Below are 229908 nucleotides of genomic sequence, written 5' to 3'. Positions count from 1 at the left end.
GAGCGGCTTGCCTGTGTCGACCTCGATGTCTCCCACCTTGATGCGACCACTGGTGGGTTCTTCGAGGAAATTCAGGCAGCGCAACAAGGTGGTCTTGCCGGAACCGCTGGGGCCGATGATGGCGACGACTTCGCCTTCCTTGACCTCGAGGTCGATGCCGTTGAGCACCACCTGGCCCTTGAATTGTTTGGTCAGTTTTTCAACCACGATCATGCTTCAAGACTCCAGGTCATGCCGGTTGACCCGGTCTTCCAGGCGGTTTTGGAAGTGCGCCAGGATGCTCGCCAGAATCCAGTAGATCAGGGCGGCGGACAGGTACATGGTGAAGATTTCGAAGGTTCGCGCAGACACCAATTGGGCCTGGCGGAACAGCTCGGGCACCTGGATGGTAGCGGCCAGCGCCGTGTCCTTGACCAGCGAAATAAAGCTGTTGCCCAGCGGCGGCAATGCCGTGCGCATGGCTTGCGGCAGAATGGCACGGCGCAGGGTCTGCGCGCGGGTCATGCCGATACTGGCCGCAGCTTCCCACTGGCCACGCTCGATGGAAGCAATGGCGGCCCGCAGGATTTCACAGGCATAGGCGGCCATGTTCAGCGAGAAGCCGATCAGGGCCGCCGGGATCGGATCCAGCTCGATGCCCACTTGCGGTAAGCCGTAGTAGATCAGGAACAGCTGCACCAGCAAGGGCGTGCCGCGAAAGAACGACACATAGACCCGGGCGATCCAGCTTGCCAGCTTGAAGCGCGACAGGCGCATCAAGGCCAGGCCGAAGCCCAGCAGCAAGCCGAAAAACATTCCGCCGAGGCTAAGAATCACCGTGTAGTACGCGCCCTTGAGCAGAAAGGGCGCGGAGTCCAGCGCGAGTTGGAAACCTGCTTCCATTATTCAGTGACGTCAGCGTTGAAGTATTTCTCGGACAGCTTCTTCAAGGTGCCGTCGGCGCGCAGTTTGTCGAGGGCCTTGTTCACCGCGTCGAGCAGTTCAGGCTCGCCTTTGCGCAGGGCAATACCGGCTTCCTGGCGGGAGAAGGCGTCGCCGGCAGTGGCGGTGTCCGGGGCTTTCTTGGCGTATTCCAGGGCGGCCAGACGGTCGATCAGGATGGCGTCGATACGGCCGATACGCAGGTCCTGGAACTTGGTCGGGTCATCGTTATAGGTCTTGATGATGGCTTTAGGCTGGTTGTCCTTGAGCCATTGTTCGTAGTTGGTGCCCAGGCCTACACCGACTTTCTTGCCGGCCAGGTCGTCGGCGGTCTTGATGCTGTCGACGTTCTTTTTCAGGACCAGTGCCTGGATACCGGACACGGTGTAAGGCTTGGAGAAGTCGTATTTCTTCTTGCGCTCTTCAGAAATGGTGACCTGGTTGACCACGGCGTCCAGGCGCTTGGATTCCAGCGCGGCGAGGATGCCATCCCAAGGGGTGGCCTGCAGCTTGACCTTCACACCCAGCTCTTTGGCCAGCGCTTCAGACAGTTCCACTTCAAAGCCGCTGAGCTTGCCGCTTTCGTCGACAAAGCTGAACGGTGGGTAGGTGCCTTCCAGGCCGATCTTGATCTCGCCTGCTTTCTTGATGGTGTTCAACTGCTCGCCAGCAACCGCCTGGCCCATCCACCCAGCCCCGAGGGCCAGGCCCAAAGTGCCAACCAGCAACGTACGACGCAATGCAGAAATAGTCATGAAGAGCCCCTGTGTTTTTTTATGTTGAGCGAAGCAGGTGACGCAGTAGTCGTATCCTGCCTTAAAGCGCGGTGCGCGTCTTCGCCTACGGCGTGATGATAAAGCCGCTTCTTAAGACTTGAAAATAATATAAATTCAATCTGTTATTCTATTTTAGAATATAACGCCTGTCTAAATGTGGGAGCTGGCTTGCCTGCGATGGCGGAGTATCAGCCGACGGGTGTTTTGCTGACCTACCGCCATCGCAGGCAAGCCAGCTCCCACATTTGCAACCCGCGTTTATTCAGTTGAACGCCGAGTCGTAAGCAAACAGCGCTGGCGCCCCGCCGGTGTGCAGGAAAATAATCGGCCCGTCCTCGAACCGCTGACGTCCGATGCCGTCCAGCAAACCGGCCATGGCCTTGCCAGTGTAGACCGGGTCCAGCAGCAGCCCTTCCTGGCTTGCCAACAACTTGACCGCCGCCAGGGTGCCGGCGTTCGGCTCGCCGTAGCGCGGGCCGAAATATTCGTCCCACAGGATCACTTTGAACGCCTCGGGAATCGCCACGCCCAACAATTCGGCGGTGCGCTCGGCCAGGCCCTGCACCTTCGGGCGCTGGGCTTCGTCGGTACGTGACACGGTCACACCAATGACCGGCAGGTCCGGCAGCACTTCACTCAAGGCCAGCGCCAACCCGCTGTGGGTGCCCGCGCTGCCCGATGCCAGCACCACGGCGGCAAACTCGATGCCGCTGTCTTCGATCTGTGCGGCCAGTTCCAGCCCGGCGCGCACGTAGCCCAGCGCGCCCAGGGCGTTGGAGCCACCGATGGGCACCAGGTATGGTTTCTTGCCGTTGCTGCGCAAGCGGTCGGCCAGGGCGTTGAGTTGTTCGTCGGCGTTATCGAGGTTCTCGACCAGCTCGACTTTGGCGTCGAACAGGTCCAGCAGCAGGCGGTTGCCGTTGCCCAGGTAGTTGGGGTCTTCGGTGCCGGTGGGGTTCTCCAGCAGCGCCACGCAGCCCAGGCCCAATTTGGCGGCGAGTGCGGCGGTCTGGCGCACGTGGTTGGATTGCAGGGCCCCGGCGGTCACCAGCGTGTCAGCGCCCTGGGCGAGGGCATCGGCGGCCAGGTATTCGAGTTTGCGCAGCTTGTTTCCGCCCATGGCCAGGGGCGTGGTGTCATCGCGTTTGACGTAGATGTCCCTGCCCAGCCAGGCCGACAGCCGCTCGAGTTTTTCCAGGGCAGTGGCGCCGCCCAGCAGTTCCAGGCGGTTAAAACGGTCGAGCTGTTGTTTGATCATGGCTACGCACGGTGGCTAAGAGATGAGGCGACTATAGGCAGGCACTTTTCATCGGGCAACCGCCAATCGCTTATGCCGTATGGTTCTTAGTATCACACCATTGGTTCTTAAGGGCCGCCCGGGTGCATACCGTAAAGTGAGGGCCATTTCGTCAGGAGTGAATACCGTGAGTGAGCGTTCCAGTCATTGGCAATTGCAGACCATCGTTAGCCAACTGCGCGGCGCCCGGGACCAGTGGCGAACGCGCAATGGCCGCCTGAGCGGCGAACACGGTGGACGTGAGCTGCCGTCACGCGAGGCGGTGGCGCAGATTCTCGAATCGCTGTGCGGTGCGCTGTTCCCGATGCGCCTGGGGCCGGTGGACTTGCGTGAAGAGAGCGAAGATTTCTACGTTGGCCACACCCTCGATGTCGCGCTGAACGCGCTGCTCGCCCAGGCCCGCCTGGAATTGCGCTATGCCGCCCGCCAAGGCGGCAAGGACGACCGGGAGGTCGATGCCCACGCCATTCGCCTGATCCAGGATTTCGCCCTGGCCTTGCCGTCCTTGCGCAGCCTGCTGGACACCGACGTGCTGGCCGCCTACCACGGCGACCCGGCCGCGCGCAGCGTGGATGAAGTGCTGCTGTGCTACCCGGGGATCCTGGCGGTGATCCATCATCGGTTGGCCCACCATTTGTACCGCGCCGGCCTGCCGCTGCTGGCGCGGATCAGCGCGGAGATTGCCCACTCGGCCACCGGCATCGATATCCACCCCGGCGCGCAGATCGGCCCCAGTTTCTTCATCGACCACGGGACCGGCGTGGTGATTGGCGAGACGGCGATCATTGGTGAGCGCGTGCGCATCTACCAGGCCGTGACATTGGGCGCCAAGCGCTTCCCCGCCGATGAGGATGGGCAGCTGCAGAAGGGCCACCCACGCCACCCGATTGTCGAGGACGACGTGGTGATCTACGCCGGCGCGACGATCCTGGGGCGCATCACCATCGGCAAGGGCTCGACCATCGGCGGCAACGTGTGGCTCACCCGCAGCGTGCCGGCCGGGGCGAATATCACCCAGGCCAACCTGCAACACGATGACGGCACGCAAAAATAGGAAGCTTACGCAAACCTCTGTAGGAGCCGGCTTGCCGGTGATGAGGCCATTAGCCTTGCGCTGATTTTGAGGCCGTCATCGCAGGCAAGCCAGCTCCCACAGGGTTAACCGCATTCCAGATTTCCCGCGTAATCGCTGAACGATTTGTCGTCCTTCGCTCAGGCCAACCTGGCACACGAACCCCCTGTAGGAGCCGGCTTGCCGGCGATGGCGGTGTGCCAGCCGCGAATGGACAGCTGACCCACCGCCATCGCAGGCAAGCCAGCTCTCACAGGGTTACCCGTATTCCAGATTTCCCGCGTAATCGCTGAACGATTTGTCATTCCCGCCCGTCATACCTGTCCTTGAGCTAGTGTAGGAATTGTCTACCGCTCAGCCCTGCGATTAGTCCCGGACCGCCTATTCATGTTTAACTTGAATGCTCGTTCAAGTTAAACCCGGTGGTTCGCTGCCCGCTCACAACAGGAGGCTTACCTTTGCTGAGTCCGTTATTTACAGCCACATTCCACTCCCTCGGGGTGCATCGTTCATGAGTGCATCGTCCACCCCATCCAGCGGCCTGGTGCGCATGAACGCGCCAGTTTTCTACTTTGCCGCTACGTTCATCCTGCTCTTCGGCGTCACGGTCATCGCGATCCCGCAACAGGCCGGTGCCTGGCTGCTGGCCGCGCAAAACTGGGCGGCCAATACGGTCGGCTGGTACTACATGCTGGCGATGACCCTGTATCTGGTCTTCGTGGTGGTCACCGCGTTATCGGGCTACGGCAAGATAAAACTCGGTGCCGACCACGACGAGCCCGAATTCAGTTATCTGTCCTGGGCTGGCATGCTGTTCGCCGCCGGGATCAGCATCACGCTGTTCTTCTTCTGCGTCTCTGAGCCGCTGACGCACCTGGTGCAACCGCCCCAGGGCGAAGCGATGAACGCCGACGCGGCGCGCCAGGCCATGCAGATCCTGTTTCTGCACTGGGGCCTGCATGGCTGGGGTGTGTTCGCCTTTGTCGGCATGGCCCTGGCGTACTTCGCCTACCGGCATAACCTGCCGCTGGCGCTGCGTTCGGCGCTTTACCCGCTGATCGGCAAGCGCATCAATGGCCCCATCGGCTATGCCGTGGATGGTTTCGGTATCATCGCCACGGTGTTCGGCCTGGGTGCCGACATGGGCTTTGGGGTGTTGCACCTCAATTCCGGTCTCGATTACCTGTTCGGCGTGGCTCACACCCAGTGGGTCCAGGTTGGCCTGATCACCCTGATGATGGGCGCCGCGATCCTGGTGGCTGTCTCCGGCGTCGACAAGGGCGTGCGGGTGATGTCCGACATCAACATGCTGCTGGCCTGCGCGCTGCTGCTGTTTGTGTTGTTCGCCGGCCCCACCCAGCACCTGCTCAACACCCTGATCCAGAACCTGGGCGACTACTTGGGCGCCTTGCCGACCAAGAGCTTCGACGTATACGCCTACGACAAACCCAGCGACTGGCTGGGCGGTTGGACGGTGTTCTACTGGGCCTGGTGGATCGCATGGTCGCCGTTCGTAGGCCTGTTCATCGCACGGATTTCCCGTGGCCGTACCATCCGCGAGTTCGTGTTCGGCGTGCTGCTGATCCCGCTGGGTTTCACCCTGGCGTGGATGTCGATCTTCGGCAACAGCGCCATCGACCAAGTGCTCAATCACGGGCTGACCGCACTCGGTCAGTCGGCCATCGACAACCCGTCGATGAGCCTCTACCTGTTGCTGGAAACCTATCCGTGGAGCAAAACCGTCATCGCGGTCACGGTGTTCATCAGCTTCGTGTTCTTTGTCACCTCGGCCGACTCGGGCACCGTGGTGCTGTCCACCCTGTCGTCCAAGGGCGGCAACGCGGATGAAGACGGGCCGAAATGGCTGCGGGTGTTCTGGGGCGCCATGACCGCGCTGGTCACCAGTGCGTTGCTGTTTGCCGGCAGTATCGATTCGCTCAAATCGGCGGTGGTGCTGACCTCACTGCCGTTCTCGATGATCCTGCTGCTGATGATGTGGGGGCTGCACAAGGCCTTCTACCTCGAGTCGCAGAAGCAGATTGCCCAGTTGCATTCGCTGGCCCCCATCTCGGCCGCACGCAAGGGCAGGGGCGGCTGGCGCCAGCGTCTGAGCCAAGCCGTGCACTTCCCTTCGCGGGATGAGGTGTACCGCTTCCTCGACACCACCGTGCGCCCGGCGATCGAAGAAGTGACGGCGGTGTTTGTCGAGAAGGGCCTGAACGTGGTCACCCAACCGGACCCGGCCAACGACAGCGTCAGTCTGGAAATCGGTCACGGCGAGGAGCGCCCATTCGTGTATCAGGTGCAGATGCGCGGCTACTTCACGCCGTCGTTTGCCCGGGGTGGCATGGGCAAGAAAGAGATCAACAACCGCCGCTACTACCGGGCGGAAGTGCACCTGGCCGAAGGCAGCCAGGACTACGACTTGGTGGGCTACACCAAGGAGCAGATCATCAACGACATCCTCGACCAGTACGAGCGTCACCTGCAGTTCCTGCACCTGGTGCGTTGAACCTCAGGCCCTGAGGTACAGGGCCAGGGCCACCAACGGCGCGCCGAATACGCCACTGCCGATCACCAGCTCCGATACCAGGGGCTGGCCGGCAGTGAGCACGCCGACGGCGCCGTTGGCCACTGCGGCGATCAACCAGATGGCGACAAAACTGTAGGCCAGCACCGTGCGGCTGATGCCGAGTTTTTGACCGATGAACAGCGTCAGTGCTAGCAGAATCAAGCCGCAACTGATGACGATGAGGGTGTGCATGACGGTGATCTCCTGTGGGAGCGGGCTTGCTCGCGAAAGCGGAGTGTCAGCCACTGAATATGTTTCTGATGAACCGCTTTCGCGAGCAAGCCCGCTCCCACATGAGGCACTGCATTCCTACTGAAGAGGTGTAGTGGGTTTAAGCAAGTCTTGCAAACCCACCTTCCAGAACAGTTCTGCCCGCACCCGATCCGCCACGCCATTGACGACCTCGCAGCCATCCTCGGAGGGGTCGATATGCCGGCGGAACGGGCGTGTGCCTAACGGCAAGCCGACGATCTCGACAATGGCCTTGGCCACCTCGCCCACATCCGCATCCGCAGGTTCCAGCGCCGCTAAACCTTGCAGTGCAGCGTCCGCAACACCCGCATACGGGCCGTCGTTGTACAGATCGACACGCGCCTGATCGCTGGGCTTGCCGGAGTGGGCAAAGTGGTTGGTGCCCTTGGTAAACGCGCCAGGCACGATGATCGACGTCTCGATGCCCCAACGACTCAGCTCGCTGGCGTAGGACACCGCCAGGGAGTCCATCGCCGCCTTCGCCGCAAAGTACGGCGCCAGAAACGGCGGCGTACCCCCGCGAGCGCTGCTGGACGACACCCACACCACCAACCCTTTGCCCTGCTTGCGCAGGTACGGCAGCGCCGCACGGTTGACGCGCTGGGTGCTCAGCACGTTGATGTCGTACAGCTGGGCGAACTGCTCCGGCGTGAAGGCTTCGGCCGGGCCGAACGACATGTGCCCGGCGTTGTGGATGATCACATCCAGGCGCCCGCAGTCGGCGACGATCCTGGCGACGCCAGCGTCTACCGATTCGCTCGAAGCCACGTCCAGCTCCACGCTGCGCAGGTCCACCTGGTGTTCGTCGGCATAGCGCTGCACCTCGGCCACCTGCGGCGCATTGCGCCCCAGGGTTTCGCGCATGCTGGCGTAGACCGTGTGGCCGGCATCGGCCAGGGCGCGGGCGGTGAGGGCGCCAAACCCACTGGAGGCGCCGGTAATCAGGATGATCGATTTCATGTGATTGCCCTCGATTGCGTTCAGACCAGCCCGCCGTTGGTGCGCAGGGTTTGCCCATTGATCCAGCCAGCGGCCGGGCTGACCAGGAACGACACCACGCGGGCAACATCTTCCGGTTGGCCCAGGCGTTCCAGGGGCGCCATCTTGGCCATGCCCTGGATCTGCTCTTCGCTCTTGCCGTGCAGGAACAGGTCGGTGGCGACCGGGCCTGGCGCGACCGCGTTGACGGTGATGCCACGCCCGCGCATTTCCTTGGCGAACACGTGGGTCAGGGACTCCACCGCCGCCTTGCTGGCGATGTACACCGCGTAGCCGGGGAAGTTGAGGCCGACGGTGCTGCTGGAGAAGTTGACGATGCGCCCGCCGTCGTTCAGGCGCGTGGCCGCTTCGCGCAAGGCATTGAAGGTGCCACGGGTGTGGATGTCGAAGTTCTGGTTGTAGAGTTCGTCGCTGTGCTGGGCCAGGGGCAACGCCTTGAGGATACCGGCGTTGTTGACCAGCACGTCGACCTTGCCCAGCTGGGTTTCGGTTTCATCGAACAGGCGCTTGATATCGGCAGGCTTGCTGACATCGCCCTGGATCGCTATGGCTTGGTGGCCGGCTTGACGCAGTTCCACCACCAGCTTCGACGCTTCGGTGGCGCTGCTGGCGTAGTTGATCGCCACGGCGTAACCGTCGGCGGCGAGTTGTCGGGCCACCACGGCGCCAATGCCACGGGAAGCGCCGGTGATGATTGCGACTTGAGTTGTCATGGTGCGAAGTCCTCTGGAGTGGGTGTGGACGCAGATTCACATGTTTACCAGGGCCGATAAATGCGCCAGAGTTGCCTTGACTGTTCAATAATCGCCAACAATAAGTCCGGGGAAGGCCACATGGATCAAGTCAAAGCGATGAAGGTGTTTGTGCGCATTTACGAGCGTTCAAGCTTCACACTGGCCGCCGATGACCTGAACCTGCCGCGCGCCACGCTGACCCACACCCTCAATCAATTCGAGGCCTGGCTGGGCACTCGCCTGCTCGAACGCAGCACCCGTCGCGTGCGTCCCACCCTCGATGGCGAGGCCTACTACCAACGTTGCGTGCTACTGCTGGCGGAGCTGGAAGAGGCTGAACTGGCGTTTCGCGGCGTGGCGCCCAAGGGCCGTTTGCGCGTGGATTTGCACGGCACCCTGGCCAAGTATTTTGTGATCCCGGCACTGCCGCAGTTCATGGCGCGCTACCCGGAAATCGAGCTGTCGATCAGTGAGGCGGATCGCTTCGTCGACCTCATCGCCGAGGGCGTGGATTGCGTATTGCGCGCGGGCACCCTGGGGGACTCTGCGTTGATCGGCCGGCGCGTGGCGACCCTGCGCCAGGTGACCTGCGCCAGCCCCACGTACTTGCGAAAATATGGCGAACCAAAGTGCCTGGCGGACCTCGCGACACACCGTGCGGTGAACTACGTTTCGCGCACCACGGCCAAGCTTTTTCCGTTCGAATTCATGGTCGATGGCGAGCTTGAAGAGGTGAGTATCGAGGGCGCGCTTTCGGTCTTCGGCGCCGAGATTTACTCCGCCAGCGCGGTGGCCGGATTGGGCATTATCCAGTGCCCGCATTACCGCATGGCTGAGCTGATCGAGCAGGGTGTGATGCGTGAAATTCTCGCCGATACGCCCCCGCCGCCCATGCCGGTATCGGTGCTGTATCCGCATAACCGACACCTGTCGCCGAGGGTGCGCGTGTTCGTGGATTGGCTGTCAGAAATCTTCGAAAATGCCCGCTAACCCGCGTAGTTAAAGGGTTGCTTAAATTTAATTTCATTCGTGAACTATCGGTTTTGACTCCGAACTGTCATCTGGCCACTGCGTAATTGTGTGAAGCGTTTGACGCTTTCATTTCAGAACAGTGACGGAGACCGGTAACAATGAAGACGTTATTAAGCCCCATGGTGGGTGCCGCCATGGCGAGCTTTATGCTGTCCGCCCATGCCGATTTTATCGATGACAGCCACGCCGATGTGACCCTGCTCAATCGCTATCTCAACCAGCAGGGGCGTGATGTGGTGAACAGCACGGCCAAGGCGCACAGCGTGCGTGATTGGGGCCAGGGTTTCGAGTTCAACTTCAAGTCGGGCTACACCGAAGGCCCGGTCGGTTTTGGCCTGGACCTGCAAGCCTTCTACGGCTTGAAATTGGATTCCGGTGGCGACCTCAACGACAAGGATCACCAGGGCCGCTACCCCGGCAGCATGTTTCCGCTGGACAACGGCAAGTCCGCCGACCAGTTCGGTGTGTTGAGCCCTACGTTCAAGATGCGTTTTGCCCAGGATGAGTTGCGCCTCGGCACGCTCTACGGCAACAACCCGGTGCTGGCCAACACTGACGGCCGCCTGTACCAGCAGACCAACACCGGTGTGCAACTGGTGTCCAAGGACCTCACGGACTTTACGTTCACCGGCGGCGATATCTTCAAGACCAAGATCCGCAACGAAACCGGCGACCAGGGCATGATCACCGCCGGGGGCACCAAAGAGAGCGATCGCTTCCTGTTTGGCGGTGCGGACTACACCGGTATCCAGAACACCACTGTCAGCCTCTGGTACTCCAACCTTGAAGACTACTACCAGCAGTTCTTCCTGGGCGCCAAGCGTCATGACGCGTTGTCGGTCGGTGCAATCGACACCGATATCCGCGTATTCCGCAGCCTGGGTGTGGGCGAAAACGCCGACGGTGACAAGGACTTTGCCGGGGCTGGTCTCTACGGCGACGGCAGCTCCAAAGGCCGCATCAACCAGACCACAGCGAGCTTGCTTGAAAGCTACAGCCTGGACGGCCACACCGTCGGCCTGGGCATCCAGAAAAACAGCGGCGACAGCGACTTCCCGTACCTCGATTCTGGCCTGAACAGCGGCGATAACCGCCAGGGCCCGGGCTCTGGCGCCGACACCCCGGCGCTGACCAACATGCAGTTGAATAAATTTCAACACGCCGGTGAGCGCACGTGGCTTGCGCAGTACAAGTATGACTTCGGTAAGCTGGGCCTCACGGGCCTGTCGTTCTCGGCGGCCTACGCCCACGGTGATGACATCCGCACCGTGCAAGGCACCACCAGCGAGTGGGAACGCAACATTGCCGTGGCTTACCAAGTACCGACCGGCACCCTCAAAGGCCTGGGCGTGACCTGGAAAAACGCGCATGCCAGCCCGGATATCACCGGCGCCACCGTGCAGGATGAAAACCGCTTCTATGTCAGCTATGTCGTTCCCCTCTGGTAGGAAATTGCTGTAGAACGGAACGGCAGACTTAAGCGATTCAGCTGCTTAAAAGGCCTGGGAATAGCGTTATTCCCGGGCCTTATTAGTCCCAAGTTCAAGAGAGGATTCGATGACTTACATTGCTGCCGAAAACCGCTATGAATCTATTCCGTATCGCCGCGTAGGCCGCAGTGGGTTGGTGCTGCCGGCACTGTCCCTGGGCCTGTGGCACAACTTTGGCGACAGTACCCCGATCGACACCCAGCGCGCCCTGCTGCGTACGGCGTTCGACCTGGGGATCAACCATTTCGACCTGGCCAACAACTATGGCCCACCGTACGGCAGCGCCGAGATCAACTTCGGCCGTTTGCTGCGCGAAGATTTCAAGCATTACCGCGATGAACTGATCATCTCCAGCAAGGCCGGTTGGGACATGTGGCCCGGCCCTTACGGCCAGGGCGGCGGTTCGCGCAAATACGTACTGGCGAGCCTGGACCAGAGCCTGCAACGCCTGGGCGTCGACTATGTGGACATCTTCTACTCCCACCGCTTTGACGCCGATACCCCGCTGGAAGAAACCGCCAGCGCCCTCGCCACTGCCGTGCAACAAGGCAAGGCGCTGTACATCGGCATCTCTTCCTATTCGGGCGTGAAAACCCGCGAAATCGCCGCCCTGCTCAAAGAGTGGAAAGTGCCGCTGTTGATCCACCAGCCGGCCTACAACCTGCTCAACCGCTGGGTAGAAAAAGACCTGCTGGACACCACCGAAGAACTCGGCGCCGGGGTGATTGCGTTTACGCCGCTGGCCCAGGGTTTGCTGACTGACAAGTACCTCAATGGCGTGCCGGCCGATGCACGGGTCAACCGCCCGGGCGGTGGTTCATTGCAGGCCAAGCATTTGTCGGATGCCAACATTGCCCACGTGCGTGCGCTGAACGAAATTGCCAAGCGCCGTGGTCAGAGCCTGGCACAACTGGCGTTGGCCTGGACGTTGCGAGATCCACGGGTGACCAGCGCGCTGATCGGTGCGAGCCGGCCGGAGCAGATTGTCGAGAACGTCGGTGCGTTGAAGAACCTGAGCTTCAGTGCGGAAGAACTGGCGGAGATCGATCGGTTTGCCCAGGAAGGCGGGATCAACTTGTGGGAAAAGCCATCTTCCGCTGAATAACCTGACATCACTCGGTCAAAAATGTGGGAGCGGGCTTGCTCGCGAAGGCGGTGTATCAGTCAAACATGTATCGACTGACACTCCGCCTTCGCGAGCAAGCCCGCTCCCACATTTGATCTTCGCCGGGGGTTAGAAAGGTACGTCGCCCAAGATGGTCGCCCGATGCATCACCCGCCGCTGCGGCCGGTAATCATCCACCGCGTAGTGCTGGGTCACGCGGTTGTCCCAGAACGCCACGTCATTTTCCTGCCAGCGCCAACGAATGGTGAATTCCGGACGGGTCGCGTGGGCGAACAACAGTTTCAGGATCGCCTCGCTTTCGGCCGGTTCCAGTTCGTTGATCTTGGTGGTGAACCCATCACTGACAAACAGTGACTTACGCCCACTCACCGGGTGCGTGCGCACCACCGGATGGGACAGCGGTGGGTTTTTCTTACGGGTTTCTTCCCAGCGCGCCAGGTCTTCGGCGGTGTTGCCAAAGCGCTCCAGCGGGAAGGACTTGGTGAAGTCGTGGGTAGCCGTCAGCCCGTCGAGCAAACGCTTCAACGGCTCGGACAACGCCTCATACGCCGCAATGCCACTGGCCCACAATGTGTCGCCACCAAACGCGGGTAGCAGTTTGGCGCTCAGCACTGCACCGAGTGCGGGTGTCGGCAGGAAGGTCACGTCGGTGTGCCACACGGCGTTGTCGCGCACGTCGGTGACGGCGGTGTCGAGGATCAGCACTTCAGGCTGTTCCGGCACGTTGGGGTAGATCGGATGGATATGCAGGTCACCAAAATTCGCCGCGAACCGCGCTTGCTGTTGCGGGTTGATCGGCTGATCACGGAAGAACAGCACCGAGTGCTTGAGCAACGCCTGTTCGATGGCATCGCGCTCTTCAATGTTCAACGGCTGGGTGATGTCGACGCCACTGATCAGGGCACCCAATGCGGTGCTGATGGGGGTAACGGTCAGGCTGCTCATGCTGTTCTCACTCAATGTGCCTGGCCATGCCACGGCACTAATTTACGCTGCAGGGCGCGCAGGCCCATTTCCATGGCGAAGGCGATCAGGGCGATGACGAGGATGCCCAGCACCACCACGTCGGTGACCAGGAACTGCGCCGCCGACTGCACCATGAAACCCAGGCCGCTGGTGGCGGCGATCAATTCGGCGGCGACCAGTGTCGACCAGCCCACGCCCAGGCCGATGCGCACGCCAGTCAGGATGTCGGGCAGAGCGCTCGGCAAGATCACGTGGCGGATCAACTGGGCGCGTGTGGCGCCTAACGACTGAGCCGCGCGCAGCTTGGCCGGGTCGACGGTGCGCACGCCGGTCGCGGTGGCGATGGCGATGGGCGCAAAGATTGCCAGGTAAATCAGCAGCACCTTGGACAGCTCGCCAATGCCGCACCAGATCACGATCAGCGGCAGATAGGCCAAGGGCGGAATCGGACGGTAAAACTCGATCAGCGGGTCGAGAATGCCCCGGGCAATAAGGTTGGAACCGATGGCAATCCCCACCGGTACGGCGGTCAGTACGGCAAAGCCCAGGCCCAGGCCGATACGGCTGAGGCTGGCGCCCAGGTGCTGCCACAAGGTGGAATCCATGTAGCCGGTGGTCGCCAGCAGCCAGCCTTTTTGCAGCACGGCCGACGGCGGTGGCAGGAACAACGGTTCAATCAAGCCGGTGGCGGTCACGGCCCACCAGAGGGCCAGCAGCGCGACCAGGGTCAGTACGCTGATCCAGCGGGTGCTCAGGCTGCGGCGCACTGGGATCACCGCGTGTGTCACCGGCTTGGCGACGGTGGCGGGGAGTTCATAGCTGCTCATGCGGACACCTGCCGTTGAGAGAACACTTTGCCCAGCACGTGTTCGCGGGTTTCGATAAAACGCGGGTCGGATTTGATCGCCCGTGCTGATTCGCCCGCCGCGTAGCGCTGGCCGAAGTCCAGGCTCAGGCGTTCGACGATCTGGCCCGGGTTGGGCGCCAGCAAGATCAAGTCAGTGGCGAGGAACACCGCTTCTTCGATGTCGTGGGTAATCAGGAACACCGGCTTGGCCGTGCGTCGCCATACCTGCAGCAGCAACTCTTGCATCTGCTCGCGGGTGAAGGCGTCGAGGGCGCCAAAGGGTTCGTCCATCAACAAGACGCGCGGGTCAGCGGCCAACGCGCGGGCCAGGCCGACGCGTTGCTTCTGCCCGCCCGAGAGTTGCCAGATGCGGCGGCTGTCGAAACCGGCCAGGTCCACCAGCGCCAGCATTTCCCGGGCGCGCACTTCGCGTTGCGCCTTGGGCACGCCGGCCAGCTCCAGGCCGAAGGCGACGTTGGCCAGCACGTCCTGCCAGGGCAGCAGGGCGTCGTCCTGGAACACCACGCCACGTTCGGCGCTGGGGCCCTTGACCGGCACGCCGTCGAGGGTAATGCGCCCGGCGGACGGTTCGACAAAGCCGGCAATCAGGTTCAACAGCGAGGTCTTGCCACTGCCGGACGGGCCGAGGGCCACCAGCAATTGCTGGGGCCCCAGGTCGATTGAGATGTCAGACAGTACCGGTTCTGTGGCGCCTGGGTACTGTGCGCTGATGCGCTCCAGTTGTAGCAAGGCCATCGCGATGAACTCCTGATCAGTTGGTAATGAACTTGGCGCTGACGTAAGGGGCGTAGTCCGGCAGTACCGCGTCGACCTTGCCTTGTTCCTTGAGGAACGCGGCGGTGTCGGTCACGGCCTTGGTGGTCGGCGCGCCCAGCAGGGTCACCTGGTCAGCGGCCAGCGGGTAGACGTTGCCTTGCAGCAGCAACGGGATGTCGCTGGCCTTGGCGCCGGAGAGCTTCACCAGCTTGTCGACGTTGCCTTTGTCAGCGAGCCAGGCTTGTGGGTCTTTGCGGTAGGCGGCGTAGGCGTCCAGGGTGACTTTGGCGAAGGCTGTGACGATTTCCGGGTGCTTCTCGGCAAAGTCCTTACGCACGATCCATGCATCGAAGGTCGGCGCACCGAGCTTGGCCAGCTCGCCGGAGGTGATCAGCACTTTGCCGTTCTCCTTGGCCACGCCCAGGGCGGGGTCCCACACGTAGGTCGCGTCGATGTCGCCGCGCTTCCAGGCGGCGATGATGGCCGGTGGCGCGAGGTTGAGGATGGTGACTTTCGACGGGTCGATGTTCCAGTGCTTCAGCGCGGCCAGCAGGCTGTAGTGGCCGGTGGACACGAACGGCACGGCGACTTTCTTGCCAACCAGGTCCTGTGGGCTGTTGATCCCCGATCCGTTGCGCGCCACCAAGGCTTCGGCACCGCCGATCTGAGTGGCGACGAGGAAGGTTTCCACCGGCACTTTGCGGGTGACGGCGGCGGTCAGCGGGCTGGAACCGAGGTAGCCGATCTGCACGTCACCGGAAGCAATGGCGGCGATGATGTCGGCGCCATTGTCGAATTTGCGCCAGTTGATCTTGGCGTTGGTGGCTTTTTCATACGCGCCGTCGGCCTGGGCGACTTTGGCCGGGTCCACGGTGGTCTGGTAAGCGATGGTCACATCCGCCGCCTGGGCAAACAGGCTGGCACCGGCCAGGGACAATGCGGCCAGGAGACGCAGAGGGGTTAACAGTTTCAAGGGAAGCTCCTCAATCAGGCGGCCGAGGGTCGGCGTGTGAGGAGACTAAATGATCTAAGAATTCGAAAATAAATAACATTTTCGAATTAGCTTATTAGAAGAACAATGCTGCCCTGTAGTGAGCGGGCTTGCCCCGCGCTGGGTGGCGACGCCGCCCTAAAACCTGGCGCCGCGTGTTAACTGAAGCAATGCGGTTGCCTTGTTGGGGCGGCTTCGCCACCCAGCGCGGGGCAAGCCCGCTCACTACAGAGTCTGCATTCGGCGAGTAAGGCTTTAGTTGCTGATGGCCAGGATGCTCGCCTGGTATGACCCGACAAACACATCGAAATCGCCCACTTCGTTCTGCTCCAGCTCCGCTTGTTGCGCCAGCGACGTGCGTGCCAGCTCTTCGAAGCGTGCCTGCTCTTCGGCCGGCAGCGGTTCCTTGCGGAAATGCTCGGCGTGCAGCTGGCTCTGGTGCAGGGAGAACTGCGCAAAACTCTCCTTGCGCTCGGCCATCGCCGCCAACACCTGGGCCGATGGGGTCAGGGACGGGTCCTTGACCTTCGCCAGCTGGGCGTCCAGCGCTTGGCTGTGCTCGGTGATACCGTGGCTTTCATCGAGCAGGGCAGCCAGCGGCGCGATTTTCTCCAACAGCTCGGCGGCCCATTCCTTCATGTCCACTGGCTGGCCATCGCGCTGCAATTGCAGGCCTGGGCGGCGACCTTCCTTGACCACGCTGAGGAAGTTGGACGTGGCATTGCCGCACTCGTTGTTGGCGAACAGCGGGCTGTCGTTCAACGCGCAATACAGCAGGAAGGCGTCGAGGAAACGCGACTCCGGCAGGTCGATGCCCATCGGCAGGAACGGGTTGATATCCAGGCAACGCACTTCGATGTACTGGATGCCACGGGCCATCAGCGCCTGGATCGGGCGCTCGCCGGTGTAGGTCACTCGCTTGGGGCGAATGTTGGAGTAGTACTCGTTTTCGATCTGCAGGATGTTGGTGTTGAGCTGTACCCACTCACCGTCCTTGTGGGTGCCGACTTCGACGTACGGCGCGTAGGGCGTTGCCACCGCTTCACGCAGGCTGTCGGTGTAGCTGTTCAAATCGTTGTAGCACGGCGTGAGGCCGGCCTGGGCGTTGCTCTGGTAACCCAGGTCGCTCATGCGCAGGCTGGTGGCGTACGGCAGGTACAGGGTATCGGCGTCCAGCACTTCGAGCTGGTGCGAGCGACCACGCAGGAAGCCGGCGTCCAGGGCCGGCGAGGCACCGAACAGGTACATCAGCAGCCAGCTGTAGCGGCGGAAGTTGCGGATCAGCGCGATGTAGGCGGTGGACTGGTAGTCGCGATCGGTGCCGACAAACCCTTCGGTTTCCTTGAGCAACGGCCACAGCGCCTCGGGCAACGAGAAGTTGTAGTGGATCCCGGCGATGCACTGCATGGTCTTGCCGTAACGCAAAGCCAGGCCTTTGCGATACACGTACTTGAGCTGTCCGATATTGGACGTGCCGTAGTAGGCAATCGGAATGTCTTCCTCGGCCGGCAACGGGCACGGCATCGAGGGGCTCCACAGGTATTCGCTGCCCAGCTTGGTGTAGGCAAAGCGATGGATCTTGTCCAGGCTGCTCAGGGTATCGGCCGGATTCGGCAGGGCTGGGGTGATGAACTCCAGCAGCGATTCCGAGTAGTCCGTGGTGATCTGTTCGTGGGTCAACGCGGCGCCCAGGGCTTCAGGGTGCGGCGTTTGCGCCAGGCGGCCTTCACCGGTGACGCGTAGGCATTCGCGCTCGATGCCGTGCAAGCACTGCTCTAGCAGGGAGAGGTGTTCGCGCTTGCCGAGCAGAGCCAGGCGGCGGTTGAGAAGTTCGCTCAAGTTGGATTCCTTCACGCGTCAGTCGCCCCAATATGGGGGTGGGCAGGACGGTCTACAAGGGTGAAGTTGAAACTGGCGTTATCGCCTGGTTTTCGAGCCGATTTAACTGGCCCTGAAAGTGCCGACTTCAGTCCCTGAATCTGGCTATCGCGCAGGAAGAAACTTCCGACGCCGCTTTCGCAGCGCCGAAATTAACTCAAATCGAGGGCGGGGAGCTATAGGACAGCGAAGGTGCCTTGTGCTTTTGCGACCAGTTTTTCGTCCTGGTACACATCCGCTTCCACCACCAACGTGCGGCGGCCGGCATGAATCACCCGGCTGGTGCACAGCACGTCGCCCTCTTCGACGGCGCGGATGTAGTTGATTTTGCATTCGATTGTCGCACTCTGCTGGTCAAAACCATGGGAGCTGGAACACGCCAGCCCCATCGTGATGTCCACCAGGCTGAAAATCGCCCCGCCGTGGAGCTTGCCCGCGCGGTTGCGCAGGTGCGGCTCCAGGGTCAGGGCCACCTCTGCAACGCCTTGTTCGAGGCGTTGAAGGCGGCAGCCGATCAGTTCGCTGAACGCGCTCTGGGTCAAACCGGCCGGAATTTCCATCAGCGCTTCTTCAACTGTTTGGCGTTGGCGAACAGCGAGGCCATGGCGTTGTTGCTGGGCGCTGCGGCGGTGGTTTCCTTACGCGGCGCAGTGTTCTGCGACTGACGCGGCGTGGAACCGGGGCGTGCGCCACGGGCACCGTCGATTTTCTCTCCCGGGGTGTCGCTCATGCGCATCGACAGGCCGACGCGTTTACGCGGAATGTCGACTTCCATGACCTTGACCTTGACCACGTCACCGGCCTTCACCGCTTCGCGCGGGTCTTTGATGAATTTCTCCGAAAGCGCGGAGATATGCACCAAACCGTCCTGATGCACGCCGATGTCCACAAAGGCACCGAAGTTGGTCACGTTGGTCACCACGCCTTCGAGGATCATGCCCAGTTGCAGGTCCTTGAGGTCTTCGACGCCATCCTGGAACTCGGCAGTCTTGAACTCGGGGCGCGGGTCGCGGCCAGGCTTCTCCAACTCTTGCAGGATGTCGGTGATGGTCGGCACGCCGAAGGTTTCGTCGGTGTACTTTTTCGGGTCCAGGCGCTTGAGGAACGCGGCGTCGCCGATCAGCGAACGGATGTCGCGGTCGGTCTCGGCAGCGATGCGTTGCACCAGCGGGTAGGCTTCCGGGTGGACCGCCGAGGCGTCCAGCGGGTTGTCGCCGTTCATCACACGCAGGAAGCCGGCAGCTTGTTCGAAGGTTTTTTCGCCCAGGCGTGCAACCTTTTTCAGCGCGGCGCGGGTTTTGAACGCACCGTTTTCATCGCGGTGGGTGACGATGTTCTGCGCCAGGGTGGCATTGAGGCCGGAGATACGGGCCAGCAGCGCCACGGAGGCGGTATTCACGTCCACGCCGACGGCGTTCACGCAGTCTTCCACCACGGCGTCCAGACCGCGCGCCAGTTTCAGCTGCGACACGTCATGCTGGTACTGGCCGACACCGATGGATTTCGGGTCGATTTTCACCAGCTCGGCCAGCGGGTCCTGCAGGCGGCGGGCGATGGACACCGCGCCACGGATCGATACGTCCAGGTCCGGGAACTCCTTGGACGCCAGCTCCGACGCCGAGTACACCGAAGCACCGGCCTCGGAGACCATGACCTTGGTCATCTTCATGGCGGGGTATTTTTTGATCAGCTCGGCGGCCAGCTTGTCGGTCTCGCGGCTGGCGGTGCCGTTGCCGATGGCGATCAGGTCCACGGCGTGCTTGGCGCAGAGGGCGGCCAGGATGGCGAGGGTCTGGTCCCATTTGTTGTGCGGCACGTGCGGGTAGACGGTGGCGTGGTCCAGCAGCTTGCCGGTGGAGTCGACTACCGCCACCTTGCAGCCGGTACGCAGGCCCGGGTCGAGGCCCAGGGTAGCGCGCGGGCCAGCCGGAGCGGCCAGCAGCAGGTCGTGCAGGTTGTGGGCGAACACATTGATCGCCTCGGTTTCGGCGCCGTCGCGCAGCTCGCCCAACAGGTCGGTTTCCAGGTGGGTGTAGAGCTTGACCTTCCAGGTCCAGCGCACAACTTCACCGAGCCACTTGTCCGCAGGACGATTCTGATTCTGGATGCCGAATTGTTGACCGATCATGCCTTCGCACGGGTGCATGGTGCCCGGCAGCTCGTCGCCGACTTTGAGTGCGGAGCTGAGAATGCCTTCGTTGCGGCCACGGAAAATGGCGAGTGCGCGGTGGGACGGCATGCTTTTCAGCGGTTCGTCGTGTTCGAAATAGTCGCGGAACTTGGCGCCCTCTTCCTCTTTGCCGGCGATGACGCGGGCGCTGAGAGTGGCTTCCTGCTTGAGGTAAGTGCGCAGTTTTTCCAGCAGGCTGGCGTCTTCGGCGAAGCGCTCCATGAGGATGTACTTGGCGCCTTCGAGGGCGGCCTTGGTGTCGGCGACGCCTTTTTCGGCATCGATGAAGCGTGCGGCTTCGGTTTCCGGGGTCAGCGACGGGTCGTTGAACAGGCCGTCGGCCAGCTCGCCCAGGCCGGCTTCCAGGGCGATCTGGCCCTTGGTGCGGCGCTTTTGTTTGTAGGGCAGGTAAAGGTCTTCGAGGCGGGTCTTGGTGTCGGCGAGCTTGATGTCGCGCTCAAGTTGTGGGGTCAACTTGCCTTGCTCCTCGATGCTGGCGAGGATGCTGATGCGCCGTTCGTCGAGTTCTCGCAGGTAGCGCAGGCGCTCTTCCAGGTGACGCAGTTGGGTGTCGTCGAGGCTGCCAGTCACTTCTTTACGGTAACGGGCGATGAAAGGCACCGTGGAGCCTTCATCCAGTAGAGCGACGGCCGCTTCGACCTGTTGTGGGCGTACACCGAGTTCCTCGGCGATGCGGCTGTTGATGCTGTCCATAAAACCACCTGAAATTCTGAAAATCAGCTCGCAGGCCCGGAAAACAAGGCCCTGGGAGGCTGGTTGAGCGGCCCGACTGGCGCCGCTGCCTGGGTCAAGAGGCAGCCTATTGACCCTCGAAATCGAAAAAATCACGACAAGCGGGTGAAAAAAAGCCCGGCAGTAAACGGTAACGATCTGACGTTGCCCTGCACGAAGGCGCCGCATTATAACCAGCGTTCTGCACTTGGGGGGTACTGCGCCGGTGGTTGTAGGGCGCGGGTTCGCTGGCGGTGGAGGAAAAATCTGCTAACAATGCACACGGTGCGTATAACGGCAGCTACGCCATAATGCGCGCCGAGATAAGAGGAGCATCTAATGAGCAGCACTGCACAAACTGCTGAAGGCGAAAAAATTCTCATCGTTGATGACGATCCGGGGCTGAGCAGCCTGCTGGAGCGTTTCTTCAACTCCAAGGGTTACCGTGCCCGCGCGGTGCCGAACACCGAACAGATGGACCGCCTGTTGGGGCGTGAGGTGTTCAACCTGGTCGTGCTCGACCTGATGCTGCCCGGCGAAGATGGCCTCACCGCCTGCAAACGCTTGCGTGGCGCGAACAATCAGATTCCCATCATCATGCTCACCGCCAAGGGCGATGAGCTGAGCCGCATCAAGGGCCTCGAGCTGGGCGCCGATGACTACCTGGCCAAGCCGTTCAACCCTGACGAGCTGATGGCACGGGTCAAGGCCGTATTGCGCCGCCAGGCTCCTCCTGTACCAGGCGCACCGGGCAGCGAAGACGAAAGCGTCACCTTTGGCGACTACGAGCTGTCGCTGGCCACCCGTGAACTCAAGCGTGGCGATGAAGTGCACATGTTGACCACCGGCGAATTCGCGGTGCTCAAGGCCCTGGTGATGAACGCTCGCCAACCGCTGACCCGTGACAAGCTGATGAACCTGGCCCGCGGCCGTGAGTGGGACGCGCTGGAACGCTCCATCGACGTGCAGATCTCCCGTCTGCGCCGGATGATCGAGCCGGACCCGTCCAAGCCTCGGTATATCCAGACGGTGTGGGGTGTGGGTTACGTGTTTGTGCCGGATGGCACTGCGACCAAGTGACCCATGATTTGCGGCGGCAGGCATCCCGGTGTTCAGTTTCATGAACATCGACAGGGGGCCGGGCCTCCGCAATTCTGCGAGCGTCGCTCGTTTCTGCAAGGTGCCTAGCTGTCTCCTATGAAAACCCCGTTGTGGTTCCCACAAAGTTTTTTCTCGCGCACCCTTTGGCTGGTGCTGATCGTCGTTCTGTTTTCCAAGGCACTGACACTGGTTTATCTGTTGATGAACGAAGACGTGCTGGTGGATCGACAATACAGCCACGGTGTGGCCCTGACCCTGCGCGCCTATTGGGCCGCCGACCCCGAGAATCGCGAAAAGATCGCCAAGGCCGCCACACTCGTGCGCGTGGCGGGCGCCGGTGTACCCGAGGGCGAGCAGCACTGGCCCTACAGTGAAATCTACCAACGCCAGATGCAGGCCGAACTGGGTGAAGACACCGAGGTTCGGCTGCGCATGCACGTGTCCCCGGCCCTTTGGGTGCGGGCCCCGAGCCTGGGCCAGGACTGGTTGAAAGTACCGTTGTACCCGCATCCGCTGCGTGGGCAGAAGATTTGGAACGTGCTGGGCTGGTTCCTGGCGATCGGGTTGCTTTCAACTGCATCCGCGTGGATTTTCGTGCGTCAACTCAACCAGCCGCTCAAGCGCCTGGTGTTTGCCGCTCGCCAATTGGGGCAGGGACGAAGCGTGCGCTTGCCGGTCAGCGACACGCCCAGCGAGATGACCGAGGTGTACAGCGCGTTCAACCAGATGGCGGAGGACGTCGAACAGGCCGGGCGTGAGCGCGAGTTGATGCTCGCGGGGGTGTCCCATGACCTGCGCACGCCCCTGACGCGTCTGCGGCTTTCACTTGAGCTGATGGGCAACCATAACGACCTGACGGACGACATGGTGCGCGATATCGAGGACATGGACGCGATTCTCGACCAGTTCCTGGCGTTTATCCGTGATGGTCGTGACGAGGTGGTCGAAGAAGTCGACCTGACGGACCTGGTGCGCGAAGTGGTCGCGCCTTACAACCAGAATGGCGAGCAGGTGCGCATGCGCCTGGAGCCTATCCAGCCGTTTGCCTTGCGCCGTGTATCGATGAAGCGTCTGTTGAACAACCTGATCGGCAATGCCTTGCACCATGCCGGCTCGGATGTGGAGGTGGCTGCGTATGTGTCCGGCGACAGCACGGCACCTTACGTGGTGCTCAGCGTGATGGACCGTGGCGCCGGTATCGATCCGGCTGAGCTGGAGGGCATTTTCAACCCGTTCACCCGTGGCGACCGTGCCCGGGGTGGCAAGGGCACCGGACTGGGGTTGGCGATCGTGCGGCGAATTGCTTCGATGCATGGTGGCAACGTTGAGCTGCGCAACCGTGAAGAAGGTGGCCTGGAGGCACGGGTGCGCTTACCGCTGGGGCTGATGTTGCCAAGAGACGCGGTATAAGCAACAACTCAGATCAAATGTGGGAGCGGGCTTGCTCGCGAATGCGGTGTATCAGTTATGTATGTATTGACTGACACCCTGCATTCGCGAGCAAGCCCGCTCCCACATTAATTTGTGGTGTTTCAAAAGCTGTGTTTTATCAGCCCTTGCCCTTGGTCCGAGTCATATTCGGGCCGCCATTCTTCTCAAGATGCTGAATGATGATCCCCGCCACATCCTTGCCGGTGGTGGTCTCAATCCCTTCCAGACCCGGTGATGAGTTCACTTCCATCACCAGCGGCCCATGGTTGGAACGCAAGATATCCACACCCGCCACGCTCAACCCCATCACCTTCGCTGCACGCAATGCGGTCATGCGTTCTTCCGGGGTGATCTTGATCAGGCTGGCGCTGCCGCCACGATGCAGATTGGAGCGGAACTCACCGGGTTTGGCCTGGCGCTTCATCGCTGCAATCACCTTGTCGCCCACCACAAAGCAGCGGATGTCGGCACCACCGGCCTCCTTGATGTATTCCTGCACCATGATGTTCTGCTTGAGACCCATGAAGGCCTCGATCACCGACTCTGCAGCGGTGGCGGTTTCACAGAGCACCACGCCGATGCCCTGAGTGCCTTCCAGCACTTTGATCACCAGCGGCGCGCCGTTGACCATCTCGATCAGGTCGGGGATGTCGTCCGGGGAGTGGGCAAAGCCGGTGACGGGCAGGCCGATCCCCCGGCGTGACAACAGTTGCAGTGAACGCAGCTTGTCCCGCGAGCGCGCAATGGCTACGGACTCATTCAGGGGGAACACCCCCATCATTTCAAACTGGCGCAGCACCGCGCAGCCGTAGAACGTCACCGAGGCGCCGATACGCGGGATCACCGCATCGAAACCTTCCAGCGGCTTGCCCCGGTAGTGGATCTGCGGCTTGTGGCTGGCAATGTTCATGTAGGCACGCAACGTGTCGATCACCACCATTTCGTGGCCACGTTCGGTGCCGGCCTCAACCAGGCGGCGGGTGGAATACAGACGCGGATTTCGCGACAGCACAGCAATCTTCATGCAGCACCTGGGGCAGAAAGGGTAGAGACCGGGAACACCGGCTTGTCTTGAACGTATTTGACGCCGGGATTGACCACCAGCTGGCCGTCAATCAACGCCTTGGAACCCAGCAGCAGGCGGTAGCGCATGGCCTTGCGGCAGGCCAGGGTGAACTCCACCCGCCACACCCGGTCGCCCAGCGCCAGGGTGGTGCTGATCACATAGCGAACCTGCGCGTGGCCGTTGGAGCTCTTGATGGTTTTCATCGTCACCAGGGGCGCTTCGCAGCGGCGGTGACGCAGTTGCACCACGCTGCCCAGGTGCGCGGTAAAGCGCACCCACTTCTCACCGTCGCGCTCAAACGGCTCGATGTCGGTGGCATGTAGGCTGGAGGTGCTGGCGCCGGTGTCGATCTTCGCGCGCAGGCCCGCCACTCCCAAATCGGGGAGTGCCACCCACTCACGCAGACCCACAACGGTCAAATGGTCAAATGTCTTCAATATGGGTAACCGATCAATTCGCCCAGGCGCGAGGGGAAACCTCAACCAGGGCATTGAATGCAGGTTTGGCGAACCAATAGCCCTGCATCAGAAATATTCCGCAGTCAGACAGGAAGTCACGCTCTCCGGCACTTTCGATACCTTCGGCGATGACAGTAACGCCCAACTGCTCACAGATTGTGACAATCCCCTGAACGATGACTTGGCGGACGCGATCCTGGTCGACATCGCGGATCAGTGCCATGTCGAGTTTGATCAAGTCAGGTTGGAAATCGGCCAGCAGGTTCAGCCCCGAATAGCCCGCACCGAAGTCGTCGATGGCGGTCTTGAAGCCGAATTCGCGGTATTCACGCAGAATATTGGTCAAATGGCGATTGTTATCTACATGCTCGCTTTCGAGGGTCTCGAAAATCAGCCTGTCCAGCGGAAAATTATGCGCGCGGGCTGCTTCCAGCGTACTGCGGATGCAGAGTTCTGGCCGGTACACGGCGTTGGGCATGAAGTTGATCGAAAGGTGGGTTTGCATTCCCAATGCAGCGGCCCCGGCGATCGCCTGTGTACGGCAGCGCTGATCGAAACGGTAGCGATTGCTTTCATTCACCTTGTCCAGCACCGACAACGCGCCTTCGCCATGAGTGCCGCGCACCAATGCTTCGTGGGCAAAAATCGACTTGTCGCGCAGGTCTACGATAGGTTGATAAGCGAAGGCAAAATCGAAACCCAAGGGCTCGCTTTGCTGGCAGCCCGTGCAACGCTGGTCTGGCGAGGTGAGTGAAGTTGGAAAATCGGTCACAGCGTATCCTCGCGAAAACAGGGGGGGCTACCTGGCGTATCTTAGGTGAGCCTTGGGGTTTATGCGTCGAAGGGTTTCAACGGTACAGTTGCGACATTTTTCAGAGCGAGGAATTCAAGTGGCTCAAAAGCAGGAAGAGGAAGAAAAGGTCCGTCTGGACAAGTGGTTGTGGGCCGCGCGTTTCTATAAGACGCGTGCCCTGGCCAAGGCCGCCATCGAGAGCGGCAAGGTGCACCATCGTGGTGAGCGCTGCAAGCCGGGCAAGGAACCGCGCATCGGCGATGAATTCCAGATTCGCACCGGTTTTGATGAAAAGACCATCGTGGTCCAGGCGCTTTCCATCGTGCGCCGTGGGGCGCCCGAAGCGCAGACGCTGTATGCCGAGACCGAAGCCAGCATCGCCAAGCGCGAAAATGCGGCGGCGATGCGCAAGGCCGGTGCCATGGGCTTGAGCACCGACGGCAAGCCGAGCAAGAAACAACGCCGCGACCTGTTCAAGTTTCGCGGCAGCGGCAATGATGACTGATTGTGCAAATCTCCAGTGCGAAGGAGATCAAGTGTGGGAGCCGGCTTGCCCGCTACGGTGTCAGTTCAGTCGGCATCCAGGCCTCTGACCCAACGCTATCGCAGGCACGCCAGTTCCCACATGCGCCAGCGGTGTTATGCGGTTGTGCGCAAGACGCTCAATCGTCCAAGCAGAGGTAGCCTGCCCATCAACTCAAACACCGGCGCCGTCACCCGCAGCAACCCACTCGATACCTTTGCCGCAAACGGCGTGTAGTACCCCCACCCCAGCGCCAACAACGCCAGCAGTACGCCGCCGATATAGTCGTCCTGGCCCCAATGCGCTCCCGCCACCAGCCGCGGCATCATGAACAGCAGCGCCAGGCCCCAGATCACCAGGGTCTGGCCGATGCGTTTGGCGAATACCGTCATGAACATGCCCCAGATCAGCAACACCGAGGCGTGATCACCGGGAAAACTCTGGCTCGAACGGTCCTTCAATTCCCAAGCTTTCTCCAATGCCGGGAAGTAGTCGCTCATCTGGATCGCCCCGCTGATCACCATCGACGGGCTGCTGTGTTGCCAGCCCAGCTGTGCCACGAGTTTGGAAAACAGCATGCGGATAAACAGCAATAGCAGCAGAATGCCGATAAAACCCAACAGTGCCTGACGCACCTGCACGGCCTTGAATACCCAATCGCCGCGAATCAACAGTGTCAGCAGGATGACCCCGACCACCGCATCGAACGGTCGCAAGCTGGCGACAGCCCACACATGCAGCCAGGCCGAGTTGCTCGCCAGGGGATCATTGAGCAGATGAAACAGCCATTCGTCGAAAATCACACACAGCATCTGGCCCGTGGGCCACAGCCAAAAACACAGCAGCCCGATAGCGAGTAGATTGCAAAGGGCCCATCTCCCGAGGTTCCACTTGGCTTGGAACAAACTCGGATTGTTCATAAACTGTCCTCCAACGGCTCTAGAAAACCGCACCAAAATGGTGCTAAAGCGTTTAATTCTATAAACCTCGTAATCAATTTGTCATCAATTCAGATACCCAGACCTATGACTGATCTACCGGATACCGACTTCACCCAACGCTTCATCTTCGACGAGACCGACGCCCGTGGCGAACTGGTGTCGCTGGAGCGCAGCTATGCCGAAGTCCTCGCCAAGCACCCCTATCCGGAGCCGGTCGCGCAACTGCTCGGTGAGCTGATGGCGGCGGCGGCGCTGCTGGTGGGCACGATGAAGTTCGACGGCTTGCTGATCCTGCAGGCGCGCTCCGAAGGCCCGGTGCCGATGCTGATGATTGAATGCTCCAGCGAGCGCGAAATCCGCGGCCTGGCCCGCTACGAAGCCGACCAGATCTCCCCGGACGCCACGTTGTCCGACCTGATGGCCAACGGTGTGTTGGCAATCACCGTCGACCCGACCGAGGGGCAGCGCTACCAAGGCATCGTCGACCTGGACGGTGAAACCCTGTCGGACTGCTTCACCAACTATTTCGTGATGTCCCAGCAGGTCGGCACCAAGTTCTGGCTCAACGCCGATGGCAAGCGCGCCCGTGGCCTGCTGTTGCAGCAATTGCCGGCCGACCGCATCAAGGACGAAGACGAGCGCACCGACAGCTGGCGCAAGCTGACGGCCCTGGCCGGCACCCTGACCGCTGAAGAGCTGTTGGGCCTGGACAACGAAACCATCCTGCACCGCCTGTATCACGAGGAGGCCGTGCGACTGTTTGACGCACAGAGCCTGCGCTTCCATTGCAGCTGCTCGCGCGAGCGTTCGGCCAATGCCTTGGTCAGCCTGGGCCTGGAAGATGCGCAGAATCTGGTGGTGGAGCACGGTGGCAATATCGAGATCGACTGCCAGTTCTGCAACCAGCGCTACCTGTTCGATGCGGCTGATGTAGCCCAATTGTTCGCCGGAGCAGGCATCGACACCCCTTCCGACACCCGCCACTAAAACGTTTAAGCACAGGTAAATCACCTGACAAACGCCGGATTAGCGCAGTTCTGACGGGAGGGCCCTACTCTTTTTGGGCTTTTCTGGCATAATCCGGCCCACTTTTTTCGCGGTAGTAGTGCGCAACTTTCTACTACAAAACGTTTGGAGCACTCGGCCATAGGCCGACGGGGAACCTCATGACGCAAGCCAATAACGCCGTATACACCGATCTGAGTGTTGACGATCTGGTCAAAGAAGCCCTGCAGCGCGGTGAAGGCGTGCTTGCCGATACTGGCGCGCTGGTCGTAGAAACCGGTCACCGTACCGGTCGTTCGCCAGTCGACCGTTTCATCGTTGAAGAGCCGACCACCCAGGACGCTATCGCCTGGGGCCCGATCAACCGCAAGTTCCCGGCCGACAAGTTCGATGCCCTGTGGGCTCGCGTCGAGGCCTTCAACAACGCGCAAGAGCATTTCGTTTCCCACGTTCACGTTGGTGCTGCGCACGACCACTACCTGGCCGTGAAAATGACCACCCAGACTGCCTGGCAGAACCTGTTCGGTCGTTGCTTGTTCATCAACCCGGCCCAGTACAACCCGGCCGGTCGCGAAGAGTGGCAAGTGCTCAACGTGGCCAACTTCGAGTGCGTGCCAGAGCGTGACGGCACCAACTCCGACGGTTGCGTGATCCTCAACTTCGCGCAGAAGAAAGTGCTGATCGCCGGCATGCGTTACGCCGGTGAGATGAAAAAAGCCATGTTCTCGGTGCAGAACTTCCTGCTGCCGGCTTCCGACGTGCTGCCAATGCACTGCGCCGCCAACATCGGCGAAGCAGGCGACGTGACCCTGTTCTTCGGTCTGTCGGGCACCGGTAAAACCACCCTGTCGGCCGACGAAAGCCGTTACCTGATCGGTGACGACGAACACGGCTGGGGCGAAGGCGTGGTGTTCAACATCGAAGGCGGTTGCTATGCCAAGTGCATCGACCTGTCCGAGAAGAACGAGCCGGTTATCTGGAAAGCCATCAAGCACGGCGCCGTGCTGGAAAACGTGGTGATCGACGATGCCAAGCACGCCGACTACACCAACGTCAGCCTGACCCAGAACAGCCGTGCCGCCTACCCGCTGGAGCACGTGGCCAAGCGTTCCGAGAAGAACCTGGGCGGCGAGCCGAACGCAGTGATCTTCCTGACCTGCGACCTGACTGGTGTCCTGCCACCGGTGTCCATCCTCAGCGAAGAACAAGCGGCCTACCACTTCCTGTCCGGTTACACCGCACTGGTGGGCTCGACCGAAATGGGTTCCGGCGGCGGCATCAAGTCGACCTTCTCCACCTGCTTCGGCGCCCCGTTCTTCCCGCGCCCGGCTGGCGAATACGCTGAGTTGCTGATCAAGCGCATCCGTGGCTTCGGCTCCAAGGTCTACCTGGTCAACACTGGCTGGACTGGCGGCGGCTACGGCGTCGGCAAGCGCTTCAACATCCCGACCACTCGCGGCGTCATCGCAGCGATCCAGAGCGGCGCGCTGGTGGGTGCTGAAACCGAACACCTCGACACCATCAACCTCGACGTGCCATTGGCCGTACCGGGCGTTGAGACTGGCCTGTTGAACCCACGTAACACCTGGGCTGACAAAGCGGCCTACGACGAAGCGGCGAAGGCACTGGCGGGTCTGTTCATCGAGAACTTCAAGAAGTTTGAAGTGAGCGATGCGATCAAGGCAGCCGGTCCTAAGTTGTAAGATTCGGTTGTTGTGAAAAAGCCGCCCTCAGGGGCGGCTTTTTTGTGCGCGAAAGGTCAATCGACCATGTGCACAACAACAGCACCGGCCAGCACCAGCACAACGCCCAACACCTGCACCGTCGACAACCGCTCCTTGAAAAACACATACCCCAGAATCGCCGCAATCCCGCCCGACAACGTGCTGATCACCGTCACCACCGACACCGACCCTGCCATCGCTCCCCAGGAAAACGCCGAGAAGCCGCCGAGGTTCATCACGCTCGCCCCGGTCAGCGTCGCGCAGTTCTTCAGCGGAGGGGGTTTCAAGCCGTCCTTGATCCTCATCACCATCAGCACCAATACACATAGCCCTACCAGGTAACCCAGCCACAGCATGGTGATTGGTCCCAGCGCCGGCAGTGTATAGCGGCCTTGCAGCCAGAAGCTGGTGCCATACAGCAAGGCGGCGAGCATGGCGTAGGCGATGGACAGGTGTGGATTGTTGTGGGGAACGCCGTTGTCCTTGTGGATGCTGGAGAGGACGACGCCAATCACGCACACGGCGATGCAGCCCAGTTGCATCAGGTTGATGTGCTCACCGGTGGCCCAGGACAGCAGGGTGGTCACTACGCCGTAGGACGTCACCAGTGGCGCGACGATAGCCGCTTTGCCGAGTGCAAAGGCTTTGGACAGCGCGAGGGCGCCGGAAACGGTGAGCAGCGCGGCGGCGATGCCCAGGAGCCAGATGCTCGACGGGGCGTCGAGGGATTTGAACAGGAAGCTTGGGAGAATGGCCAGCAGCAGGGTCATGATCAGGAAGCCCAGGGCTTGGCCGAAATACACCGCGCGTTTAACGCCCACGGCGCGGGCATTGAGGCCCACGAGAAAATCCGTGCCGCCCCAGAGCAGGGCGGCCAGCAGGCCCATTGTTACGTCCATGTAAGGTCCTTTTGAATGCTGTAGGAGCCCGGCTTGCCGGCGATGAGGCCCTTAGGACCGCCATCGCCGGCAAGCCGGGCTCCTACAGTCAGCTCAGGTTTTCCAGCGTCTGCGTGTCCCAGCTGTGGGTCTTGATGGCCAGGTAGAGCATGCCGATGGTCAGCGGCACTTTTTCGCCGCGACCCTTGGCACGGCGTTTGAGAAATACGTCAAACACCGGCGGGTTGAAGTAACGATAAGTGTCGAAGTCCCCCAGGTCGAGCGCAAATTCCTGCTCCAGCGCTTCCATCAATTGCTTGGCCTCACTGCCGTCGCAGCCCAAGTCGAAGTTGATCGAGGTTTGCAAGCTGATGGTCTTGTGTTTCGGCAGGCCGATTTCTTCGTGCAGCAGTTGCAGGAGTTGCTGCATGGCGGCGTCTTCGGGGAAGTTGGGGGCGAGGTTCATGGTGGGGGCACGCAGGAGTGGGTGAGGGGGAAGGGGGCGGTGGAAGCGGTATTTGTTGTGGCTGGCTAACATCGCAATACCCGTTACAAAAGCGATGATAGGCAGGCTCTCCACCTGTAATTCCTTTATCCAGGTGGGGGCGCAGAATAAGAGTGTCGGACCGGTTATCACAAGGACCAGCCCCCATCTTTTTCTGAGCCGGGGACGCTTGAATGTTTTTTCGACTAAAGCGGAAATGGTCAAGATGAGTGTCAGACCGATCCAGTACCTGTATTCGGTCATCGCATTAGCCACCCCGCTGCCAAGAGGCAAAGGCTTGCCAATGCATGTCGATTGCCAGGCAAGATGATCAAGCGCATCACTGTGAAGATGACGCCGTAATGGCCGATATATGCGCCCTTTCGATGTTCACAGATTTTTGTCGGAGTTATTGAAAGGCCGCTAGTTTCGGTTAGGCGAACGTGAATTTTGTAGAGTAGGCGCAGGGAGATTTAAGCAGTTTGGGAAACGACTGGTGCGGTACTGGATGGCTTCTTACGGAGGCTTCCGATTTTTGGTTTGATGGGGATTCTCTGGGTGAAATTGATCGTTTCTACTCAGAGCCGGAGGAGCCAGAAGTGGGTGTTGGATGCGATAAAAACTACGTCACATTTTGTACAAAAATTCCTCCATCAGCCTGAATTCAGCGTATGTTTCTCCGCAAAATCTTGCAGGACGATTCCGTCCACTACTTAAAGGGAGTTAAGCATGGGTTTGCGTCGTGTCGCGTCGGCGATGTCATTGTGTGCGGTCGCTTTTTCCATCCAGGCCGAGCAATTGCCGATTGAAGTGCTGAGTGCGGTGGTGAAAGACCAGAAAATCGCTGATGCCGAAGTGTTGCTGCAGCGCAATGGCGCACAAAACGTGGTGGGTCGCACCAACGCCCAGGGTCAGGTCACGTTGACCAGTGAAGCCGCTGATGATTCCACCAACCTGCTGATTATCAAGAAGCCCGGCTATTCCAACCTGGTGGTGAAATGCCCATGCAAGGGCATGACCTACGCCATCAGCCCGGTGATGGAAAACCTCGACGGCCTGCGCGTGGTGTTGACCTGGGGCAAGACCCCGGAAGACCTCGACTCCCACATGATCTTCCCAGGCAACAACATCTACTTCGAGAACAAGAACGGCACCGATGCCGAGCTGGATGTGGATGACACCGACAGCTATGGCCCGGAAACCATCACCCTGCAGAAAAAGCACTACGGCGAAAGCTACGTGTATGCCGTACATGACTACACCAACGGGGGTAATCCAGGCTCGCGCCAACTGTCCAACAGTGAGGCCAAGGTGTTCGTGTACATGGGCCAATCCCTGGTGCGTACTTACTACGTGCCGAAAAACCGCAGCGGCAACCTGTGGACGGTATTCCGCATGACCGGCAGCGGCGACTTCCAGGACATCAATACCTTCAGCGGCGTGACCGTGAATGCCGCGAATGTGCTGAACGAAGTCAAGCCGCTGCTGGATGACAGCGTGGCCGTTACCGCAGTTGCGGTCAGCTCTTCCGCACAGACCGATGCGAAACGTCTGAACGTCCAGGGTGAAGCGGCCTACCAGGCGGGTAACCTCGACCAGGCCATCGACCTGTTCCGTCAGGCGATCGAGTTGGACAATGGCTTCGGCAAGGCCTATGGCAACCTGGGCCTGGCGTATCAAAAAGCCGGCAACACGGCCGAATCGATCTGGGCCAACCGCAAGGCCATCGCCCTGGCAACCGGTGCAAGTGCTGCGACGGTGCGCGCTGGCGCTTATTACAACATTGCGCGGATCTATGAAGCGGCGGGGCAGTTTGCCGATGCGTTGCGTCACTACCAGTTGGCCAAGGAACAAAAGGCCAACCCGGTGTACGACACCGCGATTGAGCGGGTGCAGAACCGCTGATCAATAGCGACACACGTTACCGACAACGCGCCCCGGTGGCGCGTTGTTTGTTTGGGCAATGGCTACTGACGTGAGGCTGCATCGAGGTCCATCAACCCTCGCCCATAGGCTTCGCTGTTGGCATAGATACCCGTTCGATTCGCCGTGCTGAGCAGGCGCTCACGCACTTGTTGCGGCGTCATTTCCGGAAAGCGGCTTTGCAATGCCGCCAAGGCACCGCTGACCAACGCAGCGGCTGGCGAGGTGCCGGCGGTTGGTCCGTAGCTGCCATCCTTGTAGGTGGTCAACAACCCTGCGCCACCGTCGCCCCCAGGCACCGCGATGCACCAGCGTGCGGCGAGGCCACAATAATTGGATTTGAGATTGATGGCCGTGCCGTCGTTCTTAAGGGCCATGACGGCAATCCAGCCTTTCTCCAGTTCGGGCACCAACGCTGGAAGGCCTGGTTCGGCGAGCGGTTCACGCTTGACCTCGTTGCCCGTTGAGAAAACGAACACTGCGCCTTCGGCCACCAGCTTTCTTGCCACGCCCAATGAGTCACCCATCAGGCGCTCATAGACGGGAACCTCGTTGGTGTTGGCTTCAATGGGATTTGCCCAAGAGTTACTGAAAATGCGTGCGCCTCGGGTAGAGGCGAGCTTCCAGGCCTGGGCGATTTCATTGTCGAAGTAGAACGGCTCCCGGTCATCACCGAAACGCATGGGTATCAACTTGGCGTTGAAGGCGATGCCGTGGATGCCCTGGTCATTCTTGTTTGCGGCGAGAATACCGGCCATCTGGGTGCCGTGGCCCTTGATGTCGAGGGTGCCTGGCTGCTGTCTCACGAAGTCGTAGCCCGGGTCGACTACACGCCCGTCAAACTCGGGTAGCGCCTGGTTGAGGCCTGAGTCGATCAACGCAACGTTGATGCCCTGGCCGGTGCCGCCTCGCGCGTAGAGAGAGGAGGCTTTAACGATCACCAGGGCTTTTTGTGCGAGGTATTCGGGCGTTTCGAAACGCTGTGCGTCCTCCTCGGCAGGCGTTCGGGCGGGGGCGTTTGCACAGCCCAGCAGTAACAACGACAGCATGAACATGACGAGGTGCTGCGGTGAAAACAGTGTGCATCGAGACATTCACGACTCCATGTCGGGGGTAGGTGATCTGGCGTGCTACTGTCTTCGTTTTTGCGCGGGCTTGCAGGTTTTCTCTGTATCAGTTTGTAGCGTTTATCCATGACCTTTTTTCGATCGCTGATCTATGTTTTTGACTCCTTCAGCGGTCAACGGAGTGACAGCCTATGCACGACACCCTCCAGCAGGTCTTTGGTTATCCACAGTTTCGTTTGGGCCAGGAAGAAACCGTCAGCGCGGTACTGGCCGGCCGTTCGGCAGCTGCGATTTTCCCAACCGGGTCAGGCAAATCCTTGTGTTACCAGCTGTCGGCGGTGTTGCTGCCGCATCTGACATTGGTGGTTTCACCCCTGTTGGCGTTGATGCAGGACCAGCTCGGTTTCTTGCAGCGCCACGGCATTTCGGCGGGCAGTATCGATTCGGCCCAGAGCCGCGATGAGGCCAATGGCGTGATGGCCCGTGCGCGTTCAGGCGAGCTGAAAATCCTGATGATCTCCGTAGAACGCTTGAAGAACGAGCGCTTCCGCAACTTCCTGCAAAGCGTGCAGATCTCGTTGTTGGTGGTGGATGAGGCGCACTGTATTTCCGAGTGGGGCCACAACTTCCGGCCGGACTATTTGAAGCTGCCGGACTACCAGTGCCAGTTCAATATCCCACAAGCCCTGCTGCTGACGGCTACGGCCACGCCCAAGGTGATTGCCGACATGCAGGCCAAGTTCGCCATTGCACCGGACGATGTGGTGACCACGGGCTTCTATCGGCCCAACCTCAACCTGTTGGTGGAGCCGGTCAGCGGCGCGGATAAGCGTCGTCGGCTGGTGCAGTGGATGAGTGAACGCGCTGATCAGCCAAGCATCGTCTATGTCACCTTGCAAAAGACCGCCGAGCAGATTGCCGAGCACCTGAACCGCAACGGCATCCAGGCCGAGGCGTATCACGCCGGTTTGCCCCACGATAAACGCGAGGGTATCCAGCAGCGCTTCATGGGCGGACGTTCCAATTGCATTGTCGCTACCATTGCGTTCGGCATGGGCATCGACAAGAGCGACATCCGCAATGTGGTGCACTTCGATCTGCCCAAGTCCATCGAGAACTACAGCCAGGAAATCGGCCGGGCCGGGCGTGATGGGCAACCCTCCGACTGCCTGGTGCTGGCCAATCGTGACAGCCTCAACGTGCTGGAAAACTTCGTGTACGGCGACACGCCCGAACTGGAGGGTATTCAACGTGTACTGGAGGAGTTGCAGGCTGCGCGGGGCGATGGACAGTGGGAGTTCTTGCTGAGGTCGCTGTCGGACCACAGCAACATCCGTGAGCTCCCGTTGAAGACGCTATTGGTGCAACTGGAGCTTAAAGGCGTGATTGCGCCGCGCTATGCGTTTTATGCCGAATACCGTTTTAAGTACTTGATTGAACCTGACGCCTTGCTGGCGCGTTTTTCGGGCGAGCGGCAGCAGTTTGTCGCAGCGATTATCCAGGTGTGCAAGCGGGCGAAAACCTGGGCGACGGTGGATTTCGACGCGCTGTACCAACAGCACAATGCCGAGCGCGGCCGGGTGGTGAAGGCCTTGGATTACTTCCAGGAGCAGGGCCTGATCGAGCTGGAAAGCAAGCAGATGACCGAGGTCTACAGCTTGCTGGATACCGATTTTGATCCAGAGGTGTTGAGCGCCGAGTTATACACAGGTTTCAAGCAGCACGAGGTGGGCGAGGTAGCGCGAATTCACGCGATGCTCGATCTGTTCGCCACCGAACATTGCCTGGGGCAACGCCTGGCTCAGTATTTTGGCGATGAAAATGCGCCCCAGCGTTGTGGGCATTGCTCTGTATGCCATGGCCACGTTGCACATCTGCCGCCACCACCCGGCTTGCCGCCGCTTGTGGATAAAAACTTCCTGGGGCTGTGCGGTGATTTTATCCACAGGCATCATGAGCACACGGGGCAGTTGCCGGGCGCGGAACGGCTGACACGTTTCCTTGGCGGTATCAGCGTGCCGCTTTTCACCAAGCTGAAAGCGCGGGGCATTCCGGGTTTTGCCGCACTTGAGGACTACCCCTACGCCGAGGTGCGCGAGTGGGCCCAAGTCCATTTGAACGACCTTTGAACCCCCCCTTCACGAGATATGCCCATGCCAGACTCCGTGCCACAACGTGCCGATTACCCTCACTTCCAGCCGATCATCACGCGTTGGCACGACAACGATGTGTATGGCCATGTGAATAACGTGACCTACTACAGCTTCTTCGACACGGCGGTGAACACCTACCTGATCGAACAGGGTGGGTTGGATATTCATGACGGTGAAGTGGTGGGGTTTGTGGTGAGTTCGGCGTGCGATTACTTCGCGTCGATTGCCTTTCCCGAGCGCATCGAAATCGGCCTGCGGGTGGGCAAGCTGGGTAACAGCTCAGTGCAGTACGAATTGGCGGTGTTCAAGCAGGGCGAAGAAGAGGCCTGTGCGGCGGGGCGCTTTGTGCACGTCTTCGTGGATCGGGGGACGAACCAGCCGGTGACGATTCCGGGAATGTTGCGCGAGGCGTTGCAGCGGTTAGTGGTTCTTTGAACACAACAAATACCCTCTGTAGGAGCTGGCTTGCCAGCGATGGCGGTGGGTCAGCCAACTAAGTATCAGCTGACACTCTGCTATCGCCGGCAAGCCAGCTCCTACAAGGGATTGATCGTGTACTTTAGCTCTTACCGGTGACGGTAGTGGTGCTTGTTCTTGCGATGGCCATAGGCATGCCCGCGGCCATGGTGGTCATCACGGTCATAGCGGCGGTTATCGCGCCCACGATAGCGGCGGTCGTCGTCATCGCTCTTGTTGCCCATGTAGTTGCCCAGCGCGCCACCTGCACCGCCGCCCGCGGCTGCGCCGATCAGGCTGCCGGTACTGCCGCCCATGCTGCGGCCGACCACGTTGCCACCGGCTGCGCCCAACGCGCCACCAATGGCCGCTTCGCCACGGCTGCGCTTGTCAGCGCCGACCGCACTGCCGCCTGCGCCGCCCAAGGCTGCGCCGATGGCCGAACCGGTGTTGCCGCCGATCTGCTGGCCGACAACCGAACCCAAAACCCCGCCCAATGCGCCGCCCACACCGGCTTCGGTGGTGCCACCGGCCATGGCTGCGCCACTGACCAGGCCAAGGGACAACAAGAGAATCGAGGAGAACTTCATAGGGAGACCTCAAGAGGATGACGGCGCGATCCTGAGGTTGTATCGAGACGCTGACAATCGAAATCCGACCGGTGGCAGCAGTTGTATACAATTTACTAAGTTACTGTTTTCTATGGGGAACTTAAGTGATTTTTGCAGGTCTTTAGCTACTTCGGAACGGCCGCTTTTATGCAAAAGCGGCCTTTTTTATGCCCGGAATTTGACCCGGCATCGTTCCCGTTGCCTGCATGGGAGCACTCACTGCAGGAGCCGGCTTGCCGGCAATGGCGTCGGTGCAATCAACGCAAGGCTTAAGGGCCGCATCGCCGGCAAGCCGGCTCCTACAGTTGTAAGGGTGATCAGGCCGAGCGGGCCATAATCAAGCCGTTGTCGCTTGCTGCTTCCAGGCGAATCGCCACGAATTTCGACGTTGGCGTATGGCTGCCATCGCCGGTGCTTTCCAGGGGCACCAGTGGGTTCACTTCCGGGTAGTAAGCCGCCGCCTGCCCCGCAGGAATATCGAACGCCAGCAAGGTAAAGCCTTTCACGCGGCGCTCGCGGCCGTCTTCCCACAACGACACGATGTCGGCCTTCTGCCCTGGCTTGAAGCCCAGGCGGATGATGTCGGCTTCATTGACGAACAGCACGTCACGCTGGCCCTTCACGCCACGGTAGCGATCGTCCAGGCCATAGATGGTGGTGTTGTACTGATCGTGAGAGCGCATTGATTGCATGATCAGGTCCGGCACCTTGCCCGTCGCGTGGGTGCGCTCGTGGATCAAATCCTTGGGCAGGATGTTCGGGCGGAAGTTGGCGCGCCCCGACGGGGTGTTCCAGCGGCGGGCGCCGGCCGCGTTGCCCAGGTAGAACCCACCTGGGTTTTTGATCTTCTCGTTGAAGTCCTTGAAGCCCGGGATAGTGTCGGCAATCAGGTCGCGAATGCGCCCGTAGTCGGCCACCAGCCAATTCCAATCCACCGGTTTGCTGCCCAGGGTGGCGGCGGCGATACCGGCCAGGATGGCAGGCTCGGACTTCATGAATTTCGACAGCGGCTGCAACTGGCCGTTGGAGCCGTGAACCATGCTGAACGAGTCTTCCACCGTCACCGCTTGCGGGCCGTCGGCTTGGATGTCGATGTCAGTACGGCCCAGGCACGGCAGGATCAGCGCGTCTTTGCCGTGCATCAGGTGGCTGCGGTTGAGTTTGGTGCTGATCTGCACGGTCAGGTCGCAATTGCGCAGGGCCTGGAAGGTGCGCGGGCTGTCTGGGGTGGCTTGGGCAAAGTTGCCGCCCAGGCCGATGAACACTTTGGAACGGCCTTCGAGCATGGCGTGGATCGCTTCGACCACGTTGTGCCCGTTCTCACGCGGCACCTGGAACTGGAAGCGACGCTCCAGGGAATCGAGGAACGCCACCGGTGGGCGCTCGTTGATACCCATGGTGCGGTCACCCTGCACGTTGCTGTGGCCACGCACCGGGCACAGGCCGGCGCCAGGGCGGCCGATATTGCCGCGCAGCAGCATCAGGTTGGCGATTTCCTGGATGGTCGGCACCGAATGGCGATGCTGGGTGATGCCCATGGCCCAGCACATGATCACGTTCTTGCCTTTGGCGTACATGCGCGCCGCTTGCTCGATCTCCACCAGCGTCAGGCCGGACTGCTCGACGATTTCATCCCAGGAGGTGTCGTCGATCTTGCCCAGGTACTCCAGCACGTTGGCGGTGTGCTCGTTGAGGAAGTCGTGGTCGAACACGGCTTCCTTGCCTTCGGCCTGGGCCTGGCGTTCCCACAGCAGCAGGAACTTGGCCATGCCACGCAGGATGGCCATGTCGCCGCCGAGTGCCGGGCGGAAGTAGGCGGTGTTGGTCGGCTTGTCACCGTTGGTGAGCATTTCCAGCGGGTGCTGCGGGTGCTGGAAACGTTCCAGGCCGCGCTCTTTCAGCGGGTTGATGCACACCACCTGGGCGCCACGCTTCACCGCTTCGCGCAGCGGTTCGAGCATGCGCGGGTGGTTGGTGCCCGGGTTCTGGCCCCATACGAAGATCGCATCGGCATGTTCAAAATCATCGAAGGTCACGGTGCCTTTGCCGACGCCCACGCTTTGCGCCAGGGCTACGCCACTGGCTTCGTGGCACATGTTCGAGCAATCCGGGAAGTTGTTGGTGCCGTAGGCGCGCACGAACAGCTGGTACAAATACGCCGCTTCGTTGCTGGCGCGGCCCGAGGTGTAGAACTCGGCCATGTCCGGGATGGGCAGGGCGTTGAGGTGCTTGCCTACCAGGTCGAACGCGGCTTCCCAACTGATGGGCTGGTAGCGGTCGGTTTCGGCGTCGTAGCGCATCGGTTCGGTCAGGCGGCCTTGGTACTCCAGCCAGTAGTCGCTTTGCTCCAGCAGCGCAGTGACGCTGTGCTTGGCGAAGAACGCCGCGTCGACGCGACGCTTGGTGGCTTCCCAGTTCACGGCCTTGGCGCCGTTCTCGCAGAACTTCACCATGCCGCTTTCCGGCGAGTCGCCCCATGCGCAGCCCGGGCAGTCGAAACCGCCGTTCTGGTTGGTCTTGAGCATCATGCGCAGGTTTTTCAGCGCGTTGTCGCTGGTCAACCAGGCCTGCGCCACGCTGATCAGTGCGCCCCAGCCACCGGCCGGGCCTTTGTAGGGCTTGTAGCGCGGGGTTGGGGTTTGGTCGGCTTGATGGTGCATGCTCATGGTTGGTACTCCATCGCTGGGCTATAGACCCGCGGCGCGCTTTTCTGCGGCAGGTGGATGAGGTTGAGGTTGTGCCGGCGCGCCCATTGCAAGGCCAGGCCGGTGGGTGACGACAGGCTGACCAGGGTCTGGATGCCCGCGCGCAGGACTTTCTGGATCAATTCCAGGCTGCAACGGCTGGTGACAATTGCCAGGCCACCTTCGGTCGAAATCTTTTGGCGGATCAACGCGCCGATCAATTTGTCCAGGGCGTTATGCCGGCCGATGTCTTCACGGCCCAGCAGCAATTCGCCCTGGCCGTTCATGAACACCGCCGCATGCACGGCGCCGCTGTACTGGCCCAGGGGCTGAAAGGCGCTGATGCGCTGGCGCAGCCCATCGAGCCACGCGGCCGGTGGCAAGGGGGCACCCGGCAACACCTGGAGGTCCGGCAGGGCCTGTTCCACGGCTTCCACGCCGCACAAGCCACAGCCGCTGGTGCCTGCCAACTGTCGGCGCTGCTGCTTGAGGTTCCAGAAGGCACGGCTGGAAATCTGGACCTGGGCGTATTGGGCCGAGCCCGAACCACTGAGTTTCAGGTCATAAATGTCGCTAACGTCGGCGATAATGCCACTGCCCATGCTGAAGCCGACGATGAAGTCTTCCAGGTCCGTCGGCGTCACCAGCATCACCGCTTGGCTGATGTCGTTATAGGCAATCGCCAACGCCACTTCTTCAGCCAACGCGGTGCTGGCGACTTCAGTGTGTTCAAGATTGCAATACTGGTAGCTCTGGCTGGCGGCAGGCGCGGGCGTCTCAGAGGCAGGCGCCGCGCAGACTGGGCGCTTGGCGTTCATGGGGCAGTACCACCGACGGATTGATCAGTGTTTAGACTAGGCGCGACAAAGCGTCGCGTCTAATTGCCAGTACTGATCTACCGATAGATGACGTCGATCAAGACTCGTTTTGCGATTTCTGAAACAGCGCGAAACAGGCTTCGGCCAGCGCCGAGCGTGGGGCACTGCGACGCATGATCAGCCCCAGGCGCGCCAGGGTATGGGCGTCTTCGATCGGTTGCAGGCGCAGGTGTTCGGTGAGCGCATCGAGCCCCCCTTCCAGCGGCATCACCGCGCAGCACAGCCCGCCGTGCACAGCTTGTAACAACTGATGGACGGCGTCGGTTTGCAGCAGCGGTTGTGGGTTGAGCCCCCGGCTGTGGAAGTTGTGGTCGATGGACTGGCGAAAGTGCATGCCGCTTGTGAGCATGCCCAGCGGCAGCTCGATCAGCGCTTCCCAGCTCAACGGCGTGTCACCGAAGCTGAAAAACCGCTGGTCATACAGCAGGCCCATACGGGTTTCGCCCAAGGCCAAGGAGTCGAAGCGCTCGTTGTCCAGGCGTTCCAGGTAGGACACGCCCAGGTCCAGCCGATTGCTGGCCAGCTGCTCAAGGATCTGCTCGGAGCTCAGCGCCGACAGCTCAAAACGCAGGCTGGGGTGCTCTTTGTGCAACTGCTGCATCAGGGCCAAAGGGTCGAAGCTCGACAGCGGCACCACCCCCAACCGCAATGTGCCCACCAGGTTGCCGCGACAGGCAGCGGCTTCTGCCTGCAAGCCATCATAGGCCGCGAGCACGGTGCGGGCCCACGCCAGCACCCGTTCGCCCGGCGCGGTAAACCCTTCAAAGCGCTGTCCCCGGTTGACCAGGGGAAGGTCCAGTTCCTCTTCCAGATTGCGCAGGCGCATCGACAGGGTCGGCTGGGTGATATGGCAACGCGCTGCCGCCTGGCCGAAGTGACGGGTTTCGTCGAGGGCGATGAGGAATTTCAGCTGTTTGATGTCCATCTTCGCTCCGTGGGCTTGCTCCAATAGCGAGGGGATTCTAACGCGTGTAGGAGTCGTCTGGTCATTGGTCGGGCTGGAACCAGGTTCTGTAGGACTGGTCTAGTCTTTGGCATCTGGAACCTAAACCCCAAGGAGAGCAAACATGAGTATTTTCAGCTTTGTGAAAGAGGCCGGCGAAAAGCTGGTCAAGCTGTTGACGCCAGGCAACGCCAACGCCAGCGAAGATCTTAAAAAGCACATTGAGGACGTGGGGCTGGGCAACCCGAACGTACATGCCACCGTCGACGGTGACAAGGTGACGATCAGCGGTGAAGTGGCCAGCCAGGAAGAGAAAGAAAAAATCATCCTGGCGGCAGGCAATATTGCCGGGGTGGCCAGTGTCGAGGATCAGATTACCGTCTCCGGCCCGGCGGTTGCCGCCGCCCGTTTCGTCGTAGTGAAAAAGGGCGACACACTGAGCGCAATTTCCCTGGCGGTGTATGGCAACGCCAACCAGTACAACAAGATCTTCGAGGCTAACAAGCCGTTGCTGTCTCACCCGGACAAGATTTACCCAGGGCAGACGCTGCGTATTCCTGAGTAACACGCCTACGAAATGTGGGTGCTGGCTTATGTGGGAGCCGGGCTTGCCCGCGATAGCGGTGGATCAGGTAGAGAGGTCTTGCCTGACACTCTGCTATCGCGGGCAAGCCCGGCTCCCACATGGTTATTGGGTCACATAGGTTTAGAGTCCGGCAATGAGGTCTCGATAGTCTTCGACGGCTGCAAACTCTGCAGTGTCCTTTGGCCCTTTTTTGCTGTCCGGTTCTCTTACCGCCAGCAGATGCCCCACACCAAAGTCCCGGGCGCTGCGCAGGATCGGCAAGGTGTCATCGATAAACAGGCTGCGCGCCGGGTCGAAGCCGATGTCGGCTTGCAGAGCATCCCAGAACTGCGGGTTTTCCTTGGCGAAACCGTAATCGTGGGAGCTGATCAACCTTTCGAAATACGGCGCCAATTCGATGCGTTCCAACTTCAATGACAGCGAATCGCGATGAGCGTTGGTGATCAGGATCACCCGCTTGCCAGCCTGCTTGATCGCCGCCAGGAAGGTGTCGGCGTCTGGGCGCAGGGCGATCAGGTGGGCGGTTTCCAGCTTGAGGTCGCGTACCGGGATCTTCAGTTCGGTGGTCCAGAAATCCAGGCAATACCATTGCAACTGTCCAGCGTTATGCTCGAACAGAGGTTGCAACTCCAGCTCGGCCATGGCGCGGCTCACACCGTGCAACTCGGCGTACCGTTGTGGCAGGTGCTCCATCCAGAAGTGGTTGTCGAAATGCAGGTCGAGCAAAGTGCCGTCCATGTCCAGCAGGACGGTGTCGATGGCGTGCCAGGGCAGAGAGGGCATGGGCGGTTCTCATGTAAGTAAAGATATCCGACACAGACAATCGGAAAAGCCACGGTATAGTAACCCGATCACGCCAAGGAGCCGCTTATGCGCCAGAAACCCACCGTCCTCGCCCGCGAAATAGTCGCCAGTAGCCGTTTGTTCCGCGTGGAGGAAGTGCAATTGCGCTTTTCCAATGGCGTTGAACGAACCTACGAACGCCTGGTGGGCCGCGGTGCCGGTTATGGCGCAGTGATGATCGTGGCAATGATCGACGCCGATCACGCCTTGCTGGTGGAAGAATACTGCGGCGGCACGGATGAATATGAGTTGTCCCTGCCCAAGGGCCTGATCGAGCCCGGCGAGGATGTGCTGGCGGCGGCAAATCGTGAACTCAAGGAAGAGGCGGGCTATGGCGCGCGCCAATTGGAACACCTCACCGAGCTTTCGCTGTCGCCTGGCTACATGAGCCAGAAAATCCAGGTGGTGCTGGCCACCGACCTCTATGAAGAGCGCCTTGAGGGTGACGAGCCCGAGCCGATGCGGGTTGACCGCGTCAACCTGCGGGAGTTGTCGCAACTGGCGCAAAACGAGCAATTCAGCGAAGGCCGCGCCTTGGCCGCGCTGTACCTGGTACGAGACCTGTTGACCCAGCGTGGAGCGTTTATCGCATGAGCGAACTGTTTTTAGGCCACCCGTTTATTGCCCCCGTGATCGAGCTGGCGCGTCAGGCGGGTGAAGCGATCCTTCCTTATTGGCGGGCCGACGTGGCTGTCACGTCCAAGTCTGATGACTCGCCGGTGACGGCGGCAGACCTGGCCGCTCACCATCTGATCCTCGCCGGGCTCACCGCGCTGGACCCGAGTATTCCCGTATTGTCTGAAGAAGACGCCGATATCGACCAGAGCGTGCGCGCCGGTTGGCAGCGTTGGTGGTTGGTGGACCCGCTGGATGGCACCAAGGAATTCATTTCCGGCAGCGAAGAGTTCACCGTCAACGTCGCCCTGATCGAGCAAGGCCGCGTGGTATTTGGCGTGGTGTCGATGCCCACCAGCGGCCGTTGCTACTTTGGCGGCGCCGGTCTTGGGGCATGGCGTTCCGATGTAAATGAGGCGCCCAAGCAGATTCAGGTACGCCAGACGCCAGCCGCCGGCGAGGCCTTTACCGTGGTTGCCAGCCGTCGGCACACCAGCCCCGAGCAGGAGCGTTTGCTGGATGGTTTGAGCGAAGGCCTGGGTGAGCTCAAGCTGGCGAATATCGGCAGCTCGCTGAAATTCTGCCTGCTGGCCGAAGGCAGCGCCGATTGCTACCCACGGTTGGCGCCGACGTCGCAGTGGGACACCGCAGCAGCCCAGGGCGTGCTGGAAGGGGCGGGCGGCGAAGTGCTGGAGCTGAGTGGCGAGCCGTTCAGCTATCCGGCGCGGGCGTCGTTGTTGAACCCGTTCTTTTTGGCGTTGCCGGCCAAGGCGGCTTGGCGTGAGCGGTTGCTGACTCTGGCCCGTTCTTAAAGTCACAGCAGATCAAAAATGTGGGAGCGGGCCCGCTCCCACAGTTATTTTGTGTTGTGGCGGTTAACGGTGCAGGACGTACTGGCCAGTAAACGCTACGGCATGCTCCTCACTGCCTTCATTCACAATCCACGTCTCCAGCGTCAGCCGCGCACGACCATAGCGCTTGTAGGTCGCTACAAAGCGCTTCCACACCTTCTCCTCCGGTGCCTGGCACACCACCGTCGCGTCCCGGGTCACCGGCAGCGGGTAGCTGATCTGCCCCTCCTGAATCACGATGTGCCCGTCTTCAATCCCTTCCTCACGCAATTGCAGGTGCAACCAACCCCAGCCCGCCAGCACGGCACCGCAATAGAGGCTGCCGCCAAACATGGTGCTCTTGTGATTGATGTTGGCTTGCAAGGGCAGGTGCAGCTGCAATTGGCCGTGTTGCCAGTCGAGCACCTTGAGGCCCATTTCCCGGGTGAGGGGGATGTCGTGGTGAAGGATGGATTCCAGGTAACGGCTGTCGCGGCTCATGGGGGCCTCGTGGCGAGTGGGGTGGGTCATTCGTCGTCGGCGCCATGGTTGGCGCTGTCGGCGAAGTTCAGGCCGTGTTTGCGCAGTTTGTCGTGCAAAGTCTTGCGCGGCACGCCCAGGGCTTCGGCGAGGCTGCGCAGGGAGCTGTGGGGGCGAGTCAGTTCGGCGGCGATCAGGCTTTTTTCGAACTGCTCGACTTGCTCGCTCAGGCCACCTTTGGTGGAGGTCAACACGCCGGCAGACGGGTTGTCCGGTGTCGCGTCCAAGGCCAGCTCCAGGCCCAAGGCAAATCGTTCGGCGGCGTTTTGCAGTTCCCGCACATTGCCCGGCCAGCTGTGGCGCAGCAGCAGTGCGCGCTGGCCCGGCTGCAGCTCGTGCAGCGGCAGGCCGTGGCGGCTGCTGGCTTCGTCGGCAAAGTGCTGGAACAGCATCAACGCATCTTCGCCCCGCTCGCGCAGCGGCGGAATGCGCAGCGGCGCAACGTTGAGACGGTAATACAAGTCGGCACGAAAGCGCCCCTGATCGGCGGACTGACGCAGGTCTTCCTTGGTGGCGGCGATGATGCGGATGTCCAGCGGGATCAGCTGATTGCCGCCCAGGCGCTCCACTACGCGTTCCTGCAACAGGCGCAGCAGCTTGACCTGCACATCCAGGCTCATGCTTTCGATTTCATCCAGGAACAGCGTACCGCCGTTGGCAAACTCGAACTTGCCGATACGGCGCTTTTGCGCGCCGGTAAAGGCACCGGGCTCATGGCCGAACAGTTCGCTTTCGACCACGGACTCGGCCAGGGCGCCGGCGTTGATCGCCACAAACGGCCCGCTGCGTCGGCTCGATAGATCGTGCAGCGCACGCGCCACCACCTCTTTACCGGCACCGGTTTCGCCAAGGATCAGCACATCGGCCTTGGTCGCCGCCAGCGCGCCAATCTGCTCGCGCAAGCGCAGCATCTGCGGGGAATGCCCCACCAGGCGCGTGCTCAGTTGCTGGCGATCGCTGAGGGCCAGGCGCAGGCTGCGGTTGTCCAGCACCAGGCGGCGCAGGGCCAGGGCGCGGCGCACGCTGTCGAGCAAGGCATCGCTGGCAAACGGTTTCTCCAGGAAGTCATACGCGCCGGCGCGCATGGCCTGTACCGCCAGCGGCACATCACCGTGGCCGGTAATCAGCAGCACGGGCAGCTCCGGGTCCTGGCCGTGCAGTTCGGCCAGCAGCTCCAGGCCGTCCATGCCGGGCATGCGGATGTCGCTGACCACCACGCCCGGCCAATCGCGGGACAGGCGCGCGGTAAGGCCGCTGGCTTCGCCCAGGGTCAGGACTTTCAGCCCGGCCAGGTCCAGGGTCTGGCACAGGGCCTGACGCAGGTGTGGATCGTCGTCGATCAACACCACCTGGATCCCGTTATCGATACTCATACACTGCGGTCCTCGGACGGTTGCAGACTGACGCCCGGCGAACCGGCACGCAATTTCAAGGTTAACAGCGCGCCGCCTTCCTTGTGGTTGGCGAACAACAATTCGCCGCCGAAGGCGCGCATCAGGGTGTCGCAGATGGCCAGCCCCAAGCCCAGGCCCTGGGTGCGGGTCTTGGTGGTGTAGAACGGCTCGCTGGCACGGCCCAATGCTTCCATGCAAAAACCCGGACCGTTGTCGCGGATGTACAGGTTGACGCCCTGTTCGGTGGTTTGGGCACTCAACCAGAGTTTGCGTGGCGGGCCTTTTTCGGTGAGGGCGTCGAGGGCATTGGCCAGCAGGTTGCCCAGTACCTGGCGCAGGCGGGTTTCACCGGCTTGTACCCACAGGGTTGCCTCGGGCAGGTCGCGGATCAGCTCGACTTCCATTGACCGCCGCCGTTTGGCCAGCAGTGCCAGCGCATCGTCCAGCGCCGGTTGCAGCGCCACGCTCTCGGGCGCATGGCGGTCACGGCGGGCGAAGGCACGCAGGTGGGCGATGATCGAAGCCATGCGCCCGGTCAGCTCGCTGATCAGCTTGAGGTTGCCCCGGGCGTCGCTGGTGCGTTCGTGGTCGAGCAGGATCTCGGCGTTTTCTGCATAGCTGCGGATCGCTGCCAGGGGCTGGTTGAGCTCATGACTGATACTGGCTGACATGGTGCCCAGCGCCGACAGTTTGCCCGCCTGCACCAGGTCATCCTGAGCGCGCACCAGTTCCTGCTGCGCGTGTTCACGCTCCAGCACTTCCTGTTTGAGGCGCCGGTTGAGGCCCTCCAGGTCGCTGGTGCGCTCCACCACGCGCATTTCCAGCTCGCGACGCGCCTTGGCTTCAAAGGCGATGCGCTCCAGGTAGTGCCGGCGGCGCTGCATCATCAGGCCCAGCAGCAACATCAACACCAACAAGGTGGCGCCGCCGACGGCAACCACCGTGCGCACCGGGCGGCTGATCAGCGAACGAGGGGCGAGAATTTCGACGTTCCAGCCGGTTTCGGCGATGGCCGTGGACTGACGCAACCAGGCGGTGTTGCTCAGGGCCAGTGGTTGTGGGTCGCGGGTCGGGTAGGGCTGGATCGCGATGATGGCCTGGCGTTCTTCGGTGGTCAGCGGCCGGGTGGCGCGGAACCGCCATTGTGGGCGCGAGGTGAGGATCACCACGCCGTTGTGGTCGGTCACCAGCAATTGTTCCGGGGTGTTGCCCCACAGGCTTTCGGTGTGGTCCAGGTCGACCTTGACCACCAGCACGCCGATGATCGTGTCGCCGTCGCGTACGGCGGCGGCGAAGAAGTAACCGCGCTTGGCTGAAGTGGTGCCCAGGCCGAAGAACCGCCCCAGGCGTCCGGCCATGGCTTCGCTGAAGTAAGGCCGGAAGGAAAAATTGCGCCCGACAAAACTGTCCTGCTTGTCCCAGTTGGAGGCGGCCAGGGTCTTGCCGGTGGTGTCCATCAGGTACATCACCTCCACGCCGGCCTGGGCGGCGACGTCCTTGAGCAGGAGGTTGGCGTTGACCAGGTTGGTGCTCACCTGGGGCGCGTCCAGCGCGGTGCGCAGGGCGGGCAGGTCGCCGAGGATCTGCGGCAGCACTTCATAGCGGTGCAGGGTGCCGAGCAAGTTGGCGACGTACAGGTCGAGGGTCTGACGATTTTGCCCGGCCAGTTCGTTGCGGTAATAGCGCTCGGCCAAGTGCTCCAGCGGCCACAGCAGCGGCGCCAGGCACAGCGCCAACAGCGCGAGGCTGCGCCAACGGGGTCTTCGCGGAAGGGATGGAGTCATGAGTCGTGCGCCTGTGGGTACAGGCGCATTATGCCTAGTGCTGCTGTGCAAGACACTCGCGCAATGCGTCTTGCCATAGCGGCTGGCTGACCTGCCATTGCTGTTGTAGGCGGCTGCAATCGAGGCGTGAGTTCAGCGGACGCTTGGCCGGCGTCGGGTAGGCGCTGGAAGGGATGGCCTCCAGCTCGGCGCAGGCTTTGCCTTGGGCTTTCAGGTGCTCACCAATGGCCTGAGCAAAGCCAAACCAGGAGGTCTCACCCTGGGCCGTCAAATGGTAGATGCCCCAGTCGCCGGGTTGGCCTGCCTGCCAGCGCTCGATCAACGCGCGGGTGCTGTCGGCGATGCTCCCGGCCCAGGTCGGCGCACCGATCTGGTCGGCCACGATGCGCATCTGCGGCTTCTCTGGCAGCAGGCGTTGCATGGTCAGCAGGAAGTTCTTGCCGTGGTTGGCGTACACCCAGCTGGTGCGCAGGATCAGGTATTCGCCGCCCACCGCCGCAATCGCCTGCTCGCCCGCCAGCTTGCTCTGGCCGTAGACGCCCAGGGGGTTGGGCGTGTCGGCTTCGGTGTAGGGCGCGGGCTTGCTGCCGTCGAACACGTAGTCGGTGGAGTAGTGGATCAACGGAATGCCCAGGGCCTTGGCTTCTTCGGCCAGCACGCCGGGCGCGATGGCGTTGATGGCAAAGGCGGCGTCGGGTTCGCTCTCGGCCAGGTCCACAGCGGTGTGGGCCGCAGCGTTGATAATCAGGCCGGGGCGCTGGGCGCGTACGTGCTGGCGGATCTGCTCGGCGTCTGCCAGGTCCAGCTGGTCGCGCCCCAGCACGATGAGTTCACCGAGGCCCTGGAGCCGCTGTTGCAACTCGCGGGAGACTTGGCCGTGTTGGCCGGTAATGAGGATTTTCATGGGAACAGATCGGCTTCCATCAGGGGCTTGCCGGCCTGGTCCTTGGCCGACAACTGCGGCGTTTCGGACAGTTCCCAGTCGATGGCCAGCGTCGGGTCGTTCCAGAGAATGCTGCGCTCAGCGCTTGGCTGGTAGTAGTCGGTGGTCTTGTACAGGAACTCGGCGTGGTCGCTCAGCACCACAAACCCGTGGGCGAAGCCTTCCGGCACCCACAGCTGGCGATTGTTCTGTGCCGACAGGCGCACCCCCACCCACTGGCCGAAGTTCGGCGAGCTGCGGCGAATGTCCACGGCAACGTCGAGCACTTCACCGGCGATGACGCGCACCAGCTTGCCCTGGGTGTGTTCCAGTTGGTAATGCAGGCCTCGCAACACGCCCTTCTGCGAACGTGAATGGTTGTCCTGCACAAAGTCGCGTTTGAGCCCGGTGGCCGCTTCAAAGGCCCGGGCGTTGAAGCTTTCGTAGAAAAAACCGCGCTCGTCACCGAACACCTTGGGTTCGAGGATCAGTACGCCGGGCAAAGAGGTTTCAACAACATTCACTGGTTTTCTCCGGCCAACGAGTACAGGTATTGACCATAGCCGGTCTTGCCGAAGTACTTGGCGCGCTCCAGCAGATGGTCACGGTCGATCCAGCCGTTTTCGTAGGCGATTTCTTCGAGGCAGGCGACCTTCAGGCCTTGGCGATGCTCGATGGTCTGCACATAGGTCGACGCTTCGAGCAGGCTGTCGTGGGTGCCGGTGTCCAGCCAGGCAAAGCCGCGGCCGAAGCGTTCTACGTGCAGATCGCCACGCTTGAGGTAGGCGTTGTTGACGTCGGTGATCTCCAACTCGCCACGGGGCGAAGGCTTGACCGCCTTGGCGATCTTGATCACGTCGTTGTCGTAGAAGTACAGGCCGGTGACGGCATACGGCGACTTGGGCTTGGCCGGTTTCTCCTCGATGGACAGGGCACGGCCTTCCTTGTCGAAGTCGATCACGCCGAAGCGCTCCGGGTCCTTGACCCAGTAGCCGAACACGGTGGCGCCGGATGGGCGTTCTGCAGCAGTGCGCAACTGGTCGCCGAAGTATTGGCCATGGAAGATGTTGTCGCCGAGGATCAGGCACACTGGGTCTTCGCCGATGAATTCTTCACCGATCAGGAAGGCCTGGGCCAAGCCGTCCGGTGTCGGCTGCTCGGCATAGGTGAAGCGCACGCCGAACTGGCTGCCATCACCCAGCAGGTTACGGTACTGGGGCAAGTCCAGTGGCGTGGAAATCACCAGGATGTCCTTGATGCCAGCCAACATCAGCACCGAGATCGGGTAATAGATCATCGGTTTGTCGTACACCGGCAACAGTTGCTTGGACACGCCCAAGGTAATGGGGTGCAAACGGGTGCCGGAACCGCCGGCCAATACGATTCCCTTTATCATGCAATCAGATCCTTCAAGTCGGTGTTGCCCAAACGTTCGCCCTGATAGCTACCGTCCTGGACCCTGCGGCACCATTCCAGATTATCGAGGTACCACTGCACGGTCTTGCGCAGGCCTGTTTCGAAGGTTTCCTGCGGAACCCAGCCCAGTTCACGTTCGATTTTGCTGGCGTCGATCGCATAGCGCTGGTCGTGGCCCGGACGGTCCTTGACGAACGTGATCAGGTCGGTGAATTTTTCGACGCCGGCCGGGCGCTGGGGCGCCAGCTCTTCCAGCAAGCCGCAGATGCCGCGTACTACGTCGATGTTCTTTTGCTCGTTATGGCCGCCGATGTTGTAGGTCTCGCCCACCTCACCTTCGGTGACGACCTTGAGCAGCGCGCGCGCATGGTCCTCGACGAACAGCCAGTCACGCACTTGCAGACCGTCGCCGTAGACCGGCAACGGCTTGCCCGCGAGGGCGTTGAGGATCACCAATGGGATCAGTTTTTCGGGGAAATGGAACGGCCCGTAGTTGTTCGAGCAGTTGGTCAACAGCACCGGCAAGCCGTAGGTGCGTTGCCAGGCGCGGACCAGGTGGTCGGAGGCCGCTTTGCTGGCTGAGTAAGGCGAGCTTGGTGCGTAAGGGGTGGTTTCGGTGAACAGGTCGTCTACGCCGTGCAGGTCGCCGTACACCTCGTCGGTGGAAATATGGTGGAAGCGGAACGCACGCTTCGCCGGCTCATCGAGCTTCTGCCAATAGGCGCGGGTGGCTTCCAGCAGGCTGTAGGTGCCGACGATATTGGTCTGGATGAAGTCCGACGGACCGTCAATGGAACGGTCGACATGAGACTCGGCAGCCAGGTGCATGATCGCTTGGGGCTCGAAGCGGGCCAGTACGGCGCTGACGGTTGGCTGGTCGATGATGTCGGCCTGCACGAATTCGTAGCGGCTATTGGACGCGATGCTGGTCAGCGACTCGAGGTTGCCGGCGTAGGTGAGCTTGTCCAGGTTGAGCACTTCGTGCTCGGTGTGTTGGATCAGGTGACGGATCAGGGCGGAGCCGATGAAGCCGGCGCCGCCGGTGATAAGAATGCGCATGTCGAGGGCCTTTTCCTTAGACGGACACTTGGCGAATGAAGCATAGCTTGAGTTGTGAATCGGGCCGGTGCAAGCGCGATATACGTGAGGGGGTTGCCTAACCCCCTATAACAGTGGCGATATAGACGCCTAAAAAAACAGAGGTCGTCACAATGTTGCTTGCCACCTTGATCCATCGCGCCAGTTTGCCTTGCCCGCAAGTGAGCCCTGATCAGGCAGCCCGGCTGTTGTTGCAGCATTACGACCTCGCCGGCACGTTGCAGTCACTGGGCAGCCAGCAAGACCTCAATTACAAGGTCGACAGCGCCCGCGGCCGCTTTGTCCTGAAAATCTGCCGGGGCGACTATGCCGCCGTGGAGCTTGAGGCCCAGCACGCAGCCCTTGAATACCTGCAGGGCCAAGTGCGCGTCCCCAAGGTGATTGCGGCCCGAACAGGTGAAGCGTTGCTGACCGAGAGCGTCGACGGGCAAACCGTACGCTTGCGGTTGCTGGACTATATCGACGGCGAACCCCTGACCCACCTCCCGCACCTGGGCCGCGATGTGATCGCAGGCTTTGGCGGCCTGTGCGGGCGGATGAGCCTGGCGTTGGCCGATTTCACGCACCCCGGCCTGGAACGCACCCTGCAATGGGACCCGCGCCACGCTCAGGAACTGATCACCCACCTGCTGGCCACCCTGGAAAACCTGCCTCATCGCGCTGTGCTGGAACAGGTGGCCGAACAAGTTGACGCCGCCATCCGGCCGTTGGCGCCGCGCCTGCCCTGGCAAGCGGTTCACATGGATATCACCGACGACAATGTGGTGTGGCAACGCGACGCCCAGCGGCGTTGGCAGGTCCAGGGCGTGATTGATTTTGGCGACCTGGTGCACACCTGGCGTATTGCCGACCTGTCGGTGACCTGCGCGGCGCTGCTGCACCATGCTGAGGGCGATCCGTTTGCCATTTTGCCGGCGATCCAGGCCTGCCACGCGGTCACCCCGTTGCAGCGCGAAGAGCTGCAAGCGCTGTGGCCGTTGATCGTCGCCCGTGCGGCGGTGCTGGTGTTGAGCAGCGAGCAGCAGCAACGGCTGGACCCGGACAACACTTATCTGTTGAAAAATGCCGAGCACGAGTGGGAAATCTTTCAAGTTGCCACGTCGGTGCCGTTTGAGTTGATGGAAGCCGCGATCCTGCGCTGTGTCGGTGAGACGTTGCCACCACTGGCCAACCAGGATTTCGCGCCGTTGCTGCCTGGCCTGGTCGGGCGTGAGTTCGCGTTGATCGACCTGGGCGTGCTCAGCCCGCACTTCGAGGCCGGTAACTGGGAGCAACCGGGCATCGACCGGCATTTATTGGATGAAGCCGCGAGGGTGCACGGGCTGGCCGCCAGCCGCTACGGGCAATACCGTTTGTCGCGTACCCGCCCTGACAGCGCCGAAGAGCCGCAGACACTGGCGCTGCACGTGGAACTGCACCTGCCCCATGGCACGGTGTTGGAAGCGCCGTTTGCCGGGACCTTGCACCCGGGGGCCGACGGTTTACTGTACTTGCGCGGCGCTGAGACGAGCCTGCGCCTGTGGGGAGGAAAAACGACGCTGGCTCAGGGTTCGACGCTGGTGAAGGGGCAGGTACTGGGCGAGGTCCAGGCTCCGCTGGTCGTACAGTTGTGCCGTGGCGACCTTGAACCGCCCTTGTTCTGCACACCGTCTCGCGCCCAGGCGTGGCAGGCGATTTGCCCCTCGCCGGCCGAGCTGCTGGGGTTGGCCTGTGATGCCGAGCCCGAACTCGACCCCGAGGCCCTCTTGGCACGGCGCGACGCCAGCTTCGCCCGTTCGCAGAAACATTATTACGTCGACCCGCCGCGTATCGAGCGCGGCTGGCGCAACCACTTGATCGACATGCAGGGCCGCTCCTATCTGGACATGCTCAACAACGTGGCGGTGCTGGGGCACGGCCACCCGCGCATGGCGGCGGTGGCGGCGCGGCAATGGTCGCTGCTCAATACCAACTCGCGTTTTCACTATGCGGCGATTGCCGAGTTCTCCGAACGGTTGCTGGCGCTGGCGCCGGCTGGCATGGACCGGGTGTTCCTGGTCAACAGCGGTACCGAGGCCAACGACCTGGCGATCCGCCTGGCCTGGGCCTACAGCGGCGGTCGCGACATGCTCAGTGTGCTGGAGGCGTATCACGGGTGGTCGGTGGCGGCAGATGCGGTGTCCACCTCCATTGCCGACAACCCCCAGGCCCTGAGCAGCCGCCCGGACTGGGTGCACCCGGTGACGGCGCCGAATACCTATCGTGGTGAGTTCCGTGGGCAGGACAGCGCCCCGGATTACGTGCGAAGCGTGGAACACAACCTGGCGAAAATCGCCGCGAGCAAACGCCAACTGGCCGGTTTCATCTGCGAGCCGGTGTATGGCAATGCCGGTGGCATCTCCTTGCCTCCCGGTTACTTGCAGCAGGTATACGGGTTGGTGCGCGCTCAGGGCGGTGTGTGCATTGCCGATGAGGTGCAAGTGGGTTACGGCCGCATGGGGCACTTCTTCTGGGGCTTTGAGGAGCAGGGTGTGGTGCCCGACATCATCACCATGGCCAAAGGCATGGGCAACGGCCAGCCATTGGGCGCGGTGATCACCCGTCGTGAAATCGCCGAGGCGTTGGAGGCCGAGGGGTATTTCTTCTCGTCGTCGGGGGGCAGCCCGGTCAGTTGCCGGATCGGCATGGCGGTACTGGATGTCATGGAAGAAGAAAAGCTGTGGGAAAACGCCCAAGAGGTCGGTGGGCATTTCAAGGCGCGCTTGGAAGCACTGATCGACCGTCACCCCTTGGTGGGGGCGGTTCACGGTTCCGGCTTCTACTTGGGCCTGGAACTGGTGCGTAATCGACAAACCCTGGAACCGGCCACGGAAGAAACCGCGCTGCTGTGCGACCGCTTGCGCGAGCTGGGGGTTTTCATGCAACCGACGGGCGACTACCTGAACATCCTCAAGATCAAGCCGCCGATGGTCACGACCAAACGCAGCGTGGATTTCTTTGTCGACATGCTCTCGAAGGTGCTGGATGAACAGCTGTAGATAGTCGATTGTTATCGGCTAATGAATGTCATATTTCGTCGTTATTATGTTTTGTCGCTTCTAAAGCCGATTTATATCCGTTATAAAGTCGGCATTTACCCCCATTCGGAGTCCTGATCGCCATGACCACCCTGCACAGCACGCCCCGCGCCGATGGCTTTCATATGCCTGCCGAGTGGGCGCCACAGACCCAGACCTGGATGATCTGGCCGGAGCGCCCGGACAATTGGCGCCTGGGCGGCAAGCCGGCGCAGGCAGCTCATGTGGCGGTGGCCAAGGCCATTGCGCGTTTTGAGCCGGTGACCGTGGCGGTTTCTGCCGGTCAGTACGAAAATGCTCGCGCTCGCCTGGATGTGCCCAATATCCGCGTGGTGGAAATGTCCAACGATGACGCCTGGGTGCGCGACACCGGCCCGACGTTCGTCATCAACAACAGTGGCGAAGTGCGCGGCGTGAACTGGGATTTCAACGCCTGGGGTGGTTTTGAGGGCGGTCTGTATGCGCCGTGGAACCGCGATTCCCAGGTGGGCGGCAAGATTCTCGAGATCGAGCGCGCACCGCGTTACCGTACCGAAGGCTTCGTGCTGGAAGGTGGCTCGATTCACGTCGACGGCGAAGGCACGGTGATCACCACCGAAGAGTGCCTGTTGAACCACAACCGCAACCCGCACCTGAACCGTGGGGAAATCGAGGCGGTGCTCAGCGACAACCTGGCGGTGGATAAGGTCATCTGGTTGCCGGATGGCTTGTTCAACGACGAAACCGACGGCCATGTGGATAACTTCTGCTGCTACGTGCGCCCGGGCGAAGTGTTGCTGGCCTGGACCGATGACCCGCAAGACCCGAACTACGCCCGCTGCCACGCCGCCATGGACGTGCTGCAAAGCAGCACTGACGCCAAGGGCCGCTCGTTCACAGTGCACAAGATGCCGATTCCGGGGCCGCTGTATGCCACCGAAGAGGAATGTGCGGGCGTGGACCCGGTGGACGGCAGCCAGGAACGCAACCCGACCGTGCGTCTGGCCGGTTCCTACGTCAACTTCCTGATCGTCAACGGCGGCATCATCGCCCCGAGCTTCGACGACCCGCTGGACAGCCAAGCCAAGGAAATCCTGCAGAACCTGTTCCCCCAGCATGAGGTGGTGATGGTGCCGGGCCGTGAACTGTTACTGGGGGGCGGCAATATCCATTGCCTGACCCAACAGCAGCCAGCCCCGCACAAAAACTGAGTGCAGTTGTAACAATGTCTGGCCGACGATCGGGTGCTACTCGGTTTCAGCGCCCACAGCAAGCCCGCGGCCTAGCAAGGTCGCGGGCTTTTTTGTGTCCGGATGCCCATAAACACGGGACATTGGCATAGCTCTTGTATCGGTGTTGCGACAGTGACCCAAGGTGATGACTGCGCAGTTCTGTCACAAACCTTGAGTAAGTTAGCCGCTCACGCAGTAGGAGAGAGCGCTGAAATGAATGCCGATATCAACCTGATGTACACGCGCACCTTCCACCCTCTGCGGGTCAACGGTGACGCTATCCACGCGCTGGCGCTCTGGTTGAAGGCAAATGGTTCGCGTCAGGTCAGGCAGCAGCCCGACCTGCGCAGTGTGATGAGTGAACGTTACCCGGCGGGGTTGTTCAGCGAAGATGAAATGACGGCGCTGTGCGAATTGATGCACGACTGAAGAACACTGATATCTGAAAATGTGGGAGCGGGCTTGCTCCCACATTTCGTTTTGTTATCGGCTTAGAAGCTGTAGGTGCTTGTCACCACCAGGCTGCGCGGTTCACCCGGCTGGATCTGCGCCACGCTGGTCGCCGAGGCGTAGTAGTTTTTGTCGGCAATATTGTTGAGCGCCGCACGCACGTCCCATTCCTTCTGGCGCAAGCCGACCAACGCATCCCAACGGCCATAACCCGGCAACACCACGGTGTTGAGGTTGTCGGCATAACGGTCGCCCACCAGGGTCAGGCCGGCTTCGGCGTACCAGCCCATCTCCGGTTTCCAGGTGAGGAACAGGCTGCCATTGCGCTTGGCCACATCGCTGACGCGCTTGCCTTCAAAGCCGTTGTTGTCCTTCTCGACCTTGGCGTCCTGCAGGCCGATGCCGCCGCGCACGTACCAGTTGCCGACGATCTTTCCGGTGGCCGTCAGCTCCACGCCGCGTGAGCGCTGCAGGCCGCTGAGCAGGGTGATGGTGCGGTCCAGCGGGTCACTGGTGCGACGGTTGTAGAGTTCCAGTTCGTACACCGCCAGGGTGGTGCTTAGGCGATCGTCGAGCCAGTCGCTCTTGACCCCGATTTCCTTTTGCTTGGTCAGTTCGGGGCTCAGGTCGTTGACGCTGCCGGCGGCGTTCGGCGTGATGCCGATCAAGCCGCCGCCTGCTGGCGAGAAGGTCTTGCTCCACGAGGCATAGAACGAGTGATGCTCTACCGGCGTCCACACCACCCCGACGCGCGGGCTGGTGCTGTGGCTTTCGACAGCTTGCCGGGTGTTGAGAATCCTGTTGGTGGTGTCCACTTCGAAGTGGTCGTAACGCAGGCCACCCAGCAATTGCCATTGGTCATTGAGGCGCAGCTGGTCCTGCACATACAGCGCACGGCTTTCGACTTCGGTGTGGTTGTTGCTGGAAACACTCATGCGCCCGGTATGGCGCAGGTTGCGGTTGGGGTTGTTGAGGTCCAGGCTCGGCACGGCCTGCCGACCGGGGCCGCTGGTAGCGGCGGTATACAGTTTCGGGTCGCGGCGCTGGCTGCCTAGCTCAAGGCCGGTGAGCAGGCGATGCTCCAGGCCGTAGGTGTCGAAGCCGCCCTCCAGTTCAAGGTTGTTGAACACGTTGCGGGTGTTCAGGTCCTGCTGCCAGTGTTGGCGGGTAACCTGGTTGGTCGCGGCGGTGTAGCCGGTCTGGTAGGTGTTGTCGAAGTCGCTGTTGAGTTTGAACACGCCCAGGGTATGGCGCAGTTGCCAGTTGCTGTTCAGCTCGTAGGCGAGCTTGGAGCGCAGGGACTGGGATTTGTCGTCGATGTAGTCGTGGTTGTCGAAGTAGGTGGTGCTGCGGCTCACATCCGCCGGCCGGCCGTTGACCCCAGGAATGCCACGGTCGGGCGTACGGTTGTAGCGGCTGTATTCGTATTGCACCAGCCAGTTCAGGTCGGGCGTGAGCTGCCAACTCATGGACGGCGCGAACAACTGGCGGTTACCACTGACGGCATCGCGGAAGCTGTTGTTGTCCTGGTTGCCCATGTTCAGGCGCAGGCTGATGTTTTCGGTGGGGTCGGTGCTGAGGTCGGCGTACAGGCTGCGCAAATCATCGCTGCCGCCCTGGGCTTCGATACTTGATTTGTGCCCGGCCTGGGGCAGCTTGCTCACGCGGTTGACGATCCCTCCCTGGCCGCCTCGCCCGTAAAGCACCGCGGCAGGCCCCTTGAGCACTTCGATGCGCTCGATGTTATGCAGGTCGCGCACGTACTGGCTGTCGTCACGAATGCCGTCGAGGTAGAAGTCATTGCTGGCGTCAAAACCGCGGATGCGCAGGCTGTCGAAACGGGTGTCGGCACCGCTGCTCACGTTGGGGATGCCGCTCAACGCCTGGCCCAGGTCGTTGGTGCCGTAGGAGCGCAGGCTTTCGGTTTTCACCGAATCGATCGCCTGGGGCACATACCGTACCGAAGTGGCGGTGCGGGTAGCGGTGCTGGTTTCCCTGACGCGAGGGTCGTCTTCGTCAGCTTCTGCGCTGACTGAAGTTTCAGGCAAGACCGTGGTCGCACAGGCAAAACCGGCAGACAGCAAAACAGAAAGCCCCAGGGTGATGGGCGTCAGGCGATAGGCAGGCATGAAGGCATGTATCCAGAAAGTTTGGGAGGGAAAAATGCGCGCGAATGGTAATGCTTTGCATTTGCGCGCGTTATCCATTGCCAAACGTATCGCCTGGAAAATATGTTACTTCATGTGTTTTTTAGGGGTATTGAAGGGATTTTCAGACTTTCAGCGAAGTGCCGTAGGACGTTGCTTAGAATTATTTCGCCTAAATACAGACGATTCACGAAATTGACACATAGTTCAACGCGCGCATAGGATTGCGCCCAACGCCTGTGGCTAACCGCCATGACTCATCCAATAAAAAAAGGCCCGCGGCAGTTCAGTCGTCCGCGGGCCTTCTTTTTTCTGGAAAAAGTCGACACCAGAAAAGCAACACGGAGCCTGGTGTCACAGCGCGTACTCAACCAGTAATAAGGAATACAAGAAAATGTTGAAGCAACGGATGGGTCTGATCGCTCTGGGGATTTTGAGCGCTACTCAGGCAATGGCCAACGACCAGGAGCAATCCAAGGGTTTTGTTGAAGACAGCCACCTGAACATCGCAGCACGCAATGCCTACATCAGCCGTGACTACAAGAACGGCAAGCAAGACAAAGCCGAATGGGGCCAGGGTTTCATCGGCAAGTTCGAGTCCGGCTTCACCCAAGGCACCGTTGGTGTGGGTGTGGATGCCATCGGCCAATACGCTATCCGTCTGGACGGTGGCAAAGGTCGCAGCGGCGCGGGCGGCATCAACTTCTTCAAGCAGGGCGACAGCGGCGAAGCCGCCCGTGACCTGTCCAAAGGCGGCGCTGCCGTGAAGTTCCGCGTCTCCAACACTGTGCTCAAGTACGGTGATCAGTTCCCGGCCGTGCCGGTGCTGGAATACGACAACTCCCGCCTGCTGTCCGAAACCTACACCGGTACTTCGATCGTTTCCAAAGAGATCGCTGGCCTGCAGCTGGACGCCGGTCACTTCACCAAGGAAGCTCAGAAAGCGGCTGAAGGCACCGACAGCGGCCGCCTGAAAAGCATCGACTACATCGGTGGTAGCTACAAATTCACCGAAAGCCTGTCGGCTGCCCTGTACGCTTCCGACATGGAAGACGTACTGAAGAAGCAATACGTCAACGTCAACTACGTGCTGGCCCTGCCAGAGAAGCAGTCGTTGACCTTTGACTTCAACGGCTACAAAACCAAGCTGGACAAGAGCTTCGCCCAGCTGACCCAAGGTGACGCTGACGCCCGCGACAACAAGATCTGGAGCCTGGGCGCTACCTGGGCTGTCGGCCCGCACAGCTTCACCGTGGCCCACCAGCGCAGCACCGGTGACACCGGTTACCTGTACGGCGGCTACCGCAACAACACCAAGGACAGCGGCATCGGCGACGGTGGCAACACCATCCTGCTGGCCAACTCCTACTGGTCAGACTTCAACGGCAAGGACGAGCGCTCCTGGCAAGCGGGCTACGGCCTGGACTTCAGCGCCTTCGGCGTGCCTGGCCTGACCTACAACATCGCCTACGTGCGCGGCACCAACATTGACGACGGTTCCAACCGCGGCAGTGGCACCGAGCGTGAAATCTTCAACCAGTTCAAATACGTCGTTCAGAGCGGCCCGGCCAAAGACCTGAGCCTGCGTGCTCGTGCGTCGTGGTTGCGCGTCTCCAACAACGCCAGCAACTACAACGTAGGTGGTAACGAACTGCGTCTGTTCGCCGACTACCCGATCAACGTGTTCTGATTGATCGCGCGTTACGCCTGATTCAAGGCGATAAAAACCCCGACTGGTTCGGGGTTTTTTTATGCCTGGCGGTTTTGCACAGAAAAACAGCCAGGCGAGGGCGCAAAAAAGGCGGGAACCTGCATGCGAAGCAAGCAGCGCCCAGGCGCTGCCCGCCCGTCACATCAGTTTTGCGGACGCTGTTTGGTGGCGTCCAGCTCGGCCTTTTTGGCCGTGCTGATTTCGGTGATCTTTGCCGACTTCTCGATCGCCATGTTGAACGTGGCTTCCATCTTGGCAATCGCCGAATCGGCGTTGTTGGTGCTGCCGGTCCCGCTGGTGGCCGGTGGCTTGCTGCCGCCGCCGCAGGAAGGAGGAACGCACGACATTGGAGCTCCTTGCATCGTCAGGATGCGCGTTAAGGGTGGGAGGGGAACACCAGGCGATGCTACTTAGCCAGTATCGCGGGCGGGTGTGAAATCTTGTGGAACTGGCGTGAACACTTGTTACACCGCATCACTAATGAAGTACTCCGAGCCACCTTTATCCCTCAATGGCGCAAGCCTAAATTGGCCCCACTGCCGGCCCATCATCCCGATGCCCGGCCACTGGAGCCTCTGCCATGCCCTTTGTCAGCCTGCGCATTACCCGTGATGGCGTCACCCCGGAGCAAAAAGCCCAGGTCATCGCCGAGTTCACCGAAACCCTCGAACGCGTCCTGCACAAACGCCCGGACCTGACTCACATCGTCATCGAAGAAGTCGACACCGATAACTGGGGCTACGCCGGCATCACCACCACCGAATACCGCAAATCCCAAGCCTCTTCTGGAGAAGCATCATGAGCAAAGTCGTCATCATTACCGGCGCCTCCCAAGGCATCGGCGCCGCAGTGGTCCAGGCCTACCGCGCCCTCGATTACCGCGTGGTCGCCACCTCGCGTTCGATCCAGCCGTCCACCGACCCGAACATTCTTACCGTGGCCGGCGATATCGCTGACCCCGCCACCGCCCAGCGCGTGGTCCGCGAAGCCCTGGCCACCTTCGGGCGTATCGACAGCCTGATCAACAACGCCGGCATCTTCATCGCCAAACCGTTTACCGCCTACACCCCGGAGGACTACGCCAACGTCCTCGCGGTGAACCTCAACGGCTTCTTCTATATCACCCAGCTCGCCATCGCTGAGATGGAAAAGAACCGCACCGGCCATGTGGTCAACGTCACCACCAGCCTTGCCGACCACGCCATCGACGGCGTGCCTTCGGTACTCGCCAACCTCACCAAAGGCGGGTTGAACTCGGCAACCAAATCACTGGCGATTGAATACGCCAAGCGCGGCATCCGCGTGAATGCCGTAAGCCCGGGCATCATCAAGACGCCTATGCATGGCGAGGAAACCCACGCCGCGCTGGGGCAATTGCACCCGGTGGGGCATATGGGTGAAGTGAGTGATATCGCCCAGGCCATCCTCTACCTGGAGAACGCAGCGTTTGTTACCGGCGAGATCCTCCACGTGGACGGCGGGCAAAGCGCCGGTCACTGATCCACACGCCCGGCCTGGTTCGGCCGGGCGTTGTCCTCCCGTGGCGAGCGGCCAAAGAAGGCTTTGTAGGCCCGACTGAAAGCCGCTTCCGACTCATAGCCCACCGCGAAACCCACCTCGCCGATTCGACTGTCGTGCTGCGACAACAGGGTTTTCGCCAGGGTCAGCCGCCACTCATTCTGATAGCGCAACGGCGAACGCCCGATCAATGAACTGAAGCGCTCACAGAAATTGGAGCGCGACATGCCCGCCAGTTCAGCCAGCGCATCAATGCGCCACTGCTGCCCCGGTGTCGCATGAATGGCCCTCAGCGCCCGGGCGATACGCGCATCCGACAACCCACCCAGCCATCCCGACGCGGCGCCCTGATGCACCCAGGTGCGCAAAATGCGGATCACCACCAGATCGATCAGGCGCGAAATCATCAACGCACCGCCCGGCTGCGTGTCATGGGCTTCGAGCAACATGAAATGCAAAATTCCTTCCGACCACGGCGCGGCGTCGGCGTGACGAAGAAGGATCAGCCGGGGCAGGGCGAACAGCATCGCCTGGAAACTGCTCGCGTCGAACCAGAACCGACAGATCACCAGCGTCGCCGGCCCGTCGACCGCCGTGATCGTGATGCCCGTGGGGTCATGGGGCAGCAGAATGATATCGCCCTGCTCAAGCATCGTGGTGGGCTGACCGGCGCCCTCCAGAAGCAACCGACCTTGCTGAAGCACGCCGATGTGCGCGCTCTTCTCATCCAGTTCAAGGCATTGCGCTTCCACCAGTGCCGCGGAATACACCCGATCGCCCGTCAGACGGATCTGCGCCAGCACTTGGGACAGCAGATCCCCTTTGGCCAGCCCCTCTAACTGCATTTCCGGATGAATGATCAAGTTTTCGAGGGGATTCATCATGTTGGTTCCACCACGCCTTCACTAAGCTGAGCCCAAGATCATAGCGCGCTGGGCCAAGCAGAACGCAACCGCCAAACATCAGCCGTTTATGCCTATCGTCCAATCACACGAGAACCCACCATGTTCGGAATCTCCGCCCTCGGCTGGCTACACACCCTCGGCAGCCTGCCGGCCATTCCACTGGCCGCCTACATGTTCATCCGCCACGGCCGCATCGTCCCCCGCTCGACGCCGGGCGTGCTCTACCTGGCATCGATGCTGATTGGCGGTTTCACGGTGTTTTTGGTCGCGAAGCAACCGGTCAGCAACGCGATTGGCGTCATTACAATTGCGCTGCTGCTGGCGGGGTATGGCGTGGGATATGTCAGCTGGTTGGGTAGGGCACGGGCGTATCTGGAAACGATCTTCCTGAGCCTGACCGCGTTTTTCCTCATGGTGCCGACCGTTTCGGAGACGTTGCGCAGAGTGCCGGATGGGCATCCGTTTGTGACGGATCTGCAGTCGCCGGTGTTGATTGGGGCACAGGGTGGGATCGCGTTGGCGCTGGTGTTTGGGGTGGCTGCGCAGATAGTTTACCTGCGCAGGCGAGGTGGGCGGTTTGCCTGACACCCAAAAAAGCGCCCCAGTCTTCACAGGCTGGGGCGCTTTTTTGTGGGAGCCGGGCTTGCCCGCGATGGCGCCGGCTCAGTCACTGCATCAACAGCCTATTACAGGGCGATGTCAGGCGACTCCAATACCTTCACCACATCGTCAAGCACGGCCCTGCCAACTCCTGCCAATAATCCAAGCGTGTAGCGCCATAAAATGCGTGACCGTGAGTGGTCGTCAGTTCATTCACGTGTTCTTCGTGAGAGCGAGTGCCAATAAATAGAAAGTGGCCCGGCGCAGTGGGGCGTGAATTTATCGCGTCTTCGGCGGCTTTGAACGCCTGGATTGGGTGAGGCAACAGCGAAGGGAGAAAAGAGAGGGTGGGCTGCACGATAGGGAGAACAAGGCGTGGACGTTTTGTGGACGCTCACCCAAATCCCAGAAACAACAAAGCCCCTGCATTTCTGCAGGGGCTTCGTCTTATATGGTGCCGGCACCAGGAGTCGAACCCGGGACCTACTGATTACAAGTCAGTTGCTCTACCAACTGAGCTATACCGGCGTGTTAGGGCGACGATTATAGCGATTGGCAGGCTTCTGTAAACCCCTGAATTCTGACTATTTTTACAAAACCCACGCTTTTCTCCCTCGCGCTCCTTTTTCCTACAGGCAAGGTTAGGATGCCTACCGCGCCTCAGAGCCTTCAACGCCAGCGCGCAACCCATCCAAATCAAAAGGACGCCCCACGTGAAACGGACGCTATGCCTGTCTCTCCTCCTGCTAACCGCCGCCCTCAGCGGCTGCTCGTCTAATAAGCCTGCCAACGACCCCGCCCTGGTGGGCACGTGGAAAGGCCTTCGCACGCAGACCGACAAATGCCAGTTTCTCTCGTGGACCAACAACCTGCGTTCCGACGGGCGTTTCACCATTACTTTCTTCCGCGATGCGCAGCAGACGCAGGTGATCCAGACGGAGCAGGGCAGTTGGTCGGCGGCCAATGGCAAGAATGAGGTGCGCACCGACGGTGTGCGTACGCCGGATCTGTACACCTATAAGCTGGTGGACCCGGACACGGTGCATTACGTGAGTGTGTCGGCGAGCCCGAGTGGGGACTGCCAAGAAGACTATGCGTTTACCGAGCACCGCATTCGCGGCTGACTCACCGTCGCGCTAAAACCGGGCACCGCTGTGCCCGGTTGGCGCATGCCTCAGTTCCCGTCCCCGCAGTTATCCGTGAATTTCTTGTAGGCCAGCACCTGGGTCTGGCCTTTCGAGTCCAGGTAGGTCATCCGTGCATCCACCACGCCGCAGCCTGCGCGGGTGTCTTCGGTGGTGGACAGTACGCGCTGGATATCGGGCTTTGGCTTCATGTCGGCGTGTGCGTTTACGGCAAAAGCCAGCAGGCTGACGGCGATCAAGGTGTTCCAGTTCATGGTGGGTATCCTCCGGGTTCAATAAGGGTGTGGGCTTATTGAAAGCCGGGGAGGTATCTGGCCTGTGTCAGGCGGCGCGGGTTTTGCTTCGTTGTGTATAGGGGGTAAGCCTGCATACACAGAGATACACGGGCCGTGGCTTTGCCGAGGATTTTGGGTCGACCGCTCAGCCGGTTTTCCCTTGAATCCGGGTGAGGTTTCCGTATTCTGTTGCGCGATATAAATCGTCGGTTTAATCGCGGTTTCATGTAGGCAAATTTTCGAGACAGTGTAGGGCAACCGAATATTTGTTGATGGGTGTGTCAGTTATGCGCCGTTCTTGTCCGCCTGGGCAGCAATGTTTGCGAAAAAGTAGCGCAACTTCATGTTCTCTAAGTGAATGCATTTTTCGCCGTCAAACTGTCATAAAAATGGCGTCATGCCGTTCGTCGGATTAAATTGAACTAAAAGCATCAAAATACTGACACCATCAATGTGATATCACAGAATGCGCCCCACACCACATAACTAGAAGAATTCAAGGTCAGCACATCGCTGACCTTTTTATCGCCTTTAAAGCGCAAACCGGGTGGGGAGGGGCAGTGAGTGAGTCGGGCAGATGACATTTCAAAACTATTCAACAAGCTGGGTGCCAACCCGAATGGTTACCGCGAGATCAACGTTGTCCACGAGTACCTCGAGGACGATGTAGAGGTCCTGGAAAGCCCGGTAGTCGTTGAAACGCCCCCGGTGATAGAAGTGCCCCCGGTCATGGAGGCGCCTTCCGCTCCCTTGCTGCGTTTGCTCGAAGAACTGAACCACGGCGAAGCCGACCACCTGCACCCGCCCGAAGTGGTGGAGGGCCGGGACGGCGAGGTGTATTCGGAGCTTTCCAGCCCGACCGTCGTGGTGGTGGTCTCGATCAAAGGCGGCGTTGGTCGCAGCACGCTGGCGGCAGCGATTGCCAGCGGCTTGCAGCGCCAGGGTCGCCCGGCACTCGCCCTGGACCTGGACCCGCAAGATGCCCTGCGTCATCACTTGTGCCTGGGCCTGGACATGCCGGGCGTCGGCGCCACCAGCCTGCTCAATGAAGGTTGGGAAGCGCTGCCCGAGCGTGGTTTTGCCGGCTGCCGCCTGGTGGCATTCGGCAGCACCGACCACACCCAACAGCAGAGCCTGAACCGCTGGCTCGGCCAGGATGCCGAGTGGCTGAGCAAACGTCTGGACAGCCTCAAGCTGAACGGCCAGGACACGGTGATCATCGACGTCCCGGCCGGCAATTCGGTGTACCTCAGCCAGGCCCTGTCGGTGGCGGACCTCGTGTTGGTGGCCGTACAGCCCGACGTGGCGTCGTTCAGCACCCTGGCGCAGGTAGACAGCCTGCTCGCACCGGCCCTGGCGCGCGAAACACCGCCACAACGCTGCTACGTGATCAACCAGTTGGACGCCGCGCACCGCTTCAGCCTGGACATGGTCGAGGTGTTCAAGACGCGCCTGGGCGATGCCCTGCTGGGCACCGTGCACCGCGATCCTTCCTTCAGCGAAGCCCAGGCCTACGGGCGTGATCCCCTCGACCCTACCGTCAACAGTATCGGCTGCCAGGACGTCCACGCCCTGTGCCGCGCCTTGCTCGAACGCATCGACTCGGACCTTCCATGACCGACACTACGTCCTCCACGCCCTTCGTCGAAGGGCGCGCTGAACAGCGCCTAAATGGCGCCATTGCGCGCTTCAATCGCTGGCCGGCGGCGCTGCGTACGGTACTGGTTGTCACCAGTGGCGTGCTCGGCGCCCTGCTGTTGATGAGCATCATCGCTGCACCGCTGGACCTCTACAGCCAGTTCCTGTTTGCCGGCGTGTGCTTCCTGGCGGTGCTGGTGCTGCGCAAGATCCCGGGGCGCCTGGCGATCCTCGCGCTGGTGGTGCTGTCGCTGGTGGCGTCGCTGCGCTACATCTTCTGGCGACTCACCTCCACCCTCGGGTTTGAAACCTGGGTCGACATGTTCTTCGGCTACGGCCTGGTGGCGGCCGAGTTCTACGCCATGGTCGTGCTGATCTTCGGCTACGTGCAAACCGCCTGGCCCCTGCGCCGCCAGCCCGTGTGGCTCAAGACCGAGCCGGAAGAATGGCCGACGGTCGACGTGTTCATTCCCACCTATAACGAAGCCCTGAGCATCGTCAAACTGACCATCTTCGCCGCCCAGGCGATGGACTGGCCAAAAGACAAGCTGCGCGTCCACGTGCTGGACGACGGCCGTCGCGACGACTTCCGCGACTTCTGCCGCAAGATCGGCGTCAACTACATCCGCCGCGACAACAACTTCCACGCCAAGGCCGGTAACCTCAACGAAGCCTTGAAGGTCACCGACGGCGAATACGTCGCCCTGTTCGACGCCGACCACGTGCCGACGCGCTCCTTCCTGCAAGTCAGCCTGGGCTGGTTCCTGAAAGACCCGAAGCTGGCGATGCTGCAAACGCCGCACTTCTTCTTCTCGCCGGATCCGTTCGAGAAGAACCTCGACACCTTCCGCGCCGTACCCAACGAAGGCGAGCTGTTCTACGGCCTGGTGCAGGACGGCAACGACCTGTGGAACGCCACCTTCTTCTGCGGTTCCTGCGCGGTGATCCGTCGCAAGCCCCTGCTGGAAATCGGCGGCGTGGCCGTCGAGACCGTGACCGAAGACGCCCACACGGCGCTCAAGCTCAACCGCCTGGGCTACAACACCGCTTACCTGGCCATCCCGCAAGCTGCGGGCCTGGCGACCGAAAGCCTGTCACGGCACATCAACCAGCGGATTCGCTGGGCGCGGGGCATGGCGCAGATTTTCCGTACCGACAACCCGCTGCTGGGCAAGGGCCTGAAGTGGGGCCAGCGCATCTGCTACGCCAACGCCATGCTGCACTTCTTCTATGGGTTGCCGCGCCTGGTGTTTCTCACCGCGCCGCTGGCTTACCTGGTGTTCGGTGCCGAGATCTTCCACGCGTCGGCGCTGATGATCGTGGCCTACGTGCTGCCGCACTTGGTGCACTCCAGCCTGACCAACTCACGGATCCAGGGGCGTTTCCGTCACTCGTTCTGGAACGAGGTGTACGAGACGGTACTGGCCTGGTACATCCTGCCGCCGGTGCTGGTGGCGCTGGTCAATCCCAAGGCTGGTGGCTTCAACGTCACCGACAAGGGCGGCATCATCGACAAGCAGTTCTTCGACTGGAAACTGGCGCGCCCCTACCTGGTGTTGCTGGTGGTGAACCTGGTGGGCCTGGGCTTTGGCGTGCATCAACTGGTGTACGGCGCGGAAAACACCGCCGTCACCGTCGCCATCAACATGACCTGGACCCTCTACAACCTGATCATCACCAGCGCCGCCGTGGCCGTGGCCTCCGAGACGCGCCAGGTGCGTTCCGAGCCGCGTGTGAGTGCGAAGTTGCCGGTGAGTGTGATCTGTTCCGACGGCCGTGTGCTTCACGGGATCACCCAGGACTTCTCGCAGAACGGCTTCGGCCTGATCCTCGATGATGGACACTCCATTGTCCAAGGCGAACGGGTGCAGTTGGTGTTGACGCGCAACGGTCAGGACAACCTGTTCCAGGCGCGAGTGGCGTTCAGCAAAGGTACCCAGATTGGTGCGCAGTTCGAGTCATTGAGCCTGCGCGAGCAAAGCGAACTGGTGCGCCTGACGTTCTCACGTGCCGACACCTGGGCCGCCAGCTGGGGTGCCGGCCAACCCGATACGCCGCTGGCCGCCTTGCGCGAAGTCGGCGGTATCGGCATCGGTGGTCTGTTCACGTTGTGCCGCGCCACCCTGCATGAATTACGTATGGCCCTGCGCCGCACGCCCTCACAACCGCTTGATACGCTGATGGACAAGCCATGACCTTCACACCTCTTTTCGCGCGCGCCCCTTCGCGTGCCGCACGCGCGTTGATGATCGCTTCGCTGCTGGGCCTGAGCCCGCTGCTGCAGGCGGCCGACAAAGCAGCGATTGCCCCCGTTGCCGCGCAAGGTGCCGAGAACGGCTACAGCCTCACGCTCAAGCAATTGGGCCGTCGCGACACCATGAACCTGCAGGGTGTGGAGTCGTCCGACAGCGTCAACTTCGACATCCGCGCCGACCAGGTGGTGACAGGCGCCCAACTGTTGCTCAACTACAGCTATTCGCCGGCGTTGCTGGCGGACCTCTCGCAGATCAACGTGCTGGTCAACGACGAAGTCGCCGCCAGCCTGCCGTTGCCCAAAGAGGGTGCCGGCACGGCGCAACAGGCCGTGGTACAGATTCCGCCGCACCTGATCACCGAGTTCAACCGCCTGCGGTTGCAGTTCATCGGTCACTACAGCATGTCCTGCGAGGACCCGCTGCACAGCAGCCTGTGGGCGAAAATCAGCAACACCAGCGAACTGAAAGTGCAGGTTTCGTCGATCCAGTTGAAAGATGATCTGTCGGTGTTGCCGCTGCCGTTCTTCGACAAGCGCGATGCCCGCCAGGTCAACCTGCCGTTCGTGTTCGCCACCGCGCCGGATAACGCCACCCTGGAAGCGGCGGCCACGTTGTCTTCGTGGTTCGGCGCAATGGCCAGCTACCGTGGCGCTACGTTCCCCACGGCCTACGGCACGATCCCGGCCAAGGGCAATGCCATTGTGCTGGTGCTCAGCCCCAACGCCGTCGACGTCAATGGCGTGAAAGTGGCGCAAGCCACCGGGCCGACCCTCAACCTGATCGCCAACCCTAACGACCCTCAGGGCAAATTGCTGATCGTGTCGGGCCGCGACGGCGCCGAACTCAAGCGCGCAGCGACCGCTGTGGCGCTGGGCAGCCCGGTGCTCGCTGGCAACAGCGTGGTGATCGACAAACTCGAAAGCCTGGCACCGCGCCGTCCTTATGACGCACCGAACTGGGTGCCCAGTGATCGCCCGGTGCGCCTGGGTGAACTGGTCGAGTTGAAAAAACTCAGTGTCTCGGGCTACAACCCGGGCGCCATCAACGTGGATTTCCGCCTGCCGCCTGACCTGTTCAACTGGCGTGAAGAAGGTGTGCCGCTGCACCTCAAATACCGCTACACGCCGCAGCAGGTGTCGACCAATTCCTCGCTGCTGGTGGGCCTGGACGACCAATTCATGAAGTCCATGCCACTGCCGTCGATCACCAACCTGGCGGATGGCAAGACCCTGTTGAGCATGATGCAAAAGGACAACACGCTGCCGCGCGAAGCCACTGTGCTGCTGCCGATCAGCTCCGCGTCGCCGATGTCCAAGCTGCAACTGCGCTTTATGTACGACTACATCAAGGAAGGCGAATGCCGGGACATCATCGTCGACAACATGCGCGGCGCGATCGACCCGGATTCGAGCCTGGACATCAGCGGCTACCAGCACTTCATCGCCATGCCTAACCTGGGTGTGTTCAATGACGCAGGTTTCCCGTTCACCCGCCTGGCGGACCTGTCCGAATCGGCCGTGGTGCTGCCTGACACCTTTGGCACCGACGAGCTGAGCGCGTACCTGACCATCCTGGGCCGCTTCGGCGAGTCCACCGGTTACCCGGCGACAGCCGTCAAAGTGGTGCAAGCCAAGGACGTGCAAAGCGTTGCCGATAAAGACCTGCTGGTGATCGCCACCGGTGCCGACCAGCCGTTGTTCAAGCAGTGGCAGCAATACCTGCCGGCGACCGCCGACGGCCCGCAACAGCACTTCAAGCTGTCCGACCTGCCGCGCTACGTCAGTACCTGGATCAGCCCGGATGCCGAAGCCAACAAGCACGCGGCCAACGCGGCCATCAGCTTCAACAGCTTGAGCACCAGCACCTGGTTTGCCGGTTTCGAATCGCCGCTCAAGGCCGGGCGCAGCGTGGTGTTGATCTCCAGTACCAAGCCCGCAGGCTTGCAAGCCGCGACCGCCGTACTGATTGGCGGCGACCAATACAAAGACACCATCCAGGGCAGCCTGGCGGTGGTGCAAGGCACGCAGGTCGACTCATTGGTGGCTGACCAGCAGTACTACGTCGGCAAACTGGGCCTGTTCAAGTCGGTGCAATGGCAACTGTCGCAGAACCTGGGGTGGATGCTGTTGTTCACCTTCCTCGGCCTGGCGATTGTCTCCTGCCTGATTTACCTGTCCCTGCGTGCCCGTGCAAAACGGCGGTTGGCATGATGCGTCCAGCCGCTTGGGTTGTGGTGGGCGCCGCGATGTGTGCGGGGGCTGCCCAGGCCCAGACGTGTGACGCGCAATGGCCGCTGTGGCAGAACTACGCCACGCGCTTTGTGCAGGAAGACGGGCGGGTGCTGAACTCGTCCCTGAACCCCAGCGAGAGCAATTCCGAAGGCCAGTCCTACGCCATGTTCTTTGCCCTGGTGGGCAACGACCGGGCGCGGTTCGACAAGCTGTGGACCTGGACCAAGTCCAACATGGCCGGCAATGACATCAGCCACAACCTGTTCGCTTGGCTGTGGGGCAAGAACAAGGACGGCGAGTGGGGCGTGATCGACGCCAACTCCGCCAGCGATGCCGACCTGTGGATCGCCTATTCGCTGCTCGAAGCGGCGCGTATCTGGAACGTGCCGCAATACCGCGCCGATGCGCAGTTGGTGTTGGCCAATGTGGAAAAAACCCTGATCGTGCGTGTACCTGGCCTGGGCAAGATGCTGTTGCCGGGGCCGGTGGGCTATGCCTATCCGGGTGGTTTGTGGCGCTTCAACCCCAGCTATCAAGTGTTGGCGCAATTGCGTCGCTTCAATAAAGAGCGCCCGAACGGCGGCTGGAATGAAGTCGCCGACAGCAACGCGAAGATGCTGGCCGACCCGCACAGCAACCCCCATGGCTTTGCCGCCAACTGGGTGGGCTACCGCGCCACCAGCGCCACTGCCGGCGTGTTTGTGGTCGATCCGTACTCCGACGACTTGGGCAGCTACGACGCCATCCGCGCCTACCTGTGGGCCGGCATGACCGCCAAGGGCGATCCACTCGCCGCGCCGATGCTCAAGGCCTTGAGTGGCCTGTCGCGGGCGACGGCGGCGTCGGCCAATGGCCTGCCGCCGGAGAAGGTTCATGTGCTCACCGGTGAAGTCGAGAAGAACAATGGCTACTCGCCGCTGGGGTTCTCGGCGTCGGCCATGGTGTTCTTCCAGGCACGCGGCGAGACGGCCCTGGCGCAACTGCAAAAGCAGAAGCTCGACGACGTGCTGGGCAAGGCCATGGCACCCTCCGCACCCGATACCGCGCAGCCGCTTTATTACGACTACATGCTGAGCCTGTTCGGCAAAGGTTTTGCCGATCAAAAGTACCGTTTCGAACAAGACGGTACGGTCAAATTATTCTGGGAGGGCGCATGCGCCGCCACACGCTAGCCCTTGCGATTCTGGCCACCCTGGCGTCTAGCGCCAGCCTGGCTGCAACCAGCGACCCACAAGCCTTGCTGATCGAGCAGGGCAACTACTGGCAGTCGAAGAAGAACCCCGAGCGCGCCCTGGAAAGCTGGCAGAAACTGCTCAGCCTGAGCCCCGAGCAGCCGGACGCGCTGTACGGTATCGGCCTGATCCAAGTGCAACAGCAGCACCCGGAAGAGGCACAGAAATACCTGGCCCGCCTGCGTGCAATTTCGCCACTGCCGCGCCAAGCCTTGCAGCTTGAACAAGACATTACCGTCAACATTCCCGCCAACGCCAAGCTGCTGGAGCAGGCCCGTGAACTGGGTGAACCGGTGGAAGAGCGCGAGCAGGCGGTGGCGCTGTACCGCCAGATTTTCCAGGGGCGCCAGCCTCAGGGCTTGATCGCGCGTGAGTACTACAACGCCTTGGCGTTTACGCCCAAAGGCACGGCTGAAGGTATCGCCGGCCTGCAACGCGTCACACGTGAACGCCCGAATGACTCGATCGCCGCGTTGTTCCTGGCGCGGCACCTGGCGCGTAACCCGTCTTCGCGCGTCGAAGGTATTCGTGCGATGGAGCGCCTGTCGACCGACAACGACGTGGGCGGCGCCGCCGATGAAGGCTGGCGTTTTGCGCTGGTCTGGCTCGGCGCACCCAACCGTGATCAGGTGCCGTTGTTCCAGCAGTTCCTGGCCAAGCACCCGGACGATACTGAGATCCGTGCCCTGATGAACAAAGGCATTGCCCAAGGCAAGGGCGATGGCGGCTGGCAGCGTGATCCCAAGCTGGTCAAGGCGTTCAAGGCCCTCGACGAAGGCGACCTGAAAACCGCCGAACCGTTGCTGGCAGCGCGCCTGGCTGAAAAATCCAATGATGTCGATGCCCTCGGCGGCATGGGTGTGGTGCGCCAACAGCAGCAGCGTTTCAGCGAGGCAGAGAACTACCTCGGCCAAGCCACGCGCCTGCCCGGCGGTGCTGCCTGGCAAAAAGCCTTGAATGACGTGCGCTACTGGAGCCTGCTGAACCAGGCCCGTGACGCACAGAGCGCCGGCCGCAGCAGCCAGGCCCGTGACCTCGCCGCCCAGGCCGAACGCCTAAACCCCGGCAAGACCGACGCCACCATGGCCCTGGCTGGTTTCCAGGCGCAAGACAATCAGCTCGATGCCTCCGAAGCCAGCTACCGCAAAGTGCTGGCGCGCAACCCCAACGACCCGGATGCCCTGAGTGGCCTGATCGGTGTGTTGTCGCAATCCGGCCGGCCCGATGAGGCCTTGAAGCTGATCGACTCGCTGTCCGCGGCCGACCGTGGCAAGTTCTCTTCGAGTGCGAAGATCAAGGCCCTGCGCGCCACCCAGATGGGCAAGGTGGCCGACCAGCGCGGCGACTTGAAAGCCGCGCAGGCGGCTTACCAGCAAGCCCTCGACGCCGACCCGGAAAACCCCTGGACACGTTTCGCCCTGGCGCGCGTGTACCTGCGCGACGGGCAAATCCGCAACGCCCGTGCCCTGATCGATGGCCTGCTCAAAAGCCAGCCCAACCAGCCGGATGCGCTGTACACCAGCACCTTGCTCTCGGTTGAACTGGATGAGTGGAAAGCGGCGGACGCGACCCTGTCGCGCATTCCTGCCGCCCAGCGCACGCCGGACATGAATGAGCTGGCGAGTGACATCGCCCTGCATAAACAGACTGAGATCGCCATCGAGAGCGCCCGCCGTGGCCAACGCCCCGAAGCGTTGGCGCTGCTCGGGCGCAGCGCTTCCCTGGCCGGCAAGAAGCCCGAGCGCCTGGCGGTGCTGGCATCGGCTTACGTCGAAGTGGGCGCGCCGGAGGAAGGCTTGCAGATCATGCAAGGCGTGCTGGAAAAGACCTCGAACCCGACGCCAGACCAGAAGTTGCTCTACGCGGGTGTGCTGCTCAAGGCCAACCACTACACCGAAGCGGGCGACATCCTGCGCGACCTGCAGGGCCAGCCGCTGACCGACGCCGGGCGCCAGCGCTACGAAGACCTGATCTTCCAGTACCGCGTCAAGCAAGCCGATGCGCTGCGCGAAAAAAATGACCTGGTGGCGGCCTACGACATGCTCTCGCCGGCGCTGGTGCAGCGTCCTCACGACACCTCGGCGATCAGTGTGCTGGCGCGCATGTACGCCGATGGCGGCGATGGCAAGAAAGCCATGGCGCTGTACGAGCCGCTGGTGCAGCAGAACCCCAACAACGCTCGCCTGCAACTGGGCCTTGCGGGTATTGCCTTGAAGGGCGGTAATCGCAGCCTGGCCGAATCGGCCACCGACAAGGCCCTGCGCCTGGACCCGACCAGTGCCGAAACGCTGACCGCTGCCGGGCAGATCTATCAGGGGCTGGGCCGTAATGCCGAGGCGGCCGAGTTGCTGCGCCGCGCCCTGGCCATCGAGAGCGCCCAACGCGTCCAGGCGCGCTCGGCACTGGCTGATGCCCAGGGCGTGGCCTACAACCCCTTCGTCGGCTTGCCGGGCCAGCGTCGGCAGATCACTGACCTGGCCGTCGATCGCGGCGCAGTGCCGCCGCCCATCGATGCGCCGGCCAGTACGGTACCGGCGCCGGTGGCTGTGCCGGGGGCTGCGGTCCCTGCCAACGGTTTTGTAGCGTCGAACAAATTGAGCGACCCGTTTGTACCGCCGACGCGTATTGCCGCGCTGGATAACCCGACGTTAAGCCCGGCGCGCCGTGCCCTCGATGGCCTGTTGCGGGATCGCAGCGGCTACCTGGTGCAGGGCCTGAGCGTGCGCAGTAACAACGGTGAAAGTGGCTTGAGCAAAATCACCGAAGTGGACACGCCGTTCGAAGCGCGCATGCCGGTGGGTGACTTGAACGTGGCGTTGCGTGCGACGCCGGTGAGCTTGAGTTCGGGTGCGGTCAAAGCCATTTCGGCCGCGCGTTTTGGTGGTGGTGAAGGGAATGACAAAGCCAAGCGAGAAAACGGCGTCGGCCTGGCTGTTGCCGTCGAAGACCCGGCGCAAGGCGTCAAGGCTGATATCGGTGTGAGCCCGCTGGGCTTTACCTACAACACCGTGGTGGGTGGCGTGAGTGTGAATCGACCGTTCACCGAAGGCGGTAACCTGCGCTATGGCGTCAACGTTTCGCGGCGCCCGGTGACAGACAGCGTGACCTCGTTTGCCGGTTCGACCGCGAGGATCACTGAGGCTGATGGCCAGGTCCGCGAGAAGAAGTGGGGCGGCGTCACCGCCAACGGCGGACGTGCCGAGCTGAGCTACGACGACCAGGAAGTGGGTGCCTACGGCTACGCGTCGTTGCACCAGTTGCTGGGCAACAACGTCGAAGACAACACCCGTATGGAATTGGGCAGCGGCGTCTACTGGTACCTGCGCAACACGCCAACCGACACCCTTACACTGGGCGTCAGCGGCATGGCCATGGGCTTCAAGGACAACCAGGGTTTCTACACCTACGGGCAGGGCGGCTACTTCAGCCCGCAACGCTTCTTCTCCCTGGCCGTGCCGGTTCGCTGGGCACAGAGCTTTGACCGCTTCAGCTACGAGTTGAAAAGTTCGGTGGGCGTGCAGCATATCGCGCAAGATGGCGCCGATTACTTCCCGACGGACAGTCGCTTGCAAGCCAATGCGCCCACCCAGAAATACGACAGCAGCAGCAAGACCGGCATCGGCTACAGCCTCAACGCGGCTGCCGAATACCGCCTCAGCTCGCGCTTTTACCTGGGTGGCGAAGTCGGTGTCGACAACGCCCAGGATTATCGCCAGTACGTCGGCAACGCGTACCTGCGCTACCTGTTTGAAGACCTGAGTGGGCCTATGCCGCTGCCGGTCAGCCCTTACCGTTCCCCGTATTCGAATTGATTGATAGGAGTCATCCATGCCTGTTTCCGCGATTGCCGGCCTGACCCTGCTGGTACTGGGCGAAAGCCACTTGAGCTTTCCCGACCACCTGCTGGACCCGCTGCAAGCCAACCTGACGGCGCAAGGCGCCAAGGTCCACACCATCGGCGCCTGCGGTGCCGGTGCGGCCGATTGGATCGTGCCGAAGAAAGTCGATTGCGGCGCCGAGAACCTGCCGGGCGCCAAGCCACAGGTGTTCGGCAAGAACGCCATGAGCACCACGCCGGTCAAGGACCTGATCGCCAAGGACAAGCCCGACCTCGTCGTGATCATCATTGGCGACACCATGGCGTCCTACCCGGATCCGCAGTTCCCGAAAGTCTGGGCGTGGAAAAGCGTGACCTCCCTGACCAAGGCCATCAGCGAAACCGGCACCAAGTGCGTGTGGGTCGGCCCGGCCTGGGGCAAGGTCGGCACTATGTACAAGAAGGATGACGCGCGCACCAAGCTGATGTCGTCGTTCCTGGCCACCAACGTCGCGCCGTGCACCTACATCGACTCGCTGACCTTCTCCAAGCCGGGCGAGTGGATCACCACCGACGGCCAGCACTTCACCATCGACGGCTACCAGAAGTGGGCCAAGGCCATCGGCGGCGCGCTGTCGGCATTGCCGGCTGACGCTGTGAAGGGAGCCAAGTGATGAAGCGCATTTCCCTGGGCCTGGCGACCTTGCTCGCCAGCGTCAGCGCCTACAGCGCTGACATCCCGCTGTACCCCACCGGGCCGGAAAAAGACTCGGCGTTCCTGCGCTTTGCCAACGGCACCAGCAGCGAGTTGAAGCTGGTGGCCGACGGGTCCAAGGCCAGCCTGGTGCTGGGCGGCGACAAGCTCGTTTCCGACTACCTGCCGGTATCGGGGGGCACTGCGCCGATCAAGGGTGTGTTAAGCCAGGGCGGCAAAACCGCTGATCTGGCGGTCACCGTGGCCCCGGGCGAATTCGCCACGGTGATCGCAGTGGCCGATGCCAAAGGCGGTATTCGCCAGTTGGTGATCCACGAGCAACCGGACGACTTCAACGCGTTGAAGGCCTCGCTGGCCTTCGTCAACGCCGACGCCGCGTGCGCCGACGCCAGCCTTGAAGCCGTGGCGCAAAAGGCCGAACTGTTCAAGAAAGCCGCCGAAGGTTCGGTGCAACGTCGCATGATCAACCCGGTGGAACTGTCGGTGCAGCTCAAGTGCGCGGGTACGCCAACGGGCCAGCCATTGACGTTCACCCTCAAGGCCGGCGAGCGCTACAGCGTGCTGGCATTGCCATCCGCTGCCGGTACCAGGTTGTTGTTCGCGCCTGACACGCTCGCTAACTGATCGGGCCCGAACCCACCATGGTCTTTGCCTCACTCGAATTCCTCACGCTGTTCCTGCCGGCCTTCCTGTTGATCTATGCCCTGGCTCGTCCGAGCTGGCGCAACGTCATCCTGTTGATCGGCAGCTGGTTGTTCTACGGCTGGTTGAGCCCGTTGTTCCTGTTCCTGCACATGGTGTTGACCGTGGTGGCGTGGGTCGGCGGCTTGCTGGTGGACCGCTCCCGTGAGGACGGCAAAGGCCGGGTGCGCCTGTTGATCGCGTTGATCGTGTTCAACACGGCGGTGCTGTGTTGGTACAAGTACGCCAACATCGTCGCGGGCACCGTGAGCGAGGTGATCACCTGGTACGGCTACATGCCGCTCGATTGGCAGCGCGTGGCCTTGCCGGCCGGCTTGTCGTTCATCGTGCTGCAGGCCATTTCCTACCTGGTGGACGTGCACCGTCATACGGTGCCGGTGGAGCGTAGCTTCATCAATTACGCCACCTACATTTCGATGTTCGGGCACTCGATTGCGGGCCCGATCATCCGTTACGACTGGGTTCGCCGTGAGCTGAACCAGCGTTATTTCAACTGGCCGAATTTTTCCCTGGGCGCGCGGCGCTTCATGATCGGCATGGGCATGAAAGTGCTGGTGGCCGACACCTTGTCGCCCCTGGTCGACATCGCGTTTCACCTGGAAAACCCCAGCCTGGTGGACGCCTGGATCGGTTGCCTGGCCTATTCGCTGCAACTGTTCTTCGACTTCGCCGGCTACAGCGCCATGGCAATTGGGCTGGGCCTGATGCTGGGCTTTCACTTCCCGGAAAACTTCAACCGGCCGTACCTGGCCAGCAGCATCCAGGACTTCTGGCGGCGCTGGCACCTGTCGTTGTCCAGCTGGTTGCGCGACTACCTGTACATCGCCCTGGGCGGTAACCGTGACGGCGTGTGGCGCACCTATCGCAACCTGTTCCTGACCATGGCGATTGCCGGGTTGTGGCACGGCGGCGACAGCTGGAACTACCTGCTGTGGGGTTCGGCCCACGGCGTGGCGCTGTGTGTTGACCGTGCGTGGTCGCGGTCGAGCCTGCCGAGCATTCCGCCGGTGCTGTCGCACATCCTCACGCTGCTGTTTGTGTGCCTGGCCTGGACCTTGTTCCGCGCGCCGGACTTCCACTCGGCGCTGACGATGTACGCCGGCCAGTTCGGCCTGCACGGCATGGGCCTGGGTGATGTGATGGCCGTGGCCCTGCGTCCGGCCCATGGCATGGCCGCGTTGTTGGGCCTGGTGTGCATCATCGCGCCGATCTGGCAGGTGCGCTGCGAGCAGCGCTTTGGCACGCAGCCGTGGTTTGTGGTGGCGGCCTCGTTGTGGCCGGTGGCCGGGTTTGTGTTGTCGTTCGCGCTGATTGCCAGCCGCGACGCCGTACCGTTTCTGTACTTTCAGTTCTAAGGACGCCCGACCATGCCTGCTCCTACCGCGCCGACGCCACCGAGTGAAGTGGCCGTTCGTACCAGCCCGCTGGCGGCCTGGGTGCTGGTGCCTTTCCTGGCGGCGGGGCTGTTGTCCTGTGCCTGGCTGATGGTCAAAGGGCCGATCAGTTTCCTGCCGGCCAAGGTCGACAGCGATATGCTGCTGCACGGTGACGTGACCCATCGGTTTGCCAAGGAGCTGGCCAAGGCGCCGATGGCGATCCAGGCCGCTAACCTTGAGCGCGGCGGCAGTTGGCTGGCGTTTGGCGACACCGGGCCGCGTGTGCGCCAGGGCTGCCCGGGCTGGCTGTTTATCAGCGATGAACTGCGCATCAACCGTCACGCCGAGGCCAACGCGCAGACCAAGGCTCAGGCGGTGATCGACCTGCACAAGCAGCTGGGCAACAGAGGCATCGACCTGCAAGTGGTGGTGGTGCCAGACAAGAGCCGCATTGCTGCCGCCGAGCGTTGTGGCCTGTACCGCCCAGCTGTGCTCGACAGCCGGATTCAGAGTTGGACCGGTGTGTTGCAGGCCGCTGGTGTTTCCGCGCTGGACCTGACCGACACCCTGAAACCCTTGGGCGCCGAGGCGTATCTGCGCACCGACACCCACTGGAGCGAGATCGGCTCCAACGCCGGTGCGAAGGCCCTGGCGCAGCGCATCCAGCAGCGCGGCATCCAGGCCACGCCGGAGCAGGCGTTCGACATCACCCAGGCGCCGCTCGCGGTGCGTCCCGGTGACCTGGTGCGCCTGGCCGGCCTGGATTGGCTGCCGCCGAAGTTGCAACCGCCAGGGGAGTCGGTCGCGGCGAGCAGCGCCCATGAAACAGGCGGTACCACCAGCAATGCCGACGACCTGTTTGGCGACGCGGGCCTGCCGAATGTGGCGCTGATCGGCACGTCGTTCTCGCGCAACTCCAACTTCGTCGGCTTCCTGCAAAAAGCCCTGAATGCACCGGTGGGTAATTTCAGCAAAGACGGCGGTGAATTTTCCGGCGCGGCCAAAGCCTATTTTGAGAGCCCGGCGTTCAAACAGACGCCGCCCAAGCTGTTGATTTGGGAGATTCCCGAGCGGGACCTGCAAACGCCGTACGATCCGATCACTGTAGGTCAGTAATTTGACGAATTGCCGCCTGTCTAAAAAATAGGCAGCTATACCACCAAAATAATGACACTTTGATGGGGCTGTAACAGAATGCTTGCACAGAGACGCACACAAAAAGACCTGCGGTAAGCCCTCGCCTTTCTTGCCGACCCCTCACGTCTTTAAGATGCGCCGTGTGGAGTTCAGGCCATGAGCCTTACTGATCGAATTTTCTGTCTGCTAGGCAAGGATGTCGCCCGAGATCCCCAAGGATTGAATGCGCGCCTGCATTTCTTTGGCAGCATTCCCGTCGATGACCGCACCCCCTTTCCCCCTCCCAGTGCCAATGAACACGCCCCGCCGGTGCAGGTGATGGCGCAGCGCCCGAAAGTCGTGGCGTTGGTGTCGATCAATGGCGGCGTGGGTCGCAGCACCCTGGCTGCGGCGTTGAGCAGCGGCTTGCAGCGCCAGGGCGAATCGGTGGTCGCGCTGGACCTGGACCCGCAAAACGCCTTGCGCCATCACTTCGGGGTGAGCGCAGCGTTGCCGGGGATCGGGCGCACCAGCCTGCAGCACGGCCAGTGGCGCCCACTTCAACAAGCCGGTTTCGCCGGCTGCCAGATGATTGCCTTTGGTGACACCACCGAGCAACAACAGGAAAACCTGCACCGCTGGCTCAAGCAGGAAACCGGTTGGCTGGCGCGGCACGTCGCGGACCTTGGCCTGAACGAGCGGCAAACGTTGATCATCGATACGCAGGCCGGCAATAACGTGTATTTCCATCAAGCGCTGAGCATCGCCGATGTGGTGGTGGTCGTGGCGCAGGCGGATGCCGCTTCCCTGGGTACCCTCGACCAGATGGAGGTATTGCTCGCGCCGTACCTGGCGCACCCTAAGGCGCCGCGTGTTCATTACGTGATCAACCAGCTGGATGAGGACAATGCCTTCAGCCTGGACATGCTCGAAGCCTTCAAGCAGCGCTTGGGCAGTGCCCCGATGGAAGTGCATCACGACGCAGCGATCAGCGAAGCGCTGGCCTTTGGCACCGACCCGTTGGACAGCCCAACGATCAGCCTGGCGTGTGACGATATCAACGACCTGTGCCGGCTGTTGAAGGCGCCTAAAAAAACCGCCTGAAGCGCGGTTTATACGCTTAACGCGCGATGCTTATGCACAATCGGTTGGTTGGGCCTGTCACGAAACAGCCATTTTGTGGAGCCGTTCTCAACACGCTGCAACTGCCTGTTTTGTGTGCATTTTATTTTATGAACAAAAAATGACCAGCAGGCCTTTTGGGCTGTAGCGCTGATGGCTACAGCCTCCGTAAAGAATTCATCAACAGAGTTATCCACAGGGCGTAACACGAAGAGTTTGCCCCTTAATCGCGCTCGGCCAGCACCATCAGGTTACGCGGGGTCAGGGCCGGTTCGCAGAAGGTGCCTATTTCAACCATGTAGCCTGCTTCCTTCAGGAAAAGTGCCCGGTCCAGCACCAGCCACATCTCCAGTGGGCGCCGAAACAGCCCACGCACCAGTTCCAGGTTGCGCACCTGCGCCAAGCGCTGCCAGCCGTGGGCTTCCAGCGCGTCCCAATCTTGCTCGCCTGTGGATAACCCTTTGAGGGTTGCCAGGGCCTGGCAGTACTCGGCAAACGGCTTGCCCAGCCAACTGGCGGGCAGGGAGGGGGTGGGCAGGTAGTCGTCACACCCGCGCAACTGGCGTTGCAGATGGTCGAACCCCAGGCGCCGGGCCATCGACACGTCGCGTTGCTGGCGCACCCGTGCGCCCGCCGTAACGGTTTCGCTCAACGGCAGGCCCAAGTCATCCACTGACAGCTGCAAGGCCGAAGCACGTCCCACAGCGGACAGCGCTTGATAGCGCTCGGCACCGATGCGGTTGTAGCAGCAGGGCGCCACTGCCAGTTGTTTGCAGCCTGCGGCGCTGGCCAACTGCAACAGGCGCACGTGCAAATCGCCGCAGGCATGCAGGGCAACGGGGGTGTGCTCGGGGCTTATCGCCACGTTCGCCATGACGTCTTGCAGGGTGTGGGTCGCGGGCAAGTGATGGTGATCACTCAGGGCCTGGCCTGCGGCAATCAGCGCTGGGTCGTATTCCAGGCAGGTCAGTCGCTGGCCGGGTTGCAACAGGCGACGGCCGAGGTGGCCTTTGCCGGCGCACCAGTCCAGCCAGTGCCGGGGTGTGTCGGTAAAGGTCAGGGCGGCGCCGAACGCTTCGATCTGTTGCCACTTGCGCCCGGGCACATCGACGTTCAAGCGAGGGCGAGCAGGCGCCAAGGGCTGCGTCGATAACTTATCCACAGCACTGAGCTGGCGTGCTCTAGCGGCCAGCTGTGGAAAAGGTGCCGGCGCGGGCAGGTCATGGGGTTGGTTGTGACTGGTTTCGGCGTCGTCCAACGAGCGTTGGCGCAGCCACCTGGCGAGCTCCGGATGCTCGGTTTCCCAGGGCAAGTGCTGGTGCGTGAAGGGCCGTGGTCGCCACAGCCCTTGGTGCTCGATCAGGAACGCGTCCAGTGCCTGGAAGCGTGCCTCAGCGTCCTTGGCTAGCATCGACGCGCAGCCAGCGTTCCAGCAGTTTGAAGCCACGCACCAGGATGTAGGCCATCAGCAGGTAGAACAGGCCGGCGGCGAAGAAGATCTCCACCGGCAAGTACGTGCGGGCAATGATGGTCCGCGCCATGCCGGTCAGTTCCAGCAGCGTCACGGTACTGGCCAGGGCACTGGCCTTGAGCATCAGGATCACTTCGTTGCTGTAGGCCGGCAGGCCGATGCGCGAGGCGCGAGGCAGGATGATGTAGAACAGCGTCTTGGGCTTGGACATGCCCAGGGCGCGCGCCGCTTCGATCTCACCCGGCGGAATGGCCTGGATGGCGCCCCGCAGGATCTCGGCGATATACGCGGCGGTGTGCAGGGTCATGGTGGCGGTGGCACACCAGAACGGATCGCGTAGGTAGGGCCACATGAAGCTTTCGCGCACCGTGTCGAACTGCGCCAGGCCGTAGTAGACCAGGAACAGTTGCACCAGCAGCGGCGTGCCACGGAAGAAGAAGATGTAGGCGTAGGGCAGGGCGCTCACGTACCAGCGGCGCGACGAGCGGGCGATGCCCAACGGAATCGCCAGCAACAGGCCGGCGATCACGGCAATGGCCACCAACTCCAGGGTCAGGGTTGCGCCTTGGGCGAGTTTGGGCAGCCATTTGATGATCACGGCCCAGTTCAGGCCCAGGTCAAAATGCGACAGCCAGCTGTAGTCACCGCTCATTGGGTGCTCCTTGCAAAGCCGCGGGCGGCGCGTTTTTCCAGGAAGTGCATGCCGGTCATGGCCAGCACGGTAAGGCCCAGGTACATGAAGGCCGCCACCATGAAGAAGGTGAACGGTTGCTTGGTGACGGTCACGCCGATCTGCGCATGACGCATGATTTCTTCAAGGCCGATCACCGAGACCAGCGCGGTGTCCTTCATCAGGATCATGAACAGGTTGCCCAGGCCCGGCAGGGCGATGCGCCACATCTGCGGCATGATCAACCGGGTGAAAATCCGCAGCTTCGACAGCCCCAGCGCCACACCCGCTTCGCGGTGGCCCTTGGGAATGGCGAGGATTGCGCCACGGAACACTTCGGTGGCGTAGGCGCCAAAGCACAGGCCCAGGGCGATGACCCCGGCGGCAAAGGCACTGAGGGAAAGGTCGGGGTTGCCGAAGAACTCACCGAGGGCGCGCATCAGGTTGACGGTGCCGAAGTAGATCAGCAGCACCCACAGCAATTCGGGAATGCCGCGAACGATCGTCGAGTAGGCACCGCCCAGCCATTGCAGTGGCTTGTACGGGGAAGTCTTGGCCAAGGCGCCGGCAAGGCCCAGCACCAGCCCCAGGCACAGGGCCGTGAGCGCCAGTTTGACGGTCATCAGCGCGCCAGCGGCAAGCGCCGGGCCGAATCCGTAGAGGTCGAAATTCATGGTGTTTTCATATCGCAAGGCATTGCTAGAAGCCGACGCGCTCAGGTGAGCGCGTCGGGCAAGTCGCTCAGGTCATTCGATGCTGAACGGGAAGTACTTGTCGTTGATCTTCTTGTAGGTGCCGTCTGCCTTGATCTCTGCCAGGGCTTTGTTCAGGCGCTCGCGCAGCGGGTCGCCCTTGCGCACGGCGATACCGATCTTGTCGCTCTCTACCACCGGGTCGCCTTTGAACTCATAGGCCGAACCGTCTTTGCTCTTGAGCCATTCGTACTGCACGTACTTGTCGGCGAGGATGCCGTCGAGGCGGCCGGACGTCAGGTCGAGGTAGGCGTTTTCCTGGGTGTCATACAGCTTGGCGGTGGTGTCCGGCAGCTTGTCTTCCAGGTAGGTGCCGGCCAGCGTCGCGCGTTGGGCGCCGATGGTCTTGCCCTTCAGGTAAGCGGCGTCGGTCTTGAAGTCTGCGGTGGCCTTGGGCGCGATGAATTGCAGCTTGTTGGAGTAGTACGGGTCGGTGAAGTCGACGGCCTGCTTGCGTTCATCGGTGATGGACAGCGAGGACACCAGGAAGTCGAACTTCTTGGCGTTCAAGGCCGGGATGATGCCGTCCCAGTCGGACACATACACTTCGCACTTCTCGACTTTCATCTTGGCGCACAGGGCGTCGCCGATGTCTTTGTCGAAGCCGACGACGTTGCCGCTGGCGTCTTTATTGTTGAACGGCGGGTAGGCCGCTTCGATCCCCATTTTCAAGGTTTCTGCCATGGCCGTGGCGCTGAACGCCATCGAGACGGCCGCGGCCAGAAGGAATTTTTTATAGTTCTGCATGCATGTTGCTCCGTTAGCGGTTGCTGGACATGAATTGTTTGCAGCGCGCCGAAAGCGGGTTTTCAAACACCTGCTGTGGCGATCCTTGCTCTTCGACCAGGCCCTGGTGCAGGAACACCACCTCACTGGAAACCTGGCGGGCGAAGCCCATCTCGTGGGTGACCAGCAGCATGGTGCGGCCTTCTTCGGCCAGCGCGCGGATCACATTAAGTACTTCCTGGACCATTTCCGGGTCAAGGGCGGAAGTGGGCTCGTCAAACAGGATGACCTTGGGCTGCATCGCCAGGGTGCGCGCGATGGCCGCCCGTTGTTGCTGGCCGCCGGACAATTGCGCGGGGTAGGCGTGGCGCTTGTCGGCGATGCCGACCTTGGCCAGCAAGGCTTCAGCCACTTCGATGGCTTCGGCCTTGCTCTGGCCGAGCACGCGACGCGGGGCCTCGATGATATTGTCGAGGATGCTCATGTGCGGCCACAGGTTAAAGTTTTGAAACACAAAACCGATTTCGCTGCGCAGGCGGTTGATCTGCTTGCCGTCGGCGGCGTGCAGTTCGCCGTTCTTGGCGGCCTTGAGCTTGAGTTCTTCGCCGGCCACCAGGATCTGGCCCTGGTGCGGATTTTCCAGCAGGTTGATGCAGCGCAGGAAGGTGGACTTGCCGGAACCGGAGGAACCCAGGATCGAGATCACGTCGCCGTCGCGAGCGGTCAGCGAGATACCTTTGAGTACCTCCAGCTCACCATAGCGTTTATGCAAGTTGCGGATTTCAAGCGCGGGCGTGGCCTCAGCCATGTGGGGTCCTCAATGTGTTCGTTGCGTTCTTCGCTGTTGGGCCGCCTTCCTGGCGAGGCGCCAAGCTAGCATAGGGTTTGGATGACAGCCAACAGCGCTGCGGACGGTAAACGGGTGGTCTGCGGCAGGGTGTCGCATCGGCACAGCAGCGTGTCGCGCCATCAACAACCAAACAGCCGTTTGAACCCGGAAAACCACAGGTTTCGCGTAAAAAAGGGCGCGATGGTGCCAGCTTTGGACGGGGGTTGGAAGGGTTAACCGGGCAAACGGTGCATATCAGCCCTTTTATGGGGCGTCACGCACTTTTTGTGTGTGTTTTTGGTGCGCTCGTTCGTCTTTAAAGTGAGTCGCACGGTAACGCTATAGCGGAATGCCATTGTTCTCAAGGACTTGCGATTGCTGTTGAAGTGCGCTGCAGCCCGCGTCAATTGCGGCTCTGTAACATTTTGGCGCAAATCTTGCGTAAAAAATAAAGAACGCCCTGTTGGATTCTTTTCACGAGAAAGACTGCAGGCCGGGCGGACCGTTTTCGCAATTCCTCGCAAAGGTGTGTCAATGAGTAGTACGCAAAGCTCCAATGACCTCGAACAGGGGCTCAAACCGCGCCACGTCACCATGCTGTCGATTGCCGGCGTTATTGGTGCCGGTTTGTTTGTCGGCTCTGGCCACGCGATTGCTGCCGCCGGCCCCGCCGTACTGCTGGCTTATGCCGCAGCGGGCACGCTGGTGGTGCTGGTGATGCGCATGCTGGCCGAAATGGCCGTGGCGTCTCCCGACACCGGCTCGTTCTCTACTTATGCCGACCGCGCGATCGGTCACTGGGCCGGTTTCACCATCGGCTGGCTGTACTGGTGGTTCTGGGTGTTGGTGATTCCCCTGGAAGCCAACGCCGCCGCAACCATCCTGCATGCCTGGTTCCCTGACGTGGCCATCTGGGTGTTTACCCTGGTCATTACCTTGTTGCTGACGGCCACCAACCTGTTCAGCGTGAAGAACTACGGCGAGTTCGAGTTCTGGTTCGCGTTGATCAAGGTGGTGGCGATTGTCGGCTTCGTGATCCTGGGTCTGGCCGCGATTTTCGGCTTCTTGCCCACCAGCCAGGTCAGCGGCGTTTCGCACCTGTTCGACACCCAAGGCTTCATGCCAAACGGCATGGGCGCGGTATTGGCCGCGATCCTGACCACCATGTTCTCGTTCATGGGCACCGAGATCGTGACCATCGCGGCCGCAGAGTCGAAGAACCCGGGCCAGCAAATCACCAAGGCCACCAACTCAGTGATCTGGCGGATCGGTTTGTTCTACCTGCTGTCGATCTTCATCGTGGTGTCCCTGGTGCCATGGAACGATCCGACCCTGGCAGCCGTTGGCTCCTACCAGACCGTGCTGGAACGCATGGGCATCCCAAATGCCAAGTTGATTGTCGACTTGGTGGTCTTGGTTGCCGTGACCAGCTGCCTCAACTCGGCGCTGTATACCGCATCGCGCATGCTGTTCTCCCTGGGCCGTCGCGGTGACGCCCCGGCCGTGGCCAAGCGCACCAACAAGAGCGGCACGCCTTACTGGGCGGTTCTGCTATCGACCGGTGCAGCGTTCCTGGCGGTATTCGCCAACTACGTGGCGCCTGCGGCGGTGTTCGAATTCCTGCTGGCCAGCTCCGGCGCCATTGCGCTGCTGGTGTACCTGGTGATCGCGGTCTCGCAACTGCGCATGCGCCAGAAGCGTACGGCGGCGGGTGAGAAGATTGTCTTCAAGATGTGGCTGTTCCCAGGCCTGACCTACGCGGTGATGGTGTTCATCGTGGGCACGCTGACCATCATGCTGTTCCAGGAAGCGCATCGGGTCGAGATCATCGCGACCGGAATCTTGAGCTTGCTGGTGGTGCTGGCTGGGTTGATTGTGTCGAGCCGTCGAAAGGCCCAGCGCGTGGGTGCTGCGGTACTTAATTGACACCTCACTGTAGGAGCCGGCTTGCCGGCGATGGCGTCCTCAAGGGCCCTATCGCCGGCAAGCCGGCTCCTACAGGGTTAGGGTTGTGTCAGGGCCTGGGAGGCTGCGACGTAGTCCGCCTGGAACTGCGGCGACTCAATCCACGCCAGCGCTGCGGCTTCATCCTCGGTGTCGGTGACCCACTGCCGGTATTCGATCAACGCCGCCAGAATGAAATCGGTGGCTTCCTCTTCGCCTTCCTGCTCCAACACCACGGCCAGCAACGGGTGGGACAGGAATGCGGCACACAGTGCCTGCTGGCTGGTCTCGCCGGCGGTGCGCATCTCTACGAACAACTCGGTCAAATCCACTGACTCAAGGTCAATGCGGCTGTCATCGCCGGCAAAGGCGTCCGGCTTGGTCGCGACGGCGCGTTGGGTGCGGTTCTGCTTGGCCTTGGCCTTTGCCCGGTGGGCGCGTTTTTGCTGCTTGTTCGGCGAAGCCATGGGCTCAACGTCCTGAGGTGTGTATCTGGGTGGCGTATTGAAGCGCAGGTTGGCGTAAATCCCAAGGGCTTCTAGGCGCGTTCCGTCACCCTGTGCCCGGGCGTGCCGTGCGCCAACTCGCCCTGTTGCAGCCACGCCAGTGCGATTGGCCATAAACGGTCCTGATACTGGCTGCGGAAAAACGCGAAATGCCCGACCTCTTTTTCGCCAATATCCTGCGGGGCGATGCGCAAGTGAGTGCGTTCGCTGTTCTTGAAATACCCCAGCAAGCGGTCGACAGCCGCCACTGTTCCGAACGGGTCGTCGGTGATGCTGATCGCCAGTACCTGTGCCTTCACCCGGGCGAAGGGCAAGTCTGCCAGGGCGCGCCCGCTGGGTCGTGTTTCATAGGTGGCCGTTGGCGTGCTCCAGTCCCGTACCACGCCGGCTGGCGTGTCTTCCAGCCAACCCATGCGCTTGCCGGGAAAGTACCCGCACACGGCCGTTACCAGTGGCATCACCACATGCCATTTGCCGAACATTTTCCAGCGTCCGTTCGCCTGGTAATCACGCCAGTAGGCGAACTGTGCGCCCACCGTCACGATCCGTCGAATTGCCGCCCCTGAGGCACCCAGCCCTGCGGCACACCCGCCAAAGCTGTGCGCGACCACATCAATCGGCTGCCCGGGAAACTCCCGCTGCGCGCGCTGCAACATCGCTTCGAAATCCAGAACGCCCCAATCCGACCATGACGCCTTGAACCCCCGCAGCGAGCCCGCCCGTGACTCGCCGATGCCACGGTAGTCGTACGTGATGACGTCAAAGCCGTTGGCAAACAGGTAATCGGCAAAGCGTGAGTAATGGCGGCAGCGTACGGAGGTGGCGGCGTTGATGATCACGACGGGGCGCGTCAGGTCTGTGCGGACATGGCGCCAGGTAAAACCACCGAGGAGGTGGCCGTCGGCAGCGGGCTCGCGAAAGGTTTCGGGGGCAGGTTGGGCTGGCAGATTCATAGGGCGGCTCGGTATGTGCGCTTTCAATGTGGGTTTGAAGGCCCGCGCGCTTTTTTATCAGTTCCCCGAAATTAGCAAATTTGGCAGAGTCTTTGCGCAAAAAAACGTGCGTTGCTCGACCTTGGCCTGCCGCATGCTTAGGCTGATGTTCTTTCGATCCAGCAGAGTCAGCCAATGACCCGCGACACCCTCGAGCGCAATCAGATCCCCGTCTACTTAGCCACCGTCTTCCTGGCCGCCCTGTTCGGCCTGCTTGTTCCTTCTGTGGCTCATGGTTTAGGCACGCTGGTCACGCCGGCTATCGCAGTGCTGATGTACGCGATGTTCCTGCAAATACCCTTTCTTGATTTGCGCGAAGGGTTGAGTAACAAGCGCTTCATATCCGCCCTGTTGCTGGCCAATTTCATTCTTGTGCCGTTGCTGGTCTGGGTGCTGACCCGTGGGCTCGCGGAGCGCCCGGCACTGCTGGTCGGTGCTTTATTGGTGTTGCTCACGCCGTGTATCGACTACGTGGTGGTGTTCACCCATATCGGCAAGGGCGATTCGCGGTTGATGCTGGCGGCGACGCCGGTGTTGCTATTGCTGCAATTGGCGTTGTTGCCGGTGTACCTGGGTTTCATGCTTGGGGCGCAATCGAAAGTGGTGGTGGCGGTCGGGCCGTTTGTCGAGGCATTCCTGCTGCTGATTGTGGTGCCCATGGTGTTGGCTGTGCTGACCACGTCCCTGGCGCGACGATCCAGGATTGTCAGCGCGTGGAACGACGCCTGGGCCTGGCTACCGGTGCCGGCAATGGCGTTGGTGCTGTTTGTGGTGATTGGCTCGCAGATCACCTCGGTGGTGCGGGATATTGCCCTGGTGTTGCCGGTGGTCCCGGTGTACATCGGTTTCTTGCTGCTGGCGCCGTTGATGGGGGGGCTGGCTTCGCGGCTGTTTGCACTGCCTGCGACGACGGCGCGGGCGGTGACGTTCAGCGCGTCCACCCGCAATTCACTGGTGGTGTTGCCGCTGGCGCTGGCTTTGCCCGAGGACGTGCGTGGGCTGGCCGCAACGGTGGTGATCCTGCAAACCCTCATCGAGCTGGTGGGGGAGCTACTCTACATCCGGTTGATTCCGATGCTCGTATGGCCCGCAGGTCGGTAAACCCGCAATTGTTCGGGTTTGTTCAGGCGTTATTCAGGGTTGCCATCGGCAACATGCGTCAGCGCACCCAACCTGAAAGGACAGCCGATGGACCACCGCAACCGCTTTCGCCTGGAGTCCCTGGGCATTTTCCTGATGGCTTTGTTGCTGTTTACCCTGGGCATCTGGGACCAGCAGCCCCAAGGGTTTGACGGGCGCTGGGCGCTGTTCCTGCAAGAAATGTTTCGCCATGGCGCGAGCCTGTTCCCCACCACCTACGGCCAGCCTTACGCGGATTATCCGGGTACGGCGACCTTCTTCAGCTTTGTAGTTGCCCGCCTGTTTGGCGCGCCGAATCACTTGGCGAACGTGCTGCCCACGGCGCTCGCCTCAGCGGGCGTGGTTGCCCTGATCTATCGTTTGCTGGCGCCGTCCAATCGCCCTTGGGCGTTGCTCACCGTCTTGCTGACGTTGCTCACGACCCAGCTGCTCGAGAAGTCGCGCTCGGTGTGCCTGGATCAGATGGTCGCGCTGCTGTGCGTGGGCAGTTTCTACCTGTTGCACAGTGGTGAGCGTCTAGGGTCGCGCTTGAGGCAGTTGGCGGTATTCCCGCTGTTTGTCCTGGCGTTCGCGATTCGTGGGCCGTTGGGGCTGATCGAGGTGTGCGGCGTGGTGTGTGTGTACTGGGCGTTGGGCAAGCCCGGGGAGCGGGTCAAGCAGGTGTTGATCCATGGGGGCGTCGGCCTGGTCTTGCTCACGGCGTGCTGGTGGGCCTTGATGAAGCTGGCGCGCATCAGTGGTGGCGATGCTTTCGCTGACGCCGTATTCAAGATGCAGGTAGGAGGGCGCCTGGATGAGATTGGCGAGCCGTTCTACTTCTACTTCCAGCTGAGCCTGTATCGCTATTTCCCGGTAGTACCGCTGGCGTTGGCCACCATGATTGCGCTGCGTCATCGTTGGCCTGAGCGCTGGGAAAATAATGATCTGCAGCTGATGCTGCGTCTCGGCGCTTGCGGCCTGATGATTCTGCTCGGGCTGTCGGTGCCGCATTTCAAACGTGCCTACTACATTCTGCCGATGGTACCGATGTTTGCCGCTGTCGCCGCCTATGGGCTGCTCCAGGCGCAAGGCTGGTTGATCGGCGTGCGCCGATGCTACGAATGGCTTGTCGCCGCGCTACCGGCGTTGTGCGTGGTTGTGGTGTTTGTCTGCCGGCACGGGTGGCAGAGGCATGGTTACTGGCCTGACGTTTCGTTGCCGCTGCTGATCGGGGGGCTGGTGATCCTGCAAGTGGCAGCGTTGGTCGTGTGGCGGCGGGCGGGCCGGTTGGTGTGGCTCAGCCTGATCGCATTGGCGGCGCAATGGTTGCTGCTGGTGACCGTGGTAGAGCCGGCCAAGGACCTGCAGTTCGATACCCGGCAGTTTGTCGGCCAGGTCGAAGCGCTTCGCGTGTCGACGCCCGGGCCGTTGGTGTTCGTCGACCTGGGTCGAGACACCTGGGCGGTGCGCTACATGATGAACCTGGATCACGACGAGCAGCCGCTGTTTGTCGGGCGTAACGAGCTTGAGAAGCTCGCGGCGCTGCCTCGGCCGTCGTGGGTCATTGTGGCGCGCAAGGAGGCCGCGCTGTTGAGCGGGACGCCCATGGAGACGATGGCACCGAGTTTTGAAGGCCGCTTGAATGACAACCCGTTGATGGTGTTTTTGCTCAAGTGAATGGGCGGTCACCCTGATGTGTGAGCGCGGCTGACAAAATGCACGAGGGCGATGCACCATCGCCCTTGATCAAATCCATAAATCGCAGGCAACAAAAAACCCGCTCTAGGCGGGTTTTTTGTGTGCTTTCACGTGATGTTGACACCACCTGAAAGCTGAAGGTGGTGCCCAGAGACGGAATCGAACCGCCGACACGGGGATTTTCAATCCCCTGCTCTACCGACTGAGCTATCTGGGCAACGGGGCGCATTAAACGGGTTTTTCAGGGGGTCGTCAAGCAAGTTTTCGAAAAATATTTAATTATTACCGTCGCTTACGTGCTGACCCCGGTTTTTGATCAATTATTGAGCAGGTGGGACGTAGCCATCGGCCTTGGCGTAATCTTCGCCGGAAAAGAACTTGTCCATCTCGCCTGCCAGGTATTTACGATCTTCGGCATTCATCATGTTCAGGCGTTTTTCGTTGATCAGCAGGGTCTGGTGTTTCAGCCAATCGGCCCACGCCTGGGCGGAGACGTGGTCGAACACATCCTGGCCCTTGGCACCCGGGTAAGGAGGGCGTTCCAGGCCTGGCAATTCTTCTTTGTACTTGCGGCACATTACGGTGCGGGTCATGACGACTCTCCTGCATTCAATACATCGGCCGCGCGCTTCAGCAGTTTTTTCACCGGGGCGGCAAGGCCCAGGCGCGGCGGGGTGGCGAGGTTATACCAGAGCCAGTCGGCCTCGGCCACGTGATGGGCGGATTCCTCGACCCGCACCAGCCAGGGTTCGATGGCCAGCTGGAAGTGGCTGAAGGTGTGGATCAGTCCCGGCAGTTCCTGTTGTCCGCCCAGCGCCAGTGCGTGCTGGTTGGCGAGGTGTTCCAGGTCTTGCAGGTCATCCAGCTCCGGCAGGCTCCACAGGCCGCCCCACAGGCCGGTGGACGGGCGACGGTAAAGCAGGATCGCGCCCTCGGCGTTGGCCAGCATCGGCATCAGCGTGCGTTTCTGCGGGATGGTCTTGCGCGGCTTGGGGATCGGGTAGCGCGTCTCCAGGCCGAGCATGTGGGCTTCGCAGCCTTTTTCCAGGGGGCACAGCAGGCAACTGGGCTTGCTGCGGGTGCAGAGGGTGGCGCCCATGTCCATCATCGCCTGGGTGTAGGCGTTGACGCGATCGTGGGGCGTGAAGCGCTCTGCGGTGGCCCACAGCTGCTTGGCCACCTTCGGCTCGCCCGGGTAACCCTCCTGCGCCGTAAAGCGCGCCAGCACGCGCTTGACGTTGCCGTCGAGGATCGGCGCCCGCAGGCCCATGCTCAGGCTGGCGATTGCGCCTGCAGTAGACAGACCGATGCCAGGCAGCTCGGTGAGCTTCTCGACATCCTTGGGAAATTCGCCGCCGTATTCGGCCACCACGATCTTGGCGGTCTTCTGCAGGTTGCGCGCCCGGGTGTAGTAACCCAGGCCGGTCCACAGGTGCAGCACCTCATCTTCCGGCGCGGCCGCCAGGGCTTCGACCGTCGGCAGCGAGGCCATGAAACGGTCGAAGTAATTGAGTACGGTGCTCACCTGGGTCTGTTGCAGCATGATCTCCGAAACCCACACCCGGTAGGGCGTGATGCCCTGTTGCCAGGGCAGGTCATGGCGACCATGGCGGTCGTACCAGTCCAGCACCGCCGTTGAAAACTGCTCGTTTCTCATCGCTTGAACAGGCCCTTCAAAGCGTCTTTAAGTTGCGGGTTGACCTTGTCGAGCTTCTCTTCCAGTTTGTCGCTCAGCTTGTTGCCCGCGGCCTTGATGGCGACTTGGGTCAAGCCGTCCTTGTCCAGCCGGCAAGCCTTGGCACCCAGTTCCAGGGGGCCACGGCAGCGCAGCGGTACTTCGATGTTCTGGAAGTTGGCGCCCACCTGGCACGCTGGGTCCGGTACGTCGCGTTGGTCGCCTTCGACGATGATGCCAACGCGGTAGTCCATGCCCAGCACGCGCAGGTCGATGTCACCGTTGCCGTTGACGGTCAGGCCAGGGATGCGGACTTTCAGGTCCGGGTTGTTGGCCACGCCGCTGCGGAACGTCAGGTTGCCGCGCAGTTCCTGGAACGGGGTGTCCTTGCCTTGTGGCGTGGTGCTCAATGACTTGCGGTTGAGCAGGGCGATGCCGGTGCACAGTTGCTGTTCAAGGTTGGCGTTGAGCAGCACGCCGTTGTTGATCACAAAGCTTGCCGTGCCGTTGAGGCTGTCGATCAGCGCCTTCTGGCTGTTGCCGCGACCGGTCAGGTTGCTGTCGAGGGTGATCTGGCCTTTCACCGGCGGGTTTTGCCCCTGGGCTTGCAGGATGCGTTCAACCGGCACTTGCTTGATATGGCTTTGCAGCGCGAGTACCGGAATGTCCTGGCGCACATCGAGCGAGCCGTTGGCCTGGAAGGTGCCGTTGTAGAGCCCGCCGCTGAGGGTGTCGAGCTTGAGCTGACCATCGATGCCGGAGGCTTTCAGTGCGGCGTTCTGGATCGGCAGTTTGCTCAGGGTCAGTTGGCCGAAGGACAAATCGGCGTTCACGTCCAGGGTGCGCAAGCGCGTCAGGGGCAGCAGCTTGTCGGTGCTCCAGGCGCCTTTGGTCGGGGCGTCCGGCAGCGGGGTGGTGCCACCGGCGGCCATGGCGCCGGCTTCGCTGTTCTGCACTTCCGCCTGGCGTGCGGCGCTGGCGCCTTTGGCGGACTCGGACTTGGCCGGCAGGTAGTTGTCGGCGTTGAAGGTGTCGCCCTTGAGTTGCACCCGCAGGGACTGCTTGGCGAAATCATCCACGGCAACGCGGCCGGTGAAGGTGCTGCCGTCGAGCTTGAGGTTCAGGTCTTCCAGGGCCACGCTGGTGGGCGTGCCCTTGAGGCGGCTGACCAGCTCGACTTTGCTCAGGCTGCCCTCGGCCATGGCCGGCAACGGGTGGCCAATGCTGTCGAGGAACTTGGCCAGGTCGAACTGGGCAATGGACAGGGCACCGCTCACTTGCGGCGTCTTGTTCAGGTCGTTGACCTTCACTTCGCCCAGGGCGCGCAGCTGGTTGGCCGACAGCTTGAGGTTGGTCCACTCGGCAATGTTGGCCGCCAGGTCTACCAGCAACTGGCCCTGGGTGGAGAACGTCACAGTCTTGTCTTGCAGGGGCTCGCCGGTGGCTTCGCCGCTGAGCTTCATGTCTTCGAACTGGTAGCGCTTGAGCGCACGCTGGATGCGCAGGTTGCCGTTCAGCTCGGTCTTGACGCGCATCAGCGGCTGGTTGGTGCCCAGGAATGCGGTGAGCTTCAGCGGGATGCTCGCGCCTTCGTGCACGGCGCCGGCGCTCAGCTGGATGCTTTCGGCACTGTATTGCTTGCCGGTCTGCTCATCGTTGTATTCAACGCGGGCGTTGTTGATGGTCAGGCTGTCGATGTCCAGGCGGATTGGCTTCGGCGGTTTCTCCGGCTCGGCTTCGGCAGGTTTCTCAGCAGGCGTCGGCGCGCCGGCAGTGGTCTCGCTCACGTTCTTGCCGATGTCTTCCCAGTTGCCGTGGCCTTGCTTGTCGCGGCTCAGGCGCAGGTTCAGGCCCTCTACGCGAACGTCGCTCATCTGCACTTCTCGGCGCAGCAGCGGCAGCACGCGCACGGACAGGCCGAGCATCTGCAGGTCGGCGAACGGTTGGGTCGGGTTGGTCATGGTCGCCACACTGGCTTCATGCAACTCCAGGCCCAGCCAGGGGAACAGGCTCCAGCCGATATCGCCATTGAGCGTCAGCTCGATGTGGGCCTTGTCGCGGGCAATCTGGCGAATCTCGTCTTTGTAATCGTTGGGATCGAAGAGGTGGGTCAGGGCAAAGCCCAGGGCCACAATGATCAGCAACAGCCCGAGAAGTACCAGACCCAGGATTTTGCCGAACGCTTTCATGGGCGAGTCCTTGTATGTCGAATTCAAAATTTAGCCGCAGAGTATAACGCCCGACGGCTCACGTCAGTGCCCGGATCGTTACATTGTATCCAGCGCCCGGGGAACGGGATTCTGGCGTCAAACAAAACAGATTTCCCGAAAAAGGTGATATCAGTTTGGTTTTTCTGTCATCCACTGGTGCTAATCTGCGCAGGTTCGTCTGTCGTCTGCGACATAGCGTCGCGTTTAAATGGAGCTTTACTCAACAACAACGGCCAACGCTCTGCGTGCAAGGTCGAGGGAGAGAGCGCCTGACGGGCACATACTAATAACTGGGGGAAACACCAATGAGCACTAGCACTGCGGCAGGCCATACTGCCGCACAGCCTGCGTTCCTGTCCAAGGAGCGCATCATCGCCAAGCCAGGCTTCAACCGCTGGCTGGTTCCGCCGGCCGCCCTGGCCATTCACCTGTGCATCGGCATGGCCTACGGTTTCTCGGTGTTCTGGCTGCCGCTGTCCAAGGCGCTGGGCATCACCGCACCGGTCGCCTGCGCGCCTGACATGAGCTTCATCGCGCAAGTCTTCTCGTCCCAATGCGACTGGCCCATCTCCATGCTGGGCTGGATCTACACCCTGTTCTTCATCTTCCTGGGCTGTTCGGCAGCGATCTGGGGCGGCTGGCTGGAACACGCCGGGCCACGCAAGGCTGGCGTTGTATCGGCACTGTGCTGGTGTGGCGGCCTGTTGATCTCGGCGTTGGGTATCTATACCCACCAGATCTGGCTGATGTGGATCGGCTCCGGCGTCATTGGCGGTATCGGCCTGGGCCTGGGCTACATTTCGCCGGTGTCGACCCTGATCAAGTGGTTCCCGGACAAGCGCGGCATGGCTACTGGCATGGCGATCATGGGCTTCGGCGGCGGCGCGATGGTCGGCGCTCCCCTGGCGGCAGCACTGATGGGCCACTTCGCAACGCCAACCAGCGTCGGCGTCTGGCAGAGCTTCCTGGTGATGGCTGCGATCTATTTCGTGTTCATGATCGGTGGCGCGCTGTCCTACCGTGTTCCGCCGACCGGCTGGAAGCCTGAGGGCTGGACTGCGCCGGCGAAAAAAGCCAGCAACGCGATGATCACCCACCGTCACGTCCACGTGAACGTGGCCTGGAAAACCCCGCAATTCCGCCTGGTATGGCTGGTGCTGTGCCTGAACGTTTCCGCCGGTATCGGCATCCTCGGCATGGCCTCGCCCCTGCTGCAAGAAGTGTTCGGCGGCAAGCTGTTGGGCGTGGATGTGCCGTTCGGCCAGCTGGACGCCGGTCAACTGGCGTCCATCGCGGCGATCGCGGCGGGCTTCACCGGTCTGTTGAGCCTGTTCAACATCGGTGGACGGTTCTTCTGGGCGTCGTTCTCCGACTACCTGGGCCGTAAAAACACCTATTTCGTGTTCTTCGCCCTGGGCTTTGCCCTGTACGCGCTGATCCCGAACCTGGGGCACCTGGGCAACGTGGCGCTGTTCGTGGCGGCGTTCTGCATCATCCTGTCGATGTACGGCGGTGGTTTTGCGACTGTTCCGGCTTACCTGGCCGACCTGTTCGGCACCCAGATGGTGGGCGCGATCCACGGCCGCCTGCTGACGGCCTGGGCTGCTGCGGGCGTACTGGGCCCGGTGTTGGTGAACTACCTGCGTGAATATCAACTGAGCATCGGCGTGGAACGCGCTGCCGCCTACGACATCACCCTGTACATCCTGGCTGGCCTGCTGGTGCTGGGCTTCCTCTGCAACCTGCTGGTTCGCCCGGTGGCCGACAAGTACTTCATGACCGACGCCGAACTGGCCGCCGAACAGGCGCTGGGCCACGACAAAGGCGCGGATGCCACCACTTCCCTGGAGTGGAAAGCCGCGTCCGGCACCGTGCCATTGGCCATTGCGGCCTGGCTGGTAGTGGGCATCCCGCTGGCGTGGGGCGTGTGGGTCACCCTGCAGAAAACCGCCGTACTGTTCAACTGATGTAAACCCCTGTAGGAGCCGGCTTGTTGTGGCGAGGGAGCTTGCTCCCGCTGGGTCGCGAAGCGACCCCAATAGATTCACCGTGATGCTGCGGTGAGAGATGTTGGGGTGCTACGCAGCCCGGCGCGGGGCAAGCCCGCTCACTACAATGAGTCGGCTTTTGCTTGTATGCACATGTCTATCCCCGACATTCCTCGCTTCAACTCGTCAGTCTTATCCCCTCCGATGTTTCTGTTTGGCGCCCGCGCCCCTATAATGGCTGCCTTTTTCGCCCAATGATTTTGCGGAGCTGGTGATGGCCGAACGTAAGGCGTCCGTCGAGCGCGACACTCTGGAAACCCAGATCAAAGCCTCGATCAACCTGGATGGCACCGGAAAGGCCCGATTTGATATCGGTGTACCTTTTCTTGAGCACATGCTGGACCAGATCGCCCGTCACGGGCTGATCGACCTGGATATCGTCAGCAAGGGCGACCTGCACATCGACGACCACCACACGGTGGAAGACGTGGGCATCACCCTCGGCCAGGCGTTTGCCAAGGCCATCGGCGACAAGAAAGGCATCCGTCGCTACGGCCATGCCTATGTCCCGCTGGACGAAGCGCTGTCGCGCGTGGTTATCGATTTTTCCGGCCGCCCAGGCCTGCAGATGCACGTGCCCTACACCCGCGCCACCGTGGGCGGCTTCGACGTCGACCTGTTCCAGGAATTCTTCCAGGGGTTCGTCAACCACGCACTCGTCAGCTTGCACATCGACAACCTGCGCGGCACCAACACCCACCACCAGATCGAAACCGTGTTCAAGGCTTTCGGCCGCGCGCTGCGCATGGCTGTGGAGCTGGATGAGCGCATGGCCGGGCAAATGCCTTCGACCAAGGGCGTCCTGTAATGCAAACCGTCGCGGTTATCGATTACGGCATGGGTAACCTGCACTCGGTGGCCAAGGCCCTCGAGCACGTAGGTGCCGGCAAGGTGCTGATTACCAGCGATGCCAACGTGATTCGCGAAGCCGACCGGGTGGTGTTCCCGGGCGTTGGCGCGATTCGCGACTGCATGGCCGAGATCCGCCGCCTGGGCTTTGACAGCCTGGTGCGTGAAGTCAGCCAGGACCGCCCGTTTCTCGGCATCTGCGTGGGCATGCAAGCCTTGCTCGACCGCAGTGAAGAGAACGATGGCGTCGACTGCATCGGCCTGTTCCCGGGTCAGGTGAAGTTCTTCGGCAAAGATCTGCATGAAGACGGCGCCCACCTGAAAGTCCCGCACATGGGCTGGAACGAAGTCAGCCAGACAGTGGATCACCCGCTGTGGCACAACATTCCGGACCTGGCGCATTTCTACTTCGTGCACAGCTACTACATCGCCGCCGGTAACCCGCGCCAGGTGGTGGGTGGCGGGCATTACGGCGTCGATTTTGCCGCCGCACTGGCTGAAGGTTCGCGCTTTGCCGTGCAGTTCCACCCGGAGAAGAGCCATACCCATGGCCTGCAATTGCTGCAGAACTTCGCGGCGTGGGACGGTCGCTGGTAAATGGCCAAGAAGCCGAAGCTGCCGATCCTGAACCTCACGCCCGAACAGGAGCGTGAGGCGACGCAGAAGATCAAGCGCTTCATGGAAGACCGCTTCGAGCTCAGCCTGGGCTCGTTCGAGGTCGCCGAGATTCTTGAGCTGTTTACCACCGAAGTTGCGCCGCACTATTACAACAGGGCGATTTTCGACACGCAGACGCTCCTTAAGGAAAGGTTCGAAAGCATCGAAAGCGACCTGTGGTCGCTTGAGAAACCCTGATTTCCCAAGCATTGCTGAATATCGAATAAGGTTTGCCAGATGCTGATTATCCCCGCTATCGATCTCAAGGACGGCGCTTGTGTACGCCTGCGCCAAGGCCGCATGGAAGACTCCACCGTGTTTTCCGATGACCCGGTGAGCATGGCTGCCAAATGGGTGGAAGGGGGCTGCCGTCGCCTGCATCTGGTAGACCTGAACGGCGCCTTCGAAGGCCAGCCAGTCAACGGTGAAGTGGTCACTGCGATCGCCAAGCGCTACCCGAACCTGCCGATCCAGATCGGTGGCGGTATCCGCTCCCTGGAAACCATCGAGCACTACGTCAAGGCGGGCGTGAGCTACGTGATCATCGGCACCAAGGCCGTGAAAGACCCGGCCTTCGTCGCCGAAGCCTGCCGCGCGTTCCCGGGCAAGGTCATCGTAGGCCTGGACGCCAAGGACGGTTTCGTCGCCACCGACGGCTGGGCTGAGATCAGCACCGTGCAGGTGATCGACCTGGCCAAGCAGTTCGAAGCCGACGGCGTGTCCGCCATCGTTTATACCGACATCGCCAAAGACGGCATGATGCAGGGCTGTAACGTACCGTTCACCGCTGCCCTGGCGGCCGCGACCAGGATTCCGGTGATCGCTTCCGGTGGCATTCACAACCTGGGTGACATCAAGTCGCTGCTGGACGCCAAAGCGCCCGGCATCATCGGCGCCATCACCGGCCGCGCGATCTATGAAGGCACCCTGGACGTCGCCGAAGCCCAGGCTTACTGCGACGCCTACAACGGCTGAGGACTGACCATGGCGCTGGCCAAACGCATCATCCCTTGCCTGGACGTCGACAACGGTCGCGTGGTCAAGGGCGTCAAGTTCGAGAACATCCGCGATGCCGGTGACCCGGTGGAAATCGCCCGTCGCTACGATGAGCAGGGTGCCGACGAGATTACCTTTCTCGACATCACCGCCAGCGTCGACGGTCGCGACACTACGTTGCATACCGTGGAACGCATGGCCAGCCAGGTCTTCATCCCGCTGACCGTGGGCGGTGGCGTGCGCACCGTGCAAGACATCCGCAACCTGCTCAACGCCGGCGCGGACAAGGTCTCGATCAACACGGCGGCGGTGTTCAACCCGGAGTTTGTCGGCGAAGCCGCGCAGCACTTCGGCTCCCAATGCATCGTCGTTGCCATCGACGCCAAGAAGGTTTCCGGCCCGGGCGAAACCCCGCGCTGGGAGATCTTCACCCATGGCGGCCGCAAACCTACCGGGCTGGATGCGGTGGAGTGGGCGATGAAGATGGAAGGCCTGGGGGCCGGTGAGATCCTGCTGACCAGCATGGACCAGGACGGCATGAAAAACGGCTTCGACCTGGGCGTGACCCGCGCCATCAGCGATGCGCTGGGCATCCCGGTGATCGCGTCAGGTGGTGTTGGCAACCTGCAGCACCTGGCCGACGGCGTGACCGAAGGCCATGCCAGTGCCGTACTGGCCGCGAGCATTTTCCACTTTGGCGAATACACCGTGCCCGAGGCCAAGGCCTACATGGCGGCGCGCGGTATCGTCGTTCGCTAAACGCTGCTGGACACCATGGCAGGGGCGGGGCACTCTCTGCGCTTGCCATGGATTTCGGTAACCTTCATGTTCAAACACTTGCTGCTTGCCCTCGCCAGTACGTCCATCTTCCTGGCGGGCTCGGCCCATGCCGAAGAGCCGTCTGACGCCGCCCTGGTGTTGCTGACGGAAAATTTCCCTCCCTACAACATGGCGAAAAACGGCAAGAACTTCGCCAAGGAAGAGAACATCGAAGGCATCGCCGTGGACATCGTGCGTGAGACCTTCAAGCGTGCCGGCGTTTCCTACAACCTCACCCTGCGATTCCCTTGGGAGCGAATCTACAAGCTCGCCCTGGAAAAACCCGGTTACGGCGTGTTCGTGATGGCCCGCCTGCCAGACCGTGAAGCCCTGTTCAAATGGGTCGGCCCCATCGGCCCGGACGATTGGGTGATGCTGGCCAAGGCCGACAGCAAGATCCAGTTGGCCGACCTGGAGCAGGCGCGGCGCTACAAGATTGGCGCCTATAAAGGTGACGCCATCGCCGAGACCCTGGAGAAGCAGGGCCTCAACCCGATCGTTGCCCTGCGCGACCAGGACAACGCGCAAAAGCTGGTGGATGGCCAGATCGACCTGTGGGCCACCGGTGATCCGGCGGGCCGTTACCTGGCCCGCCAGGTCGGGGTGACCGAATTGAAAACCGTGTTGCGCTTCAACAGTGCCCAGTTGTACCTGGCGCTGAACAAAGACGTACCGGATGATCTGGTCGCAAAGCTTCAGGCGGCACTCGATCAGTTACGGAATGAGGGTGTTGTCGACCAGATCATGGCCCGTTACCTCTAGCTCCGGCTGTGCCTGAGGAACTTCGACCGGTGGCGTTACCGCTTCGGGCGTTGGCTCAACGTTGGAGGATTCGCTCAAGTACACATGGTCGCCATTGTTATAGACGACGGTGCCTGACACCTGGCTGCCATCCTCGCGCAGCAAACGGTATTCACTGTGCAGAAGGTAAGCCGCAACGGCTTTTTTCGGCGGCACGTACGTGATGATTTCAAGCGGTGCAGAATGGCTCCAGCCTTTTGCCGAGCGCAGCGTATGGGTGAACTCCCGACCCAGATGCGCTGAAAAATTCAGCTCAAAGACATGTTCGCCAGCAGGCCATTCCTTGCCAAGTTCCACGCTGGTGTTGGCTGCCAATGCTTTGACATTCCCACCCAACTCACCTTTGGTGGCTGTCCACATGAACGGCTGGCTGGTTGCCTCGGTGTTATGCCCAAACCCTGCGAGCACGTGGCGATCAGTACGCTCCAGCCGATAAACCGGCGACGTCCCGAGCTGCTCGGTTGCCGTCAGTTCCAGGTCTTTTACGCAGAACCACGGCAATTCGCACACGTGCAGCGCGGAGGCGGTTTCCTCCTGCTGGGGGCTTTCATACCCGAGGAGGGCGGGCGGCGGTGGCAGGTCGCTGAGCTGCGCAGTGAGCGCCAGGCGCAGCGAATAGGCGGCAAGGCCCGTCTTGGCATAGCTGTCAGTGCCGATGAATGTACCCGGCGCCAGATAGAGTTCGCCTGCGCAAGCGTCAGGTAGGGCGGTCGACCAGAGACTCAAGTCGTTGGTGGAGCCGCTGCCTTTGTCGTTCCAGATCAGGTCGCCTACTTGAGCCGGCATCACCAGGTCTTCCCTGATACAACGCACGGCATGGCGTGAAGGCTTGTCGTAATCGACCCCGAACACCAGCCCCATCGCCACGTAGCCTTCGGGTGGCAGTGGGCGCCAGATGGACGCATTGTTTCGCGCCCCGGTTCCTTCGTCATGCCATACCCGTTGGTAGTCGACTGGCGGACGCAGGGCAGTGCCGTCGGTTTTGTTGACATCGCTGACCAAGGCGACGACTTTGCTTTGGTTGATATTGCGGTAATGACCGACCGCAACATCCCCCAGGGAGAAAAACGAGCTCAGCGCATCGGACGTTGCGCTGGGCCGCCACAGGCTGACGGCTTTGCGCGCACCCGAGCCCTTGTCATTCCACAGGGGCAGGAACTCGCTGGTAAAGCTGATGAGCAGGTCGTTGAATTGCAGAGGCTTCATGGAGGGCTCTCCAGTTGATTGAAGCCTCAACTATCGAGCAGCGCGGGCGCCGCCGAGTGGTATCTATCTACGCGCGGGAAGGTAGGTGCCGTTTTTTCCATGTGCCGCCATCGCCTGGTTGCTGCGCACGCTGATCATCAACTTGATATCGATCCAGTCAACGCCCTGGTCCTTGAGCTTGGGCAGCTCACGCTCCAGCACCGCGAGGGTTTGGGGGTAGGGGTGGCCGATCATGACGGCTGAACCCTGCTTGTGGGCCAGCTTGATGGCCGTCTGCAGTTGCGTGGTGATCGCTGCTTCCGTGCGTTCGTCATCGAGGAACACATCCCGCGAGACGTGCGCCAGGCCAATCTTCTGTGCCTCGGCGGCGGCGACGGTTTGCGCGCTGGTACGGCTGTCGACAAAGAACTTGTTGCGCCGTTGCAGCTCGGCCATCAACCATGCCATGGCGGCGGGCTGTGCGGTCATGCGGCTGCCCATGTGGTTGTTGATGCCAGCGGTATAGGGCACGGCCTTGAACGCGGCGTCCAGGCGCTTGCCGAGTTCTTCGAGGGGCAGCTCGGGGTGCCAGGCGAACGGGCCGGTTGCCGGGTCCATGGGCATGTGCAGGATCACGATCTTGCCGGCCTTGTGGGCTTCGCGGGCGAATTCGGCGGCGTGGGGTGTGTCGGGCATGATCGCCGTGGTCACCGGCCCAGGCAGGGCCAGCACGCGCCGATCCCGGGGCAGGTTCTGCCCCAGGTCGTCGATGATCAGGGTGAGGTAGGCTTTGTGAGGCTCGCCGGCCGGGGTCGCGTGGGCGACTCCGGCCAGGCTGCACAGCACAGCGATGATCAGGGCAAAACGCATATCAACGGCTGCGGGTGATGCTCAAGCCCTTGAGCAGGCTCAGCGCCTGGGCCAGTTGGTAGTCGTCGTCCTGCGGCATCGGCTTGGCTTTGGTGCCGCTGCCGGTAGGCTGGTCGGCGCCACCGTTGCCATTGCCCAAGTGGCCTTGCAGGTCGGCCTCTTTGTAGAACTCGCTGTCGGCCTCGTTGGTGATCTTGGCCTTGCGCACTTCGATGTCCGGAACGATGCCCTGGGCCTGGATCGAGCGACCATTCGGCGTGTAGTACAGCGCCGTGGTGATCTTCAATGCGCGATCGTTGTTCAGTGGCAACACGGTTTGTACCGAGCCTTTGCCGAAGCTGGTGGTGCCCATCAGCACGCCGCGTTTCTGGTCTTGCAGGGCGCCGGCAACGATTTCCGAAGCCGAGGCGCTGCCGCCGTTGATCAGCACGGCCAGTGGCACGCCTTCGCTGAGGTCATTGCCGGTGGCCGAGAAGCGCAGTTCGGAGTTGGCGATACGACCTTTTGTATAAACGATCAGGCCTTTGGTGATGAAGTGGTCGACCACTTCCACCGCTGCCTGCAGTACGCCGCCTGGGTTGTTACGCAGGTCGAGCACGATGCCGTTGAGCTTCTTGCCGTTGTCCTTGCGCAGCTTGGCCAGGGCCTTGGCCACTTCGTCGCCGGTCTTGACCTGGAACTGGGTGATGCGGATGTAGCCGTAGCCCGACTCCAGCAGCTGGCTCTTCACGCTCTTGACCGTGATGGTCGCGCGGGCCAGGGTCACGTCAAACGGGTTGCCGCCGTCGCGCACCAGCGTCAGGGTGATTTTCTGGCCGATCTTGCCGCGCATCTTGTCGACGGCTTCGGTCATGGTCTGGCCACGGGTCGGCTGGCCGTTGATCTTGACGATGAAGTCACCGGCCTGGATGCCAGCCTTGGACGCCGGGGTGTCATCGATCGGCGACACCACCTTGATGTTGCCGTCTTCGGAACCCACTTCAATGCCCAGGCCGCCGAACTCGCCGCTGGTGCTTTCCTGCAGCTCGGCGAAGTCTTCAGGCCCCAGGTAGGCGGAGTGCGGGTCAAGGTTGCTGAGCATGCCCTTGATGGCATTCTCCAGCAGGGTTTTGTCGTCTACAGGGTCGACATAGGCTGCCTTGATCCGGTCCATGACCTCGGCAAAGGTGCGCAGCTCGTCCAGCGGCAGCGGCGCCTTGGTGGTCGCTGCCGTGGCGACAGGCGCAGCCGGTGCGGCCTGGTCGGCGAAAGCCAGAGGCGCGCCGATCACGAGGGCGATCGTCAGGGCCAGCGAAGTGAGGCGGGACAAATGCAGCATGTCGAACGAACTCCTAATGTAGATGCGGCCCTATCCTTGGGAACGGCACCATTGTGCAGGATCGCTCGGGCGACCCTGCTGACGAATAGCGAAGTACAGCGCCGGGGTGTCCTGGCCACCACTGTTACCCACAGTGGAGATGGATTCACCGGCTTTTACAACATCACCTGCCGACTTGAGTAAAGTCTGATTGTGGCCGTAAAGGCTCAAATAGCCATTACCGTGGTCAAGAATCACCAACAAACCGGCCCCGCGCAGCCAATCGGCAAACACCACGCGCCCACCGTGCACCGCATGAACCTGGCTGCCGGCAGCGGCGCTGATCATCACGCCGTCCCACTTGGCCCGGGTGTCATCGCCGCGGGTTTCACCAAAGCGTGCCAGTAATCGACCATCAACTGGCCATGGAAGTTTGCCGCGAGCTGAAGCAAAAGGGCCACCGAAGGACTCGCCGCTGCTGGAAACCAGCGGGCCGGGCGCAGCATGTGCCGGTTTGCGGGGCGCCGGGGCATCCGAATTGGCTGCCAGCTCGGCCTCACGCTGGCGCTTTTTTTCGGCTTCCTGCTGGGCGATCAGCGCTTTTTGCCGCGCTTCTTCGGCCTCGCGTGCCTGGCGGGCCAGGGTTTCTTCGATGGTCTTGAGCACTTTGGCCAGGTCGGCCTGGTCCTGCTCGCGTGCCTGCAGCTTGGCGTCGCGGGCTTTTACGTCGTCGTTCAGCTTGGCCAGGGCCAGCTGGCGTTCCTTACGGACTTTGTCGAGCTGGTCGCGCTGGGTGTCGAGAGCGGTTTTCTGATCCAGCAGTTGCGACTGCTGGTCGGCGATTTCCTGCTCGACGTTGGCCAGTTGGCGCAGGGTTTCGTTGAAACCCTTCAATTGCGCCAGGCGTGCCTTGCTCAGGTAGTCGTAATAGGTGAGGGTGCGGGCGAATTTTTCCGGGTTCTGCTGGTTGAGCAGCAGCTTGAGGTATTCCTGGCGACCGCTCTGGTAGGCGGCGCGGGCCTGGATCGCGATCAGGCGTTGCTGTTCAACGCGTGCGCTCTGGAGTTTTTTTTTCTCAGCGTCGAGTCGCTCCAGTTCCGACTCGCTCTTCTTTAATTCTTTTTGTAGCTCCTGGACCTGCTTCTCGAGCTTGCCCATCTCGGTTTCCGTGCCGCGCAGGTCTTTCTGTACCCCGGATTTCTCTTCCTGGAGCTTGCCGAGCAGCTTTTTGAGCTCGGTAATGTCCTGACGCGTAGCGTCCAACTGTTGTTGGGTTTGTGCGCGCTCGTCGGCAAACGCCGGTTGGAGCAGGCAGACAAGAGCGAGGGTAATCAAGGCGCGAAGCATAGAGGCGGGCGACACCAGGGAAAGGGACGGCCTAGTATGCCCGCCAAGCGCGGCAAAAAAAATGCCCAATTCGGGCTGGGCCGCAAGATAGGTGCTGAGTGGCGGGGGTATGGCAAAAAGACATACTCAAAAGCGCCTCTTGACCTTGTGGGAGCTGGCTTGCCTGCGATGCGGACACCTCGGTGTTTCAGCGATACCGAGTTGATGCTATCGCAGGCAAGCCAGCTCCCACAGGGGCTCGCGGCGCTTGTGAGGGTTAAACCAGGATCGATGTACCGGTCATCTCGGCCGGCTTCTCCAGCCCCATCAGCTTCAGCATGGTCGGCGCCACATCTGCCAGCACACCGCCTTCGCGCACTTTCAGGTCGCGCTTGCCGACATAGATGAACGGTACCGGCTCGGTGGTGTGAGCGGTGTGGGCTTGGCCGGTGGACTCGTCGGACATCTGCTCGCAGTTACCGTGGTCGGCGGTGATCAGCGCTTCGCCGCCGACCTTTTCCAGGGCGTCGACAATACGGCCGACGCACGTGTCCAGGCACTCCACGGCCTTGATCGCGGCGTCCAGATTGCCGCTATGGCCGACCATGTCGCCGTTGGCGTAATTGACCACGATCACGTCATAGCGCTGGTTGTCGATGGCGTCGACGATCTTGTCGGTCACTTCCGGCGCGCTCATTTCTGGCTGCAGGTCGTAGGTGGCGACTTTTGGCGACGGGATCAGGATGCGCTCTTCGCCCGGGAACGGTTCTTCGCGCCCGCCGGAGAAGAAGAAGGTCACGTGGGCGTATTTCTCGGTTTCGGCGATGCGCAGCTGGGTCTTGCCGTTTTTCGCCAGGTAGTCGCCCAGTACGTTTTCCAGGCTGCCCGGGGCAAAAGCCGACGGGGCCGGGATGTTGGCGGCGTATTGGGTGAGCATCACGAACTCGACTTTCGGCTGGCGCGAGCGCTCGAAGTCCTTGAAACCGTCATCGACGAACACATGGCTCAGTTCGCGGGCGCGGTCGGCGCGGAAGTTCATGAACACCACGGCGTCGCCGTCTTCGACCTTCACCGGTTCGCCGATGGTGGTGGCCTTGACGAACTCATCGCTCTCGCCACGGGCGTAGGCGGCTTCCAGGCCTTGCTGGGCGGTGGCGGCGTTGAATTCGGCCTGGCCGTTGACGATCAGGTTGTAGGCCTGGGACACGCGGTCCCAGCGGTTGTCGCGGTCCATGGCGAAGTAGCGGCCGACCAGGCTGGCGATGCGGCCTTTGCCCAGCGCCGCGAACGTGGCGTCCAGCAGTTCGATGGACGATTGCGCGCTTTTTGGCGGCGTGTCACGGCCGTCGAGGAAGGCGTGCAGGTAGATCTTGTCGGCGCCGCGCTTGAAGGCCAGTTCGGCCATGGCGACCAGGTGGTCTTGGTGGCTATGGACGCCGCCGTCGGACAACAGGCCCATGAAGTGCACGGCCTTGCCAGCCGCAACTGCTTTATCTACCGCCGCGCAGATGGTCGGGTTCTCGAAGAACTCGCCGTCGCGGATGGCTTTGGTCACGCGGGTGAAGTCCTGATATACCACTCGTCCGGCGCCGAGGTTCATGTGGCCGACTTCCGAGTTGCCCATCTGGCCGTCGGGCAGGCCCACGTCCATGCCGGAACCGGAGATCAGGCCGTTGGGTACGCTGGCGGTCAGGCGGTCCAGTACCGGCTTGTTGGCCGCGTACACGGCGTTGTCGTGGTGGCTTTCACTGTGTCCGAAGCCATCGAGAATTATCAGGACCAAAGGTTTAGGCGTCGTAGTCATAGATCCTCTCGCGGCGGTAATAAAGGAAGACAATTGAAAAGGGAGTGGCAGTTTAAAGCGAAGTTCCGACGACGTCACCGCTTTACGGGGGTTGGCCCCCCCTGACGGCTGTGTATACTTACCGCCATTTTAACGCCCTGGAACCTCCTTGATGGTTGATCACCTGATTGCATTTGCCACTGCCCACTACCTGCTCGTGGGTGCCTTCGTCATCCTGCTGGCGCTGCTGATCGCTCATGAATTGAGCCGCGGTGGCCGCAGCCTGAGCACGGCGGAGCTGACCGCGCTGGTCAACAAGGATGAGGCCGTTGTCGTGGATATCCGCCCGGCCAAGGAATTCGCCACCGGCCATATCGTCGGTGCCCTGAACATTCCACAGGACAAGCTGATCGCGCGCCTGGCCGAGCTTGAAAAGCACAAGGCCAAGACCATCATCCTGGTCGACGCCCAAGGCCAGCACGCCGGCACCCATGCCCGCGAAATGCTCAAGACCGGTTTCACCGCCGCCAAACTGTCTGGTGGTATCAGCAGCTGGCGCGCCGATAACCTGCCGCTGGTGAAGTGATATGAGCCAGGTTGTCGTGTATTCCAGCGATTGGTGCCCTTACTGCATGCGGGCCAAGGCCCTGCTGGAGAAAAAGGGCGTTGCCTTCGAAGAGATCAAGGTCGACGGCAAACCCCAGGTGCGTGCCGAAATGGCCCAGAAGGCGGGGCGCACGTCTGTGCCGCAGATCTGGATCGGCGCCAAGCACATCGGTGGTTGCGACGACCTGTTCGCCCTGGAGCGCGCCGGTAAACTCGATGCGCTGCTGCTCGTCTGACTCCTAAACCCTAAAAGACCCCAAGATCAAGAAGGATCTGCGATGACTGACCAACAGAACACCGAAGCAGCAGAAGCTCAAGGCCCACAGTTTTCGCTGCAGCGGATCTACGTGCGTGACCTGTCGTTCGAAGCGCCGAAAAGCCCGGCGATCTTCCGCCAGGAATGGACCCCCAGCGTTGCGCTGGACCTGAACACCCGTCAGAAAGCCCTGGAAGGTGACTTCCACGAAGTCGTGCTGACCCTGTCGGTGACCGTCAAGAACGGCGAAGAAGTGGCTTTCATCGCTGAAGTGCAACAGGCCGGTATCTTCCTGATCCAGGGCCTGGACGAAGCGTCCATGAGCCACACCCTGGGCGCGTTCTGCCCGAACATCCTGTTCCCGTATGCCCGTGAGACCCTGGACAGCCTGGTCACCCGTGGCTCGTTCCCTGCGTTGATGCTGGCTCCGGTGAACTTCGATGCCCTGTACGCTCAAGAGCTGCAGCGCATGCAACAGGAAGGTTCGTCGACGGTTCAGTAAGCCGACGATGTAAAAAATGTGGGAGCGGGCTTGCTCGCGAATGCGGTACTTCAGTCGACATCTTCATTGACTGACACACCGCTTTCGCGAGCAAGCCCGCTCCCACATTTGTTATGGGTGTTACTTGAAACCGAGTTGGCGCCAGCCCTCGTAGACGGCGACGGCTACGGTGTTGGACAGGTTCAGGCTGCGGCAGCCCTCGCGCATCGGCAAGCGCAGGCGATGGCCGTCGGGCAGGGCGTCCAGCACCTCGGCCGGCAGGCCACGGCTTTCCGGGCCGAAGAGGAAGGCGTCGCCTTCGGCAAAGCTGACATCATGGAACGGCTGCGAGCCCTTGGTGGTGAACGCGAACAGCCGTGGATTCCCCAGGCTTTCCAGGCAGCTGGCCAGGTCGGCATGGCGCTGGAGGGTGGCGTACTCGTGGTAGTCCAGCCCGGCGCGGCGCAGGCGCTTGTCGTCCATGTCGAAGCCCAGGGGCTCGATCAAATGCAGGTGGCAGCCACTGTTGGCGCACAGCCTGATAACGTTGCCGGTGTTCGGCGGAATTTCTGGTTGAAAAAGGATGACGTGAAACATGCACGGCTCCGAAGGTAAAGATGCGCTGCATTCTACCCCTGAAGACGACCCAAGGCCGAAGCTATTGCCACGGGTGATGGGCTCTTTGGCGATTGTGGGGCTGATGATCGGCTTGATGATCGGCCGCCTGACCACACCCGACCCCGTCGAACTGCAGCAGGTCGAGACGGCGGCGGATGGCGTGGTGGTGTGGTTCAACAGCGAACCTAAGCTGCACGGCGAGCATATCGACGGCACCGTGGCCTTGCTGTTCGACGCCCAGGGCAAGGCGGCCAGCGGGCAGCTCAAGGTCAATGACAAGGATGTGAATTGGCGTACCCGCAAGACCGATGGCGGCCTGCTGCTGAACCTGGTGGCGGCCCGGCCGTTGCGTGGAGCGTGGAAGGGGGAGAAGGTCGATGGCCGCTGGCGGCTGGAGATCCATCTCCAAGAGCAATAAAAGAGGGAGTCCCCGGCCTGCCTGTACCAAGGTCCCCGAAACGGGCTGGGGCTATGGGCGCTGTGCCACATAAGCCCCGGGTGTAAAGAAGGGAGTTCCCGGCCTGCCTGTACCAGGGCTCCCAAAACGGGGTGAAGCCTTCAAGGCTTCGGTGTTAAAGAGGGAATCCCCGGCCTGCCTGTACCGAGGTTCCCCAAAACGGTGTGGAGCGCGACGCGGTTCGCATCAAGCACCCCGGGTGTAAAGAGGGGATTCTCGGCCTGCCTGTACCAAGGTCCCCGAAACTGGGTTGTACAAGGGTTATTGCAGGGCGCGTGCCAGAGTGGCCAGGTTGTGCCAAAAAATTTCTACAGAAAGCGCAAAGCCCCGGAATACGGGGCTTTGGTGTTTTTGGATTTCAGGAATTTTTCCGCATCGCGGGACTTTCAGGTAGTGGATCCGTGCCCGATGCTAGTTCATGGTGCATTGAAGCGGTGCACGGTCATGGCGCCCTGTGCAGATCCAAATGTGGGAGCGGGCTTGCTCGCGAATGCGGTATATCAGGCACAGATGTTCTGTCTGAACCACCGCATTCGCGAGCAAGCCCGCTCCCACATTAGATTTCCAGCAATTCAGAAATTGGGTTCAGGCTTCATCGCCCTCGTCATCATCCCCACCATCAACTTTCATCCCCAATTCCTTGATCTTGCGCGTCAAGGTGTTGCGGCCCCAGCCCAGCAGCACGGCGGCGTCGCGGCGGCGACCTGCGGTGTGCTTGAGTGCGGTCTCGATCATGATCCGCTCGAACGCCGGTACGGCGCTGTCCAGCAGATTCGATTGGCCGCGTGCCAGGGCCTGGTCGGCCCATTGGCGCAGGGCCTGCTCCCAGTTGGTCACCGGTGCCGAATCCTGCGGCAGGCTCAGCAGCTCGGGCGGCAGGTCACTGATGTGCACTTCGCGCCCGGACGCCATCACCGTGATCCAGCGGCAGGTGTTCTCCAGCTGGCGCACGTTGCCGGGCCATGGCAGGTTCTTCAGGTACTCCTCAGTCTCGCTTTTCAGCAGCTTCGGCTCCACGGCCAGCTCTTGGGCGGCGCGGCTGAGGAAGTGGCGGGCGAGGGTCGGGATGTCTTCGCGACGGTCCGACATACGCGGAATATGGATGCGGATCACATTAAGGCGGTGGAACAAGTCCTCGCGGAACTTGCCGGCGTGCACCAGGGTTTCCAGGTTCTGGTGGGTCGCGGCGATGATGCGCACGTCCACCTTGACCGGTGTGTGCCCGCCCACGCGATAGAACTCACCGTCGGCCAGTACGCGCAGCAGGCGCGTCTGGGTGTCGGCTGGCATGTCGCCGATTTCATCGAGGAACAAGGTGCCGCCGTCGGCCTGCTCAAAACGCCCACGGCGCAGGTTGGCCGCACCGGTGAAGGCGCCTTTTTCATGGCCGAACAGCTCGGACTCCATCAAGTCCTTGGGAATTGCCGCCATGTTCAGCGCGATAAACGGCGAGGCCGCCCGTGGGCTGTGGCGATGCAGGGCGTGGGCCACCAGCTCTTTACCGGTGCCCGACTCGCCGTTGATCAGCACGGTGATGTTGGAGTGGCTCAAACGCCCGATGGCGCGAAACACTTCCTGCATCGCCGGCGCTTCGCCGATGATTTCCGGGGTGCGGGTCAGGGTCGGCGGCGCTTCCTGGTTCTGCTGTTCCTGGGCGTGCTGGTTGGCGCGTTTGACCAGTGCCACCGCCTCGTCCACGTCGAACGGTTTGGGCAGGTATTCAAAGGCGCCACCCTGGTAGGACGCGACAGCGCTGTCCAGGTCCGAGTGCGCGGTCATGATGATCACCGGCAAGCGTGGGTGCTGCTCGCGGATGCGCGCCAGCAAGTCCAGGCCACTGGCGCCGGGCATGCGGATATCGGAGATGATCACATCCGGTTGCTGACGCGCCAGGCGGCTCATCACCCCATCGGCGCTGTCGAAGCTCTGGGTGGTCATGCCTTCCTGTTGCAAGGCTTTCTCGAGGACCCAGCGGATAGAACGGTCGTCATCGACGATCCAGACAGTTTCACTACGGCTCATGTCGATGGGGCTCCTTGTTCCAGAGGCAGAAAGATCGAGAAGGTGGTGTGGCCAGGATGGCTCTCACATTCGATCAGACCCTGGTGCTGGCTGATGATGTTCTGGGTAATGGCCAGGCCCAGCCCGGTGCCATCCGGGCGGCCGCTGACCATGGGAAAGAAGATGGTTTCCTGAAGTTCCGCAGGAATGCCCGGACCGTTGTCGATGATCTCGACCTTGGTCACCAGGCGATGGCGTACATGGCCGATGGTGAACTGGCGCAGGGCGCGGGTGCGCAGGCTGATGCGGCCCAGGCGCAGCTCGTTCTGGCTGCTGATGGCCTGCATGGCGTTGCGCACGATGTTGAGCACCGCCTGGATCATCTGTTCGCGGTCGATCAAGACATCGGGAATGCTCGGGTCATAGTCGCGCACCAAGGTGATGCAGCCCTGGCTTTCGGCCTCCACCAACTGGCAGACGCGTTCGAGCACTTCGTGCACGTTGGTCATCGCCAGCGACGGCAACTTGTTGGAACCGAGCATGCGGTCCACCAGGTTACGCAGGCGGTCGGCTTCCTCGATGATGACGTTGGTGTAGTCCTTGAGATTCTCGTCGGGCAGCTCGCGGGCCAGCAATTGCGCCGCGCCACGGATGCCTCCCAGCGGGTTCTTGATTTCATGGGCCAGGCCGCGCACCAGCATCTTGCTGGTCTCCTGCTTGGACAACTGCGCTTCCTCCTTGGTGATGCGCAGCAGGCGGTCGCGGGGGTGCACTTCCAGCAATAGCAGGGTGGCGCCGTTGCTCAGGATGGGGGTCACGGCGTAGTCGACGGTCAACGTCTGGCCGGTAAGGGCCGTGAGCATCGCCTCGCGCTTGGTGAACGGGTGTGCCTGCTCCACCGCCTGGCGCAGCGAGCTCAAGGCCTCGGCCGACTCGGTGAACAATTCGCTGATGAACTGCCCATGGCTGCGCTGGCCGCTGATGGCCAGGAGCATCTCCGCCGCCGGGTTCATGTACTCAAGACGCAGGTCGTCATTGAGCAGGATGGTCGCCGTGGTCAGGTTGTCGAGTAGCAAACGGTGCAGTGCATCGCTGATGGTCATCAGGACCTCTTTTGGAGCAAGGCGCGGGCTTCGGGCACACGCTGATACAAGGAAAATGCAAAAACCAAACCAAGGCTCCGAAAAGAAGCGCGAAACCCCTGAAATGGGGGTTTTAGGCGCGAAACTGTGGCGTTCTGCCAGCTTGCTCGGGAAGTTTCGAACCAAAATGGGCTGAGTCGATGGGAAGGGTGCAGCCTATCGCACCAATATAGTGCGGTTTTGTGAAGGTTGTTCAGGAAGCACCTGAATGAGCGCAATTCAAATGTGGGAGCGGGCTTGCTCGCGAATACGGTACTTCAGTCGACATCTTCATTGACTGATGCGCCGCTTTCGCGAGCAAGCCCGCTCCCACAGTTTTGATGGGGTTTGCAGGCTCTAGCCTTTGTGGATGCACAGCTCGGCGGTGGCGCGGATCATCGCCAGTTGTTGCATGGGCTCGTTCAGCGGTTCGTGGACGGCCTGCGCCAGCCACTGCGGGCACTGAGGGTCGGTGCGTTGCGGGGTGAAGTCCGCCAATTGCTGGAGCAGGCGTTTTTGCAGTTCGTCGAGGCGGGGGCGAATCTGCTTCACCAAGTCCGGGCGTGGATCGTCGGGCGACTTGCCCTGGAACTGCCAGTCGGACAGCAGGGTGTATTGCACCAGTTTGTTGGCTTCGATCTGCGCCGAGAAAAACTGCTCGGCGGCAGCAGGGCTCAGTTTGTAGCTCGGTGCCTGGGTGGCAGCACTGGCGATCACCTCTTGTTCGCGCGTCTTGTCCTCCACGGGCTTGTGGCTGTCCCATTTGCTCAGGGCGACCTGTTCGGCGATCTGCAGGCGTTCGGCGATGCTGTTGAGCAGGGGGTCGAGCGTGGGTGGCGCAGCGTGGGCGCTGGCACTGGCAAATAGCAGGGCAAATAAGAGTCGACGTTTCAACGGTGATCTCCTGATGGGAGGGCGCCAGCCCTCTTTTATAGTGTTCAAAAAGCCTGGGCAAAAAAAAGACCTCCCGAAGGAGGCCTTTCTTGTCACGCTACGTCAAGTAGCGCTACTGGATTAGCAGCTGTAGTACAGCTCGTATTCCAGTGGGTGTACGAAGGTGCGTACTTTGATTTCTTCTTCGCTTTTCAGCTCGATGTAGGCATCGATGAAGTCGTCGCTGAATACGCCGCCTTTGGTCAGGAACGCACGGCCCTTGTCCAGCTCTTCCAGGGCTTCTTTCAGGCTGCCGCACACTTGTGGGATCTCTTTGGCCTCTTCAGGCGGCAGGTCATACAAGTTTTTGTCGGCGGCATCGCCAGGGTGGATCTTGTTCTGGATACCGTCCAGACCCGCCATTACCAGGGCAGCGAAGGCCAGGTATGGGTTGGCTGCTGGATCCGGGAAGCGGGCTTCGATGCGGCGAGCGCGAGGGCTGGACACGTAAGGAATACGGATCGAGGCGGAGCGGTTACGCGCCGAGTAGGCCAGCATTACCGGTGCTTCGAAACCTGGGACCAGACGCTTGTAGGAGTTGGTCGACGGGTTGGTGAAGCCGTTCAGGGCCTTACCGTGCTTGATGATACCGCCGATGAAGTACAGGGCAGTGTCGGACAGGCCGGCATAACCTTCGCCAGCGAAGGTGTTCTTGCCTTCTTTAGCGATGGACAGGTGAACATGCATACCCGAACCGTTATCGCCGTACAGAGGCTTAGGCATGAAGGTAGCGGTACGGCCGTAGGCATCAGCCACGTTGTGTACGCAGTACTTCAGGGTCTGAACTTCGTCAGCCTTGGCAACCAGGGTGTTGAACTTCACGCCGATTTCGTTCTGGCCGGCAGTCGCCACTTCGTGGTGGTGAACTTCGATGACCAGGCCCATTTCTTCCATGGCGTTGCACATGGAGGTACGGATTTCGTGGTCGTGGTCGAACGGCGGAACTGGGAAGTAGCCACCTTTGATACCTGGACGGTGGCCTTTGTTGCCGCCTTCCACGTCCTGGTCGGACATCCACGAACCTTGTTCGGAGAAGATCTTGAACATGGAGCCGGAGATGTCGGACTTGAACTTGACCGAATCAAAGATGAAGAATTCTGGCTCTGGGCCTACGAATACAGTGTCGCCGATACCGGTCGACTTCAGGTATTCCTCGGCACGCTTGGCGATCGCACGTGGGTCGCGGTCGTAGCCTTGCATGGTCGAAGGCTCGATCACGTCGCAGACGATGATCAGGGTTGGGTCTTCGGTGAACGGGTCGAGCACGGCAGTGCTGTCGTCCGGCATCAGGATCATGTCGGAAGCTTCGATGCCTTTCCAGCCAGCGATGGAGGAGCCGTCGAACATTTTGCCTTCTTCGAAGAAAGCATCATCCAGCGCGTCGCGAGCCGGCATGGTCACGTGGTGCTGAGTACCTTTGGTGTCCGTGAAGCGCAGATCAATCCATTTAACGTCATGATCTTTGATGAGTTGAACCGACTTCGACATGGTGTCCTCCGGGTGGCTTCGGGCTGGGTAGTGGAGTTAGCCCTTAGAATGTGGGTGATGCCGGCGCGGATACTCCGCCAAGGCAACCTGCCTCACAAGGGAGCAAATTGCATGCCAGTGCGCCAACATGGCCTTTTTGCCTCAAAATGGCCCCTATAACGGTGCAATCCGCTGAAACGGAAAAAATAACGCACTGCAATGTAGCGTTAATTCGTGAAAATGACCTGTTTTGGTGCGCTCAACCTGTTGTGCATATTAACTGGTTAAACCTTGAGCGATTTCCGCTATAATCCGCGCCCCCCTTTTTCAGCAGGCCCGGCGCGCGCTGTTTCCATGAAATTAATCGTTAAAGTCTTCCCCGAGATCACCATCAAGAGCCGACCGGTACGGACGCGTTTCATCCGTCAATTGGCCAAGAACATCCGTGCCGTGCTCCGAGACCTGGACCCGGCTGTGGTGGTGAACGGTGTGTGGGACAACCTCGAGCTGGAAACCCGCATTACCGACGCCAAAGCCTTGAAGGACATGACCGAGCGCCTGAGCTGCATGCCGGGCATCGCGCATTTCCTGCAGGTGGATGAGTACGCGCTGGGCGACTTCGACGACATCACCGAGAAGTGCAAGCAGCACTACGGTGACTCGCTGACCGGCAAGATCTTTTCGGTGCGCTGCAAGCGCGCCGGCAAGCACCCGTTCAGCTCCATGGACGTCGAAAAATACGTCGGCAGCAAGCTGCGTCGCGAGTGCGGCGCGGCAGGAATCTCGCTGAAAACGCCGGAAATCGAAGTCCGTATCGAAATTCGCGACCAACGGTTGTTTGTGATCCACAGCCAGCACAACAGCATCGGCGGCTACCCGCTGGGCGCCCTGGAACAGACCCTGGTACTCATGTCCGGCGGTTTCGATTCCACGGTGGCGGCCTACCAGATCATGCGCCGTGGCCTGATGAGCCACTTCTGCTTCTTTAACCTGGGCGGGCGTGCACACGAATTGGGCGTGATGGAAGTTGCGCACTTTATCTGGAAGAAATACGGCAGCTCCCAACGCGTGCTATTTGTGAGCGTACCGTTCGAGGAAGTGCTGGGAGAAATTCTCGGTAAAGTCGATAACGGTCATATGGGCGTAGTATTGAAGCGTATGATGTTGCGCGCGGCGTCGAGCATTGCCGACCGCCTGCACATCGATGCGCTGGTGACCGGTGAAGCGATCTCCCAGGTGTCCAGCCAGACGCTGCCCAACCTGTCGATCATCGATTGCGTCACCGAGAAGCTGGTCTTGCGCCCGCTGATCGCCAGCCACAAGCAGGACATCATCGACCTGGCAGAAGAAATCGGCACCGCCGACTTTGCCAAGCACATGCCTGAGTACTGCGGGGTCATTTCGGTGAACCCCAAGACCCACGCCAAGCGTTACCGCGTGGAGCATGAAGAGAAAGAATTCGACATGGCGATCCTGGAGCGTGCGCTCGAGAACGCCAAGCTGGTCCCGATCGATCGCGTGATCGACGAGTTGGGCCAGGATGTGAAGATCGAAGAAGTCAGCGAAGCCCTGGCCGGCCAGATCGTCATCGACATCCGTCACCCGGATGCCGCTGAAGATGAGCCACTGGAAATCGCTGGCATCGACGTGCAAACGCTGCCGTTCTACGCACTGAACGCGCGTTTCAAGGAACTGGATAACAGCCGTCAGTACCTGCTGTATTGCGACAAAGGCGTGATGAGTCGCCTGCATGCCCACCATTTGCTCAGTGAGGGGCATGCCAATGTGCGCGTTTATCGACCGAGCTAAGAGCCCGGGGCTGTTTGCCTGTGGCCTGCGTCACCGGCCCCCCGACTCTGCCGTCAAGCTGTAACGGCAAGGCCTGACTCTACTGTTAATCGCTGCCACGACCTGTCAGCACACCGAATCCTCTGATCGAGATACACAAGTGATCGAAAATCTACGTAACATCGCCATCATTGCTCACGTTGACCATGGTAAAACCACCCTGGTAGACAAACTCCTGCGTCAATCCGGCACCCTGGAGCGCAACGAGCTCAACGACGAGCGCGTGATGGACTCCAACGACCAGGAAAAAGAGCGCGGTATTACCATCCTGGCAAAAAACACCGCTATCAACTGGAACGGCTACCACATCAACATCGTGGACACCCCGGGCCACGCCGACTTCGGCGGCGAAGTAGAACGCGTCATGTCGATGGTTGACTCCGTTCTGCTGCTGGTTGATGCCCAAGACGGCCCTATGCCGCAAACCCGTTTCGTGACCAAGAAGGCGTTCGAAGCCGGCCTGCGTCCGATCGTGTGCATCAACAAGGTTGACCGTCCAGGCGCGCGTCCGGACTGGGTTCTGGACCAGATCTTCGACCTGTTCGACAACCTGGGTGCCACCGAAGAACAGCTGGACTTCAAAGTCGTCTACGCCTCGGCCCTGAACGGTATTGCCGGTCTGGACCACAACGACATGGCTGAAGACATGACCCCGCTGTACCAGTCGATCGTCGACAACGTGCCAGCACCGGCTGTTGACCGTGACGGCGCGTTCCAGATGCAGATCTCCGCTCTGGACTACAACAGCTTCCTGGGTGTTATCGGCGTTGGCCGTATCGCTCGTGGTCGCGTCAAGCCGAACACTCCGGTTGTCGCTATCGGTGCCGACGGCAAGAAGCGCAACGGTCGTATCCTGAAGCTGATGGGTCACCACGGTCTGCACCGTGTAGACGTTGAAGAAGCAGCTGCTGGCGACATCGTGTGCATCAGCGGTATGGACTCGCTGTTCATCTCCGACACCCTGTGCCACCCGGACACCGTCGAGGCGATGAAGCCTCTGACCGTTGACGAGCCAACCGTTTCCATGACCTTCCAGGTAAACGACTCGCCTTTCTGCGGTAAAGAAGGCAAGTTCGTGACCTCCCGTAACATCAAGGAGCGTCTGGACAAAGAGCTGCTGTACAACGTTGCTCTGCGCGTTGAAGAAGGCGACTCGGCTGACAAGTTCAAGGTTTCCGGCCGTGGTGAGCTGCACCTCTCGGTACTGATCGAAACCATGCGTCGCGAAGGCTTCGAAATGGGCGTTGGTCGTCCAGAAGTGATCATCCGTCAAGTTGACGGCGTGAAGCAGGAACCGTTCGAAAACGTCACCATCGACACCCCGGAAGAATCCCAGGGCAAGGTGATGGAAGAGATGGGTCTGCGTAAAGGCGACCTGACCAACATGGTGCCGGATGGCAAAGGCCGTGTACGTCTGGAATACAACATCCCTGCTCGTGGTCTGATCGGTTTCCGTAACCAGTTCCTGACCCTGACCAACGGTGCTGGCATCCTGACCTCGATCTTCGATCGCTACGACACCATGAAGTCCGGCGACATGTCCGGCCGTCAGAACGGTGTTCTGGTATCGGTAGAAACCGGCAAGGCACTGACCTACTCCCTGGAAACCCTCCAGGCGCGTGGCAAGCTGTTTGTTGAACACGGTCAAGAGATCTACAACGGCCAGATCGTTGGTCTGAACAGCCGTGACAACGACATGGGCGTCAACCCAACCAAAGGCAAGAAGCTCGACAACATGCGTGCTTCGGGTAAAGACGAAACCATCGCCCTGGTTCCACCTGTTCGCTTTACCCTGGAACAGGCTCTGGAATTCATCCAGGACGACGAGCTGTGCGAAGTGACACCTAAGTCGATCCGCCTGCGTAAGAAGATCCTGGACGAAGGCGAGCGTACCCGCGCTGCCAAGAAAGCCAAGAACTGAGTTAACTCAGGCTGAATGAAAAACGCCCCCGGTCGAAAGGCCGGGGGCGTTTTTTTTATGCCTGGATTCTGTGCGACGCGGGCTCTTGTAGTGAGCGGGCTTGCCCCGCGCTGGGTGGCGAAGCCGCCCTAAATCCAGACACCTCGGTGTTTCAGTCAGACCGAGGCGCATGGTCTTGGGGCGGCTTCGCCACCCAGCGCGGGGCAAGCCCGCTCACTACAGGTTTGGCTTTGGATCAGAATTTATCGAGTGTGCGCAAATTGGTCTCGCGCACCACTTCCTTCGGCTTGTACGCGCAATACCCCGGGCGTGGCCCGATTTTCGGGTGGTTGCGGCATGTGTCCGGGCGCTTGTCATAAATAGTGCAGAAGCGCGTCTTACGGTCCAGATACAGGCAATCGTTGTTGCTCATGCGCTGCAGGGTAAAGATCTCGGACTTGGAATTGAAACGCTCGACGATGCCTTCCTTCTGCAAACGCTTGGCGATGTTCTTCGGTGGGTCACCACGCTCGAACTCATCGACGATGCCAATGCGGATCAGGTCTTTGATCTTCACTTCCACCGGCAGCGTGCAGCAGCTGGACACGCAGCCCCCACACATGTGGGCGGAGTATTTCTGCCAAGTCTCGAGACGGTCGAGTTCCGCGGCGGCGATCAGTTGAGGCTTCATCAGGGTTCCAAGGTGGGGCGTTATCCGGGCGCGCGATCATACCGGGATTGGTGGTTTTTTGAACAATATTTTGCGGATTTCCGCTGCAAGGCGACGTGAACGGTGATCGGGCACGAGCCCTGCATCTAAAACCCCAAAGGTAAATGCGTTAAAAAAGTGCCGAACCAGAGCGTCTACCGTCTGTCAGACCGACTAGGCTCTAGCCACTCCTTCTATCTCGCCCGAGGTCGCACCGATGTCTCAGGAACCGCTTGCACGAGAAGCAGAGGTAGCCGCATTTCGCGATGCCGTCTTGACCAAACTCACCTACGCGGTGGGCAAGGACCCGGATCACGCCTTCGACCACGACTGGTTCGAAGCCATTGCCCTGGCCGCGCGCGACCAGATGGTCGACCACTGGATGAACCATACGCGGCATATCTACCGCAAAGGTCAGAAGCGGGTTTATTACCTTTCCCTGGAATTCCTGATTGGCCGCCTGCTCTACGACAGCCTGAGCAACCTGGGTGTGCTGGAAATCGCACGCGACGCCCTGTCCGAGCTGGGCGTGGACCTGGAGCGCATCCGCTTGCTGGAGCCCGACGCGGCGCTCGGCAACGGGGGGCTGGGCCGCCTGGCGGCGTGCTTCATGGAAAGCATGTCGACCCTGGGCATTGCCGGCCACGGTTATGGCATTCGCTATGAGCATGGTTTGTTCCGCCAGGCGATTGTTGATGGCTGGCAGCAAGAGCAGACCGAGCGCTGGCTGGATTTCGGCAACCCGTGGGAGTTCGAGCGGGCTGAAGTGATCTACCCGATCGGCTTTGGCGGCAGTGTCGAGACCAAGGCCGATGCCTCGGGCAAGATGATCCAGGTGTGGACGCCCAACGAAACCGTGCGCGCGGTGGCCTATGACACCCCGGTGGTCGGCTGGCGCGGCGCAAGCGTCAACACCTTGCGCCTGTGGCGTGCCCGGGCCGTGGAAGACCTGCACCTGGAGCGCTTCAACGCCGGTGACCACCTGGGCGCCGTCGCCGAAGTGGCCCGTGCCGAAAGCATCTCCCGGGTGCTTTACCCGGCCGACAGCACCGAAGCAGGGCAGGAACTGCGCCTGCGCCAGGAATACTTTTTCGTCGCCGCCTCCCTGCAAGACCTGCTGCGCCGCCACAAGAACATGCACGGCTCGGTGCTGAGCCTGGGCGAGCACGCCGCAATCCAGCTTAACGACACCCACCCGTCCATCGCCGTGGCCGAGTTGATGCGCCAACTGGTGGACCTGCACGACATCCCGTGGGAAGCCGCGTGGGACGTCACCGTTGAGACCCTTTCCTACACCAACCACACGCTGTTGCCCGAAGCCCTGGAAACCTGGCCGGTCGGCTTGATGGAGCGCATGTTGCCGCGGCACATGCAGATCATTTACCTGATCAACGCCCAGCACATTGACTCGCTGCGGGCCAAAGGCATCCACGATTTTGACGTGCTGCGCGCCGTGTCGCTGATCGAAGAAGACAACGGCCGCCGCGTGCGTATGGGCAACCTGGCGTTTCTTGGCTCCCATAGCGTCAACGGCGTGTCCGGTTTGCACACCCAGTTGATGCGCAGCACGGTGTTCTCCGAACTGCACAAGCTGTACCCGGAGCGCATCAACAACAAAACCAACGGCATCACCTTCCGTCGTTGGCTGTACCAGGCCAACCCCAAGCTCACCGACATGTTGGTGGAAGCGTTGGGCCCGGACATCCTCGACAAGCCCGAGCAACGCCTGGTAGAGCTAGAGCCGTTCGCCGAGAAACAGGCGTTCCGCAAAGCCTTCGCCGAACAGCGCCTGCACAGCAAGCGTGCCCTGGCAGACATCATCCACGAGCGCCTGGGCATCTCAGTGAACCCGGCGGCGATGTTCGACGTGCAGGTCAAGCGTATCCACGAGTACAAACGCCAGCTGCTCAACCTGCTGCACACCGTGGCGCTGTACCAGGCCATCCGCGCCGAGCCCGGCACCGACTGGGTGCCACGGGTGAAGATTTTCGCCGGCAAGGCCGCGGCCAGTTATCACCAGGCCAAGTTGATCATCAAGCTGACCAACGACATCGCGCGCACCGTTAACAACGACCCGACCGTGCGCGGGTTGCTCAAGGTGGTGTTCCTGCCCAACTACAACGTCAGCCTGGCGGAGAGCATCATTCCCGCCGCCGACTTGTCGGAGCAGATCTCCACCGCAGGCTTCGAGGCCTCGGGCACCAGCAACATGAAGTTCGGCCTCAACGGCGCGCTGACCATCGGCACCATGGACGGCGCCAACGTGGAGATGCACGAGCGCGTCGGTGCCGAACACATGTTCATCTTCGGCCTGAGCGCTCAACAAGTGGAGGCGCGCAAGCACGCCGGCGAGTTCAATGCCGGGCCGGACATCGCGGCCTCCCATCGCCTCAATGATGTGTTGCAGGCGATCCGTGGCGGGGTGTTCTCGCCGGATGATCCGGGCCGCTACGTGGGCCTGATCGACGGGCTGATCGATTACGACCGTTTCCTGGTGTGTGCCGACTTCGATTCGTACTGGGACGCCCAGGCACGGGTCGAAGCGCATTGGCACGACTCCAAGGCGTGGTGGCGTTCGGCGGTGTTGAATACGGCGCGGATGGGGTGGTTCAGCTCGGACCGCACCATTCGCGAATACGCGACCGAGATCTGGAAAGCCCTCGACTGACCACCGCAATACCGAAATGTGGGAGCGGGCTTGTGTGGGAGCGGGCTTGCTCGCGAAGACGGCGTGTCAGGCAACTCATCTGTTACTGACCCACCGCTTTCGCGAGCAAGCCCGCTCCCACACAAGTCTCCCTCCCACATTGGTTCCGCGTCGATATACTAGGCCTCGGTTTGCCCGCTTCGGGCTGCTTAGGGATATCGACCATGCAATGGATTTTCATGCTGATTGGCCTGGCACTCGGCTGGACACTCGATGAGTCGTTCACCGATGCCGGTTTTGGTGCGCTGCTGGGGTTGGGGATCGGCCAGGCGATTCGCCTGTCGATGCTGTCGTCCCAGGCTAACCAGCAAGCACGTCAGTTGGAAACCACGCAGAAGGCGCTGATCGCATTGGGCGAACGCCTGCGGCAACTGGAAGTGCCTGCCCCGGCGAGCAGTATTGCTGCCGAGCCCGTCGCCCCTGAACCCGAACCTCAACCCACCCCTGTCGCTGAGGCGCCTGAGCTTGTCTGGGAGCTGCCCGCCGAACTGGCGCCCGTGGCGATGGTTGCCGAGCCCAGCCAACCGCTGCCGGATGACGTCTGGGCACCTGCTCCCGCCCCACGTCCCGCTGAGCCCGTGACGCCCCGTGGTCCCAACCTGGTCGAGCGCGCCATCAGCGGTGCGCGCAATTGGCTGTTGGGTGGCAACACCGTGCTGCGGGTTGGCGTGGTGCTGTTGTTCCTCGGCCTGGCTTTCCTGCTGCGCTACGCCACCGAAGGCATGGTGGTGCCGATCGAGCTGCGTTACGCCGGCGTTGCCGCAGCCGCGGTTGGCCTGCTGGGCTTGGGCTGGTGGCTGCGCCTGCGCAACAGCAATTACGGGCTGATGCTGCAAGGCACCGGGATCGCGGTGCTGTACCTGACGGTGTTTGCCGCGATGCGCCTGCACCCGCTGATCGACCCCGGGGCGGCGCTGGGCCTGTTGGTGGCGGTGACGGTGTTCTCGGCGATCCTGGCGATTACCCAGGACGCCTCGGGCCTGGCCTGCGCGGCGGCGTTGGGCGGTTTTGCGGCGCCGATCCTCACCTCTACCGGTGCCGGTAACCATGTGGCGTTGTTCAGCTATTTCGCGCTGCTCAACGCCGGCATCCTCGCCATCGCCTGGTTCAAGGCCTGGCGCCTGCTCAACCTGATCGGCTTTGTCGGCACCTTCGGCATCGGCTTTGCGTGGGGCATGCGCTCTTACACGCCGGAGTTGTTGTGGAGCACCGAACCCTTCCTGATCCTGTTTTTCCTGATGTACCTGGCCATCGGCCTGCTGTTCGCCCGGCGCAAGTTGCTGGAGATGCGCGACGCCCCTGAGGACGACAGCCGTAGCGCCCTGCTGCGCTGGTCGGCGGCCAAGGGTGACTATGTCGACGGCAGCATGCTGTTCGGCCCGCCGCTGGTGGGCTTTGGCTTGCAGTTTGCGCTGGTGCAGCACCTGGAATTCGCGGCGGCGTTCAGCGCTCTCGGCCTGGGCATTATCTACATGGCCCTGGCTCGCATGCTCAGTGGCGGGCGCGCGTTGCTGCTGGCGGAGACCTGCTTGGCTCTGGGCGTGATCTTCGCCAGCCTGGCGATTCCCCTGGGCCTGGATGCGCGCTGGACCGCTGCGGCATGGGCCGTGGAGGGCGCCGGGATACTGTGGCTGGGTGTGCGCCAACAGCGGCCGCTGGCGCGGGCCTTCGGTTTGTTGCTGCAACTGGGCTCGGCGGTGGCGTTCCTCAGCGAGTTGCGCATGGGGGAGCACAGCCTGCTCGACGGCGCGCCGTTGGGCGCGTTGCTACTGGGCGCTGCGCTGCTGTTCAGTTTCGATCAACTGCGCAAAGCCTCCACCGAGCAGGCGTCGGAGTGGGAACGCAAAGGCTTGCCGGTGCTGGCAAGCCTGGGCCTGGGCTTCCTTTACCTGCTGGCGCCGTTGCTGTTGCAGGCCCAAGGCACGGCCATCAGTTGGGCCCTCGCCGGCCTGGCGACACTGTTTGTCGGCCTGCGCATCGGCTCGCGCACCTTCCTGTTCACTGCGTTCGCCGTGCAGTTGCTGGGCGGCGCGTTGTTCCTGTTGCGCTTGCAGGGCGGCGATGGGGCGGCGGTGTTCAGTGCGGGCTGGGGCGGTTTGCTGACGGCATCGCTGATCGGCCTTGCATTGGTTGGCGGCATGCTGCTGGCGGCGCGTGACGATATGGTGCGCGGTGATGTGCGCTTGCTGCGCGGGCTGTCAGTGGTGCTGCTGGCGGGGCTGGTGCTGATCAATCTCGCGGTGCTGTTCGTGCTGCCGTGGGAAAGCGCCAGCGGTGTGTGGGCGGCCAGTGGGGTGTTGATCATCTGGCTGAGCCTGTACCTGCAACAGCGCGTCAGCTTTGTATTCGGCTTGCTGCTGCAGGTGGTCGGCGGTGCTTCGTTCCTGCTCTCGGTGCCGCAACTGCTGGGGCCGCTGGCGAGCGAAGGTTTGCGTCCGCTGGCCCACAGCGGTTTCTGGACGCCGATGGTGCTGGGCCTGGCGGCGCTCGTGGGCGCCTGGCGTTTGCAACGCGAACCCCATGCGCCGGTGTTTGACGTACTGAAACTGCAACGGCTGTCCGACCTGTTGCTGGTGTGGGGCGCGGCCTGGTGGACGCTGGCGCTGACCGGAGAAGTGCTGCGGTTTGTCCCGCAGGAATTGCAAGGCGCTTTCCTGCTGGGCATCGCCGCGATCAGCGTGGCGATCTGGGCACTGCTGGCCGAGCGTCTGCGCTGGGCGTCGCTGGGCATGCTGTGCACGTTGCTGATGCCGGCTGCCGGCGTGGTGTTGCTGGTGTCTGCCCATGCCTACTACCACCCGGCTGCGCAGTTCGGCTGGCTGGCCTGGTTCGCCGTGTTTGCGGTGCATTTCATTTCGCTGCGGCGCCTGGCGGCCATCGTGCCAGGCAAGGTGCTGAGCGTGGCCCACGTGCTGGGCTGCTGGATGCTGATCGGCGTGCTGGCGCTGGAGCTGCGTTATGGTCTGCTGTCTCTGTCGGCCGAATACAACGCCTGGCGCTGGTTGGGCTGGGCGATCCTGCCAAGCCTGTACCTGGTACTGGCAGCCGCACCACGCAGCTGGCCATGGCCGGTGTCGGCGTACCCGCGTGAATACCGTGTGCTGGCGGCATTGCCGCTGGCGGTGCTGATGCTCGGCTGGTTCTGGCTGGCAAACACGTTCAGCGATGGCGTGGCCAAGCCGCTGCCCTATGTACCGTTGCTCAACCCGCTGGACCTGGGCCTGCTGTTTGCGCTGTTGGGCGTTTACCTGTGGTCACGCAGCGTGGCGCCGCAACGCGGGCCGAGGGTGGAACTGATCGCCCAGGGTGTTGCCGGTATTTCGTTGTTTGCGTTCTTTACGGCCCTGGTGATGCGCACCGCTCATCATTGGGGCGGTGTGCCGTTCCAGCTGGATGCGTTGCTCGAATCCATGCTGGTGCAGGCGGGACTGTCGATCGTGTGGACGCTGATCGCCCTCGGCCTGATGATCGGCGGCCACCTGCGCCATCGTCGCGAAGTGTGGCTGATCGGCGCGGCCTTGATTGCGCTGGTGGTGGCCAAGCTGTTCTTTGTCGAGCTGAGCAACCGCGGCGGTCTGGCGCGGATTGTGTCGTTTATCGGCGTGGGCGGGTTGCTGCTGGTGGTGGGCTACTTTGCGCCGCTGCCCCCTAAACGTGCCGAACCTGTGATTGAAACCGAAGGAGCGTCTTCTTGATGGGCAAGTTGAGTCTGGGCGGGTTGGCGGTATGGATGGCGTGCGCGGCGGCAGTTGCCCAGGAAGGGCCGGCCGACTTCACCACGCATGTGCCGCTGGCGGTGAGCGGCAACGGCCCCTGGTATCGCCTGGAGCTGCCGCTGGCGGTGCAGTTGAGCGCGCGCCAGGCGGATCTCAGTGATGTGCGGGTGTTCAACGCGGCGGGTGAACCCCAGGCCTATGCGTTGTCCCGTCAATCGTCGCAGCCCACCGAAAGTCGCGCGGTGACCGACGTGAAGTGGTTCCCGCTGTACGCCGCTGATACCCAACAGGCGTTGCCGGGCGTGGTGATGAAGGCCACTACCGAGGGTGCCCTGGTGGAGATCAAGCCAGCCACCGCGCCCAAGCCCGGCAAGCAGGTGCTGCGCGGCTGGGTGTTGGATGCCAGTGCGATCAAGGCGCCGTTGCAGCAACTGAACCTGGATTGGAGCCGGGAGCAGGACGGGTTCCAGCGTTTCAGCATCGAAGCCAGCGACGACTTGCAGCACTGGGAATCGTGGGGCGATGGCCAGGTGGCGCGCCTGTCGTTTGCCGACGAACGGGTCGAGCAGCATGACGTCAGCTTGCCGGGGCAGTCGGCGCGTTACCTGCGATTGGTCTGGCAGGGGCAGGCCGCGCCGCTGCTGACGTCGGCCAAGTTGACCAGCGCCACCCGCAGCAGCCTGCCAATGCCATTGGTGTGGTCGCAGCCGTTGTCGGGCACGCGGCTCAAGGCGGGGGAATACAGCTGGCAACTGCCGACGGGGCTGAATGTCGAGCGCCTGCGCATCGAGTTGAAACAGCCCAACACGCTGGCGCCGGTGACGCTGGCGGGGCGGCGTGAAGCCAACCAAGCCTGGCAACCCCTGAGCAATGGCTTGCTGTATCGCCTGGCCCAGAATGGCCAGGAGGTGGTGCAGGATGAGTTGCCGTTGCCGGGCCAGGCTGTGACCGAACTCAAATTGCAGGTCGACGAGCGCGGCGGTGGCCTGGGCGTCGACGCACCGGCCGTGCGTTTTGCCGTACGCTCCACGCAACTGGTGTTTTTGGCGCGGGGTGAGCCGCCGTTCACCTTGGCGCTGGGCAATGGCGCCGTGAAGGCGGCGAACCTGCCGTTATCGACTCTGATTCCCGACTACAGCGCCGAGCGCCTGAAGACCCTGGGGCAGGCCAGGACCGTGGGCGAGGCGGTGGTCAGTGCGTCGGTTGCAGCGGTGTCGCCCCCTGTTGGTGCCGACTGGAAGAAGCTGGGCCTGTGGGCTGTACTTCTGCTCGGCGTGGCGGCGCTGGGAGGCATGGCCTACAGTCTGTTGCGCAAGCCCGTGGCCAAACCGTGAACTCTATTGGTGTTAAATCCTCTGATGAGAGGAAATAAGCCCCGACTCGCGTTAAACTGCGCGGGTTTTTAGCCCCCCCATTCTCCGGAGCCTTACATGTCCCGCGTTACCTTGAGTCGCTATTTGATTGAGCAGACCCGCAGCAACAACACGCCTGCCGATCTGCGCTTCCTTATCGAAGTGGTGGCGCGTGCTTGCAAGGAAATCAGCCACGCCGTGTCCAAAGGCGCACTGGGTGGTGTCCTGGGCAGCATGGGCACTGAAAACGTGCAGGGCGAAGTGCAGAAGAAACTCGACGTGCTGTCCAACGAGATCCTGCTCGAAGCCAACGAATGGGGCGGTCACCTGGCCGGCATGGCGTCCGAAGAAATGGACAACGCCTACCAGATCCCGGGTAAATACCCGAAAGGCGCGTACCTGTTGGTATTCGACCCACTGGACGGCTCGTCCAACATCGACATCAACGCACCGGTCGGCACCATCTTCTCGGTACTGCGTTGCCCGAACGAATACCTGAGCCAGAACGAAGCCCTGAACGAAAAGGCCTTCCTGCAGCCGGGCACCGAGCAGGTCGCGGCCGGCTACGCGATCTACGGCCCGCAGACCATGCTGGTACTGACCCTGGGCGACGGCGTCAAGGGCTTCACCCTGGACCGTGAAATGGGCAGCTTCGTGCTGACCCACGAAGACATCTCCATTCCTGCCTCCACCCAGGAATTTGCCATCAACATGTCCAACCAGCGCCACTGGGAAGCCCCGGTGCAGCGCTACGTGAACGAGTTGATGGAAGGCGAGGAAGGCCCGTTGAAGAAGAACTTCAACATGCGCTGGGTCGCTGCGATGGTGGCTGACGTACACCGTATCCTGACCCGTGGTGGCCTGTTCATGTACCCACGCGACAGCCGCGAGCCGTCCAAGCCGGGCAAGCTGCGCTTGATGTATGAAGCCAACCCGATGTCCTTTCTGGTCGAGCAGGCGGGTGGCGCGTCCACCGACGGCCATCAGCGCATCCTCGACATCCAGCCTGAAGGCCTGCACCAGCGTGTGGCGGTGTTCCTGGGTTCGAAGGAAGAAGTTGAGCGCGTGACCGCCTACCACAAGCAGTAAGTGGCGGCGACCGGTCATCTGCGTTGTTGTGAGCCGGATCACCCTTGAAGAAGCCCCGAAACGTTTCAGCGTTTCGGGGCTTTTTTTGTTTTTGCTCATCGGGAACCAGACACCCCTTTTCCCTTCTAAGCTTCTGGCAGATACCCACGCTGCTTCGTCTCTCCAGGAGTTATCCCATGTCGTTACGCCGTCTCGCCCTGCTGACTTTTTGCGTGCTTTTGGCCGCCTGCAGCAAGGTCAATCAGGAAAATTACGCGAAGCTGTCGGCTGGCATGGCCAAGGCTGAGGTGGAGTCGTTGCTGGGCAAGCCGACCGATTGTTCCGGCGCACTGGGCATGTCCAGCTGCACGTGGGGCGATAAAAACAGCTTTATCAGCGTGCAATACGCCGGTGACAAAGTTCTGATGTTTTCCGGGCAAGGCCTGAAGTAAACCGGGGCGCGAGCCTGCGGGAGAAAAAGAATGATGCGTTTTGTTTTATACCTTTGTGCCAGCCTGTTTTTGGCGGGCTGCGCCAGCCATTCTGGCGACGATCTGCAACCCAAGACAGCGAGCAACGTCAACCTCAAGCGTTACCAGGGCACCTGGTATGAGTTGGCCCGATTGCCGATGTACTTCCAGCGCAACTGCGCCCAGTCCGAAGCCCGTTACACGCTGTTGCCCGATGGCGACATGTCGGTGTTCAACCGCTGCCTGACGACCGAATGGAAGTGGGAAGAAGCCAAAGGCACGGCCACGCCGCAAGTACCGGGCAAGACCGACAAGCTCTGGGTGGAATTCAATAACTGGTTCACGTCGTTACTGCCGGGCGTCGCCAAGGGCGACTACTGGGTGCTGTACGTCAGTGATGACTACAAGACCGCGATTGTGGGCAGCCCCAGCCGACGCTACATGTGGATACTGTCGCGCACGCCAACCGTGAATGCCGACACCCGCGAAGACCTGCTGAGCAGGGCGCGGCAGCAGGGGTACGACACCACACGTTTGATCTGGCGCACGTCGGACAAACAGATGGCCAAGACCTCGCAATAAGCCTGGGTCACCGCCGATCATAAATGTGGGAGCGGGCTTGCTCGCGAACGCGGTATATCAGTACCAGATGCAGTGGCTGACACACCGCTTTCGCGAGCAAGCCCGCTCCCACAGTTTTAACCGAGTAAGTCCTTTAACACCTGTGTGAATGCGCGATTGCTGTCTTCCTCACCAGCATGATGCCCATCGCGCACCACCCACTTGCCGTTCACCAGCACATCCCGCACCTGCCGATCACCCCCGGCAAACAACCAGCGATTGAGAATCCCGTCTTCTGTGGCTGTCGCCAGATACGGATCACTGCCGTCCAACACAATCCAATCCGCACGTTTACCCACTTCCAGGCGACCTATCGGTTGCCCCAATGCTTGAGCGCCACCGTCCAGCGCAGCATCAAACAGCGTGCGCCCCACCATCGGCTGATCACTGCGATACAACCGGTTGCGCCGCTGATCGCGCAGGCGCTGGCCGTATTCCAGCCAACGCAATTCTTCCACCACGCTCAGCGAGACATGGCTGTCGGAACCGATACCCATGCGCCCGCCCTGGGCGAGGAAATCCACGGCCGGGAAAATACCGTCCCCCAGGTTGGCCTCAGTCGTCAGGCACAAACCGGCAATCGCACGGCTCTCTGCCATGCGCTTCACTTCGTCGGCATCAGCATGGGTGGCGTGCACCAGGCACCAACGCTCATCGACCTCGACGTTGTCATACAGCCACTGCAGAGGTCGCTTGCCGCTCCAGGCCAGGCAGTCGTCGACTTCCTTTTGCTGTTCGGCGATGTGGATATGCACCGGGCAGGCTTTGTCGCTGGCCGCCAGCACGTCGCTGATCTGCTGGGGCGTGACGGCGCGCAGGGAGTGAAAGCACAAGCCCAACTGCTGGGCCGGCTGTGCGGCGAGGATAGGCTTCAAGCGGGCCTGCAGGTCCAGGTAGTGTTCGGTGCTGTTGATAAAGCGCCGCTGGCCTTCATTCGGCGCCTGGCCACCAAACCCGGAATGTGTATAAAGCACCGGCAACAGCGTCAGGCCAATCCCGCTGCTGGCCGCCGCCAGGCTGATCTGGCGCGACAGCTCGGTGCGGTCGGCGTACGGCTGGCCGCTGACGTCATGGTGTACATAGTGGAATTCGGCGACCGAGGTGTAGCCGGCCTTGAGCATCTCGATGTACAGCTGACGTGCGATGACCTGCAATTGGTCCGGGCTGATCTTGCCGACCATCCGGTACATCAGGTCGCGCCAGGTCCAGAAACTGTCATTCGGGTTGCCCGCTACTTCGGCCAAACCGGCCATGGCGCGCTGGAACGCATGGGAGTGCAAGTTCGGCATGCCCGCCAGAGCCGGGCCTCTCAGCCGTTCAGCGCCCTCTGCACTGGCATTGGCCTCAACCTTTGTCAGCAGGCCATCGGCGCTGACTTCAAGACGTACATCATTGGCCCATCCATTAGGCAGCAGCGCGCGTTCGGCAAAGAAAGCGGACATGATCAAGGCACCCCGGTCGTGTGTTTATTTGTATATACATATACAGACGTTTGCCTGCTCGGTAAACTCCGGCAATCTATGCATCTTTTCCACCTGCAAGGATTCCCTGTGCCGACTCCGCCCGCCAACTCTTCGCTGGCTGCCCACATGGACGAAAGTCCGGCGCCCTTGTATGCCCGCGTCAAACAGATGATCAGCCAGCAGATTCTCACCGGCAACTGGCCGCCCCATTACCGCGTGCCGTCCGAGAGCGAACTCGTCAGCGAACTGGGCTTCAGCCGCATGACCATCAACCGTGCCCTGCGCGAGCTCACCGCCGAAGGGTTGCTGGTGCGCATGCAAGGCGTGGGCACATTCGTCGCCGAGCCCAAGAGCCAGTCAGCGCTGTTTGAAGTGCACAACATTGCCGATGAGATCGCCTCCCGTGGGCATCGGCACACTTGCCAGGTCATCCACCTGGGCGAAGAGGCTGCCGGCTCCGAGCGTGCGGTCGCCCTGGAGATGCGTGAAGGCGGGCGCGTATTCCACTCGCTGATCGTGCACTTCGAAAACGACATTCCCGTGCAAATCGAAGACCGTTTCGTCAACGCCCTGGTCGCACCGGAATACCTGCAGCAGGATTTCACCCAGCAAACCCCTTACGCCTATTTGAACCAGGTGGCACCGCTCACTGAAGGCGAGCACGTGGTTGAGGCGATCCTGGCCGACGCCGCCGAGTGCAAGCTGCTACAGATCGAGCCCACCGAGCCGTGCCTGTTGATCCGCCGACGCACCTGGTCGGGCCGCCAGCCGGTGACCGCCGCGCGTTTGATCCACCCCGGTTCCCGTCATAGCCTGGAAGGACGTTTCAGTAAATGAGTGCAGTGAAAGTCTGGCGTGCCGCCGATTACGTGCGCATGCCGTGGAAAAACGGCGGTGGCAGCACCGAAGAAATCACCCGTGATGCCGGCGCAGGGCTCGATGGCTTTGGCTGGCGCCTGTCGATTGCCGACATTGGCGAGTCGGGCGGGTTCTCTACCTTCGCCGGTTACCAGCGCGTGATTACCGTGATCCAGGGTGCAGGCATGGTGTTGACGGTCGACGGTGAGGAACAGCGCGGTTTGTTACCGCTGCAACCGTTCGCGTTCAAAGGTGACAGCCAGGTGTCTTGTCGCCTGATCGCCGGGCCGATTCGCGACTTCAACCTGATCTACTCGCCCCAGCGTTACCACGCGCGGTTGCAATGGGTGGACGGCGTGCAGCAATTCTTCACGACCGCGCAGACCGTGCTGGTGTTCAGTGTGGCGGATGAAGTGAAGGTGCTGGACCACAAGCTCGGTCACCACGACTGCCTGCAAGTGGACGGTAACACTGGCCTGCTGGATATCTCCGTAGCCGGCCGCAGCTGCATCATCGAACTGACCCCACACGAATAACCCTGTAGGAGCCGGCTTGCCGGCGATAGCGGTGTATCTGACACACCGCCATCGCCGGCAAGCCGGCTCCTACAGTTGTTTTGTGGTGTTGATAAAAACTGTTTCCAGACCCCGCACCAATTTGTTACCGAATGCCCCAGCGTGGCGCAAAACCACGCCAACGCGCTAAACCTCTCTCGCTGTAAAAATCCTCCGTAAGAAATTTCATCAAGCCCCGAAGCCTTAATTTCCAAGGCTTGCGCGTGCTTTCCAAAAAAATCTCGACAACCCCCTCGCCAAGTTGGCCGCTTGATTGCATATGCTTGTATGTACAAGTAAAGATGTGTGCGTAAGACTCTCCTTCGCACCATCCATGTTCGCGCATCGATCGCCGAGGAGTTCTTGTTGTGACCAAGCCTACAAAATACCGTGACGTCGAAATCCGTGCCGCCCACGGTAACAAGCTCACTGCCAAAAGCTGGCTGACTGAAGCGCCGCTGCGCATGCTGATGAACAACCTCGACCCGCAAGTGGCCGAGAACCCGAAAGAATTGGTGGTGTACGGCGGTATCGGCCGTGCCGCGCGCAACTGGGAGTGCTACGACCAGATCGTCGAGAGCCTCACTAACCTGAACGACGACGAAACCCTGCTGGTGCAGTCCGGCAAGCCGGTTGGCGTGTTCAAGACCCACAGCAACGCGCCACGCGTACTGATCGCCAACTCCAACCTGGTGCCGCACTGGGCCAGCTGGGAACACTTCAACGAACTGGATGCCAAGGGCCTGGCCATGTACGGCCAGATGACCGCCGGCAGCTGGATCTACATCGGCAGCCAGGGCATCGTCCAAGGCACTTACGAAACCTTCGTCGAAGCCGGCCGCCAACACTACAACAGCGACCTGACCGGCCGCTGGGTCCTCACCGCCGGCCTCGGCGGCATGGGCGGCGCCCAGCCTCTGGCGGCCACTTTGGCCGGCGCCTGCTCGCTGAACATTGAATGCCAACAGGTCAGCATCGACTTCCGTCTGAACAGCCGTTATGTCGACGAACAAGCCACCGACCTCGACGACGCTTTGGCCCGCATCGCCAAATACACCAAGGAAGGCAAGGCCATCTCCATCGCCCTGCTGGGTAACGCGGCGGAGATCCTGCCGGAACTGGTCAAGCGCGGCGTGCGCCCAGACATGGTCACCGACCAGACCAGTGCCCACGACCCACTCAACGGCTACCTGCCAGCCGGCTGGACCTGGGACGAATACCGCGCCCGCGCCAAGACCGAACCGGCTGCCGTGATCAAGGCCGCCAAGCAGTCGATGGCCGTGCACGTCAAAGCCATGCTGGAATTCCAGAAACAAGGCATCCCGACCTTCGACTACGGCAACAACATCCGCCAGATGGCCCAGGAAGAAGGCGTGGAAAACGCCTTCGACTTCCCGGGTTTCGTACCGGCTTACATCCGCCCACTGTTCTGCCGTGGTATCGGCCCGTTCCGTTGGGCGGCGCTGTCGGGCGACCCACAAGACATCTACAAGACCGACGCCAAGGTCAAAGAGCTGATCCCGGACGACGCCCACCTGCACAACTGGCTGGACATGGCGCGCGAGCGCATCAGCTTCCAGGGCCTGCCGGCGCGTATCTGCTGGGTCGGCCTGGGCCAGCGCGCCAAGCTGGGCCTGGCATTCAACGAAATGGTACGCAGCGGCGAGCTGTCGGCGCCGGTGGTGATCGGCCGTGACCACCTCGACTCCGGCTCGGTTTCCAGCCCGAACCGCGAAACCGAAGCCATGCAGGACGGTTCCGACGCCGTGTCCGACTGGCCACTGCTCAACGCCTTGCTCAACACCGCCAGCGGCGCGACCTGGGTGTCGCTGCACCACGGTGGCGGCGTCGGCATGGGCTTCTCCCAGCACTCCGGCATGGTGATCGTCTGCGACGGTACCGACGAAGCCGCTGAGCGTATCGCCCGCGTGCTGCACAACGACCCGGCCACCGGTGTGATGCGCCACGCAGACGCCGGCTACCAGATCGCGATCGATTGCGCCAAAGAACAGGGCCTCAACCTCCCAATGATCAAGTAACTCAATGTGGGAGCGGGCTTGTGTGGGAGCTGGCTTGCCTGCGATGGCATCACCTCGGTTTGACTGACAGACCGAGTCGCCTGCATCGCAGGCAAGCCAGCTCCTACAAAAGCCAGCTCCCACAGAACAGCAATGCACACAAAAACAATCCATCAGAGGTTGAACAACATGGCTGCAAATGACACCACCCCGTTGATCGAAAGGCGCTCGATCGACTACATCCCGGAAGCGGAAAGACATGGTCGTCTATTGAGCCAGTTCACCCTGTGGCTGGGTGCCAACCTGCAGATCACCGCGATTGTCACCGGGGCCCTGGCTGTGGTGCTGGGCGGTGATGTGTTCTGGTCGTTGATCGGTCTGCTGATCGGCCAACTGCTGGGCGGTGGCGTGATGGCGTTGCATGCGGCACAAGGCCCGCAACTGGGCTTGCCGCAGATGATTTCCAGCCGTGTGCAGTTTGGTGTGTATGGGGCGGTGATCCCGCTGGTGCTGGTGTGCCTGATGTACATCGGCTTCTCGGCCAGCGGCTCGTTGCTGGCGGGGCAGGCGGTGGCGCAGTTGCTGCACGTGGAAGACTGGGTCGGCATCGTGTTGTTTGCCGGGCTGATCATGGTGTTCACCATTTTCGGCTACCGCGTCATCCACGGCATTGGCCGCGTGGCCAGTGTGCTCGGCGTGATTGCGTTCGTGTACCTGTTCTACAAACTGTTGGCGGGTAACGATGTGGCTGCGTTGCTGGGCAAAAAGCACTTTTCCCTGAGCAGTTTCCTGTTGGCGATTTCGTTGTCGGCGTCCTGGCAGATCGCGTTCGGCCCGTATGTGGCTGACTACTCGCGCTATTTGCCGCGCAGCACCAGCGCGTCGAAAACCTTCTGGGCCGTTGGCCTGGGGTCGGTGATCGGGGCGCAGGCGTCGATGGTGTTTGGTGTGTTCGCGGCGGCCCTGGCCGGCGCGCAATTCGCCCACCACGAAGTCTCGTTTATCGTCGGCCTGGGCGGCACCGGCATTGTCGCGGCGCTGCTGTATTTCAGCATCGCCTTCGGCAAGGTCACCGTGACCACCCTCAATGCCTACGGCAGCTTCATGTCCATCGCGACGATCATCAGCGGTTTTCGTGGCAGCCGGCACATCTCGAGTGCGGTACGCCTGCTGTACATCTTCCTGATGGTCTCGATTGCCGCCGCGCTGGCACTTTTGGGAAAAGACTCATTCCTCAAGGATTTCTCCGCGTTCATCCTGTTCCTGCTGGCGTTTTTCACGCCCTGGAGCGCGATCAACCTGGTGGACTTCTACTGCATCACCAAAGAGCGCTATGACATCCCGGCGCTGTCAGACCCCAACGGTCGCTACGGCCGCTGGAACCTGATGGGCATCAGCATCTATGTGTTCGGCGTGCTGATCCAGATGCCGTTCATCTCGACGCACTTCTACACCGGCCCCCTCGTCGCCAGCCTCGGTGACACCGATATCTCCTGGATCATCGGCTTGGTGGTGCCCGCTGCACTGTATTACTGGGCCGCCAAAAAGTGGCACAGCGCAATTCCTGAACACCTGATCCTGCCAGCAGAGCAGGGCGCTGCACCAACGACGACAAACGGGCTGGCGGTACAAGCCTGATGGGACGTGGACAGGGCAGGATGCCTACTGACTGCCGTAATCCATTTCAAGATTGGGAGCGTCACAACAATGAAGATGAATAAAACCCTGTTGGCCACTGTGTTCTCTGCGGGCGTGTTGGCCAGTGCTGGCGCCCAGGCGGCCGGCTGGTGCGAATCCGGCAAGCCGGTGAAGTTCGCCGGCCTTAACTGGGAAAGCGGCATGTTGCTCACCGACATCCTGCAAACCGTGCTGGAAAAAGGCTACGACTGCAAAACCGACAGCCTGCCGGGCAACTCCATCACCATGGAAAACGCCCTGAGCAGCAACGACATCCAGATCTTCGCCGAAGAATGGGTGGGCCGCAGTGAAGTCTGGAACAAGGCCGAGAAGGCCGGCAAAGTTGTCGGCGTTGGTGCGCCGGTGGTGGGTGCCATCGAAGGCTGGTACGTGCCGCGCTATGTGATCGAAGGCGATGCCAAGCGCAAGCTGGAAGCCAAGGCGCCGGACCTGAAAAACATCGCCGACCTGGCCAAATACGCCTCGGTGTTCAAGGACCAGGAAGAGCCGTCCAAGGGGCGTTTCTACAACTGCCCGGCCGGCTGGACCTGCGAGCTGGACAACAGCGAAATGCTGAAAAGCTATGGCTTGGAAAACTCCTACACCAACTTCCGTCCAGGCACCGGCCCGGCGCTGGATGCGGCGGTGCTGTCGAGCTACAAGCGCGGCGAGCCGATCCTGTTCTACTACTGGTCGCCGACGCCGCTGATGGGCCAGGTCGACCTGGTCAAGCTGGAAGAAAAACCCGGCGTGGATAAAAGCGTGAGCATCAAGGTCGGTCTGTCCAAGACCTTCCACGAGCAGGCGCCAGAGCTGGTGGCCGTGCTGGAAAAGGTCAACCTGCCTATCGACCTGCTGAACCAGAACCTCGGTCGCATGGCCAAAGAGCGAATTGAATCGCCAAAACTGGCGAAAATTTTCCTCAAGGAACATCCTGAAGTCTGGCACGCATGGGTGAGCGACGACGCAGCCAAGAAAATCGACGCGGCCTTGTAGGTCAAGTGTGCCCGGCTACCCTGAGGGGCTGGCCGGGCACTTGGCCACAACCCACTGGATCGAGAGCACGATATGTTTCCTGAGAGTTTTACGTTTTCCATTGCCGACTGGGTCAACGGTTGGGTGGATTCACTGGTCACCAACTACGGCGATGTGTTCCGGCACATCTCCGACACCCTGCTGTGGGCCATCGTCAACCTGGAAGGCTTGCTGCGCGCAGCGCCGTGGTGGCTGATGCTGGCCATCGTTGCCGGCGTTGCCTGGCACGCCACCCGTAAGGTGGTGACCACGGCGGTGATCGTCGGTTTGCTGTTCCTGGTGGGCGCGGTCGGCCTGTGGGACAAACTGATGCAGACCCTGGCCTTGATGATGGTCGCCACGGTGATCTCGGTGCTGATCGGCATCCCGCTGGGCATTCTGTCGGCGCGCAGCAATCGCCTGCGTTCGGTGCTGATGCCGTTGCTCGACATCATGCAGACCATGCCGAGTTTCGTGTACCTGATCCCGGTATTGATGCTGTTCGGCCTGGGCAAGGTCCCGGCGATCTTCGCCACGGTGATCTACGCTGCGCCGCCGCTGATTCGCCTGACCGACTTGGGCATTCGCCAGGTCGACGGCGAAGTCATGGAAGCCATCAACGCCTTCGGTGCCAACCGCTGGCAGCAACTGTTCGGCGTACAACTGCCGCTGGCGTTGCCGAGCATCATGGCCGGTATCAACCAGACCACCATGATGGCGCTGTCGATGGTGGTGATCGCCTCGATGATCGGTGCCCGTGGCTTGGGTGAAGACGTGCTGGTCGGCATCCAGACCCTCAACGTCGGTCGCGGCCTCGAAGCCGGGCTGGCGATTGTGATTCTCGCAGTGGTCATCGACCGCATTACCCAGGCCTATGGTCGTCCACGGCATGAGGCGAGCAAATGACTACTGTCAGCAAAATTGAAGTTAAAAACGTCTTCAAGATCTTCGGCGCCCGTTCCAAGGACGCGCTGTCGCTGATCGGCCAAGGCAAGACCAAAGACCAGGTGCTGGCCGAGACCGGCTGCGTGGTCGGCGTGAACGACTTGTCCCTGAGCATCGGCACCGGTGAGATCTTCGTGATCATGGGCCTGTCGGGTTCCGGAAAATCCACGCTGGTGCGCCACTTCAACCGCCTGATCGATCCTACCAGCGGCGCGATCCTGGTGGATGGCGAAGACATCCTGCAGCTGGACATGGAAGCCCTGCGCCAATTCCGTCGGCACAAGATCAGCATGGTGTTCCAGAGCTTCGGCCTGTTGCCCCACAAGAGCGTGCTCGACAACGTCGCCTACGGCCTGAAGGTGCGTGGCGAAACCAAGCAGGTCTGCGCCGAGCGCGCCCTGCACTGGATCGAAACCGTGGGCCTCAAAGGCTACGAAAACAAATACCCGCACCAGCTCTCCGGCGGCATGCGCCAGCGCGTTGGCCTGGCCCGCGCATTGGCGGCCGACACCGACATCATCCTGATGGACGAAGCTTTCAGCGCCCTCGACCCGCTGATCCGCGCCGAGATGCAGGACCAGTTGCTGGAGCTGCAAAAGACCCTGCACAAGACCATCGTGTTCATCACCCACGACCTTGATGAAGCGGTGCGCATCGGCAACCGCATTGCGATCCTCAAGGACGGCAAGCTGATCCAGGTCGGCACGCCTCGGGAGATCCTGCACTCGCCGGCGGATGAGTATGTGGACCGGTTCGTACAGCGGCGGGCGGCGGTGGTCTGACCCGGATCTTATGGTGAGCTGGCTGGCCCCTTCGCGAGCAAGCCCGCTCCTACATTTGGAATGCATTCCCCCTGTGGGAGCGGGCTTGCTCGCGAAGAGGCCGGTAAGGCTGCATAAGCATTAGAGAAGGTATGAAGATGTCCCAGCCAACAAAAATCACCATCGCGGACACGCCATTGCGCTGGCAGGACGTGGTCGCCGTGGCCCGTCACGGCGCGATCCTCGAACTCTCGGGCCAGGCCTGGGCACGCATCGATAACGCACAAGCCATCGTGCAGCGCATTGTCACCAGCGGCGAACGCGCCTACGGCGTGAACACCGGCCTGGGCGCGCTGTGCAATGTGTCGCTCAAGGGCGAGCAGCTCAGCCAACTGTCGCGCAATACGCTGCTGAGCCACGCCTGCGGCGTCGGTCCGGTGCTCAGCGACGAGCAGACCCGCGCGATCATCTGCGCTGCCATCATCAACTACAGCCACGGCAAATCCGGCCTGCATCCGCAGGTGGTGCATTCGCTGCTGGCGCTGCTCAACCACGGCATCACACCACAAGTACCGTCCCAGGGGTCGGTGGGTTACCTGACCCACATGGCCCATGTCGGCGTGGCCTTGCTGGGCGCCGGTGATGTGAGTTACCGGGGCAAGATCGTTTCGGCGCAAGAGGCATTAAGCGCAGAAGGTTTGCACCCGGTGGTGCTCGGCGCCAAAGACGGCCTGTGCCTGGTCAACGGTACACCGTGCATGACCGGCCTGAGCTGCCTGGCCCTGGCCGATGCCCACCACCTGCTGCAATGGGCCGATGTGATCGGTGCCATGAGTTTTGAAGCCCAGCGCGGGCAGATCGACGCCTTTGATGAAGAAATTATCGCGCTCAAGCCACACCCGGGCATGCAGCAAGTGGGCATCAACCTGCGCGCCTTGCTCGACGGCAGCGAAGTGATCGCCAGCAGCAAGGGCATCCGCACCCAGGACGCCTTGAGCATCCGTTCGATCCCGCAGATTCACGGCGCCGCGCGCGACCAGGTCGAGCACGCCACCCGCCAGATCGAGACCGAACTCAACAGCGCCACCGACAACCCGCTGGTGCTCGGCACTCCGGACAACTACCGCGTAATGTCCCAGGCCAACCCCCACGGGCAGTCCGTGGCACTGGCCGCCGACATGCTCGCCATCGCCATGGCCGAGATCGGTTCCGTGGCCGAACGCCGCCTGGACCGCTTGATCAACCCGCACGTCAGCGGCTTGCCGGCGTTCCTGGTGAGCAACCCGGGGGTCAACTCCGGGATGATGATCGTGCAGTACGTCGCCGCCTCCCTGTGCGGGCAAAACCGCCAGCTGGCGCAACCGGCGGTGCTCGACAACTTCGTCACCTCGGGCCTGCAGGAAGACCACCTGAGCATGGGCACCAATGCCGCGCTCAAGCTGAACCAGGTGTTGGCCAACGTGACCCAGATCCTCGCCATCGAGTACCTGCTGGCGGCCCAGGCGTTCGAGTTCTTGAAGGACCAGCGTTTCGGCGCCGGCACCGACAGCGCCTGGCGATTGCTGCGTGAAGGGGTGCCGGCCTATGAACAGGACCGTTGGCTCGCGCCGGACATCGCCACCACCGCCGCCTTGCTCAAGGACGCCGCTCTGCTGCAGCGCACCTTGCCGAATTTGCACTGAAGTTTTTCCAACAATAACCAGCGTGCCAAGCCGCGTGTCGCTCTAAAAGAGGGCCGCGGCGGATAACGGAAGCATCCGGAGCGACTGGTAGTTAACAACACTCTCAAAAGGAGCATGAATGTGACTGCGCTAAACCTGATTCCAGGCCAACTGAGCCTCGCCCAACTGCGGGCCATCTACCAGCAGCCGGTAACCCTCAGTCTGGATGACAGCGCCACGGCGCAGATCGACGCCAGTGTGGCCTGCGTGGAGCAGATTCTCGCCGAGAACCGCACCGCCTACGGCATCAACACCGGTTTCGGCCTGCTGGCCTCGACCCGCATCGCCAGCGAAGACCTGGAAAACCTCCAGCGTTCTCTGGTGCTGTCCCACGCCGCCGGCGTCGGTGAGCCGATCAGCGATGCGCTGGTGCGGCTGGTCATGGTGCTCAAGGTCAACAGCCTCAGCCGTGGGTTCTCCGGGATCCGCCGCCAAGTGATCGACGCGCTGATCGCGCTGATCAACGCCGAGGTATACCCGCACATTCCACTCAAAGGTTCGGTCGGTGCCTCCGGTGACCTCGCGCCCTTGGCGCACATGTCCCTGGTGCTGCTGGGCGAAGGCAAGGCGCGCCACAAAGGTGAATGGCTGGAAGCCACCGACGCGCTGAAAGTCGCCGGCCTTACGCCGCTGACTCTCGCCGCCAAAGAAGGCCTGGCGCTGCTCAACGGCACGCAGGTGTCCACCGCTTACGCACTGCGCGGCCTGTTCGAAGGCGAAGACCTGTTCGCCGGCGCCCTGGCGTGCGGCGCGCTCACTGTGGAAGCGGTGCTGGGTTCGCGCTCGCCGTTCGACGCACGCATTCATGCTGCGCGTGGTCAGCGTGGGCAGATCGATGCAGCGGCAGCCTATCGCGACCTGCTCGGTGAAAGCAGCCAGGTGTCCCAGTCGCACCAGAACTGCGACAAGGTGCAAGACCCGTACTCCCTGCGTTGCCAGCCACAAGTCATGGGCGCGTGCCTGACCCAGTTCCGCCAGGCCGCTGAAGTGCTGGTGGTCGAAGCCAACGCCGTGTCGGATAACCCACTGGTGTTTGCCGCCGAAGGCGACGTGATCTCCGGTGGTAACTTCCACGCCGAACCCGTGGCCATGGCCGCTGACAACATGGCCCTGGCCATCGCCGAAATCGGTTCGCTGAGCGAGCGCCGTATCTCGCTGATGATGGACAAGCACATGTCGCAACTGCCGCCGTTCCTGGTGGGCAATGGCGGGGTGAACTCCGGCTTCATGATCGCCCAGGTGACCGCTGCTGCGCTTGCCAGTGAGAACAAGGCGCTGGCCCACCCGCACAGTGTGGATAGCCTGCCGACGTCCGCTAACCAGGAAGACCACGTGTCCATGGCCCCGGCGGCGGGCAAGCGCCTGTGGGAAATGGCTGAAAACACCCGTGGTGTGTTGGCGGTCGAGTGGCTGGCCGCGTGCCAGGGCCTGGATCTGCGTGACGGTCTCAAGACCTCGGCCAAGCTTGAGAAAGCGCGCGGCATCCTGCGCGACAAAGTGGCGTTCTATGAAAAGGACCGTTTCTTCGCCCCGGACATCAACGCCGCCAGCGAACTGCTCGCCAGCCGCTGCCTGAATGAGCTGGTGCCGGCCAAGTTGCTGCCAAGCCTCTAAACGCAACATCGTGTAGTGAGCGGGCTTGCCCCGCGCTGGGTGGCGAAGCCGCCCCAAAACAGCCACCGCCGTTATACCTGATACAACGCGGCGGCCTGATCAGGGCGGCTTCGCCCCCCAGCGCGGGGCAAGCCCGCTCACTACAGTGATTGGCGTCAGGCTCTGAATTTTTCTCAGGATAAGAATAATTAGGGACGAGAAATGCTCCAGCAAGAAAAGGGTTTGAAACGCGGGCTCAGCGCCCGACATATTCGCTTCATGGCACTCGGTTCCGCGATCGGCACCGGGCTGTTCTACGGCTCCGCCTCCGCCATCCAGATGGCCGGCCCGGCCGTGCTGCTGGCCTACCTGATCGGCGGTGCCGCCGTGTTCATGGTAATGCGCGCCCTCGGCGAGATGGCCGTGCACAACCCGGTAGCGGGCTCGTTCGGCCAGTACGCCAGCACTTACCTGGGCCCCATGGCCGGGTTCATTCTCGGGTGGACCTACGCGTTTGAAATGATCATCGTCTGCCTGGCTGACGTCACTGCATTCGGCATCTACATGGGCTTCTGGTTTCCCGACGTCGCGCGTTGGGTCTGGGTGCTCGGCATTGTGTTTTTGATCGGCGGCCTGAACCTGTGCAACGTCAAAGTGTTTGGCGAAATGGAGTTCTGGCTGTCGCTGCTCAAGGTTGGCGCCATCGTCGCGATGATCCTTGGCGGTTTCGGCATCATGCTGTTCGGCATCCACTCGGCGGGTGAAACCCAAGCGAGTGGCCTCAGCAACCTGTGGGCCCACGGCGGCTTCATGCCCAACGGCGTCGGCGGCCTGATCGCCTCGTTCGCGGTGGTGATGTTTGCGTTTGGCGGCATCGAAATCATCGGCATCACCGCCGGTGAAGCCAAGGACCCGCAACGTGTGATCCCCAAGGCGATCAATGCCGTGCCGCTGCGCATCCTGTTGTTCTACGTGCTGACGTTGTTCGTGCTGATGGCCATCTACCCGTGGCCGCAGATCGGCAGCCAGGGCAGCCCGTTCGTGCAGATCTTCAGCAACCTCGGCATCGGCTCGGCCGCGACCATTCTCAATATCGTGGTGATCTCGGCGGCCGTATCGGCCATCAACAGCGACATCTTCGGCGCCGGCCGCATGATGTACGGGCTGGCCCAGCAAGGGCAGGCACCCAAGGGGTTTGCGCAGTTGTCCAGGCACGGCGTGCCATGGATGACCGTGGTGGTGATGGGCGCAGCGCTGCTGGGCGGCGTGGTGCTCAACTACCTGATCCCGGAAAACGTGTTCCTGCTGATCGCCTCGATTGCCACCTTCGCCACGGTGTGGGTGTGGCTGATGATCCTGTTCACCCAGGTCGCCATGCGCCGCTCCATGACAGCGGAGCAGATCGCCGAACTGAAATTCCCGGTGCCGTTCTGGCCGTATGCGCCGGCCGCCGCCATCGTCTTCATGCTGTTCGTGTTTGGTGTGCTGGGTTACTTCCCGGACACCCAGGCCGCCTTGCTGGTCGGCGCCGTATGGATCGTGCTGCTGGTCGTGGCCTACCTGCTGTGGGTCAAGCCTGCGGCCGGGCAAGCGGCCAAGGTCCATCACGACCCGGCTTTGTCTCATCGTTAATCTAGGGAGGCGTTGATGAAAACGCTTTGGCAACACTGCCACGTCGCAACCATGGCCCAGGGCAAGTACTCGATCATCGAGGATGCCGCCATGGTCACCGCCGGTTCGCTCATCGAGTGGATCGGACCCCGCAGTCAGGTGCCTACGGCGGAATACGCCCAGGTGCATGACCTGCAAGGCGCGTGGGTCACCCCCGGGCTGATCGACTGCCACACCCACACGGTGTTCGGTGGCAATCGCAGTGGCGAGTTCGAGCAGCGCCTGCAAGGCGTGAGCTACGCCGAGATCGCAGCCAAGGGTGGCGGCATTGCCAGCACTGTACGCGCCACCCGCGCCGCGACCGAGGATGAACTGTTTGCCAGCGCTGAGAAACGCCTGCGCAGCCTGCTGCGTGACGGCGTGACCACCGTGGAAATCAAGTCCGGCTACGGCCTGGACCTGGTCAACGAACGCAAGATGCTGCGCGTTGCCCGTCGCCTCGGGCACGCGCTGCCGGTCAGCATACGGGCCACGTGCCTGGCGGCCCATGCATTGCCACCGGAATACAAGGACCGCGCCGACGACTACATCGACCATATCTGCACCGAGATGCTGCCGGCCCTGGCGGCGGAAGGGCTGGTGGATGCGGTGGATGCGTTCTGCGAATACCTGGCGTTTTCCACCGAGCAGGTGGAGCGTGTATTCAACGTCGCGCAGCAACTGGGCCTGCCGGTGAAGCTGCATGCCGAGCAACTGTCGTCGCTGCACGGCTCCAGCCTGGCGGCGCGTTACCACGCGTTGTCGGCGGATCATCTGGAGTTCATGACCGAAGAAGACGCCATCGCCATGGCCGCGTCCGGCACCGTCGCGGTACTGCTGCCGGGCGCTTTCTACTTCCTGCGCGAAACCCAGTTGCCGCCGATGGACGCCCTGCGCAAGCACGGCGTGAAAATTGCCATCGCCAGCGACCTCAACCCCGGCACCTCGCCGGCGCTGTCGGTGCGCTTGATGTTGAACATGGCTTGCACCCTGTTCCGCATGACTCCGGAAGAAGCCCTGGCCGGCGCCACCACCCATGCGGCGACCGCGCTGGGCATGGGCGATACCCACGGATCCCTGGAAGTGGGCAAGGTGGCCGATTTTGTCGCCTGGCAGATTGATCGTCCCGCCGACCTGGCCTACTGGCTGGGTGGCGAGCTGGATAAACGCGTCGTGCGCCATGGCGCCGACGTCACTGTATGAAGGAGTGCTGCTGTGGATAAGGTTCTGACGTTCAAAAAAGGCCGCGTACCGCTGCTGATCAGCATGCCCCACGCTGGCTTGCGCCTCACGCCTGCGGTCGAAGCCGGGTTGATCCCCGAAGCACAAAGCCTGCCGGACACCGATTGGCATATCCCTACGCTGTACGATTTTGCCGAAGCACTGGGCGCCAGCACCCTGGCGGCGGAGTATTCGCGCTTCGTGATCGACCTGAACCGGCCATCGGACGACAAACCGCTCTATGCCGGTGCCACTACCGGGCTGTACCCGGCGACCCTGTTCGAGGGTGTGCCATTGTTCCTTGAGGGACAGGTGCCGTCCGAAGAAGAGCGCGTGACCTACCTGCAAAAGATCTGGGGGCCGTACCACCGCACTCTGCAAGAAGAACTTGCCCGGCTCAAGGCCGAGTTCGGCTACGCCTTGCTGTTCGATGCGCACTCGATCCGCTCGGTGATCCCGCACCTGTTCGACGGCAAGTTGCCGGACTTCAACCTCGGCACCTTCAATGGCGCCGCGTGCGACCCGGAACTGGCCAGCCAGCTGGAAGCCATCTGCGCCCAGCACCCGCAGTACACCCATGTGCTCAATGGGCGTTTCAAGGGTGGCCACATCACCCGGCATTACGGCAACCCGGCGCAGGATATTCACGCGGTGCAGCTGGAGTTGTGCCAGAGCACGTATATGGAAGAGGTTGAGCCGTTCCGGTATCGGCCGGACCTGGCAGAGCCGACGCAGGTGGTGTTGAAGCAATTGCTGGAAGGCGTGCTGGCCTGGGGGCAGAAGCGTTACGGCTGAAATTGCTTTCGCGAGCAAGCCCGCTCCCACCTTTGACCGAGTTTCAACATGAGAATGGGGTCAAATTGTGGGCGCTGGCTTGCCTGCGATGAGGCCCTCACGGTCGCCTCTGTGCAACTGCCAGTCGCCACAGGTCGTGTTTATCGAGATCCCGCTGGGTAAGGTTGTGGATACGGCGCACCAGACGCCACTCCCCACAATAAAAACTGCCGAGTGAGACCTCTTTCATGAAAAGACTGTTCAACCGTTACCTGTTGACCCTCACCGGCGCGGCACTGCTCAGTGCCCAAGCCATGGCCGCCGAACCGGCCTCCTGCAAAAGCATCCGTATGGGCGTGGTCAGTTGGACTGACGTGATCGCCACCTCCGGCATGGCCGACGTACTGCTTAACGGTCTGGGTTACGACAGCAAGCAGACCAGCGCGGTGCAGCAGATCATCTTTGCCGGCATCCGCGACAAGCGCCTGGATATCTTCCTCGGCTACTGGAAACCGGCGATGGACAACAACATCGCGCCGTTCCTGGCCGCCAAGCAGGTCAAGGTCTTTGACAAACCCAGCCTGGCCGATGCCCAGGCCACCCTGGCCGTGCCGCAGTACGTGGCTGATGCGGGCCTGAAGACCTTCGCCGACATCGCCCGCTTCAAGGACAAGCTGGGCGGCAAGATCTATGGGATCGAGCCTGGCAGCGGTGCCAACACCGATATCCAGAAAATGATCGACACCAACCATTTCGGCCTCGGCGGCTTCAAGCTGGTGGCCTCTGGTGAAGCGGGCATGCTGGCGGCGGTGCAACGTGCGGTGAACCGCAAGGAATTCGTGGTGTTCGTCGGCTGGACCCCGCACCCGATGAACATCAACATGAAAATGACCTACCTCACCGGCAGTGAAGACGTGTTTGGCCCCGACGAAGGCCGCGCCACCGTGTCCACCGTCACCGCGCCGGACTTTGCCGAGCGCTGCCCGAATGCCAACCGCTTGCTGGAAAACCTCACCTTCACCGCTGCCCAGGAAAGCCAGCTGATGGTGCCGATCATGGAGCGCCAATCGCCGCAGGATGTGGCCAAGCAATGGTTGCGTGATCATCCCGAGGATTTGCAGCGCTGGCTGGCCGGCGTTCAAGCGTTTGATGGCGGTGATGGCGCGACCGCAGTGCAGGCCAGCCTCAAACCCTGAGTCGGATGCGAATCCCAATGTGGGAGCTGGCTTGCCTGCGATAGCGGTCTATCAGTCAAAGATGCATCAACTGACAGATAGCCATCGCAGGCAAGCCAGCTCCCACACTTGATCTCCATTGATAGGGATATTTGCGCATGTATCTGATATCTACACAGCTAGCTGCCTTCATCGCCAAAACCGAAGCCTTCACCAGCGACGACTCATCCCTGGCTGGCCTGCGCCGGAACTATGACCGCATGTGCAAGGCCTTCACCCCGCCGAAGCCTGAGGGGCTGCAAGTCTCGGACTTTGCCTTGGGCGGCGTCGGCGTGCGCAGTTACTTGCCCACGGCAGAGGCTCCAGCCGAAGGCTGGCCCTGCCTCCTTTATATGCACGGTGGCGGCTGGGCCGTCGGCGGCCTGGATTCCCACGATTTCATCTGCTTCGAACTGGCCAAGGCCCTCAACGTGCTGGTGATCGCCATCGATTATCGGCTGGCGCCCGAGCATCCGTTTCCGGCCGCCTACGAGGATTGCCGGGCCGTGTGGCAAGCGATCCAGGCGAGCGAGGCGCCGCAGCCGATTGACCTGCGGCGCCTGGCGGTGGTCGGTGACAGTGCCGGCGGAAACCTGGCCGCGGCCTTGTGCCTGGGCTTGCGCGATGACAGCCAGCCGCTGCCCCGTGCCCAGGTCTTGATCTACCCGGGGCTGGGCGGCCCGGCCGATTTGCCCTCGCGCCGTGATTGCAGGGATGCGCCCTTGCTCAGCAGTGCCGACACCGAGTCGTACCTGGCGCTTTACCTGCAGGGGGCCAACCCGCCGTCGCCGTATGCCATGCCGCTGCTGGCCAAGGATTTCGGCTGGTTGCCCAAGGCGCTGATCGCCGTGGCCCAGTTCGACCCGCTGCGCGATGACGGCATGCTGTATGCCGAGCGCTTGCGCGGGGCAGGGGGCGATGCGGTGCTGTATCCGGGGAAAGGCCTGGTCCATGGCTGCCTGCGCGCGCGTGGGCAAGTACCGGAAGTGGACCGGCTTTATGACTACCTGTTGTATTACCTGAGGAGCGAAGGGCTGACACAGGTCTAAGTGCTCAAGGACATGCTCATTGCACAATTCGGGTTTATAGTGCCAGACGGCAAAATAATAGACGTCCCCCCAGGGATGAACCCGACACCCTACGGAGCGCGCAATGCAGACTTGGTACCCGCAGATCAAACCCTACGCCCGGCACGATCTGGCCGTCGATGACATCCACACCCTGTACGTCGATGAAAGTGGCTCCCCCGAAGGCTTGCCCGTCGTATTCATCCATGGTGGCCCCGGCTCCGGTTGCGACGCCAACAGCCGCTGCTATTTCGACCCGAACCTTTACCACATCGTCACCTTTGACCAGCGTGGTTGCGGGCGCTCCACGCCCCGCGCCAACCTGGAAAACAACACCACCTGGGACCTGGTCGCCGACATGGAGCGCATCCGCGAGCACCTGGGCATCGACAAGTGGGTGCTGTTTGGCGGTTCCTGGGGCTCGACCCTGGCCCTGGCCTACGCGCAAACCCATCCGGAGCGCGTGCTCGGCCTGATCGTGCGCGGCATTTTCCTCGCCCGGCCCCAGGACATTGAGTGGTTCTACCAGACCGGTGCCAGCCGTATGTTCCCGGACTACTGGCAGGACTATCTGGCGCCGATCCCGCAGGATGAGCGGCAGGACCTGCTCGGCGCCTACCACAAGCGCCTGATCGGCAACGACCAGATTGCCCAGATGCACGCGGCCAAGGCATGGTCCACCTGGGAAGGTCGCATGCTGGGCCTGTGCCCGAACCAGGCGCAGGTGGAGCGTTTTGCCGAACCCCAGCGGGCGCTGTCCATCGCGCGCATCGAGTGCCACTACTTCACCAACAACTCCTTTCTGGAGCCGAACCAGCTGATTCGCGATATGCACAAGATCGCCCATCTGCCTGGCGTCATCATTCACGGGCGCTACGATATGATTTGCCCGCTGGATAACGCCTGGGAATTGCACCAGGCGTGGCCCAACAGCGAGCTGCAGGTGATCCGCGAGGCCGGCCATGCCGCGTCCGAACCGGGCATTACCGATGCGCTGGTGCGCGCCACCGGCGAAATGGCACGGCGCCTGCTTGATCTGCCGCCAGAAGAAGCATGAAGGGGTTGTTACAAAGGGTGCGCGGCGCCCGGGTCGAAGTCGCGGGCGAAGTGGTCGGGGCGATTGACCAGGGTTTGCTGGTGTTGGTAGCCGTCGAGCCGGACGATACGCCCGAGAGCGCCGACAAACTGTTGCACAAGCTGCTTAACTATCGGGTGTTCAGCGACGACGAGGGCAAGATGAACCTGTCCTTGAAGGACATCGGCGGCGGTTTGCTGCTGGTGTCGCAATTCACCCTGGCGGCGGATACCAAGAGCGGGCTGCGGCCAAGCTTCTCCACAGCGGCCCCCCCGGCCCTGGGAGCAGCGCTTTTCGATCACTTGCTGTTACAAGCGCAACAATTGCATGGCAAGGTGGCGTCGGGGCGTTTTGGCGCTGATATGCAGGTGCATTTGGTCAATGATGGCCCTGTGACCTTCCTCTTGCAGACGTGAATGTATTAAAAACGACTTTTAATGCCTAAAAACGCAGGGTTTCGCTACAAATACTTCGTTGTCCCTGATGCGTTGTTTCGCGGGCTACTAGATAATCGCGCGCTACGGGGATCAGCGTTGTTTGGTCCATTTTTGACTTAGGTAGAGACTTGTCCGATAGCCAATGGGGAATCATTTTGCCCCAGGGGAGTCGGAACAATGCTCGCCAACCTGGCATATAGATAGCTGGCCGTTGGTTTTTTGATCTGTTTTCGGCGAGGGTTGCTCGTGATTGTTAGTCCCTGTAATGCACCAAAATTGTCTGCCAAACGGTTACGAAACGCACTGGTGACGGGCTCCGCCCTGTTTTGCCTGTTCGGCGCGGGTCAACTGTGGGCATTCAGTCTGGATGATGTGTCGGCCAAGGCAAAAGAGCTGGCCGGGCAGAAATACGAAGCTCCGCGCAGCAATCTGCCGAACGAATTCCGCGAAATGAAATTCGCTGACTACCAGAAGATTCGTTTCCGCAACGAAAAAGCCGAGTGGGCCGATCAGAACACGCCGTTCAAGCTGTCCTTCTATCACCAGGGCATGCACTTCGACACGCCGGTGAAGATCAACGAAGTCACCGCCGACAGCGTCCAGGAAATCAAGTACGACCCGACTCGCTTCGATTTCGGAGACGTGAAGTTCGATCCTAAAGCCACCGAGCAGCTGGGTTACGCCGGCTTTCGTGTGCTGTACCCGATCAACAAGGCCGACAAGCAAGACGAAATCATGACCATGCTCGGTGCCAGCTACTTCCGCGTCGTGGGCAAGGGCCAGTCCTATGGCCTGTCCGCACGGGGCATGGCGATCGACACGGCATTGCCGTCCGGCGAAGAATTCCCGCGTTTCACCGAATTCTGGATCGAGCGTCCGAAACCGGGTGAGAAGCAGCTGGTGATCTTCGCCCTGCTGGATTCGCCACGGGCCACGGGCGCCTACCGCCTGACCCTGCGTCCGGGCAGCGACACCATCGTCGACGTCAAATCCCAGATGTTCCTGCGCGACAAGGTCAGCAAGCTGGGCGTTGCCCCGTTGACCAGCATGTACCTGTTCGGCGCGAACCAGCCGTCCAAGGTCCTCAACTACCGTCGCGAGCTGCATGATTCCAGCGGCCTGTCGATCCATGCCGGCAACGGCGAGTGGATCTGGCGCCCCCTGAACAACCCTAAACACCTGTCGGTCAGCAATTTCAGCGTGGAAAACCCGCGTGGATTCGGCCTGTTGCAACGGGGTCGCGACTTCAGCCACTACGAAGACCTCGACGACAACTACGACAAGCGCCCGAGCGCCTGGATCGAGCCTGAAGGCGACTGGGGCAAGGGTTCCGTCGACCTGGTAGAGATCCCGACCGCCGATGAAACCAACGACAACATCGTTGCGTTCTGGAGCCCGGCCGAGCTGCCGAAAGTCGGCGAGCCGCTGGATGTCAGCTACCGCCTGCACTGGACCATGGACGAAAAAGCCCTGCACCCGGCCGACAGCGCCTGGGTCAAGCAGACCCTGCGTTCCACCGGTGACGTGAAGCAATCCAACCTGATCCGCCAGCCTGACGGCAGCGTGGCCTACCTGGTGGACTTCGAGGGCCCGTCCCTCAAGGCCTTGCCATCGGACGCCCCGGTACGCAGCCAGGTCAGCGTGGGTGATAACGCCGAAGTCGTTGAAAACAGCGTGCGCTACAACGAGCACACCAAAGGCTGGCGCCTGACCCTGCGCATGAAGATCAAGGACGCCGGCAAGCCGACCGAGATGCGTGCGGCCCTGGTCCAGGATATCGTGAAGCCGGAGCCTGAGAAGGTCTCGACCCAAGTGCTCAAGGCCGACAAGGTCCTGGCCAAGCAACACGAGAAACAGGCCAAGAAAGACGCCAAAGATGCAAAAGACAAGGACGCCAAGCAGCCAGAAGCTGCCCCAGCCACACCGGAGCCGGAAAAGACCGAACAAGTCCTGACCGAGACCTGGAGCTATCAGTTGCCTGCCGATGAGTAATTCTCAAGCCACGCCAGAGACTCTGTCCGAGTACCTGGCGCACCTCCCGATGACCGCCGAGCAGCGCGCCGAACTGGCGGGCTGCACGTCCTTCAGCGAGCTGCATGAACGCCTGTCGTCCAAGACTTTCGACGCACCGACCGACGCTGCGCAAGCGTCGGTGGGCACGCGCCTGACCCTCAGCACCGCCGAAGAGCTGCAAGACGCTGAAATGCTGGCGCTCGATGCCAGTGGCCGGGTGTGCCTGAAGGCCACGCCGCCGATCCGTCGGACCAAGGTGGTGCCCGAGCCATGGCGCACCAATATCCTGGTGCGCGGCTGGCGCCGACTGACCGGTCGCACCAACCCGCCCAAACCGCCGAAAGACGAGCGTGTGCTGCCGGCTGCGCGCTGGCGCACCGTGGGGTCGATCCGCCGTTACATCCTGCTGATCCTGATGCTCGGCCAGACCATTGTGGCCGGCTGGTATATGAAGGGCATCATGCCGTACCAGGGCTGGTCGCTGGTCGACTTCGACGAGATCCGTAACCAGACCCTGCTGCAAACCGCTACCCAGGTGCTGCCTTACGCCCTGCAAACCAGCATCCTGATCATGTTCGGGATCCTATTCTGCTGGGTGTCGGCCGGTTTCTGGACTGCGCTGATGGGCTTCCTGGAACTGCTGACCGGTCACGATAAATACCGGATCTCCGGTAAAAGTGCCGGTGACGAGCCGATTCCGAAAGACGCCCGTACCGCGCTGGTGATGCCGATCTGTAACGAAGACGTACCCCGGGTATTCGCCGGTTTGCGTGCAACCTTCGAATCGGTGGCCGCCACAGGCGACCTGGACCGTTTCGACTTCTTCGTGCTCAGCGACAGTAACGACGCCGACATCTGCATCGCCGAACAGCAAGCCTGGCTCGACGTATGCCGCGAAGCCGGTGGTTTCGGCAAGATCTTCTATCGCCGCCGTCGCCGTCGTGTGAAACGCAAGAGCGGCAACCTCGACGACTTCTGCCGTCGTTGGGGCGGTGAATACAAGTACATGGTGGTGCTCGACGCCGACAGCGTCATGAGCGGCGAATGCCTCACCAGCCTGGTGCGCCTGATGGAAGCCACGCCGGATGCCGGGATTATCCAGACCGCGCCCCGTGCGTCGGGTATGGACACCCTGTATGCGCGCATGCAGCAGTTCGCCACCCGTGTGTATGGCCCGCTGTTCACTGCCGGCCTGCACTTCTGGCAACTGGGTGAATCCCACTACTGGGGTCACAACGCAATCATCCGCATGAAGCCGTTCATCGAGCACTGCGCCTTGGCGCCGTTGCCGGGCAAAGGTGCGTTTGCCGGTGCGATCCTTTCCCACGACTTCGTTGAAGCCGCGCTGATGCGCCGTGCCGGCTGGGGCGTGTGGATTGCCTACGACCTGCCGGGCAGCTACGAAGAACTGCCGCCGAACCTGCTGGACGAACTCAAGCGTGACCGCCGCTGGTGCCACGGTAACCTGATGAACTTCCGCCTGTTCCTGGTCAAGGGCATGCACCCGGTGCACCGCGCGGTGTTCCTGACTGGCGTGATGTCCTACCTGTCGGCGCCGTTGTGGTTCTTCTTCCTGGTGTTGTCCACCGCGCTGCTGGCGGTGAACACCCTGATGGAGCCGCAGTACTTCATGGCCCCGCGCCAGTTGTACCCGCTGTGGCCGCAATGGCACCCGGACAAGGCGGTGGCGCTGTTCTCCACCACTATCGTGCTGCTGTTCCTGCCCAAGTTGCTGAGCATCATCCTGATCTGGGCCAAGGGCGCCAAAGAGTTCGGCGGCAAGTTCAAAGTCACTTTGTCGATGCTGCTGGAGATGCTGTTCTCCATGCTGCTGGCACCGGTGCGGATGATCTTCCACACCCGTTTCGTGCTCGCCGCGTTCCTCGGCTGGGCCGCGACCTGGAATTCGCCGCAGCGTGACGATGACTCCACTCCGTGGGGCGAGGCGGTCAAGCGTCACGGCCCACAGACCGTGCTGGGCTTCCTCTGGGCGCTGCTGGTGGTGTGGTTGAACCCGAGCTTCCTGTGGTGGCTGATCCCGATTGTCGGCTCGCTGATGCTGTCGATTCCGGTGTCGGTGATTTCCAGCCGGGTCAAGCTGGGCCTCAAGTCCCGCGACGAGAGCCTGTTCCTGATCCCTGAGGAATACAACCCGCCGCAAGCCCTGCTGTCGACCGAGAAGTACACCCACGAAAACCGTTGGCATGCGCTCAACGACGGCTTTATTCGTTCAGTGGTCGACCCGCAGCAGAACGCCTTGGCCTGTGCTTTGGCGACTTCGCGTCACCGCGAGGCGGAGCCGATCGAGTACCTGCGCCTGGAGCGCGTTCGTCACGCGTTGAAAGTCGGCCCGGCCGGCCTCAACAACGGTGAACGCCTGGCCTTGCTCAGCGACCCGGTCGCCTTGGGCCGCCTGCACGAGCAGGTGTGGAGCGAAGGGCATGCCGAGTGGCTCGGCGCATGGCGTCAGTCGATCAAGGCTGATCCGCACGCGCCGTTGCTGCCCCTGCAACCGCAGTCACCGCAGGCCCAGACGGCCTGATTCAGACGCCCCCGGGGTTCCTCTCGGGGGCGCTTTGAGCGCGGGTCCTACAGCGTTTCCTGCCGCTTCCTGTTGGCGCTAACTCCTTGTTATTTCGAAACAAAAGTCCCCGGATCAGGGCGTATTGTCGTGCCCGTGGCTGGGTTAGGATCGCCCCCGAAATTTGATTCGGCTACGGGGGGATTCATGATCAACAGGTATTGTTCGGTATGGTTGATCGGCGCTATCGCGTTGATCCAGGTGGGCCTTGCGCAGGCGGGGGCCATCGATGACGCCGTTCGGCGCGGTGTGCTGAAAGTCGGTACCACACCCACCTACATGCCTTTCGAAATGATCGATAAACACGGGCAGATCGTGGGCTTTGAGATCGATCTGCTCCAGGCCATGAGCCAGGCGCTGGGTGTTGAGCTTGAATTGGTGGCCGTGCCTTATGGCGACCTGCTGCCGGGATTGGCGGCGAAGAAGTTCGACCTGATCGGCAGCGGCATGACTGTCACCCAAGAGCGCAACCTGAAGCTTAACTTCAGCGACTCCTTCATCGTGGTGGGCCAGACCGTACTGCTGCACCCCAGCGTTGCCGGTCGGGTCGGTAGCGTAGAAGACCTTGATGAAGCCGGTTATCGCATCGCTGTCAGCGAAGGCACCACGGGGGAGTTGGCGGCGCGACGATTCCTGGGGGCCGCACAAGTGACCCGTTTCGCGAACCCGGAAGACGGCGTCAGGCAGGTGGTGGAGGGCAAGGCCGATGCTTTTATCCACGACGCCCCCTACAACCTGATCGCGCTGGCCAGGCCGGAAAACAGCGCGCTGCTGTCCCTTGAACAGCCCTTCACCTTCGAGCCGCTGGCTTTTGGCTTGAAAAAAGGCGATTACGACAGCGTCAACTGGATCAACCATTTCCTCAACCAAGTGGCCCAGGATGGGACCTACGATCGGTTGCACGACAAGTGGTTCAGGGAGACCGACTGGATGACGGAAATCGACTGAAGTCATAACTGCTTACACATCAATTGCTTGCAGGATCGGTTCGGCAACACGTCTACATCTGCGTTGCGCTGCACCGTTGTGGGGCTTTTCCGACATACGCGGATAACAAATACCCGTGAAACCTTTGTGACGGGAGGCGAGTGGGTTAGGATCGCACCCCGAAATGGTGCAGCCCTTTTTATGCGCCGACCTTACAAGAATCGTTCAGGGGACTTGATGATGAAAAAGTATCTTTCGATGCTGATGCTTGGCGTCACCGCATTGGTTGCCGCCACTGCGGCCCAGGCCGGCGCCATCGATGATGCAGTCAAGCGCGGCACGCTGAAAGTCGGTATGGACCCGACCTACATGCCGTTCGAAATGACAGACAAACGCGGTGAAATCATCGGCTTCGAAGTCGACATCCTCAAGGCCATGGCCAAGTCCATGGGCGTCAAGCTGGAGCTGGTGTCTACCGGTTACGACGGCATCATCCCGGCCTTCCTGACCGGCAAGTTCGACATGATCGGCAGCGGCATGACCCTGACCCAGGAACGCAACCTGCGCCTGAACTTCAGCGAACCCTTCATCGTGGTGGGCCAGACCCTGCTGATCCGCAAGGACCTGGAAGGCACTATCAAGTCCTACAAAGACCTGAACGACGAGAAATACCGCCTGACCTCCAAGCTCGGCACCACCGGCGAGATGGTTGCCAAGAAGCTGATCTCCAAGGCCAAGTACCACGGCTACGACAACGAACAGGAAGGCGTACTGGACGTGGTCAACGGCAAGGCTGATGCCTTTGTGTATGACGCGCCGTACAACGTGGTTGCCGAGAAAAAGGTCGGTAACGGCAAGCTGGTGTTCCTCGAAGAACCCTTCACCTTCGAACCCCTGGCGTTCGGCCTGAAAAAAGGCGATTACGACAGCATCAACTTCATCAACAACTTCCTGCACCAGATCCGCAACGACGGCACCTACGATCGCATCCATGACAAGTGGTTCAAGAGCTCCGAGTGGCTCAAGGACATGGAATAAGGCTGGTTTGTAGTGAGCGGGCTTGCCCCGCGCTGGGTGGCGAAGCCGCCCCAAATCCATACACCTCGGCCTTTCTGAAATACCGCGGCGTCTGGTCTTAGGGCGTCTTCGCCACCCAGCGCGGGGCAAGCCCGCTCACTACACAAAGGCGCTTGCCTTAGACTTTTTTGGATGTTGAGTAATGAAACAGAAAAAAGCCCAATGGCCCTGGCACCTGCTGACCGTGGTCGTGCTGGTCGGCCTGGCTGGCGCCTTGTACTACGCCACGTCGCTGATGTCCTACGAGTGGCGCTGGAACCGCGTACCGCAGTACTTCGCCTATCAGGCTGAAACGTCCCAACGCGCGGCCGACATCTCCACAGTGGTTGAGCTGGTGCGCAAAGGCGATGTGGCTGAAGTCACCCTGCGCAACGACGCGGGCGCCGAGCAAAAGCTCACCGTTGCCGACAACAGCCTGCAAGTGGCACGCGGCGATGACGTGGCCGAAGGCGACGTGATCGGCGTGACCCGGCAGTGGGCGCTGGGGCCGTTGATGTGGGGTTTGTGGACCACGCTGTGGTTGTCGGTGGTGTCCGGCATCCTGGGCCTGGTGATCGGCTTGGCGACCGGCCTGTGCCGCTTGTCCAGCAACCCCACGTTGCGCGATCTGTCGACGATCTACGTCGAACTGGTGCGGGGTACGCCGCTGCTGGTGCAGATCTTCATTTTCTATTTCTTTATCGGCACGGTGCTCAACCTGTCCCGGGAGTTTGCCGGCATCGCGGCGCTGTCGCTGTTCACCGGTGCCTATGTGGCGGAAATCGTGCGGGCCGGCGTGCAGTCCATCACCCGTGGCCAGAACGAAGCTGCTCGTTCCCTGGGCCTGAGTGCCAGCCAGTCGATGCGCCATGTGGTGTTGCCGCAAGCCTTCAAACGCGTGTTGCCGCCCCTGGCCGGGCAATTTATCAGCCTGGTGAAGGACACCTCGCTGGTCTCGGTGATCGCGATTACCGAACTGCTCAAGAGCGGCCGCGAAGTGATCACCACCTCGTTTTCGCCGTTTGAAATCCTGTTCTGTGTGGCAGGCCTGTACCTGCTGATCAACCTGCCGCTGTCGAAAATGGCCAGCCGGCTTGAGCGGAGGCTCGCGCAAAGTGATTGAAGTCCGCGATCTGGTAAAAGTCTTCGACACCCGTGGGCAGGTGGTGCGCGCGGTGGACAACGTGAGCACCCAAGTGGCCAAGGGCGAAGTGCTGGTGGTGATCGGCCCGTCGGGTTCCGGTAAGTCCACATTCCTGCGCTGCCTCAATGGCCTGGAGGAATTCGACTCGGGCTCGGTGAGCATCGACGGCCTGCAACTGGCCGACCCAAAGACCGATGTGAATGCCTACCGCCGCGAAGTCGGCATGGTGTTCCAGCATTTCAACCTGTTCCCCCACATGACTGTGCTGGAAAACCTGTGCCTGGCCCAGAAGGTCGTGCGCAAGCGCAGCAAGAAAGAACGCGAAGCCAAGGCCCTGGCCCTGTTGGAAAAGGTCGGCATCGCACAGAAGGCCAACGAGTTTCCGTCGCGCCTCTCTGGCGGTCAGCAGCAACGGGTGGCCATTGCTCGGGCCCTGGCGATGGACCCCAAGGTGATGCTGTTTGACGAACCCACCTCGGCGCTGGACCCAGAAATGGTCGGTGAAGTCCTGGACGTGATGAAGACCCTGGCCCTGGAAGGCATGACCATGGTCTGCGTCACCCATGAAATGGGCTTTGCCCGCGAAGTGGCCGACCGGGTGCTGTTCTTCGACCATGGCAAGCTGCTCGAAGACGCCGCCCCGGCCGAGTTCTTCGACGCGCCGAAAGACCCACGCGCCCAGGCATTTTTGCGCCAGGTGTTGTGATCTTCAGAGCCTGAACTTGCCGACCAGTGTCTGCAGGTTCAGGCTCAGTTGTGTCAGCTGGGTACTGGCTGCGGCTGTTTCGTCGCTGGCGGCGGCTGTCTGTTCCGACACCTGCTTGACCTTCAATACGCTGCGATTGATGTCCTCGGCCACCAGGCTTTGCTCTTCGGCGGCAGCGGCGATCTGCGGGTTCATTTCCTGGATGACCGACACCGTGCGGGCGATGGCGGCCAGGGCGTCTCCCGCGTCGCGGGTCAGGCCCACGCTGCAGTCGGTCAGGCTTCGGCCGTTGTCTATCATGTCGGCGACTTGCTGGGTGCCCGTGTGCAGCCTCAGGATCAACCCTTCGATCTCTTCGGCTGATTCCTGGGTGCGCTGCGCCAGGCTGCGCACCTCGTCGGCCACCACCGCAAACCCTTCGCCCGCCGGCCCGGCCCGCGCGGCTTCAATGGCGGCATTCAGGGCCAGCAGGTTGGTCTGCTGGGACACGGACTTGATCACGTCCAGCACGCTGCCGATCTTCTGGCTTTCTTGTTGCAGTGCCAGCATCGCGCGGCCGGAGCGTGCCATTTCGCTGGCCAATTGACCGATTTGCTCAATGGCCAGGGTTACCACCTTGTCGCCGGTGCCAGCTTGCCTGTCGGCCTCAGTGGCCGCCGTCGAGGCGTGTTCGGCATGCCGAGCGACTTCCTGGGCGGTGGCGAGCATCTGGTTCATTGCCGTGGCGACCTGATCGGTTTCGTCGCGCTGGTTGTTGATCCCGGCACGCGTCTGCTCGGCCGCCGTCGACAACTGTGTGGCAGCACTCGCGACTTGCCGGGCGCTGTCGCCGATACCACTGATCAGGCTGCGCAGGTTCTGGGTCATCTGGGCGATGCTCTGTTGCAGTTGGCCGAGCTCATCACGGCGCTCGTCTTGAAGGGTATGGCTCAGGTCGCCGTCGGCGATGCGGTTGGCCGCGGCCAGGGTTTTACGCAGCGGCACCACGATTTGCCGGGCGATCCACCACGCAGCAAGGCTGCCCAGCACCAAGGCCGCGAGGGTGATGCACACCAGCAGCGTGTGTGTCTGGCGTGCGTCATTGTCGCCCTTGAGCACTTGGTCCTGGCTCAATTGCTCGCTCTGCTCAAGCAGTCTGTTGAGCTGCTGCTCGAAGCGATTTTGCACGGCTTCGGTGCTGAGCTGGGCGTCCTTGAGCGCGGTGAGTTGCGCGCGGTACGCCGCCAGGTCCACCTTGAGCACCGTGGCGTCCACAGGAAGCGCAGTCACTGCAGCCAGCGCCGTTTCCAGGGCGTCGAGGGTCTGGCTGATGCTGTGTGCGTAAGCTTGCAACGATTCGGCGGACCAGGCCGGGCGTTGGGCGCGTTGCTCGGCCTGGGCGATGGCCTGGCGCAGGTTCTCGATGGCGTCCAAGGCGGTCTGATCGTGCTGGTCGGGCAATTCGCTGGCCAGTTGGGCCAACGTGTCGCTGGCCTGGAGCGCAGTTTTTTGCACCGGGCTGCGGGTGTTCTCTCGATGTTCGATCAAGGGCGGCAGTTGTGTCAGCGCGGTTTTGAATGCATTGACCAGCTCAATGGCTTGTTGCGCGCGTGACAGGTCGTCCGGGTCTTTGAGTCGGCTGGAGAGATAGGCCAGTTGCTGGTCGATCGTTTCGATCTGGCGGTGCATTTTGTCCAGGCTGGCCGTATCGGTGAGGGTGCGATACACGATGCGATCGGCCCGCATGGCCTGCGCAACGGCGGTCAGCTTGCCCAGCACGGTCAGGTTGCCTGAGCGGTCAAGCGCAGCGCTCAGCGCCTGCCAACCGGTGATCGCGATGATAAGGCTGAGGATCAGCACCTGGCCAAAGCCCAGGATCAGTTTGAGCGTGACACTGGCATTGCCCAGCAGGCGGGTCAGCCGACGAAACATGGGGAGCCTCCGAATCAGGCAAAGCGTTCAGTGCTGACGCTAATTCGATTCGAGGGCGGGCGGGGGGCATGGCGGGATGATAAGCGCGTAGGAGATTTCACAAGTTGCTGGCACGCGGCGGCCGGGAGCGGTCGCCGCGTACAGCGGGTCAGACGCGGAAGCGTCCGACCAGGGTTTGCAGGTAGATGCCCAGGCGCGCGAGCTCGGCGCTCGACGCTGCGGTCTCCTCGCTGGCTGACGAGGTTTGCTCAGACACGTCGCGCACATTCAACACGCTGCGGTTGATCTCTTCGGCCACGGCGCTTTGTTGCTCGGCGGCGGTGGCGATCTGCGAGTTCATCGCCTGGATGGTCGAGACCGTACGGGTGATATTGCCCAGCGCATCGCCGGCACGGCGGGTCAGTTCGACGCTGCTGTCGGTGAGGCCGCGGCTGTTGTCCATTATCGTTGCCACCTGCTGGGTGCCGCTTTGCAGGCCGACGATCAGCTCCTCGATCTCTTCGGTGGACTTCTGGGTGCGTTGTGCGAGGCTGCGCACCTCGTCGGCCACCACGGCGAAGCCTCGCCCCGCCTCACCGGCACGAGCGGCTTCAATCGCTGCGTTGAGGGCCAGCAGGTTGGTTTGCTGGGCTACTGACTTGATCACGTCGAGCACGCTGCCGATCTTGTCGCTTTCACGCTGCAGGTGGCCCATGGCCTCGGTGGAATGGCCCACCTCGGTGGCCAGGCGTTCGATCTGGGCGATGGCTTCGCCGACCACCTTGTCGCCTTCACGGGCCTGCTGATCGGCGGCCACGGCGGCTTCGGAGGCCTCCTCGGCGTTACGCGCCACTTCTTGCACGGTGGCGGCCATTTCGTTCATGGCGGTGGCCACCTGGTCGGTCTCGACCTTCTGGCTGTTGACCCCGGCGCTGGTCTGCTCCGTCACGGCCGACAGTTGCTCGGCGGCGCTGGCGATCTGGGTGACGCCGTCGCTGATGCCGCCGATCAATTCGCGCAGGCCTACGGTCATGCTTTGCATGGCGCGTTGCAACTGGCCGAGTTCGTCCTGGCGCAGCGAGTTGAGGTTGTGACTCAGGTCGCCCGAGGCGACCTGCTCGGCGACCTTGAGGGTCTGGTTCAGCGGGATGACGATCTGACGGGTGATGGCCCAGGCGGCGACCATGCCGAAGATCAGCGCCAGGGCGGTCGCCAGCAGCAACAGGTTCTTGGCCTGCGCAGCATCGGTATCACGCACCACGGTTTGGGAGACGGTGAGTTTGTCGCTGTTGCCCAACAGGATATCGCCCTGGGCGGTCATGACGACCAAGGCGGCTGCGCTGGCTGTTTGAGAATCACGGTATTGGCTGACGGCGGCACGGTAGGCCTGCAACGACACACCGGCCTCTTGCAGGTTGGCCTGGTACGGCTCGGGCAATTGGCCTTGCAGCTCAGTGATTTTCTTCAGGGCGTTGTCGATGGCGTCGAGCGCGGGCTGTTCAGCGTCGGTCTTGCCGCTGTAGGTGTAGCCGCGGACCTGGAAGCGCGATTGCTGGATCAACTTGCTCAGGTCGACCACGCTATTGAACTGGGTGACGCTGTCGCCTTGCAACAGGGCTTTTTCAATCTCGTTGATCTTGGCCACGGCGTTGTCGGCGGTGTCACCGAGCTTGCTGCGTGCGCCTTCACGCTTGAGGCCGGCCTGCACCATGGCGCCGAAGGCTTTTTTGTATTGGTTGAGGGCGTCCAGTTGCTGTTCAACCAGAGCCTTGTCGTCGGGTTGCTCGATCAGGGTTTCGGCGGTTTTCAGGCCGCTGTCCAGCTTGGCTATCAGGTCGTTGACGGCGCCTGTGCCTTGCTCGCCGCGACGGGTCTCGAAGTCCAGGCGCGCCAGGCGCAGGTCCTTGGTCAGGCCGTTGAGGCTGGAGATAAAGCCCAGTTTATCGCCGCGACTGGTCACATCGCCCAGGCCGGTCCAACCGGTGAAGGTGATCAACAGCGTCAGGATCAACACCAAGCCAAAGCCAATGGCCAGCTTTCGATTGACGCTCACATTCCCCAGTTTTTCGGCTAACAGACGATACATGCTGCAATCTCCTTTGGAACAAGGCTTGGACTTATTCAAAGGTTATCGGCTGCGTAGGAAGATTCTGTAGCGACAGAGATTCACTGTGGGAGCGGGCTTGCCCGCGATAGCGGTGCATCAGTCACAGGTCGGCTGGCTGATACACCGCTATCGCAGGCAAGCCAGCTCCCACACAAGCTGGCTCCCACAGGGTTCGATGGGTGGTTAGAAGAGGCGGGCGAGCAGGGCGGTGACGGCGGTTTCGACGCGCAGGATGCGTGCGCCAAGCTGCACCGGTTGCAGGCCGGCCTTGGCCAGCAGGTCGACTTCGTAGGGGATCCATCCGCCTTCCGGGCCGATGGCCAGGGTGACCGGCTCGTCCAGCCCACGCGGGCACGCCGGGTAGTCGCCCGGGTGGCCGATCAGCCCCAGGGTGCCTTCGGCCATGGCCGGCAGGCGGTCCTCGACGAACGGCTTGAAGCGCTTTTCGATGATGATCTCGGGCAGCACCGTGTCGCGTGCCTGTTCCAGGCCGAGGATCAGTTGCTCACGGATCGCCTCGGGCTCCAGGAACGGGGTCTGCCAGAAGCTCTTCTCGACGCGATAGCTGTTGACCAGCACCACTTTCGGCACGCCCATGGCGGCCACGGTCTGCAGCACCCGACGCAGCATCTTCGGGCGCGGCAGGGCCAGCAGCAGGGTCAAGGGCAGTTTGGCGGGCGGCGGTTGGTCGAAGCTCACTTGCAGTTCGGCTTCGCCGGCGTCCAGGCGCAGCAACTGGGCATTGCCCATCAACCCGCCAATGCGGCCGACGCGCAGGCTGTCGCCGACGGCCGCACGGTGGACTTCCTGCATGTGCACCAGGCGCCGGTCACGCAGCACCACACGGTCGGCCGCAATGAAGTCGGCCTCTTCCAGTAACAGCAGGTTCACGGCTGGGTCGCTGGCGGCTGGTCGTCGTCGGCAGGCTGGTCATCCGGGTGGTCGCCACGCTTGCTGATCAGGCTGCCGAACAGGATGCCGATCTCGAACAGCATCCACATCGGCACGGCCAGCAACGTCTGCGAGAAGATGTCCGGCGGCGTGAGGATCATGCCGACCACGAAGCAGCCGATGATCACGTACGGGCGGATCTTCTTCAGGTACTTGACGTCGACCACGCCGATCCACACCAGCAGCACCACGGCCACGGGGATTTCGAAGGCCACGCCAAAGGCGAAGAACAGCGTCATCACGAAGTCGAGGTAGCTGGTGATGTCGGTCATCATTTCCACGCCGGCCGGGGTGGCCGCGGCGAAGAACTTGAAGATCAACGGGAACACCAGGAAGTAGGCGAACGCCATGCCGGTGTAGAACAGCAGGATGCTCGACACCAGCAGCGGCACCGCGATGCGCTTCTCATGCTTGTACAGGCCCGGCGCGATAAAGCCCCAGATCTGGTGCAGGATCACCGGGATCGCCAGGAACAGCGACACCATCATGGTCAGCTTCAACGGCGTGAGGAACGGCGAGGACACGTCGGTGGCGATCATCGTCGCGCCAGCCGGCAGGTACTGGCGTAACGGCGTGGAGACGAAGGTGTAGATCTGCTGGGTAAAGGCGAACAGCCCGGCAAAGATGATGAAGATCGCCGCTACACAGCGCAGCAGGCGGGTACGCAGCTCGGTGAGGTGCGAGACCAGCGGCATGTGCTGGTCGTTTTCCGGTTTATCAGCGCTCATGGGGCTCGCGGCGGCAATGTAGGGTCATGGGGAGCGGGCGCCGCGACGGGCGCCGGCGCAGGCTCAGTGGGGCTGTGGGCGGCCGGTGCCGGGGCGGGTTCCACCACGGGTGGCACCTGGGCTACGGGCGGCGGCGCGATGCTTTGCTCGGCCACAGGTTCGGCCGGTTTGGCAGGCTCCTGCACCGGGGAGAGAATCTTGCGCGCTTCCTGCTCCAACGAAAGGATGTGCTCGTTGTGCAGTTGGCGACGAATCTCGTCGGCGCCGATTTCCCGTTCAACTTCCTGTTTGATGGCGTTGAAACTGCGTTTCAGGCGCCCGATCCACAGGCCGGCCGTGCGCGCGGCGCCGGGCAGGCGTTCCGGCCCCAGCACCAGCAGGGCAACAAGGCCGACGAGGAGCAGTTCAGAGAAGCTGATACCAAACATTAGTCAGTGCTCACGAGTCTTTGCGGGTCGGCTCTTCGACTTTCTCAGCCTGCACGTCGAAAGTACGACGCTCGGTGATCGGCTGGGTGGCCTGCGGGTGCACAGGTTGCGCCGGTGGAACCGGGTTGGCGGCCGGGTCGGCAGGCTTCTCGTCGTCGTTCATGGCTTTACGGAAGCCCTTGATCGACTCGCCCACGTCAGTGCCCAGGTTCTTGAGTTTCTTGGTGCCGAACACCAGTACCACCACCACCAGAATGACGATCCAGTGTTTCCAGTCAAAAATGCCCATGCTGCAATTCCTCTGTGAAAGTTATTCAGGCGGACGGGCGCGAGGCCTTTTCGGCATGCCCGGACAAGCCGAAGCGACGGTCCAGTTCATCCAGCACTGCCTGCGGATGCTGCCCCAGTTGGGCGAGCATGACCAGGCTGTGGAACCACAAATCAGCGGTTTCGTAGATCACATCGCTGCAGTCGCCGCTGATTTGCGCGTCCTTGGCGGCGATGATGGTCTCGACGGATTCTTCGCCGAGCTTTTCCAGGATCTTGTTCAAGCCCTTGTGATACAGGCTGGCGACATAGGAGCTGTCGGCGTCCGCGCCTTTGCGGTCTTCCAGCACCTGGGCCACGCGGTTCAGGGTATCGCTCATGTTCAGTGTCCTGCCGAGTAGATGGCGTGCGGGTCTTTGAGCACCGGCTCGACGGTCTTCCATTCGCCGTTTTCGAACACGCGATAGAAGCAGCTGTGACGGCCAGTGTGGCAAGCGATGTCGCCGATCTGCTCGACCATCAGGATCACCACGTCGGCGTCGCAGTCCAGGCGCATCTCGTGCAGGGTCTGCACGTGCCCGGACTCTTCGCCCTTGCGCCACAGTTTGCCACGCGAGCGTGACCAGTAGATGGCGCGCTGCTCAGCGGCGGTAAGGCTCAGGGCCTCGCGGTTCATCCAGGCCATCATCAGCACGCGCCCGGTCTTGTAGTCCTGGGCAATGGCCGGCACCAGGCCGTCACTGTCCCACTTGATCTCGTCCAGCCAGTCTTTCATGTTCGGCTCCGGCAATTTGCGACAGTGTATAACCGGATTGGCTATCGACGCACGATCAGATAAACACCCACGGCGACCATGATGCCGGCCGGCCAGTGGCCCAATTCGTTCAGCGGCCCGCCGAGGGCGAGTACTGCGCCACCCACCAGGTGCGCGGCGCCCAGCAGGCGCAGGAACCAGTCGTCCTTGCGACGGTGCCACGGCGGCGCGGGGTCCTTGGCGTGGGGCTGGGACATGCGCTCCAGCAGGTCGCGGGTCATGTTGGCCAGGTGCGGCAGCTGTTCGAACTGGCTGTGCAGGTTGCCGATCAGGGTTTTCGGGCTGACCCGCTCGCGCATCCAGCGTTCGAGGAACGGCTGGGCGGTGTTCCACAGGTCGAGGTCCGGGTAGAGCTGGCGGCCCAGGCCTTCGATGTTCAGCAAGGTTTTCTGCAGCAATACCAACTGCGGCTGCACTTCCATGTTGAAGCGTCGTGCGGTCTGGAACAGGCGCATCAACACCTGGCCGAAAGAAATATCTTTTAACGGTTTTTCAAAGATCGGCTCGCACACGGTGCGGATCGCCGCTTCGAATTCGTTGAGCTTGGTTTCGGCCGGCACCCAGCCCGAATCGATGTGCAACTGCGCCACGCGACGGTAGTCGCGCTTGAAGAAGGCGAACAGGTTGCGGGCCAGGTAATCCTGGTCTTCCGGGGTCAGGCTGCCGACGATGCCGCAGTCGATTGCAATGTACTGCGGGCTCCACGGGTTCACGGTGCTGACGAAGATGTTGCCCGGGTGCATGTCGGCGTGGAAGAAACTGTCGCGGAACACCTGGGTGAAGAAGATCTCCACGCCGCGCTCGGCAAGCATCTTCATGTCGGTGCGTTGGTCGGCCAGGGTGGCGAGGTCGGTGACTTGCACGCCGTAGATGCGCTCCATCACCAGCACCTTGGGGCGGCACCAGTCCCAATACACTTGGGGCACGTACAGCAGCGGCGAACCGTCGAAGTTGCGCTTGAGCTGGCTCGCGTTGGCGGCTTCGCGCAGCAGGTCGAGTTCGTCGTAGATGGTTTTTTCGTAGTCGGCGACCACGTCCACCGGGTGCAGCAGGCGGGCATCGGCGCTGAAGCGCTCAGCGGCGCGGGCGAGGATGAACAACCATGCCAGGTCCTGGCCGATGATCGGCTTGAGGCCCGGGCGAATCACCTTCACCACTACCTCTTCGCCGGTTTTCAGCTGGGCGGCGTGGACCTGCGCCACGGAGGCGGAAGCCAATGGGTCGACATCGAAGCGGCTGAAGACGTCACTGATCTTCTTGCCCAATTGCTCTTCGATCAATTTCATCGACTGCTGGGAATCGAACGGCGGCACGCGGTCCTGCAGCAGCATCAGCTCGTCGGCGATGTCTTCGGGCAGCAGGTCGCGGCGGGTCGAGAGGATCTGCCCGAACTTGATGAAGATCGGCCCCAGGTCCTGCAGCGCCAGGCGCAGGCGTGCGCCCCGGCTCAGCTCCAGCGGCTTGCGCGGGAACCAGCGCCACGGCAGCACATAGCGCACCGCCAGCAGGAACCACGGCAGGGGCAGGGCGAACAGCAGGTCATCGAGGCGGTAGCGGATTACGACGCGCTGGATACGAAACAGACGGCGGACGGCGAGCAGCTTCATGCGTTATCGCTTGGATCAAGGGAACGGCTCAGGCGTTCGAAGCGGGCCTCGAGGCGTTCCAGGTCGATTTTGGCCTTGTCGAGTTCACGAAAGCGCGCTTGCGCTTCCCGTTCTCCGACCAGGGTGCGCGATTCTTCGCTCAGGTATTCGGCGAGGTTCTGGTTGAGGCTGGCGAACCCTTGTTGGTACCAGCGCGTGCGGCTGCGCAGGTGCCCGCTGATCAACTGGGTGGCCACGGGGCCGATCCAGCGCGACAGTTCGTATTCCCAGTCCAGTTCCAGGTCTTGCAGCACGGCGGCCAGGTCCATCAGCACCGAACTGTCACCTTCGAGCTCCACCTCGGCGCTGTGCAGGATGGCAGTCTTGTTGCGGCTCAGGGCCAGGTGCAGCAGGCTCGATGCTGGCGCACGCAGGGTGCAGTCGGCGTCGGCAGCCCAGTCGCTGGCGAGCAGCAGGCCTTCATCGCTGGGCAGGATAAACAGCTGCAAGGCGGGGCTCGTGCAGTCGACGGCAATGATCTTGCCGTTCAAGTGCGCGAGCCGCGCCAGGGCGGTGCTGTCCAGGCGCAGCACACGGTTGATACCGTGCTCGACGCTGGCGAGAAGGCCTGCGAACAGCATCAGGGCTTGATGCCGCGGTGCAGGGCAACGATGCCCGAGGTCATGTTGTGGTAGGTCACGCGGTCGAAGCCGGCTTCTACCATCATCGACTTCAGGGTTTCCTGGTCGGGGTGCATGCGGATCGATTCGGCCAGGTAGCGGTAGCTCTCGGCGTCATTGGTGATCAGCTTGCCCATCAGCGGCATGAAGGCGAAGGAGTAGGTGTCGTAGACCTTGGACATCAGCGCGTTGGTCGGCTTGGAGAACTCCAGCACCAACAGGCGGCCGCCCGGCTTGAGCACGCGCAGCATCGAGCGGATCGCGTCTTCCTTGTGGGTCACGTTGCGCAGGCCGAAGGCAATGGTCACGCAATCGAAATGGTTGTCCGGGAACGGCAGCTTCTCAGCGTCGGCCTGGACGAACTCGATATTGCCGGCCACGCCTTTATCCAGCAGGCGGTCGCGACCGACCTTGAGCATCGAGCCGTTGATGTCTGCCAGCACGACCTGACCGGTAGGGCCCACCAGCTTGGAAAACTTGGCGGCCAGGTCGCCCGTGCCGCCGGCGATGTCCAGCACGCGGTTGCCGGCGCGCACACCCGACAGCTCGATAGTGAAGCGCTTCCACAGGCGGTGCATGCCGCCCGACAGCACGTCGTTCATCAGGTCGTACTTGGCCGCGACGGAGTGGAACACCTCAGCGACTTTTTCCGCTTTCTGGCTTTCCGGAACGTTCTTGAAGCCGAAGTGAGTGGTGGGTTCGGCATCGCTGCCTTTGCGCTGGTCAGTCATATCGCTGTCACCAAAAGAGAATGCGGGACATGATAATCCCCACGACCTGCTTTGTCTTGGCAAGGCTCACTACAGCCATCGGGGTAAGATAGGCGGCGACCGAGACCTTTTGCCGCATGGCAGGTATCCATACCGTTATAAAAGAGGAGTCATTGCAATGGCCCGTATTACCGTTGAGCGTGCACATACCCTGGGTAAAGAAGGCGCGCGGGCAAAAGCCGACAAGTTGGCAGGCAAACTCAAGGAACAATATGGCCTGGAGTCCACATGGTCTGGCGATACCTTGAACCTCAAGCGTTCAGGCGTTAAAGGCACCGTGTCGGTGGCCGAGGACTCCCTGCGTATTGATGTGGAACTGGGCCTGTTGATGTCGGCCATGAGTGGCACTATCAAGTCCGAAATCGAGAAAGCCCTGGATAAGGCACTGGCCTGATCCGGGTCTTCTTAGGGTGCCGATTCTAATTTTTCTGCCTACTTTGTGCCCAAGCCCTCAACTCCTGCGGGCCGTTCCTCAACCCTTTTTTGCGTGAGGTGTGTCATGGCCAAAGTTATTTTGAAGAAAAAAATCGACGTTCAGTCCACCGCCCTGAGTGACGTTAAACGCTATGCCCGCAAGATCTGGTTGGCGGGTCTTGGCGCCTATGCCAAGGTCGGCAGCGAAGGCAGCGAGTACTTCAAAGAGCTGGTCAAGAAGGGTCAACATGTTGAAAGTAAAGGTAAAAAAGTTGTGGTTGAACAACTTGATGCCGCCAACAGTCAGATTGACCAAGTAAAGAGTAATGTCTCAAGCGTCAAAGGCCTGGTTGAAGTTCAACTGGATAAAGTTGAAAAAGCTTTTGACATACGCGTTGCAAGTGCCTTGAATCGGATCGGCATTGCGTCTAAACATGACGTGGAGACACTCTCTGCTAAGCTCGAAGAGCTGACGACATTGCTAGAACGTGTCGCGCGTAAACACTAAGGAGACATCGGGATGGCTGTTAAAAAGACTACTCAGAAAGAAGGCAGCTCGTGGGTCGGGGAAGTTGAAAAATATTCCCGTAAGATCTGGCTTGCTGGTTTAGGCGTGTACTCGAAGGCTAGCATTGGTGAAGGCAAAAAACTCTTCGAGTCTTTGGTCAAGGACGGTGAGAAAGCCGAGAAGTTGACCAAAAGCACAGTCGGTAAAACAGTTGAAGCGGCCAAGGCAACTGCCGGTTCCGCCAAGTCGGGTATTTCTGACACCTGGGGCAAGTTGGAAGAAACTTTCGACAAACGCCTCAACAGTGCGATTTCGCGACTGGGCGTACCCAGCAAGGCAGAGCTGAAGGCACTGCACAGCAAGGTCGACACGTTGACCAAGCAAATCGAAAAGCTCACCGGCGCCAAAGTGGCCCCTGTGAAAACGGCTGCCGCCAAACCTGCTGCCAAGCCGGCCGCTAAAACCGCAGCGGCCAAGCCCGCAGCGAAAACTGCAGCCAAGCCTCTGGTAAAAGCTGCTGCCAAACCGGCTGCAAAACCTGCGGCCAAGGCACCCGCCAAAGCCGCCGCTAAACCGGCTGCCAAGCCTGCGGCTAAAACAGCAGCGGCAAAACCGGCTGCCAAGCCTGCCGCTAAACCCGTGGCCGCTAAAGCCGCTGCCAAGCCGGCGGCTAAACCTGCCGCCAAGGCCGCTGCAAAACCGGCCGCCAAGCCAGCAGCTAAAACCGCAGCCGCTAAACCTGCTGCCAAGCCCGCTGCTGCGAAACCTGCAGCCAAGCCGGCCGCCGCGAAACCGGCTGCTAAACCTGCGGCCGCCAAGCCTGCGGCAAAACCAGCCGCCGCGAAGAAGCCAGCGGTAGCGAAAAAACCAGCAGCGGCCAAGCCTGCTGTTGCGGCCAAGCCAGCAACTGCGGCACCTGCCGCTTCCACAGCCAACTCGGTGTCCGCACCGACCCCTGCTGCTGTGACCCCGACTGCATCGCCGGCAACCCCGACGCCATCCAGTCAGTCCTGATTTTTTCAGGACACACAAAAAATGCCCGGCCTGTGAAGGTCGGGCATTTTTTATGGTGGTGCTTTCAATGACGCAACACATCCAACAGTGTGAGGGCTTTTGTGGCGAGGGAGCTTGCTCCCGCTTGATCGCGCAGCGGTCGCCGGTTTTTTGGGCGAACTTCGCACCCCGGCGCAAGCAAGCTTGCTCACTACAATAAACGCTCCTGCTTTTTAGACGGAGTCATCCAGGTATTTGAGTGCGAATTTCTCGGTCGCCAGCCGTGCCGGCAACAATAAGTGCGGCGCCACCAGCATCACGATCTGGTAGACCACCACCCGTATCTCACCTTCACGGTCGAGAATCCGCTGGTAGTCCAGCGAAAACAGCAGGGTCAGGGTGATCTGCTCCACCAGTTGCCCCAGTGCCTGGGTACCACTGACCAATTGCCCCGACGTCTTCAACCGTGCCAACAGCGACGCCAGGGTGCGTTTGAGTGCCGTGAGCAGGTTGCGAATGCCTTTGGCCAGTTTCGGCAGGCGCCCCGCGAGGTTCGACAGGTCCTGGAACAGAAACCGGTAATGGGCCATGCGCTCGACGATCAGGTGCAGGAATAGCCAGTAATCCTCGGCCTCCAGCTGCGCGTCAGCGGGTGGGTCGAGCAGGGGTGCCAGTTCGTTTTGAAAGCGCTCGAACAACCCAAGCACCAAGGGCTCCTTGCCATGGAAGTGGTAGTAGAGGTTGCCGGGGCTGATCCCCATTTCATTGGCCACCTCCATGGTCGACACGTTCGGCTCGCCCTTCTGGTTGAACAACTGCAGGGCACATTCAAGGATACGGTCGCGGGTCTTCATCCAGTCTTCTTAATGTGATCGTTGAGTTCAGCGCACACGCACGTAGGTGCCCGGCGCTGCTTCCATCGGTGGGTAGTTCTGGTTGCCCAGGGCGGTGAGGGTTTCGCGCTGAACGCCGGAGCGCTGCTGCACCCATTCCAGCCACTGCGGCCACCAGCTGCCTTCGACGTGGTTGGCGTCGTAGTACCAGGCGCGCGGGTCACTGCTCAGCTTGGGGTTCTCGACGTAGTTGGCCTTGGGGTTGCCCGGCGGGTTGAGGATGCTCTGGATATGCCCGCTGTTGGACAGCACGAAGCGCCGCTCACCCCCCAGCAACTGGGTGGAGCGGTACACCGCGTCCCACGGCGTGATGTGGTCGTTGATCCCGGCCACGCTGAAGCTGTCCACCGTGACCTTCTGCAAGTCGATGGGCGTGCCGCACACCTCCAGGCCGCCGGGATGGCTCAGCGGGTTGTGCTTGAAGAAATCCAGCAGGTCGCCGTGCAGCGCGGCGGGCAAGCGCGTGTTGTCGTTATTCCAGTACAGGATGTCGAAGGCTGGCGGTTCCTTGCCCAGCAGGTAGTTGTTGATCCAGTAGTTCCAGATCAGGTCATTGGGGCGCATCCAGGCGAACACCTTCGCCATGTCGCGGCCGTCCAGCACGCCTTGCTGGTAAGAGCGGCGCTTGGCCGCTTCCAGGGTTTGTTCATCGGCAAACAGCGTGGCGGGGCTGTCGATCTGGCTGTCGAGCAGGCTCACCAGGTAGGTGGCGCTGGAGATGCGCCGCAACTGGCGCTTGGCTTGCAGGTGGCCTTGCAGGGCGGCGATGCTCAGGCCACCGGCGCAGGCGCCCATCAGGTTGACCTCCCTTGCACCGGTGATCGCCCGGCAGACGTTGAGGGCTTCTTCCAGCGCCGCAACGTAGGTGGACAACCCCCATTCGCGATGGCGCACGTCCGGATTGCGCCAACTGACCATAAAGGTCTGCAGGCCGTTCTTGAGGGCGTACTGCACAAAGCTGTTGGCGGGGCTGAGGTCGAAAATGTAGTACTTGTTGATTTGCGGCGGCACCACCAGCAGCGGCTTGGCGTACTGCTTTTCGCTCATGGGCTTGTACTGGATCAGCTCCAGCAGCTCGTTGCGAAACACCACCGAACCCGGCGTGGTGGCGACCGTCTTGCCCACTTCGAACGCGTGCTTGCTCACCTGGCGCGGCAGGCCATTGTTGTGCAGCAGGTCCTCGAACAGGTTCGTCACACCGCGCACCACGCTGTTGCCCCCGGAGTTGAGCAGCTCCTTGACGGCCAGCGGGTTGAGCAGGGTGTTGGAAGGGGAGACGGCGTCGTTGAGCAGCGAGAAGGCAAAGTGCGCGCGAGCCCGGTCATCGGCGCTCAACGCGCTGTCGTCGATCCAGTGGCGCGTCTGCTTTTGCCAGCTCAGGTAGGCTTGCAGGCTGCGCCGATAGAGCGGGTTGAGCTTCCAGGTGGGGTCGCTGAAACGGCTGTCATTGGGGTTGGGCTCATGCACCGTCTCACCCAGCAGCACGCGGCCCAGCTGGCTGCTCAGTGCCCAGGCATGACGAACGGTATGCACCGGGTTGCGCAGGCCGTGGGCGGCAACGCTGCGCAGCGTCGACAGCAGGTCCCGACCGCGCAGGCCGGTGATCGCGTTTTGCGCATTGATGAACACGGCAGGGGTGGGCGCCGGGTTCGTCACGGGTCTTTCTCGCATGAGCCAACACTCCTTCGTCAAGCCATCAAACAGGCACGCCAATTCAGAACCATAGTCGGTTCCTGGCAAGTTGCGCGGCGGTGTGGTCCTTACACCGCAGGTCGCGGATGAATCACCGCGCGCAGGCGCTCCTCCTCGAGAAATTTCATGATGATCGGCGCCACGGCTTCGGCCCGGGTGATCAAGAACAGGTGGCCATCGTCGATGATGTGCAACTGTGCGTTGGGAATGCGCCAGGCCAGCATGCGCATGTTGATCAGCGGGATCAGCGGGTCGTCATCCCCCGCCAGCACCAGGGTGGGTTGGCGGATCTTGTGCAGCCAGTGGATGCTGGTCCAGCCCAGCCCGGCGAACAGTTGCCAGTAGTAACCCAGCTTGCCCGCCGAACGTACTTTGCTGGCATGTTCTGCGGCCAGTTTCGAATCGCGGCGGAACGAGCCGCCATAAATCATCGGGGCAATGCGCACTACATGGGACGGCTGGATGTAACGGCGCGGGCTGGCCATCAGCCACAGCACTTTGGGTTTGCCCGGCACCATCACCGCACCCGCCGCCGTGGCCGCCAGGATCAGCTTCTTGCAACGCTCCGGGTAGTCGTAGGCGAACTGCTGCGCCAACGCGCCGCCCCAGGACACGCCCACCGCGTTCACCTGGCCATAGTCCAGGTAGTCGAGCATGCGTGCAGTGAGCTTGGCCAGGCCGGGAAAGCGATAGGGACGGTTGGGCGTGGATGAGCCACCCACGCCGGGCACATCGAAGGCGATCACTTCCAGGTCCGGGTCCAGGGCCTGGACGAACGGAAACACCAGCTCAAGGTTGGCGCCGATGCCGTTGAAGATCAGCAAGGGCGTCAAGTGAGGCTTGCCCGGGCGCACCGCCGTGCGGATGGTTTGGCCATCCAGGTCGATGGTACGGAAGATGAACGGTTGCGGCATGCTCAAGCCCTGTGAAGTGTTACAGCCGGAATGTGGTCGAAATGTGGGTGCGGGCTTGCTCGCGAAAGCGGTGTATCAGTATCAGGTGTGCTAGCTGGCACACTGCATTCGCGAGCAAGCCCGCTCCCACATTTGGTCCCATTTCAATCACAAAAATATGTGTGGCTTAGCGTTCATGCACATAAGTACCCGGCGCTGCTTCTGCTGCGGCGTAAGTTTTATTTCCTAGCGAAGTCGGCGCTTTCTTCAGCTTGCCCGCCCGTTCCGCCTGCCACGCCTGCCAGTGCAGCCACCAGGAATCGGTGTGCTTGGTGGCGTTTTCCTGCCACTCCAATGCACTGCACGCCAGGCCGTCACTGGTCTGGTAGCGCGCCTTGGGGTTGCCGGGCGGGTTGAGGATGCTCTGGATATGCCCGCTGCTCGACAGCACGAACTCCACCTTGCCACCAAACAACTGCGCCGACTTGTAGCAGGACTGCCATGGCGTGATGTGGTCGTTGGTGCCGGCCAGTGAGTAGATATCGGCAGTGACCTGCTTGAGATCGATGGGCGTGCCGCACACTTCCAGGGCGTTGGCGCGCACCAGCGGGTTGTTCTTGAACAGTTCGATCAGATCGCCGTGGAACGCGGCCGGCAGGCGGGTGGTGTCGTTGTTCCAGAACAGGATGTCAAACACCGGTGGTTCGTTGCCCAACAGGTAATTGTTGACCCAGTAGTTCCAGATCAGGTCGTTGGGGCGCATCCAGGCGAACACCTTGGCCATGTCGCGGCCTTCCAGCACGCCGGCCTGGTAGGAATGGCGCTTGGCGGCCTCAAGGGTTTGCTCGTCGACGAACAGCGCCACCTGGGTGTCCAGGGTGGTGTCCAGCACGCTGACCATCAGGGTCAGGGCGTTGACCTTCTTCTCCCCCAGCGCGGCGTAGTGGCCCAGCAACGCGGTGCAGGTGATGCCACCCGAGCAGGCGCCGAGCATGTTGATGTCTTTGCTGCCGGTGATTGCCGTGACCACATCCACCGCTTCCTTGAGCGCTTCGATGTAGGTCGACAGGCCCCACTCGCGCTGGGCCTTGGTCGGGTTGCGCCAGCTCACGATAAAGGTCTGCTGGCCATTGCGCAGGCAGAAGCGCGCCAGGCTCTTGTCCGGGCTCAGGTCGAATACGTAGAACTTGTTGATCTGCGGCGGCACCACCAGCAGGGGGCGCTCGTGCACCTGTTCGGTGATCGGCTTGTACTGGATCAGCTCCAGCACGTCGTTGCGAAACACCACCGCGCCTTCGGTAGTGCCCAGGGTCTTGCCCACTTCAAAGGCGCCCATGTTGACCTGGCTCGGCATGCCGCCGTTGTGCACCAGGTCCTTGGCCAGGTGGGAGAGGCCATCGAGCAGGCTCTTGCCACCGGTTTCAAAGAAGCGTTTGACCGCTGCCGGGTTGGCCGCGCTGTTGGTAGGGGCCATGGCTTCGGTCATCAGGTTGATCACGAAGTGACCACGGCTGATGTCCTGTTCCGACAGGTTGCTGTCGCCGATCCAGTCGTGCAGCTCCTTGCGCCATGCCAGGTAGGTCTGCAAATAACGTTTGTAGAGCGGGTTCTGGCTCCAGGCCGGGTCATGGAAACGACGGTCGTCGTGTTCCGGCACCAGCTGGGATTTGCCGAACATCACGTTCTTCAATTCGACGCCAAAGTGGGCGACGTGCTTGACGCTGTGCAACGGTTGCTTGATGGCTTGGGTCAGCACCATCTTCGCCGAGGCGAGCAAATCCTTTTTCCGTAACGCGATGATCGGGTTCAGCCCCAGGGTGTTTTCCGAGGCCTGGCGTTTCAAGTCATCGTTGTTCTTGTTACTCATCTACGACGCTCCATTGTCCGAAAGACGAGTACCGGGTACCGCTGTGCACCAGGTTTCGATACACAACACAAGCCAGGTACGCGACTCGGGTGACCGTTGATACCGCATCGTCAAATGCAGGGAACTTGCCAGTTCCATTGGTTACCCGAGTTTAATTTTTTTCGCAAGCGGGCCAGTCATTGGCCGCGCGACAGGGCATTCAAGCAGATGAAATTAGAAAATGCTCTCTAAAGAGCAAGAGGCGTGTGCTAGAGCATCAGCCGCACGACCGACTCGCTCGGGTCGCGGGTTTTTCCAGCCGCTTTGAGTTCGGCCAGGTAATCGGCCCACAGCGCGTCCTGACGCACGGCCAGTTGGTAAAGGTAGTCCCAAGTGAACAGCCCGCTGTCATGCCCGTCGTCGAAGGTCAATTTCAGTGCGTACTGACCGGCCGGTTCTATCTTGGTCAACCGTACGTTGAGCTTGCCGAATTGCAGGATGGGTTTGCCATGACCCTGGACCTCGGCGGAAGGCGAGTGGGTGCGCAGCAGTTCGGCGGAGAGTTGATACACCTCGTCGGGCCCGTAGGTGAGGCCGAGGGTGTTGGAGGTTTTGTGCAGGTTTACGGCAGTGGGGAATTTCGACATTGGAGAACCGCCCAGAGATAGTCCTGAAGGGACCGGCTTTAAACTGTGGGAGCGGGCTTGCTCGCGAATACGGTGTGTCAGTCAGCACATCTGGCACTGATACACCGCATTCGCGAGCAAGCCCGCTCCCACATTAAAGCAAAGCGGCCCTGCGTTAGCCTTACAGGATATAACGAGACAAGTCTTCGTTCTGCGCCAATTCGCCCAAGTGGCTGTTGACGTACTCAGCGTCGATCTTGATCACCTCGCCATTCTGCGCCCCAGCCAGGTCGCCGGCGCTGAAGGACACTTCCTCCAGCAGACGCTCCAGCAAGGTGTGCAAACGACGGGCACCGATGTTCTCAGTCTTCTCGTTGACCTGCCAGGCGATCTCCGCCAGGCGCTTGATACCGTCTGCCTGGAACTCGATGCCCAGGCCTTCGGTTTTCAGCAGCTCACGGTACTGCTCGGTGAGCGACGCGTGCGGCTCGCTGAGGATGCGCTCGAAGTCGCCCGGTGTCAGCGCCTTGAGTTCCACGCGAATCGGCAGGCGGCCTTGCAGCTCCGGCACCAGGTCGCTTGGCTTGCTCAGGTGGAAGGCACCCGAAGCAATGAACAGGATGTGGTCAGTCTTGACCATGCCCAGCTTGGTGTTCACGGTGCAGCCTTCGATCAGCGGCAGCAGGTCGCGTTGTACGCCCTCGCGGGACACATCGACGCCACCAGAGTTACCACGCTTGGCCACCTTGTCGATCTCGTCGATAAACACGATGCCGTGCTGCTCGACGGCTTCCAGGGCCTTGGCCTTGAGTTCTTCCTCATTGACCAGGCGCCCAGCTTCTTCGTCGCGCACCAGTTTCAGCGCATCCTTCACCTTGAGCTTGCGGCTTTTCTTCTTGCCCTTGCCCATGTTGCTGAACAGGTTTTGCAGCTGGCTGGTCATTTCTTCCATGCCAGGCGGTGCGGAAATATCGACGCTGGACGCTTCGGAGACTTCGATCTCGATCTCTTTGTCGTCCAACTGGCCTTCACGCAGGCGCTTGCGGAACAGTTGACGGGTGTTGGAATCCGAGGCTGGGGCGGCGTCTTCGTTGAAGCCCATGCGTGCCGGGGGCAGCAGGGCGTCAAGGATGCGTTCCTCGGCGGCGTCTTCGGCGCGGTGGCTGACCTTGGTCACTTCCTGTTCGCGCAGCATTTTCAAGGCGGCGTCGGCCAGATCACGGATGATCGACTCGACGTCACGGCCCACGTAGCCCACTTCGGTGAACTTGGTGGCTTCGACCTTGATGAACGGCGCGTTGGCCAGCTTGGCCAGGCGACGGGCGATCTCGGTTTTACCGACGCCGGTCGGGCCGATCATCAGGATGTTCTTGGGCGTCACTTCAACGCGCAGTTCTTCGGGCAGTTGCATCCGGCGCCAGCGGTTACGCAGCGCAATGGCTACGGCGCGCTTGGCATCGTCCTGGCCGATGATATGGCGATTAAGTTCATGGACGATTTCGCGGGGAGTCATGGACATAGTGTTTGGCGGCCTCAAGCCGAATAAGCCTTGGGGCTTACTCAGCGAGGTCCTGCTCCTCAATGGTCAGGTTGTGGTTGGTGAACACGCAGATATCGCCAGCGATACCCAGGGCGGTCTCGACGATTTCACGGGCCGACAGGTCGGTCTTCTTCAACAGTGCGCTGGCAGCCGCCTGGGCGTAGCCACCACCGGAACCCATGGCGATCAGGCCGTGTTCCGGCTCCACCACATCGCCGTTGCCGGTGATGATCAAGGACGCGTCTTTGTTGGCCACCGCCAACATAGCTTCCAGGCGGCTCAAGGAACGGTCGGTGCGCCATTCTTTGGCGAGCTCGACAGCGGCGCGAACGAGGTGGCCCTGGTGTTTTTCCAACTGGCCTTCGAAACGCTCGAACAGGGTGAAGGCGTCGGCGGTCGCGCCGGCAAAGCCTGCGAGCACCTGGCCGTGGTACAGGCGACGCACTTTCTTGGCGTTGCCTTTCATCACGGTATTACCCAGGGAAACCTGGCCGTCGCCGCCCATGACGACTTTGCCGTGGCGACGTACTGAAACGATGGTGGTCAAGGGGAGAGTCTCCACGCAGCGGGGCGAAAATGCCCTGATGAAAACTCATATGGGGGTGGCGGGGGGGATTTCAACTGTAAGGGAGGTATGCGGACGAGTGGTGTTTATAGGTCTTACACACTTTTGAGAACACCCTAAAACCAAATGTGGGAGCGGGCTTGCCTGCGATTGCGGTGTGTCAGTCACTGAAAATATTGACTGTTACACCGCAATCGCAGGCAAGCCCGCTCCCACATTTTTGTCCCGTGTTGAGCTTGTGTCAGCGGCTCTGGCGTTGTTGTAACAACAGGTTGCTAAAGCCGGCGCCAGCCAGTTGCTTCTGCGCCACGGTCAGTTGCTCACGGTTGCTGAACGGCCCCACCAGCACGCGATACCAGGTCGCATCCTTCACCGTGCCGGACTCAACCGACACCGCCTGGCCCAACAGAATGATCTGCGCACGCACGCGGTCCGCGTCCGCCTGTTTCGGGAACGAGCCCGCCTGCAGGAAGAACTTGGTCACCGGCGCGGCCTTGGTGGTCGCCACCGGTGGCGGTGGCGGCGGGGTAATCCCGGCCAGCGCCGCCTGGGCACGCGCGGTATCGATTTTCGCGGCCTCCGCTGGTGTTACCGGCGTGGTCGGCACTTGTGGCGTCGGCAGGGTTTTCTCCGGCACGGCGTCAGGCGGCACGATCACTTCCGATTCCGGCAGCAGCGTGTAGAAGTCGTACTTCGGCTTCACCGGCGCTGTCGGGCTTGGCGCGGTCTTGTTGGCTTCGGCGATCTTCGTGGCCTTCTGCTGCTCTTGCTTGACCCGTTTGACGTCATCGCCCTTGCCCGGCTCCAGCTTCATCAGGATCACGACAAACGCACCGACCGCCAGGCCGATGGCCATCCACAACCAGCCTGGAATAGGCTTCTTCGCCGGGGCCTGGTAGCGGCTGGCGCCGCGCTTGGGTGCAGGTTTTTTCTTGGCAGCCAACTTACATACGCTCCAGAGTTTCCAGGCCCAACAGCTCCAGGCCTTGCTTGAGGGTCCGTCCAGCCAGTGCGGCAAGGCGCAGGCGACTTTGCTTCTGGGCTTCGTCGTCTGCGGTGAGGATCGGGCAGTTCTCGTAGAAACTGGAGAACAGGCCGGCGACTTCGTACAAGTAGGTGCACAGGATATGCGGCGTGCCCTTCTCGCCGACGCTGTTCAGCACTTCGCCGAATTGCGCCAGCTTGGCGGCCAGTTCCTGTTCGTGCGGGGCGTCCAGCACGATGTGGCCTTCCACTTCGCTGAAATCCTTGCCCAGCTTACGGAACACGCCGGCTACGCGGGTGTAGGCGTACAGCAGGTACGGCGCAGTGTTGCCTTCGAAGTTCAGCATCAGCTCGAAGTTGAAGCTGTAGTCGCTGGTGCGGTGCTTGGACAGGTCGGCGTATTTCACCGCGCCAATGCCCACCACGCGGGCGATGTTGCGCAGGTCGGCTTCGGCCAGCTCCGGGTTCTTTTCCTTCACCAGGTTGTAGGCGCGCTCCTGGGCTTCGTTCAGCAGGTCGATCAGCTTCACGGTGCCGCCGTCGCGGGTCTTGAACGGACGACCGTCGGCGCCGTTCATGGTGCCGAAGCCCATGTGCTCCATGTGCATCGGGTGGGTGATGAAGCCTGCGCGACGCGCCACCTCGAACACCTGCTGGAAGTGCAAGGCCTGGCGCTGGTCGACGAAGTACAGGGCGCGGTCGGCTTTGAGTACGCCGCTGCGGTAGCGCACGGCCGCCAGGTCGGTGGTGGCGTAGAGGTAGCCGCCATCGGCCTTGACGATGATCACCGGCAGCGGCTCGCCGTCGGCGGTCTTGAATTCTTCAAGGAATACGCACTGCGCGCCGTTGCTCTCGACCAGCAGGCCTTTGGCCTTGAGGTCGTTGACCACGTTGATCAGGTCATCGTTGTAGGCGCTTTCGCCCATTACGTCGGCCATGGTCAGCTTGACGTTGAGCAGCTCGTAGATTTCCTGGCAGTGGGACAGGGATATCTCACGGAAGCGGTTCCACAGTGCCAGGCACTCTTCGTCACCGGCTTGCAGCTTGACCACCAGGCCGCGGGCGCGGTCGGCGAATTCTTCGGACTCGTCGAAACGCTTCTTGGCGGCGCGGTAGAAATTCTCCAGGTCCGACAGCTCGTTGCTGGTGATCGGGTTTTCCTGCAGGTACGCCATCAGCATGCCGAACTGGGTGCCCCAGTCGCCCACGTGGTTCTGGCGGATCACGGTGTCGCCGAGGAACTCGAGAACACGGGCCACGCCGTCGCCAATGATGGTGGAGCGCAGGTGGCCCACGTGCATCTCTTTGGCCAGGTTGGGTGCCGACAGGTCAATGGCGACGCGTTCCAGCGGGCCGGCCTTGCGCACGCCGATCTGGGCGTCGGCCAGGGCCGCGTCCAGGCGCGAAGCCAGGGCCTGGGTGTTCTGGAAGAAGTTGATGAAGCCCGGGCCGGCGATTTCGGCCTTGGTGACGCTTTCGTCAGCCGGCAGGGCGGCGATGAGTTTTTCCGCCAGGTCACGCGGCTTCATACCAGCCGGCTTGGCCAGCATCATCGCGATGTTGCTGGCGAAGTCACCGTGGGTCTTGTCGCGGGTGTTCTCCACCTGGATCGCCGGCGTCAGGCCTTCAGGCAACACACCTTCGTTGACGAGTTGGGTGAGGGCTTGTTGGATCAGCTGGCGAATGGTGTCTTTCATGGTGTTCTCTTTCGACCGCAAGCGGCGGCGCGCGATGCGCAGGTGGAAAAACTGGGCATTATCCGTGGCGAGGGCGGGCTTGCCAACCGTTCAGACAGGTTGACGGACCTGCGGGCCTCATCGCGGGCAAGCCCGCTCCCACATTTAAGGTATTCACAATTCAAACTGTGGGAGCGGGCTTGCCCGCGATAGCAACCTATCTATCAATACAAATCTACCGGGTCCACATCCAACGACCATCGCACCTGCCGGCCGCTGGGCATTTGCTCCAGGGCAAGCAACCAGCTACTTAATAGGCGATGCAATGGCGCACGGGACGTTGCCTGCAAGAGTAGCTGAGCACGATAGCGCCCGGCGCGGCGTTCCATGGGGGCGGGCACCGGGCCGAGCAGCTCGATGCCCGTCAGGCCCAGCTCACCCAGCAAACCCTCGGCAGCGCTGCACGCCTCATCGAGGAAACCTTCAGCCTGCCCAGGCTTGTGCGCTTCGGCCCGCAACAGCGCCAAATGGGAAAACGGTGGCAGGCCCGCCGCACGCCGTTCACTCAGCGCCTGTTCGGCAAAGGCAAAGTAGCCTTGCTCTGTCAGCTGGATCAGCAGCGGATGGTCAGCCAAGTGCGTCTGGATAATCACTTTACCCGGCTCTTCGGCGCGCCCGGCTCTGCCTGCGACCTGCACGATCAACTGCGCCATGCGCTCGCTGGCGCGGAAGTCGCCGGAGAACAGTCCGCCATCAGCATCCAGGATCGACACCAGGGTCACCCGAGGGAAGTGGTGGCCTTTGGCGAGCATCTGCGTGCCGATCAGGATGCACGGCTGGCCCTTCTGGATGGTGGCGAACAGCTGGTTCATTGCGTCTTTGCGCGAGGTGCTGTCACGGTCGACCCGCAGCACCGGGTAGTCCGGGAACAGGATGCCCAGGCGCTCTTCGGCGCGCTCGGTGCCGGCGCCGACTGGCCGCAGGTCCACCTTGCCGCACTGCGGGCAGTGGCGCGGCACCCGCTCCACGTGGCCGCAATGGTGGCAGCGCAGTTCGCCATAACGCTGGTGCACGGTCATGCGCGCATCACAGCGCTCACACTCGGACATCCAGCCACAGTCATGGCACAGCAGCGTCGGCGCGAAGCCGCGGCGGTTGAGAAACACCAGCACTTGCTGGCCAGCCGCGAGGGTCTGGCCGATAGCCTGTTGCATCGGCCCGGAAATGCCGCTGTCCAGCGGGCGGCTTTTGACGTCCAGGCGCAGGAAACGCGGCTGCTTGGCGCCGCCGGCCCGTTCGTTGAGGCGTAGGAGTCCATAACGGCCGGTGTAGGCGTTGTGCAAGCTTTCAAGGGATGGCGTGGCCGAGCCCAGCACAATCGGGATGTCTTCCTGGCGCGCGCGCACCAAGGCCAGGTCGCGGGCGTGGTAACGCAGGCCTTCCTGCTGTTTATAGGAGCCGTCGTGCTCTTCGTCGATGATGATCAGCCCGGGGTTTTTCATCGGGGTGAACAGCGCCGAGCGGGTGCCGATGATGATGTCGGCCTCGCCGTCCCGGGCCGCCAGCCACGATTCCAGGCGCTCGCGGTCATTGACCGCCGAGTGCACCAGGGCGATGCGGGCATTGAAGCGTTGCTCGAAGCGCGCCAGGGTTTGCGGGCCCAGGTTGATTTCGGGGATCAGCACCAGCGCCTGCTTGCCGGCCTGCAAGGTTTCGCGGATCAGCTGCAAATACACTTCGGTCTTGCCGCTGCCGGTGACGCCGGCCAGCAGGAAGGCATGGAAGCTGTCGAAGCCTGCGCGAATCGCTTCATAGGCGGCGCGTTGCTCGGGGTTGAGCGGCAATTCCGGCTGGGCCAGCCAGTGGTCGTGGCGCGGGTCGGGGGCGTGCTTGCGGATTTCTACCTGCACCAGGCCCTTGGCCAACAGCAGGTCGAGGCTGTCTTTGCTCAGCATCAGCTTGCTCAGCAGTTGATGCGCCACGCCGTGCGGGTGCTGGGCCAGGGTCGCCAGGGCTTCACGCTGGCGCGGGGCGCGGGCGATGCGCGGGTCGTCGAGACGGGCGCCGGGCACCATTGACCAGAAGCGTTCCTGGCGCGCTTCAGCCAGCTCGCCCTGGCGCAGCAGCACCGGCAGCGCCCAGCTCAGGGTGTCGCCCAGGCTGTGCTGATAGTACTGGGCCGTCCACAGGCATAGCTTGAACAGGGCGGGCGGCAGCGGCGGGGTCGCGTCGAGCATGGCCAGCGCGGGCTTGAGCTTCTCGGCGGGCACTTCGCTGTGATCGGCGACTTCCACCAGGATGCCGATCATTTCCCGGCGCCCGAACGGCACGCGCACACGCATGCCCGGCTGCAACTGCGCCCGCGACACACCGGCCGGGGCCCGGTAATCGAACAGGCGGCGCAGGGGCGAAGGCAGGGCTAGGCGCAAAATGGCGTCGGGCACGCGGGGGTCTCATCTATAAAGGCAGGCGGTGGCGCAGGGGCGGGAGCCTAGCAGACCTGTGGTGGGGGTGTCCCGTCTCCGGTGCCGGAATTGGACCTTCAGAACACGGCTATCCATTGTGGGAGCGGGCTTGCTCGCGAAAGCGGTGTATCAGTCGCTGGAGATAGCGGCTGTTCTACCGTATTCGCGAGCAAGCCCGCTCCCACAGGGAAGTAGGGGTGCATAGGTATTTCTGATGAAAGGGGCTTATATGTGCGGAATCGGCCGGCACCGCCGCTTGCGCGTTTAAAAAGGTCTGGTAGAATCCGCGGCCTAATTACGTGCGGTATTCGACAATAGTGTCGAGTGGCGGCACGCTAGCCTGAGGAAGTGCCATGAAAGCCGATATCCATCCAGCGTACGAAACCATCGAAGTCACCTGCAGCTGCGGCAACAAGTTCGAAACCCGTTCGAACCTGTGCAAGCCACTGGGTACTGACGTATGCAACGAGTGCCACCCGTTCTACACCGGTAAGCAGAAGACTCTGGACACCGGCGGCCGTGTACAGCGCTTTGCTGACCGTTTCGGCGCTTTCGGTGCCAAAAAGGCCTAAGGCCGATCAATGTGGGAGGCCGATACGGTTTTTCCATGCTGATGAAAAAGGCGTCCCTGGTGGGCGCCTTTTTTGTGCCTGGGATTTGGCTGTCGGCCGCCCAGGCCCAGGTGTTTTGCCCCGCGCCGGCCAACGTGGCCAGGGTGGAGGTGCAGCGCGTGGTCGATGGCGACACGGTCCGCCTCAAGGACGGTCGCAGCGTGCGGATGATTGGCCTCAATACCCCCGAAACCGCCAAGAAAGGCCTCACTGACGAGCCTTATGCCGTCGCTGCCCGCCAGCACCTGCAAGCCTTGGTGCATGCCAGCGATGGCCAGCTAGGCATGGTGCCTGGGCGTGAGAGCAAAGACCGGTATGGCCGAACCCTGGCCCACCTCTATGGGGCTGACGGCGAAAACCTGGAAGCGCAGTTGCTGGCGCAGGGCCTGGGGTTCCAGGTGGGTGTGGCGCCCAACGTGGACCTCGTCACGTGCCAGCTGTTGGCCGAAAACAGTGCGCGCCAGGCACGGCTGGGGGTGTGGCGGCAGTCGCCCGTGCAGCCTGTCACCCAGCTCAGGCAATCCGGCTTTGCCTTGGTCAGCGGCCGGGTGAGCAAGATAGAACGCAATCGCGGCGGTATTTGGATCGACTTGGAGGGGGCACTGGTATTACGCATTGCACCCGATATGGCTCGACAATTCGACAGTGCCTGGCTCGATGGTCTGGAAGGCATGAAAATCGAGGCGCGTGGCTGGGTGCAGGATCGCTCTCGGCGAGACGGCCTGAAAAAGGGGCGGGGGCGCTGGCTCCTGGCGCTCACCGATCCCGGTATGCTCAAATCGTCGTTTGAATAAAAAATTGTAGACATTTTTTATGTCGATTGTGAACAGTTGAGCCCTTGTATCCCGTGGCTCTTGGCCGAAAGTCGTAGCGCAGGGCCCTTGACACCTGTGACTGCCCAGTCTTGTGGGGACTTTGCGACACGCGTATCCTCGGCGGTCCGTCGACCAACAGTAAAAGCGGAATGCCGATATGTCTGATTTGAAAACTGCCGCTCTCGAATATCATGCCCATCCTCGTCCAGGAAAGCTGAGTGTAGAGCTCACCAAAGCCACTGCCACCGCTCGCGACCTGTCGCTGGCCTACAGCCCTGGTGTTGCCGAGCCCGTACGTGAAATCGCCCGCGACCCTGAACTGGCGTACAAGTACACCGGCAAAGGCAACCTGGTTGCAGTGATTTCCGATGGCACCGCGATTCTGGGCCTGGGCAACCTCGGCCCATTGGCTTCCAAGCCAGTCATGGAAGGTAAAGGCGTGCTGTTCAAGCGCTTTGCCGGCATCGACGTTTTCGACATCGAAGTCGACTCCGAAAGCCCGCAGGCTTTCATCGACACCGTCAAGCGCATTTCCATCACCTTTGGTGGCATCAACCTGGAAGACATCAAGGCACCTGAGTGCTTCGAGATCGAAAAGGCCCTGATCGAACAGTGCGACATTCCGGTATTCCACGATGACCAGCACGGCACGGCGATCGTCACCGCAGCCGGCATGATCAACGCCCTGGAAATCGCTGGCAAAACCCTGGCTGACGCCAAGATCGTCTGCCTGGGCGCTGGCGCAGCGGCCATCTCCTGCATGAAGTTGCTGGTGAGCATGGGCGCCAAGCTGGAAAACATCTTCATGGTCGACAGCAAGGGCGTGGTCCAGTCCGAGCGTACCGACCTGAACCAGTACAAGGCGATGTTCGCCCACGCGACCGACAAGCGCAGCCTGGCTGACGCCCTTGACGGTGCAGACGTGTTCGTTGGCCTGTCCGGCCCGAACCTGCTGAGCGCCGAAGGCCTGAAGTCCATGGCGGCCAACCCGATCGTGTTCGCCTGCTCCAACCCTGATCCAGAAATCTCTCCGGAACTGGCTCACGCCACCCGCAGCGACGTGATCATGGCGACCGGCCGTTCGGACTACCCGAACCAGGTCAACAACGTACTGGGCTTCCCGTTCATCTTCCGTGGTGCCCTGGACGTTCGCGCCAAGCGCATCAACGAAGAAATGAAAGTGGCGGCCGCCAACGCCCTGCGTGAACTGGCCAAGCTGCCGGTTCCTCAGGAAGTGTGTGATGCCTACGGCGGTATCAAACTGGAATTCGGTCGTGAGTACATCATCCCGAAACCAATGGACAAGCGCTTGATCACCCTGATCTCCGATGCCGTGGCCAAGGCCGCCATCGAGACCGGCGTGGCTACCCTGCCGTATCCGAAGCACTACCCGCTCAAAAGCGTGGATGATGTGTTCAACGGCTAAGCCGTTGTAGCGCACCAACAAAAAGCCCCGGCTCTTGCGAGTCGGGGCTTTTTTTGTACCTGGCGATAAACCCAAGAGTTGCGCAACACCCAATGTGGGAGCGGGCAAGCCCGCTCCCACATTCGATCTGCGTCAGAACAGGTCGATCGGCGCCGCTTCATCCGCTGGCAGCGGGCTGCCCGGTGCAACGCCATTGTCCAGCTCGTTGACCGACGGCGGCGTGTCTTCGCTCTTGAACAGTTCGAAGTACGCATTCGGCGTGCTCGGCGAGGCCGCGCGGCCGCTGATCGGGTCGATCCGCAGGCTGAGGATGCCTTCCGGCTCTGGCTGGGTGTGCAGCGGCTTGTCTTTGAGGGCTGCACCCATGTAGCTCATCCAGATCGGCAGTGCCACGGTGCCACCAAACTCGCGGCGGCCCAGGCTTTCCGGCTGGTCGTAGCCGGTCCAGACGGTGGTTACGTAATCGGCGTTGTAGCCGGAGAACCAGGCATCTTTGGAGTCGTTCGTCGTACCGGTCTTGCCGGCGATGTCTGCACGGCCCAGGGCCAGTGCACGACGGCCGGTGCCTTTCTTGATCACGTCCTCAAGGATGCTGTTGAGGATGTAGGTGGTACGGCCATCCACCACGCGTTCGGCAACCGCCGGCGCCTGGGGCTCGGCCGGTGCAGTGGTGCTTGCGGCTGGCGCTGCACCTGGTGTCGGTTCGATGGTGATGCCGCCGTGGCTTGGCGCTGCCAGGCCGTCGGTAGCGGCCACACCGTTGACCACATCGCCTGGCACCCGTGGAGGGTTGGCGGTGAACAGGGTTTCGCCGTTACGGCTTTCGACCTTATCGATCAGGTACGGCGAGATCTTGTAGCCGCCGTTGGCAAACGTACTCCAGCCCGTGGCGATTTCCATGGGCGTGAGGGTCGCGGTACCCAGGGCCAGGGACAGGTTCGGCGGCAGGTCCGACTTGTTGAAGCCAAAGCGCGTGATGTAGTCGATGGTCTTGCCGACACCCATGGCCTGCAGCAGGCGGATCGACACCAGGTTACGCGACTTGTACAGCGCTTCACGCACGCGGATCGGGCCGAGGAACGTGTTGGTGTCGTTCTTCGGGCGCCAGACCTTGTCCAGGTATTCGTCGACGAACACGATCGGTGCATCGTTGACCAGGCTGGCGGCGGTGTAGCCGTTATCCAGGGCCGCGCTGTAGATGAACGGCTTGAAGCTCGAGCCCGGCTGGCGCTTGGCCTGGGTGGCGCGGTTGTAGTTGCTCTGCTCGAAGGCAAAACCACCGACCAGCGCGCGGATCGCACCGTTCTGCGGGTCCAGGGACACCAGCGCACCCTGGGCCAGCGGCACCTGGCTGAACTTCAGGCTGTCGTCCTTTTGGCGCTGCACGCGGATCAGGTCGCCCACTTGCGCGACGTCAGACGGCTGCTTGGGCATCGGGCCCATGCTGTTGGTATTCAGGAAGGGGCGCGCCCACTTCATGCTGTCCCAGCTCACATGGGCTTCGCCGGTGCGGGTCAGCACTTGCACGCCATCTTTCTTCACCTGGGTGACGATGGCAGGCTCCAGGCCGCTGATCGGGCGCTGCTTGCCCAGCTCGGTGGTCCAGGCGCTCAGGGTCTTGCCCGGCAGGCGCGACTCGGGGCCGCGGTAGCCGTGACGCTGGTCGTAGGTGATCAGCCCGGAATGCACCGAGTTGTTGGCGATTTCCTGCAGGTCGCTCGGCACCGTTGTGGTTACGCGGAAGCCTTCGGTGTAGGCATCGCTGCCATAGCGGCCGACCATCTCGGCGCGGGCCATTTCAGCGATGTACGGCGCATTCACTTCCGGCGTCGGCACGTGGTAGCTGGCGTTCAGCGGTTCGGCCACGGCGCTTTCATAGGCGGCCTGGTCGATCTTGCCCAGCTTGTACATGCGCCCCAGGATCCAGTCGCGGCGCTCTTTGCTGCGCGCCGGGTTGGCCAGGGGGTTGAAGCGCGAAGGGGCCTTCGGCAGGCCGGCGATCATCGCCATTTGCGCCAGGCTGGCGTCACGGATGGACTTGCCGTAGTACACCTGGGACGCGGCTTCGATCCCGTAGGCGCGGTTGCCCAGGTAGATCTTGTTCACATACAGCTCAAGGATCTCGTCCTTGGTCAGCTGACGTTCGATTTGCAGGGCCAGCAGGATCTCGGTGGCCTTGCGCGAGAAGCTGCGCTCGCTGGTGAGGAAGAAGTTCTTCGCCACCTGCATGGTGATGGTGCTGCCCCCGGATTGAATGTGTCCGCTTTTTACCAACTGCGTGGCTGCACGCACCAGGCTGCTGGGGTCGACGCCGTAGTGGTTGGCGAAGTTATCGTCTTCGGCCGACAGCAAGGCGCTGATGAAATTGGGTGGAATATCGGCGAAACGGATCGGTGTGCGGCGCATTTCGCCGAACTCCGCGATCAGCTTTTCATCGCTGCTGTAGACCCGCAAAGGAATCTGCAACTGGATACTTCTGAGGGCCTCTACGGAGGGCAAACCCGGACTAAGGTAGAGGTAGGCACCGCTGAGCACGAGCAGCAGCCCGCAGACAATCGCGACAATGGAGTACCCGAAAAACTTCAGCAGACGAATCAAGGCTTTTGGATTTCCAGAGAAAAGAAAGAGTTACGCGTCGGGGCATGCATGGCAAACGATGGATCGACCCGAGCTGCAGATAAAAAGCGGGAAAAAACGCTGGGCATTAAAGCATTTTTCGGCTTGGGGCGTCATTCGCACCACTTAAACAAGCCGACCGAATGCAGGGCGCCCAGCGGCAATCAGGCTGGTATGACAGGCAAAGTTTTAGGGAGTTTTATGAGAAAGGGATTTTTCAGGCGAAAAAACGACAGCGTCCTGGGCGTCGATATCAATGACGCGGGGATCAAGCTGGTTGAGTTGGGCCGTTCAGGCAGTGTGTATACGGTGCAGGGCTATGCCACCCAGGCGCTGGCGGCCCATGCGGTGGTTGATGGCACGCTGCTGGACCTCGAGGCAGTCGGGTACGCCTTGCACGAGGCGGTGTCCCGGTCGCTGGCCTCCACACGGCTGGCGGCGGTTGCCGTTGCCGGGCCTTCAGTCATTACGCGCGTGATCGAGCTGGAAGCGGGGCTCAGCGACGAAGAAATGGCTTGGCGCATCCAGATGGAGGCCGACCAGTACATTCCTTACCCGCTGGATGAGGTGGCCATCGACTTTCAGGTCAAGGGACCTTCGCCCCAGGACCCTGCCCGGGTCGAGGTGCTGCTGGCCGCCTGTCTCAGGGAACAAGTCGAAGCGCGCGCAACGGTTTTGACCCGCGCCGGCCTCGTGGCACAGGTGGTGGACGTCGAAGGGTTTGCATTGGAGCGCGCTTGCAGTCAGGATTTCGCCAGCTTCACGCCGGGCCATCGAGTCGATGGCGCACAATGGGCCGTGGATGCCCAAGGGATGGGAATTGCTTGCGGGTTGGCCCTGAGGAGTTTTGCTTGATGACACGCATCAACCTTTTGCCTTGGCGCCAGGCGCTGGAGCAGCGCAAGCGCAAATACTTTCTGATGTTTTTGCTGGCGTTCGGCTGTGCCGCACTCGCAGCGGTGTGGCTGGCAGACCAGGTGATCGATCAGGCCATCGACCGACAAGTGGCGCGCAACAGCCATTTGAACAAGGAAGTGGCTGTCGTCGACGCGCGCATCAAGACCATCGACAGCCTGCAGGAGCAGAGCCAGCAATTGGCTGAGCGGATGAAAGTCGTGCAAGACCTGCATGATGCCCGCTCCTCCAGCACCCAGATGTTTGATCAACTGGCCCGCGCGGTGCCCGAGGGCGTACACCTGCACGAAGTAGTGGCCAACGGCGACACGATCAGCGTCAGCGGCAGCGCGGAGTCCAGCCAGGACATCGCCCAACTGATGCGGCGCCTGGAGGCTTCGCAAGGTACCCACGCCACGCAGTTGCAGCATGTGCGTGCGGAGGGCGGGCGCGGAAACAACGAGTTTCAATTGATGGTGCGCCAGGGCGAGTCCACCGAGGCCCAGCCTTGAGCCTGCCCAGGCTCGACTTATCCACACTCTCTCACAACGCTACCCAATGGCCCCTGCCGGGTAAGGCCCTGTTGGGCTGCGCGCTCGCAGGCGTGGTGTTGTGGGTGGGTGATGGATTGGTCATGGGCCCATCCCGTGAGCAGTTGAAGGCGGCTGAGGTGCGTGAAGTTGCCCTGCGCCAGGAGCTTGAGCAAAAGGCCGGCGTTGCTTCCAGCCTCGAAGACCGCGCGCGTCAGGTTCAATTGATGCAGGACACGGTGTTGGGGCTGTTGCGGCAGTTGCCTGGTGTGTCCGATGTGCCTGGTTTGTTGGATGACATCGCGCGTCTGGCGGCGACCAATGATCTGGTGGTTGAGGACGTCACCGTACTGGATGCAGAGGCTGGTTCGCTCTATGTCGCGGAACCGTTGCAGCTCGGTATTTTTGGCGCGTATCACAACCTCGCTGCCTTCGTCAGCGCCTTGGGTGGCCTGTCGAGCATCGTCACTGTGCACGATGTAGCGCTTCGCCGGGACGGCTCGATGTTGCGCCTCGATCTACTGGTAAAGGCCTATCGCAGCTCATCACCGCATGCTCGGCCCGGCCTGCCGGTCGCGCCGCGAGAGCGGTTTGTCTACGCGGCGGCTTCTCTGCGTGACCCCTTTCAGTCGGCGGTGTCGCCTAGCGATTATCTGCCTGGTCGGCGGGCACCCGCACCGGACCTGACCCGTGCCCGTGGAGTGCTGGAGGGGCTGGCAGTCGACCGGTTCGAAATGGTCGGCACGCTGTCCCGTGGCGAGCAAACCTTCGCCTTGCTGCGTGCGGCGTCGAAGGTGCATCGGCTGGCGGTCGGCGACTACCTGGGCCCCAACCATGGCCGGGTGACCGCCATTACGTCGGGTCATGTGGAGCTCGCCGAGCTGTTTCCCGATGAACAGGGTGCCTGGCTGGAGCGCTCGCGAACCCTCTTGTTAAACGTCAACTCATAACGGAATCAAACAATGAAAAGGACTTTCTCGTCCTTCGGTGTGGCGCTATGGATAGCGTTCACAGCACCGATGGCTTTCGCTGTGCCCAATCGCGTGGATTTGATCCAACTGCCGCCACCTGCCAGTGCGCCTCTGAGCACCTACAGCGGCGACACATTGAGCCTGAATTTCCAGAACATCGAGCTGCGCGCCGTGTTGCAGCAAATTGCCGACGTGGCCGGCTTGAACCTGGTGGCCAGCGATGAGGTGCAGGGCTCAATCACGTTGAGGCTCAAGGACGTGCCGTGGGATCAGGCGCTGGACCTGGTGTTGCAAAGCAAGGGTTTGGATAAGCGAGTGAAGGCGGGTGTGTTACTGGTGGCGCCTGCCGAAGAGCTCGCCGCCCGCGAACTGCTGGTATTGGAGTCGCGCAAGCAGATCGCCGAGCTGGCGCCTTTGCGTCGCGAGTTGTTGCAGGTCAACTACGCCAAGGCGGCCGACCTGGCCAAGTTGTTCCAGTCGGTGAGCGGCCTGGAGGGCGCCACGGATGAACGAGGCTCGGTGGCTGTTGATGATCGCACCAACAACATCATTGCCTATCAGACTGGCGAGCGGCTCGACGAGCTGCGGCGCATCGTGGCGCAGTTGGATGTGCCGGTGCGCCAGGTGATGATCGAGGCGCGAATCGTCGAGGCCAATGTCGATTACGACAAAAGCCTGGGCGTGCGCTGGGGCGGGCGGCTGAACCGAGGCAATTGGAACGCGGGGGGCATCGACAAGCCGTTGGCCGAAGGCGCAGAGTTGCCGGAAAGCCCGCCCAGTTCGCCGTTTGTCGATTTAGGCTCGCTGACGGGGACTTCAGGCCTTGGCCTCGCCTTTATCACCGACAACCTGTTGCTGGACCTTGAGCTGACCGCCATGGAAAAAACCGGTAATGGCGAAATCGTCTCGCAGCCCAAGGTGGTGACGTCCGACAAGGAAACCGCGCGAATCCTCAAGGGCACCGAAATTCCCTACCAGGAGTCCAGTTCCAGCGGCGCCACCTCGGTGTCCTTCAAGGAGGCCTCGCTGTCGCTGGAGGTGACCCCGCAAATCACCCCCGACGACCGCGTGATCATGGAGGTCAAGGTCACCAAGGACGAGCCCGACTACCTGAACAAACTCAACGATGTGCCGCCGATCAAGAAAAACGAGGTCAACGCCAAGGTGCTGGTCAAAGATGGCGAGACCATCGTCATCGGCGGGGTTTTCTCCAATACCCAAAGCAAAGTGGTAGATAAGGTGCCATTTTTGGGCGATGTGCCGTATCTTGGCCGCCTTTTCCGGCGCGATGTGCTGGCGGAGAAAAAATCCGAGCTGCTGGTATTCCTGACTCCGCGTATTATGAATAACCAGGCGATTGCTGTGAGTCGTTGATTCTGTGCGAAATTTGATTCTTGTAGGACCGATGGGGGCTGGAAAAAGCACCATCGGCCGTTTGCTGGCCAAAGAGCTGCGCCTGCCGTTCAAAGATTCCGACAAGGAAATTGAATTGCGCACGGGTGCCAATATCCCTTGGATCTTCGATAAGGAAGGCGAGCTGGGCTTTCGCGACCGCGAGCAGGCGATGATTGCCGAGCTGTGCGGCTGCGACGGCGTGGTATTGGCTACCGGCGGTGGTGCGGTGATGCGCGATGAAAACCGTCGTGCGCTGCATGCCGGTGGTCGGGTGGTCTATCTGCATGCGTCGGTCGAGCAGCAGGTGGGCCGCACCGCCCGCGATCGCAATCGCCCGTTGCTGCGCACAGCTGACCCGGCAAAAACCTTGCGGGACCTGCTGACGCTGCGCGACCCGCTTTATCGGGAGATCGCCGATCTGGTGGTGGAAACCGATGAGCGGCCGCCTCGAATGGTCGTCCTCGACATTCTGGAGCGCTTGCAGCAGTTGCCACCCCGTTAAAGCCAGGCCCGAAATGCGCTATTCTCGGCGGCGCGCCATGGTCCTTCGGAGTGTGGCGTAGAGCCATCAGGCGACGTCAGAACCGAGCGTTGCCGATCGTAAATATATCTTCACGCGGGGACACATGCAGACACTTAAGGTCGATCTAGGCGAGCGCAGCTACCCAATCCATATTGGCGAAGGTTTGTTGGACAGGCCCGAGTTGCTGGCGCCGCATATCGCGGGGCGGCAAGTGGCGATCATTTCCAACGAAACGGTCGCGCCCCTGTACCTTGAGCGTCTGAGTCGCAGCCTGGCGGCGTACTCGGTGATCTCGGTGATCCTGCCCGATGGCGAAGCCCACAAGAACTGGGAAACCCTGCAACTGATTTTTGATGGCCTGCTGACGGCACGGCATGACCGCCGCACCACCGTGATCGCCCTGGGCGGCGGGGTGATCGGCGACATGGCCGGCTTCGCGGCCGCCTGCTACCAGCGCGGTGTGGACTTTATCCAGGTACCCACGACGCTGTTGTCCCAGGTCGATTCGTCGGTGGGTGGCAAGACCGGTATCAACCACCCGCTGGGCAAGAACATGGTCGGTGCGTTCTACCAGCCCAATGCCGTGCTGATCGACACCGCCACCCTCAACACCTTGCCGCCCCGCGAGCTGTCGGCGGGCCTGGCGGAAGTCATCAAGTACGGGCTGATCTGCGACGAGCCGTTCCTGGCCTGGCTGGAGGAGCACGTCGACGCCCTGCGCAACCTGGACCAGGTTGCACTCACCGAAGCTATTTCCCGCTCCTGTGCCGCCAAGGCGCTGGTGGTAAATGCCGATGAGCGCGAGTCCGGCGTGCGGGCCACCTTGAACCTGGGCCACACCTTCGGCCATGCGATCGAAACGCACATGGGCTATGGTGTGTGGTTGCATGGGGAGGCCGTGGCGGCTGGCACGGTGATGGCATTGGACATGTCGCAGCGTCTGGGATGGATCACCGCCCAGGAGCGCGATCGCGGCATTCGCCTGTTCCAGCGTGCCGGGTTGCCGGTCATCCCGCCGGAGGAAATGACCGAGGCGGATTTCCTCGAACATATGGCAATAGACAAGAAAGTGATCGACGGTCGACTGCGACTGGTGCTGCTGCGCCGCATGGGTGAAGCGGTGGTGACCGACGATTATCCGAAAGAGATTTTACAGGCCACGCTGGGAGCGGATTACCGCGCCCTGGCCCAGCTTAAAGGTTAATAAGATCCCGATGACTAGTTTGCATGCCGACGAGGCGTTCCTCGGCCATTACCAGTTAAGCCACGACCCTTTTGCTCCGCGGGTGCCGGGCTTCAAATTTTTCCCGGCCCAGCGCAAGCCTGTGCTCGGCCAGTTGCACCACCTGGCGCGTTACAGCCAGCTGCTGCTGGTCGTGACCGGCCCGTTGGGCAGCGGCAAAACCCTGCTGCGCCAGGCGCTGGTGGCCAGCACCAACAAGCAGTCGGTACAGAGCGTGGTGGTGTCGGCCCGTGGTGCCGGTGATGCGGCGGGTGTGCTGCGCCAAGTGGCCCAGGCCCTGGACGTGGCCACTGCCGAGCCGAACGCGATCCTCAAGCAGGTGGTACAGCTGGGCCTGACCGGCCAGGAAGTCTACTTGCTGGTCGACGACGCCGAGCAGCTCGACGAATCTGCCCTGGAAGCGCTGCTGGCGCTGGCGGCGGGCACGCCGGAAGGCCGTCCGCATGTATTCCTGTTCGGTGAGTCGTCGTTGATCGCCGATCTGGAGCAGATCAGCGGTGATCAAGAGCTATTTCACGTCATCGAGCTGCAACCGTACGAAGAGGAAGAAACCCGCGAATACCTGGCTCAGCGCCTGGAAGGTGCGGGGGCGGGCATCGAACTTTTCTCCGCCCAGCAGATCTCTGATATTCACGAAAGCTCCGACGGCTGGCCTGGCACCATCAACCAGGTTGCCCGCGATGCAATGATCGAAGCCATGATTGCCAGCCGCTCTGCGGTGAAGCGTCCAAAGATGGGGTTCACTATGCCTAAGAAGCACGTATTGGCTATTTCCGCGGTTGTCGTGGTTGCCGTAGCCGCCGCCTGGTTGATCCCGGGCCGCAGCAAGGCACCGACGACTGCCGGCGCGCCAACCGAACAGGCGCAGTTGCCATTGGGCAAACCCACGCCAAATGTCGAATTCGCCAATTCCGGCCAACCGACCAACCTGCCGATGGTCGGCCAGCCGGTCATGCGCGGTCCGTTGGCTGAAGAGGCCGGTGGCATCTCCGAAGGCGACGACGGCGTGCCGGTGGAAGGTTCCAGCGCAACGCCGCCAACCGTGACCACCACTGCACCGCCTGCGGGCGTGCCAGCGGGCCAGCCGGCGGCAGTTGCCAAGCCGACCCCTGCACCGACCGTTGCCACCGCCAAGCCTGCGCCTGTGACCAAGCCGGTCGCGCCTGCGCCAGCCGCCAAGCCAGCTCCAGCAGCCAAGCCTGCCGAGAAACCGGCCGCCACCGTTGCCAAGGCCGGTGCTGCGGGTAGCGGTTGGTATGGCAGTCAGCCTTCCGGCAACTTCGTGGTGCAGATCCTCGGCACCAGCTCCGAAGCCAACGCCCAGGCGTTTGTGAAAGAGCAGGGCGGCGAGTACCGTTATTTCAAGAAAGTGCTCAACGGCAAGCCTCTCTATGTGATCACCTATGGCAGTTTCGCCAGCCGTGCAGCGGCTGATTCTGCCATCAAGGCCTTGCCAGCGAAGGTTCAGGCTGGTAAACCTTGGCCTCGCACTGTTGCCAGCGTTCAACAAGAACTCGCAACAACTCGCTGACGATCCGGCGGCCTTACCCAGGCCGCCCTCCCGGCACCTCAAAAAAACCGCAAGTGCGTGCTGTCTCTAGAGACCGCGCGCTTTGTGGTGTCTGCGTCACAGTGGCTTTTGAGTCGTAGCGGTCAGAATTAAAAAAGTTTTGACTAGCACAGCATATCGCTTTAAACCTTTCATAAATGCGACATAGATTTGCGACATTTCGTCGCTAAATTTGTGAGCGTTCGTGTCGGTGTGTACAATGACCTCCCTTTTGCCCCCGCTAAGCCGGCGTACGTTCGGCGTGGAAGGTAACCGGTTGAATTGAAAAGAAATTTGCCTCGTTATAAGAGGCAGCCTGGTGAGAAAGTGTCTATGAAAGCAGGTCTGTACCAACCCGATGAATTCAAGGATAACTGCGGTTTCGGCCTGATAGCCCATATGCAGGGCGAACCCAGTCATACCCTTTTGCAAACGGCCATCGAGGCCCTGACCTGCATGACCCACCGCGGTGGGATCAACGCCGACGGCAAGACCGGTGACGGTTGTGGCTTGCTCATTCAAAAGCCCGACCTGTTCCTGCGCGCTGTCGCAAAAGAGCAATTTGCAGTCGACCTGCCCAAGCAGTACGCCGTGGGCATGGTGTTCTTCAACCAGGACCCGGTCAAAGCCGAGGCCGCTCGCGAGAACATGAACCGCGAGATCCTCGCTGCCGGCCTGCAACTCGTCGGCTGGCGCAAAGTGCCTATCGACACCAGCGTACTCGGCCGCCTGGCCCTGGAACGCCTGCCGCAGATCGAGCAAGTGTTCATCGCGGGCGAAGGCCTGAGCGACCAGGACATGGCGATCAAGCTGTTCACGTCCCGTCGTCGCTCGTCCGTGGCCAACGCCGCCGACACCGACCACTACATCTGCAGCTTTTCCCACAAGACCATCATTTATAAAGGCCTGATGATGCCGGCGGACCTCACCGCCTTCTATCCAGACCTGAGCGATGAGCGCCTGCAAACCGCAATCTGCGTGTTCCACCAGCGCTTCTCCACCAACACCCTGCCGAAATGGCCGCTGGCCCAGCCGTTCCGCTTCCTCGCCCACAACGGCGAGATCAACACCATCACCGGCAACCGCAACTGGGCCGTGGCCCGTCGCACCAAGTTCGCCAACGACCTGATGGACCTGGAAGAACTCGGCCCGCTGGTCAACCGCGTGGGTTCCGACTCCTCCAGCATGGACAACATGCTCGAGTTGATGGTCACCGGCGGCATCGACCTGTTCCGTGGCGTGCGCATGATTATTCCGCCAGCGTGGCAGAACGTCGAAACCATGGACCCGGACCTGCGTGCGTTCTACGAGTACAACTCGATGCACATGGAACCGTGGGACGGCCCGGCCGGCGTCGTAATGACCGACGGTCGCTACGCGGTGTGCCTGCTCGACCGTAACGGTCTGCGCCCGGCGCGCTGGGTCACCACCACCAACGGGTTCATCACCCTGGCGTCGGAAATCGGCGTGTGGGACTACAAGCCAGAAGACGTGATCGCCAAAGGCCGTGTAGGCCCTGGCCAGATCCTGGCCGTGGACACCGAAACCGGGCAGATCCTCGACACCGACGCCATCGACAACCGCTTGAAGTCGCGTCACCCGTACAAGCAATGGCTGCGTAAGAACGCCCTGCGCATCCAGGCGACCATGGAAGACAACGACCACGGTTCGGCTTTCTACGACGTCGACCAGCTCAAGCAGTACATGAAGATGTATCAGGTCACGTTCGAAGAGCGCGACCAGGTGCTGCGTCCGCTCGGCGAGCAAGGCTACGAGGCCGTCGGCTCCATGGGCGATGACACGCCGATGGCCGTGCTGTCCCAGCGCGTGCGCACGCCGTACGACTACTTCCGCCAGCAGTTCGCCCAGGTGACCAACCCACCGATCGACCCGCTGCGCGAAGCCATCGTGATGTCCCTGGAAGTGTGCCTCGGTGCCGAGCGCAACATCTTCCAGGAATCGCCTGAGCACGCCTCCCGCGTAATCCTCAGCTCGCCGGTGATTTCGCCGGCCAAGTGGCGCTCGTTGATGACCCTGGATCGCCCGGGCTTCGACCGCCAGATCATCGACCTGAACTACGACGAGAGCCTCGGCCTTGAAGCCGCCGTGCGCAACGTCGCCGACCAGGCCGAAGAAGCCGTGCGCGCCGGTCGTACCCAGATCGTGCTGACCGACCGTCACATTGCCCCAGGCAAGCTGCCGATCCACGCCTCGCTGGCCACCGGCGCGGTGCACCATCGCCTGACCGAGAAAGGCCTGCGCTGCGATTCCAACATCCTCGTCGAAACCGCCACCGCGCGTGACCCGCACCACTTTGCGGTGTTGATCGGCTTCGGCGCCTCGGCGGTGTACCCGTTCCTGGCCTACGAAGTGCTGGGCGACCTGATCCGTACCGGTGAAGTACTGGGCGACCTCTACGAGGTGTTCAAGAACTACCGTAAAGGCATCACCAAGGGCTTGCTGAAGATCCTGTCGAAGATGGGTATCTCCACCGTCACGTCCTACCGTGGCGCGCAATTGTTCGAAGCCATCGGCCTGTCCGAAGAGGTGTGCGAACTGAGCTTCCGTGGCGTGCCAAGCCGCATCAAGGGCGCGCGTTTCGTCGACATCGAAGCCGAGCAGAAAGCCCTGGCAGCTGAAGCCTGGAGCGCGCGCAAGCCGATCCAGCAAGGCGGCCTACTGAAGTTCGTGCACGGTGGCGAATACCACGCGTACAACCCGGACGTGGTCAACACCCTGCAAGCCGCCGTGCAGCAGGGCGACTACGCCAAGTTCAAGGAATACACCTCGCTGGTGGATAACCGCCCGGTGTCGATGATCCGTGACCTGTTCAAGGTGAAGACCCTGGACACGGCGATGGACATCAACGAAGTCGAGCCGCTGGAATCGATCCTCAAGCGCTTTGACTCCGCCGGTATCTCCCTGGGCGCCTTGTCGCCCGAGGCTCACGAAGCCCTGGCCGAAGCCATGAACCGCCTGGGTGCGCGTTCCAACTCCGGCGAAGGCGGTGAAGACCCGGCGCGCTACGGCACCATCAAGAGCTCGAAAATCAAGCAGGTCGCGACCGGCCGCTTTGGTGTGACCCCGGAATACCTGGTCAACGCCGAAGTGCTGCAGATCAAGGTGGCCCAAGGCGCCAAACCGGGTGAAGGTGGCCAGCTGCCGGGCGGCAAGGTCAACGGTCTGATCGCCAAGCTGCGTTACGCAGTGCCGGGCGTGACCCTGATCTCGCCCCCACCGCACCACGACATCTACTCGATTGAAGACTTGTCGCAGCTGATTTTCGACCTGAAACAAGTCAACCCGCAGGCCCTGGTCTCGGTGAAACTGGTAGCAGAAGCCGGCGTCGGTACCATCGCCGCTGGTGTGGCCAAGGCCTATGCCGACCTGATCACCATCTCCGGCTACGACGGCGGTACCGGTGCTTCGCCGCTGACCTCCATCAAGTACGCCGGCGCACCGTGGGAACTCGGCCTGGCCGAAACCCACCAGACCCTGCGCGGCAACGACCTGCGCGGCAAGGTGCGTGTACAGACCGACGGCGGCCTGAAAACCGGCCTCGACGTGATCAAGGCTGCGATCCTCGGCGCCGAAAGCTTCGGCTTCGGTACTGCGCCAATGATCGCCCTGGGGTGCAAATACCTGCGTATCTGCCACCTGAACAACTGCGCCACTGGCGTCGCCACTCAGAACGAGAAGCTGCGCAAGGATCACTACATCGGCACCGTCGACATGGTGGTGAATTTCTTCACCTACGTCGCCGAAGAGACCCGTGAGTGGCTGGCCAAGCTGGGCGTGCGTTCCCTCGAAGAGCTGATCGGCCGTACCGATCTGCTGGAAATCCTCGAAGGCCAGACCGCCAAGCAGCACCACCTGGACCTCACGCCGTTGCTCGGCAGCGATCACGTCCCGGCCGACAAGCCGCAGTTCTGTGGTGTGGACCGTAACCCGCCGTTCGACAAAGGCCTGCTGGCCGAGAAGATGGTGGACATCGCCGGTCGCGCAATCAGCGAAGCCAGCGGTGGCGAATTCGAACTGGATATCTGTAACTGCGACCGTTCCATCGGCGCACGCATCTCCGGCGAAATCGCACGCAAGCACGGCAACCAGGGCATGGCCAAGGCGCCGATCACCTTCCGCTTCAAGGGCACTGCAGGCCAGAGCTTTGGCGTGTGGAACGCCGGTGGTCTGCACATGTACTTGGAAGGCGACGCCAACGACTACGTGGGCAAGGGCATGACCGGCGGCAAGCTGGTGATCGTTCCGCCTAAAGGCAGCGTCTACAAGACCCAGGACAGTGCCATCATCGGCAACACCTGCTTGTACGGCGCCACCGGTGGCAAGCTGTTCGCGGCCGGTACTGCCGGTGAGCGTTTCGCCGTGCGTAACTCCGGTGCTCACACCGTGGTGGAAGGCACTGGCGATCACTGCTGCGAGTACATGACCGGGGGCTTTGTCGCGGTACTGGGCAAGACCGGTTACAACTTCGGTTCGGGCATGACCGGCGGTTTCGCCTACGTGCTCGACCAGGACAACACCTTCGTCGACAAGGTCAACCACGAGTTGGTCGAGATCCAGCGGATCAGCGGCGAAGCCATGGAGTCCTACCGGAACCACTTGCAGCACGTGCTGGACGAGTACGTCGAGGAAACCGGCAGCGAATGGGGCCGCAACCTCGCCGAAAACCTCGATGATTACCTGCGTCGTTTCTGGCTGGTCAAGCCCAAGGCTGCCAACTTGAAATCGTTGCTTTCCAGCATCCGTGCCAACCCGCAGTGATATGCGCCTGAAGAGTTTGATGAGGTTTTAACATGGCTGAACGTCTGAATAACGACTTCCAGTTCATCGATGTCGGGCGCAAAGATCCGAAGAAGAAACTGTTGCGTCAACGCAAGAAAGAGTTCGTGGAAATCTACGAGCCCTTCAAACCCCAGCACTCGGCCGACCAGGCTCACCGCTGCCTGGGGTGCGGTAACCCGTATTGCGAATGGAAGTGCCCGGTGCACAACTTCATTCCCAACTGGCTCAAGCTGGTGGCCGAGGGCAACATCCTCGCCGCCGCCGAGCTGTCGCATCAGACCAACACCCTGCCGGAAGTCTGCGGCCGGGTGTGCCCGCAAGACCGTCTGTGTGAAGGTGCCTGCACCCTCAATGACGGCTTCGGCGCGGTGACCATCGGTTCGGTGGAGAAGTACATCACCGACACCGCGTTCGCCATGGGCTGGCGCCCGGACATGTCCAAGGTCAAGCCGACCGGCAAGCGCGTTGCCATCATCGGTGCCGGCCCTGCTGGCCTGGGCTGTGCCGACGTCTTGGTACGTGGCGGCGTGACTCCGGTGGTGTTCGACAAGAACCCGGAAATCGGCGGCCTGCTGACCTTCGGTATCCCCGAGTTCAAGCTGGAAAAAACCGTCCTGAGCAACCGTCGTGAAGTGTTTACCGGCATGGGCATCGAGTTCCGCCTGAACACCGAGGTCGGCAAAGACGTGACCATGGAGCAACTGCTCGAAGAATACGATGCCGTGTTCATGGGCATGGGCACCTACACCTACATGAAGGGCGGCTTTGCCGGTGAGGATCTGCCAGGCGTCTACGACGCGCTGGACTTCCTGATCGCCAACGTGAATCGCAACCTGGGTTTCGAAAAGTCGCCGGAAGACTTCGTCGACATGAAGGGCAAGAAGGTCGTGGTGCTGGGCGGTGGTGACACCGCGATGGACTGCAACCGCACTTCGATCCGCCAGGGCGCCAAGTCGGTGACCTGTGCGTACCGTCGTGACGAAGCCAACATGCCGGGTTCGCGCAAAGAGGTGAAGAACGCCAAGGAAGAAGGCGTGAAGTTCCTCTACAACCGCCAGCCGATTGCGATCGTGGGTGAAGACCGCGTCGAAGGCGTGAAGGTGGTCGAGACCCGTCTCGGCGAGCCGGACGCCCGTGGCCGCCGCAGCCCCGAGCCGATCCCGGGTTCCGAAGAGATCATCCCGGCCGACGCCGTGGTCATCGCTTTCGGTTTCCGCCCAAGCCCGGCGCCGTGGTTCGAGCAGTTCCAGATCCAGACCGACAGCCAGGGCCGCGTCGTGGCCCCGGAGCAAGGCCAGTACAAGCACCAGACCAGCAACCCGAAGATCTTCGCGGGTGGCGACATGGTGCGCGGTTCTGACCTGGTGGTCACCGCGATCTTCGAAGGCCGCAATGCCGCCGAAGGGATCCTGGATTACCTGCAGGTCTGACACCGATCCCAACTTGAAATGGGATCAAAATGTGGGAGCGGGCTTGCCTGCGATGCAGGCAACTCGGTCTATCAGTTAGACCTAGGTGATGCCATCGCAGGCAAGCCAGCTCCCAGACAAACCCCATTCCACATTGGGGTTTGCGACGCCAGTCATTGCGACAAATTGACCCGATAGACAAAAGGCACGGCTCACTCCGTGCCTTTTGCGTCTGGCTCTGAGAAAATGCCCGCACTTTTTTTGCGGATGCCGACATGACTGCCCTCAAGAACGACCGTTTCCTTCGTGCCCTGCTCAAGCAACCCGTGGACGTCACCCCTGTGTGGATGATGCGCCAGGCCGGTCGCTACCTGCCGGAATACCGCGCCAGCCGCGCCAACGCCGGTGATTTCATGAGCCTGTGCATGAACCCGGAGTTCGCCTGCGAAGTCACGATGCAGCCGCTGGACCGCTACCCACAACTGGACGCGGCCATCCTCTTTTCCGACATCCTCACCATCCCTGACGCCATGGGCCAAGGCCTGTACTTCGAAACCGGCGAAGGCCCGCGTTTCAAGAAAGTCGTGAGCACCCTGGCCGACATCGAAGCCCTGCCGATCCCGGATCCGCACAAAGACCTCGGTTACGTGATGGACGCCGTCAGCACCATCCGCCGCGAACTCAACGGCCGCGTGCCGCTGATCGGTTTCTCCGGCAGCCCGTGGACCCTGGCCACCTACATGGTCGAAGGCGGCTCGTCGAAAGACTTCCGCAAGACCAAAGCCATGCTCTACGACAACCCGCAAGCCATGCACCTGCTGCTGGACAAGCTGGCGCAGTCGGTCACCTCCTACCTCAACGGCCAGATCATGGCCGGCGCGCAAGCGGTGCAGATCTTCGATACGTGGGGCGGCAACCTGTCGGCGGCGGCGTACCAGGAGTTTTCCCTGGCCTACATGCGCAAGATCGTCAGCGGCCTGATCCGCGAACACGAAGGCCGTAAAGTGCCGGTCATCCTGTTCACCAAGAACGGCGGCCTGTGGCTGGAAAGCATCGCCGACGCCGGTGCCGATGCACTGGGGCTGGACTGGACGTGTGATTTGGGCGAAGCCCGCCAGCGCGTGGGCAACCGCGTCGCGCTGCAAGGCAATATGGACCCGACCGTGCTCTACGCCAAGCCGGAAGCGATCCGCACCGAAGTCGGCCGCATCCTGGCCAGCTACGGCAAGGGCACCGGGCACGTGTTCAACCTGGGCCACGGCATCACGCCGGAAGTGAACCCGGAACATGCGGGCGCGTTCCTGCGTGCGGTGCATGAGCTGTCGGCGCAGTATCACGAATAAAAAAAGCCCGGTTTGATACCGGGCTTTTTCATGCCTGAACACAAGTCAAAATGTGGGAGCTGGCTTGTCGAATCGTCGCACCGCTGCGATAGCTGCATTGAATTCACCGCCGCTATCGCAGGCAAGCCAGCTCCCACATAAAAGCAAATAGCCTTAGACCTTCACGTCTCCCAACGGCGGCAACTTCGCCAGCTTCAACGCCACCAGCAACGCGCCAATCAACAGCGCCACGATAAACGCCCCAATCCCGTTCCACCCGGCAAAGTGCCAGAAGAATCCGCCCGCTGTCCCGGCAATACTCGACCCCACGTAGTAGCAGAACAGATACAGCGACGACGCCTGCCCCTTGGCTTTCACCGCGCGGCGGCCGATCCAGCTGCTGGCCACCGAGTGGGCGCCGAAGAAGCCGAAGGTGAAGATCAGCATGCCTGGCACCACCAGCCACAGGGGAGTGAACAGGGTGAGCGCCATGCCGGCCAGCATCAGCACGATGGTGCCCCACAGCACGCGACGGCGGCCTAGGCGGTCGGCCAGGGAGCCGATTTTGGCCGAACTGTAAATGCCCGAGAGGTACACCAGCGACAGCAAGCCCACCACGGCCTGGCTCAGGCCATACGGGTCGGCGAGCAGGCGATAGCCGATGTAGTTGAACATCGTCACGAACGCGCCCATCAGCAAGAAGGCTTCAAGAAACAGCCACGGCAAGCCGGCGTCCTTGAAGTGCATGACAAAACCATCGAGCAAGGTGCGCGGCTTGAGGCTGCTGGCGCGGAAGTTGCGCGATTCGGGGAGGATTTTCCAGAACACCGTGGCGGCGATCAGGGCCAGGGCGCCGATGATCAGCATTGCGGTGTGCCAGCTCACAAAATCGATCAGCACGCCGATGATCAGCCGCCCGCTCATGCCGCCAATGGCGTTGCCGCCGATGTAGAGCCCCATCGCCAGGCCGATGTGCTGCGGGTGGATCTCTTCGCTCAGGTAGGTCATCGCAACGGCGGCCAGGCCGCTCAGCGACAGGCCCACCAATGCGCGCATGAACAGAATGCCTTCCCAGGTCGGCATCAGGCCGCTGGCAATGGTCGCCAGGGCGGCGCAGAACAGTGCGGACACCATCACCGGCTTGCGCCCCAGGGTGTCGGAGATCGGCCCGGTGATCAGCAGACCCAGCGCCAGCATCGCGGTCGCCACCGACAGGATCAGGCTGCTTTGTGCCGCATTGATGGAAAATTCGTGGGACAGCGCCGGCATCATCGGTTGCACGCAGTACAGCAGGGCAAAAGTGGCGAAACCGCCGGAGAACAGCGCCAGCACCGTGCGCATGAACATCGGCGTGCCTTTTTCGATGTACTGCTCGTTGAGCTGGGCGACGACTTCGTCCAGGGCGGTAGGCGGGACTTCTTGAGCGAGTGGAGCGACAGCAGCTTTCACGGGGACCTCGGGGAGGAAGAGCAGGCCAGGACCGGCACTGCAAAAAAGAATATAGCTGGCTAATGATTCTTTCCAATATATTGTTCGACCTGTTTAAGAGCTTTTACGACCTAATGAGGTTTGCATGGAATTGCGTCACTTGCGGTACTTCATCGCCGTCGCCGAAGAACTGCATTTCGGCCGCGCCGCGCAGGTGCTGGGCATCTCGCAACCTCCGCTGAGCCAGCAGATCCAGGCGCTGGAGCAAGAAGTCGGTGCACGGTTGTTCGAGCGTACCAATCGTCGGGTCGAGCTGAGCGAGGCGGGACGACTGTTCCTGCAAGAGGCGCGATTGGTGCTGGCCCAGGTCGACAAGGCTTCCGATGTGGCACGGCGTGCGCAATTGGGCGAACTGGGTGAGCTGAAGATCGGCTTCACCTCCTCGGCACCGTTCAACGCCAGCATCCCCAAGGCGATCTTCGCGTTTCGCCAGGCATTCCCGGCGGTGCATCTGAACCTGCAGGAAATGAGCAGTACCGAGGTGGCTGACTCGCTGGTGGATGAGTCGATCCAGGTCGGCCTGATGCGCCCGCTGCCGCTGCCGGATTCCCTGAGTGTGGTCGAACTGATGCGCGAGCCACTGGTGGCGGTATTGAGCGCCGGCCACCCACTGGCACACGGCAGTGAACGAGGCCTGCACCTGGCGCAGCTGGCGCAGGAGCCGTTCGTGTTTTTCCCACGCAGCTACGGCAGCGGCCTCTATGCGCAACTGATCAACCTGGCCCGAGACGCCGGTTTCAGCCCTCACTTCGCCCAGGAAGCCGGTGAGGCCATGACGATCATCGGCCTGGTGGCGGCGGGGCTGGGCGTATCGGTGCTGCCGGCGTCTTACCAGCGCATCCGGATCGACGGGGTGGTCTATCGCACGCTGCTGGATGAAGAAGCGATGACAGCCGTGTGGCTGGTGCAACGCAAGGGAGCACAAACACCGATGGCCCAAGCGTTTGTCGAACTGCTGACCCGCAAAGCAACCTTGTAGTGAGCGGGCTTGCCCCGCGCGGCAGCGTGTCAGGTATGTTGAGGCGTCTGGTGCCCCGCGCGGCGGCGTGTCAGTCGGCTCAAACGAACCTGACACACCGCCGCGTGGGGCAAGCCCGCTCACTACATGACTTAGTTCATGCCATTACTGCGCAGCGCCGCCATGATGTCGCGGTCGAGCATGCTCACCCAGCGGTTGTAGTTGCGATGGATCGTACCGTCCTTGTAGCCCAGGTCGCGGCTGTCGCGGTAGGTGATGGCGTAGCTGTTGCGGGTGTAGCGGATGTCGATGGCGGCATAAAACTGGTTACGCACGTTGATCTCGGCCTGCACCAGTTGCGGGCTCAGGCGCTGGACCGTCCATTCGCGCTTTTGCAGGGCGTTGACGATGATCACCTTCATTTTCTCTTCACTGACCTGGGTGTTGGCCGGCAGGTCGTGCTGGGTGTTGAGGATCGGTTTGTTGGTGCAACCGGCGGTGACCAACAGGGCCAGGGTGATCAGGGTAGCGCGTAGCAAGGAAGACATTCCGTATTCTCCAATCGATTTAACAGTCAGGACCAGCGGCGAAAGATCAGCGACGTGTTGACGCCGCCAAAGGCAAAGTTGTTGTTCATCACGTAGTCGTGGTGCATCTCGCGAAATTCACCCTGCAGGTAATCCAGTTCGCCGCACTGCGGGTCCACTGAATCCAGGTTGAAGGTGTGCACGTACTGGTTGCGGTTCATCATCTCGATGCTGAACCACGACTCAAGCGCCCCGCAGGCCCCCAGGGTGTGGCCAAGGAAACTCTTCTGCGAGCTGATGGGCATGCGGCTGCCGAACAGGCTGCTGGTGGCCAGGGTCTCGGCGATGTCGCCCTGGTCGGTAGCCGTGCCGTGACCGTTGACGTAGCCGATCGCAGAGGGTTCCAGTCCGGCATCTTCCAGCGCCAATTCCATCGCACGGCGCATGGTTTTCTGCTCGGGGCGAGTGGTGTGCTGGCCGTCGGCGTTGCTGCCGAAGCCGACCAGCTCGGCGTGGATATGCGCCCCACGGGCCAGCGCGTGCTCCAGTTCTTCGAGCACCAGCATGCCGCCGCCTTCACCGATCACCAAGCCATCGCGGCCGCTGTCGTAGGGGCGCGGGCTGGTCTGGGGGGCGTCGTTTTTCAGGCTGGTGGCGTACAGCGCATCGAACACCATGGCTTCGGTCGGGCACAGCTCTTCGGCACCCCCGGCGAGCATCAACGGCAAACGTCCGAACTTGATTGCCTCGTAGGCATACCCGATGCCCTGGCTACCGCTGGTGCAGGCGCTGGAGGTGGGGATCAACCGCCCGGTGAGGCCGAAGAAGATGCTGATATTCGCCGCCGTGGTGTGCGGCATCATGCGCACATAGGAGTTGGCGTTCAGCCCCTCGGCCACCGAGTTCAGCAGCATATTGCCGAACGCCTTGATCTCGTCGGTGCTGCCGGTGGACGAACCGCAGGCCACGCCCATGCGCCCGTCCTTGATCGACTCGTCGCCGAGCAGGCCGGCGTCCTGCAGCGCCTGCTCTGCGGCCCATACGGCGAGGCGCGAAACACGGCCCATGCTGCGCAGCTGCTTGCGCGTCCAGTGGGCGGGCACGACGAAGTCGTCGATCGGCCCGGCCAGGCGCGTGTTCAATTCAGTGAAGCGGTCCCACTCGTCCATGCGCCGGATGCCGCTGCGGTTGGCGCGGAAGTTGGCGGCGATGGTCTCCCAATCGCCACCCAGGGAGGTCATGCCGGCCATGCCGGTGACTACGACGCGCTTCATCAGCACAGGCCTCCGTTTACGGCCAGCACCTGGCGCGTGATATAGCCGGCCTCGGCCGACATCAGGAAATTCACCGCGCCGGCCACCTCTTCCGGAGTGCCCATGCGCTGCGCGGGGATCATCTTCATCAGCTCTTCCACCGGCACATTCTCATCAAGCATCGCCGTGTCGATCAGGCCGGGCGCCACGCAGTTGACCGTGATCTTGCGCTTGCCCAGCTCGATGGCCAGGGCCTTGGCGGCGCCGATCAAACCGGCCTTGGAGGCGCTGTAGTTGACCTGGCCACGGTTGCCGATCAAGCCGGACACCGACGTGATGCACACGATACGCCCGGCCGCGCGACGTCGGATCATCGGCATCATCACCGGGTGCAGCACGTTGTAGAACCCGTCGAGGTTGGTGCGCATCACCACGTCCCAGTCGTCTTCCGACAGGGCCGGGAATGCACCGTCGCGGGTCAGGCCGGCATTGAGCACCACGCCGTAGTAGGCGCCGTGCTGTTCCACGTCGGCTTCGAGGATTGCCTTGCACACGGCACGGTCCGCCACATCGAACTGCAGCACCCGCGCCTTGCGGCCCAGGGCTTGGATTTCGACTTGCACTGCGTCGGCTTCGGCGCGGCCACTGCGGCAATGCAGCACGATGTCATGGCCGGCCTGGGCCAGGCGCAAGGCGATGGCGCGGCCGATGCCACGGCTGGAGCCGGTGACCAGTACGGATTCAGTCATGGCGTTACGTCCTTCGATTCATCTAAATAGTTGGCCGCCTGGGGCGGTCGGAATACGTTCAAGCGGGCGCTAGCCAAAATGCCATCACCGGTCAGGTGGCATTCGAACACACCCATGCCATTGTCGTCTTCCAGGGAACGCAGGCCGTGGATGGTCAGCTCGGCGCCGGCTGGGAAGTGTTCCACATTGCATTCGTACTTGCGTGTGCCCAACAGGAAACCCAGTTCCACGGCTTCGCCTTTCTGGCGCGCACGGCAGCCGGCGTAGGCCGCGACACTTTGCGCCATCAGCTCGATACCGACCCACGCCGGCAGGCTGCCGTCGTCGTGGCTGAACAGGCCACCGGGCTTGACGGTGACGCGGGTGTGAACCTGCTCTTCATCGAACGACAACACTTGGTCGATCAGGATCATGTCGCCCGCGTGGGGCAGCAGTTCAGCGAGTGGCCAATCGATCATGGGGCCTCTGCGATTATCAGGCTGACGTTGTTGCCGCCGAAGGCAAACGAATTGCTCATCAGGCAGCGTTTTTTCAAGGTGTCACCGGCTTGCGCCCAGTGCAGGGCCGGCAGCGCCGGGTCGGCCTGGCCATCCCAGACATGGGGCGGCACCACGCCGTGGGCCAGGCTCAACCAGCAGAACGCGGCCTCCAGTGCACCGGCGGCGCCCAGGGTGTGGCCGCTCATGGGCTTGGTCGACGAACAGGCCACGCCTTGGGGGAACAGTTGGGCAACCGCCAGGCTTTCCATGGCGTCATTGTGTTGGGTCGCCGTGCCGTGCAGGTTCAGGTAACCGATCTGCTCGGGCGCAAGTTTGGCGCTGGCCAACGCCTTGCGCATCGCTTGCAGCGCGCCCTTGCCGGTGGGTTCCGGCGCGGAGATATGGTGCGCGTCGCAGCTGGCGCCACTGCCCAGCAGCGCGATGGGCGCGGTCTCGCGGCTCATCAGGAACAGCACTGCGGCTTCGCCGATGTTGATGCCGTTGCGGTTCACCGAGAACGGGTTGCAACGCTGGCTCGACACGGCTTCCAGCGAGGTGAAGCCGTTGAGGGTCAGCTTGCACAGGCTGTCGACGCCGCCGCAGATCACCGCATCGCACACCCCCAGGTCCAGCAGGCGCTGGGCACTCATCAGTGCGCGCGCGCTGGAGGTGCAGGCGGTGGAAATCACATACGCCGGGCCGCTCACTTGCAGCCAGTCGGCGAGGAAGTTGGCCGGGGCGCTGAGTTCCTGTTGCTGGTAGTCGTAATCACCGGGGAACTGGTTGTCGCGCAGGTAATGCGCAATACCACGGCTCGCCTCGTCAATGCCCGACGTACTGGTGCCGAGCACAATGCCGACCCGCGAGGCGCCATACGTTTCAATGGCCTGACGGATCTGTGCCTCAATCTGCAGCGCCGCTTCCAGCAACAGCTGGTTATTGCGGCTGCTTTGCTGGTTCAGCTCCGTTGGGATGGTCGCCAATTCACCGGGCACGCCGGCCACCGGCAGCACACGCTCCGGTACCCAGCCGCTTTCGGCGCGCATGCCGGAACAGTCGCCGGCAAACAGGCTGCGACTGACTTCGTCCTGGCCACGGCCGAGGGCGCAGATCACGCCGAGGGCGTTGAGGTAGGCGGTCATCGTGCGGCCCCCAGCGGGCTGACGCGGTAGCTCAACGGTTGCCCGCTCATGTTCACACTGAAGACCTCAGACGACTGGTACACGATCTGCCAGTGGCCGGGCAGCGTGCGGGTAAGGTCCATGGCCTGCGCGGTGGGATACAGCTTTCGCACATCGTCTGCCGACGTCAGGGCGAATAACAGGGCGGCGAACAATTCCCGTGCCTGAGGATTGGGCGGCAGCAAGCCGTCGGCCTGCCACTGGCCATCGACCAGCTTCTGCCGGGCCTGGGGAATGCCCAGCGGGTCCATCATCGACCAGCGAATCGCACCGCCTTCGCGCTGGATCACCAGCAACCAGTCCTGGCTTTGACCGTCTGCCTGGCGCTGAACATGCAGTTGCATGGGCAGCGTCAGGGCCGGGATTTTTTCGGGCAGCGGTGGCTGGCTGGCGCAAGCGCTCAGCAGCAACAGGCAGCCCATCAGCAGCAGACGCATCATAGTGCCGGGCCCGCCAAGGGTTTGCGTGCCACGCAGTTCACCAGGGTTTCCTCACGCTGCCCCACCGGCGGCGGGTTGCGCAGGCCCCAGCGCTCCAGCAGGCCGAAGTCGCTGGAGCGACTCCACCACAGGTACGGGTAGGAGACGTTCTGCGGGCCAAATTCGAAGCCCTGATCGCTCAGCATCTCCAGGTATTCCTCGGCGCTTTTCTGCACGTGCATGGGGTGGCGGAACAGCCAGCGAATCACCCAGGTGTCGATGTACGCTTCGGTGGATTCGGCAAACAGCAGATAACCGCCCGGCTTGAGCACGCGGTAAAACTCCTTCAGCGCGCGATGCTGCTCCACCAGGTGGTGGAAGGTCTGGTGGCAGAACAGGATGTCGACGCTTGCGTCCGGCACCTCGAGGGTGGCGCAGTCGCTGCCGATCAGCTCCACATCCAGGCCCTGGCGCGCAGCTTCGGCCTTGCTCAATGCCAGGCTGTGAGGGTCGGCGTCCAGGCCGATCAAGCGGGCAGGGGCGAACACCTGCTGCAACAGCTTGAAGGATTTGCCCTGGCCGCAGCCGGCATCCAGCAACACTGGCGCCACCGGCAGCGGCTCGCTGAACAGGCTGCGCAGGTCGTTGATCGCTACGCGCAGTACATGGTGCTGCCAGGTGTGGCTGCGCAGAAACCAGAAACCGAACTTGGTTTCCTCGACGTAGTTTTTACTGAGGTATTGAGTGCTCACGCGGCATCCCCTGCACAAATCTGCGACAACATCCGTAGCCGTCGCTTGGGCTCACTGACAAACGGGTTGCGCTCGTCCCACGCATAGCCGGCGAGGATCGAGCTGATCATCCGGCGAATCTCCGGCGAACTGCCAGGATGGAAGATTACATCCTGGAAGGTGCCGGCATACCAGCCTTCGACGTAGCAACGGAAGGTGTCGACACCGCGCTTCAACGGCTCGGCAAACTCGGTTTGCCAGTCCACCGTCTCGCCGTTCAATTGGCGATGCAACAGGCCTGCGGCCATGCTCGCCGAACGCATGGCGATGGTCACGCCGGAAGAGAATACCGGGTCGAGGAATTCCGCCGCGTTGCCCAGCAGCGCAAAGCCTGGGCCGTGCAGGCTTTTGACGTTGGCCGCGTAACCGCCGATGGTGCGCGCCGGGGTGTCCCACACCGCGTTTTTCAGCACGCTGGACAGGCTTGGGGTTTCGTCGATAAAGCCGCGCAGGCACGCATCGAGGTCACCGTCGCGGCCGTCGAAATGTTCCTTGGCCGCGACCACTCCCACCGAGCAGCGACCGTTGCTGAACGGGATGGTCCAGAACCAGATATCGCGCTGCGTCGGGTGCGTGGTGACGAGGATCTTGGTGCGGTCAAAGCCCGGGTGTTCGATGCGGTCTTCGACGTGAGTGAACACCGCCTGGCGCACCGGGAAATCCGACGGTACATCCAGGTCCAGCAGGCGCGGCAGCACGCGGCCGTAACCGCTGGCATCCAACACGAACGTGGCCTTGAGGTGGTACTCGCTGCCGTTCTCGCGGCGCACGTGCAGGTAGCGGCAATCGCCTTTGAAGTCCACGCCGACGAGGGTTTCGCCGTAGCGGATCTCCACCCCCTGCAGCGCGGCCTGGTCAGCCAGCAACTTGTCGAAGTCACCGCGCTGCACCTGGAAGGTGGTGGGCTTGCCGTTGCTGAAGGTATCGCTGAAATCAAACGCACTGTAGCGCTCGCCCCAGGCGAACGCGGCGCCGGTTTTCAGCTGGAACCCCGCGGCCTGCACCGCGTCGAGCATACCGGCTTCTTCGATGAAGTCGATGCAGTGGGACAACAGGCTTTCGCCGATGGAAAAACGTGGAAAATGCTGGCGCTCGATGACCAGCACGTCATGCCCTTTGCGCTTGAGCAGAGCTGCCGCGATGGCGCCGGACGGCCCGGCACCGATCACCACGACCTGGCGACGTTCCATTTCAACTGTGGGCACGAGGGCTCCTTGCCGCGTTGGCGATAATCGGGTTCATGAGGCGTGCTTCTGATGGCCGGCCCAGGGCGCCAGCATAAAGCTGAAAGCCAGGCCCAGGCTGACCGACAGGCCGAAATTGCTCACCGCTGGCGTACTTGAGACCGCCAGCAGGCCGAACGACAGCCAGGTGGTCAGCGCGGCCAGCAGCGTCCCCAGCAGGCTGACCGCTGCGCCGCCGATCTGCTCGCGCATCAGGATCGCGTAATCCACGCTGATGGCGGTGACCAGCAGCAGGCCGAACAGGCTGAACAGTGTGAGCGGTTGGCCCAGCCAGCCGAGGCTGGCCAGGCTGCACAGTGCGGCCAGCAAGGGCAGTGCGACGATGCGCAAGGCACCGCCGAAACCGAAGGGCAGGATCAGCAGCAACACGATCAGTACGCACGACATCAACTTCAATTCGGCGGCGCTGATCTGCGTGTCGGCGAATACCCGGTTCAAATCACCGAGGCGATCCACCAATTGCACTCCCGGCAAGTCCACTGCCTGCACCCGTAGCAAGGCGGGGTTGTTCAAGCCTTGCAGGCTGACCATGGCGGCCACGCCGCCGTCCACCTGGCCCAGCCACAGTGTGCGCCAGGGCTCGGCGAGCGGGCCTGCCAGCGCGGCGTCGATGTCTTGGGTGGGCAGCGCTTGCAGGCGCGCGACTTCGGCTTGCAAGGCCGCAGCAGGAACACCCAGGTCGAGCAGCGGTTGCCAGTGTTGTGGCAATGCGTTCAGCGCATCCCGCAGTTGCTGTTGCTCGGCGGGCAGGCTGACCAGTTGATTCAGCGCCAGGTAGCCCTGGAGCTTGTCCATGTTCACCAACTGCTCCAGGCGCTGGCCCAGTGCGGCCTGACGCTCCAGCAACTGCTGCTGGTTGTTGGCCCGCACCAGGAAAAACTGGCTGGTGGGTTGGAAACCGGTGATACGCGCCACGGCCTGCGCTTCTTGCAGCAACTGCGGCGGGGCACCGATCCACTGGCGGATATCGTTCTTGGTGTTCAAGTGCCACAAGCCACCGGCGCAAAACAGCAGCACCAGCACCAGCAACACCGAACTTGGCACGTGCTTGAGCAACGAGGTGCGCATCCGCCACAGGCATTCGGCGATACGCAGCGGCCATTGCGCCGGGCGCAGTTCCACGCCCTTGAGCAGGGCCGGCAACAGGCACACCGCCGACAAGTACGCGCCCACCAGGCCGGCAGCGGAGAACACTGCGATCTGGGTCAGCGCCGGGAACGGCGTCCAGGCCAGCGCCAGGTAGCCGATGCAACTGGTGGCCAGGCTCAGGCTCAGCCCCGGCAGCGTGATGCGCAGCGCCGGCCAACTGCGCCACGGCTGCAGGCTCCAGCTCTTGGACAGGTAATGCAGCGGGTAATCCACCGCCACGCCAATCAGGCTCGAGCCCAGCACCAAGGTCATCACATGCATGTGGCCAAACAGCGCCACACAGGCCACCGCGCCAAACAGCATGCCCACCAGCACCGGCACAAACGCCAGCAGCACAGGCCAACGACGAAATGCCAACAACAGCAATAACAGAATGCCCACGGTGGCGCCGCCGCCGACCCAGGTGATTTCCCGCGTGGCCTGCTGTTGGCCATTGGCGGCATACAACAGGCCGCTGGCAGCGAGCAGTTGCGCACCTTGCCCGCTGGCCTGTTCACGGCTGGCCTTGAGCAAATCTGCCACTTGCAGCGGCAGCTTCATATCGAAAGCATTGCCGGTGGTGCGCGCGCGTAGCAGCACCCAGTTTTTACCGTCGGCATCGGCAATCAGGGCACCGCTGCCAATATCCAGCTGCACGGAACCGTGCTGCGGCTGGCTGTTCTGAATGCGCCCGGTCAAGCCCAGCCAGTCGTCCTGGCTCGGCACCAGGCTGAACCCGGTGAAGGGGTCGAACAGCGCTTGCACGCGCTGCTGGATAAACGTGTCGGGGTGGTCGATCAGTTGTTCGCGGTCCTTGGCCGAGAGCATCGCCAGGCGCCCGCGCAGCAATTGCTCGCGCAGCGCCGGCAGGTCGGCTTGCAGGTTCCACTGCACTTTTTCAAACAGCCCGCTGGCCTGCCAGCGCTCGCCCAACTGCTGCGCCACGGCCACCGCTTGTTGGCGGTCGGCGTGCCCGACCAGCACCAGCATCTCGCGGTTCAGGGGTTCCTGCATGCGCTGTTCGGCTTGCTGTTCCAAGGCGTCCGGCGTGTTGCCCGGCACCAGTTCCATCAAGTTGGCCGACAACGGCGCGCCATGGCGCCACTGCCAGCCGGCCAGGGCCAGCACGGCCACCAGCAGGATCAGGAACAGGCGCGGTAGCAGACGCTCACTGGGCAAAGTCGTGTTTCTCCGCATCGCTCAGGGGCTGGTCGGCACGGCTGTCCTGCATGCGCAGCACGGTGCTGTCGCCCTGGGTTTCCAGCAGCTCGATCTTCTGCACCAGCTCGCCGCCGTCGATATTGATCTGGGTGAAGACCTGTTTTAACAGCAACGAGCGCGGGACCAGCGTGAGCTTCCACCCGTCGGCTTCGCCTCGCAGCTGCAATTCGAAGTCGCGCTGCAAGCCACTGCTGTCACCTTGAAGGACGGCGAGGAACAGGCGGTTCTGCTCGGCGCCGGCGCTCTTGTTTGGCAGCAACTGCCAGCCATTGGCGTCACGGCGGGCAATGCCCTGGGCGCTGATGCGGTAGTCCTGTTGCAGCGGGGTCTTGAGCAGCCAGAGCAGGCCGTGGTCCTTGGCCAGCACGAAGGTGCCTTTGCTGACCAGGGGCTGGGGCAGGGCACGCAGGTGTTTTTCCTGGGTGAAGGCACCGTGGATCACGGAGGGTTTGGCGAGTTGATCGCTGAGTTGCTGCAGGTCAAAAGCGTGGGCCGTGCCTGCAACGCTGAGCAGCAGAATAAACGCGATCCATGTGGGAGCGGGCTTGCTCGCGAATGACCTGAGAGCGCTGCGGCGTGTCAGGTACACAGTGATATCGTTGACGATCTTCGCGAGCAAGTCGAATCGTCGCACCGCCGCTCCCACAGTGGTCAGCATTTCAAGGCCCTTTCTACGGCGTCGGTGAAAACTCTGGGGGAGACCAGCTGCATCTCTCGACTGGCGACCTCAACCGCGACCTGCACCGTGCTGGCACGGGTCAACCGTTCGCCACTGGCCAGGTCGGTGATCAGGTAATTGACCTTCAAGCGGTTCTCCCATTCCACCAGGCTGGCGCGCACGTTGATCGTCTGGCCGAACACGGCGCCGCGCACGTAGCGCAGCTGCATGTCGATCACCGGCCACGCATAGCCGGATTCCAGCATCGCCGTGTAGTTATGGCCGAGCTTGTCCAGCAACGCACAGCGCGCCACTTCCAGGTACTTCACGTAGTGCCCGTGCCAGACGACGTTCATGGTGTCGACGTCGAAAAAAGGCACGAGGATTTCAGTGTCGCAGTGCAGCACGCCCTGGCTACGCATGCAGCCTCCAGTGTTGTTCGGCAATGCGTTGCAGGCACAGACGCAGTTCGCCTTCCAGGGCGCGGTCTTCGATCACCGGCGGGAAGTCTTTGGCAAGCTCTTCATGCATGGCGGCCAGGGCCGGAGGCAATGGGCGAGCGTCGTCGGCCTGGGCGCGCAGCCACACCCCTTGGTTGGCGGCGAGCAGGGTAGCGGCGGCAACCTGTTCGGTCAGCTCCAGCACACGGATCGCATCGCGGGCGGCGATGGTGCCCATGCTCACTTTGTCCTGGTTATGGCATTCGGTGGAGCGCGAGAACACGCTGGCCGGCATGGTGTTTTTCAGGGCTTCGGCGGTCCAGGCGCTGGTGCCGATCTGCACGGCCTTGAAGCCGTGGTTGATCATCGCGCGGTCGGCCGGCGCGCCGGACAGGTTGCTCGGCAGGCCGTGGTTGTAACGCACGTCCACCAGCAGCGCGAGCTGGCGGTCGAGCAGGTCGGCCACGTTGGCCACCAGGGTCTTGAGGCTGTCCATGGCGAAGGCGATGTGGCCGCCGTAGAAGTGACCGCCGTGCAGCACGCGTTCTTCTTCGGCATCGATGATCGGGTTGTCGTTGGCGCTGTTCAGTTCGGTTTCGATGAACGAACGCAGCCAGCCCAGGCTGTCGGCCAGCACACCCAGCACGTGCGGTGCGCAACGCAACGAGTAGCGGTCTTGCAGGCGATGCAGCGGCGCGGTCGGCGCGTCGATGGCCAAGTCCTTGCGCAGCCAGGCAGCCACTTGCATCTGCCCCGGGTGCGGTTTGGCGGCGAACAGGCGTTCATCGAAGTGTTCCGGGTTGCCTTGCAGCGCCACCACGTTCAGCGCGGTGACGCGCGTGGCCAGTTGCAGCAGATAGTCGGCACGGGCAAACGCCAGGCAGGCCAGGCCGGTCATCACCGCGGTGCCGTTCATCAACGCCAGGGCTTCCTTGGGACGCAACACCAGCAGGTCCCAACCCAGTTCGCGGTGCACGTCGGCCGCCTGACGGCGTTCGCCACGGAACATCACTTCGCGCTCGCCGGACAAGGTCGCAGCCACGTAGGACAGCGGCGTCAGGTCACCGCTGGCGCCCACCGAGCCTTCTTCCGGGATCAGCGGCAGCACGTCGTGTTCGAGGAACGCGTGCAGGCGCTCCAGCAGCTCCACGCGCACCCCGGACACGCCGTGGCACAGTGACTGCAGCCGCGCCGCCAGCACCGCGCGGGTGGCTTGGGCGTCAAGCAACTTGCCCAGGCCGCAACCGTGGAAGGTGTACAGGTGACGCGGCAGCGCTTCGACGTGCTGCAACGGCACGGCCACCACGCAGGAGTCGCCGTAGCCGGTGGTCACGCCGTAAATCACGCCTTCCTTGTCCAGCAGTGAGTCGAGGAACTGCGCGCCCTTGGCGATGCGCTGGCGATACGCCGCGTCGCCCTGCAATCGGGTAGGCGCCTGACGGTTGGCCAGGGCCAGCACGTCTTCAATGCGCAGGGGGCGTTCGCCAAAGGTTACCGGCTCAAGATGCGTCGTCATCGGTCTTCCAGAAAGGGTAAAAGTTGAACCATTGTTGGGGCGCTTCCAGGCAAAACTGGCCCAGGCGGGCGGCGTAGCGCTCGGTCCACTGAGCGATGACCTGCTCGCGGGTGGTGCGCTTCCATTCGATCAATTCGGCGAAAGGCTCAATGCTCAGGCGATAGCGGCCATTGTGTTTCAGGCACATCAGCAGGTTCACCGGGCATTTGAGCAACCCGGCCAGCAACCACGGGCCTTGCGGGAAGGCGGCGCTGTGCCCGAGGAAATCCACGCATACCGTGCGCCCGCCATGCAGCGGCACGCGGTCACCCGCGATGGCCAGCCACTCGCCTTCGTCCAGGCGCTGGCTGAGCAGCAGCATGGTGGCCGGGTCCAGCTCGCTGACCTGGATCAGGCGCAGATGGGTGGCTCCGGCTTCGCCCAGCAAGCGGTTGAATTGTTCGGCGTGCTTGGTGTGCACCAGCACGTTCATGGTGACCTGCTCGCCCAGCTCGGCGAGGGCGCGGCACACTTCGAGGTTGCCCAAGTGGGCGCCCACCAGCATCTGCCCGCGCTCACCGCGCAGTTGGTTGCGCAATTGCGCGGGGTCGTTGATTTCGATCTGTTCGATGCGCAGCTTGCCGTTCCACACATCGAGCTTGTCGAGTAAGGAATCGGCGAAGGCCATGAACTGGCCAAAGACGCTTGTGTGGGTGGGGCGCAGCGCGTCTTGCCCGCTCCAGTCGGCCAGACGCTGCTGGTATTGCCAGGCGCTCTGGCGTGCGGTGCGACCGAACACGAAGAAGTACAACACGATGCCGTAGAGCACCGGGCTCAGCAGGCGACGGCCCAGCACTTTGGCGGCGATGGCCGTGAGTTTCATCAACAGGAAACTGCCGCGCTCCTCGCGGTCGGCCCAGTGCTTGGTGCTGTCGCTCATGCTTGCCACCGTCGCCACAGGATCATCGGCGCACGCACCAGCATGCCGAAGAACAGCCGGGTGTGCATGGCCGAGATGCGCACGTTGTCGCGGAACAAGCGAAAGTGCGACAAACCGTCGGCGGGGTAATGCACCCGGGTCGGCAGCCAGCGCATCGGCTGGTTGCGCCAGGCCAGGCGCACCAGGATGTCCGAGTCGAAATCCATGCGCGTGCCGATGTACGCCGAGTCCATCAACGCCAGCACCGGTGCCAGCGGGTACACGCGAAAGCCACACATCGAATCGCGGATCTGCAGCGATAGGGTGTTGATCCACACCCACACGTGGGTCAGGTAGCGCGCATACAGGCGGCCCTTGGGCACGCTGTCGTCGTATTCGGGGTAGCCGCAGATGATCGCATCGGGGTGACGGCGTGAGGTGTCGAGGAACGTTTCGACTTCGCGCAGGTCGTGCTGGCCGTCGGCGTCCACTTGCAAGGCGTGGCTGTAGCCCAGGCGCGCGGCTTCGCGGAAGCCGGCCATGACGGCGCCGCCTTTGCCCTGATTGCTGGGCAGCGTCAGCAGGGTGACGTTATCCAGGGTGGCCAACTGTGCCAATACCGCTGCGCAGGCCGGGCTGCTGCCGTCATCGACCAACAGGCACGGCAGCCCACTGCCCAACAGGCTATGGACCACGGCCGGCACGGCGGCTTCGTGGTTGTAGACCGGGATCAGGGCGCAGGGATTATGCAAGCCCGCTCGCGACAAAGGCCTATTCACTTGGTGTCTCCAGCACGATGCGCCCGCTGGAGCAGGCCGCGACGCCATTGCGATAGGCAAAGTACAACTTGCCGCGTTCCTGGTCGAAGCGCAGGTGCAGTTCGATCGCATCGCCCGGGCGCACCAGTTGCTGGAACTTGAGCACTTCCATCCCGGCGAAGGTTGCAGGCAAGTCGAGCAATTGCTGGCCCAGATTGAACGCCCATTCCACCTGCACCACGCCCGGCAATACTGGGGTGACCGGGAAGTGCCCGCTGAAATAGGCCAGGTCCGGCGGAACGCTCAGTTGCAAGGTCCATTCGCCATCGGCTTCCACCTGCTCCAGCACTTCCGGGGCTTTCGGGCGGGGTGCCAGCAACAGCGCCTCGACCTGCGCCTGGGGCAGTTTGCCTTGGCTGTTCAGCGGCAGTTGGCGCAGCAAACGCCAGCGACGGGGCAAGGCCAGCGCCTCGCAATGCTGGCTCAAGTGCTGGCGCAGGGTTTGAGTGAGGGCGCGACGGCCCTGATTGCGCAAGGCGTGCAGGCCGTCGGCGCTGAGTACCACCAGCGCGCCGAGGGAGGCGCGGTTTTCCTGGACCACGCCCAGGCGGGTGTCGGCGACCCATGGGTGGGCTATCAACGCCTGTTCCAGCATGGGCAGGGAGATGCGTTTTTCTTCCAGCTTGACGATGCGGTCCAGGCGCCCGAGCAGCTCGAAACGGCCATCGGAGTGAATGCGCGCAGCATCAGCGGTCTGCTCGACATGGCCGGCGGGCAGGTAAGGGGAGGCGATACGCAGGGCGCCGTCGGCGTCCTGGCTCAGCACCACGTCGGCAAACGGCTGCCAAGGTTGTGCACCTTGGCGCCAGGCGATACCGCCGGTCTCGGAGCTGCCGAGGATTTCCGTCGGCCATTGCTGCAAGCGATCGTAAAGCTCGCCCGCCGCTTCAACGGGCAAGGCGCCGCCCGACGAAAACACCCGGGATACCTGGCTCAGCGCAGGCCAGTCGAGGTTGTCGCCCATGCGCTTGAGCAACGCAGGGCTGGCGACCCAGGCGAACTGCGCGTGTTCGCGGCTGGCGCGCTGCAAGTCTTCGGGGAAGGCCAGTTGCTTGCGTACAAAGGTGCGGCCGGCGCACAACGGCCACAGCACGCGGAACAGTAAGCCGTAGATGTGCTGCGTGGCGACGCTGCCGATGATGCAGGCGCGCTTGAGGTCCGGGCCCCACAGGGTTTCCAGCGCCTCTACTTCGTTGGCCAGTTGGCGCAGGGTCTTGTCGATGCGCTTGGGCTCGCCACTGGAACCGGAGGTGCACAGGCTCAGTTGGCAGGCGTCCAGGTCAAGGGCGGCGGCGCTTAAGGGTGCCTGGTATAGCGCGTCCAGGTCGGTGGCTTCGGTCAGCCAGCCGTCGACCGCCTCGTCCCAACGTTGACGGGTCTGCGGTTGCAGGTCGGCAGGCAGCAGTACGCTGACCCCGGCCCGCCAGGCGCCGAGCAGGGCAATCGCCAACTGGCCGGCGTCTTCCAGGTACACGGCCAGGCGTTGGATACCGCGCGCTTGCAGGCCTGCAGCCAGGCTCAGGGCGTGGGCCCAGAGCTGGGCATGATTCATGTCAGGTTCGGTGGTGACCGGACGCTGTTCCAGTGGCTCAAGCAGCAAGTGCTCAAGTTTCAACCCATTCATACGCGGCCTCGAACCCTTTGTCGTACCAGCCATTCCACGGCAAACAACAGCCCCATCAACCCGTAGGCGATCAGGCCGTTGTACAACGTCCACCAGCTCAGCGGCGCCCACAGGGTGAGGGCGGCGGCGAGCAGGCCATTACACAGAAAGAACACACTCCACACCACCGTAACCTGGCGGGTGTACACGATGGCGTGGGGTGGCAGCACCGGGTCGGTCATGCGTGCCAGGCGCTCCACCATCGGCGGGCCGTATTTGAGGCTCAAGCCGAACAGCGACAACATGAACGCGCTGACCAGGCTCGGGTACCAGCGCAGCAGGTGCGGGTTGTCGAACCAGGCCAGTAGCAGGCAGAACACGATGATCGCCACGGCCATCCAGCGGCTGCCGGGGCGGCGTGCGCCGATAAACGCGCGCAACAGCCACAGGCTGCCCAGCAGCAGGCCGAATTGCCACGGTGCGAAGTGCTCGGTGCCGTAATACACCGCAAAGGGGTACAGCAGGCCCGCCAGCAGCAAGCCCAGGCCGATCAGCCGGCTCATGCGGCAGGCTGGACCAGACGGTACACCGCCTCAACCACGTCGTTCACGGTGCGCACGGCCTTGAATTCTTCGGCGGCGATCTTCTTGCCGGTCTGGCGCTTGATATGGTCGATCAAGTCCACGGCATCAATGCTGTCGATTTCCAGGTCCTGGTACAGGTTGGCGTCAAGGGTGACGCGTTCCGGAGGCAGTTCAAACAGTTCCACCAAGGCATCGCGCAGGGTGTTGAAAATATCGTCACGAGTTTGCATGGTCCGGTCTCAAGCTGCCTGTCTGGCCGTGACGAATGCCGCGAGGCTGGCCACGTTGGTGAAGTGATTGCGAGTGTCCTTGGCGTCGGCATCGATCTTGATGCCGTACTTTTTCTGGATCGCCAGGCCCAACTCCAGGGCGTCTACCGAATCCAGACCCAGGCCTTCGCCGAACAGGGTCTGCTCGCTGCCGATGTCGTCGGCGCTGATGTCTTCCAGGCCCAGGGCCTCGATGATCAGCGTCTTTATGTCGTGCTCAAGGCGGTGTCTGTCGCTCATCTTCGGCGAGCTCCTTAATAAAATAGTGATGCAGGTAATCGTTGAGCTTGCGTGAAGCCTGGGGCGCGGGGCCCATTGCGGCGAACGCCTGTGGTTCTATATCGGCACCCACCCGCAAACTGAAGTGCACGCGGCATTTTGGGATGCGATACCAGGGTTCGGCCTTGGTCAGCGTGGTCGGGCTGACCTTGATTACCACGGGGGTGATGATTGTCGCACCCCGCAGCGCGATGGCGGCGCCGCCACGATGAAAGGCAGGCGCTGCGCCGGGCGTGGTGCGGGTGCCTTCGGGAAAGATGATCAGGGTCTGGCCCGTGCGCAGGGCGTCGGCGGCGGCGTCGAGCATCTCGGCGCTGCCGTCGTTGCTGATATAGCCGGCCTCGCGCACGGGGCCGCGGGTAAAGGGGTTCTGCCACAAACTCTGCTTGACCACGCAGTTGGCCTGGCGCACCAGGCCGATCAGGAACACCACGTCGATCAGCGACGGGTGGTTGGCAATGATCATCTGGCCCGGGCGGCCGAGGTTTTCCGCGCCTTCGACGCTGTAGGTCAACACGCCGGCGCGCTGCATCAGGCGGATGAACAGCCAGAACAGCCAACTGATCGTGTGGCGGGCGCGGCTTCGATGTTTTGCAGCGTCCCCCGGCAGGCAACTGAGCAGCGGGAACACCAGCAAACGCAGGCACAGCCCGCCGACGCCGAACAGGAAGAAGCTGGCAGCGGTCGCGAACAGGCGCCAATAGTAGGCGTCCCGTGGTTTCTCGTTCAGGGCTTGCGTTGCCAGTTCCATACACGGTTCTTCCAGGCATGTTGGCAGGCGACCTGTTCGGTGAGCAGGGTGCGCAGCAGGTTCAGGGCGTGGGGCCACTGGGCTTGAGTGGGTTGGACAGTGCCAGTGCCGAGTTCCAGCTGCCACTCGTCGCCCGGTGTGAGCAGCAGGCCGAGGGCGTAGGGGAACGGCACATCGTGGATCCAACTGGCATAGGCCTCGGGCGGCTGTTCTTCGGTGATCACCAGCAAGACGGCCGGGGCGCCGTCGTTGAGCAGGGCGGCGGCCTCCAGCATGCCGTGTTCCAGGCCGTCGCCTGCGGCGGCGAGGGCGGTCATTTCGCTGGTTTCGTTGCGCAGGATCGACCAGAGGCCGATCACCGCGTTATGCACCGAGAGGCTGAACTGGGTCGGCGACAGCGGCTGGTCGTTGGCCAGGTCCGTGAGGATGTCGAGGGTGCGTGGGGTTTCGCCGTGGCGGGAAATGAACACCAGCGGCAGGTCCTGCAGGCCGTCGGCCAGTGGCCAGCCCACGCTGAACGCCATGCGGGCCAGGCGGCTCAGGCGGCGGCGCTGCATAGCTGGCAGGAACGACACGTCGGGGCAGGCTTGGCTGTCTTGCAGCAACACCGGGTTCCGGCACCAGGCGTGCCAGTCGTCCGCGCTTTCGAGCCCAGGGGCCCAGGCGCGCCATTGGGCGATGTTGAAAGTGATCACTGAGACGTTATCCCGCCCCTGCGGGCTTCCATGTGCGGCTTTTGGCCCCGAATACCGGGACAGGGAGCAATAGCCGAATGGCGCGCATTATCCCGGTGCCGTGGGGTTCTAGCAAACTTTGGTAAAGAATTGTTCACGGCTGATTACAATTTGGAGGGAAAGATTTACAGATTGTCCTCTACCAAGGGCCTGGCTGGATTGTCGGACCGTTCCTTTTAACGTGTCGGCGACGTATGACAGAGCGCGTGCACGGGGCTGTTGATGCAGCAATGCATGGATGAACGAGGTAGCTATCAGGCGCTTTTGCCCTCTACACTCGGACATTCATTGATACACGGAGGTTTTTCCATGCGGCGTGTGGTGTTCAATCAGAAAGGTGGCGTTGGCAAGTCCAGCATTGCCTGCAACCTGGCGGCTGTCAGTGCCAGCGAAGGTTATCGAACCCTATTGGTGGACCTCGATGCACAAGCCAACTCAACCCAGTACCTCACTGGCTTGACTGGCGACGATATCCCCATGGGGATCGCGGATTTTTTCAAGCAAACCCTGTCTTCCGGGCCGTTTTCCAAGAAGAACAAGGTCGATATCTACGAAACCCCGTTCGACAACCTGCACGTCATCACTGCGACCCCGGAGTTGGCGGACCTGCAGCCCAAGCTCGAGGCCAAGCACAAGATCAACAAGTTGCGAAAGCTGCTGGATGATCTGAGTGAGGATTACGATCGGATTTACCTGGATACACCGCCAGCGTTGAATTTTTATGCGGTATCGGCGCTGATTGCCGCTGATCGCGTGCTGATCCCTTTCGATTGCGATAGCTTTTCGCGTCAGGCCCTCTATGGCCTACTGGCGGAAATCGAAGAATTGAAGGAAGACCACAACGAAGGCCTCGAAGTGGAAGGCATTGTGGTCAACCAGTTCCAGGCCCGGGCGAGCCTGCCACAGCAGATGCTTGATGAGTTGATTGCAGAAGGTTTGCCGGTATTGCCGGTGTACCTGGCCAGCTCCGTGCGCATGCGCGAGTCACACCAGGAAAGCAAGCCGCTGATCCACCTGGACCCACGGCACAAGCTTACGCAGCAGTTTGTGGAGTTGCATAACCTGCTGGAAAACGCCTGATCTCAAGGGCAACCCATTCCCCTGTAGGAGCCGGCTTGCCGGCGATGACGGCCTCAAGAACGCTATCGCCGGCAAGCCGGCTCCTACAGTTGATCGCGTTTAAACGCCTTGGCTACGCAGCCAGCTCATCAGTTGTGGCAACGGAAATGCCCCGCTCTGGCGAGCCACTTCGCGGCCGTTCTTGAACAGAATCAAACTAGGGATCGAGCGAATCCCCAACTGCGCCGAAAGCTGCTGATTGGCCTCGCTGTCGAGCTTGGCCAACCGGCACTTGCCCTCCAACTGGCCAGCGGCCTGCTCAAACACCGGCGCGAACGATTTACACGGCCCACACCAATCAGCCCACACATCCACCAGCAGCGGCAAATCGCCCTTGATCTGGCTGGCGTAGTCGCCTTGTTTCAGTTCAAACGGCTTGTTCAGTAACACCGGCTGCTTGCAGCGTCCGCACTTGGGCGCGTCACCCAGGCGTTCGCCGGGGATGCGGTTGAGGCCGTTGCAATGGGGGCAGGGGATGACAAGAGGTTCGGACATGGTGAGGCTCCTGAAAATGGCCAATAGGCTCTATCTGGAGCCAGCGCCTGTATTTATCAAGCTGTAGTGAGCGGGCTTGCCCCGCGCTGGGCTGCGTAGCGGCCCCAATAAGGACGCCGCTGCGTTTGAGAAGGACTGAGGTGCCCCCGGCGCGGGGCAAGCCCGCTCACTACAGGTTAGGAGGAGCAGCTGATTTCCAGGTGCTTGCCCCAATCCGGCGGCCGCTGCGCGTACTGCTCCATCCCCGGTTGCTCCTCAAACGGTTTGCTCAACACTTCATGCAGCCGCCGCACCTCGCTGTAATCCCCGGACTCGGCAGCCGCGATAGCGTTCTGCGCCAGGTAGTTGCGCAAGATATACAGCGGGTTCACCGCCTGCATCCGTGTACGGCGCTGTTCCTCGCTGTAGTCACCATCCCGTGCGACACGCGCCTTGTACTGCTCGGCCCAGGCGTCAAACCCGGCCAGGTCGACAAAGTCATCGCGCAGCCGTGCCACGGCCAACGCCGCCGACTCATCCCCCAGGCGGCGGAAGAACAGGGTGTAATCCACGCCGCTGTTCTGCATCAGCTTCAATAACCGCTCCACCAACTGCTGGTCATCCTCTTCGGCGGTGGTCAGCCCCAGGCGACGGCGCATCAGGTCCAGGTAGTTGGCCTGGTACAGCGGCAGGTACAGCCCAAGCGCTTCTTTCAACGCGTCAACGCTGATGAACGGCGTCAACGCCTGAGCGAGCGCACTGAGGTTCCACTGCCCGATTGGCACTTGATTGCTGAAGGAATAACGCCCTTCGTGGTCCGAATGGTTGCAGATGAAGTGCGCGTCAAAGTCATCCAGAAACGCAAACGGCCCGAAGTCGAAAGTGATGCCCAGGATCGACATGTTGTCGGTGTTCATCACGCCGTGGCAGAAACCGTACGCCTGCCATTTGGCAATCAGCTCGGCATTGCGCTCGACGATTTCGCGGAACATCGCCAGGTACGGCTCGGGCTGTTCGCGGCACTCGGGGTAGTGCAGGTTCAATACGTGCTCGGCCAGAAGCGCCTGCTGTTCGGGTTTCTTGGTGTAGTAGAAATACTCGAAGTGCCCGAAGCGGACATGGCTGGGCGCCATGCGCAGCACCATCGCGCCGCGTTCCTGTTTCTCGCGCCATACCGGGGTGTCGGAGCCGATCACGCACAACGCGCGGCTGCTGGGGATGCCCAGTGCATGCAGCGCTTCGGAGGCGAGGAACTCGCGGATCGAGGAGCGCAACACGGCGCGGCCATCGCCCATACGCGAGTAAGGCGTCATGCCGGCGCCCTTGAGGTGCAAGTCCCAGTGCTCGCCGGCCGCGTTGTACACCTCGCCCAGCAACAACCCACGGCCATCGCCCAGTTGCGGGGTGTAGCCGCCGAACTGATGCCCGGAATAGACCATCGCCCGCGGTTCCGCCTCGGCCCAGAGCTTGTGGCCACCAAACAGTTCGGCAAATACCGGTGTTTCGGCAACAGCCGGGTCAAGGTCGAGCAGGGCCATGGCGGCCTCACTCGCCACGACCAGGCGCGGGTTATCGAGGGGTTCAGGCAATACGTGGGTCGAGAACGCGTCGCCCAGGCGTGCGAAGCGGTTGTCGAAGGTCAGTTCGTCGAGGGCTTTCACCGGCCATCTCCAGCAGAATGTCCGAGCATTCTGCTGGGGATAGCGCGGTTAGTCGAGTTTGCTCGGCGGCGGTTCCTGCACGCCGCCGTCGTTGGCGGGCTTGGCCGGGGTGTCGACTTCCACCAGCTTGTATTCCTGGCCGTGGAGGTTCTTGAGGTAGACCTCCATCTGGCGGAACGAAATGTTGATGTGCTCTTTCTTGAACTCACGGTTGATAAAGCGGTTCACTTCGTCGATCACCGGGTTGCGGTCGCCCAGGTCACGTACGTGCATGCGCAGTTCGTGGTCGAGGGTGCTTTCGCCGAAGTTGAGGAAGTACACATGAGGTTCCGGCTCTTTGAGCACACGCGGGTTGTCGCGGGCGGCCTTGAGCAGCAGTTCCTTCACGCGGTCCAGGTCGGAGCCATAGTCCACACCCAGCTTGAGGGTGACGCGGGTGATGGTGTCGGTCAGCGACCAGTTGATCAACTGCCCGGTGATGAAGGTCTTGTTCGGGACAATGATGTCCTTGCGGTCGAAGTCGGTGATGGTGGTGGCGCGGATGCGGATCTTGCTCACGGTGCCGGACAGGTTGCCGATGGTGATGGTGTCGCCGATGCGCACCGGGCGTTCGAACAGGATCATGATGCCGGAGATGAAGTTGGCGAAGATCTCCTGCATGCCGAAGCCCAAGCCCACCGACAGCGCCGCCACCAGCCATTGCAGCTTGTCCCAGCTCACGCCGAGGGTGGACAGGGTGGACACGAAGCCCACGCCGGCAATCACATAGGACAGCAACGTGGTGGTCGCGTAGGCGCTGCCCTGGGCCAGGTCCAGCTTGGACAGCACCAACACTTCCAGCAAGCCTGGCAAGTTGCGCGCCAAGGCAAAGGTGATGCCGACGATGATCGACGCGCCGAGCAAGTCGCCGATGCTGATCGGCACCATGCTGATGTTGGCGCCGGTGCCGCTGGTGTATTCGTAGAGGGTCACGTTGTCCAGGTAGGAGAACACCGTGATCAGGTCTTTCCATACCCAATACAGCGCCGCGATAAAGCCGCCGAGCAAGGCCAGGCGGATCAGGCGCATGGACTGTTCGTTGACCTGCTCGATGTCCAGGGTCGGTTCTTCGATCACCGCTTCACCGTCGCCGGCTTCCTTGGCCGCCTGGCGCTTGGCCAGGGCGCGGGCATAAGCCAGGCGCCGTGCGGCGACGCCCAGGCCACGTACGAAGGTGGCTTCGATCACCAGCCAGAACATCAGCAGGTACAGGGTATTGATCAAGCGGTCGCTGAGCTTGAGCGCGGTGTAGTAGTAGCCGAAGCACACGGCGACGAACAGCGCGATGGGCAGGGCGGTAAACAGCAGGCCCACGGCCTTGCGGAACAACGAGGCTTTTTCGTGGGTCGGGCTGTTCAGCAGCAAGCGGCCCAGCAGCCAGGCCATCAGTGCGTAGCAGGTCAGCACCACGCCGATGCCCAGCACGTCGTCGGCCAGCGCAGCCGGTTGGTGCTCGGCGATGGCTACCACGGCCACCAGGGCCAGCACCACCAGGCCGAGCTTGCGCACCCAGCCTTGCAGGAATTCGACCTGGGGTTTTTCCCAACGGAAGTGCAGTTCGGCCACGCCGCCCGGCGCGAGGATGCGGTAGGCGGTGTAGAACACCATCCACGCCTGGGCGATCTGCAGCAGCGCTGCGCCCAGGTTGGCGTTTTGCCCACGGGCGTCGATCTGCAGCGCGTAGCCGCACAGTGCCAGGCCCAGGGCCACCGGCATGGCCAGCAGGATGTTGATCAGGATGGCCTGGGGCGTATGCCACTGGCTGTCGCGCTTGAAGTGGCCGATGTCCTGATGGACCTTGTTCAGGCGCTGATACAGGTTCTTGCGCCGCCACAACAGTGCACCTATCAACAGCAACAGTGGCAGGAACAGCAGTGGGCGCTGGGTCAGGCCGTCATACAGTTCGCTGACACTGGAGGCCCAGGGCAGGGTGGTGACCTGTTTGCTCAGGTGCGCCGGCACGGTTTCCAGCCACTCGGTGTCCAGTGGCTTGTTGCTGGGGATCCAGAACATCTGCTCATCCAGCGTCGCTCGCAGGGTGGTGGCGGTGCTGAGCAATTGTTTCTGGTTGAGCTGCAAGGTGATGGATTCATTGAGCAGTGCGCTCAGTTCACGGCTCAGGCGCTCCAGCAGGTCGCTGCGGGTGATCGCCAGTTCCAGCAGGGTGCGGCGCAATTGCGGGG

At 61.8% G+C, this 229908-nt stretch carries 200 protein-coding genes, 2 tRNA genes and 2 pseudogenes (2 of these 204 running past the window's edge); 96 read left to right on the top strand and 108 right to left on the bottom strand.

Annotated elements, in window-relative coordinates:
- The 4 genes from tcyN to ACVWVP_RS08445 all read right to left on the bottom strand — a co-directional run.
- A protein-coding gene (gene tcyN, locus ACVWVP_RS08460) for an L-cystine ABC transporter ATP-binding protein TcyN (RefSeq protein WP_457405224.1) crosses the window boundary here: on the bottom strand, positions 1–213 show its start. It extends 534 nt beyond the left edge of the window; only the first 213 of its 747 coding nucleotides appear in the window; the start codon lies at positions 211–213; its stop codon lies off the left edge, out of view.
- A 3-nt stretch (positions 214–216) separates the two neighbouring features.
- Complete coding sequence (gene tcyL, locus ACVWVP_RS08455) at positions 217–882, bottom strand: cystine ABC transporter permease (protein ID WP_071482540.1); 666 nt, start codon at positions 880–882, stop codon at positions 217–219.
- Entirely contained in the window at positions 882–1676 is a 795-nt protein-coding gene (gene tcyJ / locus ACVWVP_RS08450; protein ID WP_176997368.1) for a cystine ABC transporter substrate-binding protein, read from the bottom strand. Before tcyJ ends, tcyL begins: the two co-directional genes overlap by 1 nt.
- Positions 1677–1959: 283 nt before the next feature.
- Positions 1960–2955, bottom strand: coding sequence for a D-cysteine desulfhydrase (locus ACVWVP_RS08445; RefSeq protein ID WP_178918940.1), 996 nt, complete (start codon positions 2953–2955; stop codon positions 1960–1962).
- Positions 2956–3121: 166 nt separating this feature from the next.
- On the opposite strand from ACVWVP_RS08445, the gene epsC reads away from it, so the two are divergent.
- Both epsC and betT read left to right on the top strand, forming a co-directional pair.
- Positions 3122–4048 carry a serine O-acetyltransferase EpsC gene (gene epsC, locus ACVWVP_RS08440; protein WP_178918938.1) on the top strand — a complete coding sequence of 309 codons (927 nt, stop codon included), beginning with the start codon at positions 3122–3124 and terminating at the stop codon, positions 4046–4048.
- A gap of 568 nt (positions 4049–4616) precedes the next feature.
- Positions 4617–6578 carry a choline transporter BetT gene (gene betT / locus ACVWVP_RS08435; RefSeq protein WP_178918948.1) on the top strand — a complete coding sequence of 654 codons (1962 nt, stop codon included), beginning with the start codon at positions 4617–4619 and terminating at the stop codon, positions 6576–6578.
- A gap of 3 nt (positions 6579–6581) precedes the next feature.
- On the opposite strand, the gene ACVWVP_RS08430 is transcribed toward betT, so the two are convergent.
- From ACVWVP_RS08430 to ACVWVP_RS08420, 3 genes are all read right to left on the bottom strand, one after another.
- Positions 6582–6830, bottom strand: coding sequence for a hypothetical protein (locus ACVWVP_RS08430; protein ID WP_259172818.1), 249 nt, complete (start codon positions 6828–6830; stop codon positions 6582–6584).
- A 117-nt stretch (positions 6831–6947) separates the two neighbouring features.
- Complete coding sequence (locus ACVWVP_RS08425; RefSeq protein WP_457405219.1) at positions 6948–7850, bottom strand: SDR family oxidoreductase; 903 nt, start codon at positions 7848–7850, stop codon at positions 6948–6950.
- Positions 7851–7870: 20 nt separating this feature from the next.
- On the bottom strand, positions 7871–8602 hold the full coding sequence (locus ACVWVP_RS08420; RefSeq protein ID WP_178918932.1) for an SDR family oxidoreductase: 732 nt from the start codon (positions 8600–8602) through the stop codon (positions 7871–7873).
- Between the two features lie 120 nt (positions 8603–8722).
- Between ACVWVP_RS08420 and ACVWVP_RS08415 the strand changes: the two genes are divergently transcribed.
- The 3 genes from ACVWVP_RS08415 (at position 8723) to mgrA (ending at position 12250) form a co-directional block, all read left to right on the top strand.
- Entirely contained in the window at positions 8723–9613 is an 891-nt protein-coding gene (locus tag ACVWVP_RS08415; protein ID WP_457405217.1) for a LysR family transcriptional regulator, read from the top strand.
- A 161-nt stretch (positions 9614–9774) separates the two neighbouring features.
- Positions 9775–11103: an OprD family outer membrane porin gene (locus tag ACVWVP_RS08410; protein ID WP_178918946.1), complete on the top strand. Its 1329-nt coding sequence runs from the start codon at positions 9775–9777 to the stop codon at positions 11101–11103.
- 109 nt (positions 11104–11212) lie between these two features.
- Positions 11213–12250, top strand: coding sequence for an L-glyceraldehyde 3-phosphate reductase (mgrA, locus tag ACVWVP_RS08405; protein WP_178918929.1), 1038 nt, complete (start codon positions 11213–11215; stop codon positions 12248–12250).
- Positions 12251–12379: 129 nt separating this feature from the next.
- On the opposite strand, the gene tauD is transcribed toward mgrA, so the two are convergent.
- The 7 genes from tauD to ACVWVP_RS08370 form a co-directional block, all read right to left on the bottom strand.
- Positions 12380–13216, bottom strand: a complete 837-nt coding sequence (gene tauD / locus ACVWVP_RS08400; RefSeq protein ID WP_178918927.1) for a taurine dioxygenase — start codon at positions 13214–13216, stop codon at positions 12380–12382.
- A gap of 11 nt (positions 13217–13227) precedes the next feature.
- A complete protein-coding gene (tauC, locus tag ACVWVP_RS08395) occupies positions 13228–14064 on the bottom strand; it encodes a taurine ABC transporter permease TauC (protein WP_457405214.1) in 837 nt (278 codons plus the stop codon).
- Positions 14061–14840 (bottom strand): taurine ABC transporter ATP-binding subunit, encoded by a 780-nt coding sequence (gene tauB / locus ACVWVP_RS08390; protein WP_457405212.1) that lies wholly within the window; start codon positions 14838–14840, stop codon positions 14061–14063. Before tauB ends, tauC begins: the two co-directional genes overlap by 4 nt.
- A gap of 16 nt (positions 14841–14856) precedes the next feature.
- Positions 14857–15834, bottom strand: coding sequence for a taurine ABC transporter substrate-binding protein (gene tauA, locus ACVWVP_RS08385; protein ID WP_457405210.1), 978 nt, complete (start codon positions 15832–15834; stop codon positions 14857–14859).
- Positions 15835–16107: 273 nt separating this feature from the next.
- Positions 16108–17691 (bottom strand): glutamate--cysteine ligase, encoded by a 1584-nt coding sequence (gene gshA, locus ACVWVP_RS08380; RefSeq protein WP_457405208.1) that lies wholly within the window; start codon positions 17689–17691, stop codon positions 16108–16110.
- A 215-nt stretch (positions 17692–17906) separates the two neighbouring features.
- Complete coding sequence (locus tag ACVWVP_RS08375) at positions 17907–18290, bottom strand: PaaI family thioesterase (protein ID WP_178918919.1); 384 nt, start codon at positions 18288–18290, stop codon at positions 17907–17909.
- On the bottom strand, positions 18290–20614 hold the full coding sequence (locus ACVWVP_RS08370; protein ID WP_178918917.1) for a Tex family protein: 2325 nt from the start codon (positions 20612–20614) through the stop codon (positions 18290–18292). The genes ACVWVP_RS08375 and ACVWVP_RS08370 overlap by 1 nt, the downstream gene beginning before the upstream one ends.
- A gap of 357 nt (positions 20615–20971) precedes the next feature.
- Between ACVWVP_RS08370 and ompR the strand changes: the two genes are divergently transcribed.
- Positions 20972–21712, top strand: a complete 741-nt coding sequence (ompR, locus tag ACVWVP_RS08365; protein WP_015373500.1) for an osmolarity response regulator transcription factor OmpR — start codon at positions 20972–20974, stop codon at positions 21710–21712.
- A gap of 117 nt (positions 21713–21829) precedes the next feature.
- The gene (locus ACVWVP_RS08360; protein WP_176997353.1) at positions 21830–23143 is read left to right on the top strand and encodes an ATP-binding protein; all 1314 of its coding nucleotides are present in this window, start codon (positions 21830–21832) and stop codon (positions 23141–23143) included.
- A 139-nt stretch (positions 23144–23282) separates the two neighbouring features.
- Here ACVWVP_RS08360 and rimK read toward each other — a convergent pair whose 3' ends face one another.
- From rimK to rimA, 3 genes are read right to left on the bottom strand one after another with little or no spacing between them, the layout of a single operon-like run.
- Positions 23283–24188, bottom strand: a complete 906-nt coding sequence (gene rimK / locus ACVWVP_RS08355) for a 30S ribosomal protein S6--L-glutamate ligase (protein ID WP_003187674.1) — start codon at positions 24186–24188, stop codon at positions 23283–23285.
- Positions 24185–24667 carry a retropepsin-like aspartic endopeptidase RimB gene (gene rimB, locus ACVWVP_RS08350; protein WP_256732803.1) on the bottom strand — a complete coding sequence of 161 codons (483 nt, stop codon included), beginning with the start codon at positions 24665–24667 and terminating at the stop codon, positions 24185–24187. Before rimB ends, rimK begins: the two co-directional genes overlap by 4 nt.
- Before the next feature lie 13 nt (positions 24668–24680).
- The gene (rimA, locus tag ACVWVP_RS08345; protein ID WP_259172812.1) at positions 24681–25460 is read right to left on the bottom strand and encodes a S6 modification regulatory phosphodiesterase RimA; all 780 of its coding nucleotides are present in this window, start codon (positions 25458–25460) and stop codon (positions 24681–24683) included.
- Between the two features lie 118 nt (positions 25461–25578).
- Between rimA and ACVWVP_RS08340 the strand changes: the two genes are divergently transcribed.
- Positions 25579–25986 carry an RNA-binding S4 domain-containing protein gene (locus tag ACVWVP_RS08340; protein WP_178918914.1) on the top strand — a complete coding sequence of 136 codons (408 nt, stop codon included), beginning with the start codon at positions 25579–25581 and terminating at the stop codon, positions 25984–25986.
- A gap of 134 nt (positions 25987–26120) precedes the next feature.
- Here ACVWVP_RS08340 and ACVWVP_RS08335 read toward each other — a convergent pair whose 3' ends face one another.
- Complete coding sequence (locus ACVWVP_RS08335; RefSeq protein ID WP_178918912.1) at positions 26121–26924, bottom strand: phosphatase PAP2 family protein; 804 nt, start codon at positions 26922–26924, stop codon at positions 26121–26123.
- 105 nt (positions 26925–27029) lie between these two features.
- Between ACVWVP_RS08335 and hslO the strand changes: the two genes are divergently transcribed.
- A complete protein-coding gene (hslO, locus tag ACVWVP_RS08330; protein ID WP_178918911.1) occupies positions 27030–27932 on the top strand; it encodes an Hsp33 family molecular chaperone HslO in 903 nt (300 codons plus the stop codon).
- A gap of 179 nt (positions 27933–28111) precedes the next feature.
- Entirely contained in the window at positions 28112–29653 is a 1542-nt protein-coding gene (locus tag ACVWVP_RS08325) for a phosphoenolpyruvate carboxykinase (RefSeq protein WP_178918909.1), read from the top strand.
- A 56-nt stretch (positions 29654–29709) separates the two neighbouring features.
- Here ACVWVP_RS08325 and ACVWVP_RS08320 read toward each other — a convergent pair whose 3' ends face one another.
- Both ACVWVP_RS08320 and ACVWVP_RS08315 read right to left on the bottom strand, forming a co-directional pair.
- Positions 29710–30573: an EamA family transporter gene (locus tag ACVWVP_RS08320; protein WP_457405202.1), complete on the bottom strand. Its 864-nt coding sequence runs from the start codon at positions 30571–30573 to the stop codon at positions 29710–29712.
- Positions 30574–30661: 88 nt separating this feature from the next.
- On the bottom strand, positions 30662–31018 hold the full coding sequence (locus ACVWVP_RS08315) for a DUF1493 family protein (protein ID WP_259172807.1): 357 nt from the start codon (positions 31016–31018) through the stop codon (positions 30662–30664).
- Between the two features lie 747 nt (positions 31019–31765).
- Between ACVWVP_RS08315 and ACVWVP_RS08310 the strand changes: the two genes are divergently transcribed.
- Positions 31766–32941, top strand: a complete 1176-nt coding sequence (locus ACVWVP_RS08310) for a tetratricopeptide repeat protein (RefSeq protein ID WP_259172806.1) — start codon at positions 31766–31768, stop codon at positions 32939–32941.
- 62 nt (positions 32942–33003) lie between these two features.
- Here the strand turns inward: ACVWVP_RS08310 and ACVWVP_RS08305 are convergent, their stop codons facing one another.
- Complete coding sequence (locus tag ACVWVP_RS08305) at positions 33004–34053, bottom strand: S8 family peptidase (protein WP_457405200.1); 1050 nt, start codon at positions 34051–34053, stop codon at positions 33004–33006.
- A 164-nt stretch (positions 34054–34217) separates the two neighbouring features.
- Between ACVWVP_RS08305 and ACVWVP_RS08300 the strand changes: the two genes are divergently transcribed.
- Together ACVWVP_RS08300 and ACVWVP_RS08295 are read left to right on the top strand one after the other, a co-directional pair.
- On the top strand, positions 34218–36155 hold the full coding sequence (locus ACVWVP_RS08300) for a RecQ family ATP-dependent DNA helicase (protein ID WP_457405198.1): 1938 nt from the start codon (positions 34218–34220) through the stop codon (positions 36153–36155).
- Positions 36156–36179: 24 nt separating this feature from the next.
- Entirely contained in the window at positions 36180–36614 is a 435-nt protein-coding gene (locus ACVWVP_RS08295) for an acyl-CoA thioesterase (RefSeq protein ID WP_178918498.1), read from the top strand.
- A gap of 131 nt (positions 36615–36745) precedes the next feature.
- On the opposite strand, the gene ACVWVP_RS08290 is transcribed toward ACVWVP_RS08295, so the two are convergent.
- The 4 genes from ACVWVP_RS08290 to ACVWVP_RS08275 form a co-directional block, all read right to left on the bottom strand.
- On the bottom strand, positions 36746–37225 hold the full coding sequence (locus ACVWVP_RS08290; RefSeq protein ID WP_178918499.1) for a YMGG-like glycine zipper-containing protein: 480 nt from the start codon (positions 37223–37225) through the stop codon (positions 36746–36748).
- A 338-nt stretch (positions 37226–37563) separates the two neighbouring features.
- On the bottom strand, positions 37564–39912 hold the full coding sequence (locus ACVWVP_RS08285; protein WP_457405194.1) for an FdhF/YdeP family oxidoreductase: 2349 nt from the start codon (positions 39910–39912) through the stop codon (positions 37564–37566).
- Complete coding sequence (gene fdhD, locus ACVWVP_RS08280) at positions 39909–40748, bottom strand: formate dehydrogenase accessory sulfurtransferase FdhD (RefSeq protein WP_178918501.1); 840 nt, start codon at positions 40746–40748, stop codon at positions 39909–39911. The genes ACVWVP_RS08285 and fdhD overlap by 4 nt, the downstream gene beginning before the upstream one ends.
- 97 nt (positions 40749–40845) lie before the next feature.
- Positions 40846–41733 carry a LysR family transcriptional regulator gene (locus ACVWVP_RS08275; RefSeq protein WP_178918502.1) on the bottom strand — a complete coding sequence of 296 codons (888 nt, stop codon included), beginning with the start codon at positions 41731–41733 and terminating at the stop codon, positions 40846–40848.
- Positions 41734–41875: 142 nt separating this feature from the next.
- Here ACVWVP_RS08275 and lysM point away from each other — a divergent pair, with 142 nt between their 5' ends.
- Positions 41876–42316 carry a peptidoglycan-binding protein LysM gene (lysM, locus tag ACVWVP_RS08270; RefSeq protein WP_176997342.1) on the top strand — a complete coding sequence of 147 codons (441 nt, stop codon included), beginning with the start codon at positions 41876–41878 and terminating at the stop codon, positions 42314–42316.
- A 141-nt stretch (positions 42317–42457) separates the two neighbouring features.
- Here the strand turns inward: lysM and yrfG are convergent, their stop codons facing one another.
- A complete protein-coding gene (yrfG, locus tag ACVWVP_RS08265) occupies positions 42458–43120 on the bottom strand; it encodes a GMP/IMP nucleotidase (protein ID WP_178918503.1) in 663 nt (220 codons plus the stop codon).
- 87 nt (positions 43121–43207) lie between these two features.
- Here yrfG and nudE point away from each other — a divergent pair, with 87 nt between their 5' ends.
- Positions 43208–43774 carry an ADP compounds hydrolase NudE gene (nudE, locus tag ACVWVP_RS08260; RefSeq protein ID WP_176997340.1) on the top strand — a complete coding sequence of 189 codons (567 nt, stop codon included), beginning with the start codon at positions 43208–43210 and terminating at the stop codon, positions 43772–43774.
- A complete protein-coding gene (gene cysQ / locus ACVWVP_RS08255; RefSeq protein WP_178918504.1) occupies positions 43771–44607 on the top strand; it encodes a 3'(2'),5'-bisphosphate nucleotidase CysQ in 837 nt (278 codons plus the stop codon). The genes nudE and cysQ overlap by 4 nt, the downstream gene beginning before the upstream one ends.
- Positions 44608–44670: 63 nt before the next feature.
- On the opposite strand, the gene ACVWVP_RS08250 is transcribed toward cysQ, so the two are convergent.
- Genes ACVWVP_RS08250 through rfbB form a run of 7 tightly spaced genes read right to left on the bottom strand, consistent with a single transcriptional unit; the run spans position 44671 to position 51740 of the window.
- Positions 44671–45126 (bottom strand): YiiD C-terminal domain-containing protein, encoded by a 456-nt coding sequence (locus ACVWVP_RS08250; protein ID WP_178918505.1) that lies wholly within the window; start codon positions 45124–45126, stop codon positions 44671–44673.
- A 26-nt stretch (positions 45127–45152) separates the two neighbouring features.
- The gene (locus tag ACVWVP_RS08245) at positions 45153–46538 is read right to left on the bottom strand and encodes a sigma-54-dependent transcriptional regulator (RefSeq protein WP_178918506.1); all 1386 of its coding nucleotides are present in this window, start codon (positions 46536–46538) and stop codon (positions 45153–45155) included.
- Positions 46535–48343 (bottom strand): sensor histidine kinase, encoded by a 1809-nt coding sequence (locus tag ACVWVP_RS08240; RefSeq protein ID WP_176997336.1) that lies wholly within the window; start codon positions 48341–48343, stop codon positions 46535–46537. The genes ACVWVP_RS08245 and ACVWVP_RS08240 overlap by 4 nt, the downstream gene beginning before the upstream one ends.
- A 34-nt stretch (positions 48344–48377) precedes the next feature.
- A complete protein-coding gene (rfbD, locus tag ACVWVP_RS08235; RefSeq protein ID WP_457405188.1) occupies positions 48378–49247 on the bottom strand; it encodes a dTDP-4-dehydrorhamnose reductase in 870 nt (289 codons plus the stop codon).
- A complete protein-coding gene (rfbC, locus tag ACVWVP_RS08230) occupies positions 49244–49789 on the bottom strand; it encodes a dTDP-4-dehydrorhamnose 3,5-epimerase (protein ID WP_178918508.1) in 546 nt (181 codons plus the stop codon). The genes rfbD and rfbC overlap by 4 nt, the downstream gene beginning before the upstream one ends.
- Positions 49786–50661 (bottom strand): glucose-1-phosphate thymidylyltransferase RfbA, encoded by an 876-nt coding sequence (gene rfbA / locus ACVWVP_RS08225; protein ID WP_178918509.1) that lies wholly within the window; start codon positions 50659–50661, stop codon positions 49786–49788. The genes rfbC and rfbA overlap by 4 nt, the downstream gene beginning before the upstream one ends.
- On the bottom strand, positions 50658–51740 hold the full coding sequence (gene rfbB / locus ACVWVP_RS08220; RefSeq protein WP_457405186.1) for a dTDP-glucose 4,6-dehydratase: 1083 nt from the start codon (positions 51738–51740) through the stop codon (positions 50658–50660). The genes rfbA and rfbB overlap by 4 nt, the downstream gene beginning before the upstream one ends.
- Positions 51741–51892: 152 nt before the next feature.
- On the opposite strand from rfbB, the gene ACVWVP_RS08215 reads away from it, so the two are divergent.
- The 3 genes from ACVWVP_RS08215 (at position 51893) to ACVWVP_RS08205 (ending at position 56475) form a co-directional block, all read left to right on the top strand.
- Positions 51893–54796 (top strand): aminotransferase, encoded by a 2904-nt coding sequence (locus tag ACVWVP_RS08215; protein ID WP_457405183.1) that lies wholly within the window; start codon positions 51893–51895, stop codon positions 54794–54796.
- A 122-nt stretch (positions 54797–54918) separates the two neighbouring features.
- Positions 54919–56025: an agmatine deiminase gene (gene aguA, locus ACVWVP_RS08210; RefSeq protein ID WP_178918512.1), complete on the top strand. Its 1107-nt coding sequence runs from the start codon at positions 54919–54921 to the stop codon at positions 56023–56025.
- 234 nt (positions 56026–56259) lie between these two features.
- Positions 56260–56475: a hypothetical protein gene (locus ACVWVP_RS08205; RefSeq protein WP_178918513.1), complete on the top strand. Its 216-nt coding sequence runs from the start codon at positions 56260–56262 to the stop codon at positions 56473–56475.
- Positions 56476–56537: 62 nt separating this feature from the next.
- Here the strand turns inward: ACVWVP_RS08205 and ACVWVP_RS08200 are convergent, their stop codons facing one another.
- Entirely contained in the window at positions 56538–58625 is a 2088-nt protein-coding gene (locus tag ACVWVP_RS08200) for a TonB-dependent receptor (protein ID WP_457405179.1), read from the bottom strand.
- Positions 58626–59037: 412 nt separating this feature from the next.
- Here ACVWVP_RS08200 and ACVWVP_RS08195 point away from each other — a divergent pair, with 412 nt between their 5' ends.
- Positions 59038–60333, top strand: a complete 1296-nt coding sequence (locus tag ACVWVP_RS08195; protein ID WP_176997327.1) for an OprD family porin — start codon at positions 59038–59040, stop codon at positions 60331–60333.
- 164 nt (positions 60334–60497) lie between these two features.
- Here the strand turns inward: ACVWVP_RS08195 and ACVWVP_RS08190 are convergent, their stop codons facing one another.
- Entirely contained in the window at positions 60498–60701 is a 204-nt protein-coding gene (locus tag ACVWVP_RS08190; protein WP_176997040.1) for a hypothetical protein, read from the bottom strand.
- Between the two features lie 233 nt (positions 60702–60934).
- Here ACVWVP_RS08190 and ACVWVP_RS08185 point away from each other — a divergent pair, with 233 nt between their 5' ends.
- Both ACVWVP_RS08185 and ACVWVP_RS08180 read left to right on the top strand, forming a co-directional pair.
- Positions 60935–61156: a tautomerase family protein gene (locus tag ACVWVP_RS08185; RefSeq protein WP_176997326.1), complete on the top strand. Its 222-nt coding sequence runs from the start codon at positions 60935–60937 to the stop codon at positions 61154–61156.
- Positions 61153–61854, top strand: a complete 702-nt coding sequence (locus ACVWVP_RS08180) for an SDR family NAD(P)-dependent oxidoreductase (protein WP_178918516.1) — start codon at positions 61153–61155, stop codon at positions 61852–61854. The genes ACVWVP_RS08185 and ACVWVP_RS08180 overlap by 4 nt, the downstream gene beginning before the upstream one ends.
- Here ACVWVP_RS08180 and ACVWVP_RS08175 read toward each other — a convergent pair.
- The gene (locus ACVWVP_RS08175) at positions 61848–62753 is read right to left on the bottom strand and encodes an AraC family transcriptional regulator (RefSeq protein ID WP_457405174.1); all 906 of its coding nucleotides are present in this window, start codon (positions 62751–62753) and stop codon (positions 61848–61850) included. The genes ACVWVP_RS08180 and ACVWVP_RS08175 overlap by 7 nt on opposite strands.
- Positions 62754–62876: 123 nt before the next feature.
- Between ACVWVP_RS08175 and ACVWVP_RS08170 the strand changes: the two genes are divergently transcribed.
- Positions 62877–63362, top strand: a complete 486-nt coding sequence (locus ACVWVP_RS08170; RefSeq protein ID WP_457405172.1) for a hypothetical protein — start codon at positions 62877–62879, stop codon at positions 63360–63362.
- A gap of 467 nt (positions 63363–63829) precedes the next feature.
- Here ACVWVP_RS08170 and ACVWVP_RS08165 read toward each other — a convergent pair.
- Positions 63830–63905: transfer RNA gene (locus ACVWVP_RS08165), tRNA-Thr, on the bottom strand.
- Positions 63906–64090: 185 nt separating this feature from the next.
- On the opposite strand from ACVWVP_RS08165, the gene ACVWVP_RS08160 reads away from it, so the two are divergent.
- On the top strand, positions 64091–64501 hold the full coding sequence (locus ACVWVP_RS08160; protein WP_259172789.1) for a hypothetical protein: 411 nt from the start codon (positions 64091–64093) through the stop codon (positions 64499–64501).
- 50 nt (positions 64502–64551) lie between these two features.
- Here the strand turns inward: ACVWVP_RS08160 and ACVWVP_RS08155 are convergent, their stop codons facing one another.
- Positions 64552–64776: a DUF2790 domain-containing protein gene (locus tag ACVWVP_RS08155; RefSeq protein WP_178918520.1), complete on the bottom strand. Its 225-nt coding sequence runs from the start codon at positions 64774–64776 to the stop codon at positions 64552–64554.
- A gap of 585 nt (positions 64777–65361) precedes the next feature.
- Between ACVWVP_RS08155 and bcsQ (ACVWVP_RS08150) the strand changes: the two genes are divergently transcribed.
- From bcsQ (ACVWVP_RS08150) to bcsQ (ACVWVP_RS08105), 10 genes are all read left to right on the top strand, one after another.
- Positions 65362–66414, top strand: coding sequence for a cellulose biosynthesis protein BcsQ (gene bcsQ, locus ACVWVP_RS08150; RefSeq protein WP_259172788.1), 1053 nt, complete (start codon positions 65362–65364; stop codon positions 66412–66414).
- Entirely contained in the window at positions 66411–68630 is a 2220-nt protein-coding gene (bcsA, locus tag ACVWVP_RS08145) for a UDP-forming cellulose synthase catalytic subunit (RefSeq protein WP_457405170.1), read from the top strand. The genes bcsQ (ACVWVP_RS08150) and bcsA overlap by 4 nt, the downstream gene beginning before the upstream one ends.
- The gene (gene bcsB / locus ACVWVP_RS08140) at positions 68627–70900 is read left to right on the top strand and encodes a cellulose biosynthesis cyclic di-GMP-binding regulatory protein BcsB (RefSeq protein WP_178918522.1); all 2274 of its coding nucleotides are present in this window, start codon (positions 68627–68629) and stop codon (positions 70898–70900) included. Before bcsA ends, bcsB begins: the two co-directional genes overlap by 4 nt.
- Positions 70897–72093: a cellulose synthase complex periplasmic endoglucanase BcsZ gene (gene bcsZ, locus ACVWVP_RS08135; protein ID WP_457405167.1), complete on the top strand. Its 1197-nt coding sequence runs from the start codon at positions 70897–70899 to the stop codon at positions 72091–72093. The genes bcsB and bcsZ overlap by 4 nt, the downstream gene beginning before the upstream one ends.
- On the top strand, positions 72075–75965 hold the full coding sequence (locus ACVWVP_RS08130; protein ID WP_457405164.1) for a cellulose synthase subunit BcsC-related outer membrane protein: 3891 nt from the start codon (positions 72075–72077) through the stop codon (positions 75963–75965). Before bcsZ ends, ACVWVP_RS08130 begins: the two co-directional genes overlap by 19 nt.
- A 16-nt stretch (positions 75966–75981) precedes the next feature.
- Positions 75982–76644, top strand: coding sequence for an SGNH/GDSL hydrolase family protein (locus ACVWVP_RS08125; protein WP_176997313.1), 663 nt, complete (start codon positions 75982–75984; stop codon positions 76642–76644).
- Positions 76644–77309: an alginate O-acetyltransferase AlgF gene (locus ACVWVP_RS08120; RefSeq protein WP_178918525.1), complete on the top strand. Its 666-nt coding sequence runs from the start codon at positions 76644–76646 to the stop codon at positions 77307–77309. Before ACVWVP_RS08125 ends, ACVWVP_RS08120 begins: the two co-directional genes overlap by 1 nt.
- Before the next feature lie 17 nt (positions 77310–77326).
- The gene (locus tag ACVWVP_RS08115) at positions 77327–78742 is read left to right on the top strand and encodes an MBOAT family O-acyltransferase (RefSeq protein ID WP_457405161.1); all 1416 of its coding nucleotides are present in this window, start codon (positions 77327–77329) and stop codon (positions 78740–78742) included.
- A gap of 12 nt (positions 78743–78754) precedes the next feature.
- The gene (locus ACVWVP_RS08110) at positions 78755–79879 is read left to right on the top strand and encodes an alginate O-acetyltransferase AlgX-related protein (RefSeq protein ID WP_457405159.1); all 1125 of its coding nucleotides are present in this window, start codon (positions 78755–78757) and stop codon (positions 79877–79879) included.
- A gap of 177 nt (positions 79880–80056) precedes the next feature.
- Complete coding sequence (gene bcsQ / locus ACVWVP_RS08105; RefSeq protein ID WP_457405157.1) at positions 80057–80983, top strand: cellulose biosynthesis protein BcsQ; 927 nt, start codon at positions 80057–80059, stop codon at positions 80981–80983.
- Positions 80984–81224: 241 nt separating this feature from the next.
- Here the strand turns inward: bcsQ (ACVWVP_RS08105) and ACVWVP_RS08100 are convergent, their stop codons facing one another.
- The 5 genes from ACVWVP_RS08100 to ACVWVP_RS08080 all read right to left on the bottom strand — a co-directional run bounded on the left by ACVWVP_RS08100 (position 81225) and on the right by ACVWVP_RS08080 (position 85428).
- On the bottom strand, positions 81225–82412 hold the full coding sequence (locus ACVWVP_RS08100) for a methyltransferase (RefSeq protein WP_457405156.1): 1188 nt from the start codon (positions 82410–82412) through the stop codon (positions 81225–81227).
- Positions 82393–83082, bottom strand: a complete 690-nt coding sequence (locus ACVWVP_RS08095; RefSeq protein WP_259172908.1) for an ABC transporter permease — start codon at positions 83080–83082, stop codon at positions 82393–82395. Before ACVWVP_RS08095 ends, ACVWVP_RS08100 begins: the two co-directional genes overlap by 20 nt.
- Positions 83083–83120: 38 nt before the next feature.
- Positions 83121–83816 (bottom strand): ABC transporter permease, encoded by a 696-nt coding sequence (locus ACVWVP_RS08090; RefSeq protein ID WP_178918530.1) that lies wholly within the window; start codon positions 83814–83816, stop codon positions 83121–83123.
- A gap of 72 nt (positions 83817–83888) precedes the next feature.
- Positions 83889–84641, bottom strand: a complete 753-nt coding sequence (locus tag ACVWVP_RS08085) for an ABC transporter substrate-binding protein (RefSeq protein ID WP_060754625.1) — start codon at positions 84639–84641, stop codon at positions 83889–83891.
- Positions 84642–84654: 13 nt separating this feature from the next.
- Positions 84655–85428 (bottom strand): ABC transporter ATP-binding protein, encoded by a 774-nt coding sequence (locus ACVWVP_RS08080; protein ID WP_178918531.1) that lies wholly within the window; start codon positions 85426–85428, stop codon positions 84655–84657.
- Positions 85429–85983: 555 nt separating this feature from the next.
- Between ACVWVP_RS08080 and gabP the strand changes: the two genes are divergently transcribed.
- The gene (gabP, locus tag ACVWVP_RS08075; RefSeq protein WP_259172779.1) at positions 85984–87375 is read left to right on the top strand and encodes a GABA permease; all 1392 of its coding nucleotides are present in this window, start codon (positions 85984–85986) and stop codon (positions 87373–87375) included.
- Positions 87376–87452: 77 nt separating this feature from the next.
- On the opposite strand, the gene ACVWVP_RS08070 is transcribed toward gabP, so the two are convergent.
- Together ACVWVP_RS08070 and ACVWVP_RS08065 are read right to left on the bottom strand one after the other, a co-directional pair.
- Positions 87453–87860 carry a hypothetical protein gene (locus ACVWVP_RS08070; RefSeq protein WP_178918533.1) on the bottom strand — a complete coding sequence of 136 codons (408 nt, stop codon included), beginning with the start codon at positions 87858–87860 and terminating at the stop codon, positions 87453–87455.
- 71 nt (positions 87861–87931) lie between these two features.
- The gene (locus tag ACVWVP_RS08065) at positions 87932–88852 is read right to left on the bottom strand and encodes an alpha/beta hydrolase family protein (protein WP_178918534.1); all 921 of its coding nucleotides are present in this window, start codon (positions 88850–88852) and stop codon (positions 87932–87934) included.
- A 174-nt stretch (positions 88853–89026) separates the two neighbouring features.
- Between ACVWVP_RS08065 and ACVWVP_RS08060 the strand changes: the two genes are divergently transcribed.
- Positions 89027–89992: an arsenic resistance protein gene (locus ACVWVP_RS08060; RefSeq protein ID WP_457405153.1), complete on the top strand. Its 966-nt coding sequence runs from the start codon at positions 89027–89029 to the stop codon at positions 89990–89992.
- An 87-nt stretch (positions 89993–90079) separates the two neighbouring features.
- Positions 90080–91687 (top strand): ArnT family glycosyltransferase, encoded by a 1608-nt coding sequence (locus ACVWVP_RS08055; RefSeq protein WP_457405151.1) that lies wholly within the window; start codon positions 90080–90082, stop codon positions 91685–91687.
- A gap of 162 nt (positions 91688–91849) precedes the next feature.
- On the opposite strand, the gene ACVWVP_RS08050 is transcribed toward ACVWVP_RS08055, so the two are convergent.
- The 4 genes from ACVWVP_RS08050 to ACVWVP_RS08035 form a co-directional block, all read right to left on the bottom strand.
- A tRNA-Phe gene (locus ACVWVP_RS08050) sits at positions 91850–91925 on the bottom strand.
- A 103-nt stretch (positions 91926–92028) separates the two neighbouring features.
- A complete protein-coding gene (locus tag ACVWVP_RS08045; protein ID WP_176997294.1) occupies positions 92029–92301 on the bottom strand; it encodes an oxidative damage protection protein in 273 nt (90 codons plus the stop codon).
- A complete protein-coding gene (gene mutY, locus ACVWVP_RS08040) occupies positions 92298–93365 on the bottom strand; it encodes an A/G-specific adenine glycosylase (protein ID WP_457405148.1) in 1068 nt (355 codons plus the stop codon). Before mutY ends, ACVWVP_RS08045 begins: the two co-directional genes overlap by 4 nt.
- Positions 93362–95572 (bottom strand): AsmA family protein, encoded by a 2211-nt coding sequence (locus ACVWVP_RS08035; protein ID WP_457405146.1) that lies wholly within the window; start codon positions 95570–95572, stop codon positions 93362–93364. Before ACVWVP_RS08035 ends, mutY begins: the two co-directional genes overlap by 4 nt.
- A 326-nt stretch (positions 95573–95898) precedes the next feature.
- Here ACVWVP_RS08035 and ACVWVP_RS08030 point away from each other — a divergent pair, with 326 nt between their 5' ends.
- The 7 genes from ACVWVP_RS08030 to ACVWVP_RS08000 all read left to right on the top strand — a co-directional run bounded on the left by ACVWVP_RS08030 (position 95899) and on the right by ACVWVP_RS08000 (position 101724).
- Positions 95899–97560 carry an OFA family MFS transporter gene (locus tag ACVWVP_RS08030; protein ID WP_457405143.1) on the top strand — a complete coding sequence of 554 codons (1662 nt, stop codon included), beginning with the start codon at positions 95899–95901 and terminating at the stop codon, positions 97558–97560.
- A 295-nt stretch (positions 97561–97855) separates the two neighbouring features.
- Positions 97856–98449, top strand: a complete 594-nt coding sequence (gene hisB / locus ACVWVP_RS08025; protein ID WP_017849940.1) for an imidazoleglycerol-phosphate dehydratase HisB — start codon at positions 97856–97858, stop codon at positions 98447–98449.
- Entirely contained in the window at positions 98449–99087 is a 639-nt protein-coding gene (gene hisH, locus ACVWVP_RS08020) for an imidazole glycerol phosphate synthase subunit HisH (protein ID WP_457405141.1), read from the top strand. The genes hisB and hisH overlap by 1 nt, the downstream gene beginning before the upstream one ends.
- Positions 99088–99345, top strand: coding sequence for a DUF2164 domain-containing protein (locus ACVWVP_RS08015; RefSeq protein ID WP_178918542.1), 258 nt, complete (start codon positions 99088–99090; stop codon positions 99343–99345). It begins immediately after the preceding gene.
- A 39-nt stretch (positions 99346–99384) separates the two neighbouring features.
- Entirely contained in the window at positions 99385–100122 is a 738-nt protein-coding gene (gene hisA / locus ACVWVP_RS08010) for a 1-(5-phosphoribosyl)-5-[(5-phosphoribosylamino)methylideneamino]imidazole-4-carboxamide isomerase (RefSeq protein WP_008435688.1), read from the top strand.
- Positions 100123–100131: 9 nt separating this feature from the next.
- Positions 100132–100902, top strand: coding sequence for an imidazole glycerol phosphate synthase subunit HisF (gene hisF / locus ACVWVP_RS08005; protein WP_016972251.1), 771 nt, complete (start codon positions 100132–100134; stop codon positions 100900–100902).
- Between the two features lie 66 nt (positions 100903–100968).
- Positions 100969–101724, top strand: coding sequence for a substrate-binding periplasmic protein (locus ACVWVP_RS08000; protein ID WP_178918543.1), 756 nt, complete (start codon positions 100969–100971; stop codon positions 101722–101724).
- Here the strand turns inward: ACVWVP_RS08000 and ACVWVP_RS07995 are convergent.
- The 5 genes from ACVWVP_RS07995 to gpmI form a co-directional block, all read right to left on the bottom strand.
- Complete coding sequence (locus tag ACVWVP_RS07995; protein ID WP_457405138.1) at positions 101677–102969, bottom strand: Vps62-related protein; 1293 nt, start codon at positions 102967–102969, stop codon at positions 101677–101679. The two genes, ACVWVP_RS08000 and ACVWVP_RS07995, sit on opposite strands and share 48 nt — an antisense overlap.
- 63 nt (positions 102970–103032) lie before the next feature.
- The gene (locus tag ACVWVP_RS07990) at positions 103033–103818 is read right to left on the bottom strand and encodes a divergent polysaccharide deacetylase family protein (protein WP_259172762.1); all 786 of its coding nucleotides are present in this window, start codon (positions 103816–103818) and stop codon (positions 103033–103035) included.
- A gap of 1 nt (position 103819) precedes the next feature.
- The gene (locus tag ACVWVP_RS07985; RefSeq protein ID WP_457405134.1) at positions 103820–105136 is read right to left on the bottom strand and encodes a S41 family peptidase; all 1317 of its coding nucleotides are present in this window, start codon (positions 105134–105136) and stop codon (positions 103820–103822) included.
- Positions 105137–105166: 30 nt separating this feature from the next.
- Positions 105167–106462 (bottom strand): murein hydrolase activator EnvC family protein, encoded by a 1296-nt coding sequence (locus tag ACVWVP_RS07980; protein WP_178918547.1) that lies wholly within the window; start codon positions 106460–106462, stop codon positions 105167–105169.
- A gap of 256 nt (positions 106463–106718) precedes the next feature.
- Positions 106719–108245: a 2,3-bisphosphoglycerate-independent phosphoglycerate mutase gene (gpmI, locus tag ACVWVP_RS07975; protein ID WP_178918548.1), complete on the bottom strand. Its 1527-nt coding sequence runs from the start codon at positions 108243–108245 to the stop codon at positions 106719–106721.
- Between the two features lie 151 nt (positions 108246–108396).
- Here gpmI and ACVWVP_RS07970 point away from each other — a divergent pair, with 151 nt between their 5' ends.
- From ACVWVP_RS07970 to secB, 3 genes are read left to right on the top strand one after another with little or no spacing between them, the layout of a single operon-like run.
- A complete protein-coding gene (locus tag ACVWVP_RS07970; protein ID WP_176997282.1) occupies positions 108397–108810 on the top strand; it encodes a rhodanese-like domain-containing protein in 414 nt (137 codons plus the stop codon).
- 1 nt (position 108811) lies between these two features.
- Positions 108812–109066, top strand: a complete 255-nt coding sequence (gene grxC, locus ACVWVP_RS07965) for a glutaredoxin 3 (RefSeq protein ID WP_010213876.1) — start codon at positions 108812–108814, stop codon at positions 109064–109066.
- 42 nt (positions 109067–109108) lie between these two features.
- Positions 109109–109588, top strand: a complete 480-nt coding sequence (gene secB / locus ACVWVP_RS07960; protein ID WP_012721755.1) for a protein-export chaperone SecB — start codon at positions 109109–109111, stop codon at positions 109586–109588.
- Between the two features lie 120 nt (positions 109589–109708).
- Here secB and ACVWVP_RS07955 read toward each other — a convergent pair whose 3' ends face one another.
- Positions 109709–110164, bottom strand: coding sequence for a tRNA (cytidine(34)-2'-O)-methyltransferase (locus tag ACVWVP_RS07955; RefSeq protein WP_259172760.1), 456 nt, complete (start codon positions 110162–110164; stop codon positions 109709–109711).
- Between ACVWVP_RS07955 and ACVWVP_RS07950 the strand changes: the two genes are divergently transcribed.
- Positions 110163–110603, top strand: coding sequence for a hypothetical protein (locus tag ACVWVP_RS07950; RefSeq protein ID WP_178918549.1), 441 nt, complete (start codon positions 110163–110165; stop codon positions 110601–110603). The two genes, ACVWVP_RS07955 and ACVWVP_RS07950, sit on opposite strands and share 2 nt — an antisense overlap.
- Before the next feature lie 624 nt (positions 110604–111227).
- Here the strand turns inward: ACVWVP_RS07950 and ntrC are convergent.
- The 4 genes from ntrC to glnA form a co-directional block, all read right to left on the bottom strand.
- A complete protein-coding gene (gene ntrC, locus ACVWVP_RS07945) occupies positions 111228–112664 on the bottom strand; it encodes a nitrogen regulation protein NR(I) (protein ID WP_017529547.1) in 1437 nt (478 codons plus the stop codon).
- The gene (glnL, locus tag ACVWVP_RS07940) at positions 112661–113746 is read right to left on the bottom strand and encodes a nitrogen regulation protein NR(II) (protein WP_016979130.1); all 1086 of its coding nucleotides are present in this window, start codon (positions 113744–113746) and stop codon (positions 112661–112663) included. Before glnL ends, ntrC begins: the two co-directional genes overlap by 4 nt.
- A 375-nt stretch (positions 113747–114121) precedes the next feature.
- Complete coding sequence (locus ACVWVP_RS07935) at positions 114122–114658, bottom strand: chorismate mutase (RefSeq protein ID WP_457405132.1); 537 nt, start codon at positions 114656–114658, stop codon at positions 114122–114124.
- A 120-nt stretch (positions 114659–114778) separates the two neighbouring features.
- Complete coding sequence (glnA, locus tag ACVWVP_RS07930; protein WP_024072899.1) at positions 114779–116185, bottom strand: glutamate--ammonia ligase; 1407 nt, start codon at positions 116183–116185, stop codon at positions 114779–114781.
- A gap of 333 nt (positions 116186–116518) precedes the next feature.
- Between glnA and thiI the strand changes: the two genes are divergently transcribed.
- Positions 116519–117973 (top strand): tRNA uracil 4-sulfurtransferase ThiI, encoded by a 1455-nt coding sequence (thiI, locus tag ACVWVP_RS07925; RefSeq protein WP_178918551.1) that lies wholly within the window; start codon positions 116519–116521, stop codon positions 117971–117973.
- Positions 117974–118112: 139 nt separating this feature from the next.
- A complete protein-coding gene (typA, locus tag ACVWVP_RS07920; protein WP_135289133.1) occupies positions 118113–119933 on the top strand; it encodes a translational GTPase TypA in 1821 nt (606 codons plus the stop codon).
- 235 nt (positions 119934–120168) lie between these two features.
- On the opposite strand, the gene ACVWVP_RS07915 is transcribed toward typA, so the two are convergent.
- Positions 120169–120603, bottom strand: a complete 435-nt coding sequence (locus ACVWVP_RS07915; RefSeq protein ID WP_176997275.1) for a YkgJ family cysteine cluster protein — start codon at positions 120601–120603, stop codon at positions 120169–120171.
- 235 nt (positions 120604–120838) lie between these two features.
- Between ACVWVP_RS07915 and ACVWVP_RS07910 the strand changes: the two genes are divergently transcribed.
- From ACVWVP_RS07910 to ACVWVP_RS07885, 6 genes are all read left to right on the top strand, one after another.
- Positions 120839–123289 (top strand): glycogen/starch/alpha-glucan phosphorylase, encoded by a 2451-nt coding sequence (locus tag ACVWVP_RS07910; protein ID WP_176997274.1) that lies wholly within the window; start codon positions 120839–120841, stop codon positions 123287–123289.
- Positions 123290–123492: 203 nt separating this feature from the next.
- Positions 123493–127023, top strand: coding sequence for a DUF2339 domain-containing protein (locus tag ACVWVP_RS07905; protein WP_457405128.1), 3531 nt, complete (start codon positions 123493–123495; stop codon positions 127021–127023).
- On the top strand, positions 127023–128378 hold the full coding sequence (locus tag ACVWVP_RS07900) for a DUF3999 domain-containing protein (protein WP_178918553.1): 1356 nt from the start codon (positions 127023–127025) through the stop codon (positions 128376–128378). Before ACVWVP_RS07905 ends, ACVWVP_RS07900 begins: the two co-directional genes overlap by 1 nt.
- A 96-nt stretch (positions 128379–128474) precedes the next feature.
- The gene (locus ACVWVP_RS07895) at positions 128475–129485 is read left to right on the top strand and encodes a class 1 fructose-bisphosphatase (protein ID WP_060754592.1); all 1011 of its coding nucleotides are present in this window, start codon (positions 128475–128477) and stop codon (positions 129483–129485) included.
- A 176-nt stretch (positions 129486–129661) separates the two neighbouring features.
- Positions 129662–129916, top strand: a complete 255-nt coding sequence (locus ACVWVP_RS07890) for a hypothetical protein (RefSeq protein ID WP_105697716.1) — start codon at positions 129662–129664, stop codon at positions 129914–129916.
- Between the two features lie 30 nt (positions 129917–129946).
- Positions 129947–130516 (top strand): lipocalin family protein, encoded by a 570-nt coding sequence (locus ACVWVP_RS07885; RefSeq protein ID WP_017734862.1) that lies wholly within the window; start codon positions 129947–129949, stop codon positions 130514–130516.
- A gap of 116 nt (positions 130517–130632) precedes the next feature.
- On the opposite strand, the gene ACVWVP_RS07880 is transcribed toward ACVWVP_RS07885, so the two are convergent.
- On the bottom strand, positions 130633–131997 hold the full coding sequence (locus ACVWVP_RS07880) for a formimidoylglutamate deiminase (protein ID WP_457405123.1): 1365 nt from the start codon (positions 131995–131997) through the stop codon (positions 130633–130635).
- 147 nt (positions 131998–132144) lie between these two features.
- Between ACVWVP_RS07880 and hutC the strand changes: the two genes are divergently transcribed.
- The 22 genes from hutC (at position 132145) to ACVWVP_RS07770 (ending at position 159024) form a co-directional block, all read left to right on the top strand.
- Positions 132145–132855 carry a histidine utilization repressor gene (hutC, locus tag ACVWVP_RS07875; protein WP_259172907.1) on the top strand — a complete coding sequence of 237 codons (711 nt, stop codon included), beginning with the start codon at positions 132145–132147 and terminating at the stop codon, positions 132853–132855.
- Positions 132852–133412, top strand: coding sequence for a HutD/Ves family protein (locus ACVWVP_RS07870; protein ID WP_457405121.1), 561 nt, complete (start codon positions 132852–132854; stop codon positions 133410–133412). The genes hutC and ACVWVP_RS07870 overlap by 4 nt, the downstream gene beginning before the upstream one ends.
- A gap of 386 nt (positions 133413–133798) precedes the next feature.
- Complete coding sequence (gene hutU / locus ACVWVP_RS07865; protein WP_176997267.1) at positions 133799–135469, top strand: urocanate hydratase; 1671 nt, start codon at positions 133799–133801, stop codon at positions 135467–135469.
- A 168-nt stretch (positions 135470–135637) separates the two neighbouring features.
- Complete coding sequence (locus tag ACVWVP_RS07860) at positions 135638–137086, top strand: purine-cytosine permease family protein (protein ID WP_457405118.1); 1449 nt, start codon at positions 135638–135640, stop codon at positions 137084–137086.
- Between the two features lie 69 nt (positions 137087–137155).
- Positions 137156–138121 carry an ABC transporter substrate-binding protein gene (locus tag ACVWVP_RS07855; protein WP_457405115.1) on the top strand — a complete coding sequence of 322 codons (966 nt, stop codon included), beginning with the start codon at positions 137156–137158 and terminating at the stop codon, positions 138119–138121.
- A 72-nt stretch (positions 138122–138193) separates the two neighbouring features.
- Positions 138194–139045, top strand: coding sequence for an ABC transporter permease (locus tag ACVWVP_RS07850; protein WP_178918560.1), 852 nt, complete (start codon positions 138194–138196; stop codon positions 139043–139045).
- The gene (locus ACVWVP_RS07845) at positions 139042–139866 is read left to right on the top strand and encodes a quaternary amine ABC transporter ATP-binding protein (protein ID WP_050572407.1); all 825 of its coding nucleotides are present in this window, start codon (positions 139042–139044) and stop codon (positions 139864–139866) included. Before ACVWVP_RS07850 ends, ACVWVP_RS07845 begins: the two co-directional genes overlap by 4 nt.
- A 137-nt stretch (positions 139867–140003) precedes the next feature.
- Positions 140004–141527, top strand: coding sequence for an HAL/PAL/TAL family ammonia-lyase (locus tag ACVWVP_RS07840; RefSeq protein ID WP_457405111.1), 1524 nt, complete (start codon positions 140004–140006; stop codon positions 141525–141527).
- Positions 141528–141641: 114 nt separating this feature from the next.
- Positions 141642–143180 carry a histidine ammonia-lyase gene (gene hutH / locus ACVWVP_RS07835; protein WP_178918562.1) on the top strand — a complete coding sequence of 513 codons (1539 nt, stop codon included), beginning with the start codon at positions 141642–141644 and terminating at the stop codon, positions 143178–143180.
- Positions 143181–143381: 201 nt separating this feature from the next.
- A complete protein-coding gene (locus tag ACVWVP_RS07830; protein ID WP_457405108.1) occupies positions 143382–144791 on the top strand; it encodes an amino acid permease in 1410 nt (469 codons plus the stop codon).
- Between the two features lie 15 nt (positions 144792–144806).
- Positions 144807–146012, top strand: a complete 1206-nt coding sequence (gene hutI / locus ACVWVP_RS07825) for an imidazolonepropionase (RefSeq protein ID WP_457405106.1) — start codon at positions 144807–144809, stop codon at positions 146010–146012.
- Between the two features lie 12 nt (positions 146013–146024).
- Complete coding sequence (gene hutG, locus ACVWVP_RS07820; protein WP_457405104.1) at positions 146025–146825, top strand: N-formylglutamate deformylase; 801 nt, start codon at positions 146025–146027, stop codon at positions 146823–146825.
- 227 nt (positions 146826–147052) lie between these two features.
- Positions 147053–148000 carry a choline ABC transporter substrate-binding protein gene (locus ACVWVP_RS07815; RefSeq protein WP_178918566.1) on the top strand — a complete coding sequence of 316 codons (948 nt, stop codon included), beginning with the start codon at positions 147053–147055 and terminating at the stop codon, positions 147998–148000.
- A 137-nt stretch (positions 148001–148137) separates the two neighbouring features.
- Positions 148138–149067: an alpha/beta hydrolase gene (locus ACVWVP_RS07810; RefSeq protein WP_457405102.1), complete on the top strand. Its 930-nt coding sequence runs from the start codon at positions 148138–148140 to the stop codon at positions 149065–149067.
- Positions 149068–149170: 103 nt separating this feature from the next.
- The gene (pip, locus tag ACVWVP_RS07805) at positions 149171–150142 is read left to right on the top strand and encodes a prolyl aminopeptidase (RefSeq protein WP_457405100.1); all 972 of its coding nucleotides are present in this window, start codon (positions 149171–149173) and stop codon (positions 150140–150142) included.
- Positions 150139–150576 (top strand): D-aminoacyl-tRNA deacylase, encoded by a 438-nt coding sequence (dtd, locus tag ACVWVP_RS07800; RefSeq protein WP_457405097.1) that lies wholly within the window; start codon positions 150139–150141, stop codon positions 150574–150576. Before pip ends, dtd begins: the two co-directional genes overlap by 4 nt.
- A 324-nt stretch (positions 150577–150900) precedes the next feature.
- Positions 150901–152589, top strand: coding sequence for a glucan biosynthesis protein G (locus ACVWVP_RS07795; RefSeq protein WP_457405275.1), 1689 nt, complete (start codon positions 150901–150903; stop codon positions 152587–152589).
- Positions 152582–155152: a glucans biosynthesis glucosyltransferase MdoH gene (gene mdoH, locus ACVWVP_RS07790; RefSeq protein WP_259172741.1), complete on the top strand. Its 2571-nt coding sequence runs from the start codon at positions 152582–152584 to the stop codon at positions 155150–155152. Before ACVWVP_RS07795 ends, mdoH begins: the two co-directional genes overlap by 8 nt.
- Before the next feature lie 186 nt (positions 155153–155338).
- Positions 155339–156139 carry a transporter substrate-binding domain-containing protein gene (locus ACVWVP_RS07785; protein ID WP_457405095.1) on the top strand — a complete coding sequence of 267 codons (801 nt, stop codon included), beginning with the start codon at positions 155339–155341 and terminating at the stop codon, positions 156137–156139.
- Positions 156140–156358: 219 nt separating this feature from the next.
- Complete coding sequence (locus tag ACVWVP_RS07780) at positions 156359–157156, top strand: transporter substrate-binding domain-containing protein (protein ID WP_060767882.1); 798 nt, start codon at positions 156359–156361, stop codon at positions 157154–157156.
- A 181-nt stretch (positions 157157–157337) separates the two neighbouring features.
- Complete coding sequence (locus ACVWVP_RS07775; protein WP_178918573.1) at positions 157338–158297, top strand: amino acid ABC transporter permease; 960 nt, start codon at positions 157338–157340, stop codon at positions 158295–158297.
- Positions 158290–159024, top strand: a complete 735-nt coding sequence (locus ACVWVP_RS07770; protein WP_178918574.1) for an amino acid ABC transporter ATP-binding protein — start codon at positions 158290–158292, stop codon at positions 159022–159024. The genes ACVWVP_RS07775 and ACVWVP_RS07770 overlap by 8 nt, the downstream gene beginning before the upstream one ends.
- 3 nt (positions 159025–159027) lie before the next feature.
- On the opposite strand, the gene ACVWVP_RS07765 is transcribed toward ACVWVP_RS07770, so the two are convergent.
- From ACVWVP_RS07765 to ubiE, 12 genes and pseudogenes are all read right to left on the bottom strand, one after another.
- Complete coding sequence (locus ACVWVP_RS07765) at positions 159028–160935, bottom strand: methyl-accepting chemotaxis protein (RefSeq protein ID WP_457405092.1); 1908 nt, start codon at positions 160933–160935, stop codon at positions 159028–159030.
- 148 nt (positions 160936–161083) lie between these two features.
- Complete coding sequence (locus ACVWVP_RS07760; RefSeq protein WP_405046574.1) at positions 161084–161797, bottom strand: methyl-accepting chemotaxis protein; 714 nt, start codon at positions 161795–161797, stop codon at positions 161084–161086.
- Between the two features lie 144 nt (positions 161798–161941).
- Positions 161942–163000, bottom strand: a pseudogene (locus tag ACVWVP_RS07755) (methyl-accepting chemotaxis protein); the annotation flags it as partial.
- Positions 163001–163204: 204 nt separating this feature from the next.
- Positions 163205–163912 carry a 16S rRNA (uracil(1498)-N(3))-methyltransferase gene (locus ACVWVP_RS07750; RefSeq protein ID WP_178918577.1) on the bottom strand — a complete coding sequence of 236 codons (708 nt, stop codon included), beginning with the start codon at positions 163910–163912 and terminating at the stop codon, positions 163205–163207.
- Entirely contained in the window at positions 163909–164700 is a 792-nt protein-coding gene (gene tatC / locus ACVWVP_RS07745; protein WP_176997247.1) for a twin-arginine translocase subunit TatC, read from the bottom strand. The genes ACVWVP_RS07750 and tatC overlap by 4 nt, the downstream gene beginning before the upstream one ends.
- Positions 164697–165128: a Sec-independent protein translocase protein TatB gene (tatB, locus tag ACVWVP_RS07740; protein ID WP_178918578.1), complete on the bottom strand. Its 432-nt coding sequence runs from the start codon at positions 165126–165128 to the stop codon at positions 164697–164699. The genes tatC and tatB overlap by 4 nt, the downstream gene beginning before the upstream one ends.
- A gap of 10 nt (positions 165129–165138) precedes the next feature.
- The gene (locus tag ACVWVP_RS07735) at positions 165139–165417 is read right to left on the bottom strand and encodes a twin-arginine translocase TatA/TatE family subunit (RefSeq protein ID WP_003171180.1); all 279 of its coding nucleotides are present in this window, start codon (positions 165415–165417) and stop codon (positions 165139–165141) included.
- A gap of 25 nt (positions 165418–165442) precedes the next feature.
- The gene (locus tag ACVWVP_RS07730; protein ID WP_003209299.1) at positions 165443–165775 is read right to left on the bottom strand and encodes a phosphoribosyl-ATP diphosphatase; all 333 of its coding nucleotides are present in this window, start codon (positions 165773–165775) and stop codon (positions 165443–165445) included.
- A 2-nt stretch (positions 165776–165777) separates the two neighbouring features.
- Complete coding sequence (gene hisI, locus ACVWVP_RS07725) at positions 165778–166170, bottom strand: phosphoribosyl-AMP cyclohydrolase (protein ID WP_178918579.1); 393 nt, start codon at positions 166168–166170, stop codon at positions 165778–165780.
- A gap of 41 nt (positions 166171–166211) precedes the next feature.
- Positions 166212–167816 (bottom strand): ubiquinone biosynthesis regulatory protein kinase UbiB, encoded by a 1605-nt coding sequence (gene ubiB, locus ACVWVP_RS07720; RefSeq protein WP_457405088.1) that lies wholly within the window; start codon positions 167814–167816, stop codon positions 166212–166214.
- Positions 167813–168436 carry a ubiquinone biosynthesis accessory factor UbiJ gene (locus ACVWVP_RS07715; protein ID WP_259172735.1) on the bottom strand — a complete coding sequence of 208 codons (624 nt, stop codon included), beginning with the start codon at positions 168434–168436 and terminating at the stop codon, positions 167813–167815. The genes ubiB and ACVWVP_RS07715 overlap by 4 nt, the downstream gene beginning before the upstream one ends.
- The gene (gene ubiE / locus ACVWVP_RS07710) at positions 168436–169206 is read right to left on the bottom strand and encodes a bifunctional demethylmenaquinone methyltransferase/2-methoxy-6-polyprenyl-1,4-benzoquinol methylase UbiE (RefSeq protein ID WP_060754560.1); all 771 of its coding nucleotides are present in this window, start codon (positions 169204–169206) and stop codon (positions 168436–168438) included. Before ubiE ends, ACVWVP_RS07715 begins: the two co-directional genes overlap by 1 nt.
- Before the next feature lie 157 nt (positions 169207–169363).
- Here ubiE and ACVWVP_RS07705 point away from each other — a divergent pair, with 157 nt between their 5' ends.
- The 3 genes from ACVWVP_RS07705 (at position 169364) to ACVWVP_RS07695 (ending at position 171181) form a co-directional block, all read left to right on the top strand.
- Positions 169364–169639 carry a polyhydroxyalkanoic acid system family protein gene (locus ACVWVP_RS07705; RefSeq protein WP_178918582.1) on the top strand — a complete coding sequence of 92 codons (276 nt, stop codon included), beginning with the start codon at positions 169364–169366 and terminating at the stop codon, positions 169637–169639.
- A 105-nt stretch (positions 169640–169744) separates the two neighbouring features.
- A complete protein-coding gene (locus ACVWVP_RS07700; protein WP_178918583.1) occupies positions 169745–170167 on the top strand; it encodes a phasin family protein in 423 nt (140 codons plus the stop codon).
- Positions 170168–170179: 12 nt separating this feature from the next.
- Positions 170180–171181, top strand: a complete 1002-nt coding sequence (locus ACVWVP_RS07695; RefSeq protein ID WP_259172734.1) for a phasin family protein — start codon at positions 170180–170182, stop codon at positions 171179–171181.
- A gap of 212 nt (positions 171182–171393) precedes the next feature.
- On the opposite strand, the gene ACVWVP_RS07690 is transcribed toward ACVWVP_RS07695, so the two are convergent.
- The 10 genes from ACVWVP_RS07690 to ACVWVP_RS07645 form a co-directional block, all read right to left on the bottom strand.
- Positions 171394–172014: a TetR/AcrR family transcriptional regulator gene (locus ACVWVP_RS07690; protein WP_178918585.1), complete on the bottom strand. Its 621-nt coding sequence runs from the start codon at positions 172012–172014 to the stop codon at positions 171394–171396.
- Positions 172015–172041: 27 nt separating this feature from the next.
- Entirely contained in the window at positions 172042–173724 is a 1683-nt protein-coding gene (gene phaC, locus ACVWVP_RS07685; protein WP_457405084.1) for a class II poly(R)-hydroxyalkanoic acid synthase, read from the bottom strand.
- Positions 173725–173813: 89 nt separating this feature from the next.
- Positions 173814–174659: a poly(3-hydroxyalkanoate) depolymerase gene (phaZ, locus tag ACVWVP_RS07680; protein ID WP_025858688.1), complete on the bottom strand. Its 846-nt coding sequence runs from the start codon at positions 174657–174659 to the stop codon at positions 173814–173816.
- 166 nt (positions 174660–174825) lie between these two features.
- Positions 174826–176505 carry a class II poly(R)-hydroxyalkanoic acid synthase gene (gene phaC, locus ACVWVP_RS07675; RefSeq protein ID WP_178918587.1) on the bottom strand — a complete coding sequence of 560 codons (1680 nt, stop codon included), beginning with the start codon at positions 176503–176505 and terminating at the stop codon, positions 174826–174828.
- A 248-nt stretch (positions 176506–176753) separates the two neighbouring features.
- Positions 176754–177131: a gamma-butyrobetaine hydroxylase-like domain-containing protein gene (locus ACVWVP_RS07670; protein WP_064054062.1), complete on the bottom strand. Its 378-nt coding sequence runs from the start codon at positions 177129–177131 to the stop codon at positions 176754–176756.
- A gap of 160 nt (positions 177132–177291) precedes the next feature.
- Positions 177292–178629, bottom strand: coding sequence for an ATP-dependent protease ATPase subunit HslU (hslU, locus tag ACVWVP_RS07665; RefSeq protein ID WP_176997236.1), 1338 nt, complete (start codon positions 178627–178629; stop codon positions 177292–177294).
- A 37-nt stretch (positions 178630–178666) separates the two neighbouring features.
- A complete protein-coding gene (gene hslV, locus ACVWVP_RS07660; protein WP_016972722.1) occupies positions 178667–179197 on the bottom strand; it encodes an ATP-dependent protease subunit HslV in 531 nt (176 codons plus the stop codon).
- A gap of 259 nt (positions 179198–179456) precedes the next feature.
- Positions 179457–180158, bottom strand: coding sequence for an SPOR domain-containing protein (locus ACVWVP_RS07655; protein ID WP_178918588.1), 702 nt, complete (start codon positions 180156–180158; stop codon positions 179457–179459).
- A 1-nt stretch (position 180159) separates the two neighbouring features.
- On the bottom strand, positions 180160–181896 hold the full coding sequence (argS, locus tag ACVWVP_RS07650) for an arginine--tRNA ligase (protein ID WP_178918589.1): 1737 nt from the start codon (positions 181894–181896) through the stop codon (positions 180160–180162).
- Between the two features lie 203 nt (positions 181897–182099).
- Positions 182100–184319, bottom strand: coding sequence for a primosomal protein N' (locus ACVWVP_RS07645; RefSeq protein ID WP_457405080.1), 2220 nt, complete (start codon positions 184317–184319; stop codon positions 182100–182102).
- A 374-nt stretch (positions 184320–184693) separates the two neighbouring features.
- Between ACVWVP_RS07645 and rpmE the strand changes: the two genes are divergently transcribed.
- The 3 genes from rpmE (at position 184694) to ACVWVP_RS07630 (ending at position 187192) form a co-directional block, all read left to right on the top strand.
- Positions 184694–184912: a 50S ribosomal protein L31 gene (gene rpmE / locus ACVWVP_RS07640; protein ID WP_010213765.1), complete on the top strand. Its 219-nt coding sequence runs from the start codon at positions 184694–184696 to the stop codon at positions 184910–184912.
- A gap of 35 nt (positions 184913–184947) precedes the next feature.
- The gene (locus tag ACVWVP_RS07635) at positions 184948–185745 is read left to right on the top strand and encodes a thermonuclease family protein (protein WP_457405078.1); all 798 of its coding nucleotides are present in this window, start codon (positions 184948–184950) and stop codon (positions 185743–185745) included.
- A gap of 178 nt (positions 185746–185923) precedes the next feature.
- The gene (locus ACVWVP_RS07630; RefSeq protein ID WP_178918592.1) at positions 185924–187192 is read left to right on the top strand and encodes a malic enzyme-like NAD(P)-binding protein; all 1269 of its coding nucleotides are present in this window, start codon (positions 185924–185926) and stop codon (positions 187190–187192) included.
- Positions 187193–187324: 132 nt separating this feature from the next.
- Here ACVWVP_RS07630 and ACVWVP_RS07625 read toward each other — a convergent pair whose 3' ends face one another.
- Entirely contained in the window at positions 187325–189790 is a 2466-nt protein-coding gene (locus ACVWVP_RS07625; RefSeq protein ID WP_457405075.1) for a penicillin-binding protein 1A, read from the bottom strand.
- Between the two features lie 219 nt (positions 189791–190009).
- Here ACVWVP_RS07625 and pilM point away from each other — a divergent pair, with 219 nt between their 5' ends.
- The 10 genes and pseudogenes from pilM (at position 190010) to hemE (ending at position 204465) form a co-directional block, all read left to right on the top strand.
- Positions 190010–190663, top strand: coding sequence for a type IV pilus assembly protein PilM (pilM, locus tag ACVWVP_RS07620; protein WP_457405272.1), 654 nt, complete (start codon positions 190010–190012; stop codon positions 190661–190663).
- A complete protein-coding gene (locus tag ACVWVP_RS07615) occupies positions 190663–191214 on the top strand; it encodes a PilN domain-containing protein (protein ID WP_178918594.1) in 552 nt (183 codons plus the stop codon). Before pilM ends, ACVWVP_RS07615 begins: the two co-directional genes overlap by 1 nt.
- Entirely contained in the window at positions 191211–192182 is a 972-nt protein-coding gene (locus tag ACVWVP_RS07610; RefSeq protein ID WP_457405072.1) for a pilus assembly protein PilP, read from the top strand. The genes ACVWVP_RS07615 and ACVWVP_RS07610 overlap by 4 nt, the downstream gene beginning before the upstream one ends.
- A 141-nt stretch (positions 192183–192323) precedes the next feature.
- Positions 192324–193577, top strand: a pseudogene (locus tag ACVWVP_RS07605) (type IV pilus secretin PilQ); the annotation flags it as partial.
- A 4-nt stretch (positions 193578–193581) separates the two neighbouring features.
- A complete protein-coding gene (aroK, locus tag ACVWVP_RS07600; RefSeq protein WP_017138567.1) occupies positions 193582–194100 on the top strand; it encodes a shikimate kinase AroK in 519 nt (172 codons plus the stop codon).
- Between the two features lie 124 nt (positions 194101–194224).
- Positions 194225–195325, top strand: a complete 1101-nt coding sequence (gene aroB / locus ACVWVP_RS07595; RefSeq protein WP_178918596.1) for a 3-dehydroquinate synthase — start codon at positions 194225–194227, stop codon at positions 195323–195325.
- A gap of 10 nt (positions 195326–195335) precedes the next feature.
- On the top strand, positions 195336–196895 hold the full coding sequence (locus ACVWVP_RS07590) for an SPOR domain-containing protein (protein ID WP_178918597.1): 1560 nt from the start codon (positions 195336–195338) through the stop codon (positions 196893–196895).
- 351 nt (positions 196896–197246) lie between these two features.
- Positions 197247–201692, top strand: a complete 4446-nt coding sequence (gene gltB, locus ACVWVP_RS07585) for a glutamate synthase large subunit (RefSeq protein ID WP_178918598.1) — start codon at positions 197247–197249, stop codon at positions 201690–201692.
- A 32-nt stretch (positions 201693–201724) separates the two neighbouring features.
- Entirely contained in the window at positions 201725–203143 is a 1419-nt protein-coding gene (locus ACVWVP_RS07580; RefSeq protein ID WP_060755199.1) for an FAD-dependent oxidoreductase, read from the top strand.
- Positions 203144–203397: 254 nt separating this feature from the next.
- Entirely contained in the window at positions 203398–204465 is a 1068-nt protein-coding gene (gene hemE, locus ACVWVP_RS07575) for a uroporphyrinogen decarboxylase (protein WP_176997225.1), read from the top strand.
- 153 nt (positions 204466–204618) lie between these two features.
- On the opposite strand, the gene ACVWVP_RS07570 is transcribed toward hemE, so the two are convergent.
- Positions 204619–205893: an MFS transporter gene (locus ACVWVP_RS07570; protein ID WP_178918599.1), complete on the bottom strand. Its 1275-nt coding sequence runs from the start codon at positions 205891–205893 to the stop codon at positions 204619–204621.
- Positions 205894–206017: 124 nt separating this feature from the next.
- Here ACVWVP_RS07570 and ACVWVP_RS07565 point away from each other — a divergent pair, with 124 nt between their 5' ends.
- Positions 206018–206911: a LysR substrate-binding domain-containing protein gene (locus tag ACVWVP_RS07565; RefSeq protein WP_457405065.1), complete on the top strand. Its 894-nt coding sequence runs from the start codon at positions 206018–206020 to the stop codon at positions 206909–206911.
- 131 nt (positions 206912–207042) lie between these two features.
- Here the strand turns inward: ACVWVP_RS07565 and ACVWVP_RS07560 are convergent, their stop codons facing one another.
- Genes ACVWVP_RS07560 through ACVWVP_RS07465 form a run of 20 tightly spaced genes read right to left on the bottom strand, consistent with a single transcriptional unit; the run spans position 207043 to position 224393 of the window.
- A complete protein-coding gene (locus ACVWVP_RS07560) occupies positions 207043–207438 on the bottom strand; it encodes a hypothetical protein (protein WP_178918601.1) in 396 nt (131 codons plus the stop codon).
- Positions 207439–207464: 26 nt separating this feature from the next.
- On the bottom strand, positions 207465–208691 hold the full coding sequence (locus ACVWVP_RS07555; RefSeq protein WP_176997219.1) for a beta-ketoacyl-ACP synthase: 1227 nt from the start codon (positions 208689–208691) through the stop codon (positions 207465–207467).
- Positions 208691–209419 (bottom strand): 3-oxoacyl-ACP reductase FabG, encoded by a 729-nt coding sequence (fabG, locus tag ACVWVP_RS07550; protein ID WP_178918602.1) that lies wholly within the window; start codon positions 209417–209419, stop codon positions 208691–208693. The genes ACVWVP_RS07555 and fabG overlap by 1 nt, the downstream gene beginning before the upstream one ends.
- Positions 209416–209877: a hotdog family protein gene (locus tag ACVWVP_RS07545; RefSeq protein ID WP_178918603.1), complete on the bottom strand. Its 462-nt coding sequence runs from the start codon at positions 209875–209877 to the stop codon at positions 209416–209418. Before ACVWVP_RS07545 ends, fabG begins: the two co-directional genes overlap by 4 nt.
- Positions 209874–211040: a beta-ketoacyl-[acyl-carrier-protein] synthase family protein gene (locus ACVWVP_RS07540; RefSeq protein WP_178918604.1), complete on the bottom strand. Its 1167-nt coding sequence runs from the start codon at positions 211038–211040 to the stop codon at positions 209874–209876. The genes ACVWVP_RS07545 and ACVWVP_RS07540 overlap by 4 nt, the downstream gene beginning before the upstream one ends.
- Positions 211037–211519 (bottom strand): hypothetical protein, encoded by a 483-nt coding sequence (locus ACVWVP_RS07535; RefSeq protein WP_457405060.1) that lies wholly within the window; start codon positions 211517–211519, stop codon positions 211037–211039. The genes ACVWVP_RS07540 and ACVWVP_RS07535 overlap by 4 nt, the downstream gene beginning before the upstream one ends.
- Positions 211516–212250, bottom strand: a complete 735-nt coding sequence (locus tag ACVWVP_RS07530; protein ID WP_178918606.1) for a class I SAM-dependent methyltransferase — start codon at positions 212248–212250, stop codon at positions 211516–211518. Before ACVWVP_RS07530 ends, ACVWVP_RS07535 begins: the two co-directional genes overlap by 4 nt.
- A complete protein-coding gene (locus tag ACVWVP_RS07525) occupies positions 212247–213494 on the bottom strand; it encodes an NAD(P)/FAD-dependent oxidoreductase (RefSeq protein WP_178918607.1) in 1248 nt (415 codons plus the stop codon). The genes ACVWVP_RS07530 and ACVWVP_RS07525 overlap by 4 nt, the downstream gene beginning before the upstream one ends.
- A gap of 33 nt (positions 213495–213527) precedes the next feature.
- Entirely contained in the window at positions 213528–215840 is a 2313-nt protein-coding gene (locus tag ACVWVP_RS07520) for an MMPL family transporter (protein ID WP_457405058.1), read from the bottom strand.
- Positions 215830–216540, bottom strand: a complete 711-nt coding sequence (locus tag ACVWVP_RS07515; protein WP_457405056.1) for an outer membrane lipoprotein carrier protein LolA — start codon at positions 216538–216540, stop codon at positions 215830–215832. Before ACVWVP_RS07515 ends, ACVWVP_RS07520 begins: the two co-directional genes overlap by 11 nt.
- Positions 216534–216962 (bottom strand): acyl-CoA thioesterase, encoded by a 429-nt coding sequence (locus tag ACVWVP_RS07510; protein WP_178918610.1) that lies wholly within the window; start codon positions 216960–216962, stop codon positions 216534–216536. Before ACVWVP_RS07510 ends, ACVWVP_RS07515 begins: the two co-directional genes overlap by 7 nt.
- Positions 216955–218496 carry an HAL/PAL/TAL family ammonia-lyase gene (locus tag ACVWVP_RS07505; protein ID WP_457405053.1) on the bottom strand — a complete coding sequence of 514 codons (1542 nt, stop codon included), beginning with the start codon at positions 218494–218496 and terminating at the stop codon, positions 216955–216957. Before ACVWVP_RS07505 ends, ACVWVP_RS07510 begins: the two co-directional genes overlap by 8 nt.
- Positions 218480–219415, bottom strand: coding sequence for an LpxL/LpxP family acyltransferase (locus ACVWVP_RS07500; protein ID WP_457405050.1), 936 nt, complete (start codon positions 219413–219415; stop codon positions 218480–218482). The genes ACVWVP_RS07505 and ACVWVP_RS07500 overlap by 17 nt, the downstream gene beginning before the upstream one ends.
- Positions 219412–220146: a glycosyltransferase family 2 protein gene (locus ACVWVP_RS07495; protein WP_457405048.1), complete on the bottom strand. Its 735-nt coding sequence runs from the start codon at positions 220144–220146 to the stop codon at positions 219412–219414. Before ACVWVP_RS07495 ends, ACVWVP_RS07500 begins: the two co-directional genes overlap by 4 nt.
- A 19-nt stretch (positions 220147–220165) precedes the next feature.
- On the bottom strand, positions 220166–221836 hold the full coding sequence (locus ACVWVP_RS07490) for an ApeI family dehydratase (protein WP_457405046.1): 1671 nt from the start codon (positions 221834–221836) through the stop codon (positions 220166–220168).
- The gene (locus ACVWVP_RS07485; RefSeq protein WP_457405043.1) at positions 221833–222378 is read right to left on the bottom strand and encodes a hypothetical protein; all 546 of its coding nucleotides are present in this window, start codon (positions 222376–222378) and stop codon (positions 221833–221835) included. The genes ACVWVP_RS07490 and ACVWVP_RS07485 overlap by 4 nt, the downstream gene beginning before the upstream one ends.
- Positions 222375–222629: an acyl carrier protein gene (locus ACVWVP_RS07480; RefSeq protein ID WP_003187949.1), complete on the bottom strand. Its 255-nt coding sequence runs from the start codon at positions 222627–222629 to the stop codon at positions 222375–222377. Before ACVWVP_RS07480 ends, ACVWVP_RS07485 begins: the two co-directional genes overlap by 4 nt.
- 9 nt (positions 222630–222638) lie before the next feature.
- Positions 222639–222908: a phosphopantetheine-binding protein gene (locus ACVWVP_RS07475; RefSeq protein ID WP_176997206.1), complete on the bottom strand. Its 270-nt coding sequence runs from the start codon at positions 222906–222908 to the stop codon at positions 222639–222641.
- Positions 222886–223698, bottom strand: coding sequence for a lysophospholipid acyltransferase family protein (locus ACVWVP_RS07470; RefSeq protein WP_457405040.1), 813 nt, complete (start codon positions 223696–223698; stop codon positions 222886–222888). Before ACVWVP_RS07470 ends, ACVWVP_RS07475 begins: the two co-directional genes overlap by 23 nt.
- Positions 223674–224393 carry a beta-ketoacyl synthase chain length factor gene (locus ACVWVP_RS07465; RefSeq protein ID WP_457405038.1) on the bottom strand — a complete coding sequence of 240 codons (720 nt, stop codon included), beginning with the start codon at positions 224391–224393 and terminating at the stop codon, positions 223674–223676. Before ACVWVP_RS07465 ends, ACVWVP_RS07470 begins: the two co-directional genes overlap by 25 nt.
- Before the next feature lie 348 nt (positions 224394–224741).
- Here ACVWVP_RS07465 and ACVWVP_RS07460 point away from each other — a divergent pair, with 348 nt between their 5' ends.
- Positions 224742–225512: a ParA family protein gene (locus ACVWVP_RS07460; RefSeq protein ID WP_028615448.1), complete on the top strand. Its 771-nt coding sequence runs from the start codon at positions 224742–224744 to the stop codon at positions 225510–225512.
- A gap of 99 nt (positions 225513–225611) precedes the next feature.
- On the opposite strand, the gene trxC is transcribed toward ACVWVP_RS07460, so the two are convergent.
- The 3 genes from trxC to mscK all read right to left on the bottom strand — a co-directional run.
- Positions 225612–226046 carry a thioredoxin TrxC gene (gene trxC, locus ACVWVP_RS07455; RefSeq protein WP_034105847.1) on the bottom strand — a complete coding sequence of 145 codons (435 nt, stop codon included), beginning with the start codon at positions 226044–226046 and terminating at the stop codon, positions 225612–225614.
- A gap of 176 nt (positions 226047–226222) precedes the next feature.
- Positions 226223–227686 carry a protein adenylyltransferase SelO gene (selO, locus tag ACVWVP_RS07450; protein ID WP_259172706.1) on the bottom strand — a complete coding sequence of 488 codons (1464 nt, stop codon included), beginning with the start codon at positions 227684–227686 and terminating at the stop codon, positions 226223–226225.
- A gap of 48 nt (positions 227687–227734) precedes the next feature.
- A protein-coding gene (gene mscK, locus ACVWVP_RS07445; protein ID WP_176997201.1) for a mechanosensitive channel MscK crosses the window boundary here: on the bottom strand, positions 227735–229908 show its 3' portion. It continues 1165 nt past the right edge of the window; the window shows 2174 of its 3339 coding nt (coding positions 1166–3339); the start codon falls outside the window, past its right edge — the gene reads right to left on this strand; its stop codon occupies positions 227735–227737.

The organism is Pseudomonas sp. TE24901 (genome assembly GCF_054058375.1).
The sequence above is the reverse complement of the archived record's forward strand: the minus strand, read 5'-3'. Positions and strand labels throughout refer to the sequence as shown.

Excerpts from the sequence above, each read along its gene's own strand:
- ACVWVP_RS07635 (WP_457405078.1), top strand. The coding sequence starts at position 184,948 with ATGCTGATGAAAAAGGCGTCCCTGGTGGGCGCCTTTTTTGTGCCTGGG.
- ACVWVP_RS08305 (WP_457405200.1), bottom strand. The coding sequence starts at position 34,053 with ATGTCTCGATGCACACTGTTTTCACCGCAGCACCTCGTCATGTTCATG.
- ACVWVP_RS07780 (WP_060767882.1), top strand. The coding sequence starts at position 156,359 with ATGAAAAAGTATCTTTCGATGCTGATGCTTGGCGTCACCGCATTGGTT.
- ompR (WP_015373500.1), top strand. The coding sequence starts at position 20,972 with ATGAGCAGCACTGCACAAACTGCTGAAGGCGAAAAAATTCTCATCGTT.
- ACVWVP_RS07630 (WP_178918592.1), top strand. The coding sequence starts at position 185,924 with ATGTCTGATTTGAAAACTGCCGCTCTCGAATATCATGCCCATCCTCGT.
- ACVWVP_RS07845 (WP_050572407.1), top strand. The coding sequence starts at position 139,042 with ATGACTACTGTCAGCAAAATTGAAGTTAAAAACGTCTTCAAGATCTTC.
- hslO (WP_178918911.1), top strand. The coding sequence starts at position 27,030 with ATGACTGATCTACCGGATACCGACTTCACCCAACGCTTCATCTTCGAC.
- ACVWVP_RS07840 (WP_457405111.1), top strand. The coding sequence starts at position 140,004 with ATGTCCCAGCCAACAAAAATCACCATCGCGGACACGCCATTGCGCTGG.
- ACVWVP_RS08125 (WP_176997313.1), top strand. The coding sequence starts at position 75,982 with ATGCCTGTTTCCGCGATTGCCGGCCTGACCCTGCTGGTACTGGGCGAA.
- rfbD (WP_457405188.1), bottom strand. The coding sequence starts at position 49,247 with ATGAAAATCCTCATTACCGGCCAACACGGCCAAGTCTCCCGCGAGTTG.
- ACVWVP_RS07765 (WP_457405092.1), bottom strand. The coding sequence starts at position 160,935 with ATGTTTCGTCGGCTGACCCGCCTGCTGGGCAATGCCAGTGTCACGCTC.
- ACVWVP_RS07500 (WP_457405050.1), bottom strand. The coding sequence starts at position 219,415 with ATGAGCGACAGCACCAAGCACTGGGCCGACCGCGAGGAGCGCGGCAGT.
- ACVWVP_RS07995 (WP_457405138.1), bottom strand. The coding sequence starts at position 102,969 with ATGAAGCCTCTGCAATTCAACGACCTGCTCATCAGCTTTACCAGCGAG.
- ACVWVP_RS07705 (WP_178918582.1), top strand. The coding sequence starts at position 169,364 with ATGGCCCGTATTACCGTTGAGCGTGCACATACCCTGGGTAAAGAAGGC.
- ACVWVP_RS07950 (WP_178918549.1), top strand. The coding sequence starts at position 110,163 with ATGCACGGCTCCGAAGGTAAAGATGCGCTGCATTCTACCCCTGAAGAC.
- bcsB (WP_178918522.1), top strand. The coding sequence starts at position 68,627 with ATGACCTTCACACCTCTTTTCGCGCGCGCCCCTTCGCGTGCCGCACGC.
- ACVWVP_RS08250 (WP_178918505.1), bottom strand. The coding sequence starts at position 45,126 with ATGAGCCGCGACAGCCGTTACCTGGAATCCATCCTTCACCACGACATC.
- ACVWVP_RS08045 (WP_176997294.1), bottom strand. The coding sequence starts at position 92,301 with ATGACCCGCACCGTAATGTGCCGCAAGTACAAAGAAGAATTGCCAGGC.
- tcyJ (WP_176997368.1), bottom strand. The coding sequence starts at position 1,676 with ATGACTATTTCTGCATTGCGTCGTACGTTGCTGGTTGGCACTTTGGGC.
- ACVWVP_RS07485 (WP_457405043.1), bottom strand. The coding sequence starts at position 222,378 with ATGAGCCGGCTGATCGGCCTGGGCTTGCTGCTGGCGGGCCTGCTGTAC.
- ACVWVP_RS08315 (WP_259172807.1), bottom strand. The coding sequence starts at position 31,018 with ATGAACCTCGCCCCCAACTTCCCCGAAGACGCCGCCATGCAGCAACTC.
- bcsA (WP_457405170.1), top strand. The coding sequence starts at position 66,411 with ATGACCGACACTACGTCCTCCACGCCCTTCGTCGAAGGGCGCGCTGAA.
- ACVWVP_RS08055 (WP_457405151.1), top strand. The coding sequence starts at position 90,080 with ATGGACCACCGCAACCGCTTTCGCCTGGAGTCCCTGGGCATTTTCCTG.
- hslU (WP_176997236.1), bottom strand. The coding sequence starts at position 178,629 with ATGTCCATGACTCCCCGCGAAATCGTCCATGAACTTAATCGCCATATC.
- cysQ (WP_178918504.1), top strand. The coding sequence starts at position 43,771 with ATGAGCGAACTGTTTTTAGGCCACCCGTTTATTGCCCCCGTGATCGAG.
- ACVWVP_RS08030 (WP_457405143.1), top strand. The coding sequence starts at position 95,899 with ATGAGCACTAGCACTGCGGCAGGCCATACTGCCGCACAGCCTGCGTTC.
- ACVWVP_RS08060 (WP_457405153.1), top strand. The coding sequence starts at position 89,027 with ATGACCCGCGACACCCTCGAGCGCAATCAGATCCCCGTCTACTTAGCC.
- secB (WP_012721755.1), top strand. The coding sequence starts at position 109,109 with ATGACTGACCAACAGAACACCGAAGCAGCAGAAGCTCAAGGCCCACAG.
- ACVWVP_RS08275 (WP_178918502.1), bottom strand. The coding sequence starts at position 41,733 with ATGGACATCAAACAGCTGAAATTCCTCATCGCCCTCGACGAAACCCGT.
- ACVWVP_RS08445 (WP_178918940.1), bottom strand. The coding sequence starts at position 2,955 with ATGATCAAACAACAGCTCGACCGTTTTAACCGCCTGGAACTGCTGGGC.
- ACVWVP_RS08115 (WP_457405161.1), top strand. The coding sequence starts at position 77,327 with ATGGTCTTTGCCTCACTCGAATTCCTCACGCTGTTCCTGCCGGCCTTC.
- rimK (WP_003187674.1), bottom strand. The coding sequence starts at position 24,188 with ATGAAGATTGCTGTGCTGTCGCGAAATCCGCGTCTGTATTCCACCCGC.
- ACVWVP_RS07890 (WP_105697716.1), top strand. The coding sequence starts at position 129,662 with ATGTCGTTACGCCGTCTCGCCCTGCTGACTTTTTGCGTGCTTTTGGCC.
- ACVWVP_RS08290 (WP_178918499.1), bottom strand. The coding sequence starts at position 37,225 with ATGAAGTTCTCCTCGATTCTCTTGTTGTCCCTTGGCCTGGTCAGTGGC.
- ACVWVP_RS07715 (WP_259172735.1), bottom strand. The coding sequence starts at position 168,436 with ATGCTGTTCGCAGGCCTTCTCGCCAGCGTCGAGCACGGTATCAACCGT.
- hutH (WP_178918562.1), top strand. The coding sequence starts at position 141,642 with ATGAATGTGACTGCGCTAAACCTGATTCCAGGCCAACTGAGCCTCGCC.
- ACVWVP_RS07830 (WP_457405108.1), top strand. The coding sequence starts at position 143,382 with ATGCTCCAGCAAGAAAAGGGTTTGAAACGCGGGCTCAGCGCCCGACAT.
- tcyL (WP_071482540.1), bottom strand. The coding sequence starts at position 882 with ATGGAAGCAGGTTTCCAACTCGCGCTGGACTCCGCGCCCTTTCTGCTC.
- ACVWVP_RS07555 (WP_176997219.1), bottom strand. The coding sequence starts at position 208,691 with ATGAAGCGCGTCGTAGTCACCGGCATGGCCGGCATGACCTCCCTGGGT.
- bcsZ (WP_457405167.1), top strand. The coding sequence starts at position 70,897 with ATGATGCGTCCAGCCGCTTGGGTTGTGGTGGGCGCCGCGATGTGTGCG.
- ACVWVP_RS07560 (WP_178918601.1), bottom strand. The coding sequence starts at position 207,438 with ATGTCTTCCTTGCTACGCGCTACCCTGATCACCCTGGCCCTGTTGGTC.
- hisA (WP_008435688.1), top strand. The coding sequence starts at position 99,385 with ATGCTGATTATCCCCGCTATCGATCTCAAGGACGGCGCTTGTGTACGC.
- tauC (WP_457405214.1), bottom strand. The coding sequence starts at position 14,064 with ATGAGCAGCTATGAACTCCCCGCCACCGTCGCCAAGCCGGTGACACAC.
- ACVWVP_RS07480 (WP_003187949.1), bottom strand. The coding sequence starts at position 222,629 with ATGCAAACTCGTGACGATATTTTCAACACCCTGCGCGATGCCTTGGTG.
- ACVWVP_RS08130 (WP_457405164.1), top strand. The coding sequence starts at position 72,075 with ATGCGCCGCCACACGCTAGCCCTTGCGATTCTGGCCACCCTGGCGTCT.
- ACVWVP_RS07900 (WP_178918553.1), top strand. The coding sequence starts at position 127,023 with ATGGGCAAGTTGAGTCTGGGCGGGTTGGCGGTATGGATGGCGTGCGCG.
- ACVWVP_RS08360 (WP_176997353.1), top strand. The coding sequence starts at position 21,830 with ATGAAAACCCCGTTGTGGTTCCCACAAAGTTTTTTCTCGCGCACCCTT.
- ACVWVP_RS07615 (WP_178918594.1), top strand. The coding sequence starts at position 190,663 with ATGACACGCATCAACCTTTTGCCTTGGCGCCAGGCGCTGGAGCAGCGC.
- ACVWVP_RS08015 (WP_178918542.1), top strand. The coding sequence starts at position 99,088 with ATGGCCAAGAAGCCGAAGCTGCCGATCCTGAACCTCACGCCCGAACAG.
- tauB (WP_457405212.1), bottom strand. The coding sequence starts at position 14,840 with ATGGCCTTGCTACAACTGGAGCGCATCAGCGCACAGTACCCAGGCGCC.
- ACVWVP_RS08245 (WP_178918506.1), bottom strand. The coding sequence starts at position 46,538 with ATGAGTATCGATAACGGGATCCAGGTGGTGTTGATCGACGACGATCCA.
- ACVWVP_RS07505 (WP_457405053.1), bottom strand. The coding sequence starts at position 218,496 with ATGACGACGCATCTTGAGCCGGTAACCTTTGGCGAACGCCCCCTGCGC.
- ACVWVP_RS07785 (WP_457405095.1), top strand. The coding sequence starts at position 155,339 with ATGATCAACAGGTATTGTTCGGTATGGTTGATCGGCGCTATCGCGTTG.
- mgrA (WP_178918929.1), top strand. The coding sequence starts at position 11,213 with ATGACTTACATTGCTGCCGAAAACCGCTATGAATCTATTCCGTATCGC.
- ACVWVP_RS08155 (WP_178918520.1), bottom strand. The coding sequence starts at position 64,776 with ATGAACTGGAACACCTTGATCGCCGTCAGCCTGCTGGCTTTTGCCGTA.
- ACVWVP_RS07515 (WP_457405056.1), bottom strand. The coding sequence starts at position 216,540 with ATGCTGACCACTGTGGGAGCGGCGGTGCGACGATTCGACTTGCTCGCG.
- ACVWVP_RS08310 (WP_259172806.1), top strand. The coding sequence starts at position 31,766 with ATGGGTTTGCGTCGTGTCGCGTCGGCGATGTCATTGTGTGCGGTCGCT.
- ACVWVP_RS07535 (WP_457405060.1), bottom strand. The coding sequence starts at position 211,519 with ATGATGCGTCTGCTGCTGATGGGCTGCCTGTTGCTGCTGAGCGCTTGC.
- hutI (WP_457405106.1), top strand. The coding sequence starts at position 144,807 with ATGAAAACGCTTTGGCAACACTGCCACGTCGCAACCATGGCCCAGGGC.
- ACVWVP_RS07460 (WP_028615448.1), top strand. The coding sequence starts at position 224,742 with ATGCGGCGTGTGGTGTTCAATCAGAAAGGTGGCGTTGGCAAGTCCAGC.
- ACVWVP_RS08110 (WP_457405159.1), top strand. The coding sequence starts at position 78,755 with ATGCCTGCTCCTACCGCGCCGACGCCACCGAGTGAAGTGGCCGTTCGT.
- ACVWVP_RS07510 (WP_178918610.1), bottom strand. The coding sequence starts at position 216,962 with ATGCGTAGCCAGGGCGTGCTGCACTGCGACACTGAAATCCTCGTGCCT.
- hemE (WP_176997225.1), top strand. The coding sequence starts at position 203,398 with ATGACTGCCCTCAAGAACGACCGTTTCCTTCGTGCCCTGCTCAAGCAA.
- aroB (WP_178918596.1), top strand. The coding sequence starts at position 194,225 with ATGCAGACACTTAAGGTCGATCTAGGCGAGCGCAGCTACCCAATCCAT.
- argS (WP_178918589.1), bottom strand. The coding sequence starts at position 181,896 with ATGAAAGACACCATTCGCCAGCTGATCCAACAAGCCCTCACCCAACTC.
- ACVWVP_RS08085 (WP_060754625.1), bottom strand. The coding sequence starts at position 84,641 with ATGCAGAACTATAAAAAATTCCTTCTGGCCGCGGCCGTCTCGATGGCG.
- lysM (WP_176997342.1), top strand. The coding sequence starts at position 41,876 with ATGAGTATTTTCAGCTTTGTGAAAGAGGCCGGCGAAAAGCTGGTCAAG.
- yrfG (WP_178918503.1), bottom strand. The coding sequence starts at position 43,120 with ATGCCCTCTCTGCCCTGGCACGCCATCGACACCGTCCTGCTGGACATG.
- ACVWVP_RS08170 (WP_457405172.1), top strand. The coding sequence starts at position 62,877 with ATGTTCGGAATCTCCGCCCTCGGCTGGCTACACACCCTCGGCAGCCTG.
- hisF (WP_016972251.1), top strand. The coding sequence starts at position 100,132 with ATGGCGCTGGCCAAACGCATCATCCCTTGCCTGGACGTCGACAACGGT.
- rpmE (WP_010213765.1), top strand. The coding sequence starts at position 184,694 with ATGAAAGCCGATATCCATCCAGCGTACGAAACCATCGAAGTCACCTGC.
- glnA (WP_024072899.1), bottom strand. The coding sequence starts at position 116,185 with ATGTCGAAGTCGGTTCAACTCATCAAAGATCATGACGTTAAATGGATT.
- ACVWVP_RS07810 (WP_457405102.1), top strand. The coding sequence starts at position 148,138 with ATGTATCTGATATCTACACAGCTAGCTGCCTTCATCGCCAAAACCGAA.
- bcsQ (WP_457405157.1), top strand. The coding sequence starts at position 80,057 with ATGAGCCTTACTGATCGAATTTTCTGTCTGCTAGGCAAGGATGTCGCC.
- ACVWVP_RS07870 (WP_457405121.1), top strand. The coding sequence starts at position 132,852 with ATGAGTGCAGTGAAAGTCTGGCGTGCCGCCGATTACGTGCGCATGCCG.
- ACVWVP_RS07695 (WP_259172734.1), top strand. The coding sequence starts at position 170,180 with ATGGCTGTTAAAAAGACTACTCAGAAAGAAGGCAGCTCGTGGGTCGGG.
- ACVWVP_RS07855 (WP_457405115.1), top strand. The coding sequence starts at position 137,156 with ATGAAGATGAATAAAACCCTGTTGGCCACTGTGTTCTCTGCGGGCGTG.
- ACVWVP_RS08120 (WP_178918525.1), top strand. The coding sequence starts at position 76,644 with ATGAAGCGCATTTCCCTGGGCCTGGCGACCTTGCTCGCCAGCGTCAGC.
- ACVWVP_RS08295 (WP_178918498.1), top strand. The coding sequence starts at position 36,180 with ATGCCAGACTCCGTGCCACAACGTGCCGATTACCCTCACTTCCAGCCG.
- hisI (WP_178918579.1), bottom strand. The coding sequence starts at position 166,170 with ATGAAAGACTGGCTGGACGAGATCAAGTGGGACAGTGACGGCCTGGTG.
- pip (WP_457405100.1), top strand. The coding sequence starts at position 149,171 with ATGCAGACTTGGTACCCGCAGATCAAACCCTACGCCCGGCACGATCTG.
- ACVWVP_RS07955 (WP_259172760.1), bottom strand. The coding sequence starts at position 110,164 with ATGTTTCACGTCATCCTTTTTCAACCAGAAATTCCGCCGAACACCGGC.
- ACVWVP_RS08240 (WP_176997336.1), bottom strand. The coding sequence starts at position 48,343 with ATGACTCCATCCCTTCCGCGAAGACCCCGTTGGCGCAGCCTCGCGCTG.
- ACVWVP_RS08285 (WP_457405194.1), bottom strand. The coding sequence starts at position 39,912 with ATGAGCATGCACCATCAAGCCGACCAAACCCCAACCCCGCGCTACAAG.
- ACVWVP_RS07775 (WP_178918573.1), top strand. The coding sequence starts at position 157,338 with ATGAAACAGAAAAAAGCCCAATGGCCCTGGCACCTGCTGACCGTGGTC.
- ACVWVP_RS07850 (WP_178918560.1), top strand. The coding sequence starts at position 138,194 with ATGTTTCCTGAGAGTTTTACGTTTTCCATTGCCGACTGGGTCAACGGT.
- ACVWVP_RS08430 (WP_259172818.1), bottom strand. The coding sequence starts at position 6,830 with ATGCACACCCTCATCGTCATCAGTTGCGGCTTGATTCTGCTAGCACTG.
- ACVWVP_RS08300 (WP_457405198.1), top strand. The coding sequence starts at position 34,218 with ATGCACGACACCCTCCAGCAGGTCTTTGGTTATCCACAGTTTCGTTTG.
- ACVWVP_RS07580 (WP_060755199.1), top strand. The coding sequence starts at position 201,725 with ATGGCTGAACGTCTGAATAACGACTTCCAGTTCATCGATGTCGGGCGC.
- gpmI (WP_178918548.1), bottom strand. The coding sequence starts at position 108,245 with ATGACTACGACGCCTAAACCTTTGGTCCTGATAATTCTCGATGGCTTC.
- ACVWVP_RS07905 (WP_457405128.1), top strand. The coding sequence starts at position 123,493 with ATGCAATGGATTTTCATGCTGATTGGCCTGGCACTCGGCTGGACACTC.
- gabP (WP_259172779.1), top strand. The coding sequence starts at position 85,984 with ATGAGTAGTACGCAAAGCTCCAATGACCTCGAACAGGGGCTCAAACCG.
- pilM (WP_457405272.1), top strand. The coding sequence starts at position 190,010 with ATGAGAAAGGGATTTTTCAGGCGAAAAAACGACAGCGTCCTGGGCGTC.
- ACVWVP_RS07760 (WP_405046574.1), bottom strand. The coding sequence starts at position 161,797 with ATGAACGAAATGGCCGCCACCGTGCAAGAAGTGGCGCGTAACGCCGAG.
- ubiE (WP_060754560.1), bottom strand. The coding sequence starts at position 169,206 with ATGACTGACCAGCGCAAAGGCAGCGATGCCGAACCCACCACTCACTTC.
- phaC (WP_178918587.1), bottom strand. The coding sequence starts at position 176,505 with ATGAGTAACAAGAACAACGATGACTTGAAACGCCAGGCCTCGGAAAAC.
- rfbB (WP_457405186.1), bottom strand. The coding sequence starts at position 51,740 with ATGCGCATTCTTATCACCGGCGGCGCCGGCTTCATCGGCTCCGCCCTG.
- ACVWVP_RS07470 (WP_457405040.1), bottom strand. The coding sequence starts at position 223,698 with ATGGAACTGGCAACGCAAGCCCTGAACGAGAAACCACGGGACGCCTAC.
- ACVWVP_RS07815 (WP_178918566.1), top strand. The coding sequence starts at position 147,053 with ATGAAAAGACTGTTCAACCGTTACCTGTTGACCCTCACCGGCGCGGCA.
- ACVWVP_RS07895 (WP_060754592.1), top strand. The coding sequence starts at position 128,475 with ATGTCCCGCGTTACCTTGAGTCGCTATTTGATTGAGCAGACCCGCAGC.
- mutY (WP_457405148.1), bottom strand. The coding sequence starts at position 93,365 with ATGAGAAACGAGCAGTTTTCAACGGCGGTGCTGGACTGGTACGACCGC.
- ACVWVP_RS08410 (WP_178918946.1), top strand. The coding sequence starts at position 9,775 with ATGGTGGGTGCCGCCATGGCGAGCTTTATGCTGTCCGCCCATGCCGAT.
- aguA (WP_178918512.1), top strand. The coding sequence starts at position 54,919 with ATGACCACCCTGCACAGCACGCCCCGCGCCGATGGCTTTCATATGCCT.
- ACVWVP_RS07590 (WP_178918597.1), top strand. The coding sequence starts at position 195,336 with ATGACTAGTTTGCATGCCGACGAGGCGTTCCTCGGCCATTACCAGTTA.
- ACVWVP_RS08335 (WP_178918912.1), bottom strand. The coding sequence starts at position 26,924 with ATGAACAATCCGAGTTTGTTCCAAGCCAAGTGGAACCTCGGGAGATGG.
- ACVWVP_RS08415 (WP_457405217.1), top strand. The coding sequence starts at position 8,723 with ATGGATCAAGTCAAAGCGATGAAGGTGTTTGTGCGCATTTACGAGCGT.
- ACVWVP_RS07990 (WP_259172762.1), bottom strand. The coding sequence starts at position 103,818 with ATGCGTTTTGCCCTGATCATCGCTGTGCTGTGCAGCCTGGCCGGAGTC.
- ACVWVP_RS07980 (WP_178918547.1), bottom strand. The coding sequence starts at position 106,462 with ATGCTTCGCGCCTTGATTACCCTCGCTCTTGTCTGCCTGCTCCAACCG.
- ACVWVP_RS08070 (WP_178918533.1), bottom strand. The coding sequence starts at position 87,860 with ATGGCTTCGCCGAACAAGCAGCAAAAACGCGCCCACCGGGCAAAGGCC.
- ACVWVP_RS08205 (WP_178918513.1), top strand. The coding sequence starts at position 56,260 with ATGAATGCCGATATCAACCTGATGTACACGCGCACCTTCCACCCTCTG.
- betT (WP_178918948.1), top strand. The coding sequence starts at position 4,617 with ATGAACGCGCCAGTTTTCTACTTTGCCGCTACGTTCATCCTGCTCTTC.
- dtd (WP_457405097.1), top strand. The coding sequence starts at position 150,139 with ATGAAGGGGTTGTTACAAAGGGTGCGCGGCGCCCGGGTCGAAGTCGCG.
- mdoH (WP_259172741.1), top strand. The coding sequence starts at position 152,582 with ATGAGTAATTCTCAAGCCACGCCAGAGACTCTGTCCGAGTACCTGGCG.
- grxC (WP_010213876.1), top strand. The coding sequence starts at position 108,812 with ATGAGCCAGGTTGTCGTGTATTCCAGCGATTGGTGCCCTTACTGCATG.
- ACVWVP_RS07730 (WP_003209299.1), bottom strand. The coding sequence starts at position 165,775 with ATGAGCGATACCCTGAACCGCGTGGCCCAGGTGCTGGAAGACCGCAAA.
- fabG (WP_178918602.1), bottom strand. The coding sequence starts at position 209,419 with ATGACTGAATCCGTACTGGTCACCGGCTCCAGCCGTGGCATCGGCCGC.
- ACVWVP_RS08325 (WP_178918909.1), top strand. The coding sequence starts at position 28,112 with ATGACGCAAGCCAATAACGCCGTATACACCGATCTGAGTGTTGACGAT.
- ubiB (WP_457405088.1), bottom strand. The coding sequence starts at position 167,816 with ATGAAGCTGCTCGCCGTCCGCCGTCTGTTTCGTATCCAGCGCGTCGTA.
- phaZ (WP_025858688.1), bottom strand. The coding sequence starts at position 174,659 with ATGCCGCAACCGTTCATCTTCCGTACCATCGACCTGGATGGCCAAACC.
- ACVWVP_RS08090 (WP_178918530.1), bottom strand. The coding sequence starts at position 83,816 with ATGAATTTCGACCTCTACGGATTCGGCCCGGCGCTTGCCGCTGGCGCG.
- nudE (WP_176997340.1), top strand. The coding sequence starts at position 43,208 with ATGCGCCAGAAACCCACCGTCCTCGCCCGCGAAATAGTCGCCAGTAGC.
- ACVWVP_RS08375 (WP_178918919.1), bottom strand. The coding sequence starts at position 18,290 with ATGGAAATTCCGGCCGGTTTGACCCAGAGCGCGTTCAGCGAACTGATC.
- ACVWVP_RS07735 (WP_003171180.1), bottom strand. The coding sequence starts at position 165,417 with ATGGGCATTTTTGACTGGAAACACTGGATCGTCATTCTGGTGGTGGTG.
- ACVWVP_RS07885 (WP_017734862.1), top strand. The coding sequence starts at position 129,947 with ATGATGCGTTTTGTTTTATACCTTTGTGCCAGCCTGTTTTTGGCGGGC.
- thiI (WP_178918551.1), top strand. The coding sequence starts at position 116,519 with ATGAAATTAATCGTTAAAGTCTTCCCCGAGATCACCATCAAGAGCCGA.
- ACVWVP_RS07700 (WP_178918583.1), top strand. The coding sequence starts at position 169,745 with ATGGCCAAAGTTATTTTGAAGAAAAAAATCGACGTTCAGTCCACCGCC.
- ACVWVP_RS07670 (WP_064054062.1), bottom strand. The coding sequence starts at position 177,131 with ATGTCGAAATTCCCCACTGCCGTAAACCTGCACAAAACCTCCAACACC.
- ACVWVP_RS08420 (WP_178918932.1), bottom strand. The coding sequence starts at position 8,602 with ATGACAACTCAAGTCGCAATCATCACCGGCGCTTCCCGTGGCATTGGC.
- ACVWVP_RS08100 (WP_457405156.1), bottom strand. The coding sequence starts at position 82,412 with ATGCTAGCCAAGGACGCTGAGGCACGCTTCCAGGCACTGGACGCGTTC.
- gltB (WP_178918598.1), top strand. The coding sequence starts at position 197,247 with ATGAAAGCAGGTCTGTACCAACCCGATGAATTCAAGGATAACTGCGGT.
- ACVWVP_RS08215 (WP_457405183.1), top strand. The coding sequence starts at position 51,893 with ATGTTGCTTGCCACCTTGATCCATCGCGCCAGTTTGCCTTGCCCGCAA.
- ACVWVP_RS07880 (WP_457405123.1), bottom strand. The coding sequence starts at position 131,997 with ATGTCCGCTTTCTTTGCCGAACGCGCGCTGCTGCCTAATGGATGGGCC.
- ACVWVP_RS08035 (WP_457405146.1), bottom strand. The coding sequence starts at position 95,572 with ATGAAAGCGTTCGGCAAAATCCTGGGTCTGGTACTTCTCGGGCTGTTG.
- tatB (WP_178918578.1), bottom strand. The coding sequence starts at position 165,128 with ATGTTTGGTATCAGCTTCTCTGAACTGCTCCTCGTCGGCCTTGTTGCC.
- ntrC (WP_017529547.1), bottom strand. The coding sequence starts at position 112,664 with ATGAGCCGTAGTGAAACTGTCTGGATCGTCGATGACGACCGTTCTATC.
- ACVWVP_RS07985 (WP_457405134.1), bottom strand. The coding sequence starts at position 105,136 with ATGCTGCATTTGTCCCGCCTCACTTCGCTGGCCCTGACGATCGCCCTC.
- ACVWVP_RS08185 (WP_176997326.1), top strand. The coding sequence starts at position 60,935 with ATGCCCTTTGTCAGCCTGCGCATTACCCGTGATGGCGTCACCCCGGAG.
- ACVWVP_RS07910 (WP_176997274.1), top strand. The coding sequence starts at position 120,839 with ATGTCTCAGGAACCGCTTGCACGAGAAGCAGAGGTAGCCGCATTTCGC.
- ACVWVP_RS08065 (WP_178918534.1), bottom strand. The coding sequence starts at position 88,852 with ATGAATCTGCCAGCCCAACCTGCCCCCGAAACCTTTCGCGAGCCCGCT.
- ACVWVP_RS08000 (WP_178918543.1), top strand. The coding sequence starts at position 100,969 with ATGTTCAAACACTTGCTGCTTGCCCTCGCCAGTACGTCCATCTTCCTG.
- ACVWVP_RS07565 (WP_457405065.1), top strand. The coding sequence starts at position 206,018 with ATGGAATTGCGTCACTTGCGGTACTTCATCGCCGTCGCCGAAGAACTG.
- fdhD (WP_178918501.1), bottom strand. The coding sequence starts at position 40,748 with ATGAACGCCAAGCGCCCAGTCTGCGCGGCGCCTGCCTCTGAGACGCCC.
- ACVWVP_RS07970 (WP_176997282.1), top strand. The coding sequence starts at position 108,397 with ATGGTTGATCACCTGATTGCATTTGCCACTGCCCACTACCTGCTCGTG.
- tatC (WP_176997247.1), bottom strand. The coding sequence starts at position 164,700 with ATGAGCGCTGATAAACCGGAAAACGACCAGCACATGCCGCTGGTCTCG.
- ACVWVP_RS08370 (WP_178918917.1), bottom strand. The coding sequence starts at position 20,614 with ATGGACAGCATCAACAGCCGCATCGCCGAGGAACTCGGTGTACGCCCA.
- trxC (WP_034105847.1), bottom strand. The coding sequence starts at position 226,046 with ATGTCCGAACCTCTTGTCATCCCCTGCCCCCATTGCAACGGCCTCAAC.
- tauD (WP_178918927.1), bottom strand. The coding sequence starts at position 13,216 with ATGAGCAGCCTGACCGTTACCCCCATCAGCACCGCATTGGGTGCCCTG.
- ACVWVP_RS08180 (WP_178918516.1), top strand. The coding sequence starts at position 61,153 with ATGAGCAAAGTCGTCATCATTACCGGCGCCTCCCAAGGCATCGGCGCC.
- rfbA (WP_178918509.1), bottom strand. The coding sequence starts at position 50,661 with ATGATAAAGGGAATCGTATTGGCCGGCGGTTCCGGCACCCGTTTGCAC.
- ACVWVP_RS08320 (WP_457405202.1), bottom strand. The coding sequence starts at position 30,573 with ATGGACGTAACAATGGGCCTGCTGGCCGCCCTGCTCTGGGGCGGCACG.
- hisB (WP_017849940.1), top strand. The coding sequence starts at position 97,856 with ATGGCCGAACGTAAGGCGTCCGTCGAGCGCGACACTCTGGAAACCCAG.
- glnL (WP_016979130.1), bottom strand. The coding sequence starts at position 113,746 with ATGACCATCAGCGATGCACTGCACCGTTTGCTACTCGACAACCTGACC.
- ACVWVP_RS07490 (WP_457405046.1), bottom strand. The coding sequence starts at position 221,836 with ATGAATGGGTTGAAACTTGAGCACTTGCTGCTTGAGCCACTGGAACAG.
- ACVWVP_RS07475 (WP_176997206.1), bottom strand. The coding sequence starts at position 222,908 with ATGAGCGACAGACACCGCCTTGAGCACGACATAAAGACGCTGATCATC.
- ACVWVP_RS08190 (WP_176997040.1), bottom strand. The coding sequence starts at position 60,701 with ATGTCGTGCGTTCCTCCTTCCTGCGGCGGCGGCAGCAAGCCACCGGCC.
- phaC (WP_457405084.1), bottom strand. The coding sequence starts at position 173,724 with ATGCGAGAAAGACCCGTGACGAACCCGGCGCCCACCCCTGCCGTGTTC.
- ACVWVP_RS07545 (WP_178918603.1), bottom strand. The coding sequence starts at position 209,877 with ATGATCGATTGGCCACTCGCTGAACTGCTGCCCCACGCGGGCGACATG.
- ACVWVP_RS07540 (WP_178918604.1), bottom strand. The coding sequence starts at position 211,040 with ATGACCGCCTACCTCAACGCCCTCGGCGTGATCTGCGCCCTCGGCCGT.
- ACVWVP_RS08195 (WP_176997327.1), top strand. The coding sequence starts at position 59,038 with ATGTTGAAGCAACGGATGGGTCTGATCGCTCTGGGGATTTTGAGCGCT.
- ACVWVP_RS07860 (WP_457405118.1), top strand. The coding sequence starts at position 135,638 with ATGGCTGCAAATGACACCACCCCGTTGATCGAAAGGCGCTCGATCGAC.
- ACVWVP_RS08200 (WP_457405179.1), bottom strand. The coding sequence starts at position 58,625 with ATGCCTGCCTATCGCCTGACGCCCATCACCCTGGGGCTTTCTGTTTTG.
- ACVWVP_RS07690 (WP_178918585.1), bottom strand. The coding sequence starts at position 172,014 with ATGAAGACCCGCGACCGTATCCTTGAATGTGCCCTGCAGTTGTTCAAC.
- ACVWVP_RS08080 (WP_178918531.1), bottom strand. The coding sequence starts at position 85,428 with ATGGCTGAGGCCACGCCCGCGCTTGAAATCCGCAACTTGCATAAACGC.
- ACVWVP_RS08175 (WP_457405174.1), bottom strand. The coding sequence starts at position 62,753 with ATGAATCCCCTCGAAAACTTGATCATTCATCCGGAAATGCAGTTAGAG.
- ACVWVP_RS07915 (WP_176997275.1), bottom strand. The coding sequence starts at position 120,603 with ATGAAGCCTCAACTGATCGCCGCCGCGGAACTCGACCGTCTCGAGACT.
- hisH (WP_457405141.1), top strand. The coding sequence starts at position 98,449 with ATGCAAACCGTCGCGGTTATCGATTACGGCATGGGTAACCTGCACTCG.
- hutC (WP_259172907.1), top strand. The coding sequence starts at position 132,145 with ATGGACGAAAGTCCGGCGCCCTTGTATGCCCGCGTCAAACAGATGATC.
- ACVWVP_RS08425 (WP_457405219.1), bottom strand. The coding sequence starts at position 7,850 with ATGAAATCGATCATCCTGATTACCGGCGCCTCCAGTGGGTTTGGCGCC.